The 230686-nt window shown below is 42.6% G+C and carries 168 protein-coding genes, 4 tRNA genes and 7 pseudogenes (2 of these 179 running past the window's edge); 84 read left to right on the plus strand and 95 right to left on the minus strand.

Translation table 11 applies throughout. The features are described from left to right. From AB9N12_RS04350 to AB9N12_RS04370, 5 genes and pseudogenes are all read right to left on the minus strand, one after another. A pseudogene (locus AB9N12_RS04350) lies at nucleotides 1-2435 on the minus strand (translocation/assembly module TamB domain-containing protein) (it extends 2076 nt beyond the left edge of the window). 634 nt (nucleotides 2436-3069) lie between these two features. Beyond that, on the minus strand, nucleotides 3070-5394 hold the full coding sequence (locus tag AB9N12_RS04355; protein ID WP_369890008.1) for a hybrid sensor histidine kinase/response regulator: 2325 nt from the start codon (nucleotides 5392-5394) through the stop codon (nucleotides 3070-3072). 12 nt (nucleotides 5395-5406) lie between these two features. Beyond that, nucleotides 5407-6765: an MATE family efflux transporter gene (locus tag AB9N12_RS04360; protein WP_369892801.1), complete on the minus strand. Its 1359-nt coding sequence runs from the start codon at nucleotides 6763-6765 to the stop codon at nucleotides 5407-5409. Nucleotides 6766-6794: 29 nt separating this feature from the next. Then, complete coding sequence (locus AB9N12_RS04365) at nucleotides 6795-8027, minus strand: M16 family metallopeptidase (protein ID WP_369890009.1); 1233 nt, start codon at nucleotides 8025-8027, stop codon at nucleotides 6795-6797. A gap of 5 nt (nucleotides 8028-8032) precedes the next feature. Further along, nucleotides 8033-8872, minus strand: a complete 840-nt coding sequence (locus tag AB9N12_RS04370) for a peptidylprolyl isomerase (RefSeq protein WP_369890011.1) — start codon at nucleotides 8870-8872, stop codon at nucleotides 8033-8035. An 87-nt stretch (nucleotides 8873-8959) separates the two neighbouring features. On the opposite strand from AB9N12_RS04370, the gene AB9N12_RS04375 reads away from it, so the two are divergent. Further along, entirely contained in the window at nucleotides 8960-10333 is a 1374-nt protein-coding gene (locus tag AB9N12_RS04375) for a sigma-54-dependent transcriptional regulator (protein ID WP_369890014.1), read from the plus strand. Between the two features lie 41 nt (nucleotides 10334-10374). On the opposite strand, the gene AB9N12_RS04380 is transcribed toward AB9N12_RS04375, so the two are convergent. Beyond that, nucleotides 10375-14466 carry a two-component regulator propeller domain-containing protein gene (locus tag AB9N12_RS04380; RefSeq protein ID WP_369892802.1) on the minus strand — a complete coding sequence of 1364 codons (4092 nt, stop codon included), beginning with the start codon at nucleotides 14464-14466 and terminating at the stop codon, nucleotides 10375-10377. 185 nt (nucleotides 14467-14651) lie between these two features. Here AB9N12_RS04380 and AB9N12_RS04385 point away from each other — a divergent pair, with 185 nt between their 5' ends. The 6 genes from AB9N12_RS04385 (at nucleotide 14652) to AB9N12_RS04410 (ending at nucleotide 23737) form a co-directional block, all read left to right on the plus strand. Beyond that, complete coding sequence (locus AB9N12_RS04385) at nucleotides 14652-17822, plus strand: SusC/RagA family TonB-linked outer membrane protein (protein ID WP_369890015.1); 3171 nt, start codon at nucleotides 14652-14654, stop codon at nucleotides 17820-17822. A gap of 15 nt (nucleotides 17823-17837) precedes the next feature. Continuing rightward, entirely contained in the window at nucleotides 17838-19886 is a 2049-nt protein-coding gene (locus tag AB9N12_RS04390) for a RagB/SusD family nutrient uptake outer membrane protein (RefSeq protein ID WP_369890018.1), read from the plus strand. Between the two features lie 150 nt (nucleotides 19887-20036). Next, nucleotides 20037-20258, plus strand: a complete 222-nt coding sequence (locus tag AB9N12_RS04395; RefSeq protein ID WP_369890020.1) for a hypothetical protein — start codon at nucleotides 20037-20039, stop codon at nucleotides 20256-20258. Between the two features lie 8 nt (nucleotides 20259-20266). Then, entirely contained in the window at nucleotides 20267-21649 is a 1383-nt protein-coding gene (locus AB9N12_RS04400) for an alpha-L-fucosidase (protein ID WP_369890022.1), read from the plus strand. Nucleotides 21650-21709: 60 nt separating this feature from the next. After that, on the plus strand, nucleotides 21710-23266 hold the full coding sequence (locus tag AB9N12_RS04405; RefSeq protein ID WP_369890024.1) for a sulfatase: 1557 nt from the start codon (nucleotides 21710-21712) through the stop codon (nucleotides 23264-23266). 270 nt (nucleotides 23267-23536) lie between these two features. Continuing rightward, nucleotides 23537-23737 carry a hypothetical protein gene (locus tag AB9N12_RS04410; RefSeq protein ID WP_369892803.1) on the plus strand — a complete coding sequence of 67 codons (201 nt, stop codon included), beginning with the start codon at nucleotides 23537-23539 and terminating at the stop codon, nucleotides 23735-23737. A 78-nt stretch (nucleotides 23738-23815) separates the two neighbouring features. Here the strand turns inward: AB9N12_RS04410 and AB9N12_RS04415 are convergent, their stop codons facing one another. The 3 genes from AB9N12_RS04415 to AB9N12_RS04425 are packed head-to-tail and all read right to left on the minus strand — an operon-like array spanning nucleotide 23816 to nucleotide 25869. Continuing rightward, nucleotides 23816-24502 (minus strand): RluA family pseudouridine synthase, encoded by a 687-nt coding sequence (locus AB9N12_RS04415; protein ID WP_369890026.1) that lies wholly within the window; start codon nucleotides 24500-24502, stop codon nucleotides 23816-23818. A 13-nt stretch (nucleotides 24503-24515) separates the two neighbouring features. Next, nucleotides 24516-25262 carry a 3-oxoacyl-[acyl-carrier-protein] reductase gene (fabG, locus tag AB9N12_RS04420; RefSeq protein ID WP_369890028.1) on the minus strand — a complete coding sequence of 249 codons (747 nt, stop codon included), beginning with the start codon at nucleotides 25260-25262 and terminating at the stop codon, nucleotides 24516-24518. Between the two features lie 16 nt (nucleotides 25263-25278). Further along, the gene (locus tag AB9N12_RS04425) at nucleotides 25279-25869 is read right to left on the minus strand and encodes a TetR/AcrR family transcriptional regulator (RefSeq protein ID WP_369890030.1); all 591 of its coding nucleotides are present in this window, start codon (nucleotides 25867-25869) and stop codon (nucleotides 25279-25281) included. A 236-nt stretch (nucleotides 25870-26105) separates the two neighbouring features. On the opposite strand from AB9N12_RS04425, the gene AB9N12_RS04430 reads away from it, so the two are divergent. After that, a tRNA-Met gene (locus AB9N12_RS04430) sits at nucleotides 26106-26178 on the plus strand. Nucleotides 26179-26656: 478 nt separating this feature from the next. Here AB9N12_RS04430 and AB9N12_RS04435 read toward each other — a convergent pair. The 10 genes and pseudogenes from AB9N12_RS04435 to rhaB all read right to left on the minus strand — a co-directional run bounded on the left by AB9N12_RS04435 (nucleotide 26657) and on the right by rhaB (nucleotide 38553). Then, on the minus strand, nucleotides 26657-28015 hold the full coding sequence (locus tag AB9N12_RS04435) for a transposase (protein ID WP_369890032.1): 1359 nt from the start codon (nucleotides 28013-28015) through the stop codon (nucleotides 26657-26659). Between the two features lie 820 nt (nucleotides 28016-28835). Next, complete coding sequence (locus AB9N12_RS04440; protein WP_369889013.1) at nucleotides 28836-29678, minus strand: IS3 family transposase; 843 nt, start codon at nucleotides 29676-29678, stop codon at nucleotides 28836-28838. Between the two features lie 35 nt (nucleotides 29679-29713). Then, nucleotides 29714-30091 (minus strand): hypothetical protein, encoded by a 378-nt coding sequence (locus tag AB9N12_RS04445; RefSeq protein WP_369889012.1) that lies wholly within the window; start codon nucleotides 30089-30091, stop codon nucleotides 29714-29716. A 60-nt stretch (nucleotides 30092-30151) separates the two neighbouring features. Beyond that, nucleotides 30152-31534, minus strand: a pseudogene (locus AB9N12_RS04450) (two-component regulator propeller domain-containing protein); the annotation flags it as partial. Nucleotides 31535-31642: 108 nt separating this feature from the next. Next, the gene (locus tag AB9N12_RS04455) at nucleotides 31643-32542 is read right to left on the minus strand and encodes an AraC family transcriptional regulator (RefSeq protein WP_369890034.1); all 900 of its coding nucleotides are present in this window, start codon (nucleotides 32540-32542) and stop codon (nucleotides 31643-31645) included. A gap of 145 nt (nucleotides 32543-32687) precedes the next feature. Then, nucleotides 32688-33842 (minus strand): lactaldehyde reductase, encoded by a 1155-nt coding sequence (gene fucO / locus AB9N12_RS04460; RefSeq protein WP_369890036.1) that lies wholly within the window; start codon nucleotides 33840-33842, stop codon nucleotides 32688-32690. Between the two features lie 17 nt (nucleotides 33843-33859). Further along, nucleotides 33860-34669, minus strand: coding sequence for a rhamnulose-1-phosphate aldolase (gene rhaD / locus AB9N12_RS04465; RefSeq protein ID WP_369890039.1), 810 nt, complete (start codon nucleotides 34667-34669; stop codon nucleotides 33860-33862). 95 nt (nucleotides 34670-34764) lie between these two features. After that, entirely contained in the window at nucleotides 34765-35784 is a 1020-nt protein-coding gene (gene rhaT / locus AB9N12_RS04470) for an L-rhamnose/proton symporter RhaT (RefSeq protein ID WP_369890041.1), read from the minus strand. A 3-nt stretch (nucleotides 35785-35787) separates the two neighbouring features. Continuing rightward, entirely contained in the window at nucleotides 35788-37044 is a 1257-nt protein-coding gene (locus AB9N12_RS04475) for an L-rhamnose isomerase (RefSeq protein WP_369890043.1), read from the minus strand. A 48-nt stretch (nucleotides 37045-37092) separates the two neighbouring features. After that, nucleotides 37093-38553 (minus strand): rhamnulokinase, encoded by a 1461-nt coding sequence (gene rhaB / locus AB9N12_RS04480; protein WP_369890045.1) that lies wholly within the window; start codon nucleotides 38551-38553, stop codon nucleotides 37093-37095. Between the two features lie 283 nt (nucleotides 38554-38836). On the opposite strand from rhaB, the gene AB9N12_RS04485 reads away from it, so the two are divergent. Next, nucleotides 38837-40747 carry a hypothetical protein gene (locus AB9N12_RS04485; RefSeq protein ID WP_369890047.1) on the plus strand — a complete coding sequence of 637 codons (1911 nt, stop codon included), beginning with the start codon at nucleotides 38837-38839 and terminating at the stop codon, nucleotides 40745-40747. A 9-nt stretch (nucleotides 40748-40756) separates the two neighbouring features. On the opposite strand, the pseudogene AB9N12_RS04490 reads toward AB9N12_RS04485, so the two are convergent. Both AB9N12_RS04490 and AB9N12_RS04495 read right to left on the minus strand, forming a co-directional pair. Beyond that, nucleotides 40757-40936: pseudogene (locus AB9N12_RS04490) on the minus strand (hypothetical protein); the annotation flags it as partial. Between the two features lie 215 nt (nucleotides 40937-41151). Continuing rightward, on the minus strand, nucleotides 41152-41400 hold the full coding sequence (locus AB9N12_RS04495) for a hypothetical protein (RefSeq protein WP_369890049.1): 249 nt from the start codon (nucleotides 41398-41400) through the stop codon (nucleotides 41152-41154). 190 nt (nucleotides 41401-41590) lie between these two features. Here AB9N12_RS04495 and AB9N12_RS04500 point away from each other — a divergent pair, with 190 nt between their 5' ends. The 7 genes from AB9N12_RS04500 (at nucleotide 41591) to AB9N12_RS04530 (ending at nucleotide 51660) form a co-directional block, all read left to right on the plus strand. Then, on the plus strand, nucleotides 41591-41959 hold the full coding sequence (locus AB9N12_RS04500) for a DUF3244 domain-containing protein (protein ID WP_369890052.1): 369 nt from the start codon (nucleotides 41591-41593) through the stop codon (nucleotides 41957-41959). Further along, the gene (locus AB9N12_RS04505) at nucleotides 41956-43329 is read left to right on the plus strand and encodes a radical SAM protein (protein WP_369890054.1); all 1374 of its coding nucleotides are present in this window, start codon (nucleotides 41956-41958) and stop codon (nucleotides 43327-43329) included. The genes AB9N12_RS04500 and AB9N12_RS04505 overlap by 4 nt, the downstream gene beginning before the upstream one ends. A gap of 13 nt (nucleotides 43330-43342) precedes the next feature. Next, nucleotides 43343-43570, plus strand: a complete 228-nt coding sequence (locus tag AB9N12_RS04510; RefSeq protein ID WP_369890055.1) for a hypothetical protein — start codon at nucleotides 43343-43345, stop codon at nucleotides 43568-43570. A gap of 179 nt (nucleotides 43571-43749) precedes the next feature. Then, nucleotides 43750-46047 carry a TonB-dependent receptor gene (locus AB9N12_RS04515; protein WP_369890057.1) on the plus strand — a complete coding sequence of 766 codons (2298 nt, stop codon included), beginning with the start codon at nucleotides 43750-43752 and terminating at the stop codon, nucleotides 46045-46047. A gap of 25 nt (nucleotides 46048-46072) precedes the next feature. Further along, nucleotides 46073-47260 carry a hypothetical protein gene (locus tag AB9N12_RS04520; RefSeq protein WP_369890059.1) on the plus strand — a complete coding sequence of 396 codons (1188 nt, stop codon included), beginning with the start codon at nucleotides 46073-46075 and terminating at the stop codon, nucleotides 47258-47260. Then, on the plus strand, nucleotides 47257-49410 hold the full coding sequence (locus AB9N12_RS04525; protein ID WP_369890060.1) for an O-antigen ligase family protein: 2154 nt from the start codon (nucleotides 47257-47259) through the stop codon (nucleotides 49408-49410). The genes AB9N12_RS04520 and AB9N12_RS04525 overlap by 4 nt, the downstream gene beginning before the upstream one ends. Before the next feature lie 573 nt (nucleotides 49411-49983). Next, entirely contained in the window at nucleotides 49984-51660 is a 1677-nt protein-coding gene (locus AB9N12_RS04530; protein WP_369890062.1) for a carboxypeptidase-like regulatory domain-containing protein, read from the plus strand. Between the two features lie 70 nt (nucleotides 51661-51730). On the opposite strand, the gene AB9N12_RS04535 is transcribed toward AB9N12_RS04530, so the two are convergent. After that, nucleotides 51731-52882: an IS4 family transposase gene (locus AB9N12_RS04535; protein WP_369888970.1), complete on the minus strand. Its 1152-nt coding sequence runs from the start codon at nucleotides 52880-52882 to the stop codon at nucleotides 51731-51733. A 107-nt stretch (nucleotides 52883-52989) separates the two neighbouring features. Between AB9N12_RS04535 and AB9N12_RS04540 the strand changes: the two genes are divergently transcribed. Together AB9N12_RS04540 and AB9N12_RS04545 are read left to right on the plus strand one after the other, a co-directional pair. Beyond that, nucleotides 52990-53631 (plus strand): hypothetical protein, encoded by a 642-nt coding sequence (locus AB9N12_RS04540; RefSeq protein ID WP_369890063.1) that lies wholly within the window; start codon nucleotides 52990-52992, stop codon nucleotides 53629-53631. A gap of 329 nt (nucleotides 53632-53960) precedes the next feature. After that, on the plus strand, nucleotides 53961-55844 hold the full coding sequence (locus AB9N12_RS04545; protein ID WP_369890066.1) for a hypothetical protein: 1884 nt from the start codon (nucleotides 53961-53963) through the stop codon (nucleotides 55842-55844). Between the two features lie 175 nt (nucleotides 55845-56019). Here AB9N12_RS04545 and AB9N12_RS04550 read toward each other — a convergent pair whose 3' ends face one another. Continuing rightward, a complete protein-coding gene (locus AB9N12_RS04550; RefSeq protein ID WP_369890068.1) occupies nucleotides 56020-57261 on the minus strand; it encodes an ATP-binding protein in 1242 nt (413 codons plus the stop codon). Nucleotides 57262-57978: 717 nt separating this feature from the next. Here AB9N12_RS04550 and AB9N12_RS04555 point away from each other — a divergent pair. From AB9N12_RS04555 to AB9N12_RS04600, 10 genes are all read left to right on the plus strand, one after another. After that, entirely contained in the window at nucleotides 57979-58152 is a 174-nt protein-coding gene (locus tag AB9N12_RS04555) for a hypothetical protein (protein ID WP_369890070.1), read from the plus strand. Between the two features lie 344 nt (nucleotides 58153-58496). Then, nucleotides 58497-58970, plus strand: coding sequence for an arginine repressor (locus tag AB9N12_RS04560; protein WP_369890072.1), 474 nt, complete (start codon nucleotides 58497-58499; stop codon nucleotides 58968-58970). A gap of 27 nt (nucleotides 58971-58997) precedes the next feature. Further along, nucleotides 58998-59576 carry a GNAT family N-acetyltransferase gene (locus tag AB9N12_RS04565; protein WP_369890075.1) on the plus strand — a complete coding sequence of 193 codons (579 nt, stop codon included), beginning with the start codon at nucleotides 58998-59000 and terminating at the stop codon, nucleotides 59574-59576. A gap of 15 nt (nucleotides 59577-59591) precedes the next feature. After that, entirely contained in the window at nucleotides 59592-60800 is a 1209-nt protein-coding gene (locus AB9N12_RS04570; protein WP_369890077.1) for an argininosuccinate synthase, read from the plus strand. Next, nucleotides 60797-61765 (plus strand): N-acetyl-gamma-glutamyl-phosphate reductase, encoded by a 969-nt coding sequence (argC, locus tag AB9N12_RS04575; RefSeq protein ID WP_369890079.1) that lies wholly within the window; start codon nucleotides 60797-60799, stop codon nucleotides 61763-61765. Before AB9N12_RS04570 ends, argC begins: the two co-directional genes overlap by 4 nt. A 12-nt stretch (nucleotides 61766-61777) precedes the next feature. Next, nucleotides 61778-62899, plus strand: a complete 1122-nt coding sequence (locus AB9N12_RS04580; RefSeq protein WP_369890081.1) for an aspartate aminotransferase family protein — start codon at nucleotides 61778-61780, stop codon at nucleotides 62897-62899. 136 nt (nucleotides 62900-63035) lie between these two features. Next, the gene (gene proC / locus AB9N12_RS04585; protein WP_369890083.1) at nucleotides 63036-63809 is read left to right on the plus strand and encodes a pyrroline-5-carboxylate reductase; all 774 of its coding nucleotides are present in this window, start codon (nucleotides 63036-63038) and stop codon (nucleotides 63807-63809) included. A gap of 39 nt (nucleotides 63810-63848) precedes the next feature. After that, complete coding sequence (locus tag AB9N12_RS04590) at nucleotides 63849-64403, plus strand: helix-turn-helix domain-containing protein (protein WP_369890085.1); 555 nt, start codon at nucleotides 63849-63851, stop codon at nucleotides 64401-64403. A gap of 7 nt (nucleotides 64404-64410) precedes the next feature. After that, nucleotides 64411-66066, plus strand: coding sequence for an AMP-binding protein (locus tag AB9N12_RS04595; RefSeq protein WP_369890087.1), 1656 nt, complete (start codon nucleotides 64411-64413; stop codon nucleotides 66064-66066). Between the two features lie 414 nt (nucleotides 66067-66480). Then, nucleotides 66481-68652, plus strand: coding sequence for a polysaccharide lyase 8 family protein (locus tag AB9N12_RS04600; protein WP_369892804.1), 2172 nt, complete (start codon nucleotides 66481-66483; stop codon nucleotides 68650-68652). 428 nt (nucleotides 68653-69080) lie between these two features. Here the strand turns inward: AB9N12_RS04600 and AB9N12_RS04605 are convergent, their stop codons facing one another. The 6 genes and pseudogenes from AB9N12_RS04605 to AB9N12_RS04630 all read right to left on the minus strand — a co-directional run bounded on the left by AB9N12_RS04605 (nucleotide 69081) and on the right by AB9N12_RS04630 (nucleotide 78187). Then, nucleotides 69081-70211: a DUF1735 and LamG domain-containing protein gene (locus tag AB9N12_RS04605; RefSeq protein ID WP_369890089.1), complete on the minus strand. Its 1131-nt coding sequence runs from the start codon at nucleotides 70209-70211 to the stop codon at nucleotides 69081-69083. A gap of 32 nt (nucleotides 70212-70243) precedes the next feature. Further along, a pseudogene (locus tag AB9N12_RS04610) lies at nucleotides 70244-71360 on the minus strand (glycoside hydrolase family 18). A gap of 61 nt (nucleotides 71361-71421) precedes the next feature. Beyond that, nucleotides 71422-73077, minus strand: coding sequence for a SusD/RagB family nutrient-binding outer membrane lipoprotein (locus AB9N12_RS04615; RefSeq protein ID WP_369890090.1), 1656 nt, complete (start codon nucleotides 73075-73077; stop codon nucleotides 71422-71424). A gap of 15 nt (nucleotides 73078-73092) precedes the next feature. Further along, nucleotides 73093-76428, minus strand: coding sequence for a TonB-dependent receptor (locus AB9N12_RS04620; protein WP_369890092.1), 3336 nt, complete (start codon nucleotides 76426-76428; stop codon nucleotides 73093-73095). A 161-nt stretch (nucleotides 76429-76589) separates the two neighbouring features. Then, entirely contained in the window at nucleotides 76590-77576 is a 987-nt protein-coding gene (locus AB9N12_RS04625) for a FecR family protein (RefSeq protein ID WP_369890094.1), read from the minus strand. Between the two features lie 56 nt (nucleotides 77577-77632). Further along, nucleotides 77633-78187 (minus strand): RNA polymerase sigma-70 factor, encoded by a 555-nt coding sequence (locus AB9N12_RS04630; protein ID WP_369890095.1) that lies wholly within the window; start codon nucleotides 78185-78187, stop codon nucleotides 77633-77635. Between the two features lie 120 nt (nucleotides 78188-78307). Between AB9N12_RS04630 and AB9N12_RS04635 the strand changes: the two genes are divergently transcribed. After that, entirely contained in the window at nucleotides 78308-78778 is a 471-nt protein-coding gene (locus tag AB9N12_RS04635; RefSeq protein WP_369890097.1) for a hypothetical protein, read from the plus strand. A gap of 462 nt (nucleotides 78779-79240) precedes the next feature. Here the strand turns inward: AB9N12_RS04635 and AB9N12_RS04640 are convergent. From AB9N12_RS04640 to prmC, 7 genes are all read right to left on the minus strand, one after another. Further along, nucleotides 79241-79324 (minus strand) — tRNA-Leu (locus tag AB9N12_RS04640). Between the two features lie 16 nt (nucleotides 79325-79340). Continuing rightward, nucleotides 79341-79413 (minus strand) — tRNA-Gly (locus AB9N12_RS04645). 93 nt (nucleotides 79414-79506) lie between these two features. After that, nucleotides 79507-80847, minus strand: a complete 1341-nt coding sequence (gene argH / locus AB9N12_RS04650) for an argininosuccinate lyase (protein ID WP_369890098.1) — start codon at nucleotides 80845-80847, stop codon at nucleotides 79507-79509. A gap of 36 nt (nucleotides 80848-80883) precedes the next feature. Then, nucleotides 80884-81294 (minus strand): SRPBCC family protein, encoded by a 411-nt coding sequence (locus AB9N12_RS04655; RefSeq protein ID WP_369890099.1) that lies wholly within the window; start codon nucleotides 81292-81294, stop codon nucleotides 80884-80886. A 95-nt stretch (nucleotides 81295-81389) separates the two neighbouring features. Beyond that, nucleotides 81390-82028, minus strand: a complete 639-nt coding sequence (pyrE, locus tag AB9N12_RS04660) for an orotate phosphoribosyltransferase (RefSeq protein ID WP_369890100.1) — start codon at nucleotides 82026-82028, stop codon at nucleotides 81390-81392. A gap of 82 nt (nucleotides 82029-82110) precedes the next feature. Next, the gene (locus AB9N12_RS04665; RefSeq protein WP_369890101.1) at nucleotides 82111-82584 is read right to left on the minus strand and encodes a regulatory protein RecX; all 474 of its coding nucleotides are present in this window, start codon (nucleotides 82582-82584) and stop codon (nucleotides 82111-82113) included. Continuing rightward, a complete protein-coding gene (prmC, locus tag AB9N12_RS04670; protein ID WP_369890102.1) occupies nucleotides 82581-83417 on the minus strand; it encodes a peptide chain release factor N(5)-glutamine methyltransferase in 837 nt (278 codons plus the stop codon). The genes AB9N12_RS04665 and prmC overlap by 4 nt, the downstream gene beginning before the upstream one ends. Before the next feature lie 36 nt (nucleotides 83418-83453). On the opposite strand from prmC, the gene ribD reads away from it, so the two are divergent. The 8 genes from ribD (at nucleotide 83454) to AB9N12_RS04710 (ending at nucleotide 91973) form a co-directional block, all read left to right on the plus strand. Then, nucleotides 83454-84509, plus strand: a complete 1056-nt coding sequence (gene ribD, locus AB9N12_RS04675; protein WP_369890103.1) for a bifunctional diaminohydroxyphosphoribosylaminopyrimidine deaminase/5-amino-6-(5-phosphoribosylamino)uracil reductase RibD — start codon at nucleotides 83454-83456, stop codon at nucleotides 84507-84509. 141 nt (nucleotides 84510-84650) lie between these two features. Beyond that, nucleotides 84651-86162, plus strand: a complete 1512-nt coding sequence (locus AB9N12_RS04680) for a DUF6242 domain-containing protein (RefSeq protein WP_369890104.1) — start codon at nucleotides 84651-84653, stop codon at nucleotides 86160-86162. 25 nt (nucleotides 86163-86187) lie between these two features. Then, nucleotides 86188-86922: an isoprenyl transferase gene (locus AB9N12_RS04685; RefSeq protein WP_369890105.1), complete on the plus strand. Its 735-nt coding sequence runs from the start codon at nucleotides 86188-86190 to the stop codon at nucleotides 86920-86922. A gap of 30 nt (nucleotides 86923-86952) precedes the next feature. Then, nucleotides 86953-89607 carry an outer membrane protein assembly factor gene (locus tag AB9N12_RS04690; protein ID WP_369890106.1) on the plus strand — a complete coding sequence of 885 codons (2655 nt, stop codon included), beginning with the start codon at nucleotides 86953-86955 and terminating at the stop codon, nucleotides 89605-89607. 23 nt (nucleotides 89608-89630) lie between these two features. Further along, the gene (locus tag AB9N12_RS04695; RefSeq protein WP_369890107.1) at nucleotides 89631-90146 is read left to right on the plus strand and encodes an OmpH family outer membrane protein; all 516 of its coding nucleotides are present in this window, start codon (nucleotides 89631-89633) and stop codon (nucleotides 90144-90146) included. A gap of 56 nt (nucleotides 90147-90202) precedes the next feature. Further along, a complete protein-coding gene (locus tag AB9N12_RS04700) occupies nucleotides 90203-90718 on the plus strand; it encodes an OmpH family outer membrane protein (protein ID WP_369890109.1) in 516 nt (171 codons plus the stop codon). A 103-nt stretch (nucleotides 90719-90821) separates the two neighbouring features. Continuing rightward, nucleotides 90822-91664 carry a glutamate racemase gene (gene murI / locus AB9N12_RS04705; RefSeq protein ID WP_369890111.1) on the plus strand — a complete coding sequence of 281 codons (843 nt, stop codon included), beginning with the start codon at nucleotides 90822-90824 and terminating at the stop codon, nucleotides 91662-91664. Nucleotides 91665-91739: 75 nt separating this feature from the next. Further along, on the plus strand, nucleotides 91740-91973 hold the full coding sequence (locus AB9N12_RS04710; RefSeq protein ID WP_369890113.1) for a DUF2007-related protein: 234 nt from the start codon (nucleotides 91740-91742) through the stop codon (nucleotides 91971-91973). On the opposite strand, the pseudogene AB9N12_RS04715 reads toward AB9N12_RS04710, so the two are convergent. Continuing rightward, a pseudogene (locus tag AB9N12_RS04715) lies at nucleotides 91942-92228 on the minus strand (pyridoxal phosphate-dependent aminotransferase); the annotation flags it as partial. The gene AB9N12_RS04710 and the pseudogene AB9N12_RS04715 sit on opposite strands and share 32 nt — an antisense overlap. 271 nt (nucleotides 92229-92499) lie before the next feature. On the opposite strand from AB9N12_RS04715, the gene proB reads away from it, so the two are divergent. The 3 genes from proB (at nucleotide 92500) to AB9N12_RS04730 (ending at nucleotide 96142) form a co-directional block, all read left to right on the plus strand. After that, complete coding sequence (gene proB / locus AB9N12_RS04720) at nucleotides 92500-93582, plus strand: glutamate 5-kinase (RefSeq protein ID WP_369890115.1); 1083 nt, start codon at nucleotides 92500-92502, stop codon at nucleotides 93580-93582. 304 nt (nucleotides 93583-93886) lie between these two features. Further along, on the plus strand, nucleotides 93887-95143 hold the full coding sequence (locus AB9N12_RS04725) for a glutamate-5-semialdehyde dehydrogenase (RefSeq protein ID WP_369890117.1): 1257 nt from the start codon (nucleotides 93887-93889) through the stop codon (nucleotides 95141-95143). Nucleotides 95144-95191: 48 nt separating this feature from the next. Continuing rightward, nucleotides 95192-96142 carry an acetylornithine carbamoyltransferase gene (locus AB9N12_RS04730; protein ID WP_369890119.1) on the plus strand — a complete coding sequence of 317 codons (951 nt, stop codon included), beginning with the start codon at nucleotides 95192-95194 and terminating at the stop codon, nucleotides 96140-96142. A 104-nt stretch (nucleotides 96143-96246) separates the two neighbouring features. Here AB9N12_RS04730 and AB9N12_RS04735 read toward each other — a convergent pair whose 3' ends face one another. From AB9N12_RS04735 to rpmH, 7 genes are all read right to left on the minus strand, one after another. After that, on the minus strand, nucleotides 96247-96639 hold the full coding sequence (locus AB9N12_RS04735; protein WP_369890121.1) for a rhodanese-like domain-containing protein: 393 nt from the start codon (nucleotides 96637-96639) through the stop codon (nucleotides 96247-96249). A gap of 16 nt (nucleotides 96640-96655) precedes the next feature. Further along, on the minus strand, nucleotides 96656-97357 hold the full coding sequence (locus tag AB9N12_RS04740) for a NigD-like protein (RefSeq protein ID WP_369890123.1): 702 nt from the start codon (nucleotides 97355-97357) through the stop codon (nucleotides 96656-96658). Continuing rightward, complete coding sequence (locus AB9N12_RS04745) at nucleotides 97354-98502, minus strand: acyltransferase (protein ID WP_369892805.1); 1149 nt, start codon at nucleotides 98500-98502, stop codon at nucleotides 97354-97356. The genes AB9N12_RS04740 and AB9N12_RS04745 overlap by 4 nt, the downstream gene beginning before the upstream one ends. Nucleotides 98503-98509: 7 nt before the next feature. Next, the gene (locus AB9N12_RS04750) at nucleotides 98510-99484 is read right to left on the minus strand and encodes a D-alanine--D-alanine ligase (RefSeq protein ID WP_369890125.1); all 975 of its coding nucleotides are present in this window, start codon (nucleotides 99482-99484) and stop codon (nucleotides 98510-98512) included. After that, complete coding sequence (locus AB9N12_RS04755) at nucleotides 99481-100554, minus strand: RluA family pseudouridine synthase (RefSeq protein WP_369890127.1); 1074 nt, start codon at nucleotides 100552-100554, stop codon at nucleotides 99481-99483. The genes AB9N12_RS04750 and AB9N12_RS04755 overlap by 4 nt, the downstream gene beginning before the upstream one ends. 26 nt (nucleotides 100555-100580) lie before the next feature. Continuing rightward, complete coding sequence (locus AB9N12_RS04760) at nucleotides 100581-101228, minus strand: PASTA domain-containing protein (protein ID WP_369890129.1); 648 nt, start codon at nucleotides 101226-101228, stop codon at nucleotides 100581-100583. Between the two features lie 352 nt (nucleotides 101229-101580). After that, on the minus strand, nucleotides 101581-101742 hold the full coding sequence (rpmH, locus tag AB9N12_RS04765; RefSeq protein ID WP_005678985.1) for a 50S ribosomal protein L34: 162 nt from the start codon (nucleotides 101740-101742) through the stop codon (nucleotides 101581-101583). Between the two features lie 192 nt (nucleotides 101743-101934). Between rpmH and efp the strand changes: the two genes are divergently transcribed. Then, the gene (gene efp / locus AB9N12_RS04770) at nucleotides 101935-102501 is read left to right on the plus strand and encodes an elongation factor P (protein ID WP_369890131.1); all 567 of its coding nucleotides are present in this window, start codon (nucleotides 101935-101937) and stop codon (nucleotides 102499-102501) included. A gap of 67 nt (nucleotides 102502-102568) precedes the next feature. On the opposite strand, the gene AB9N12_RS04775 is transcribed toward efp, so the two are convergent. Further along, nucleotides 102569-103969, minus strand: coding sequence for an alkaline phosphatase (locus AB9N12_RS04775; RefSeq protein WP_369890132.1), 1401 nt, complete (start codon nucleotides 103967-103969; stop codon nucleotides 102569-102571). Nucleotides 103970-104103: 134 nt separating this feature from the next. Next, nucleotides 104104-105696 (minus strand): DUF6377 domain-containing protein, encoded by a 1593-nt coding sequence (locus tag AB9N12_RS04780; RefSeq protein WP_369890134.1) that lies wholly within the window; start codon nucleotides 105694-105696, stop codon nucleotides 104104-104106. A gap of 78 nt (nucleotides 105697-105774) precedes the next feature. On the opposite strand from AB9N12_RS04780, the pseudogene AB9N12_RS04785 reads away from it, so the two are divergent. From AB9N12_RS04785 to AB9N12_RS04815, 7 genes and pseudogenes are all read left to right on the plus strand, one after another. Next, nucleotides 105775-106124 (plus strand): annotated as a pseudogene (locus AB9N12_RS04785) (cyclomaltodextrinase C-terminal domain-containing protein); the annotation flags it as partial. A gap of 198 nt (nucleotides 106125-106322) precedes the next feature. Further along, nucleotides 106323-108533, plus strand: a complete 2211-nt coding sequence (locus AB9N12_RS04790; RefSeq protein ID WP_369890136.1) for a glycoside hydrolase family 97 protein — start codon at nucleotides 106323-106325, stop codon at nucleotides 108531-108533. Nucleotides 108534-108621: 88 nt separating this feature from the next. After that, complete coding sequence (locus AB9N12_RS04795) at nucleotides 108622-111645, plus strand: SusC/RagA family TonB-linked outer membrane protein (RefSeq protein ID WP_369890138.1); 3024 nt, start codon at nucleotides 108622-108624, stop codon at nucleotides 111643-111645. Nucleotides 111646-111664: 19 nt separating this feature from the next. Further along, a complete protein-coding gene (locus AB9N12_RS04800) occupies nucleotides 111665-113263 on the plus strand; it encodes a RagB/SusD family nutrient uptake outer membrane protein (RefSeq protein ID WP_369890140.1) in 1599 nt (532 codons plus the stop codon). 38 nt (nucleotides 113264-113301) lie between these two features. After that, the gene (locus AB9N12_RS04805; RefSeq protein ID WP_369890141.1) at nucleotides 113302-114450 is read left to right on the plus strand and encodes a SusE domain-containing protein; all 1149 of its coding nucleotides are present in this window, start codon (nucleotides 113302-113304) and stop codon (nucleotides 114448-114450) included. A gap of 23 nt (nucleotides 114451-114473) precedes the next feature. Further along, nucleotides 114474-115838 carry a DUF5115 domain-containing protein gene (locus AB9N12_RS04810; RefSeq protein ID WP_369890143.1) on the plus strand — a complete coding sequence of 455 codons (1365 nt, stop codon included), beginning with the start codon at nucleotides 114474-114476 and terminating at the stop codon, nucleotides 115836-115838. A 73-nt stretch (nucleotides 115839-115911) separates the two neighbouring features. Further along, nucleotides 115912-118290 (plus strand): alpha-amylase family glycosyl hydrolase, encoded by a 2379-nt coding sequence (locus AB9N12_RS04815; protein ID WP_369890145.1) that lies wholly within the window; start codon nucleotides 115912-115914, stop codon nucleotides 118288-118290. Between the two features lie 381 nt (nucleotides 118291-118671). On the opposite strand, the gene AB9N12_RS04820 is transcribed toward AB9N12_RS04815, so the two are convergent. Beyond that, nucleotides 118672-119823, minus strand: a complete 1152-nt coding sequence (locus AB9N12_RS04820) for an IS4 family transposase (RefSeq protein ID WP_369888970.1) — start codon at nucleotides 119821-119823, stop codon at nucleotides 118672-118674. 96 nt (nucleotides 119824-119919) lie between these two features. Between AB9N12_RS04820 and AB9N12_RS04825 the strand changes: the two genes are divergently transcribed. Further along, nucleotides 119920-120048 carry a DUF6078 family protein gene (locus AB9N12_RS04825; protein ID WP_369892806.1) on the plus strand — a complete coding sequence of 43 codons (129 nt, stop codon included), beginning with the start codon at nucleotides 119920-119922 and terminating at the stop codon, nucleotides 120046-120048. Between the two features lie 633 nt (nucleotides 120049-120681). Here the strand turns inward: AB9N12_RS04825 and AB9N12_RS04830 are convergent. Both AB9N12_RS04830 and AB9N12_RS04835 read right to left on the minus strand, forming a co-directional pair. Next, entirely contained in the window at nucleotides 120682-121542 is an 861-nt protein-coding gene (locus AB9N12_RS04830) for an IS3 family transposase (RefSeq protein ID WP_369890147.1), read from the minus strand. A 35-nt stretch (nucleotides 121543-121577) separates the two neighbouring features. Further along, a complete protein-coding gene (locus AB9N12_RS04835; RefSeq protein ID WP_369889012.1) occupies nucleotides 121578-121955 on the minus strand; it encodes a hypothetical protein in 378 nt (125 codons plus the stop codon). A 428-nt stretch (nucleotides 121956-122383) separates the two neighbouring features. Between AB9N12_RS04835 and metG the strand changes: the two genes are divergently transcribed. From metG to AB9N12_RS04880, 9 genes are read left to right on the plus strand one after another with little or no spacing between them, the layout of a single operon-like run. Then, entirely contained in the window at nucleotides 122384-124423 is a 2040-nt protein-coding gene (metG, locus tag AB9N12_RS04840) for a methionine--tRNA ligase (protein ID WP_369890149.1), read from the plus strand. A gap of 4 nt (nucleotides 124424-124427) precedes the next feature. Next, complete coding sequence (locus AB9N12_RS04845) at nucleotides 124428-125870, plus strand: lipopolysaccharide biosynthesis protein (RefSeq protein WP_369890150.1); 1443 nt, start codon at nucleotides 124428-124430, stop codon at nucleotides 125868-125870. Between the two features lie 9 nt (nucleotides 125871-125879). Then, nucleotides 125880-126857, plus strand: a complete 978-nt coding sequence (locus tag AB9N12_RS04850) for a glycosyltransferase family 8 protein (RefSeq protein ID WP_369890152.1) — start codon at nucleotides 125880-125882, stop codon at nucleotides 126855-126857. Beyond that, a complete protein-coding gene (locus AB9N12_RS04855) occupies nucleotides 126850-127518 on the plus strand; it encodes a DapH/DapD/GlmU-related protein (protein WP_369890154.1) in 669 nt (222 codons plus the stop codon). Before AB9N12_RS04850 ends, AB9N12_RS04855 begins: the two co-directional genes overlap by 8 nt. Continuing rightward, nucleotides 127505-128608: a glycoside hydrolase family 99-like domain-containing protein gene (locus tag AB9N12_RS04860; protein WP_369890156.1), complete on the plus strand. Its 1104-nt coding sequence runs from the start codon at nucleotides 127505-127507 to the stop codon at nucleotides 128606-128608. The genes AB9N12_RS04855 and AB9N12_RS04860 overlap by 14 nt, the downstream gene beginning before the upstream one ends. 6 nt (nucleotides 128609-128614) lie before the next feature. Continuing rightward, entirely contained in the window at nucleotides 128615-129532 is a 918-nt protein-coding gene (locus AB9N12_RS04865; protein WP_369890158.1) for a glycosyltransferase family 2 protein, read from the plus strand. Continuing rightward, the gene (locus AB9N12_RS04870; RefSeq protein WP_369890160.1) at nucleotides 129529-130602 is read left to right on the plus strand and encodes a glycosyltransferase family 4 protein; all 1074 of its coding nucleotides are present in this window, start codon (nucleotides 129529-129531) and stop codon (nucleotides 130600-130602) included. Before AB9N12_RS04865 ends, AB9N12_RS04870 begins: the two co-directional genes overlap by 4 nt. Nucleotides 130603-130650: 48 nt before the next feature. Continuing rightward, nucleotides 130651-131916, plus strand: coding sequence for a glycosyltransferase family 4 protein (locus AB9N12_RS04875; RefSeq protein WP_369890162.1), 1266 nt, complete (start codon nucleotides 130651-130653; stop codon nucleotides 131914-131916). Continuing rightward, complete coding sequence (locus tag AB9N12_RS04880; protein WP_369890164.1) at nucleotides 131909-132658, plus strand: glycosyltransferase family 2 protein; 750 nt, start codon at nucleotides 131909-131911, stop codon at nucleotides 132656-132658. The genes AB9N12_RS04875 and AB9N12_RS04880 overlap by 8 nt, the downstream gene beginning before the upstream one ends. A 94-nt stretch (nucleotides 132659-132752) precedes the next feature. On the opposite strand, the gene AB9N12_RS04885 is transcribed toward AB9N12_RS04880, so the two are convergent. Beyond that, complete coding sequence (locus tag AB9N12_RS04885; RefSeq protein ID WP_369892807.1) at nucleotides 132753-133451, minus strand: NAD-dependent deacylase; 699 nt, start codon at nucleotides 133449-133451, stop codon at nucleotides 132753-132755. Nucleotides 133452-133929: 478 nt separating this feature from the next. Between AB9N12_RS04885 and AB9N12_RS04890 the strand changes: the two genes are divergently transcribed. The 6 genes from AB9N12_RS04890 to AB9N12_RS04915 all read left to right on the plus strand — a co-directional run bounded on the left by AB9N12_RS04890 (nucleotide 133930) and on the right by AB9N12_RS04915 (nucleotide 138010). Continuing rightward, nucleotides 133930-134514 carry an FKBP-type peptidyl-prolyl cis-trans isomerase gene (locus tag AB9N12_RS04890; protein WP_369890166.1) on the plus strand — a complete coding sequence of 195 codons (585 nt, stop codon included), beginning with the start codon at nucleotides 133930-133932 and terminating at the stop codon, nucleotides 134512-134514. A 20-nt stretch (nucleotides 134515-134534) separates the two neighbouring features. Next, nucleotides 134535-135413 (plus strand): FKBP-type peptidyl-prolyl cis-trans isomerase, encoded by an 879-nt coding sequence (locus AB9N12_RS04895; protein ID WP_369890168.1) that lies wholly within the window; start codon nucleotides 134535-134537, stop codon nucleotides 135411-135413. 232 nt (nucleotides 135414-135645) lie between these two features. Further along, complete coding sequence (locus AB9N12_RS04900; protein WP_369890170.1) at nucleotides 135646-136110, plus strand: Lrp/AsnC family transcriptional regulator; 465 nt, start codon at nucleotides 135646-135648, stop codon at nucleotides 136108-136110. A 5-nt stretch (nucleotides 136111-136115) separates the two neighbouring features. Beyond that, entirely contained in the window at nucleotides 136116-136427 is a 312-nt protein-coding gene (locus AB9N12_RS04905) for a DUF4491 family protein (protein WP_369890172.1), read from the plus strand. A gap of 87 nt (nucleotides 136428-136514) precedes the next feature. Further along, nucleotides 136515-136588, plus strand: a tRNA-Ile gene (locus AB9N12_RS04910). A 153-nt stretch (nucleotides 136589-136741) separates the two neighbouring features. Continuing rightward, a complete protein-coding gene (locus AB9N12_RS04915; RefSeq protein WP_369890174.1) occupies nucleotides 136742-138010 on the plus strand; it encodes a phage integrase SAM-like domain-containing protein in 1269 nt (422 codons plus the stop codon). A gap of 232 nt (nucleotides 138011-138242) precedes the next feature. On the opposite strand, the gene AB9N12_RS04920 is transcribed toward AB9N12_RS04915, so the two are convergent. The 6 genes from AB9N12_RS04920 to AB9N12_RS04945 form a co-directional block, all read right to left on the minus strand. Then, on the minus strand, nucleotides 138243-141509 hold the full coding sequence (locus AB9N12_RS04920; RefSeq protein ID WP_369890176.1) for a fimbrial protein: 3267 nt from the start codon (nucleotides 141507-141509) through the stop codon (nucleotides 138243-138245). Nucleotides 141510-141559: 50 nt separating this feature from the next. After that, complete coding sequence (locus AB9N12_RS04925; protein WP_369890179.1) at nucleotides 141560-143005, minus strand: DUF5042 domain-containing protein; 1446 nt, start codon at nucleotides 143003-143005, stop codon at nucleotides 141560-141562. Between the two features lie 8 nt (nucleotides 143006-143013). Next, a complete protein-coding gene (locus AB9N12_RS04930; RefSeq protein ID WP_369890181.1) occupies nucleotides 143014-143931 on the minus strand; it encodes a FimB/Mfa2 family fimbrial subunit in 918 nt (305 codons plus the stop codon). A 196-nt stretch (nucleotides 143932-144127) separates the two neighbouring features. Continuing rightward, nucleotides 144128-145555 (minus strand): hypothetical protein, encoded by a 1428-nt coding sequence (locus AB9N12_RS04935; RefSeq protein ID WP_369890183.1) that lies wholly within the window; start codon nucleotides 145553-145555, stop codon nucleotides 144128-144130. Between the two features lie 84 nt (nucleotides 145556-145639). Further along, the gene (locus AB9N12_RS04940; protein WP_369890185.1) at nucleotides 145640-147103 is read right to left on the minus strand and encodes a DUF3868 domain-containing protein; all 1464 of its coding nucleotides are present in this window, start codon (nucleotides 147101-147103) and stop codon (nucleotides 145640-145642) included. 48 nt (nucleotides 147104-147151) lie between these two features. Continuing rightward, complete coding sequence (locus AB9N12_RS04945) at nucleotides 147152-147748, minus strand: DUF3575 domain-containing protein (protein ID WP_369892808.1); 597 nt, start codon at nucleotides 147746-147748, stop codon at nucleotides 147152-147154. A 373-nt stretch (nucleotides 147749-148121) separates the two neighbouring features. Here AB9N12_RS04945 and AB9N12_RS04950 point away from each other — a divergent pair, with 373 nt between their 5' ends. Continuing rightward, entirely contained in the window at nucleotides 148122-148967 is an 846-nt protein-coding gene (locus AB9N12_RS04950) for a helix-turn-helix domain-containing protein (RefSeq protein WP_369890187.1), read from the plus strand. 358 nt (nucleotides 148968-149325) lie between these two features. Here AB9N12_RS04950 and AB9N12_RS04955 read toward each other — a convergent pair whose 3' ends face one another. The 10 genes from AB9N12_RS04955 to AB9N12_RS05000 form a co-directional block, all read right to left on the minus strand. Then, complete coding sequence (locus AB9N12_RS04955; protein WP_369890189.1) at nucleotides 149326-150543, minus strand: tyrosine-type recombinase/integrase; 1218 nt, start codon at nucleotides 150541-150543, stop codon at nucleotides 149326-149328. 391 nt (nucleotides 150544-150934) lie between these two features. Next, a complete protein-coding gene (locus tag AB9N12_RS04960) occupies nucleotides 150935-151675 on the minus strand; it encodes a YitT family protein (protein ID WP_369890191.1) in 741 nt (246 codons plus the stop codon). A 13-nt stretch (nucleotides 151676-151688) separates the two neighbouring features. Continuing rightward, the gene (locus AB9N12_RS04965; protein WP_369890193.1) at nucleotides 151689-151958 is read right to left on the minus strand and encodes a hypothetical protein; all 270 of its coding nucleotides are present in this window, start codon (nucleotides 151956-151958) and stop codon (nucleotides 151689-151691) included. A 392-nt stretch (nucleotides 151959-152350) separates the two neighbouring features. Next, nucleotides 152351-152524, minus strand: coding sequence for a hypothetical protein (locus tag AB9N12_RS04970; RefSeq protein WP_369890195.1), 174 nt, complete (start codon nucleotides 152522-152524; stop codon nucleotides 152351-152353). Between the two features lie 120 nt (nucleotides 152525-152644). Further along, nucleotides 152645-153661, minus strand: coding sequence for a hypothetical protein (locus AB9N12_RS04975; RefSeq protein WP_369890197.1), 1017 nt, complete (start codon nucleotides 153659-153661; stop codon nucleotides 152645-152647). A 40-nt stretch (nucleotides 153662-153701) separates the two neighbouring features. Beyond that, nucleotides 153702-156038: a TonB-dependent receptor gene (locus tag AB9N12_RS04980; protein ID WP_369890199.1), complete on the minus strand. Its 2337-nt coding sequence runs from the start codon at nucleotides 156036-156038 to the stop codon at nucleotides 153702-153704. Nucleotides 156039-156136: 98 nt separating this feature from the next. Continuing rightward, the gene (locus tag AB9N12_RS04985; protein WP_369890201.1) at nucleotides 156137-156469 is read right to left on the minus strand and encodes a hypothetical protein; all 333 of its coding nucleotides are present in this window, start codon (nucleotides 156467-156469) and stop codon (nucleotides 156137-156139) included. A 252-nt stretch (nucleotides 156470-156721) separates the two neighbouring features. Next, the gene (locus tag AB9N12_RS04990; RefSeq protein ID WP_369890203.1) at nucleotides 156722-158326 is read right to left on the minus strand and encodes a RagB/SusD family nutrient uptake outer membrane protein; all 1605 of its coding nucleotides are present in this window, start codon (nucleotides 158324-158326) and stop codon (nucleotides 156722-156724) included. Nucleotides 158327-158344: 18 nt separating this feature from the next. Then, nucleotides 158345-161341 (minus strand): SusC/RagA family TonB-linked outer membrane protein, encoded by a 2997-nt coding sequence (locus AB9N12_RS04995; protein ID WP_369890205.1) that lies wholly within the window; start codon nucleotides 161339-161341, stop codon nucleotides 158345-158347. 404 nt (nucleotides 161342-161745) lie between these two features. Then, complete coding sequence (locus AB9N12_RS05000) at nucleotides 161746-163290, minus strand: thiol-activated cytolysin family protein (protein WP_369890207.1); 1545 nt, start codon at nucleotides 163288-163290, stop codon at nucleotides 161746-161748. Between the two features lie 1252 nt (nucleotides 163291-164542). On the opposite strand from AB9N12_RS05000, the gene AB9N12_RS05005 reads away from it, so the two are divergent. The 3 genes from AB9N12_RS05005 to AB9N12_RS05015 all read left to right on the plus strand — a co-directional run bounded on the left by AB9N12_RS05005 (nucleotide 164543) and on the right by AB9N12_RS05015 (nucleotide 167715). Then, nucleotides 164543-165694, plus strand: a complete 1152-nt coding sequence (locus AB9N12_RS05005) for an IS4 family transposase (protein WP_369888970.1) — start codon at nucleotides 164543-164545, stop codon at nucleotides 165692-165694. A 131-nt stretch (nucleotides 165695-165825) separates the two neighbouring features. Then, a complete protein-coding gene (locus tag AB9N12_RS05010) occupies nucleotides 165826-167085 on the plus strand; it encodes a UvrD-helicase domain-containing protein (RefSeq protein ID WP_369890209.1) in 1260 nt (419 codons plus the stop codon). A 30-nt stretch (nucleotides 167086-167115) separates the two neighbouring features. Continuing rightward, nucleotides 167116-167715, plus strand: coding sequence for a hypothetical protein (locus AB9N12_RS05015; protein ID WP_369890211.1), 600 nt, complete (start codon nucleotides 167116-167118; stop codon nucleotides 167713-167715). 521 nt (nucleotides 167716-168236) lie between these two features. On the opposite strand, the gene AB9N12_RS05020 is transcribed toward AB9N12_RS05015, so the two are convergent. From AB9N12_RS05020 to AB9N12_RS05035, 4 genes are all read right to left on the minus strand, one after another. After that, nucleotides 168237-169001 (minus strand): UDP-2,3-diacylglucosamine diphosphatase, encoded by a 765-nt coding sequence (locus AB9N12_RS05020; protein WP_369890213.1) that lies wholly within the window; start codon nucleotides 168999-169001, stop codon nucleotides 168237-168239. Between the two features lie 83 nt (nucleotides 169002-169084). After that, nucleotides 169085-169396 carry a metal-sulfur cluster assembly factor gene (locus tag AB9N12_RS05025; protein ID WP_369890215.1) on the minus strand — a complete coding sequence of 104 codons (312 nt, stop codon included), beginning with the start codon at nucleotides 169394-169396 and terminating at the stop codon, nucleotides 169085-169087. Between the two features lie 167 nt (nucleotides 169397-169563). After that, nucleotides 169564-170259 (minus strand): DNA repair protein RadC, encoded by a 696-nt coding sequence (radC, locus tag AB9N12_RS05030; protein WP_369890216.1) that lies wholly within the window; start codon nucleotides 170257-170259, stop codon nucleotides 169564-169566. 109 nt (nucleotides 170260-170368) lie between these two features. Further along, nucleotides 170369-171358 (minus strand): glycosyltransferase family 2 protein, encoded by a 990-nt coding sequence (locus AB9N12_RS05035; protein WP_369890218.1) that lies wholly within the window; start codon nucleotides 171356-171358, stop codon nucleotides 170369-170371. 346 nt (nucleotides 171359-171704) lie between these two features. Here AB9N12_RS05035 and AB9N12_RS05040 point away from each other — a divergent pair, with 346 nt between their 5' ends. The 4 genes from AB9N12_RS05040 (at nucleotide 171705) to AB9N12_RS05055 (ending at nucleotide 175500) form a co-directional block, all read left to right on the plus strand. Continuing rightward, a complete protein-coding gene (locus tag AB9N12_RS05040) occupies nucleotides 171705-172766 on the plus strand; it encodes an alpha/beta hydrolase (protein ID WP_369890220.1) in 1062 nt (353 codons plus the stop codon). Nucleotides 172767-172873: 107 nt separating this feature from the next. Next, nucleotides 172874-173440, plus strand: coding sequence for a cyclophilin-like fold protein (locus tag AB9N12_RS05045; RefSeq protein WP_369890222.1), 567 nt, complete (start codon nucleotides 172874-172876; stop codon nucleotides 173438-173440). 20 nt (nucleotides 173441-173460) lie between these two features. Beyond that, on the plus strand, nucleotides 173461-174327 hold the full coding sequence (locus tag AB9N12_RS05050; RefSeq protein WP_369890224.1) for a DUF3737 family protein: 867 nt from the start codon (nucleotides 173461-173463) through the stop codon (nucleotides 174325-174327). A 9-nt stretch (nucleotides 174328-174336) separates the two neighbouring features. Then, entirely contained in the window at nucleotides 174337-175500 is a 1164-nt protein-coding gene (locus AB9N12_RS05055) for a MalY/PatB family protein (protein ID WP_369890226.1), read from the plus strand. A gap of 170 nt (nucleotides 175501-175670) precedes the next feature. On the opposite strand, the gene AB9N12_RS05060 is transcribed toward AB9N12_RS05055, so the two are convergent. Further along, nucleotides 175671-176870: an acetate kinase gene (locus AB9N12_RS05060; protein ID WP_369890229.1), complete on the minus strand. Its 1200-nt coding sequence runs from the start codon at nucleotides 176868-176870 to the stop codon at nucleotides 175671-175673. Nucleotides 176871-176909: 39 nt separating this feature from the next. Continuing rightward, nucleotides 176910-177929: a phosphate acetyltransferase gene (gene pta, locus AB9N12_RS05065; RefSeq protein WP_369890231.1), complete on the minus strand. Its 1020-nt coding sequence runs from the start codon at nucleotides 177927-177929 to the stop codon at nucleotides 176910-176912. 195 nt (nucleotides 177930-178124) lie between these two features. On the opposite strand from pta, the gene AB9N12_RS05070 reads away from it, so the two are divergent. The 4 genes from AB9N12_RS05070 to AB9N12_RS05085 are packed head-to-tail and all read left to right on the plus strand — an operon-like array spanning nucleotide 178125 to nucleotide 181176. Beyond that, complete coding sequence (locus AB9N12_RS05070) at nucleotides 178125-178496, plus strand: CidA/LrgA family protein (RefSeq protein WP_369890233.1); 372 nt, start codon at nucleotides 178125-178127, stop codon at nucleotides 178494-178496. Next, on the plus strand, nucleotides 178477-179172 hold the full coding sequence (locus tag AB9N12_RS05075) for an LrgB family protein (protein ID WP_369890235.1): 696 nt from the start codon (nucleotides 178477-178479) through the stop codon (nucleotides 179170-179172). The genes AB9N12_RS05070 and AB9N12_RS05075 overlap by 20 nt, the downstream gene beginning before the upstream one ends. A gap of 56 nt (nucleotides 179173-179228) precedes the next feature. Then, nucleotides 179229-180146: a DUF2156 domain-containing protein gene (locus AB9N12_RS05080; RefSeq protein ID WP_369890236.1), complete on the plus strand. Its 918-nt coding sequence runs from the start codon at nucleotides 179229-179231 to the stop codon at nucleotides 180144-180146. A 13-nt stretch (nucleotides 180147-180159) separates the two neighbouring features. After that, nucleotides 180160-181176 carry a GNAT family N-acetyltransferase gene (locus AB9N12_RS05085; protein ID WP_369890238.1) on the plus strand — a complete coding sequence of 339 codons (1017 nt, stop codon included), beginning with the start codon at nucleotides 180160-180162 and terminating at the stop codon, nucleotides 181174-181176. A 10-nt stretch (nucleotides 181177-181186) separates the two neighbouring features. Here AB9N12_RS05085 and AB9N12_RS05090 read toward each other — a convergent pair whose 3' ends face one another. The 19 genes and pseudogenes from AB9N12_RS05090 to folP all read right to left on the minus strand — a co-directional run bounded on the left by AB9N12_RS05090 (nucleotide 181187) and on the right by folP (nucleotide 214086). Continuing rightward, the gene (locus tag AB9N12_RS05090) at nucleotides 181187-182275 is read right to left on the minus strand and encodes a glycoside hydrolase family 88 protein (protein ID WP_369892809.1); all 1089 of its coding nucleotides are present in this window, start codon (nucleotides 182273-182275) and stop codon (nucleotides 181187-181189) included. Further along, a pseudogene (locus AB9N12_RS05095) lies at nucleotides 182267-183553 on the minus strand (BNR repeat-containing protein); the annotation flags it as partial. The gene AB9N12_RS05090 and the pseudogene AB9N12_RS05095, both read right to left, overlap by 9 nt. Nucleotides 183554-183565: 12 nt before the next feature. Continuing rightward, a complete protein-coding gene (locus AB9N12_RS05100; protein ID WP_369890240.1) occupies nucleotides 183566-184822 on the minus strand; it encodes a DUF2264 domain-containing protein in 1257 nt (418 codons plus the stop codon). A 46-nt stretch (nucleotides 184823-184868) separates the two neighbouring features. Continuing rightward, entirely contained in the window at nucleotides 184869-186776 is a 1908-nt protein-coding gene (locus tag AB9N12_RS05105; RefSeq protein WP_369890242.1) for a family 43 glycosylhydrolase, read from the minus strand. A gap of 17 nt (nucleotides 186777-186793) precedes the next feature. Beyond that, nucleotides 186794-188317 carry a BT_3987 domain-containing protein gene (locus tag AB9N12_RS05110; protein ID WP_369890244.1) on the minus strand — a complete coding sequence of 508 codons (1524 nt, stop codon included), beginning with the start codon at nucleotides 188315-188317 and terminating at the stop codon, nucleotides 186794-186796. A gap of 15 nt (nucleotides 188318-188332) precedes the next feature. Beyond that, the gene (locus AB9N12_RS05115; RefSeq protein WP_369890246.1) at nucleotides 188333-189229 is read right to left on the minus strand and encodes a discoidin domain-containing protein; all 897 of its coding nucleotides are present in this window, start codon (nucleotides 189227-189229) and stop codon (nucleotides 188333-188335) included. Nucleotides 189230-189256: 27 nt separating this feature from the next. Continuing rightward, entirely contained in the window at nucleotides 189257-190894 is a 1638-nt protein-coding gene (locus tag AB9N12_RS05120) for a RagB/SusD family nutrient uptake outer membrane protein (RefSeq protein WP_369890248.1), read from the minus strand. Between the two features lie 27 nt (nucleotides 190895-190921). Beyond that, nucleotides 190922-193933 (minus strand): SusC/RagA family TonB-linked outer membrane protein, encoded by a 3012-nt coding sequence (locus tag AB9N12_RS05125; protein WP_369890250.1) that lies wholly within the window; start codon nucleotides 193931-193933, stop codon nucleotides 190922-190924. Nucleotides 193934-193965: 32 nt separating this feature from the next. After that, nucleotides 193966-195906: a RagB/SusD family nutrient uptake outer membrane protein gene (locus AB9N12_RS05130; RefSeq protein WP_369890252.1), complete on the minus strand. Its 1941-nt coding sequence runs from the start codon at nucleotides 195904-195906 to the stop codon at nucleotides 193966-193968. 6 nt (nucleotides 195907-195912) lie between these two features. Further along, entirely contained in the window at nucleotides 195913-199044 is a 3132-nt protein-coding gene (locus tag AB9N12_RS05135) for a SusC/RagA family TonB-linked outer membrane protein (protein ID WP_369890254.1), read from the minus strand. A 192-nt stretch (nucleotides 199045-199236) separates the two neighbouring features. Next, nucleotides 199237-203388, minus strand: a complete 4152-nt coding sequence (locus AB9N12_RS05140) for a two-component regulator propeller domain-containing protein (RefSeq protein ID WP_369890256.1) — start codon at nucleotides 203386-203388, stop codon at nucleotides 199237-199239. Between the two features lie 244 nt (nucleotides 203389-203632). Then, a complete protein-coding gene (locus tag AB9N12_RS05145; RefSeq protein ID WP_369892810.1) occupies nucleotides 203633-205579 on the minus strand; it encodes a glycoside hydrolase family 97 protein in 1947 nt (648 codons plus the stop codon). A 35-nt stretch (nucleotides 205580-205614) separates the two neighbouring features. Then, nucleotides 205615-208080 carry an alpha-L-arabinofuranosidase C-terminal domain-containing protein gene (locus AB9N12_RS05150; RefSeq protein ID WP_369890258.1) on the minus strand — a complete coding sequence of 822 codons (2466 nt, stop codon included), beginning with the start codon at nucleotides 208078-208080 and terminating at the stop codon, nucleotides 205615-205617. Between the two features lie 36 nt (nucleotides 208081-208116). Beyond that, nucleotides 208117-209088, minus strand: a complete 972-nt coding sequence (locus AB9N12_RS05155) for a glycoside hydrolase family 43 protein (RefSeq protein ID WP_369890260.1) — start codon at nucleotides 209086-209088, stop codon at nucleotides 208117-208119. 29 nt (nucleotides 209089-209117) lie between these two features. Continuing rightward, complete coding sequence (locus AB9N12_RS05160; protein ID WP_369890262.1) at nucleotides 209118-211463, minus strand: beta-galactosidase; 2346 nt, start codon at nucleotides 211461-211463, stop codon at nucleotides 209118-209120. Nucleotides 211464-211612: 149 nt separating this feature from the next. Further along, complete coding sequence (locus AB9N12_RS05165; RefSeq protein WP_369890264.1) at nucleotides 211613-212095, minus strand: hypothetical protein; 483 nt, start codon at nucleotides 212093-212095, stop codon at nucleotides 211613-211615. A 53-nt stretch (nucleotides 212096-212148) separates the two neighbouring features. After that, complete coding sequence (locus AB9N12_RS05170) at nucleotides 212149-212403, minus strand: hypothetical protein (protein ID WP_369890266.1); 255 nt, start codon at nucleotides 212401-212403, stop codon at nucleotides 212149-212151. A 40-nt stretch (nucleotides 212404-212443) separates the two neighbouring features. Then, on the minus strand, nucleotides 212444-213208 hold the full coding sequence (gene cdaA / locus AB9N12_RS05175) for a diadenylate cyclase CdaA (RefSeq protein ID WP_369890268.1): 765 nt from the start codon (nucleotides 213206-213208) through the stop codon (nucleotides 212444-212446). An 11-nt stretch (nucleotides 213209-213219) separates the two neighbouring features. Then, nucleotides 213220-214086, minus strand: a complete 867-nt coding sequence (gene folP / locus AB9N12_RS05180; protein WP_369890270.1) for a dihydropteroate synthase — start codon at nucleotides 214084-214086, stop codon at nucleotides 213220-213222. A 149-nt stretch (nucleotides 214087-214235) separates the two neighbouring features. Between folP and murF the strand changes: the two genes are divergently transcribed. Beyond that, entirely contained in the window at nucleotides 214236-215534 is a 1299-nt protein-coding gene (gene murF, locus AB9N12_RS05185) for a UDP-N-acetylmuramoyl-tripeptide--D-alanyl-D-alanine ligase (RefSeq protein ID WP_369890272.1), read from the plus strand. Between the two features lie 89 nt (nucleotides 215535-215623). Here murF and AB9N12_RS05190 read toward each other — a convergent pair whose 3' ends face one another. After that, the gene (locus AB9N12_RS05190; protein WP_369890274.1) at nucleotides 215624-216034 is read right to left on the minus strand and encodes a hypothetical protein; all 411 of its coding nucleotides are present in this window, start codon (nucleotides 216032-216034) and stop codon (nucleotides 215624-215626) included. A gap of 102 nt (nucleotides 216035-216136) precedes the next feature. Between AB9N12_RS05190 and AB9N12_RS05195 the strand changes: the two genes are divergently transcribed. Next, nucleotides 216137-217507, plus strand: a complete 1371-nt coding sequence (locus AB9N12_RS05195) for a sodium-dependent transporter (protein ID WP_369890276.1) — start codon at nucleotides 216137-216139, stop codon at nucleotides 217505-217507. Beyond that, nucleotides 217507-218418 (plus strand): ComEA family DNA-binding protein, encoded by a 912-nt coding sequence (locus tag AB9N12_RS05200; RefSeq protein WP_369890278.1) that lies wholly within the window; start codon nucleotides 217507-217509, stop codon nucleotides 218416-218418. Before AB9N12_RS05195 ends, AB9N12_RS05200 begins: the two co-directional genes overlap by 1 nt. 180 nt (nucleotides 218419-218598) lie before the next feature. Here AB9N12_RS05200 and AB9N12_RS05205 read toward each other — a convergent pair whose 3' ends face one another. The 3 genes from AB9N12_RS05205 to AB9N12_RS05215 are packed head-to-tail and all read right to left on the minus strand — an operon-like array spanning nucleotide 218599 to nucleotide 222114. Next, nucleotides 218599-219255: an ABC transporter ATP-binding protein gene (locus tag AB9N12_RS05205; RefSeq protein WP_369892811.1), complete on the minus strand. Its 657-nt coding sequence runs from the start codon at nucleotides 219253-219255 to the stop codon at nucleotides 218599-218601. A 7-nt stretch (nucleotides 219256-219262) separates the two neighbouring features. Then, the gene (locus AB9N12_RS05210; RefSeq protein WP_369890280.1) at nucleotides 219263-219997 is read right to left on the minus strand and encodes a ThiF family adenylyltransferase; all 735 of its coding nucleotides are present in this window, start codon (nucleotides 219995-219997) and stop codon (nucleotides 219263-219265) included. Further along, nucleotides 219979-222114, minus strand: coding sequence for a cation:proton antiporter (locus tag AB9N12_RS05215; RefSeq protein ID WP_369890282.1), 2136 nt, complete (start codon nucleotides 222112-222114; stop codon nucleotides 219979-219981). The genes AB9N12_RS05210 and AB9N12_RS05215 overlap by 19 nt, the downstream gene beginning before the upstream one ends. Nucleotides 222115-222628: 514 nt before the next feature. On the opposite strand from AB9N12_RS05215, the gene AB9N12_RS05220 reads away from it, so the two are divergent. From AB9N12_RS05220 to AB9N12_RS05240, 5 genes are all read left to right on the plus strand, one after another. Further along, the gene (locus AB9N12_RS05220; protein ID WP_369890284.1) at nucleotides 222629-223636 is read left to right on the plus strand and encodes an aspartate-semialdehyde dehydrogenase; all 1008 of its coding nucleotides are present in this window, start codon (nucleotides 222629-222631) and stop codon (nucleotides 223634-223636) included. 243 nt (nucleotides 223637-223879) lie between these two features. Further along, nucleotides 223880-226717 carry a TonB-dependent receptor domain-containing protein gene (locus tag AB9N12_RS05225; RefSeq protein WP_369890286.1) on the plus strand — a complete coding sequence of 946 codons (2838 nt, stop codon included), beginning with the start codon at nucleotides 223880-223882 and terminating at the stop codon, nucleotides 226715-226717. Between the two features lie 4 nt (nucleotides 226718-226721). Beyond that, on the plus strand, nucleotides 226722-227954 hold the full coding sequence (locus tag AB9N12_RS05230; protein WP_369890288.1) for a DUF4876 domain-containing protein: 1233 nt from the start codon (nucleotides 226722-226724) through the stop codon (nucleotides 227952-227954). Further along, nucleotides 227947-229458, plus strand: coding sequence for a DUF6850 family outer membrane beta-barrel protein (locus AB9N12_RS05235; RefSeq protein WP_369890290.1), 1512 nt, complete (start codon nucleotides 227947-227949; stop codon nucleotides 229456-229458). Before AB9N12_RS05230 ends, AB9N12_RS05235 begins: the two co-directional genes overlap by 8 nt. A gap of 38 nt (nucleotides 229459-229496) precedes the next feature. Then, a protein-coding gene (locus tag AB9N12_RS05240) for a fimbrillin family protein (RefSeq protein WP_369890292.1) crosses the window boundary here: on the plus strand, nucleotides 229497-230686 show its 5' portion. The gene runs 421 nt beyond the window's last position; only the first 1190 of its 1611 coding nucleotides appear in the window; the start codon lies at nucleotides 229497-229499; the stop codon falls past the right edge of the window.

Here is a 230686-nt window from a genome sequence, read left to right on the forward strand (position 1 = left end):
AAAGCTATTCCGTTCCCTTTACCATGTCCTTCGAAGAGTGGACGGGCGTTGACACCCCATAATACCCCTGTTTCTCCTTTGCCGTTTTTGTAGTCTACCAGTAATTCAGCGTCACGATCGCGGATTTCCCCTGTCAGAGTGGTGGAGAATGAAAATTGCGGATGCTTCGGTCCGTTGATAACTCCGGCACGCAACTTCATAAATGTGGTATCCTGTTTGACAGTGAAGAAAACGGTATCGAGTTGCAATGTATCCATTTTCAACGCATGGATGGCAGCCTTACCGTTGATTCCCCCATCCGGATCCGTACCGAGTTTCACGGAAGCATCCTGATAGAATATGTTTCTGGCAGCCAGGAAATAGGCTAACGGATTCTCTTTTCTTGCGGAGAAAGAGAGAATGGCTGTCGGCAATGCTTCGCGCAACTCTGTGTGGTTCAAAGCTTTCTCATCTATCTGTTTCATCAACACATCTACCAAATGAGTCGATTGGCGAATCAAAGGATTAACACCGGAGCGTGTACTCAAATCAAGTTTCATATCTCCGGAGGCCAAATGTACCGAAACAAAATCCCGACGGGCTTCAGCAGCTAAATTGAAAGCCATCGGACGTTTCATTGGTTGCGGCATAAGTCCCCATTCATGCAGATCCAGTCGATCAATATCAACCATTATCTTACCGTCGGGGTAACTGTGTGCCAGATTATATTCAGCATCAGTTGTCATCTTCAATAAGGCATTATCACTTGTCAGATGTGCAGTGGCCAGTGCGCCTTTCAGTTCTCCTCTCAAATCAAGGTTGGAAAGATGATAGTTTGCATAATGAAGTTGATCCAATGAAAGATTCAATTTAGCTAAAGAACGGTAGGACATGATATCCAGTCCACGCCCATTAGCTGCCGCCGAAAGAGAAAGTTCATAGATAGAATCTTTCGGAAGAAAATGCTGGAGTTGCAGATTGTCTATTTTCAAATCAGCCCTATAAACCTCAGTAGATGTATTTAATGCAGCATTTACATCCATAACGCCTTCTCTTTCTTTCAGATGAAGGTTCGCTTTATATTCGGGACCTTTGATATCGACTCTCGCCGCCAGATTCATACTGTCGGGAATTACGACAGTGCCATTGGGAGCGTCTCCTGACAGGGCAGTCAGGAAGTTCAGATTTTGAGTAGTCATTTTCAGACCGATAGTTCCGGTACGCGTCAGACTGTCGGTCAAGTTTTCAATAACCCCGCCTCCTTCCAATGCAAAAGCCCCCGGCAAGTCTACCGTCAGACGGGAAATCTGCATCTGTTTCAAGTTACCGTCCGTACCGGCACGGATAACAAGTGGACGAAACGGATAGGCTTTCTTAAAACGCTCAGGCAGTCCCCCTGCCAATAACAGCACATCTTCTTTGCCGATATAGGCATTGAGGTTGGCAGACAAATGCCCTGCAGTCGGGATATTGATCAGTTCCCAATAGGTATGGGCTGATAAATCTATTTCAGAATGAGGGGTCTTTAGTTTTAAACCGGGAATGCTAATGATTGAATCGTTGGAGTACGCTCTACCTGTCAATGAAGTAACACTTAGTCCGGAACGTTCATTCATGGTAAACTCACGAATGACCGCCTTCATATCCCTACCTTTATACAACAAGGAATCCAAAGCGATACGAACATCGCGAACCGCAATATGAGAAGCATCCAAGCCTTCCGTCGGCTGCGCGGTTCCTGTATCGTAACTAGCGGAAGTTCCAGACAACAGAAACTTTTTCAAACCATAAGACTGATCTTTCAAATCAGCTTGAGCCTCATCAATAGCAGCCTCTCCGATATGAACTGCCATTTGCAGGGTATCGGCAGGAAGCTGCATCATGAATGATACATTCTTTAGTTTCAATTGATGAAGGTCCACTTTCCAGTTGACCGGAGCGGAAGCTGTAGTATCTTTAGGAGTAGTCGTGGTATCATTCATCAGCAACTGTACATGAGTATCAGATAGTTCAGCCCGGTTGATTACCGCTATTTCATTAGATAAATCAACGCCATGGCTTCGCAAGAAGAAACGTCCTAAAACGCCCTTAACCTGCATACCTTCCACCCAATTGGCTGAGTTAACAACGATCCGGCTTAAAGTTACCTCATCCACTTCCACCTTTCCTTTGATCAACGGCCATGCCTGTATACGGACATTCAGGCTTTCCAAAGACAAAAGAGTGTCCGGCTGTTGAATAACCTCCACGCCGCGTACCAACAAATTAAGTGGGAAACGAAGATCGATCCGCTCCACCTGAATCTGCATACCGGTTGCTTTAGAGGCGTATGCAGTAACCTCCCGGCGCAAAAGATTCTGAACGGGGGGGACATAAAGCAATACCATTAGTATTACAAAGAGTATGACAGGAGTAAACAGTATCCAGCTTACCCGGCGTATCCATTTTCGTTTCATGTAAAATGTGTCAGTGTAAATAAGGTGACACAAAGTAAACAATTTATTTTGAAAAAAGGTTTGACTACGGAAATAAAATGTTCCTCAGTGCACGGATCTTTCATTAAAAATGCGACTCCAGAGATCTTTCCTTCTTTTTCGCTTCAGTGCCTTCAGCCATCCCCAAACCGCTTATTCATCGGCCTTCCGGCTGAAGGCAAACCCTAAAAGTAAAAAATATTGCTTTCAGCCGTTTGCAAATCCGCAAGCATCCATGATTTACAGAAAGCCTTTACTATCAGGTTAGCAAGCCTTTGTTGGGTATCTTTGCAAGATGAATTTACATAGGCTAATTAAGATTAGCCGATAAGCTAACTGTTGTTATCTTACAGGCTAATCAAGGTTAGCGTATCTATTTATTCAGATTAGCCGGTATATTTTAAAGGAAGAATGACACAAAGGAACTGTTGGAACCACAGAAATCTCCGTAAAACAACAGCTATAAAAAACGGCTGAAAGCATGAACCTCTCTTTTCAGGGTCTGCCTTCAGCCGCTTTTCCTTTCCAGCAAGCGGTTACAGAGAATCGCTGAAGGCTGAAAGCACTTTTTTATTTTTTCTGTTTAAATCTTCACAAAAGAACAGCTGTTATTACCTCATGAACCAAACAGAAAGTCATCCGATTCAACCCAGTTTGCGGCTTCTTTCAAAACCTTCTGAATCTCTTCAAATGTACAAAGAACTTCTCCACCCACTTCCTCAGAGAAAACTTGCCCACGCTGCATCTCCAGCCAGTTTAATAAAGACACAACCTTTGATGCACCAATCAGAGTAAAAAGCGGCAGTAATTTGTGAGCCATAGCAGTTATTCCATTCATATCTTTGTCTAACAATGCTTGCCGCATCTGCCCGACATTCTTACCTGTCTCTTCTATAAAAGTCTGAACAATGGAGCATGCCGCTTCCGCATCGTCATCAGAATAAGCAGTCAGTGCAGAGAAGTTGATTCCGACAGTTCCCATATCCTCTGCGGCATGCGCCTCATCTGCCGAAAGTTGCCCTTCATTAATCGTCACAAGCAATTCCTTTACTGTAAACGGTTTATGCAGACAACCGGCAAAGCCATGTTCATGTAAAGCAGCTTTATCCATCTCACTGCGGGCGGTCACAGCAATGACAGGGATTGTTTTTGCTTGCGGTATATTAGAAGCCCGCAATAGCTTTACCAAATCAAAGCCGTTAATGGCAGGCATTTGTATATCTGTCAACAATACATCGAAGACGGAGGTGCGAAGTTGTTCAATCAGTTGCTCCAACTGTTCGCAACATACCGCATCCATACCATGTTGCTTTAACATAGCAGCGGTCAGATTCAGCTGAATCTGATCATCATCAATCAACAGAACACGGATTACTTTCATTGATGAAATCGCAGCCGGTTGCTCTGTCATATCCGTATTTTCATGTTCGTCAGGTTCACTCTCTGCAATAGATTCACCAACGGGATACAGAGGCAGAATGACCGTAAAACAGCTCCCCTCACCCAATGTACTCTGTACGTCGATTGTTCCCTCAAGCAAGGCAACCAATTTCTTCACGATAGAGAGTCCGAGTCCGAATCCTTCTTCCCCCTGCGCACCGGAAAGACGTGTAAACTCTTGGAAGATCCGTTCACGATCTTCCGGCGCCATTCCTTTTCCGGTATCGGCTATGGCAATGGTTAACTTGGAAGAATCATAACCGGCCGTCAGACTAATTCCTCCCTGTTGAGTAAATTTCACGGCATTGGACAAAAGGTTATTCACTATTTGACGGAGTCGCAAAGGATCGCTGATATATCTTCCGTTCAGCTCCGGAGCGACATGACATTGCAAGACCAATCCTTTGGCGGCAGTCAAAGGTTCGAAACTTACATAAATTTCATCAAATAGCTGGGAGGGGTTAAAGGTGACCCGATTCACTTCCGCTTTATTGAGATCAAGCCGGTGGAAGTCGAGCAAGTCACTGACCAATTTCAATAGATGTTCCGAAGAGCTTTTCATATTGTCGAGATAGAAACGCTGCCGCTGATCTTCTGTCAGCCGGAACAGGAGTTCGGTATATCCCATAATTGAGCCCAACGGAGCTTTGAAATCATGGGTAATGGTAAGCATTAATTTCTCACGGGCGACAAGCAAATCCTCCGCCCGTTTATTTGCTACCTCCAATTGCTGGCGGTAACGATTGCTGCGGGAGATATCCCGCATAATCAATATCAGGAAAAAAGCCGATAACAGTACGGCACCCACTGCGATACCGCCGATGATACGCGCCGACCGCATCCTCACCTCCTGCTGAAGTTCGGCATCCTGACGGGCACGCAAGATCATTTCTTCCTCATATTGTTTAATCAGACTATCCATCCGTGCCGTCAGCTGCGTATTCATCCGCTGGTATTTGGTACTGGTACGCCGGATGGTCCTCCTTCGCTGCAATCGTTTTTCTTCGGTAGCCATGCGGATTTTCTGCTGGAGAGAGTCTTTAGAAGCTGCCGGTTGAAGAATGGTATCGGTGGCGACTTCCAACGATGTGTTAACTAATACGGCACTGTCTTGTTTGGAAGGGGCAAACACCTCGGCGAGTCGTTTAAAGAATCCCTTTTTCTTAGGCGCAGTGATTAAAGAGTCACGCTTGGTAATGACCCGATGTTGTACTCGCTGCCGGATAATAACAGAATCTTGTTCGGAAATGATTTCTTCAATCTCCGAAGCAGAGAGGAGACTGTCGTTTGCTTCACTTAGCACCCGCAACATCTGAATCGTATTTTGATCTTTCTCATGGAGAAGGGTCAACAGACTGTCTGTTCTTAAATTCTGTTGATTGTCAGCAGCCGACAATGCCTCCATCTCACGATGTACAAATACCAGCGAGAAAAGGAGAATCGCCAGTAATAGAGTGTAACCGACGGTTATTTTCAACTTTGTAAAACGGAAGGAAGCCATTGGGAGTAGGTGTTAAGTGGCAAGAGGAGGCTCGGGGAGTCTCGTCATGTAATGAAAACGCCACCAAAGCATCAGTCCCGCACTTGTCAGTCCAAAAGGGAACGCCATCCAGACTCCTACGATCCCCCATTCCATCACAAATCCACAGAAATAACCTACGGGAAGTGAAATAATGAAATAAGCGATAAAAGCAATGAACATCACCAGCTTTACATCCGAAGTTCCACGCAAAGCGTTGGCGAAAGTAATCTGCAACCCGTCACCAAACTGATAGAGAAAGAAAGGAAAGAGTAGAGATGTCACCATAGTAGCAACCTCCTGACTATCGGTAAACCAGCTTCCCAAGTAATCACGGCAAAGGAAGACGATCAAAGAAAGTACAACACCCAATATCATCATCAAATGAAAACCGGCATAAGCGGAACGGCGTACGTTGACGATGTCGTTCTGCCCCTTGAAATTGCTGACACGGACTGCTACGGCAGCCCCCATACCGAAATACATCATGAATGTAAACTGCGAAATAGCCAACATGACTTGATGAGAAGCCAAAGCAATAGTACCCAGCCACCCAATCATTATCGCACTCAAACTAAAAGAGGCTGTCTCCATCCCCATCTGGAAAGCAACCGGCCATCCGAGCTTATTCAAACGGCTAAATATGTTCCGGGACCATCCCAAACGGAAGAATCCGATCTTATAGCGGATAAAGCGCGGACTATGCATAAAGATGGCAATAAATATAATCACCATCACGATGCGCGAGAACAGGGTGCTGATACCTGCTCCCAACAAACCTAATTCGGGCAATCCAAGTTTTCCATAAATCAGGATATAGTTTCCTATGATATTCAGGACGTTACCACCCAGCATTATCCACATCGCAGTTTTTGTATCTGTGATTCCGTCGGTAAACTGTTTGAATCCATTGAAAAGCATGACAAACAGCAATGAGGCAAGTAGAACAAGGTAATAAGGTTTAATCAGGGGAATCAGTTCTTCCGGTTGGCCGAGATGCTCTATGTTCAGGTAAAAAACAGTCATACATACAGTCAGCAGCAAAGCAACCATCAGATTTGCCAGCAAACTGTTGCGCAACGCCTGGCCGGCAGGAGCATACTGACGGGTTCCATACAGACCGCCCACAATGGGAGTCAATCCATACGAAAACCCCGTACTGAAAATAATGACCAGATTGAACACATTGTTTACGAAAGAAGCGGCTCCCAGTTCAACCGTACTATGATGTCCAATCATCAACGTATCTGCAAATCCGAGTATGATCACCCCTATTTGCCCGATTACAATAGGTAATCCAAGATAAATCAGTGCTTTGTAATGATCCTTGTATTTATCAAATCGTCTCTTCATCATCGTAATCCGTGCTCCATTTGAAATCCTCATTTACTTTTATAGTAAAGTATAACTCCATTCTCCTTCCGGAAAGCAGATTGCGCCACCCTTTGCAATTGCTCCGCTGTGACAGAGCGATAACAATCCACCTCTTTTTCCATGTCTTCCGCCCGTCCGAGCAGTTCGTGCCAGGCCAGGTTGGTTGCTACATTCAAATAATTAATGTTGCCGAATATCTGGGTAGACTCAAATTTATTCTTCACTTTCTCCAATTCCTGTCCGTCAACCGGTTCTTGTTGCAGCCGATCCAGTTCTTCCCTCACCGCTGCCTCAGCCTGCTCAAGGGTAACACCCGCCGAAGGCTTTCCGCAAATATGGAACAATCCCGCATCTACACTGCCGGAAATATAAGCGTCTATGCTAGAGAACAACTGCTTCTGTTGCACCAAACGCTGATTCAAACGGCTGGAACGGCCGTTACTCAATATATCCGACAGGATATCGAATGCATAATAGTCCGGATGGTGATGACCGGGCATATGATAAGCCATAAACAGGGAGTCGAGAGGAACATTTCTCTCCACTGTCAGCCGGCGTTCTTCCGTCTGCTCCGGTTCTTGAAGGAGATTCCGCAAAGGAACTTCCCGCCGAGGAATAGAAGCGAACCATTTCTCCGTCAAAGCGACTGTTTCCTCAAAAGAGATATTACCGGTCACAGCCAATATAGCATTATTGGGAGCATAAAAACGGAAAAAGAATCTCTTCACTTCATCCAATGTAGCATTGGCAATATGCGACAATTTTTTCCCGATAGTAGGCCACTGATAAGGATGCACCCGATAAGCCAAAGGACGTAAAAGATGCCCTACATCTCCATAAGGCTGGTTCAGACAACGTTGCTTGAATTCTTCCATTACCACCCCCCGCTGCACTTCCAGACTCCGGTCACTGAAATCAAGGCTCAACATCCGGTCGGACTCCAACCAAAAGCCGGTTTCTACATTCTGACGAGGTACAGTGAGGTAGTAATTGGTTATATCATTGTTCGTCCAGGCATTATTTTCTCCACCCGCCAATTGAAGCGGTATATCATAATCGGGAATATTCACCGACCCTCCGAACATCAGGTGTTCGAACAGATGGGCAAAACCGGTATGCTCGGGATCTTCGTCGCGAGCTCCTACATTATATAATATATTAAGGGCAACCATCTGCGTACTTTCGTCCTGCGAATGTACCAGACGTAACCCATTATCAAGAATATGCCTGTTTATTTTCATCTGATTCAGTCAAGTATGGTCACCTTGGTAATTTTTACATCCTCTTCGGGACGATCGCTACGGTCTGTCTTCACCCGTTGGATTTTGTCTACAACATCCATACCTTCCACCACTTCGCCGAATACGGTATATTCACCGTCCAAATGCGGAGTGCCTCCTACTGTTGTATAGGCTTCAATCTGTTCCGGAGTGAAATGGAATTCCGGTTGTTTGGCAGCCATCTCCTGTGCCTGTGCAAACAGTTTTTCCTGCAAATCATAAAGACCGTTTTCGTCATTTTCTTTCCGCATCTTATAGATTTCTTTCATGTGTTTCTGCGCCAGCGTGTTGAAAATAACATTCACCTTATTTTCATTCATCTGGTTTTCCATCCCCAGCAAGGTAGAATCATTGAACACCTTACCCGTTACGATATAAAACTGGCAACCGGAAGATTCTTTCTTCGGATTCACACTGTCTCCCTGACGGGCAGCCGACAAGGCGCCTTTTTTATGGAAATATGTAGGATATACAAATTCTGCGGGAATAGTATAACCCACATCTCCGGTACCCAACATTTTTCCTTTCGGCGCATTCTTTGAGTCCGGGTCACCCGCCTGAATCATAAAATCTTTGATAACACGATGAAACAACGTACCTTCATAAACCCCGTCTTTCACCAGTTTAATGAAATTATCGCGATGCTTCGATGTCTCATTATAGAGCTTTACCTTGATTTCTCCTAAAGTGGTTTCAATCTTTACCAATGTTTCTTTATCCATGTCTCCTCCTTTTTTTGTTCCGGTTTTGCAGGCGGTTAGTCCGCAAAACGATATGATTAATATGATCAATAAAATCTTTTTCATAACGCTTTTATTTAAATTAAGTCTGCAAATATACCATTTTCACCTAAATCCTCTTACCTTTGTAGCTTAAAAGAATCAAAACCTGACATGATGAGCTCTATATTGATCGTTGAAGATGATATCACTTTTGGAATGATGCTAAAAACCTGGCTAGGCAAAAAAGGCTTTGAAGTATCATCAGTGAGTAATATTGCCCGTGCCCGGAAACATATCGAAAGCCAAAGCGTCGACCTTATTTTATCAGACTTGAGACTCCCCGACCACGAGGGCATCGATCTACTGAAATGGATGAACGAACAAAACATTGATATTCCTTTAATTATCATGACCGGTTATGCAGATATACAATCGGCTGTGCAAGCTATGAAACTGGGAGCACGTGATTATATCGCCAAACCTGTGAATCCGGAAGAATTGCTGAAAAAAATTGCAGAATCCTTACAGACCGGAAAGGTTTCGGTGACTCATAATACCACCCGATCTTCCTCTAAAAGAAGCACTTCCGTTTCATCTAAAGATTCAACAGAAAATCATCATACCTATCTGGAAGGTGAAAGTGATGCAGCCAGACAACTTTACAACTATGTAGCTCTGGTAGCTCCTACCAACATGTCCGTACTTATCAACGGTTCCAGCGGAACAGGAAAAGAATATGTGGCACACCGCATCCACCAACTCAGTAAACGAAATGACAAGCCGTTTATTGCCGTAGATTGTGGCTCTATCCCCAAAGAACTGGCGGCTTCCGAGTTTTTCGGTCATATAAAAGGTTCGTTCACAGGAGCCTTGACAGATAAGACGGGAGCTTTCATTGCTGCCAACGGCGGTACTATTTTTTTGGATGAAATCGGGAATCTCAGTTACGAGGTACAGATACAACTGCTCCGTGCCTTGCAAGAGAGAAAGATACGTCCGGTGGGCTCCATGCAGGAAATATCAGTAGACATCCGTCTGATATCCGCTACCAATGAAAATCTGGAACAAGCCATCGAAAAAGGAACTTTCCGTGAGGATCTTTATCACCGTATCAATGAATTTACGTTAAAGATGCCTGACCTGAAAGAGAGAGAAGAGGACATTCTGCTCTTTGCAAATTTCTTCCTTGATCAGGCAAACAAGGAACTGGACAAGCATCTGATAGGCTTTGATGCAAAAGCATCACAGGCTTTACTGAACTATCATTGGCCGGGTAACTTACGTCAAATGAAAAATATCGTGAAAAGGGCGACCTTACTGGCACAAGGAAGCTTCATCACTCTTCTTGAACTTGGGAGCGAACTTCTGGAGACTCCGGTATCCGGTAGCACAAGCATGGCATTACGCAATGAAGATACCGAAAAGGAACATATTCTGAAAGCATTGCGCCAAACCGGAAATAATAAGAGCAAAGCTGCACAGTTACTGAATATTGACCGGAAGACATTATATAATAAACTGAAATTATATAATATCGATTTGTAGCAAGTTATTTCTTGTATTTTCTCAAGTAGTTTATAAAAGATCTATATTTCTCCCATATATTTAGAAGGAGATACCCCAAAATGTTCCGTAAAATGTTTGCGGAGAGTGCGGGTATCCGAATAGCCGACCATTTCCGTTATCTCCTGAATCGAGTACCGGTTTTCCAGAATCAACGAAGCGGCCTTACTGATGCGAATACTCCGAATCATGTCTATCACAGACAAGTCACTACGCTGTTTTACTTTACGGTATAGTGTAGGCTGGCTCATATTCAGTTGTTCAGCCAACATCTTGACATTGAAATTCTCATTAGGAATATTCGCTTCTATAACATGGACTAATTGTAACAGAAAGGCGTCTTCCGGTTCCCTTTCTTCCGATTTCTGTTTCAGCATCAAAGCTTTGGTATAAATCCTCTTCAACTGTTCACGCTGCAAAATCAGGTTATCGACCTTCGCTTTCAGGACTTCAGGGTTGAAAGGCTTCATCATATAATCATCTGCCCCGCTACGCGAACCTTGCAGGATGTCCGCATCTTCTGCTTTAGCCGTCAGCATCAAAATAGGAATGTGTGCTGTCTCTTGTTGTGAACGAATTTCCTCACAACAAGTAAAACCGTCTTTTACGGGCATCATCACATCGGAAATAATTAAATCAGGAAGCTTTTCTTTCGCCATGCGCACACCTTCTTCACCATTGCCGGCTTCATATACCATATACTTGGAAACAAACAAACTCCGAATATATTCGCGGACATCTTCATTATCTTCAATGATTAATAGGCCTTTTGGGGCAACCGTCTCTTGCATGCCAATTCCCGGTTTCAAAGAAGAGGATTCCTGCTCATTGTTTTGCGTCGTATGCTCCTGTTGGCAATCAACTATTTCATAAGCATCTTTTGCAAAATGTTCTTTCCCGTCAGGAATGTATAAGACGAATGTACTTCCTTCACCCGGCATACTCTCTAATGTCACCAAACCATGATGCAAGTCAATGGTATTCTTCACAATATGCAACCCGACCCCTATCTTTGTCGACATCTCCGGCACATTTTCTCCTGTAATGAACGATTCGAAAACATGTTTCTGTAAATCCACCGGAATCCCTGTCCCCGTATCAGAAACAACTATCTGGCAATAGCCCTGTCCATCTTTCAACATACGGGAAACAGAAAGCGAGACACTGCCTCCCGAAGAAGTGTACTTAAAAGCATTCGAAAGAAGATTCTGTATCGCCGAAGCTATTTTAGGCCTATCTATCCAATACATGAGTTTTCTTTCAGGCAAATTAACTTCAAAACGCAGGCCTCTGATTTCTGCCATTTGCCGGAAGGGTTCCGACACGCTCTTTATCACTTGCACCAAATCACTCTCTGATAATTGGAGTTTTACCATCCCTGCCTCTATTTTCTGCACATACAGCAAATGATCTACCAAAGTATGTAACGAAGTGGCATTCTCGTACATGATCTGCAACTTCTTATAGAAAGGCTCCAACACAGTACCTTGTTTTATCAATTCCTGCAATGGAGCAAGGATCAAAGTTAACGGAGTACGCAGTTCATGGGCAACTCCCGTAAAAAAGTTCTCACGTTCCAGACGTATCTGGTGTTCTTTCTCACGTTCCATCCTGACGGTCAGTAATTCATGCTTCATCTGCATTTCATGTTCCAGACGCTTTTGACGCATTTTTATCAACCGTATGCAATACATTATTCCAACCGACACCAGCAAGAATATGAAAATACGAAAAATTAAAGTGTTGCTCCAATGAGGAAGAATGACTATTTTCAAAGAAGTCACAGGACCGGCCTGTCCGTCCGGATAAATACTCCTTACTTCAAAGACATAATCTCCGGCTGCCAAATTGGTATATACAGCCTTTTCTCCATCATCAGATATTAACCAACTCTCCTGATAAGGTAAAAGCCGATAGTTATATTTCTGCTGTTCGTTTGAATAAGACAAATTATTAAATATTAAAGCAATGTCCCGATTAGCATGATTCAATATCACCTGTTCTGTATAAGAAATCATCTTGTCAAGCACAATCTGATTGTTTATCTCTTTTCCTATTTCAACGGAGCGATTATCAACTTCCAAACCTGTTATCAAAACCCGCTCATTATTCGGCCAAGCATCTATTTCATCCGGCTCAAAATAAGTCAGGCTTTGGTTATTGCCGAAAAACAAAGTACCACAACTGAACAGTGCAGAACGATTACTCCCTGCTATATAATAGTTGTAAAAAAGATGTTGATGGCGGCTATAACGTGATATTCCCGAATTACTACCCAACCAGATATGCCCCTTAGCATCTTCCACGACACATCCGATAAAGTTACTACACAATCCGTCGGCAGTTGTATAAAACTCACTGATTGCATCTTGAGAAGGTGAAAGAATGGCAAAACCATCAGTATAGCCAACATATAAGTTCCCATCTGAAGACGCCAATAATGAACGTACCGAATGATAATCAAGCTTAAGACTTTGCTCATAGCCTTTACGGGCTGCCATATTACCGGAAGCTGATTCTACAACCCTGCATACTCCCTGTTCACTTGTCCCCAGCCACATTGTTCCATCTTCCGTTTGGGCAAGAGCACGCACCCAGATAGTCCCTTTTTCATTCAACCAACGATCTACCGGCAATTTCACACAAATCCCTGTCTGCTGTTCATATAAAAGGAGTCCGTGCTCCGTACCTATCCAAAGCCTTCCTTTCTGATCCATATACAAAGCCCATACGGGAGACTTGTTGACAGTCCCGTCTATCACCAAAGACCGGTTTATAAACTTGCCGAGTCTGGTATTATAAACAGTCAGCATACCATTCTTATTTCCAAACCAAAGGTTTCCAACGGAATCTTTCAACGCACATAATATGGTTTCTTCGGAGTTCTCCTTTTTAACATCCACTGCTGAAAAACGAAGCTTTCCATTTTGAATATACGGCGTATCACTCCGCATTATCCCTTTATGAAAGGTGGCCAACCATATATGCCGCTCATCATCCATAATCACACTACATATTTCATTATGCCTGTCCTGATAATAGCGGTTATAAAACTGAGACCTCAAGTCCGAATACATCACTCCACCGCCATTGGTGCCAATCCACAAAACACCATTCGGATCATAAAAGGCAGAAATCATCCTAGTTTCAAGATTCCGATGAATTTGCGTATAAGCATAGTTATATATTTCTGAAGTCAATTCCTCTTTTTTTTCTCCATCCGGCATCAGTAAAGTATAACCGCTCCATGTAGCTGCCAAATAACGGTTATTTCCGATATATATAGTTTCATAAACATCTGTATGGGAAAGGAGATTTTCCTTCCCCGTTCCACCATAAGAAATACGGTCAATATGTCCCGTGTATGTATGATAACGAATAATTCCTCTTGCCAACGTCGAAACCCACACAATCCCTTGCCTGCTCAAAACAGAAGTGATTTGCAATGCCTTTCCATTATCCAGTGAGACTTTTTTATATATTTCCGAAGTATCCGTACAGAATAAAAACAAATCCCCTTTATTGGTTGTCAACCAAATTCTATCCTTTTTTTCTCCATCATAACAAATAGCACTAAAGAAAGCATTTTGTTCAGGCAACAAATCGTACTCTTTTTGCAACCCGATACGGACAGTGACCGTATTCCTTTCCGGTTCTACCTGCTCCTCCCATCGGCATAACAACAATCTATTTCCGATCACTCCCCAAAAAGAAGATTCGTCAACAGGTAATACATGATTGAAAACAAATTTTTCCATTCCGGAAGCAAAAGATACAGGGATAAAAGCTTCCCGCTTCCGGTTGTAAGCATGAAAAGTTCCATTGGAAACGACCCCCAGATAATCATGAGACAAACGCACGATAACAGCATTCGGAAGATAGCTTTCCTGCGGCTTGAAATTTCTGACAGTTCTGCCATCATAACGGCTTATCCCGTCATTCGTTCCGAACCACATAAATCCATCATCATCTTTATGTATGGAAGTTATTGTATTATCGGCCAAGCCATCCTGCATCGTCAGCAAACGAATGTCTTTATCAAAAAAAGCATGCACAAGATTGATCGGGCAGCTACTTACAATCAAAATAAAAAGAATTAGATTTAAGTACTTCATCATTTTTTGTTTTGATGCAAATAAACCAACTTATAACCGAATACACAAAAAAAAGTTATAAAGAAATGATGTTTGAATTAAACATGTATACTAAATGAAAAGAATATGCATATTCTGGAAATCCTTATTCGCGTACTTTTGCACTATAGTATAACAACCTCATGTTTAACTTTAATCAAAATGCAATGAGAAGACTTAAATCATTACTCTCCATGTTGTTGCTCAGCATTAATATCATGTATGCGCAGCAAATCAACATTAAAGGTACGGTCACTGACAAAAAGCTCAATGAGCCCATAATTGGTGCCAGTGTGATAGTAAAAGGAAGTACCAATGGAACAATTACCGATTTCGATGGTAAGTTTACTCTTTCCAATGTTCAGGTAGGAAATATGCTGGTCATATCCTATATAGGTTACCAGACTAAAGAGATTAAAATCACTTCTGAAAAACAATATTCTGTTTCCCTGGATGAAGATACCCAGACATTAGACGAAGTGGTTGTAGTAGGATTCGGTACCCAGAGAAAAGCCAACCTGACCGATGCCGTAGCAACCGTAGACACTAAAATGCTGAATTCACGTCCGGTAACCAACTTAGGACAATCGCTGCAAGGTACAGTTCCCGGTCTAAATCTGTCTGTCGGAAACCGAGGTGGTGAATTAGGACAAACATTGGATATCAACATTCGTGGTACTGGTACCATATCACAAGGTTCCAATGCAGCAACTTTAGTGTTAATCGACGGAATTGAGGGGAATATGAACAATCTGAACCCTGACGATGTAGAGTCTATTTCTGTTTTGAAAGATGCCGCATCAAGTTCCATTTATGGTTCCCGTGCCGCCTTTGGTGTAATCCTGATCACAACCAAAAAAGGAAAAGCTGGAAAAATAAACGTCACTTACTCTGGAAATGCCCGTTACTATGGTCCCAACCACCTGCCCGACTTAATGAATTCATGGCAGTTTGCCAATTATTTCAATGAAGGTAATGCGAACTCAGGCTCCCCCAATCCCATTTTTGACGCAGATACCATGGATCGCATCCAAAAATATATGAACGGAGAAATCAACACCAGCACTGTTGCCAATTCTAACGGCAACTGGCAATTCCATGAAAAAGCCAATGACAATGTAAACTGGTACAAAAAACAATATAAATGGTCATGGTCGCATGAGCACAATCTGAATATAAGTGGCGGTACTGATAAAAGCCAATATTATGTTTCTGCCAATTATTTAAATCAAGACGGGAATTTACGTTTTGGTGAAGATACATATGACCGCATTTCTACAAACGCCAAATTCAATGCACAACCGTACAAATGGTTGGATATTGAGGTTAACACCAAATATGTACATACCGACCTCGACAACCCATTCTATACCGACTTGGACGGCTTGCTTTATCATGACATTGTACGTATGTGGCCTACCATGCCATTTGAAGACCCGAACGGACACTATATGCGTAACGGCAAATTAGCGCAATTGACGAATGGCAGCCGTTCGAAAACCAGTAATGATAATGTATATCTGCAAGGCCAAATGGTATTTCACCCGATGAAAGGTTGGAATATTTATGCAAATGCAGGTTTACGCCTTATCAGCCAATTAAAGAGACAAAATCTGAACAAAGTATATGAATATAATGTAGAGAATGAACCGCTGTTACTTTCTTATGGTTCAAATTACACTGCGGGACAAACCGGTGCCATGCAGCATTGGACAAAAGCCAATCATCTGACTACCAGTTTATATACTGATTATTCATTCTCTATCGACCAGCACATGTTTAAATTCATGGCCGGTGTCAATACAGAAAAATACAACAATCGCTATCTATCAGTCAAACGTATGGACCTGATATCGGAAAATGTTCCGGAAATCGGTTCAGCTACCGGAGAGGATGTTATCAATGAAGCAAGTGCATATTCGTGGGCGACGGCAGGTTTCTTCGGTCGTATCAACTACGATTACTCTAACAAATATTTTTTTGCGGCAAACTTACGCTATGACGGTTCTTCACGTTTCCTGCGCAAAGATCGCTGGGGAGTGTTCGGCTCTTTCTCTTTAGGCTGGAATATAGCTGCCGAGGAGTTCTTTTCTGTAAACAAAGACATCATTAACCAATTAAAACCACGTTTCTCCTGGGGTACATTAGGAAATCAAAATACAAAATCATATTATCCGATGTACTTATTACAGACCGTCAAAGTGAACGGTGGAAGTTGGTTAATGGGAGATTCCAAACCGTCTGTTGCAAATGTTCCGGGAACAATCAGCAGTTCTCTGACTTGGGAGACCGTTAAATCACTGAATGTAGGTTTCGACTTGGGTATGCTCCGCAACCGTCTTACAGTCAACTTCGATTACTTTGTCCGTAAAACACTTGACATGGTAGGTCCCGCATCTGAAATAGCAGGCATCTATGGAACAGGTATGCCACAAACCAACAATACCAATCTCCGCACAAAAGGTTGGGAACTGGCAGTAGCATGGCGCGACCAAATAGGGCAAGTCAACTATAACGTAGGATTCAACATTGCCGACTCACGTTCTTTCGTAGACAAATATCCCAATGCGGACAAATCGATCAAGACCTATTATGAAGGACAGGAACTGGGAGAAATCTGGGGATATGTAACTCATGGCATTGCCAAAAGCCAAGCAGAAATGGATGAATGGACAGCCAAGAACAATCCTTCCTGGGGTTCAGGCTGGGGTGAAGGTGACATCATGTACACCGACTTGAATAATGATAACGTAATTAATGAAGGAGCCAATACCGTAGATGACCCGGGCGACCGTAAAATTATCGGTAACTACACTCCTCGTTTCCGTTTCGGAGTCAATCTGGGACTAGAATGGAAAGGATTGGATTTCAGTATGTTCTGGCAGGGAGTGGCCAAACGGGACTTGGCCTTGACAGGAGCTATGTTTTGGGGACTTTCCGGTGGTGAATGGCAATCAACAGGTTTCAAAGAACATTTGGATTATTACCGTCCGGAAAATACAAACTCTGTATTCGGTCCCAATACAGACGCCTATTTCCCCAGAATTTACATGGGCAAAGATATGAACCAAAAAGTACAGACCCGCTACTTGCAAAATGGTGCCTATGCACGTCTTAAAAATATTCAAATAGGATATACATTGCCTAAGCAGATTATCAACAAACTATGTATGCAGAATCTCCGTGTATTTGTCAGCGCCGAAAATGTATTGACCATCAGCAGTTTGCCAGGAGGATTTGATCCGGAAACAACTTATTCTGTCTATGGAGATGAATTTTCCGGTAAGACATATCCGCTCCAAAGCACAATTTCATTTGGTATTAATGCAACATTCTAAACAATCAGAACATATATGAAAAAGATATTATTATATACATTCATGGTCGCATCAGGCATATTTGCCTCATGTAACGATTATCTGGACTGTGAACCAATTACAAATGTTAGTACAACAGTCTATCTTTATTCCGAATCAGACCTAGCCGCTTATGCAGCTAAATTCTATAATGACAGCGAAAATGAAAATAATGACGAATATGGAAACATTCTCCCGTCACATGGTTCAGGCAGTTATAACATGGGACTCTTTGATGATGACAACGGGACTGACAACCAAACAGCCGACACGCCCAACAAATTACTTGTAAAGGGACAGTCCTATGTTGGTGACGAGAATCTTTGGTATAAATACTTCCGAAAGATTCGTGCAACCAATTATTTCCTACAGAGTGTGCCCCAACGTTTTGAGAATGGAGAAATCACGGGTAATGATGCCAATATCAAACATTATATCGGTGAGGTCTACTTTTTCCGTGCCTATATTTATTTTATGGCATTGCAAAATCTAGGAGATTTCCCTATTATAAAAGAAGTGATAGCCGATGATTATGATGTTGTACGTGAAGCATCCAAACGCCGGCCACGTAACGAGGTAGCCCGTTTCATTCTTTCTGACCTGGACAATGCCTACAACTACATGTTGCCCACCGCTCCTGTAACCAACCGCCTGAATCGGGATTGTGCAGCCTTGGTAAAAAGCCGCGTAGCCTTATTTGAAGGCACCTGGGAAAAATACCATAAAGGTACTGAGTTTGTTCCCGGTGGTCCCGGCTGGCCCGGTGCAACGATGGATTATCTGAAAGACTTCCACATCAACATTGATTCCGAAATCAGATACTTTCTGGAGCAGGCTGTCGAAGCCGCCGACATCGTGGCCAAAGCTCATCCTATATTAAACAACAATTATGCGGCAATGTTCAACTCCGTAGATTTGAGTGGAATGAATGAAGTTTTGTTATGGCGCAAATATAGTTTGAGTTCTGAAGCAACTTCCTATCATTTTGTAGTAAGTTATCTACAGCGTAACGGTGGCGGTAATGTTGCTTTCACACGTTCAATGGTAGACTCCTACCTGATGAAAAACGGTTTGCCGATTTATGCCGACAATTCCGACTATCAAGGTGACGGTTCTTACGAAGAGCTATTCGCCAACAGAGATCCCCGCATGGATCAAACCATCCTTAAAACCGGGGATCTCTTATCTGACAGTCCCAACTTGGTAGAGTACATAAAAAATGACGGTAAAGGTTATTTCTATCGGGCTCCAATTTTCGAAGGACAGATTGAAAACAGCAATGCTACCGGTTACTCTCTCCGCAAAGGCTTAAATACTTCCGGAAGCATGCAGGCAACTAAAGAGTCTTACACCGGATGTCCCATATTCCGTGCGGCGGAAGCTTATCTGAATTATCTGGAGGCATACTATGAATTACATGGAAATTTGCAGGGCAACTGTGACACTTATTGGAAAGCTCTCCGTACCCGTGCCGGTGTAGATACAGACTATCAGAAGACAATTGACAATACCATCATGGAAAAAGAAAAAAATGACTGGGGAAGTTATTCCACCGGAACTCAAGTGAATGCAACATTATACAATATCCGTCGTGAACGTCGAATAGAATTGGCTGCCGAAGGACATCGCATGAATGACTTAAAACGTTGGAGAGCTCTTGACCAAGTACAGAATGTACACATTCAGGGATGTAATTTCTGGGAAAGCATTTACCAGCTGTACACAAATCCGCAACCCGAAGACGCGGCTTCCACACTTGCAAAAATGACATTGACAGAATACGGAACTACGGAAGAGACCGCCAACGTTTCATCACGTAATGACCAATACGCAGAAGGAAAATATTTATTACCTTACCGTAAAAATAAAGCAAATATAGGATTTGACGGGCTTAACTGGAATACCGCCAAATACTTGTACCCAATAAGCAACCGGGAATTCCGCTTAACGACCGCAGTAGCCGGTTCTGGCGACTTTGACAGTTCCAGTATCTATCAAAATCCTGGATGGAGCAAGAATGACGGTACATTGCCTGTAGGCGATTAGAAGACAGGTCAGTTTTCTGCTAATGGCAAAGAGTACCGACCTTTGCAGCAGTATCAGGGAGGAAAAAGTTGTCTTTCACCAAAATAACTTTACCTCCCTACTACCATACATGAAATAATATATGTATCTTTACCCATTATAAACGTCGCCATGCAAAAGATAATTTACCCTTTGGAATCTATCAGCGGAGCTATATTTTCGTCGCTGTCTGTTATTGCCCAGCCAACTCCTAATCTTCTTTTCATCATGGCTGATCAATATCAGGGTATAGGAAAGATGCTCCCCAAGCAAAGCGGGCAATTCTACAAACAATTAAAAACATGGTTAAACCAGACTCATGATCCAATTGCCAATTATCTGACCACACAATAAATGTCTATATGAAGAAGCTATACTCTTTTTTTCTTTTAATCATTTGTTCAATCTATATTCTTGCACAAGAACAGATTATCCCTGTTCCCAAGCCTCATCAGCTAAAATGGCATGAAGCCGAACTGGGAGCTGTATTCCACTACGACCTTCATGTATTTGACAACATCCGCTATGGACAAGGTAATAACCGTATCAGCCCCATAGAAGATTATAACATTTTCAACCCTACCAAGCTGAATACCGACCAATGGGTGGAAGCAGCCAAAGCGGCGGGATGTAAGTTCGCCGTACTGACAGCCACTCACGAAACAGGCTTCGGACTTTGGCAAAGCGACATCAATCCTTACTGCCTGAAAGCAGTAAAATGGCGTGATGGGAAAGGAGACATTGTACATGACTTCGTCACCTCCTGTCGCAAGTACGGGTTACAACCAGGGATTTATATAGGAATCCGCTGGAATTCATTATTAGGTATCCACAATTTTAAGGCAGAAGGCGAAGACGAATTTGCCCGTAATCGCCAGATATGGTATAAAAAGTATTGTGAAAAGATGGTTGCAGAACTTTGCACCCGCTATGGAGACCTATATATGATATGGTTTGACGGAGGAGCTGATGATCCACGCGGTGACGGTCCGGATGTAGAACCCATCGTCAACAAATACCAACCTGAATGTCTCTTCTATCACAACGTTGATCGTGCGGATTTCCGTTGGGGCGGTTCCGAAACAGGCACAGTAGCATACCCCTGCTGGTCTACTTTTCCTTATCCGTATAGCCACAGTAATGCTACCGAACCGGCATGCGACCACAACTTGCTACTCAAACACGGTGATAAAGACGGTAAATACTGGGTGCCTGCTATGGCTGATTCTCCACTGCGTGGAGCTAACGGGCGTCATGAATGGTTTTGGGAACCGGACGACGATGATAACATTTATCCCCTGACGACACTTATGACCATGTACAAAAAATCTGTCGGACGAAATGCCACACTGATTCTTGGCCTGACTCCCGATCCTACCGGACTAATTCCGCAGGGAGACGTTGAACGTCTCAAAGAGTTTGGGAATGAAATCAACCGACATTTCTCCTCCCCGATAGCGTACACTTCAGGACAAAAGAAAAGTTTACTTTTGGAGATGAAGCAAAAGCAACCGATTAACTATTGCATCATTCAAGAAAATATAAAGAAAGGAGAACGTATCCGGCGGTATAAGATAGAAGCCAGAGTAGATGGCAAGTGGAAAACCGTCTGCCAAGGTGAGTCAGTAGGGCACAAACGCATTGAGGAATTCACTCCGATAGAAACAAATACATTGAAACTGACCATAACCGAATCCATTGCACCACCGGATATTATCAATTTCAGTGCATATTCTGTTGAATAAACAAATTTCAAGAGTTAAACAGTCAAGAATACATAAAGATAGCATTAAAAAATGACCTCCATGAATAAAAAAACATTATTACCCCTTGCACTTATACCACTCGCAGCAACCAAGCTGCAGGCACAAAGCAATATGCAAATAGAACGTGTGGACAAACGTCCGAATATCATTCTCTTTATGGTAGACGATATGGGATGGCAGGATACTTCACTCCCATTTTGGACACAGAAGACACACTATAACGAATTGTATGAGACCCCCAATATGGAGCGGTTAGCAAAACAGGGAATGATGTTTACTCAAGCGTATGCCAGCAGTATCAGTTCTCCTACCCGGTGCAGCCTCATCACTGGAACAAACGCCGCACGCCACCGAGTAACTAACTGGACGCTACAAAAGAATAGGATGACAGACCGTAAAGACAGCCTTCTGGCAGTCCCCGACTGGAATTACAATGGAGTAAGTCAAGTGTCCGGCACTAATCATACTTTCGTAGGAACCTCCTTCGTACAACTGTTGAAAAACAGCGGTTATCATACCATACATTGTGGGAAAGCCCATTTCGGAGCGATAGATACTCCAGGGGAAGACCCGCATCATTGGGGATTCGAGGTGAATATTGCCGGACATGCGGCCGGTGGACTTGCCAGTTATCTGGGAGAAGAGAACTACGGACACACCAAAGAGGGGAAAGCAGTATCACAAATGTCTGTCCCCGGATTAGAGAAATATTGGGGAACGGAAACATTTGTAACTGAAGCCTTGACGTTGGAAGCCATTAAAGCACTGGATAAGGCAAAGAAATACAACCAGCCTTTCTACCTGTATATGGCTCAATACGCCATCCATATCCCGCTGAACAAAGATAAACGTTTCTACGACAAGTATAAGAAGAAAGGGATGACCGACCACGAAGCCGCTTATGCAACTCTCATTGAAGGCATGGACAAGAGCCTTGGTGACTTAATGAACTGGCTGGAAAAGAATGGGGAGGCTGATAATACGATTATCATTTTTATGAGTGATAACGGAGGACTTGCATCCGAATCCGGATGGCGTGACGGCAAGCTGCATACACAGAATTATCCGTTGAACAGTGGTAAAGGTTCTACTTACGAAGGTGGCATCCGCGAACCGATGATTGTCAGCTGGCCAGGTGTAGTGGCTCCGGAGAGCAAATGCGACAATTACCTGCTGATAGAGGACTTCTACCCCACCATCCTCGAAATGGCAGGAATCAAAAAATACAAAACAGTCCAGCCAATAGATGGAATCAGCTTCGTACCTCTGTTGAAACAGACAGGCAATCCCTCCAAAGGCCGAAGCCTTTTCTGGAATATGCCTAACAACTGGGGCAACAACGGCCCCGGAATTAACTTTAATTGCGCTGTCCGCAACGGTGACTGGAAATTGATTTATTACTATGGAACAGGCAAGAAAGAGTTGTTCAATATCCCCGATGATATAAGTGAAAGCAACGACCTCAGTGCACAGCATCCGGACATCGTGAAAAGACTTTCCAAAGAGTTAGGAGAGTATCTAAGAAAAGTAGATGCACAACGACCTACTTTCAAAGCTACCGGCACTCCTTGTCCCTGGCCGGACGAAATAAAATAGATTGCCTAAACAAAAGGAGTGTGGCGGGGAGTGTGGAATAGTTCCACACTCCCCGCTGCCATTTCCACACATTCCACACACGGTTCTACACAGTTCTACGCCTTCCAACAGCACATAGACCTTTATTTATCAACCATTTAGTATATAATGTTTTTTTTGGCACGCGCTTTGACCTTTAATTAAACGTTAGCGAAAAAGTAATAACCAATTCCTTAACACAAAAGTAGAGAATTGAAAACATATGTCTAATAATCTTTAAAGCAAACGATGATGAAAAAATTAGTATTAGTAGTAGCAATGTTTATGTTTGTTTGTGGTGGTTCATTCCTTGTAAAGGCTCAGAGTTCTGCAGAAGCTGTGACAGCCCCGACAGAAGTCAATGCGGCAGTTGTCAATGATACAGTAGTCAATGACACAGTTGTCAAAGATACTGCATCCAAAGACAAACCCGCTGTGCCTGTCAAGGAATGACCTTGCCAACAACAAGTAAAACATAGTCTGCTGAACAATAGTAAGCACACTACAAAAAAAAGCCATCCCTACTTTCGTCTATTCCGGGGATGGCTTTTTTCTAGTGAAGCCTTTCCATACATTCCCTTGGGGAAGGGGCGCTTCCAGTTCCATCAGCTCTTTGGAAACAGGATGTATGAATCGCACTCTCCGAGCGTGCAGACAAATGCTCCCATCCGGATTGGAGCGTGAAGAACCATATTTCAAATCTCCCTTGATAGGACATCCCATTTTTGCCAACTGACAACGAATCTGATGATGGCGTCCGGTTTTCAAATCGATTTCGAGCAAATAGTAATTCTCCGAACGACCGATCAACCGATAATGCAAGATCGCTTTCTTGCTGTCCGGCACTTCTTTATCATATGCATAACTTTTATTTTGCTTTTCATTACGCACAAGAAAATGTACCAGTTCGCCTTCCGGTTCTTCCGGTTTATTTTTCACAACCGCCCAATAAGTCTTTTTCACCTCACTGGTGCGAAACATTTCGTTGAGTCGTGTAAGCGCTTTACTCGTTTTAGCAAAAATAACAAGACCGCTTACGGGGCGGTCCAGCCGGTGTGTCACACCGAGGAAAACATTTCCGGGTTTCTGATACTTCTCTTTCAGATACTGTTTCACACTCTCTGAAAGCGGTGTATCGCCCGTCTTGTCTGCCTGGACAATCTCGGAAGCGGTCTTATTGACTACAATGATATGGTTGTCTTCGTATACAACAGTCATTCATTCTGTTCGATTACATATTCATACCACCATCTACCTGAATCACCTGACCCGATACATAAGATGACATATCAGAAGCAAGGAAAGTAGCGATGTTTGCCACATCTTCAGGAGTACCGCCACGACGCAAAGGTATTTTCTTTGTCCATTCAGCCTTTACTTCATCAGAAAGAGCAGCTGTCATGTCTGTCAGGATGAATCCCGGAGCGATAGCGTTGGCACGGATGCCGCGAGAGCCCAACTCCTGTGCGATAGATTTAGCCAATGCAATCATACCTGCTTTGGAAGCAGCATAGTTAGCCTGTCCTGCATTTCCGTGAACACCTACCACAGATGCCATATTGATAATGCTCCCGGCTTTTTGACGCATCATGACAGGTGTACAAGCATGAATGAAATTAAACGCCGACTTCAGGTTCACGTTGATCACCATATCCCATTGCTGTTCGCTCATGCGCATCATCAAACCGTCACGAGTAATGCCGGCATTGTTTACCAATATATCGATCCGTCCGAAGTCCTTGTGGATTTCTTCTACGACCTTTGCAGTATCTTCAAAGTTAGCAGCGTTAGATGCATAGCCTTTGGCTTTCACGCCCATTGCTTCAAGCTCTTTAGTTGTATTTTCTGCATTTTCGTCAATGACAAGGTCGGTAAATGCGATGTTTGCACCTTCGGCAGCAAACTTAAGAGCGATAGCCTTACCAATACCGCGAGCAGCACCGGTTACGATGGCTGTTTTTCCGTCTAATAATCCCATACTAAAAGTTATTTAATTAAATTTCTGTTCTATGTAGTGCGCCAAACACGATGTTGGACACATATTTATTTCTTGTATCTTCATCCAGATGCGCGCCTATATGTCCACGAATATAAGGAACTTCAATTCCTTTCACACAATAATGAATCAAGTCGGCAGTCATCTCCACATCGTCAATATGAAAAACTCCTTTTGCCTGTCCTTCCAAAAGAACGGCTTTAAAGAGCTGGACTTCCTTTGCATCAAACTTCTTGCGGACTTTCTCTACCCGCCATATATCACGGAAGAAATAAGCACGCAGTGTTCCGTTTCGATAAACGACCTCTTTTACCGCATCCAACCGGGTATATATCATCTCCAGCAATTTTTCGTCCGGTGAGATGTTTTTCTCGGCTACCCGCTTCATCATATCCGACAGAATATCCAATTCCGATTCCACAACAGCCAAATAAATTTCATCCTTACTTTTAAAATAGGTATAGAGCGTTCGTCTCCCTTTTTTAGAAGCAAGAGCGATATCATTCATAGTCGTGTTTTCTACTCCCATCTTCGCAAAAAGCTGACGGGCTACATCTACTAATTTGGCTTTTGTCTTGGATACGGCCATAGGTTACAAATTGCACATTGCTGAATATTTTGAGCAAAAGTAATTCTTTTCTTTAGACCATACAAGAAAACAGAGAGAATATTAACATTTGTATATTAATAGGTACTAAGAAAAGTGTCATCATTATTTCGTTCATTCTCAACCTAATAAGGGAAAAATAATGATTTATTCGAAAAATATTCGGCAATATATTTGTTTGTTTCAAAAAAAGCCGTACCTTTGCACTCGTTAAACATCGCGGAGTGGAGCAGTTGGTAGCTCGTTGGGCTCATAACCCAAAGGTCATTCGTTCGAGTCGGATCTCCGCAACTAAAGAAAAGAAGAATCGCAGAAGTGCGGTTCTTCTTTTTTGTGACGACTCTTCTTTACAGACCTTATCCAAGGAGGCAGTAGAAAATTAGTGGGGATACCCATAAAGTCTGGCAATACAACAAATGAAGAAATTCTTGTCGATTACGTCTCTTAGGTTGGATCGGAAAAGTTTACCCCGAGCGTTGAACGGTTCAGTCATGGCGTTTGAAGCCCCTGCTGTTATAAAAGTTCAGGATGTCCTCATCGTATTCACGCGGTTCTTCTCTGATGCCCTTGTTTTTTACCAGACTAAAGGGGAATATTCAGTAAATGTTCCCCCCAAATACCATGGCATATGAAGATGATAGAGTATAATCACTTCATATGCCATTATTATTGTCATTTTTCTGTATATTCTCATATACTCTTATCTGACAATACATGAAGTTCCGGAAGAAGTCTTCTGACCTCTTCTGATTCTTTCAGTAAACTCATATCATGCAGCTTTCCCCGTTCTGTTCCTGATCTTGTCAATCATCAGTATGGCATTTGCTGTATGTATTCCGAAGAAAATCCACAGGATTTCCGTCTTCTTGTTCCTTGCCTTTATCCTTGCGAGCGAGTAATGTTGCTTTTGAGTGCCGAAGCTTCCTTCAAGCCGTGTGGCCCTTTCTTTTGAGAGTTCGCTTCTAAGCACCTTCCTCAAAGGCTCATCTTTGCCCGCCCTTCCCTTGCGCACAAAGGATGTGGATATCCCATATTTAGTACAGAACTTTCTGTTGGCATTATTGGCATATATGGAATCGGCAGCCACACATCTTACCCTTACATTCATCAGCTTCTGCTGCATACGGATACAGTCCTTCAAGCGTATCCCCTCATTGAAAGCCTTGAACGAGAGGTGTTCGATGAACGATATGCCGTCTATCTGTATATTATTGACCTTTGCACCGAACTCGACGGACTTGGTTTCCTTGCCTCTGACGATGGGACGTACATAATGACGGTCGATGCTGATGATGCGGTCACTGACTTTTCGCCCTTCAAACATTTCCTTTTCCTGTACAAGCACCTTTCTGATGATGGAAAGACGCTTATGGTAATCCTGTGTATATCGGAGTAAAGCACCGTACTCGCTATGGAGCCCATCCCTTTGACTGAGGAGCTTTTCAAGAAGCTTGATCATACGGCGCTTAAGCATTCTTGTCCTTGAAGCTCTCCTCTTTCTTTTCTTGCAGTAGGACAGATAGGATTCCGCCACATTCCTGTATTTGTTGCGCGGACGCCTTATGCCCAGATCCCTGCAATGCCGGCATATATGCCTGTAGAGCCATTCGATGCTTTCCCAAAGGAGTTTCATGTCCGTAGGAAAACGCATGTGGCTCTCATAGCATGTGGCATCGGTCATGCAGACGTGAAGGTTATCAAGATAAGGTTTCCAGTGTGAAGCCAGGAGCTCCTGGAAGGAATCAATGTCAAGGCGGGATGCTATCTCATTACGGATGGCACTGACTATCTTGAAGTTGGTTATGGGAAGGGACGGGGGGATCATGATTCCACAGAACATCTGGTAGTGTATGTTCCCGTTCAGATGTTCCACCAGTTTCCTGTCGGAGAATCCGGTGTATGCCTTCAGGACCATAAGGGCGATCTTTGCGGAAGGACTGAATATGTTCCTGCGGCCCAAACGTTGTTCAGACAGGCCTGCGGCTTTTGCCATACGATCAAATGGAAAGACCGAATGAAGCCTGCCAAGCTCACTCTCATGAAAACTCTTGCGGTATTTTTCCAGAATATCAAATTCTGTAAAGCCCAAAGTTGGGTGGATTTCTGAAATTTTTTGTATCTTAGCCATATCTTAGTTGGGGAATTTCCCCCGTTTGGGCCGTCAAACCTTGTTTTCGGGGGAATACCTAAAGATACTAAAAAGCCAACTAATTCGCAATAATTTGTGTATGAATTAGTTGGCTCATTTTATAATATTTAATGAATGTCCCTAAAGGATCGCTTTAGCCGGTCTAAAGCGATGCTTTTCATTCCCTAAAGCTATGCTTTAGAGAGTGAATCAGAGATACATTCATTCCGAAAGTTTGATGCATCAACGAGTGTTATTACCGATCCTCTCCCTATTGATTTCGTCAATTCCTCTTTCAACCTATCACCATCATCCTGAAACTCTTTATTCATCATATTTACAGAGCGGTGACAGGTTGTTGTTAACCTATCACCTCATCTGTCACCTATCACCGACTATTTTCTGAAAGCCTGATTTGTTTCAAGATGTTTCAATTGCTTGAAACACTTTGTTTCAAGCCGCTGAACACTTTGTTTCAAGCCGCAAAACACTTTGTTTCAAGGCGCTGAACACTTTGTTCCAAGGCGCTGAACACTTTGTTTATGACTTATACTAGAAATGGTTGTCACTTTTAGAGGCTAGTTACTAAATAAGTTGTCACATTCTGTTATTCATAACTAAAACAGTTGTTAGTTTCTTCCCTTTGCTCCTAAGATAGTTGTCATACGTAAAAACAATGGACAAATCTGAGTGTGCTCGGGCTCTCGGTAAAAGTCAATAGGGTTCGACACCCTATTGGCTTTTGTGAGACAATGGCTTAAACCGTCATGTCCCGGGTTCTCGGTATCGCAAATATAGTATTTATTTATCATATGGAACCTTATTTTTTCCACAATGATTTTCCCGGCACCTCTCCATGATATACGTCCATGGGTTTTTTCATACCTATGCTCATATGCGGTCGTCCATTATTATAGAAGTCAATCATTCGCGTAATCTGCTCCCGTGCCATCTCTTTATCCCTGAACAGCGACATGCCGTATATCCATTCCGTTTTCAGGATGCCATTCATCCTTTCTGCTACCGCATTGTCCGTCGGGTTGTAATCTTCAGTCATGCTCACACGTATATGATGAGTGACCAGTGTGTCGATATAGGCATCGCAGGCATACTGTACCCCCCGGTCGGAATGGTGGATTGTGCCGCAAAGATTGCCACCTCCGGCCTCATTGATGGCCTGTTCCAGTGCCTGTAGCGTATATTCGGCATGCAAACTGGGAGAGAGCACCCATCCTAAAACGGCATGTGAGTACATGTCCGTTACAAGATGGAGGTAGCATACGCCACCTTCAATCCAGATGTAAGTGATGTCACATACCCAGATATGGTTCGGGTATTGTGCCGTTACCCCCTTGATCAGATTCGGATACTTCTTGTAAAGATGGTGGGAGTCCGTCGTATGCCTGGGTTTCTTCGGGGGCAGCATAAGGCGTTCCGAACGCAGCAGATGAAGGAAGGCATCCCGCCCTCCGGTTATCTCGCTTCCATAAAGGGAGCGGAGCTCATGGTATAATTTCAAACCACCGATGCCCGGAGCCTTTGAGCGGTAGAAGAAGACGGCATCCAAGATGGCTGTTCTGATCTGATGACGCGACAAAAGATTTTTTTTCTTTTTGTAATAGGCCTGGGAAGACATGCCAAACAGTCCGCAAAGGGTTTTCACACTGATGTGAGGAAACTCTTCACGAAGGCCGGTGACTATTTGGCACCATCTTTTTTTAAGATGGAAATCCCTTCTTCTCTTTCTGTGAGTTCAATCAGTCTTTCAAAGGCATGGGAACGAAGTTTTTCAAGTTCCAAAGCCTTTCTCAGACGCAAATTTTCCGCTTCAAGAAGTTCTTCTTTAGATTTTGATTTTGGATTCTTTTTCATTTGAAGATCTGACAGAAGTTCGGGGGACAAAGATAAGGAATCCGAATCAATTGCATAACACTTTTGCCAACGCAGAATATAAGTATGGTTGGGTAAACCCCATTTCTTGGCAGTAGCAAACATTGACAAACCGCTACTGAAGTAATCACGGAGAACTTCCAATTTGAAAGTCTCAGAATAAATCTTACGAGATAATTTAGACATAATTTTTCTTTTTTTATGTCTCTAAAAAGGTGTCAACCTAAATCCGTATAAGACATTATGACTTACAATAGCCGATGTTGTACCTACATACAATTTACGAGGAGTATCTGCTAAGGCAAACAAGGCCTCTCCTACACTTTCCTCTCCAAGCGGTTCGAGGTTATAGATATCATTCCGATAGTTATCAAGATGAAAACAATTAACCTTATTGGTAAAGTCGGCAGCAATCCACAAACAATTATTAGCCTCATCGTAAACAACATCTTTCAGAAAGTCCGTACTAAAATGATATCCCGTATGCGCATTAAAATGCTTGAACTTTCCCTGTTCCGGTTGATATGAATCTAATCCTCCTCCTTCCGTACAGATCCATATATTTCCGGTATTATCTTCAGCCATAGCACCAACCACCGGAAAAGACAATCCGGTGTCCGAAGCATGGTAATGCACAAAATGCTGATATTCCGGAGAGAAGAAATTTACGCCTCCCCAATAAGTCCCTACCCAAACTATCCCTTGTTTGTCTGTATAAAGAGATGTCACCGAGCGATTGGACATAGCCCCCACTCGGTTAGGATCAGCCTGATAATGAAATATTTTCCCGGTAGCCACTTCAATCTTACTCAATCCACTTCTGTAGCCTACCCATATATTTCCTTCCAGGTCCTGGCATAACGCTCTCGCCATATCATTCCGAACCGTATAAACACTCTTATCATTATATTCATAGTGATGAATAATCGTACCTTGCGACGAAAAACAGAAAACGCCCTGATCCTGCGAACCGATCCAAATCTTCTGGTCGTTACTTTTTATCAGTTTCATCACCTTAATTCCGGGCAGATGAAGTGACATTGATCCGCAAGTATCTATACGCATCACTCCACCCTCTTTCAAAGCAATCCAGAGACTTCCTTCGGCACCTTCCACCATCGTCGGCCCGCTGTCCGGCAGACGTAAATTGGCATACATCGGTTTCAAGAAACGGGTATTTTTATCATATAAAAACAGTTTTCCCCCCTCTGCAATCCACACTCCCGCCTTTCCTTTGGAAAGAGTGGAGGGAGAAGCCACCGGAAGCATATAATATTTCTCTGTTTCAAGATCGAACTGGAAAAGTCCGGTAGAGGTCAAAAGAAAGAGGCTTCCCTGACCGTCTTCCACCATTTGAGTCACATACAGATTACCATAACTGATAGAGTCGTTATGAAAATGATTGAAGACTTTGATATGATTGCCATCAAAACAATTCAGACCATCCAAAGTAGCAATCCATATACGCGATTTCTCATCCTGGCAAATATCGCTCACCGTTATTTGCGACAATCCATCCTCCACACCCAATGTTCTGAACTTGTATTCCTGTGATTGAAGAGGGAGTATAACCCCCCAAAGAGATAACAGAATAAAAAAATGGATAGTAGATAGTTTTTGTCCGCACATATCAAGAATGATGGTTTATAACGCATTAATCTTACCACAAAAGTAACTGTTTTTAAGATATTCCCAAAATCAGAGCCAAATAACTAATAGATATGGCCTTCAGCCTATTCATTCATCCCGCCCGAACGAACGATACTCCAATGGAGTGAGTCCGGTACGTTTCTTGAAGAAAGAGAAGAAATATTCGGTAGACTGGAAACCAAGAAAAAAAGAAATCTCTTTTACAGACTGGGAAGTTCCTACCAGCATTTGTTTAGCCTTACGAAGTTTCAATTCCTGGAAATATTTAGCAGGAGCATAACCTGTATACTCCTTAAAAACACGTCGGAACCATGAATAACTAATATTGAGTCGCATAGCTAATTCCTCCGGATCCACATTGCCGGAAACATTTTCATCCATAATGATTTTTGCCTGTTCAATCTTCTGATCCACATCACTCATCTCAAAAAACTTATTCTTGGAGACGGAAAGAATCATCCCTATTATGTGAAGCACAATTCCGGAAAGATATTGTTGCGCAGAGATCTTATCCGCTTCGGCTACGGCAAGAGCACGAGAGAATAATGAGACTAACTCTTCATTAAGCCCAATTTCCAGTATTTGCTGTTGCTGCGACAAAAAAGCATTATTAACAATAGAGTCTATCATAGGTCCCTCGAAACCAATGTAATATTCAGTCCAGCCAGTCTGCCGCAATGGGCGATAAGTATGCCATTGTCCGGGAAACAATACCATCAGCCGACCTTTACAAACTTGCTTCTCGGAGGTGGATTCGGATGAAAACAATCCACGTCCCTTGGTGATATAAACCAATTGATACTCACGAAGCACCCTTCCTTTTTCCGCATTAAAGAAGTAACCGGACGGATGCTCTTTCAACGGATAAGGTGAATCAGGGGGAATGGATTGATAGCCGACAGTATTTACCCACAGCCCGAACTTGCGGTCCATGTCATTTACAATCAGATATTTAAATTCTAATCCCAGACTATTATCCTCGATCATATCAATGTGTTTTCATGCAATTGAACCAGACAAAAATAGGAATTATTTTCAGAAAACACACGCAAGGATATAAAAAAAACATCCGGAGAGCACCTTCAAGTATCTCCGGATGCTTATATAAAAACAAACTTTATTATGACGAGATTTAGAATGCTTTATGATACAAGGCTTCAATATCCGCTACCGAAGTAGGACGAGGATTGCCACCTGTACAAACATCATTGAAAGCAGCTACTGCCAATGCAGGAATATCTTCTTCCTTCACATTGATTTCATGCAATTTCTGTGGGATATTAATGCTGATAGAAAGTGCTTTCACAGCTTCGATAGCAGCTTTAACCCCCTCTGCTTCATTCATTCCAGTAGTATCCACTCCCATTGCTTTCGCAATATGGATATATTTCGGAGCTGCCGGAGATTCAGCATTGTATTCCATCACATATGGCAACAGTAAAGCATTGGCCACCCCATGAGGAGTATCATAGAATGCCCCCAACGGATGAGCCATTGAGTGAACGATTCCCAAACCGACATTCGAGAATCCCATACCGGCTATATATTGTGCCTGCGACATTGCCTCGCGGGCTGCTACATCTTTACCATTGTCTACGGCTACTTTCAGATTTTGTGCAATCATCTCAATAGCCTTCAGTTCGAACATATCGCTCATAGCCCAAGCACCCGGAGTAATATAACTTTCGATAGCGTGCGTCAAAGCATCCATACCCGTAGCGGCAGTCAGACCTTTCGGCATAGAATACATCAGTTCGGGGTCTACGATAGCCACGGCTGGAATATCATTCGGATCTACGCAAACCATCTTTTTACGTGCATCTTCATCGATAATCACATAATTGATGGTTACTTCGGCAGCCGTTCCGGCAGTAGTAGGCAATGCGAAAGTTGGTACTGCCTTATGTTTCGTATCAGCCACACCTTCCAGAGATTTCACGTCTGCAAAATCCGGGTTATTCACAACGATACCGATTCCTTTGGCGGTATCGATAGAAGACCCGCCCCCCAAAGCTACGATAAAATCAGCTCCGGAAGCTTTATAAGCTGCCACACCGTTTTGTACATTTGCAATCGTTGGATTAGCTTTTACATCACTATAAAGTTCGTAAGGAATCCGGTTCTCATCAAATACTTTTATTATTTCGGCAGCCACGCCAAACTTGATCAGATCTTTATCCGTTACAAAAAAGGCTTTCTTAAAGCCACGTCTAGCTGCTTCCACAGCTATCACACTCCGGCATCCGGCGCCGAAGTAGGAAGTTTCATTTAAAATAATGCGATTCATGGTAATACTATTTGTTTTTATTTAGGCAAATTGAAAGCAACTGTCATTTCTTTCATCTGTTCCTGACTCATACCATCCGGTTCGAAGCCCATATTTTTAGCTGCGATATAAATCAAAGCCGATTTATTAAGTACATCGATCTGATCAAATGCCTGCATTGCATCGCAATCTACTGCAAATACTCCATGTTTCTCCCACATCACAACATCATAATCCTGTAATTCTTTGATGGTAGCTTCCGCCAACTCTACAGAACTGGGCAATTTATAAGGGATGATACCCAAACCACGCGGGCAAAATGCCTTTGTTTCGGGAATCATGCTCCATAACAGATTAGTAGCCACATCTTTTTCCAGGAACTTCGGACAGTGTGTCATGGCAATCAGTTCGATCGGGTGTGTATGTACACACGCTTTATAAGGAGAGTTTTTGCTCAACAGGTCATTATGCACGCTCAGGTGAGAAGGCAATTCCGATGTCGGAGCCACCGCCTCATCCGCAATAATCACATAGCTGGCACAGTCATCCAAGATACGGATTACCGAACCATTCTCCATCGGCCAACGAGCTAAATCACGCATACGTTTATTAGTTCCCTTGCAATAGAAATAGCACCCTTTCAGATAAGGAAGAGTCACACCGATAGATTTTACTTCGCTGATCGGCTTCATCTGACGGATTTCATCGTCTACAAACTCTGTGATATTAACAGTGATATTTCCCCCGTTACGTTCAGCCCATCCTTTCTGCCACAAGTATCCGGCAACTTCAGCTACCTTATTTACTTCTTTGGCAAGTGCCGGGCGATTCTCTAAGATTGATTTCATTTTATATCTATATGTTTTAATTAATTACGGATTACACGATTTTTGTCGCAAGTTATAAAAAAACCGCGTAATCCGTGTAATCCGTTCTCAATTTTTTAAAACAAATTTGGGAACACTAAAGAAAAGATAAGCACGATCAGACCAGCTATCAGCACAGTTATGGTCTTGTTTGACACACCTTTCCATTCTTTCAGAATTATTCCCCAAACATTACTAAAGGTTACATTCAATGCCATCAGAATACACCAAGAGAAAGCCAGTAGCACCGGGCTTTCCGTAAGGAAACTCTTACCCATTTCCAATCCGAAGAACTGCATATACCATAGTACACCGGCCAACGCACAGAAAACCAGGTTATTGCCCCACACTTTTCCTTTAGCATAATCACCCATCGTTTTATTAGCCACATTCTGTTGCAGACAGTATGCAGCATTTGTCAGGAAACCGCCAAGCGTAACCAGGAAGATAACCGGAAGACCCGCATAAAGCCCTTCCACCCCACCAGCCAAAGCGGCTTCTTTGATAGGTGTTCCTGCATCCAGTCCCAAAGCAAAGCAGGCACTCATAAGACCTGCCAAGAGTGCGACCAACAGCCCTTTTGTCAATGCAAAATCTTTTACGGCAGCACGTTTTTCTTCTTCGCTCATGTTTTGCGCACGCAAGCTACCGGCATAACCGATAATAGCAATACCCGCCAACGTAATACAAACCCCCAACAACAGAATCAATCCGTTACCTTCGAACAGCTTTGTACCCGCAAAAAGAGCCGGAAGAAGGGTTCCGAAACCGGCACAAGTACCCAATGAGATACTCTGTCCCAACGCAACACCCAGATAACGCATGGAAAGTCCGAACGTCAAACCTCCTACTCCCCACAATATACCATAAAGGATGCTCATTCCAGCACCTCCCATTCCCCACAAGTCGAACAAACAGCTCTCTTGGGGTACACCCAGTAGTGAACCCAGAAACGGGAACACTAACCAAGCAAATACACCTTGTATTAACCAGAAGCTTTCCCAGCTCCATTCCTTTACCTTTTTTATAGGTACATAAGAACTGGACTGGCAAAAGCTACCGATGGCTATAATCAATAAACCGATTAAAATATCCATAACTTATCGCTTAGAAGTTACTTCAGCTTCGTACTTTTCAATTTCTGCGATGAAATCTTCACCAACAGGAACATTGTTCTTCAAGCAGAACATATCCCAAACAGCATTCCAAGGCAGCGCTTTTGCTTCTTCGAGCAGAGCCAGACGTTGGAATCCCTGTCCGTTTGCTTCGTACTCACGCAACTTGGCAATTGGTTCAAGCAGCGCACGAGTCATACATTTCTGTGCAGCACGACTACCGATTACATAAGCACCAATGCGATTGATAGATGCATCAAAATAGTCAAGACCATAATGTACACGGTCCAAAGCACCGCAACGAACGATTTCGCTGAACAGTTCCATGGTCGGATCATCCATGATAGTAACGTGATCTGAATCCCAACGAACCGGACGGCTTACGTGTAACATCAATTCAGGAACATAAAGCAACAGTGAAGATACTTTATCTGCTACGCTTTCTGTCGGGTGGAAGTGACCGGTATCCAACGTGATCATCTTATTGCGAGAAGCACTGTAACCGATATAGAAATCGTTAGAACCTACCGTATAGCTTTCCAGACCGATACCGAACACCTTAGATTCGATGCAATCCTTCATATTCTTATATTCGGTAGCGAAAATCTGATCCAAAGAATCTTTCAACAACTCACGATATTTCATGCGGTTCACTGTGATATCTTTGCTTCCGTCGTGTACCCAAAGGTTCATGATACACGGATCGCCCTGTGCCTTACCCATTGCTTCCGCAATTGCACGACAACGTTTGGTGTGCTCAATCCAGAACTGGCGGATCCCTTCGTCGGGATTAGAAAGTGACAAATCGCCTGATTTCGGATGAGAGAAAGAAGTAGAGTTGAAGTCGAGCTTCATATTATGTTCCTTTCCCCATTCAATCCAGCTCTTGAAATGTTCCGGTTCTACCTGGTCACGGTCTACCACCTTGCCCTGGAAGTCTCCGTAAATCTCATGCAGGTTCAGACGGTGAGTACCCGGAATATAAGAAGCGGCCTTCAAGATATCGGCACGCAGTTCGTCGATGTTGCGGGCTTTGCCCGGATAGTTACCCGTAGCCTGGATACCACCCGTCAATGAACCTGCCTGTACTTCGAACCCTGCTACATCATCAGCCTGCCAACAGTGGAGTGACAGATGAAAATCCTGCATAGTTTTCAATACTTGTTCGGTGTCCACACCTACTGCTGCATAACGTTCCACAGCAATCTCATACGCTTTCTGAATCAGTTCTTCTTTTTTCATGATATTCTATTTAGTTTTAAAAATGATTATTCCTGTCAGTTGTTTAATTTATTTCCGGACACAATTCTTAAAATGAATATAAGCCGTATCCCAAGCTTCCGTGTCTTGTGGCCGATAGGTCTTCAACGGAATAGAGCGGCTAATTAACCGGCGCATACCGGCAACATCCGTTGCTTCGCCTGCCGCCATGGCCTGAATCATCACATTGCCGATAGCTGTCGCTTCAGACGGACCGGCTACCACTGGGATTCCTATCGCATTGGCAGTAAACTGGTTCAGCAAATCATTCCGGCTGCCACCGCCAATCACGTGCAAGGTCTCAATCGGGTGAGGAGAAAGTAAACGCAAATTCTCCAACACCTGACGATAACGCAAAGCCAGACTTTCGAAGATGCAACGCACCACCTGTCCGCGTTTCTCGGGAACGGGCTGTCCGGTAGTCCGACAATATTCAATAATAGCCTTTTCCATATCCGCAGGATTCGCGAAGCAGTCATCGTCCGGATTAATCAAGCTACGGAAAGGTTCGCAAGCATCTGCCTCGCTGATAAGTTCGGGATAACTTGTATCCCCCCAATTCAAGCGACAGCGTTCCAGCAACCACATTCCGCAGATATTCTTCAACAGTCGGATGGTTCCTTCCACACCACCCTCATTGGTAAAGTTTAACGCTTCCGTTTCGGCATTAATCACCGGAGCATCCGTTTCAACCCCCATCAATGACCAGGTTCCGCTACTCAAATAAGCGAAGTTGCGATCCAATGCCGGAACGGCAGCAACAGCAGAACCGGTATCATGTCCGGCCACCGCAATCACAGGGATAGCGCCCAACCCGGTAATTTTCTGTACCTCTTCCGTCAATACCCCCACCTTTTCACCCGGGAATACAAAACGACCGAAGTTCTTTTCGCTCAACCCTACCACCTTCAGCAACTCCGGTTCCAAACGACGTGTTTCCGCATTTACCAATTGGGCTGTTGAAGCGATTGTATATTCCGTCACCATTTCCCCGGTCAGCATATAACTCAATGCATCCGGCATAAACAGAATTTTATCGGCTACCGCCAGTGCGCTATCGTGATTACGACGCAAAGTATCCAACTGGAAAAGTGAATTAAAATTCATTATTTGAATCCCTGTCTTACCATATACTTCGCTACGGGAAATACGGGAGAAGAGGGTTTCCGGTGCTCCTACCGTATGAGGGTCGCGATATGAATAGGGCTGACGAAGCAGGTTTCCATCCTTTCCGATACATACAAAATCCACTCCCCAGGTATCAATACCGATAGAAGCTATGGATTCGCCACGGTGAGCCACCAACTTCAAACCGTCAATAATGTGACGATATAATGCATAAATATCCCAATAGAAATGCCCGCCCACTTCAATCAAGTGGTTAGGAAAACGGTTAATCTCTTCGAGGTTCAATCCGCCTTCAAAAAAAGTTCCCAAGATTGTACGTCCGCTCGTAGCGCCCAGATCGACTGCAAAAAAGTTTTGTTTCATGGTATTCTGTCTATATATTTAAGGTATCCATTTACCTACATGCAAAGATAGACGATTCCTTCCTCCCTTTGCTTATGTATTTTGATTGAAAGGATATACATTTTGACACAATTTTCATTTTCCGCATTTCATGATTCATTGTTGCATCAGAAAGGACCTCATTCCTTTCTGTGCAAAACAAACAACAAAATCAATCCTGACAAGCTTCTTAAATAAATATAATTTAGCAACGACCATATAAGTATTATGATATCCATAAATGTAATATATATAAAGACTAATTATGAAAAATGTCAAGCACCAATCCAAAGGACATAACAGATTGATATATTACCTCTGTTTATTTAATCTGATATTTATAACCTTTGCCTGCCAACAAATAAAAAATGGAGATTTACTTTTATCTACTGCAGATTCACTGATGTCCACCCACCCCGACAGCGCATTGCATCTACTGGAAAACATCTGCCTTTCAGAGATAAAAACACCTGCCCATAGAGCTAAATATGCCTTGTTGCTAACCCAAGCACAGGACAAGAACTACATCGCACCAACCACAGATTCATTAATACGTATAGCCACTGAATATTATGATTCGATAGATAATGACATAGAAATGCAGGCAAAAGCCCATTATTATCTCGGAAGAGTGTATCAGGAATTAGGAAATAATCCTGCCACCATACGTGAATTTCTCAAAGCAATGCCATTAGTGAAACAATCCAAAGACCACAAACTATTGTGCATGCTATATGGAAACCTTGGGTATGTATACTTCCAGCAAGATTTACTGGACAAAGCGGATTCTCTTTATATATGCGAGGAAGAACTTCTCAAACAAAAGACAGACTCCGCCCATTTAGCAACGTTACTTGTACAACGAGCAGATATTTGTATCATAAAAGGAAAGACATTTCATGGCAAAGCCGAAGAGTTGTTAAACCGGGCACTATCTATTGCTAAAAGACTGAACAATCCACATATAAAAATAGAGACCTTAGGTTCCCTAAGAATTCTTTATAACGAAATGGAAAAACCAGAAAAGGCAATTTCATGTATCAGACGTGAGCTTATATTACAAAAAGACACCGCTCAATCATATGGTACATATCTAAGTTTGAGCGATGCTTATCTCAGAAGCAATCAAAACGATTCGGCTGTTTACTATGCTCATAAAAGCCTATCATCTCCGAATTTTTATACTAAAGCCGGTGCTTGCATTATATTGGAAGATGTGGCACGAAAAAAAGGAGACTTTGCCGAAGCATTACGTTTCAGAGATGACTATGAAGCATACATGGATAGCACAAAACATATTGAACGTACAAAGGAAATTTTAGCAGTTGAAAAAGAAATCCTCCTTCAACAGAATGAGCAGAAACATAGAAGCAATCTATCATTATACTTGTATTACATCTATATCGGGGGTGGTTTCATACTAATACTCATTGTCTTTTTTTCATACAAACGAATCAAATATCGTCAGAAAACACAAACACTAAAGTTGGAACAAGAATCTCTATTACAGACCATCTCCACACAATCCATCCAAATGAAAAAAGATATGGAGAATAAAGATGCCGAGATAGCAGAGTTGAAACAAAAATGTGATAAATATAATGGAGATAAACTAAAATTAAATCAACTGAATAGCTGCCTCAATGAATTATTAAAAGAAAAAGACAAGATCTGTATAGGTATGGAGGATGCTATCGCAGAGAAAGAGAAAGCGATAGAACAACTTATGCAACAAATACAAGTATCAGATGAAATAAAGCACAATATCCATTTAGCAGAGCAACTGACTAACATAAAAAAAGAAAAAAGTTACTTGTTCGACAGTTTATTAACAAGTCGGTCTGCCGCCTACAAGACTTTAATAACCATAAAACAACATAATTATAGAAATCCGGATGCAAACGAAAAAGTACCGAATGAAATATGGGAAACATTGCTTTCGGAAATAGACCAATTAACACATGGATTTATCAAGCGATTGACAGGAAAGCACGAACGGCTATTGAAAGAAGATGTCTATTTCTGCTGTCTAGTTAAAATTGGCATGAAATATGCAGATATTGCGAATGTGTTCGGCTGCACTTCTAATGCTACATATAAAAGAAGAGATGCTATCATGAAAAGGATGAATGTAGAGACACCTATAAAATTTGAGATTCTGATTGAAGAGTTCTAATTGTAACATTTAACGTGAAATAACTTCAAAACAAATTAGGTTGCCTGTCCTTGACGAACTCTCTATGTCAATGGCTGGCTTCTTCTCGAAGCAGCAATACACCGCGATAGCAGAAAGTGCATTTGCGATAAAGCTGTTGAAAGACCGATGCCTAGAGTGCTCTATTCGTACGATATTCTTCAATTCATCATTCCCTTGTCATTGATTATCAGGTGCAGTTTGAATCCGAAGAACCGATTGTAATGGATGAGATCCTGTTGAGGCAGTTCGATAGAAGATGATTCCCGCGTGCATTTTTAATTGGGACAATTGCCTGTCAGGATGCTGTCCGTTAGGCAATTTTATTTCGTATAACTATAGTGTACTTTGCGTATGACTATAGTTATACGCAAGGGAGACTATAGTTATCCTTGCGGAACACTATAGTCATACGAAGTCAGAATAGGCAAAGCGATGAATCCGATTAGGCAATCAAAGGAAACCGGATTGAATAAATCCGGAGAACTGATTTGCTTATGCGTATATGGTAATGTGTAATGCAAACCGCCATTGATATGGTATATATCTAAGTATGGGCGATGCTTATCGTAGAAGCAATCAAAACGATTCGGCTGTACTTCCAATGCTACATATAAAAGAAGAGATGCTATCATGAAAAGGATGAATATAGAGACATCTATAAAATTTGAGATTCTGATTGAAGATTCCCAATTGTAATTCATTGATTTTCAACACAAATCAATTTGTTAATTAAGTTTTAACAAAATACTACACAAACTAAATCAATACTAACCCATAAGTTTACAGCATCAAAAATAAAAACCGAATTTAAATTGAGAACACATGAAAAAGGACCTGTTTACTCTTTTACTATGTAGTATGCTATTCGCACAATTACCGGGTTTTGCCAATAGCGATTCAACACGCAAAACTGTTATAATACGTGGTTCGGAACAACATTCTGCACAACGTAGTCCATTCCCGGCACAAGTATTTCTCATGGATCATTTATTAACGGCCGAGTCACTAGACTTCGAATCCGATTTTAAAATAACCATAACGAATATGTCGACAGGCGAAGTTGTGCATGAGCAAACTTATAATGCTAGTACTAAGCATACAACTATTGATTTAGGCACAGAAGAAACCGGAGAATACCAAATTGAACTGTCGTCAACAAACTGGCAACTCTACGGAAATTTTGACTTATGAAAATACTACGTAATTCTTCATACATTATAGATGTAAAATTGGAGGACACCGATAAGTACATGCTACTTCATGGCTATACAGGAGCAATCGATGTTGTAAGCAAACACATTATGTCCTTTCTGAAAAACACCAATAACGGCTTTACTGAGGAGGAATGTCCTTTATCGAGAGATACAATCTCGGCACTGAAAAAACGAGGTTATATCACCACCAAAAGCCAAGAAGAGGAATATGCATACGTAGAAAGGCTGGCTGAAGCATTGCACCGTAAAGAGAAAATTCTAAATACAGTTTTCATTTTCGTCATAACCTATAACTGTAATTTCAGATGCCCATATTGTTTTGAAGCAGGACTGCATAATGATTCTATCAGGAATGTTTTCACCAAAGAAATGGCAGACAAAGCCTATCAAGCAATTTTAAAAATAGAACCACGCGAACAGTTACGGGCAAAGAATATTACTCTATATGGTGGAGAACCTTTATTGAAAGAAAATAAAGAGGTGATAGAATATATTGTTCTCAAAGGGAAAGAATTAGGTTTTCAATTCAATGCCGTAACAAATGGATATGATTTAGACGCATATAAAGAATTATTGTCTCCTGATTTAATCAGCCATGTACAAATAACTATTGATGGGATGAAAGAACTTCATAACACAAAAAGAGTACACTACAAAGACTATAATACATTTGACAAAATTATATCTAATATTGGAATAGCTTTAAAACAAGGCACGGGAGTGACTATTAGAGTTAATACAGACAGAAACAATTTTGATGATTTACAACAATTAAAAGCATTATTCGACAAATTAGGTTATTCACAATACGAAAACTTCAAGTTAAATTCAGCATTATTACGCGGATATGACAGTGAGGGGCAACACACAAAGAATATCCCTTCCAATATGTTTTCTCAACGAGAATTTATGGAAAAGCATAAAAAACTTAAATTTAATTATGGCTGTCAAGACTATGGTGTATCTTATAAAATTTATTCATCCATAGTCAATAACAAACCACTCGAATTTCGTTCTATATTCTGCAAATCCCAATCAAATGAATATGTTTTAGACCCGTTCGGCAAAATATTTCCTTGTTGGGAGGTTGTTGGAAAAGCAGAGTCTCAATTAGGGGATTACTTGAATGATAAAATACAATGGAATAAAAAGATATTCAATCAATGGAGAGGTTATAACATCAATAGTTCTCTTATGTGTAAACATTGTAAATATGCATTATTATGTGGCGGAGGATGTCCGGCTCATTCTTTCAGTAATCCGACAGAATGTAGCCAATTTCCAACAGTTATTAATTATGCTGTCAACAGGGCTTTTCGAAAAGTAAACAACATAAGTATTAATTAAATTTATTTCAACAATGGAAAACAAAAAAACATCTAAAGGAATAGATTCTGAAGAATTTACTCCTATGAATACAGAACTTTCAGAGTTCTTTGTAGAAGAATTGGAACAGAGACTGGAAACCGACCCGCTAATTGCAGGTGGATTGCTGGATTTGTTCTCCATGACAGAAGAGCAAATCGGAACAAACCCACTTGGCTCTGACTATTGTGGAGTTTACTCCGTATGCGACAGTTATTGGTAATCAACAGCTCATGCTTTTTTATGTGGATAAGTGCTTGATTAAGCACTTATCCATACAAAATATCTTTGCCGAACTTAATAATATACCAACTGGAAGTATGAGCATATCTGCCATATTGAAGGTCTATTGATTTAAAGACAATAATATTAACCAAGAGTTTTACTAATTACCAAAAAACAATGAAGGCATTAATTTTCGTTAGCTTCATATTATTCTCACTTTCAAACATCCAAGCGAAAGATTTTACTTTGCAAGGACGAGTTATTGACACCGATAAGAACATTATAGTTGGGGCTACGATTCAATGTCTTCAACATGACTCAATTTTTATCAATGGAGGCACAAGCGATGAAAAAGGAAATTTTAGCATCTCACTCCCTCATCAAGGAGACTACAAACTAAGGATTAGTTATATAGGATACGAGACAAACACCTCATTTTTGGAAAACATACAAAATAATATGAATGTAGGAGATATTATACTGACAAGCACTTCTATTAATCTTAATGAAGTAGCAATTACTGCACGTCAAGTAGTTCGTACAACAGATAAGTTAACCATATTTCCCACCAAACAACAATTACGCCATTCTGTAGGAGGTTATGAGGCTCTGGCACATTTACTAATCCCCACATTAGATGTTGACCCATTAAAAAAAAATATCTCCATGAAAGAAGGCACTGTTGTAACATGCATAAATGGCAGACAAGCAACTAATACAGAAATAAACAACATAAACTCTGGAAGTATCCTACGTATAGACTTCTATGACCATGGACATCCAGAACATCCTGACGCATATGCAGTAATAGACTATATCCTTAAACAACAAGATACAGGAGGTACGATTGCCGCCAACGGTGAACAACACCTAAACAAGCCTACCGGCAACTATGACATAAACGGGCAGTTCTTAAAAAAAAATTCAGAAGTGACTTTTTATATAAGTGATGCATATAACAACTTCAATGCAAAAGAAGGAAACTATTCAAAAACTTTATTCATCTATCCCGAGGCTGTTCTTGAAAGAAAAAGCATAGCTCTTCCATCCAAACAATGGAGCAACACTTTAAGTTCCTACCTAAATTATAGCCACAAAACTTCTAAAAATATTTTTTACGCCGCTTTGCGCTACAACACAGGGAAGACATGTGATACAAACAACAGTATTCAAGAGTACAATAATCTGAACAGTTCACTTAATGTACGTGATTTTTCCAAAACAAGCAATATAAATCCCGGCATTGAACTATCCTACAACGGTAAGTTTCATCGAAAACAAACATTCAAAATCACTCTTTCATCCGACTATAACCACAATGAATATGCACGCGAATATTCGGAACTGGCGTCTTCTACATCTTCCATTACATCCAAAACAAAAGAAGACTATTTTTTCCTGAAAATTCTTGCTATTTATACAAAAACATTCAAAAACAACGGGACTCTTAGCAGTGTATTTATTCATTATCAAAACAATTCTCACACCAATCAACGTGCTAATGAAATGACAAATACAGAAGACTATCTTCACTACAACGGAACCGCTTTATATATAGCCTACCAACAAAACATCCAAAAGATGTCTTTCCGCTTCAAATGGGGGAACAGTCTGGAAATACACAAAAGCAAAAACAACTCCAAGATACAAAAACTATTATTATATCCAGAGATTAACCTTAACTATCAGAGCACGTCCAACCAAAACTGGCAATTTACCGCACGTTATCTTACTGAAACTCCACAAATGGCATGGTTGACGAATACCGAACAGCAAATCGATCCTTTACAAACTCGCCAAGGAAATCCAAACTTAAAAAACCGCAGTATATTGGAAACCTTTATCTCTTATTCGATTGATACAAAATGGATGACTTTAATACCACGAATGGAATACAGTCCTTTGTTTAATGATTTCTACGAATCTGTCAACAGAAACAATGACACTTTTATTCATTCATACCAAACAGGTGGTACATTGCAATACATCTGCCCTGACTTAACATTAAACATTAAGTTAGTACCGCAAATACTCACATTAAACATAAATACAGGATGGGAAAAAATATGGTATAAGACGTGGGAAAAGAACAAAATTACTAACTGGAAATACAATGCAAAGTTCTTATTCATTTATAAAAACTTCATGGCATCAGCAAACATCAACGCTCCGAGAAAGGATATTATATTGGGAATGGTCCAAAAGATTCCATTTAGCTACCGTATTAATTTGGGATATACTCATCGTAACCTAAATATACAATTAAACACCAGAAATCCATTCTCACGTTTTACCAAACAAACAGACTTATATAGTCCGAATTATAGCAACCATACCGACTCATACATTCCCAAAGCTGAAGACCACGTGTTTTACATAAAAGCTAATTATCGTTTTAACTTTGGGAGGAAGCATAACTTTTCTCAACCCAATATAGAAAACACAACCAAATCTGCCATATTGAAAGCATATTGACTATAAAAAAGAAAGGAGATTATTTATGAATTTCGAAATCATCAAAAAAATATCAGTATGTGAATTTTCAACATCCTCTGCCAATCAGTCTTACCTAGTGCATTATAAAAATAGGTTCTTTGAAGTAAGCCGGGTGATGGCTTTGCTGATTGAAGTTATAAAAAGAAGCAATACACAAGAAGAAGCTGTACACTCATTTATTCAATCAACTGATGGGAAATATACAGAAAAGTCTGTTATAGAAATAATAAATAAGTTTATAAATAAGCTGGAAGGGACGCCAAGTAACAAAAAAACTTTTTTGCTCAATAAAGAATTAATCCCATCACATGTCATAAGCAAATGCACACCATTTTTCAGTGTCTTATTTGAAAAGAAGATTATGGTTTCCGTTTTATGTATTTTATTGGGAATGGAAGGTTATTTTATGGCTACTTCTTTATCAGTTTTAAATATGCCTGCCATCGACCTGTACACAATATGCGGATTATTCTTGTTTTTCATTCTGTCTTCTTTATTCCATGAATTAGGACACGCCTCTGCCTGCCAATTTTACAACATACAACATGGTGGAATCGGCTTTGGATTATATTTGAATTTTCCGGTCTTTTATACAGATGTTTCCAATACGTGGACTCTATCCCGCCCCAAAAGATGTATCATAAATGTTGCAGGAGTTTACTTTCAGATACTACTACTTATACCATTGTTGACAATCTATTTCTACACGCAAAACAACATTCTAAAATATATCATTATCATGACAAATATTAATTTCATAATCACACTTAACCCATTCTTCAAGTTTGATGGTTACTGGTTGATGACAGACTTGCTAGGAGTTGCCAACTTGCGAAAAAAGTGCGGAGAATATATCATTTATTTATTGAAAAAACTGAAAAGAAAAGATACCAATCCAAAGCCTTACCTTTTCTCTCTTAGAAAACGGGAAAAAACGGTGATGATCATCTATACCTGTCTGGTTAATCTCTTTTTCGGCTACTACTTCTTATACGTGTTACCGACCTTTCTTATCAAATTTTGCAAGTCATTTCCCGAAGCATTCGGAAGTTTTATCACAGAGTTGGCAAATCATCAGGTTCCGGACTTTTATAACTTGCAAAAGATGGCAACTCAAATCTTCTTTCTTATGTTGACTATCTATCTGCTATATCGTTCGTTTTCACCATTGTTCAGAAAGAGAAGAAAATGAGTACCTCTTTAAAATTATTTGATTGGCTGGAAGTTATTGTATTGACTTTTTTGTTTTTACTCCAATTCTTTTATGCAGGTGATACCTATTTTATCTGCGGACTTGTCATGGCTATCATTTTAAGTCTAAAACTAAAGAAAGAATATATTACTCTCACTCCTATAGATTATTGTATCCTGCTGATAGGGCTGTATGATTTGTATTCCATTTTTACCTCCGTCAATCCTTTAAAGAGTTTCTCTTATTTAAAAACATCCTTGTATTGTATTTGTTACTACTGGATACTCCGTTTCTCGCTTACAGATGATTCGAAAACCAAAGTTCTGCTCTCTTCTTATTGTTGGATGTTCGGACTTCTCTCTATACTTGCAGTTACTTACTTCAGATTATTCACCCAATCAATACACTCGATAGGATTCTCCGACTTATATCCTTTCAGGCATTTCTACCAACCTTTAGGCATTAGTAGCAATGAATGGGCGAATCTTCAAATCCTGGCAGGAGGAATAGTCATATTATGTATACACTATTACCGAAAATCACACAAAAAGCTTTTTATTATAAGTGCCATCAGCCTATTGATTCTCTTCCAAATGGTAATTTCTTTTTCCAGAGGAATATATCTGGCTTTACTCCCATACCTGTTTTGTCTCATCTTTGTCGCTTGGAAGTCAATGGGTAAACGCTATTTCTTTTTCCTGTTATCCGGCATTTTTGTCATATTACTTTCACTCTTCATCACCTACCATCAGGAGATAATTACCACGCTACGGATGAATCACACTGTTTCTCAACAAAGAAGCTTATACAGCAGGGTCAATGAATTGGATGCGACCAAACAATTTGTCAAGGATCATCCTTGGGGTAGTGGAAACGGCAACTACACTCTATCAATGGATAGTTACCTATACGAAAATGATGAAGCAGGAATTACTTCGTATGCTTCCAACCTAATCATCCAGATTTTAGTAGAAAAAGGTTGGACCGGCTTCCTGCTCTATTCACTATTATTTATAGTAATATTAATAACAATCTGTAGAAGAAAAGATATTACAACGTGGGGAATTGGGCTTATATTGCTAACATACCTTTTTAAAGAACAAACATTCTCTGTTTTTTTCATGTCTGTACCTGCGTGCTTATTCGTATACACATTATTAGCAATATTATTGTCCCCAAAGATCATCAAAGAAAAGCATGCCTCACCCAGAAACCGTTATACATATTGGCTGCCAGTAGGAATCTGGCTACTCTTATTTATAGGCATACAATGGGATGTACGAAATAAAAGGCATAATTCTTCATTTCTCACTGCCGTAGAAAATGGCAACACACAGCAAGCTATTCAGGAAATAGAACAAACAGAAAGAATTCCTGCATATTTGCTTAACCGTTCATTATTCTACCTGAACAGTTTTGAAAAAACAAAAGATAGTATCCTTTTGGTGAGAGCGGAGAACGCAATCAGAAGTTCCATTTCTCAAAATCCATCCGATATTCATTTGACTTACTTCCTTTCAATTATTTTAGAAAAACGGCAAAACGAAAAAGAATCTATTGCGATAAAGAAAGATTTGGCTAAACGTTACCCAGAAAACACTTTATTCCAATGGGGTATGTTCAAGCAAACATATCGAACCGGGAATAAAACAACTGCATGTAATCATCTGGTAAAAGCAATCATATTATCGCCTGCGATACTGGATTCTGAATTCTGGATAAAATTCAAAGAGAACGATTCTCTCTTTTGCAAAGAGATAGCAACACACTTATATAACCACATAGCAAGTTATCAGGAAGAAAATCCTATTAGATTAGCTAAATCAGGAAAAATAGCATTAAGCCTAAATAATATTCCACTGGCCAAGAAGAAGCTCGAAAAGGCTTTAGCACAATTACCCAATCTATCAATGGCATGGTACAATTTAAGTAAAGCGGAATTAAGTTTGGGAAATAAGGGAAAAGCCTGTATTTATGAAAAACGGGCTTGCGTATTAAGCATGGGAGTATTATCCACAGAGAGCATGCATAAAAAATTCACTGATATACAATCGAAACCTCGTCTTATCAATAAAATATTACTAGGAAATTATAACATTAAATTCACCCAATGGTATTCCGACAAATTATATCCATTCCAAATAGAATAAAAAAAGAAAAAAGTTACTCGTTCAATAGTTTATTAACAAGTCAGTCTGCTGCCTACAAGACCTTAATAACCATAAAACAACACAATTATGAAAATCCGGATGCAAACGAAAAAGTTCCGAATGAATATGGGAAACATTGCTTTCGGAAATAGACAAATTAACACATGGATTTATCAAGCGATTGACAGAAAAGCACGGACGGGTATTGAAAGAAGATATATATATTTTTTCTGATTAAAATTAGCATCAAATGTGCAGATATTGCGAATGCATTCGGCTGCACTTCCAATGCCACATATAAAAGAAGAGATGCTATCATGAAGAGGATGAATGTAGAGACACCTATAAAATTTGAGATTCTAATTGAGGGAACCTAGTTTTAATATATTGATTGTCAGAATGAATCAATTTGTTAATTAAGATTTAACAAAGCGCTACACAAACTAAATCAATAATAAGTTCTATGTTTACAACACCAATAATAAAGCCAAATTTAAATTTAGAACACATGAAAATGGTATTCTCTATTTTAACAATTAATCTGATTCCCTATAATACAACAGACCGAGATTTATGAAATACACTTTTATTTTTTTTGTTTGCTTTTTAATAGAATTTTTATTTCCACGAATTTTGTGTGCTCAATGCAGTGTCACTGGCAAGGTAACTGACTTGGAAGGTCGTTCATTATCATATATTTCCGTACAATTACTCCGCACCGATTCAAGCTTTGTGACTGGTACGACCACTGACACATTGGGTTGTTATCAATTTACAAAGATCTCACCCGCCCCCTATTTGATTGTTTTCACTTCAATGGGATATAAAAAGAAAATCATGAATGTCACCGCATCAAATGAAAAAAAAGAACTTCCACCAATAGTTATGGAAACAGATATCATTGAGCTGAATGAATTGGTGGTAAAAGGGGCATCTGTTATTCGTCAAAAGGATAGATTGCTCATTATGCCTGACAAACAACAGGTAAAACAAGCAGGAACCGGCTATGATTTACTGTATAACTTGATGATTCCCGGAATGGAAGTCGACAGAATTAAAGGAAAAATAAAAACATTTGGTGGAGAAGCCACTTTATATATTGACGGAAGGAAAGCAGATTATCGGGAAGTGCAGGGTTTGAGGCCAAAAGATATCGAAAAAATAGAGTATTTCGATACACCGACAGGCAAGTATTCCGGTGATGTGGCTTCGATTAACTATGTGACCCGCCAATATAAATCGGGGGGCTATGTGGCAATAGACGGGCGACAAGCGATTGGATACTTCAATGGAGACTATAATATCGTGGGTAAACTGTCGCAAGGTAATATGAATTATACGCTTTTTGCAGGATATAATATGAATAGGTATAACGGTGACCTCAATGAGAATCATGAATATTTTGTCTTTCCGGAATATAATATAGATAGAAAAACAAAAACGTTAAGCAATAAAGTAAAAAACAGCAATCAATACGTACAGCTAAACATAGCAAATCAAAACAAAAAACGTAATTTATCAGCAAAAATATCATTTGTACGCAATGATGCACCAAACAACTTTAGTCGGGAATTACTTGAGTATAATAGGAGTGGGCATGCAATGAAGCAGGTATCAAACCGGACAACCGAACAATCCGGGAATAAGCCCGCAATAGAACTATATGGCTATTTCAATTTGAAAAACAATCAATTTATCGAGGTTTCATTGAGCGGAAACTATGCTGACAACTCTTATTCATACCATTATCAAGAGGATAAATACGCTACTCTCACTCACACAAAAGAAGCTCTCTATGGATTTTTTGCAAACATTAAATATGGAATACGGTGGAAAGAGCGCAATAGTTTATCTTTTCAGGTCACACACTACCATAGCATCAGTTCTTCTATATATGATAATGAAGATAACCCACTGTGGCAACATTTATGGACAGGAGAAACACCGTTTTATATGGAATACCATCGTGAAATCGGAAAGAATATAACATTCAATGTAGCTCCCGGATTTTCATCGCTACAATACCGATTGCATGGAGAAAAGCTCATCAATCAATTTAAACCGCGCCTAAGCACAAACTTTACTTATCGCATATCCGGTCAGCATCAACTTGTTCTTAATGCAGAGTTAGGTGGTTCAACTCCTGTAATTGCCGCATTCAACAATGTGGAGCAAAAAGTGGATGCGTTAATCGTTAAAAAAGGGAACTCTCAATTGGATAATAATATTTTTGGAGCAATATTGTCCTAAATAAATTTTGAGCATGAGCTAACTGACTATACTGTTAAGTATAGCCTCGAGAGTTCAAAATCAATCCCCCCTAATCGTTTTCGATGGTTTCGGGAGGTGGTGTAAATGGTTGATCAAGCCATTTTTGGAGGTCGATTTTGGTAAATGTGTTCAGCCGGAGCGTGACCACAAGGTTAGCCAATGCCCATTTGTATCTTGCGATGTGCTTTAGCCATGTCAGAATCAGCATTGTAGTCATAGCAGTCCATATTTGGGTCTCTACGGCATTGCGGGATGTGCCGATAAAGCTCTTGATGCGTAGCAGTTGCTTGAGGTTGCGAAAGAAGATTTCTATGTTCCACCGAGCCTTGTACAGAGCCGCTATGCTTGATGCTGCCAATGTGAAGTTGTTTGTGAGTAACTCAATTTCAAAACCGTGTTCATCGTTCCATACTGCGATGCGACGTAAACGTTTGGGATATTTGGATTTGGCCGCCGAGAGTTCGAACTCGATTATTTCGTCAATAAGTACATTCTGAGCGTGTTTTTCAGGCAAAGGCAACTCCTCTATGGCTTTGTACCGGATATTGTCTTTATGACGCACTACAAAGAACACGTTGCTGCTGTCCCAATTATTCAGCAATGAGTAGTCACAGTAGCCTCGGTCGGCTACTACAATACTATACGGATGTAACTCAATATCAAAAGCAGCTTTGTTGTCGGTGGTTTTGCCATCGGTGATATTCACGAACTCCGGCAAAAGACTGTCATAGTCCAATAGCGTGTGCATCTTGACCGCCCCCTTGGTGGTAGTGTAATGTGCCCAGTCATATATTGACAGAGTCAATGACACCAATGTGGAGTCGAGCAGTTTTATCGGCATCTTGAAACGGAACTTTCTTCGTTGCCATAGGGCTTGCTGTCCGAAATACTGAAACAACGAGTAGAATATGCCGCGAAAAACCGAACTGTCTCGGTTGGCGTTCTGATATGCTACCGTTGACTTGGATGGTGCACGGTTGATTCCCAAATGATTGAGGTTGCCGGTGGCTGATTTCAGCCCGTTTGAGATATCTCTGACTGAATCACATCCTGAGAATTGGCTGAAAATCATGCTAACAAACTGACTCCATGTATTGTAGCCCTTACAATGCTTGTCTGACCCCGAAGATTTTATGATTTTCCTGATATTTTCTTTCGGGAGATGTGATATTACCTGTGCGAAAAGTGTTATATTTGCCATAGGAAGTAGATGAGTTGGTAGCTTGCTACTAAGGTAGTCATTTTACCTTAGTTCTACTTCCTTTTTATTTGTTCCCCCAATTTATTTAGGACAATATTGTTTTTGGAGTGATCGACTTCAGCTATAGCGGACAATTTAAAGATTTCAGTCTATACGCAAGATTTAATTATGTAAAAGTTGGACATGTTATCGCAACTGACTATTATACCAAACATGACAAACTGATAAAAACCTTTCGCAGTGATGTAAGTGCAAATGACCATCAAGGCATGCTTTCCGCCACATGGAAAATATCGAAACATTTTCGTCTAAAAATGGATGGATATTGGTCTGTTACTTCCACCTTAAAAGGTATTTCAGACAAATCAAGCAGCCTTTCCGGATTGATGCAAATGGATTATTATTTAAATAATTTCTCATGTAGCCTTTATGGAAAAACAAGTTCTAAAAGTTTTAGTGATGACATGATACATAGGTATGAACCGGCTAAGTACGGATTAACGGCACATTGGAGCTACAGCAACTGGTTAGTGGAAGTGGGAGCAGAAAGTCCTTTTACCAAACACCGCCGATGGAAACAATCATTGGCACAAGATGCTTACGGCTACACAAATACCATGACAGGACGCATCTATCAGCAAACTGGTTTTATAAAAGTTATTTACACACATGATTTTGGAAAGAAAACTTCACGAGACAACAATAATGTGAACAGAAGTATTAACAGTGGAATACTAAAAGCCTATTAAAAGATGAACAAATATAACGACATTAACATTTATCCTTTCTCTTCTTCCACAGAAAAGGAACATTATTTACTTTCCTGCAAGGGGAGATATTTTGAAGCTAACCAGCCTTTAGTGGAATTATTAACCGACCTGCAGCAAAATGATAACCAAGAAAATGCCATACAAACCTATGTTAATAAAAAAAAGGGAAAAAGACACATTTGCAGCCGATACCCCTAAAGAGCCGGAAATGACAGACCGATTATTGCTATATATAGCTTACCTGACAAAATTTCAGGAATGGTACGGAGCAGAATTCAGACACTAAAAATAATATAATCAGAGCAAATATGAATAAAATTGTTACTCTATTACTTGTTATTTTTGCTATTACAGGATGCACCAGCGATAAAATGAATAAACTGGAAGAAGCTTTGGAAAAAGCAAAAAATAACCGTTCTGAGCTTCTCAAAGTTCTTGAACATTACAAAAATGACTCCTTAAAACTAAAAGCTGCGATATTTCTGATTGAAAATATGCCCGGTTACACAGCTTATCATTATAAATATATAGACAGTATCCAAGCATTAAAAAAAGAATGGATAATCAATGGATTCGTCAAAGATGAGGATCTAAAAAAAATGGAACGGGAATGGCTGAAGCCGGAAATACGAAGAGACATTGAATGTATCACCGCCGACTTCCTGATAAACAATATTGATGATGCTTTTCAGGCATGGCGTGAACGTCCGTGGGGGAAATATATACCTTTCGATGTTTTCTGTGAATATATTCTACCTTACAAAGCAAATAATGAACCTTTGGAAGAATGGAGGAAGATGTATAAACAACGATATTCCTTTTTATTGGATTCAATATACACGGGAACGGACGTGATAGAAGCAACAAAAACAATATGCGAATATCTCAAAAAAGAGGATTTTCACCATACACACATATTTAATACCACAAGTGCCGGTCCCGGATTTGCGTTAAATTACCGGATAGGGAAATGTATAGATGAACTTGAACTCACGATGTATGTAATGAGAGCTTTAGGAATACCGGTCAATATCGACTACTACCCTTTTTCTCCCGAATCACTCAATAATCACGCATGGTGTGTGGTGCGAGATACTACCCAAGAGAACGCTTCATTCTACTATTCAGAATATTCTCCCAGACGTGGAATCAGAGAAGGGGAATTTCGTAAAATGTGCAAAATATTTAGAAGAACTTATGCTAAACAACCGGACGGCAGGTTTCAGAAAGATGTAAGTAATGAATATTTCAAAGACACTTTAACAATACATGTTTCTGACACTGGAACGAAATCGAATTTATATCTAGGAGTATTCAATCGAGATACATTTTACCCGTTAGCCAAGTCTATCGTTAAGGGAAATAATGTGTCGTTTGGATACGTCGAAGCCAATTGTATCTATATTATTTTATCAAAGGAAGGAAAAGAGTTCATTCCTTTCACCAACCCATTTATCTTTGATGGGAAACAGATCAACTATTTTCCAACAGATAATAAGAATAACCAATTAGAAAATAGTAAAGTTTATCGCAAATTCCCATTTTTCGCGTGGAATAAAGACAGGATGTACAGAATCATAAATTCGAAATTTGAAGGAAGCAATACGATAGATTTCAGTCATCCATACATGCTATACCATATATGTGATACACCCAAAGTCTGCTATAACGAATTCATTTTACCCAATAAGCAAAAGTTCCGCTATGTTCGATACAAAGTCAGAGAGAATGCTTTTCTCGAATTGGCGGAACTGCACTTCTATCACGACGAACAAGAAATGAAACCTGCAAATATTATAGCATGCGAACCCTATTACGCTAATGCCGATGAGTTCAAACTAGCGAATTGCTTCGATTATGACCCGCTCACCTATTTTCTGTCTAAGGAAGAAGGACAGGAACTTATTTTTGACTTTGGTTCAGAAGTCTTGATTAATAAAATTTTATGTATTCCACGTAACGACGACAATTTTATCCGCCCGGGAGATACCTATGAACTCTTTTATTGGGGAGAAGATAAAAAGTGGAGTTCGTTAGGCAAACAGAAAGCAAAAGGTGTTTATTTAGAATATAAAAAGATTCCCCGAAATGCACTGCTTTTCCTTCATGATGAAACGCGGGGAAAAGAGGAGGAAGTATTTTTCATAAAGAATGGAAAACAATTTTTTGTTGATAGTTTGCCTATAGACTAACTCCAACATCACATAAATCAGTATCTATCTTACTTATACTGTGTCTGTTTTATGGGAGAATAAGTTATATTTGACAGTTTAATAAGCTATTTGGAACGGCATTTTTTATAGTGCACACGTGTGCGCTATAAACGAGTCTTCGTGATTTCCAATAAAGCAATGTTCTGATGACCGTTCACAGGAAAGCGAAAGAGCTTTTTATGTTTTCCTTATCTTCCGCCAACAAGAAATCACGCAATGAAATCTGTTTGATTCCCCGGTAATTACCTCCGCTTTGTATCTCGTCCATAGTAACCACATATTTAGGATAGTTGTCGGGGATTTCCAACAGATTACCGAATTCCCGCTGAATAGTTGTATCATCGGAAAGCATATATGTTACTTGAATATAAATCCGATGATCGCTTTTTGAAGCAATAAAATCTATTTCTTTATTTCCGTACTTTCCGACATATACCTCATAACCGAATCTTAGCAAATCAATGCAGACTACATTCTCCATCAATTTATTGATATCTTTTCGAAAATCAAAACGACGTATGGCATTGTGCAATCCCAAATCTTCAAAATAGTACTTCTCGCCAATCTCAAATATTTTCATCCCTTGAATTTCCGCCCGCTGTATTTTATAGATAAAAAAGCTGTTGCACAATGCTCTCAGATAGTTCAATATAGTTTGTGTAGGCATGTTTACCTGTTGTGATTTCAAGTACTTGCTGATATTCTGGGCTGAGAAAAGAGAACCGGTATTATCTATCAAATAAGCTACCAGATTCTCCAGAAAAGATACATTCCGAATAGCTTCCCTTGCAACTACATCTTTCAACAAGATCGTGGAGTAGACATTTCTCAGGTACTCGAATATTACATTTATTTCCATTGCCAGATTATAGATATAAGGCATTCCACCAAAGGTGAGGTAAAGTTTCAAACTTTCTGAAGAGTCTTGTCTCCGATTGAATGTTAGGAACTCTTCATAACTGAGCGAGTGAACTGGAAACTCTATATATCTCCCCGCCAAATGAGTAGCCAGTTCACCGGAAAGCATCTTTGCATTGCTTCCCGTACAATAGATGTCACATCTATTTTCATTCAGTAAACTGCGTAGGCATAATTGGAAATCTTCTATCTCCTGTATCTCATCTACAAAAAGATAGTTACAACTATGCCCTTCCGTCATTTTCAGCACATACTGATAGAGTTCCATGTAGTTCTTTATATCCACAAAAGCAAGTTGTTCCTTATCCACAAAAATTATATTAGCTTCCGGTTTTTCTTTTTTTATCATATCTGATATTTGCAAAAGAATGTAGCTTTTACCTATTCTACGTTGCCCGGTTATCACCTTTATCAGTTCTTTATCAATAAAAGGTTCTATTCTCTTGGTATATAAAGGACGAGGGATATAAGTTTTCATATTCAATTATGTTTTAATCCAGCTACAAATATAGCAAAAGATTCAATCATAATTGAATCTTTTGCTATATTTGTTATAAAGGTCAAGTATATCTTAAGCATTTCTATTCTAACTTTCATAACATCTCAGCGGAAAAACATCCTGTTTGTCGTATTGGTTACTTTCAGTTTGTCGATACATTACCTCAATCCATAAAAAAGACAAAAATGCAGGACATTATTTTTCGGAGTTTGTCTATAGCACGAGAATAGAGAGTCTCTATTGCAGACATATTTCCAGACAATGCCAAATTGCTTAACTCAACATCGGAGAGTTCATTTAAGTTGTGTTCGGTCATACCTGAAAAAATATAAAACTACGGATTATTATAAAGGTAATCTGAAGAAAACATGAAAGCACCTGCTGTCCATCCCATGAACGGCGGCATTTCTGTACATACAGGATGTAGTGCAAACAAGTGTTCACCATATTGGAACAAAGTGTTCACCATATTGGAACAAAGTGTTCACCGTATTGAAACAGAGTGTTACACCGTATTGAAACAGAGTGTTCACCTAAGCAAAACAAAGTGTTCCACCATATTGAAACAAATTGTTGTCTGACTCTCTAAGCTAAAACAGATGTGTTGCAGATACTTGACCTGCAACCTATCTGCAACAGGTATCTGCAACGCTATAAACCATTATATCCCAATTAGATACAACGAAATTGTTGCAGATGGCAGATAATTACCATAAATATATTCCTGTTGTTCAGGCGACAGATCTCTCTTTTTACGATAAACAGAACCTCAACGCCATGCAAGGGATCGTTCACGCTCTGTTCGCTATCTGGAAAGGATGCCGAAAAAGAGGTCTGACAAAAGAAAAAAGAATTTCGATAGAAAGATAATTGAATGACAGACAAACATCAACCAATTACTCTGCTTGCATTGGACCGGGTAAGGGACAGTATGGCTATATTTTTATCTTAAATGAAGAGCCGTGATGCCTATAAAATTATTACAATGTAAATTCAATACAATATAAGTAATGGAATGAGCAGGAGACTTGAGTAACTCAAGTACATGATTCGGTCTGCTTCAGTACCAAGTCGAACAAATTCATAAGACAACTATGGGCTTCAGAAGTTATATGCATCAGAGTTTTCCCACTTTTATGCAAAAAAAATTGGATTTATGCATCTTTTCTCCAAAATAATGCATACTTTTGCAGCAACATTAGAATAATTATGCAATGAAGAAGAAAGCAAATCGGTTAGACGCTATCAAAATAATTATCTCAAGCAAGGAGATCGGATCGCAAGAAGAACTGTTGCAAGAGCTGAACCGCGAAGGCTTCGAACTGACGCAGGCCACCCTCTCCCGCGATTTGAAACAATTGAAAGTAGCCAAGGCTGCCAGTATGAACGGAAAGTACGTATATGTACTGCCGAATAACATTATGTATAAACGTTCTACCGACCAAAGTGCCGGTGAAATGTTACGCAACAACGGATTTATCTCTTTGCAGTTTTCCGGTAACATCGCTGTTATCCGCACCCGCCCCGGTTATGCCAGTAGCATGGCGTATGACATCGACAACAATGAATTCAGTGAAATTCTGGGAACCATTGCCGGTGATGATACCATCATGTTGGTGTTGCGTGAAGGAGTTGCCATCAGTCAAATACGTCAACTGTTGTCACTCATCATTCCCAATATTGAATAATTATACCTATTATTATATCATAAAGAAATGGACACTCAACAAATAGATGTTATGGTAGCCGACGCCTCACATGAGGTTTACGTTGACACTATTTTGGAAACTATCAGAAATGCTGCCGCCGTACGAGGAACAGGAATTGCGGAACGCACACACGAATACGTAGCGACAAAGATGAAAGAAGGTAAAGCAATCATTGCTCTTTGTGGCAACACTTTTGCCGGATTTACCTATATCGAATCATGGGGAAACAAGCAATATGTAGCTACTTCCGGTCTGATCGTTCATCCCGATTTCCGTGGATTAGGGCTGGCAAAACGTATCAAACAAGCATCTTTCCAACTGGCACGTCTCCGATGGCCGAAAGCAAAACTATTCAGTCTGACCTCCGGAGCAGCTGTCATGAAAATGAACACCGAACTGGGCTACGTACCTGTCACCTTCAATGAACTGACAGACGACGAAGCTTTCTGGAAAGGATGCGAAGGATGCACCAACCATGATATTCTGGTAGCGAAGAACCGTAAGTTCTGTATCTGTACAGCCATGCTGTACGATCCGACAGAACCGCGAAACATAAAAAAAGAACAAGAAAGAAATAACATTTAAAAACTATACAGCACTATGGAAGAAAAGAAGAAAAAAGTAGTGGTGGCATTCAGCGGCGGACTGGACACATCGTTCACCGTCATGTACCTCGCCAAAGAAAAAGGTTACGAAGTATATGCAGCTTGTGCCAATACAGGCGGTTTCAGTGAAGAACAACTGAAAACAAATGAAGAAAACGCCTACAAACTGGGAGCAGTGAAATACGTAACACTCGACGTTACCCGGGAATACTACGAAAAAAGTCTGAAATACATGGTTTTCGGAAATGTGCTGCGCAACGGTACTTATCCTATTTCAGTCAGTTCCGAACGTATCTTCCAGGCATTGGCTATCGCACGCTATGCCAACGAGATTGGTGCAGATGCCATCGCACACGGTTCTACCGGAGCCGGTAACGACCAGATCCGTTTCGATATGACTTTCCTCGTACTGGCTCCCAATGTGGAAATCATCACATTGACCCGCGACATGGCATTGAGCCGCCAGGAAGAAATCGATTATCTGAACAAGCATGGTTTCAGTGCGGACTTCGCTAAACTGAAATATTCTTATAATGTAGGTTTGTGGGGTACCTCTATCTGTGGTGGCGAAATCCTCGACTCCGCACAAGGACTCCCGGAAACAGCCTATCTCAAACACGTTGAAAAAGAAGGTAGCGAGCAGCTCCGCCTGACTTTCGAAAAAGGGGAACTGAAAGCTGTCAACGACGAGAAGTTTGACGACCCGATCAAAGCTATCCAGAAAGTGGAAGAGATTGGTGCAGCATACGGTATTGGTCGCGATATGCACGTGGGTGATACAATTATCGGCATCAAAGGTCGTGTTGGTTTCGAAGCCGCCGCCCCGATGCTGATTATCGGTGCCCATCGCTTCCTTGAGAAATATACATTGAGCAAATGGCAACAATACTGGAAAGACCAGGTAGCCAACTGGTACGGTATGTTCCTCCACGAAAGTCAATACCTGGAACCGGTCATGCGTGACATCGAAGCCATGTTGCAGGAAAGCCAGCGTAACGTAAACGGCACGGCTATCCTCGAACTTCGTCCGCTTTCTTTCTCTACCGTAGGCGTGGAATCGAAAGACGACCTCGTGAAAACCAAATTCGGAGAATACGGTGAAATGCAGAAAGGCTGGACAGCCGAAGATGCAAAAGGCTTTATCAAAGTAACTTCTACTCCGCTACGTGTTTACTATAATAACCACAAAGACGAAAAGATATGATTAAAGCAGGTATCATTGGTGGCGCAGGATATACGGCAGGCGAATTAATCCGCCTACTACTCAATCATCCGGAAGCTGAAATCGTATTTATCAACAGCAGCAGTAATGCCGGAAACAAAATTACCGATGTACACGAAGGCTTGTATGGGGAAACAGACTTGAGATTCACCGACCAGTTACCTCTGGACGAAATCGACGTTCTCTTCTTCTGCACTGCCCACGGCGATACAAAGAAATTCATGGAAAGCCATAACATACCGGAAGACCTGAAGATTATCGATCTCTCCATGGACTACCGCATCAAGAGTGACGACCATGACTTCATCTACGGGCTGCCGGAACTGAATCGCCGTGCTACTTGTACGGCCAAACATGTAGCCAACCCCGGTTGTTTTGCAACCTGTATCCAACTGGGTCTGCTACCGTTGGCCAAAAACCTGATGTTGACAGATGACATTTCTGTAAATGCCATTACAGGAAGTACGGGAGCTGGAGTAAAACCGAGTGCAACCGGTCATTTCAGTTGGAGAAACAACAATATAAGTGTATACAAAGCATTCGAACACCAGCACGTTCCGGAAATCAAGCAATCGCTGAAACAGCTGCAAAACAGCTTCAATGCGGATATCGACTTTATTCCGTACCGTGGAGATTTCCCTCGCGGCATCTTTGCAACACTGGTAGTCAAGACCAAAGTAGCACTGGACGAAATCATCCGTATGTATGAGGAATATTATGCAAAAGACTCCTTCGTACACATTGTAGACAAGAATATTGACTTGAAACAAGTCGTTAATACCAATAAATGTCTGATACATCTGGAAAAACATGGTGATAAGCTATTGATTATCTCTTGTATCGACAATTTGCTGAAAGGTGCCAGCGGACAAGCTGTTCATAACATGAACTTAATGTTCAATCTGGAAGAAACCGTAGGACTACGTTTGAAGCCTTCAGCATTTTAAAGACAAAGAATCATGAAATTATTCGACGTATATCCTTTATATAACATCAACATTATCAAGGGAAAAGGCTGCAAAGTCTGGGACGAGAACGGGACTGAATACTTAGACCTTTACGGGGGGCATGCCGTTATCTCCATCGGACACGCACACCCTCACTATGTAGAGATGATCAGAAATCAGGTAGCCAATCTTGGTTTTTACTCAAACTCGGTAATCAACAAGCTGCAACAACAGGTAGCCGAACGGTTGGGAAAGATTTCCGGCTATGACGATTACAGCCTGTTTCTGATTAACAGCGGTGCCGAAGCGAACGAGAATGCGCTGAAACTGGCTTCTTTCTACAACGGACGTACCAAAGTGGTTTCTTTCACCAAAGCTTTCCACGGACGTACTTCACTGGCAGTGGAAGCAACCGACAACCCGTCCATCATCGCTCCTATCAATAACAACGGGCACGTTGTCTATCTTCCTTTGAATGACACCGAAGCGATGAAACAGGAATTGTCTAAAGGAGATACATGCGCTGTTATCATTGAAGGAATACAAGGTGTAGGTGGTATCAAGATACCGACCACCGAATTTATGCAGGAACTCCGCAAAGCTTGCAGCGAAAAAGGAACGATCCTGATTCTCGATGAAATTCAGAGCGGATACGGACGTAGCGGTAAATTCTTCGCCCATCAATATAATGACATCAAGCCGGATATCATCACGGTAGCCAAAGGTATCGGTAACGGTTTCCCGATGGCAGGTGTCCTAACCAGCCCGATGTTTAAACCGGTATATGGCCAATTGGGAACTACCTTCGGTGGAAACCATTTGGCATGCTCGGCAGCTCTTGCTGTGATGGACGTCATTGAGCAAGAAAATCTGATAGAAAATGCGAAAGTGGTAGGCAATTATTTACAGGAAGAACTGAAGAGATTCCCGCAAATCAAAGAGGTGCGCGGACGCGGACTGATGATCGGACTCGAGTTTGAAGAACCGATCAAAGAGCTGCGTCGCCGTCTTATCTACGATGAGCACGTATTCACCGGAGCAAGTGGTACGAATGTACTTCGCCTGTTACCTCCTCTCTGTCTTACGATGGAAGAAGCAGAAGAGTTCCTTGCCCGGTTTAAGAAAGTACTCTAACCGTTCATTTGATTAATAAACAGCCAACGATAAAAGCAGCCATTATTAGAAATTTATTTCTTATTCCGGCTGCTTTTTGTTTTTTCGTAATTAACAGTTATCTTTGCCTTTAACGACTCATTAAAAACAAGCGTATATGAAAATAGCCATTATCGGTGCAGGAAACATGGGCGGTTCAATAGCCCGTGGCCTGGCAAAAGGAAGTCTGATAGACGATTCGGACCTCATAGTATCCAATCCGAGTACCGGAAAACTAGAGAAACTAAAAAATGAATTTCCGGATATCTCTATCACCAACAGCAATGTGGAAGCTGCCACAGGAGCAGATATTGTCATCCTTGCCGTCAAACCGTGGTTGATGGAACCGGTAATGTGCGAATTGAAACTGAAAAGCAAACAGATACTCATCTCCGTAGCTGCCGGCATCAGTTTTGAAGAACTGGCTCATTATGTCGTAGCACCGGAAATGGCCATGTTCCGCCTAATTCCTAACACCGCTATCAGCGAACAGGAAAGCATGACGCTTGTTGCTGCCCGCAATACGAACGATGAACAAGACAAATTCATCCTACGGTTGTTCAGCGAAATGGGAACAGTGATGCTGATTCCCGAAGACAAAATAGCAGCAGCCACCGCATTGGCATCCTGCGGCATCGCCTATGTATTGAAATATGTTCAGGCAGCCATGCAAGCAGGCATCGAAATGGGACTCCACCCCAAAGATGCCATGCAAATGATAGCACAATCTTTAAAAGGAGCAGCCGCACTGATTCAGAACAATGACACCCATCCCGGCATAGAAATCGATAAGGTGACCACTCCGGGCGGAATCACTGTCAAAGGAATCAATGAATTGGAACACAATGGCTTCACTTCCGCTATCATCAAAGCCATGAAAGCCTCCCGATAACACCATAGAATTATTAATCAAAAAATACGAACCACTTATATGAATGAACAGATTAAACAGATCGCAGAACGCCTCCGCGGATTACGTGATGTACTGGAGCTGACCGCAGAGGATATCGCCCGCGACAGCGACATCTCTGCTGAAGAATACCGACTTGCAGAAACCGGAGATTACGACATCTCTGTCAGCATGTTACAGAAAATAGCCCGTACATATAATATAGCTCTCGACACTCTGATGTTTGGCGAAGAACCCAAAATGAACAGCTATTTCGTGACTCGTGCAGGCAAAGGAGTCAGCATCGAACGTACCAAAGCTTATAAATACCAATCACTAGCTTCAGGATTCATGAACCGTACTGCTGACCCGTTCATCGTCACTGTTGAACCCAAAACAAACGACGAACCGATCCACTACAACAAACATAACGGACAGGAATTCAATCTGGTAATTGAGGGTCGTATGCTTATCAACATCGAAGGCAAAGAAATCATCCTCAACCAAGGCGACAGTATCTATTTTAACTCTAAACTTCCACATGGCATGAAAGCGCTCGATGGCAAAACGGTACGTTTTCTGGCAGTAATTATGTAATAACATCATGGTAGAAAGATTTTTATCACAGACCTCTTTCTGTTCACAAGAGGATTTTATCAAAAACTTGAAAATAAACGTCCCGAAGAACTTCAATTTCGGTTACGACGTAGTAGATGCTTGGGCTGCCGAGCAGCCCGACAAGAACGCTTTGCTTTGGACAAATGATAAAGGCGAAAGTCGCCAGTTCTCATTCGCTGACATGAAGCGTTATACGGACATGACCGCTTCTTACTTTCAGAGCCTGGGTATCGGTCGCGGTGACATGGTGATGCTGATTCTGAAACGCCGTTATGAGTTCTGGTATAGTATCATCGCTCTCCACAAACTGGGAGCAACCGTCATTCCGGCTACCCACTTGCTGACTAAAAAAGATATTATCTATCGCTGCAACGCCGCCGATATCAAGATGATCATAGCAGCCGGAGAGGAAATCATCCTGCAACATATCAAAGATGCTCTCCCCGAGTGTCCGACTGTAGAAAAGTTAATCAGTGTCGGACCGGAAATTTCGGAAGGCTTCGAAGACTTCCATCGGGGCATCGAGCATGCTGCTCCATTCGTACGCCCGCGCCATGCGAACACGAATGATGACATTTCTCTCATGTATTTTACCTCCGGTACTACCGGTGAACCTAAGATGGTGGCGCATGACTTTACCTATCCGTTGGGTCATATCGTTACCGGTAGTTTCTGGCACAATCTGAACGAGAACAGTCTGCACCTCACCATTGCCGATACCGGTTGGGGTAAAGCGGTATGGGGGAAACTTTACGGACAATGGATTGCCGGCGCAAACATCTTCGTTTACGACCATGAGAAATTTACACCGAGAGACATTCTGGAAAAGATACAGAACTATCATGTCACTTCCCTTTGTGCGCCTCCTACCATCTTCCGTTTCCTGATTCACGAAGACCTGACAAAATTCGACCTGTCTTCACTCAAATACTGTACCATCGCCGGAGAGGCATTGAACCCTGCCGTATTTGATACTTTCAAAAAGCTGACGGGTATCAAACTGATGGAAGGTTTCGGACAAACGGAAACAACCCTTACCGTTGCCACTATGCCCTGGATGGAACCGAAACCGGGAAGCATGGGACTTCCGAATCCTCAATATGAGGTAGATTTGATTGATCATGAAGGTCGTTCCGTCGAAGCGGGTGAACAAGGGCAAATCGTAATCCGCACCAATAAAGGAAAACCTATCGGACTTTTCAAAGAATACTACAGGGATGCGGAACGCACTCACGAAGCTTGGCACGATGGCATTTACTATACCGGCGATGTTGCCTGGAAAGACGAGGACGGCTATCTCTGGTTCGTAGGTCGTGCAGACGACGTAATCAAGAGTTCCGGCTACCGCATCGGCCCGTTCGAAGTAGAAAGTGCCTTGATGACACATCCCGCAGTGGTAGAATGCGCCATCACCGGAGTACCCGACGAGATTCGCGGTCAGGTAGTAAAAGCTACAATAGTCTTGTCTAAGGACTATAAAGCACGTGCCGGAGAAGAACTGATTAAGGAATTGCAGAACCATGTGAAGAAAGTGACTGCTCCTTATAAATACCCCCGCGTAATCGAGTTCGTGGAAGAACTTCCGAAGACCATCAGTGGCAAGATACGCCGGGTGGAAATTCGTGAGAACGATGAAAAGTAAATCTTTTACTTATCGACCATATTAAACGGAGGTACCTCCTTATTTTATAATGTGTCCTGATAGATGGCCAACACAGAGGATTGAGAAAACCCGTCTTCCTCCCCAGCGTCTTAAAGCGCTGGGCGGAAAGATGGAAAAAAACAAAAGAACAATAGTATGTAACGGATATTATTTCGTATCATTTTATATCGTAGTTTTTTTAAGGTTATAAAGAGAAATTAGATTCATCCGGAATACAAAGACAATACAAGAAATAATAAAAGAAGGGATGTTTTTGTCCGATTATAGGGATAAAATAATGTATTGGACAAAATATGCAGTTAAATCCCTAAAGAAAAGACAATAGTGACATAACCAACTATGGCAATTCCATACCTTTGCACTCATTGGACACATAACTTTAATATTGCCGACATGAAACTTATTTATCGTACCATTATGCTTTTCTTGTTGATGCAAGTATTTGTACTTTACACAGCAAATGCAGACCAAAGCAAGATCGGTAGGACCACTCCCGAAAATGATGAGTTTGAAACTTTAATGGAGAAAATCAGGGCAGACTTCGCCCGGAATCCGGATATAGCAAAGTACCTTAATAAATATGACGCAGCTACCGGTTACTTTACCGACATCGATTACAGTCGTCGCGACCGCACCAACTGGGAGCCTCTCATCCACATCGAAAGACTGTACGACTTTGCTTTCGCCTACACGAACCCCCAAAACGCTTATTATCAGAATAAGGATCTTTACCAGAAGATAGTGAAAGGTCTTGAATACTGGTACGAACGCAATCCGAATTGCAACAATTGGTGGTACAACCAAATTGCCGAACCGCAAAAACTAAGTATATTGCTCATACAGATGCGCATCGGCAAACAGCAGATACCAACCTCACTGGAGACTAAAACCTTGCAACGCATACGTAAAGAAGGAGGGCACCCCGCCAAATGGACCGGTGCCAACCGCACCGATATCGCCCTGCACTGGATTTATCGGGCATGTCTGGAGAAGAACGAAGCCGACCTGAAAACAGCTCTCGAAAATGCCTATAGCCCGATAGAATACACTGTCAGAGAAGGTTTCCAGCATGACAACAGTTACTTCCAGCACGGCGTGCAACTTTATATCGGCGGATATGGAGATGAAATTCTGAAAGGGACTACACAGGTGGCTATGTACACTCAAGGTACAAAATATGCTTTGAGCACTGAAAAGATAGGGATATTGAGCAAATTCATGCGCTACACTTACTATCAGACCATACGCAGCCGGCACATGCTTTTCGATGTGCTCGGCAGGGGAATAAGCCGAAAGAACATTACTGACAAAAGCGCCACTGCCCTCTTTGCCCGCCGAATGGCTATCCTCGACCCCGAACATGCCGATGCATACAACGCCATTATCGCACGGCTGGAAGGCAAACAATCTGCCTGCTACAAGTTGCAACCGCTTCACACTCATTATTTCCGTGCAGACTATACCTTGCACGTACGTCCTGCCTATACTTTTGATGTGCGCACGGTATCCACCCGCACCATGCGGTGCGAATACGGCAATGGGGAAAACCTGAAAACTTATTTCATGTCGGACGGATGTACCAATATATCTGTACAAGGCAATGAGTATATCAATATCTTCCCCGTCTGGAACTGGTGCAGGATTCCCGGAACCACTGCCCCGCAACTGGATACGATACCCATGGCAGCAAGTGATTGGCAGACCCGAGGAACTTCCACTTTTGCCGGAGGCGTATCGGACAGTATCTATGGAGTATCCACATATGCCTACATGGATCACTATGCCGGAATAAACACCGGAGCCAAGAAAGCATGGTTCTTCTTCGACGATGAAGTGGTATGTTTAGGAGCAGGAATCAATTCTGCCTCTCATGCTCCTGTCTTTACGACGATCAATCAATGTCTGCTTAATGATAAGGATATATTGGTAGCACAGAAGAAGAGACCAATATCCGTAGAGAAAGGAGAATTTTTCTACGACTCTCTCGCTTGGGCGCTGCACAATGGCATCGGATATATTTTTCCACAAGGCGGTCGTGTGTTTCTCAGCAATCAGCAACAGTCCGGCTCATGGTATGACATCAATCAGACGGAATCCAAAGAGATGCAACATCGGGAAGTTTTCACGATTGGGTTCGATCATGGGATTACACCCGGCAATGCTACTTATGCATACATCATTGCACCGGGCATAACTTCTGCACGGCAACTGAACACATATCAGAAAAAGAATCCGATTGAAATCTTAGTCAACACGGACTCGATGCAGATTGTCAGAAACAAAAAACTGAATATCTGGCAAATGGTATTTTATCGCAAAGGGACCTTTCGCCATAAAGAGATCACGGTGAAAGTGGATAAGGCATGCGCATTAATGCTCAAAGACATCTGTCGGGACAATGCGGAATTGTACATTGCAGACCCCTCACAAAGTCAGTCACGCATCAAAGTAGAGGTCTGTATCCCCCAAGTCTCCAAAGACATCCGGAATATCGCATGTGATTTTGAAAATACAGGTATCTATGCCGGTACATCGAAGAAATATCTCCTTTATGATAATCGGTAGAATCACGTTTAGAGGCTGAACTTTCTTTTCATAGGAAGCAAACTTCTTTTTAATTAATCTTAATCTACAAACACAAGTTCCGTTTTTGTAATCAGTCAAACATAACTTTAGTTGCAACCTAAAAGAAGTTTGTATCTAATGAATAGCAACTTTACTACCAATAGCCCGGAGAGAAGATACCATATAATATAGGATGAACACTGTACCAACGGCACGGCAGATTTGCCCAATAGCATGCGTTAGGGGTTTAAAAAAGGGTGTATCAAAATTCTCTTTCTGAGGAAATTACCCCTGCTATAGCTATCTGTGGCAGAGGTAAATCTTTATATTTAGGCATTATGACACACCCTCTCCTTCTCTCTCTTCTCTAAAAAACTAATCCTAGTTTATTCCAGTTCAACTGTTACTTCACAAAGTGATATCAGCTGTTAATTGATGGTTATCGGAGTACTCAATGTTTCAATCATTATACCATTAGTTGTACCGCTTAGACGACCGGTAGCATCTTTAATGACTCCACTTTCTTGAATTTCCGATCCATCCAGTTTATAATAGAGTGCCAGCCCTTCCGATGCCGGATCAACGCCCATCATATTCTGCTTAAGCTGATTTTCAGTACGGGCGACACTCCAAACACGAACTTCACTCATCTTACCGTTCAACGGACGTTCTCCCCATGGAAAACGCGGAATCTTACCGATATTGAAACCGACATCCGAATTTGGGTCAAAACCGGGAAGCCCCCAATCCGATCCTGCCCATTTCGATCCATTGACATAAATACCGGTTTTTCCCGAAGGCTGATCGTAAGTCAAAGCGACATGATACCAGCGACCCGGCTTCAACGCTTCCGTAGTATGATAGTTCTGTGTTCCTGCAGCTTCCAGAACATCTCTAGGAACACCGGGAGCATCACCAATACGGAAAATCATCACACCTTCAGTTCCCATAATCGTATTGTTACTAGCAAAGTTATTGACATAAATCAGCGCTTCGTAAGTGAACGATGAGAAGTAAGTACCGACCGGGTATTTGATTGAAATGTACGTATTACTGAATTTTCCAACCTTGGTTATTTTTATTGGTTTAAAGAGAAAGAAATACGCAATACTTGTCCCGGAAAGCGTCGGAACAGAAGCCGACTGCACCCGAACCGGCAAAACATACGATTTTCCCTTTTTCAATGTCTTCAGGCCGGATAGTTCCATTGTTACGTTATCCGCATACAACTTTCCACTTGGGATTGTTGAAGTAATACTACTCATTTTTACGTTTGATGCATCAAACATCTCGTAAGCAGTTCCATACTTCGCATTGTATTCGTCCACTACGCTTGGATCAGCTATGGTATACGATACATCAACCTGTGAAGAGGTCATGGTAGAAAGTCTCGAGGTCAAGTCAAAAGTCTGCACATCGTCATCCTCCACAGAGAGATTATATTCCTTATTTTCGAAATAAACCTTAGGTTCCAGCAGCTTACTCTCACTATCGTTACAAGCACAGAGCAACAGTGCTATACCTCCTACTATCAAATAATTGAATATATGTCTATTCATATTCTTTTTGTTTTACTAATTTACAAATTGGATTATCCTTGCGGCTTATTTTTCCGCCTCATTTTGTTTAGCTTTCCATTCATTGAAAACCTGCTGGTTAATCTGAATAGCCCGACGCATAAACTTATAATCAGGGGTGTTGTCATAGTCTTTTTCGAATCGATAAGCCCCCACTCCGCCTTTATATCCTTTCGATGGCATAGTGGCAGCCTGGCCCAACAATCCGCCACCGGTAGGAGCATAGGCTTCGAAATTTTCTGTGCAAATTATTTTCTTAGGATCAACCCCATAACCTTCAAGACCCGGTCTGGAAGAACCATAGCTCTGTATAATCCAATAATCGACATACTCATCCAATTCTCTGGTTAGACCGCCAATCCTACCATCAATACAAATCATCTTATGTCCTTTACCTTCCGGATCACTCTTCGGACCGATGTAATTATTCATCTCCTTGACCAAATAAATCAAGTGCTCATTAGTACTCAATGTTCCATCCATATCAAATACACCGCTTCCGATTTCCCAGTCAACATCGTAACCGTCCCACTCGTTTGCGTATAGAGAGTCACAGAGAGCTTTGGCAAACTTTGCCAGACATGCTTTATGGTTATCACTATTGAATTGACCTTCAAATCCCCAGAATTTCCAGCGAGCTTGCTTTTTAGCCTCTTCTAATTGCTGTTCAGTCCAACCTTCTGCCTCTGCCTGCTTTTCCACATCAGCATATACAGATCCCGGAGTTGCCCCTTTACCTATATACGACAGTAGACTCACTTGCAACAACTTCGTACCTTTCACTTTTTGCACAAACTCTTTGTCTGCTTTCTGTTCGGGAGTAATCTCGTAGCGTCCGGGAGCACCACTCCACATAGAAACAATGTCCATACTATCCGGCATGGAGGTCAGATATCCTCTTCGATAAGCTCCGGCAGGAGACCAGTTGGAATACCACCCGAAGGCTACGGGACGTCCGTAATTCCAAGCGGTTGCCTTATAGGCACGCAAGTTAGCATAATATTCACTGTCACCCAGTGTGTTATAGCCTCCGATATGCTCCACTTCCATATTCTCCACATCAGTACAGGAAGTTGTTATCATCAATCCTGCCAGAGAAAGGAAATATACTAGTTTTCTTAATGCTTTCATATTTATTGATGTATCAAGATTTTGTTTTAGTTTAAAGTTTCTAACATGAAAAAACGTACGATCATTCGTTCTTCTTAGCCCACCACAAGTCGGTTGCAGCATTATCTACTCCACCTAGTTTTCGCACCGCATCCAGATAAATCTCATGAGACTGCCCCGTTCCATTAAAGCTGTTCGGATAAGTCATACGACGCATACCTCTAGCTGCAGTGATCTGAGTCGAATTATGATTCCCTCCTGATATAATAGGATTCAATTTAGGATAACCGGTACGTCTGAATTCCGTCCAAGCTTCCTGACCGTTAGGATAAAGAGCAATGTACTTCTGAATGATAATTTTCTCCAGTTTCTGTTCCAGTGTTCCTTCAAACTTTGCAGTAGCTCGGCTGGGAGCCGGATAGTCGAAACCAAACTTGCTACTGGTGACTTTATTCGCAGCAGGCTTATTACCGGAAGCCATATAGGCATCTACGGAACCTGTCACACCATTTTCCTGAAATGAAGTTTCTATACCTTGTTTGTAAAGCGTTTCGGGATCACCTTTCCCGTATTCCGTACCCCAAAACAAGGCAGCTTCAGCACGCAAGAAGTACACTTCGGAGGCACGCATCCAATACAGTGGAGTATTTCCCTGAATTTTCGGTTTGGAATAAAAGTAATAGCTATCCGTCGGGTCTGTATCCTTCGAACGGGTATGAGTATGACCCAAAGGGACACCTTGATACTTATTATTGTCAAAAGCTGTTACCGCAACCGTACATTGACTATTAGCAGGCTCACAATATGCACTCAGACGAGGATCTTTATACCCTATCAAGTAAGCAAGTATGGATGTACCTACACGTGCATCATTATAATTATCAGCTATCCAGTACAGCGGATTACGAAGAGCGATTACCGGACCCGGACCGGCACCGGCTGCATCACCAGCCTCGGTCATCAAACCGATAGCATGTTCCACAGCTTGTTTGGTATACAGTTTTGCCAGTTCCGGTTTCACGCTACGGAGACGTATTGCCAGACGAAGCATCAGCGAATTGGCATATTTCACCCATTTGGTTACATCACCGTTGAACACCAAGTCATAATCTGACATCACCTTTACATTGTTTACCGCTTTTGGAGTCAAGACCTCTACTGCTTCTGTCAAATCCTTAAGCATTTCTGTATAAACCGTCTCTTCTGAGTCGAAAGGGACATCTATAGTCCCCTTTCCTGCAGCCGTATAGGGTATCGGTCCAAAGCTTTCCAGCACTTTATGCCATCCTGAAATCTTCAGAATCTGTGCCAAAGCAGCTATTTCAGGAGTATCATTCTCTTTGGCCGAAGCTGTCAGTTTCTTCCAAGGGTCAAGCAAATTAGTATAGGAGTTAGAAAAAGTTGTTGAAACCCAGCTATTGACTATCACGTAATTCAGGTGACAATTCCCTCCTTCAAACGTATTGTTTATTCCAATATAGCCGCTCCATACATCAGCAGACAGATTGTATGCAGTTTGATATGCATTAACCGGACCTGTATCATCAGCCTGTGTTCCAGTAGGAAACACAGATTTCTGCATAGCCGTGATATATCCTCCCACGACGATGCCATCCATTACACCTTCTCCGTCAGTCATCTCGAAAGGATTGGTGTTAATCTCTTCATAATTACACGATGCCAGTGCCAAAACGGCAAAAGCAACAACAAAAAATATATATTGTTTTATTCTTCTCATAATGTAATGAATCTATTAAAGTTTAAATTTCAATCCGAAACCGAAGCTACGCACGTTTGGTTGCATAAAGTAGTCGTTTCCTTGTCCATACGTTGCCGTAGAAGGAGTCAGTTCCGGATCGAACGGAGCTTTGCAGTACAACATCCATGGATTGTTGGCAATGAAAGAAACCGATACATCTTTCACTACATTCCCAAACCATTTGTTAGGCATTGTATAACTGAATGTAAGTTCCTGTAGACGTATGTTGGTTGCGCTGTATACATAGTAACCTGAAGTCTGATAGTTACCTGTACCAATCATTTGGTAATATGTCTTAGCATCTACCCGTCCTTGTCCCGGGAACAATGCACCTTCCGAATCTCGTGCATCGGCTGTGCGCTGAGACACTCCGTAACGGTCGAGGATTGCTTCTGTTGAAGATGTGACCACACCTCCAAAACGTCCATTAATCAGGAAGCCGAGTCCAAACCCCTTATAAGAAATAGCATTATTCCATCCCATGTTGAAGTCGGGAGCAGTCTTGCCCAAAAACACCGGCTCACCGTCCTCCATTTCATATTTTCCGTCACTACTTACCAACACATAGCCCTGGCTATCTTTCTTGAAAAAGCGGGTTGCATAGATGTCGTGAATGCTTCCACCTTCTTTCAGAATAGTACGCCCTTTGTCTTTCAGTACTTCCGGAATATTAATGGAGACAGGAACTCCCATCACCTCTGTATGATAGTCTTTCACCATTTCCTTGATTTCATTGATGTTCTTCGAGAAAGTCAACGTAGAAGAAATCGAGAGTCCATTCTTGAAACGGTCGCTGTAACCGAATGATGCTTCCCACCCTCGATTCTCAACATTACCAGCCTGCAGATAAATGGAGTTATAACCGGTAGATTCAGGCAGATTCCCTAGGAAAGTCTGGTTGTAAGTGTTCGACTTATAATAAGTTACCTCTGCATTGAACTTGCCAAACAAACGTAGACTCAGTCCCCATTCATACGACTTGGTGCGCTCTGCTTTGAAATTGGTGAACGGATAAATGTAGGTAGGTTTAAAGTTACCACCCACAATCGGAGTAGTGACTGTTCCAGGGGTCAAGCCCGAACGTGACACCGGAGCACCCACTTCGGTATATGAACCGCGCACCTTCATAAAAGAAAGGAATTCTGGAAGTTTCACCATTTCAGAAATAATGGCAGATAATCCGACAGAAGGATAGAAAAATGATTCTTCACTTGTATTGACGAGCCGTGAGTTCCAGTCGTTTCTCCCGGTCAAGGTGAGGTAGAGCATACTTCTCCATCCTAGTTCCACGTTGCCGAAGATAGCATGATTACGCACACGACTATCACCTCCCTTTTCTAAAATGCGGCCATTCGACGGATCGATGTTTGACGTTGCAAATTTATTGGGGACTCCCAACAATGTTCCTTTATAGCCTCTTTGTAGCGCCCAATAGTTAGAGTAATTCCATCCGAAGTTGGCAGAGATGCTGAAGTCCTGAATATGCTTATTGATATTCAACATAGCGTCAACATATTCCTGGTGGTCATTGTAGTTAATATACTCATAATGTCCTTTCTTACCTTCAGCAAAAACCTGATCAGAAGAGGCAAAAATTTTACGTTCAAACAATACATAAGTATCGTCCATGCGGTAACGAGCTGCGATATTCAACCAGTCTGTAATTTTATAGGTCAAACCTACATTGAACATATAACGGCTTTTCTCATTGGTTGATACATTACGATAAGCCGTCCAGTATGGATTTTGTGAAGCATAAGTTGCATCCGAAACCGGCCAATACTGTACTGGCAGCTTACGACTGTCATCAAAACGTTCAAAAGTCTTAATATCTTCAAAGTCCTCACCTCTCGGAAAGAGATAGGCAGCCACAATCGGATTCCAGTAAAGTCCCTGTGAGACCATATTCGTATCGTCCTGCTTGACGTACGATGCACCCAAGTCAAGTTGCAGTTTGTCATCGAAGAAAGTCGCAGTGTTCCGGATGGTAAAATTCAGACGATTATAACTGTTATTCGGAACAATACCTTTGGAGTTTGTAGAAGAGAACGAAGCAAAAGTCTGATTTTTCTGCGTACCTGTGGTCAAGGTCACCGAGTTGATGAAGTTGGTACCGGTATGGAAGAAGTCTTTTTGGGGATCATAACCAGATGGAGTAGGTAGTTTTTCACCCCAGCTTTCATACGTATCTTTTTTATTTCCATAAGTATTCTGAAAATCAGGAGTCATATAAGCTCTGCTAAATTCAGCAGAAGAAGAAAACTGCACGGAAAGTTTTCCTTCCTTACCTTTCTTGGTTGTAATCAGGATAACACCGTTGGCCGCACTACTACCATAAAGTGCAGCAGCCGAAGGACCACTCAACACAGAGATGCTTTCAATATCTTCCGGATTAAAGTCGGCGATACCTTCCGTACCAGCCTTTCCCTCACCCATAATACCACTGTCCGTATTTCCCATATCCGTATTAAACAGAGGAATACCATCCACCACATACAGTGCATTGTTGTTACCCTCGATAGATTTGGCACCACGCATTACCACACGTGTAGCTCCCCCCACACCTGTTGCACTTCGGTTAATGCTCACACCGGCAACCTTACCATTCAATGAATTCACAAAGTTCGCATCTTTCACAGTAGTCAAATCATCACCCTTAATCTGTTGTACATTATAAGACAATGCTTTTTCTGCCCGCTTGATACCCAATGCCGTTACAACCACTTCCTCCAAGACCTCTGTATCTTGTTTCATTACAATCTGATAGAAATCTTTTTTTGAAACAGGGATGACTTGGGTGGCATATCCGATATAGGACACCTTAAACTGAGAATGATCAGGGGCCTTCATTGAGAAATTTCCATCCAAATCGGTTATTGTACCTGTAGCACTGCCATCCACAGTTATATTTACTCCAATCAATGGTTCCCCCTTTTCATCAGTTACTTTTCCTCTGATATCTTTTACTGTCTGTGCAACAACAATTGGCTTCTTTTCTGTAATTATAATGTAATTACCCTGAATTTGATAAACGAAACCTGTTCCTTTCAAGATTATATCAAGGGCTGCCAGTACTGATGTATTTTGCAAATTAAGACCAACAATCTGCTTCGCTTTCAATTCGGAATCACTATAGTTTATCGACATTTTAGACTGTTTTTCCACAGCTTTTAATGCATCAATAACAGTGATATTTTCTTGCCGGATAGTAATTTTACTATCGTTTTGAGCAAAAGCTTGGGTCTGTATAAGTAGTAATAGACTTAAAAAATTGAGAAAGACCAGCTTATAAGCTATTTTTTCTGCTATTTTTTTATAAATTTGTAGCATCTTTTTGATATTAGTTAATTGGTTATTATTCTGGGATCATTTAGAATAGCGTCCATACACGCTAATATTGAAAAGAATTGATTTCACATCCGGAGGGAACGGGCATTCCTTCCGGATATTTTTTGGCATAACATTTATTTTAATAGGTTCTACAACAGGTTTTATTTCTTATTCGTTACATAACATTTATTTCCTTTAATTACATAATTTATATCTCCTACCACCTGTGATATAATCTCCATCACCTCTTCCAATGTTGCTTGATTTCGGAAACGGAAACTATATGTGTTCTTCTTCATACTATGAAGGCTATATACAAAAGCGTAAGGGAACTTACGCTCGAGATTAGTGAAAATATCCTCCAAATGCATATTACTAAAAACAAGCTCCCCACGTTGCCATGCTGTCACATCACTCATCTCCGGTAATCGTAAATCATGTTCTTTCGTTCGTTTATTATATATCAATTGCTCGTCGGGCTTCAATATAACATTTGACATCAAGTTATTGAATTCCACTTTCACGCAACCTTCCAATAAGGTAGCTATTAATTCATTACTTTCAGGATAAGCATTTACATTAAACTCTGTTCCCAGAGCTGTAACTTGACAATCATTAGCTTTTACGATGAAAGGATGTTTCTTATCCGGCTTTACTTTGAAATTTGCCTCACCAATCAAATATACGCTTCTGGTTTCTCCCGTAAATTGTTCCGGATACAGTAGTGTACTTTTTGAATTCAGCATGACATGTGTACCATCCGGTAATGTGAGTTCATGAATTTCTGCTGTCGGTATGTAACATTCAACCAAGTCTTTTTCCGGCCGGCCCTTTTCCAACATCAGATAAATAGAAACGGATGAGACGGCTAATAAGAAAATTGCTGCAGCTCTCCATATAAGCAACTGGTAATTTCTACGCGAAGTAACAGACTGCATTCCCAAATTCCGCCGCATTCGTTGTATGGATTGTTGCATACCATCAGGTACTCTCTGTCCTTCTGCCTGTTTCCAAAGCTCACGAAGAGCCTCATTCTTTTCATCAACATGCTCCTCAGCAACCAACCACTGTTGCACTCTCTTCTGTGTATCGGCTGAATAATTATTATGACCGAACAATTCTATGAGTTGTTGAATATAATTTCTCATGAATCTTTTTCTTTCTTTTTGGGCTTTATATACTAAATACAACTACTACGCACACACTACTTAAAAATATTGGAGAAAAAAATAAAAAAGAGAAGCACCTTCTTTAATTCGATCAATGCCAAATAAACCTGATGCTCTATAGTGCGAATAGAAACACCGAGTTTATCTGCTATTTCTTGATGACTTAATCCCTGGAAACGACTAAGTTCGAATATCAGCCGACGACGTTTCGGCATTTTTTCCAAGGTCAACTGAATAATCAACAGCATCTCCTTATAATATACATTATTCAAAATCTCTTCTTTCTCTGTCAATTCATAAAGAAAAGTCTTTTCTATAACCTCCGCCTGATATTCTTGTTCTACCTGTTGATGTTTAAAGATGTTCAGAACTATATTTCTAGTCATTATAAAGATATAATCGTCTAGTTCTTTATCATTATTCAGCCATAACTCCGGCTGCAACCAAAGCTTACAAAAAACATCTTGAGCCACATCTTCCGCATCACGTTCAGATTTAAGCAGCATTTGAGCAAAGTTCTTTACTTTCGGAAAATTCACAGTAAAAAACCGCTGAAACTTTAATTCAATCTGCTTGTCAGTATTTTCCATCTCTGTAGTATTTTTCAATGTTCACGGCTAAATCCAATAGTACATATGTCAGATTAAAGAAATCATATCAAAAACAAAGGATATGCCTGTTGGTTGAATTAAAAGAATGAAATATTTATAATGAAGAAGTTGTACCTATTTCTGATATTTAGCAAATTATTGGTGTTCAAAGCATTGATTACTATCATCACAGTTATGCACGACTTCATCGTAAAGTTCGGTAAAATGCTCGACATATTCAAAGAATTTGCCGAAAATCGTGTTGACAAGAACGGCAATCACCCACATTGCGGTGTAGTCCCCAAGTTTTCCGATTGGGAAGTCACAGCCCTTTCGACCATAGCCGAAGCATTTGGATTTGACAGTGAAAATTACCTGTTCAAACGTCTTCATGCCGAGAAAGGAGATGTGCTTCCCAACCTGATTACCCGCCGCCAATACAACCAGCGTAAACTGACCGCGAGGTCGGGTAAGGAAATTCCCCAAGGTGTTGCAACTGCAGAGCAGTTTGATACACCAACGAGTGTTATTACCGCTTCTCTCCTTGTTGATTTCGTCAATTCCTCTTTCAACCTATCACCATCGTCCTGAGACTCTTTATTCATCGTATTTACGGAGTGGTGATAGGTTGTTGCTAACCTATCACCGTATCTGTCACCTATCACCTGGTTCTCCGTAATGCAATACTTAGTTTCCCGTAAGGAAACGCTAGTTCCACCGTAAGGAAACACTAGTTTCCACGTAAGGAAACACTAGTTTCCACGTAAGGAAACACCAGTTTCCACGTAGGGAAACAAGATGTATTCCTTATTAAAAAATGATTGTTTACCGGACGCTTTTTCAAAAAACAGGTGGTGATAGGTGACAGATGAGGTGATAGGTTAGCAACAACCTATCACCGCCCTGTAAATACGATGAATAAAGAGTTTCAGGAAGACGGTGATAGGATGAAAGAGGATTTTCGTTTTTATGTATGAGAGAGAGCGTAGAAAACAGAAGAGATCTATAAAATAAAAAGCCCCATAAACCTTTAGTTTACAGAGCTCTACCAAGTACTCGAAGCGGGACTTGAACCCGCACAGCCGCAATGGCCAAAGGATTTTAAGTCCTTCGTGTCTACCATTCCACCATTCGAGCATCCTTTCAAAGAAAGAGCGGAAAACGAGACTCGAACTCGCGACCCTAACCTTGGCAAGGTTATGCTCTACCAACTGAGCTATTTCCGCGTTTTTTCAACGGGTGCAAAGATAAGCAGTTTACTTGTTTCTGCCAAATCTTTTCGAAGGAAAGTTTAAAAAACGATCCTTCGAAAGTATATTCTATCTCCCAAGCAGCGCTTTCTCCGCTCTCTCCATTCCACAAAAATTGAATCCATCGATCACTTGCTGCATCAATGCAGAGATTTCCACATTGCAAAGGTTGCCAATACTGCCTTCATGAGTATGGTGTACTTCTTTTGTATGAGAGAATTTTCCCGCTTCAATATCCAGACCAACCTTCTTGTATGCATCACGGAAAGGCATACCTTCACGTGCCAGACGATTCACCTCTTCCACGCTAAAAATAAGGAGGTATTTGTCGTCATCAAGGATATGTTCATTGACCTTTATCTCATTCATAATGTAAGTTGTCATCTGCAAACAATCTTTCAATTCCTGAAAAGCAGGCAGGAAAACTTCTTTTATAATTTGTAAATCACGGAAATAACCGGAAGGCAGATTATTTGCAATCATCATAATTTGTTGAGGAAGCGATTGCAATTTATTGCATTTAGCACGTGTCAGTTCAAAAACATCCGGATTCTTCTTATGAGGCATAATACTGGACCCCGTGGTACAGTCATCCGGCAATTTCACGAAACCAAAATTCTGACTATTAAACATGCAGGCATCAAAAGCTAACTTGGAAATGGTTCCGGCAATCGTAGCCAATGCAAAAGCGACATTACGTTCCATTTTCCCGCGCCCCATTTGAGCATACACAACATTATAATTCATCGAATCGAAGCCAAGTAAGTCGGTCGTCATTGTCCGGTTCAAAGGAAAGGACGAGCCATATCCTGCTGCAGAACCCAATGGATTACGATTACACATTTTAAATGCAGCCTGCAAAAACAGCATATCGTCCACCAGACTCTCGGCATAAGCAGCGAACCACAAACCAAAAGAAGAAGGCATCGCGATCTGTAAGTGAGTATACCCCGGCATCAAAACGTCTTTATATCGTTCGCTCTGATGAATCAGTACATGGAAAAGTTGTTCTACTGCTTCGGCCACTTCTTTTATTTGCGTACGGGTAAAAAGTTTCAAATCCAATAAGACCTGATCGTTTCTGGAACGGCCACTGTGTATTTTCTTTCCCATATCACCCAAACGACGGGTCAACATCAGTTCTACCTGTGAATGTACATCTTCCACCCCGTCTTCTATCACAAATTCACCTCTTTCTGCCGAAGCATAAATACTCTTCAACTCTGCCAGCAACAGTTCCAGTTCTTCTTTCGTCAACAAACCGATACTTTCCAGCATCGTAATGTGAGCCATAGAGCCGAGCACATCATGCTTGGCCAAATAAAGATCCATCTCGCGATCACGACCTACTGTGAAACGTTCAATATCCTTATTCACCTGTACGGACTTCTCCCAAAGTTTCTGTGCCATAAAAATAAATTTAAGTATTAGGCATTAATACTTGTTTTAATAATCAATAACTGCCAACATATCAACCATCTTCTCCAAGCCCTCCTGGAGAGGTTTCTGAACCATTGCTCTCATGAACGGATTAAGCTCCATGCCGATAGTAACCTTCACCTTACACTCTTCTTCTGCAGTTCCAACCAATTGAATCCACATATTAAAGGGGAGTGGAGAGTTTGTTGTCGCCAACTTTATACATTTACAAGGATCACGCTCTACAATTTGCAAGGTCAGTTGCCCGACAGGAGAGACACTAAAACTCAACGTATCCGAATCAATACTCAAATCCTGCACCTTATCTTTCGGCAAACGATCTTTGACGGCTTCCAGATTACTCAGATCCGAAAGCTTATGATATACACGCTCCTGGCTGTAAGGTATTATCTTGACACTACTCTCAAAGTTACTCATAATTTTCTATTAATATAAAACAAAAAAAGAACAATCCGACCCAATATTGTCCGAACAGTTCTTTTTACTAACTATGTTTGAGCAAAAAATGAATTTTATTTTCCAGCATCCCAATGAGCAGGGTCTTTACGCCATTCATTCAATGTCTGTATGTCTTCTTTCTCAATATAACCTGTACGAAGAGCAACATCAAGCACTGCTTCATAATTGGTCAACGTCACCAAAGTCACCTTCGCATTTTTGAATGCCTCTTCGGCTATCGGGAATCCGTATGTATAAGCTGCCACCATACCAATCACTTCGCAACCATCACGACGAATGGCTTCAACAGCCTTCAAGCTACTACCACCGGTAGAAATCAAATCTTCTATGACTACGACTTTCATGCCCGGACGAAGTTCACCTTCAATCAGGTTTTCCAATCCATGGTCTTTGGGGGTAGAACGAACATACACAAACGGCAGGTTCAATGCATCAGCTACTAAAGCTCCCTGCGGAATAGCACCTGTAGCCACACCCGCAATCGCATCCACCTGTCCGAATCGTTCCAATATCAGACGTGTAATTTCAATCTTCACAAAATTACGAAGAGAAGGATAGGACAGAGTTTTACGGTTGTCACAGTAAAAGGGGGATTTCCATCCAGAAGCCCATGTAAAAGGGTTAGCGGGTTGAAGTTTAATAGCCTTAATCTTCAACAGTTTCTCCGCAAATAGTCTCTCTAAGTTTTTCATAACTAACTATTGATTATTTGCCGCAAAAGTACAGAAATTGAATGAGAATAAAAAGAAGAATCCGTTTATTTTTTCAGTCAATTTACTCCTCTTCATCGGGAACGTCGATACAACGCTTGATATCTTTCAGTTCGAAGCCACGACTCATAGCGAATCGCATCAGCTTTCCATTCAATTCATAATCGTCTGCCGCATGGATACTTTTTCGTTTAGAAGCCAGCAGGTCACGCAGAATAGAAAGGTATTCTTCTTCATCGATTTCATTCAGATAACGCCATGCCACATCAGATGGAATCTTCTTCATATAAAGCCCTTGGGCTATTTTCATTTTTCCCCATTTGGCAAAGCGAAACTTATCATTCACAAAAGCTCTGCAGAAACGTTCATCATCGATAAACTTCTCAGATTCCAGTTGGTCAAGAATACGCGCAATGGTATCATAGGCAATTCCCCAACGTTGTAACTTCTCATTTATTTCTGCCCGGCAATGCTCGGCAGTAGAGCAGTAAGAGGCTACTCGATTTAAAGCCTCTTCATCAGTCAATTGTGCACTCATCGGTTAGCTGTAACTATTCTATCTTTTCCAAATATGTCTTTTATAACACGAACATCACGGTATTGGTTCATTTCAAGCATGTGTGCTGTCTCCCGGCCATAAGCCTGGTTGATCTCAAAATAAAGTTTTCCTCCCGGCAATAGCAATTCACGTCCCAGACAGCCTATACGTTTATAAAACCGCAAAGGGTCCTCGTCAGGAACAAACAAGGCCAAACCCGGTTCCCAATCAAGGACATTAGCGTCCATTTCATTTTTCTCCGTTTCAGTCACATAAGGCGGATTACTGACGATCACATCAAAAGACGACACCTTTTCCCAATCATCGGACAGTACATCTCTTTGTAGGAATTTCACTCCGGCTTCCAATTCTTCATTGTTTTTACGGGCAATAACCAACGCTTCTTCCGAAATATCCCAAGCCTCTACGTCTACATCCGGAAGTTTTTTATCCAAAGAGATCGCAATGCATCCGCTCCCCGTACCTATATCTAACAGACGACGGGCATTTGGGTTCTCCTTAACGATTAGCTCTACTAGCTCTGCGGTCTCCGGTCGAGGGATTAACACACCGGAAGCAACCTTAAAATTCCTTCCACAAAACTCTGCAAAACCGCGAATGTACTGTATAGGTTCATTTTTCTGTAAACGGAATATAATGTTTTCTAATTCACGCTGTTTGCATTCGGATAAAATTATATCTTTGCCCATGTAAATATCGAGCACATCTAAGCCTAACATGTCGCAACAAATCAACATTGAAAGAGCTTTTATCTCTTCCTGTGAATAGATATCCTGTAAAGACTGGCGAATGTAAGCGGTGATACGATTCATATTTACACAATTTCGGAGTGCAAAAGTAAGAATAATATGGAGAAGAGCACCAAAATGGAAGAAGAAAAATACATGAGGCGTTGCATTAAGCTTGCAAAAAACGGGTTATGCAATGTGTCTCCCAACCCGATGGTAGGGGCTGTTATCGTATATAACGGAGGTATTATCGGTGAAGGTTATCACATTCGTTGCGGAGAGGCACACGCGGAAGTTAATGCAATCCGTTCTGTCAAAGATGAGTCTTTATTGAAACATTCTACGATTTATGTGAGTCTGGAACCTTGTTCCCACTATGGGAAAACACCTCCTTGTGCAGATCTGATTATAGAGAAACAGATACCACGCATTGTTATCGGATGCCAGGACCCCTTTTCTGAAGTAGCCGGGCGTGGGATTCAGAAACTACGGGATGCCGGACGGGAGGTTACAGTCGGCATATTAGAGGAAGAATGCAAATCGCTGATTCGTCGTTTTATTACGTTCAATACGCTTCACCGTCCTTTCATTACATTGAAATGGGCAGAATCAGCCGATCGTTTTATTGATATTGAACGTACAGGCGGAAAGCCTATAGTCCTCTCCTCTCCTCTTAGTTCCATGCTAGTGCATAAAAAAAGAGCAGAGGCCGATGCGATTATGGTAGGCAGGCGAACGGCTTTACTGGATAATCCGTCGTTGACAGTACGCAATTGGTACGGGCGCAATCCGAAACGTATTGTACTAGATCGCGCCTTATCCCTTCCAAATGATTTACAAATTTTCAATGGAAACGTACCGACATTTGTCTTTACTGAAAAGCATCAGCCGGAAAGAAATAACATCACATATATCACTATCGACTTCAGTCATAATCCCTTAAAACAGATCATGGAAGCATTGTATCAACGGAAAATACAATCTTTACTGGTAGAAGGAGGAAGTCAATTACTGCAATCGTTTATTAATAATGAACTATGGGATGAAGCGTATATCGAGAAATGCCCCAGCAGACTACATTCCGGTGTTAAATCGCCTCAAATGAACGATAAATTTAGTTATTCGATAGAAGAACACTTCGAAAGACAATTTTGGCACTATGTTCATCGGATATAGCCAAGATTGTTCTATTCAAGGGTTTTACGTCGATAAAAACAGTATTATTATCTATAATTTTATATAAAACTTACCCGTAATGTTCATTATCGGAAAAAATGTTTCTATTTTTGCAACTTGTAAATAAACACAATCTTTCAAATGAAAATAAAGTTTTTATCATTCATTGCGAGTCTTTTCATGGTGTCATTTGTTATAACGTCATGTCTTGATGACGATAATAACATCGAATATAGCCCGGATGCAACTATACATGCGTTTGAACTTGACACAATCGGGGGATATGGGGTAAAGTATAAATTCACTATTGACCAATTATCACGTGAAATCTATAACGAAGACTCTCTTCCAGTTCATGCCGATACCATTATTGACAAGATTTTAATCAAAACATTAACTACGTCATCAGGCGTTGTAACAATGAAAGACAAAAGCGGTAAGGATTCCATCGTAAACATCAATGATTCTATAGACCTTCGGAAACCGCTTACTATCAAAGTATGGTCAACAGAAGCATTAGCAGGTATATCCCCTAACCAAACCAGGGAATATACCATTAAAGTACGAGTACACAAGTATGATCCGGATTCATTGAAATGGAAGTACATGAATGAAATAGATAATCAAATTACAGGGGAACAAAAATCCATTATTTGGGGAAGTGAAGTTCTCACATACTCTGTAATTGGCGGAACGTTATATGCATACAAAAACTCCTTAACAAGCTTTGGACATTGGGAGCCTAAAGAAGTAGAAGGTTTACCGGAAGGTAAGCTTCCGACTTCTATCATTGCCTTCCAATTCGACGGAAGCAATGAAATGTTATATGCTACTTCCAATGGTGATGGTAAAGTATATGAATCTGCAAATGGAGAAAAATGGAATGAATCAACAATATTTGGTGAGAGTGTGGAATTATTACTAGCCACATTGCCCCATAACGATGTCAATAGAATTTGTTACATAAAGAAAGGAGATGATAACCATCGTTATTTCTATTATCAAACAAATGATAAACAACAAGAGACTCTCGAAGTTTACGAAGGAGGAAAAGTACCAGATAAATTCCCTACTAAAAACATATCCTACACGATATACGAATCTGCGACAAATACTAAATCTGTCCTTTTAGTGGGAGATACAGAAACGATGAGTGTAGCCGATAACAGCGAATTAGAAACGACCATTGTATGGGCGTATGACGGAAGTAAATGGATTGAACTCTCAACAACCTCCTCCGTTGCATACTGTCCTAAATATACTCAACCATCTATCATATATTATAATGGCTTAGTATATATATTTGGGCAAGGCTTCAGTTCTATTTATGTGTCCAATCAAGGACTATTTTGGAAAAAGGCGAATGCTAAGTTTTCCTTCCCTTATAGAGATTGGAGTAAAGGAGGAACTGCGGATCCCAACGTAGCTCCTGAGTTCAGAGGCAAAAAGAATTACTCAATGGTACTGGACCCTGATACTCAAAATTTATGGATCATATTCAGTAAAGGAAGCGCTAGTTTCAAAGAAAAGGTAGAAAAAAAAGAAAGCACAAAATCTACCACAACTGAAACGCGCACATATAGCCATGATTCAGAAGTTTGGCGTGGTCGTCTTAATCAACTATGGTTTGACTTGGCAAAAACCGGCAAATAAAGTATATACGTTTTAAAACAGAAAGATGTCCTATATAGAACAAATAGATAAAACTCGGATACCACAACACGTGGCCATCATTATGGATGGAAACGGACGGTGGGCAAAACAACGAGGGAAAGAACGTACTTATGGTCACCGTGCTGGTGCAGAAACAGTACAGCATATTACCGAAGATGCCGCCCGGTTGGGGATTAAGTACCTGACGCTATACACCTTCTCAACCGAGAACTGGAATCGGCCGCAAGACGAAATTGCGGCTCTGATGAATCTATTACTAGATTCTATTGAAGAAGAGACACTGATGAAGAATAATATCAGCTTCAAAGTAATCGGTGATTTCAAAAAATTACCGGACGAAGTTCAGAAAAGTTTGACATCATGTATAGAACATACAGCTGGGAATACTGGGATGTGCCTGGTATTGGCTCTCAGTTACTCTTCCCGTTGGGAGATAACGGAAGCTGTCAGGCAAATAGCGACACAGGTTGAAAAGGGAGAGCTTTCTTCCGAACAAATAACGGATGAGTGCATCGCATCTCATCTGGATACTAAATTTATGCCCGACCCGGATTTACTGATCCGCACGGGAGGAGAAATCCGACTAAGCAATTACCTCCTATGGCAATGCGCTTATTCGGAGCTCTATTTTTGTAACACCTTTTGGCCAGACTTCAATAAAGAAGAATTCTACAAAGCCATTTGGGAATATCAACAAAGGGAACGCCGATTCGGCAAGACCAGTGAACAGATCAGCTAATATAACTTGAAACATCAAATTATAACATAAATGCATTATCGTATTTCCTTTATATTCATAACGTTTGTCTGCCTGTGCTGCTTCGCGACAACAGGCATTGCGCAAAATGTCAACACAGATGAAGACTCGAAGCCTGCCATCTTATACTCCGGAACACCAAAAAATTATGAGATAGCAGATATTAAAGTCGAAGGCGTAAAGAATTATGAAGATTATGTATTGATTGGAATATCCGGACTATCGGTAGGACAAACAATCACTGTGCCGGGTGACGAAATTACGGGAGCAATCAAACGTTATTGGCGTCATGGTTTGTTCTCAAATGTACAAATCACAGCCGAGAAAATAGAAGGCGACAAAATCTGGTTAAAAATCAGTCTGACACAACGCCCGCGTATCGCCGATGTGCGCTATCATGGTGTGAAGAAGTCGGAACGTACCGATCTTGAAAGTAAGCTGGGAATGGTAAAAGGTATGCAGATTACTCCGAATACCGTAGACCGTGCCAAGACATTAATCAAACGTTATTTCGACGATAAGGGATTCAAAAATGCGGAAGTAATCATCTCGCAAAAAGACGATCCATCCAGCGAAAATCAGGTGATCGTTGATATTGATATTGACAAGAAAGAAAAAATTAAAGTACATGAAATCCAAATCGTTGGTAATCATGCAATCAAGGCTTCCAAGCTAAAGAAAGTAATGAAGAAGACCAATGAAAAAGGCAAACTTCGCAACTTGTTCCGTACCAAAAAATTCGTTCCGGAAAACTTCGAGGCAGATAAGCAATTGATCATCGACAAGTATAATGAATTGGGATACCGTGATGCAATAATTGTAAAAGACAGTGTTTCACAGTACGATGAAAAAACAGTAAACGTTTATTTGAATATAGACGAGGGACAAAAATATTACCTGCGTAACGTTACATGGGTAGGTAATACCCTCTATCCGTCAGAACAGTTGAACTTCTTGCTCCGCATGAAGAAAGGTGACGTATACAACCAAAAATTATTGAACGAACGCGTTTCTACAGATGATGACGCTATCGGTAACTTATATTACAACAACGGTTACCTATTCTATAACCTCGATCCGGTAGAAGTAAATATCGTTGGCGACTCTATCGACCTCGAAATGAGAATTTATGAAGGTCGTCAGGCTACTATCAATAAAATCAAGATCAGTGGTAATGACCGTTTGTATGAGAATGTTGTTCGACGTGAACTTCGTATTCGTCCGGGACAATTGTTCAGCAAAGAAGACTTGATGCGTTCTTTGCGTGAAATCCAACAGATGGGACACTTTGACCCGGAAAAACTGCAACCGGATATTCAACCGGATCCGATGAACGGAACTGTTGACATAGGTTTGCCTTTGACTTCCAAAGCCAATGACCAAGTAGAATTCTCTGCCGGATGGGGACAGACGGGTATTATCGGTAAGTTGAGCTTGAAGTTTACCAACTTCTCTGTAGCCAATTTGTTGCACCCGGGCGAAAACTACCGTGGTATCCTTCCGCAAGGTGACGGGCAGACATTGACTATCAGCGGACAGACGAATGCTAAATACTACCAATCATATAGTATTTCATTCTTTGACCCATGGTTTGGCGGTAAACGTCCGAATTCATTCTCTGTATCGGCATTCTTCTCTGTACAGACAGACATCAGTAGCCGATACTACAACTCCAGCTACTTCAACAACTACTACAACAGTATGTATAGTGGTTACGGTGGTTATGGTATGTACAACTATGGTAACTATAACAACTACGAAAACTATTATGACCCGGATAAATCTATCAAGATGTGGGGACTTTCCGTAGGTTGGGGTAAACGTCTGAAATGGCCGGATGACTATTTCACCCTCTCCGCAGAATTAGCTTACCAACGCTATAACTTGAGCGACTGGCAGTACTTCCCGGTAACCAACGGTAAATGTAATGACCTTAGTATCTCATTGACTTTGGCTCGTAACTCTATTGACAACCCGATCTTCCCTCGCTCAGGTTCAGATTTCTCATTGTCAGTTCAGTTCACACCGCCGTACTCATTGATGGACGGCAAAGACTATAAGGGATATTATAGTAACCCTGAAACAGGTACCATTACCCAAGACAACATGAATAAGCTCCATAAATGGATAGAATACCACAAATGGAAATTCAAAGGCAAAACGTATACTCCGTTAATGGACCCGGTTGCTCATCCGAAATGTCTGGTATTAATGACACGTACTGAATTCGGTCTGTTGGGTCACTATAACCAATACAAGAAATCTCCGTTCGGAACATTCGACGTAGGGGGGGACGGTATGACCGGTTATTCAACTTATGCAACTGAAAGTATCGCTTTACGTGGTTACGAAAACAGTTCATTAACCCCATACGGTTCTGAAGGTTATGCCTATGCACGCCTCGGCATTGAATTAAGATATCCGCTGATGCTGGAAACAAGTACTAACATTTATGTGCTAGGTTTCCTTGAGGCCGGTAATGCATGGCATGATATCAAGAAATTCAATCCGTTCGAATTGAAGCGTTCTGCCGGTGTCGGTGTGCGTATCTTCCTTCCGATGATTGGTATGATGGGGATTGACTGGGGTTACGGTTTCGACAAAGTATTTGGTTCTAAACAATATGGAGGAAGCCAGTTCCACTTTATCTTAGGACAAGAATTCTAATGTATCATCCAAAACTAAACGTTATGAGAAAGTCTGTTCTATTAATCATGATGCTATTGGCTGTCAGCATGGCAGCAAACGCACAGAAATTTGCACTGATCGATACGGAATATATTATGAAGAATATTCCGGCAGCTCAAAGTGCTAATGAGCAAATGCAAAAAGCTACGAAAAAATACCAGAGTGAAGTAGAAGCTCTGGCTAAAGAAGCACAAAAGATGTTTCAGGACTATCAAGCAAAATCGTCCACTCTTTCTGCCACGCAAAAAACAAAGACAGAAGATGCAATCGTAGCGAAAGAAAAAAGAGCAGCCGAACTGAAGCGCAACTACTTTGGTCCGGAAGGCGAATTAGCCAAGATGAGAGAAAAGTTGATTACTCCGATTCAGGATGACATTTATGAAGCGGTAAAAGCTATATCACAGCAACATGGATATGATATGGTACTTGACAGAGCCTCTGCTACAGGTATAATATTTGCAAATCCACGCATAGATATTAGTGATGAAATCCTAAGAAAATTAGGATATTCAAATTAATTTCATACATTTGCAACTGAAAATAACTAAAAATCATTCAAATAAATTATAGAACTATGCTAAAAAAAATTGCACTTGTAATGTTGCTTGCACTCCCAATGGGGGTATTTGCACAGAACCTGAAATTCGGCCACATTAATGCACAGGAAATCATCACTGTGATGCCGGAATTCACCAAAGCTCAAAAGGATATTCAGACTTTAGAAAAACAACTTACTGCCGAACTACAGAGAACGCAGGAAGAATTCAACAAGAAATATCAGGAATTCCAACAAGCTATCGCTAAGGATTCTCTTCCCCCTAATATCGCTGAAAGAAGACAGAAAGAGTTGCAGGATATGATGCAGAGACAGGAGCAATTCCAACAAGATGCTCAACAGCAAATGGCGAAAGCACAAAATGATGCAATGGCTCCTATCTACCAGAAACTGGACAATGCCATCAAAGCTGTAGGTGCTGCTGAAGGCGTGATTTATATTTTCGATTTGGCAAGAACTTCGATTCCTTATGTGAACGAATCACAGAGCATCAACTTGACTAATAAGGTAAAAGCAAATCTGGGCATCAAATAAAATCTGATCAATAAATACCAGAAGAGAAAGAGAAAGAAGGAACATCTTCTTTCTCTTTCTCTTTTTTTGGCGTACATTTGCGTATATATAAATCAAGTTTGTCATGAAGCAACATCTATCCCATACGCCCGGCCCCATCGGAGTATTCGACTCCGGCTACGGAGGCCTGACCATCTTAGACAAGATTAGAGAAGTATTACCGGAATATGATTATATCTATTTGGGAGATAATGCACGTGCCCCCTATGGAACACGTTCTTTCGAAGTCGTATACGAATTTACCCGACAAGCCGTCAACAAACTGTTTGATATGGGATGTCATCTGGTTATATTAGCTTGCAATACCGCTTCTGCCAAAGCTTTGCGTAGCATCCAGATGAATGATTTACCCCAAATTGATCCTGCCCGCCGTGTGCTCGGAATCATCCGCCCCACTGTAGAATGTGTCGGAGAGATTAGTAAGAATCAGCATATCGGAGTACTGGCAACAGCAGGCACCATTAAATCCGAATCGTATCCATTAGAAATACATAAACTGTTTCCTGAAATTCAAGTCAGCGGAACAGCATGTCCGATGTGGGTATCCTTGGTTGAGAATAACGAATCAAAAGACGAAGGAGCAGACTATTTCATCCGAAAGTACATCAACCAATTACTGTCAAAAGATCCTCAAATAGATACTATCATCCTCGGATGCACCCATTTCCCCATACTTCTACCCAAAATCCGGCAATATATTCCAGATCATATCAGTGTAATTGCACAAGGTGAGTATGTGGCAGAAAGCCTGAAAGACTATCTGAAAAGACATCCCGAAATGGATGCCAAATGTACCAAGAATGGCAACTGCCAGTTTTACACAACCGAAGCGGAAGAAAAGTTTTCAGAATCGGCCTCTACTTTCCTGAGACAGCAGATTAGCGTAAAACATATCACGCTTGAATAATTTTTAAGTAAATAAATAACCATTTCTCTCTTTTTTTGCTATATTTGTAAATAACAACCCCTAATAAGTAAGCTCATGAAAGAAGAAGATTATAGCAAGACAATAGAAGTATTCTCCGGATCCCCTTGGGAAGCCGAGATCATTAAAGGGTTATTAGAAAGCAACAATATCCGATGTGTAATCAAAGATGGAATAATGGGGACATTGGCACCTTATATCGCTCCTTCCGTATCCGTCCTTGTGATAGAGGAAGAATACGAAGCAGCCATCAAGCTTATCAAAAGCCGGGATGAGAAAGGTCACGATTGATATGACCCGACCCTTCTTTGATATTCTCCAATGAGTTTGCATAGGAGAAGCGTATATATCCTTCCTCCCGTACCACAGTCCACCCCGGGAGTAATGTCGACATGTGCATGTTCGAGTACATCGAGCGCAAAGTGATAAGAGTCGGTGGTAAATTTGCGTGCGTTGGCAAAAATGTAAAATGTTCCTTGAGGTTCCTTTAATATCAAACCCCATTTTCCAAAGACAGATAATCATGTACCGGTGACGCTCATAAACAGCCTTTGCTACTTCCCTCACACCAAACTGCACATCAAAATCGGGTTCACCAACCTCCAAATAAGCAATATCAACACCTTGTTTCTATAGTTCGTTTGCTCTCTCCAATACATTCATTATGATGAAGGAAGTTATCTGTTCCACTCATAGATTTGTATGTTTCATTGTTTATCTTTTTTCTATCCAGCTGCAAAGATGATTCTTTTTAGCCTGTCTTTGGTAGCATATCGGCAAAAAGATTTATATTTGTGCTTTCAAATCGTTAGTAAGGATGAAACAGGAATTTACACGAATCGCAGTAAAAGTAGGAAGCAATGTATTGACACGCCGTGATGGAACGCTGGACGTTACCCGTATGTCGGCACTTGTCGACCAGATAGCGGAATTACATAAGTCCGGGGTGGAAATTATTCTGATTTCTTCGGGAGCTGTTGCTTCGGGACGCAGTGAAATGCATCCGCTGAAAAAACTCGATAGTGTAGATCAACGCCAGTTATTTTCTGCTGTAGGTCAAGCCAAACTACTCAACCGTTACTACGAACTTTTCCGAGAACACAATATCCCTGTCGGTCAGGTACTGACAACGAAAGAAAGTTTTGGCACTCGTCGCCATTATCTGAATCAGAAGAATTGCATGACGATAATGCTTGAAAACAATGTCATTCCTATTGTCAACGAAAACGATACGATTTCCGTCAGCGAGCTGATGTTCACCGATAATGATGAATTGTCCGGACTCATCGCTTCCATGATGGATACACAAGCACTCATTATCCTAAGTAATATCGACGGAATTTACAATGGTTCTCCCTCCGATCCAAATTCTTCTGTTATCCGGGAGATCGGTCACGGAAAAGACTTATCCAACTATATTCAGACAACTAAATCCAGTTTTGGGCGGGGGGGAATGTTGACGAAAACCAATATTGCCCGCAAAGTTGCTGATGAAGGTATTACAGTGATTATTGCCAACGGAAAACGGAATAATATCCTGGTAGATCTGTTACAGTATCCTGAAAAGACTCTTTGTACACGTTTTATACCGTCAGACGAACCCGTGTCCAGTATCAAAAAATGGATTGCCCATAGCGAAGGTTTTGCCAAAGGGAAAATTCACATCAATGAATGCGCTACAGAAGTTCTAAACTCTGAAAAAGCTGCCAGCATCCTTCCGATCGGAATCACTCATATTGAAGGTGAATTTGAGAAAGATGACATTGTGCGTATCATTGATTTTCAAGGAAACCAGGTCGGTGTTGGGAAAGCGAACTGCAACTCCAAACAGGCACAAGAAGTGATTGGCAAGCATGGAAAGAAACCAGTAGTACACTATGACTATCTATACATTGAATAATCATCAATAGGGATATTGCTTCTTAAAATTGCTTCATTTCAGTTTTATTTTAACAATTAAATATACCAACTTTGCATTTAGACTTTACATAAACCTTTATGCAACCTTTTGAGAGATCTGTCTTGTTTGCAAGGTTCGTTGACCGAGTTAATAATTAATTATATACAGGGTTGACAGTTTCTGTCTTAAAAGAAAGTACTATAAATAACTATCCAACATTTATTTTGTTTTTCAACAGATTTTATTCACATCATTCACTATATTTGCATAGTTTATCTTTCCATTTAATGCAAAAAAGGAGCAAATGACTACAGATTTAAACGAAACCTTTGCTGCCGTACAGGCAGCAAGTCGGGAATTAGCCTTGCTGAGCGATGACACCATCAATCAGATTTTAAGCGCAGTGGCTGACGCAGCAGTTGCAGAAACGTCTTCCATTCTCGCCGAGAATGAAAAGGATCTCGCACGAATGGACAAAAATAATCCGAAGTACGACCGATTGAAGTTAACGGAAAAACGTTTGAAAGACATTGCAGCGGATACACGTAATGTAGCTACACTCCCCTCTCCTTTAGGTAAAGTACTGAAAGAAACTGTTCGTCCCAATGGAATAAAGCTGACTAAGGTCAGCGTTCCTTTTGGAGTGATAGGGATTATCTATGAAGCACGCCCTAATGTCAGCTTCGATGTATTCTCTCTTTGTCTGAAGAGTGGAAACGCTTGCCTTTTGAAAGGTGGAAGTGACGCAGACTGTTCTAACCGCGCTATTATCAGAGTGATTCATGAAGTACTGAAAAGATTCAATATCAATCCACATATTGTAGAACTGCTTCCGACCGACAGAGAGGCTACGGCAGCACTACTAAATGCAGTAGACTATGTCGATCTGATTATCCCCAGAGGGAGTAGCAGGCTCATTAACTTTGTACGTGAGAATGCGAAGATTCCTATTATTGAAACAGGAGCTGGTATTTGCCATACTTACTTTGACGAGTTTGGAGATGCAAGTAAGGGGGCGGATATTATCCACAATGCCAAGACACGTAGGGTAAGTGTATGCAATGCATTAGATTGTACCATCGTACATGAGAAAAGATTGACAGAGCTTCCTGTACTTTGCCAAAAGTTGAAAGACAGCAATGTAATTATTTATGCTGACCCACAGGCTTATCAAGCATTAGAAGGACATTATCCTGCCGAACTCTTGCAGCATGCAAAGGCAGAAAGTTTCGGGACGGAATTCTTGGATTATAAAATGGCTGTCAAAACCGTAAAAAGCTTTGAAGACGCCTTGGGGCACATCCAGGAAAACAGTTCGAAGCATAGTGAATGTATCATCACGGAAAACAAGGAGCGTGCTGCACTGTTTACAAAGATGGTTGATGCAGCTTGTGTATATGCAAATGTATCCACAGCTTTCACCGACGGTGCACAATTCGGCTTAGGAGCCGAAATAGGCATCAGCACGCAAAAACTGCATGCACGAGGGCCGATGGGATTGGAAGAAATCACTTCTTATAAATGGGTCATCGAAGGAGATGGGCAGACTAGAAGAAGTTAAGAGTTGAGAATTTAGAATAGGATATTGAAAATTCAAAAGATAAAAGATATGAAAAAATTTACTTGTGTACAAGACATTGGCGATTTAAAATCAGCCATCGAAGAATCGTTCATAATTAAGAAAGACCGTTTCAAATATGTAGAATTGGGAAGAAACAAGACATTGATGATGATCTTCTTCAACTCTAGCTTGCGTACCCGCCTCAGCACACAGAAAGCCGCGCTCAATCTGGGGATGAATGTAATGGTATTGGATATCAACCAAGGTGCTTGGAAACTGGAAACTGAACGGGGCGTTATCATGGATGGTGACAAACCGGAACATTTATTAGAAGCCATCCCTGTGATGGGATGCTACTGCGATATAATTGGAGTACGTTCTTTTGCCCGTTTTGAGAATCGTGATTTCGATTATCAAGAGACCATTCTGAATCAATTTATCCAATATTCCGGACGTCCGGTATTCTCTATGGAAGCTGCCACTCGCCATCCGTTACAGAGTTTTGCCGACTTGATCACTATCGAAGAATATAAGAAAACAGCACGTCCTAAAGTAGTTATGACATGGGCTCCACATCCACGTCCATTGCCTCAGGCTGTTCCTAATTCCTTTGCCGAATGGATGAATGCAACGGATTACGAATTTGTCATCACTCATCCCGAAGGTTATGAGCTTGATCCACAATTCGTAGGTAACGCAAAAATAGAATATGACCAGATGAAAGCTTTTGAAGGAGCCGACTTCATATATGCCAAAAACTGGGCTGCTTATTCTGGCGACAACTATGGACAGATACTGAGCAAAGATCGTGATTGGACTGTCAGCGACCGTCAAATGGCCGTAACCAACCATGCTTATTTCATGCACTGCCTGCCTGTTCGCAGAAATATGATTGTAACAGATGATGTCATTGAAAGTCCTCAATCTATTGTGATTCCTGAAGCTGCCAACCGTGAAATCTCGGCAACTGTCGTCCTGAAAAGACTATTGGAAGCCTGAAACAACCCTTAAAATGAGGATGTCGTAACTTTCATCAATAAAAATCACCCTCGCTACGGGCCGTTGTAACAAGGGTTATTCGATCAAAGAGGAGTTATGACACCTCATTTTTCTATATCTTTACCTGCTTCCTTCCAGGAATTAAATCCTTTATCAAGCTCAAAGACTTTATATCCCTTTTTGCTCAAAATTGCCGCAGCCTTCTTGCTTCGTTTACCACTACGGCAATATACAGCTACCGGTTTATCTTTTCGCAACAATGAATCAACCATTAAAGCAAAAGAGTCATCCATCACATTGATGTTGATTGTCTTCGTGATATGCCCCTCCGAATATTCCGCAAGCGTACGAACATCCAAACGTTGCATATCCTCATTCTGAAGAAGAGCATCAAACTCCTCTACATTCATTGATTGAAAATCACCTTTCTGCTGACAAGAGAAAAGGGAAGAGAGAAATAAAAATATTCCCACGATTAATTGATTCAATTTAAACATATATACATTCCATTATTCAATTCTGCCCCGGAGTATAGTCAAACCCGGGATCACAGTACTTATCTGATTCGATTGCAGAGCCCTCCTTATCATACGCATAATATTTAAATTTAATCTTTATCGTCTGACCCGGATTCTCCTCATCTCTATATTGAGCCAAAGGAACAGAAATGTAAGCACGCCGATTATAATATTCTCCATCACTGTTCGCATCATGATATAACAACATATTTACAATGCCATTTGTTTTAAGTTCGGACACATCTTCCACTATACCGAAAACATGTCCCTTAGCCGTACTGACCTTGAGATTCAAAATCATATTCAGATAATCCCTCCCAAGCCAAATACTGACCACCTCTACCGGGTCTAGCTTTATACCATCCTTGTAAACCGGATCATCTTCCGGCTTAGGCACTGGCGTTATGAGCGATTGCAAAGAATATATGGTAGCAGCGTTCCCACCGGAAAGCACCTCATAATTACTCATTACACGTTTGGAAGTATTTGGAGAGATAATAGAGCCCGTACGGTCTTCCGAAACAGCCAAGACTTCTCCCTTATCAGGAATAAGCGTTTGTATGCGACCGTCTTCTCCCGCCTCAACAGTCACAAATTCCAGTTTCACCGGAGGATAATAATAGTCATCATCTCCACAGGCAGCCATCAGGAAAAGCCATATCCACAACCAAACAATATGTAACATTCTTCTTATCATCGGCAAGCTGCTAAATAATTAATTAACGGATTGGAATACATCAATAACAACTTCTCACGCAAAAAGTCTTCATCCTTATTCGGAATCTTGATCTTTGCCAATTGTTGTTCAATATAGTTCATAAACTGCAACTTCTCTTCTTCCGTGTAATTGGACACGAATTCCGTTGTGCCATTCAGCCAATCATACGCCACATAATTTCCCGGATATATCCGGTAATTACGATGGATGCGGCGATCAAGACAGGCAGAAATACGGGCAAACAAGTCCGGCTTCGACAAGGAACGGTCCAAGCCTTGCAAGTCATCATTCAGACAAGGAGCTACCTGAAAATGTACTCTGCCCTTATATCCGAAAAGTCCGGTCTGCATATTGATCAAATCGTCCTGCGTCGTCTTTTTATATCCTTCAATGTCTCTCTTCAGCTGAAACTCTTGCGCTTTCAAAAAATCACACGGATCATATTCGTATGAGATGGCAAGTGGAGCAATATTCATTTCTATCAGACGGTCTATCAGTTCACCTTCACCTCCCATTGCCAACATTTTCAGTACGCTGTCTTGCGTACGGTCATTCGAATCTTTGGCACGTCCTTCACGCTGCGCAATCCAAATGGACTGTTTCTTCTCTGAAATGGTATAATGCATATAGCGGGACATACGCGCTGAAGATTCCAACATCTGACGCATGGTCAATGCCCGCTGCACAATAAATGATTTATTGACACGCACCAGTTTCTTAATCCAAGGATAAATAAGCAAATTGTCTCCAATCGCTATTTCTACCGTATCCATACCATGGTCAATCAACAAAATAGAGAGAAAACCCGAATCGAGGATAATATCTCTATGATTCGATATATACGTATAAGCTTTGCTTTTGTCCGGTATGGCGGTATGATCCAGTGTCAGTCCGGCAGTATGATCTGCCGCTATCTTCCACAAAATGTCATAGCAAAATGCCTCCTGAAAATCAAGTTTAGTCTTACAGGCACGCATTTTCTGCGCCAGAAGTTCAAATGGAACGTTCGGTATGACACCGATAACAGCTTTCTGAAAAGCCGGATCGGCAATCAACTCCTCAAAGATTTGAGGAAGTTCCTCATCATTGTAAGGACGAATTTCATTAAACTCTGTCAGATCCATCATGTGATTAAAATTTGTTTTCGATAATATCAGTCATCACATCCTTTATATCCAGTCCGGCAGCACGCACTTGCTGAGGAATAAAACTGGTAGCAGTCATTCCCGGAGTAGTGTTCACTTCGAGAAGATTTAGTTTTTCACCGGCAGTCACAATGTAATCTACACGGATAATGCCGGAACAACCTAATATATCATAGATAGCTGAAGTCAGCATCTGTACGCGTTTGGTCAATTCATCCGAAATACGTGCAGGAGTGATTTCATCTACCTGTCCATTATATTTAGCATCATAATCAAAGAACTCATTGTGAGTCACTACTTCCGTAGGCGGAAAGATAACCGTCTTATCTTTTGTCTTATAACAGCCGCAAGTCAGTTCCGTTCCGTCCATAAACGCTTCCACAATCACCTCCTCCGCTTCCCCGAAAGCTTTCACAATGGCCGGTTGTATCTGTTCCTTTGTTTTCACTTTCGTAACCCCGAAACTCGAACCTCCCAAACTAGGCTTGATAAAACAAGGCAGCCCAATCTTTTCCACTACCTCCTCATCAGAAACCGATTGTCCCTGACGCAGCAGCAATGATTCGGCAATGCGTACGCCAAAAGCTTTCAGATACTGGTTACATGCAAATTTATCATAGGTAATAGCGGCAGCCAATACCCCACAACAAGAATACGGAATACGCATCATGTCGAAATAGCCTTGCAGGCGACCATCCTCACCCGGTGTACCATGAATGGTGATATAAGCAAAATCGAACACTACCTTCTCCGTCCCGTTCGTAAAGCTAAAATCATTTCTGTCCACCGGAACTCTGTTTCCGTCCGGCAATTGTACTTCCCAGCGGCGACCTTCCATCTCCACAATGTACAAATTATACTTTTCCTTATCAATAAAGGAATAAATACCCTGTGCACTACGCAGGGAAACTACAATTTCAGAGGTATCTCCTCCTGCTACGATAGCAATGTTGCGTTTCATTCTAATTCTCTATTACTTATATAGCCTCTCCACTTCTCGATAAGCCGGGTCATGTCATCCGGAAGTTCAGAAGTGAAATACATCTCTTCACCTGTAACGGGATGTACAAACCCCAACGTCATAGCATGCAAAGCCTGCCGGGGACAAGTGTCAAAGCAATTATTTACAAACTGTTTGTATTTACTAAAATGGGTTCCTTTCAATATCTCATGACCGCCATATCGTTCGTCATTGAACAGCACATGACCGATATGTTTCATGTGGACACGAATCTGATGAGTACGCCCTGTCTCAAGTATACACTCCACAAGGGTTACGTATCCGAGTCTTTCCAGTACGCGATAGTGTGTAACCGCATATTTCCCCACTGTCGGATCGGACATCACCGCCATCTGCATCCGATCTTTCGGATTACGGGCAATATTTCCGATAATCGTTCCCTCATCCTGTTCCACAATGCCCCACACCAAAGCACGGTATTTACGTTTGGTAGTCTTATTGAAGAATTGAATTCCCAGATTTGTTTTAGCATCCGGTGTCTTGGCAATCACCAGTAAGCCCGAAGTATCCTTATCAATGCGATGAACAAGTCCCACGTGCGGGTCATTGGCATCATACTCCGGTATATCCTTCATGTGCCAAGCCAGCGCATTGACCAATGTACCGTGATAGTTTCCGTGTCCCGGATGCACGACTAGTCCCGCCGGTTTATTCACAACTATCAGATAAGGGTCTTCATAGACAATAGTAAGGGGAATGTCTTCAGGAATAATTTCATTTTCATACCGGGGACGATCCATCATCACCGTAATGACGTCCAGCGGTTTCACTTTATAGCTACTCTTCACCGGTTTACCATTGGCCATAACGAACCCCTCTTCTGCAGCCTTCTGAATGCGGTTGCGCGAAGCATTGACAATACGTTCGAACAGATATTTGTCGACTCTGACCATCGCCTGCCCCTTGTCTACAACCACGCGAAAGTGTTCGTAAAGCTGGGATTCGTCACCGACAGGTTCTATATCATCCAAATCATTTTCCAGTACATCCGGAAGTTCTTCCTCTATCATTCGAGTCCGTTTCTGTTATTTATCCATTAAAACCAACTATCATCTTGGGTAGATGATGACTCCGACGTAACCGGCTTGGCCGTATCTACGGAAACATCGACCGAGTCCTCCGACATATCACCGGAGCCATCTCCTACCATCAATGTCAAAGAAGCTCCCATCGGAATCTTTTCTCCGGCGGACAACAGACGTTCCTGATACTTCACTCCATATACCCAATCCTTCTCGCCATTTACCAGTTGAATCTGATTCAACTTGAAACCCGCATTCAGCAATTTAGCTTGTGCCTGACGGAGAGAACTATTATCCGCCACATCAGGAATTACACGTAAGGGAACATCCAATGTATTGACAGTCAAATATATCGTACGCCCTTCCTTCACCTTCTCACCAGCTCCCGGTTTCAGTTCAAGAATAACGCCTGCCGCTTTATCCTTGACATATCTCGTATCGGAAATCACATACACCAAACCATGATTTCGGAACATCTTTGTAGCCTCTTTTACAGTCATTCCTTTCACATCAGGAACCACGACAGTCTCACCATGATGTGTATATACATCAAGCCATCTCAGCACACCGAATATCACCACTACTACCACTACAATCATGGCGATAATATTCAACCCAAAAAATTTATTTGTTTTAAAAGAAAAAAAATCTTTAATAGCCATACGCATTGCTGTTAATATGAGCCAAAGATACGACAAAATAGTTGAACTTTAAAAAAGTAGGCGACGAAAAATGTCCCTATATGCTTATAAGAACACCTACCATCGCCATAATTGTTGCAACTATAATCCCCACTTTTATAGATTTCACAACCTTATATAATTATACGGAATTCAGATCCCGGATATACTCTTCCATAACATTTGTCCGCCCATAGACTTTATCAGTCGACAAAGAAAATCAAAAAGTCAGAGATAAGAGTAAACCATACAGCCTTTGTAACATACAATTCTTCTGAAAACAAAAAGGCGGAAATCCAATTCTCCGCCTTTTTTGTTTCCTGATGACAAGTGATTACCACTTTTGTCCATTGTACTCATCAGAAACAGTCAGTTTCTTTCTGCCTTTTGCACGACGAGCGGCTAATACTCTACGACCATTAGCCGATGCCATTCTCTCACGGAAACCGTGTTTGTTCTTTCTCTTTCTGTTAGAGGGTTGAAATGTTCTTTTCATTACTATATCTTGTTTTTATGTTATTATTCCACGTAATCGGGCTGCAAAAATAGGCACTTTTTTTAAATTAACCAAGAGATAACTCATTTTTGCTCAAAAGTTTTTGTGTTTTTTACTGATTTAGATTACTTTTGCACTCAAATTTCTGTAATAACAATTAAACAACAATAATATAATAAGAAAAATAGCAGTATGATTAATGCTCAAGACATCAAAAACGGAACTTGTATCCGTATGGACGGAAAGCTCTATTTCTGTATTGAATTCCTGCATGTAAAACCAGGTAAAGGTAATACTTTCATGCGTACAAAACTGAAAGATGTAGTTAGCGGGTACGTTTTAGAACGCCGTTTCAACATCGGTGAAAAGTTGGAAGATGTACGTGTAGAACGTCGTCCTTATCAGTTTTTATATAAAGAAGGAGAAGATTATATCTTTATGAACCAGGAGACATTCGACCAACATCCTATCTCTCACGATCTGATCAATGGTGTCGACTTTTTACTCGAAGGTATGGTGGTAGATGTTGTTTCTGACGCTTCTACCGAAACTGTACTTTATGCAGATATGCCGATCAAAGTTCAAATGAAAGTAACTTACACAGAACCAGGATTGAAAGGTGATACAGCTACTAATACCCTAAAACCTGCCACTGTAGAATCCGGCGCAACTGTACGCGTTCCATTGTTTATCAACGAAGGCGAAACAATTGAAATCGATACCCGCGACGGTTCTTATGTAGGACGTGTGAAAGCATAATCCACATAAAAAAATAGCCGGTAATCTTTGGACTACCGGCTATTTTTATGTCTTTACAGATGATTTTTTATTTATATCCTGCCGCTTTGGCAATTCTCTTCGGAATTTCAGTATTATCTATCTTTTCACCGAACAGATCAGCACCGGCTCCGATAGCAAACACAGGAATAAAACCTGCAGAGTGTCCGCCACTCACCCAACCTACCATAGCTATTTCATCCATAACCTCTTTGGCACGTGCAGCCATCGGTTCACTCTTTGAGTACAAACTTTCAGCAAATACCACCTTATTTCTCACGAATGACTTCTCGAACTCATCACGCAACTTCTTTTCCTGCTCCCAAGAGATGGGGAATTGCTTCCAGAAACCCATTTCCTCACCGAGGAATGTTTTCATATCTTCCCAAGTCACTTTATTGCCTTTTGATTTTCTCAATTCACTGATGCGTTTCGAAAGTTCGTCAGCAGAATGTTTCTGATATTGCAATGCTTTCAAATTCAGTGCATACTGTCCCGTACCGAGTACAATACCGCCAGTTTCATGGTCCGCAGTGACTACAATCAGTGTTTCTTTCGGATGTTTCTTATAGAATTCGTAGGCTACTTTGATTGCATCATCCATATCTTTCACTTCATTAAACACAGTAGCGGCATCATTGGAGTGGCAAGCCCAGTCAATCTTCCCGCCTTCTACCATCAAAAAGAAACCTTTGTTCTTGCCTTTAGTCAGGAAATCGATAGCACTCTCAGTAATCTGCGCCAATGTCAAATCACCTTCTTTACGGTCAATAGCATAAGGCAAACAAGACGGATTGGCACCTTCTTCCTGAATAAGAATCATTTTGTCAGCTTTACCGGCTTTCGCCTTGTAGTCATTATATCCACGTGCCACTGTATATCCAGCTTCTTCAAAGATCGGATAAATACTCGGAGCTTTCTTCTTATCAAAAGAAGTAGTCGGCTTCAGGAAACCACCACCTGCATAAAAGTCGAAATTTGCTTTCGGCAAGTCAAGGGCGATTTCATAATACATATTACGGTCCGGCTGGTGTGCATAAAATGCAGCAGGGGTGGCATGATCTACACTGACAGAGGTAGTGATACCTACTTTCTTGCCTGCTTTCTTAGCTTTCTCGGCTACAGTCTGAATCGCATTCTTATCTTCTCCCACAGCAATAGCATGATTATACGTTTTCTGTCCCGTTGCCAGTGCAGTACCCGCAGCAGCAGAGTCGGTTACAGAATTTGTTGCAGAGAAAGTAGTTGCCATGGTAGCGACCGGGAATTGGGTAAATAACAAAGGCTCGATGCCAATGCGTCCGTTCTGAAGCTCAGCCTGATACATCTCCGTACCATTTACCTGATTCACTCCCATTCCATCACCGATGAAATAAAATACGTACTTTGCCTGTCCGTTTGCTACAACGGAAATAAGGACAAAGAACAATGAGTAAATTAACTTTTTCATTCCTTAATAATTTTATTGTTAGATTAGTTGTCTACAAAGGTAGAAAAAAAGATATGCAGTGACAATCGAACACTAATATAAATAACGGATATTACCTTCCTTTATAGGCCTTATTCACCTTAATATATTACAAATTACAGATTCATCACATTCTGCTCAAAACAGTCTTTATCACCGACAGCCTTATTGCGCATCCGGCTACGGTAATTATAAATGGTTGCTAAAGAATAGCCCAAGAAATGAGCAATCTTGTTACTGTCTACTACCCCTAAGCGGATTAGTGCAAAGATACGAAGTTCCGTGGTCAGAAGTTCGTTAGATTTCGGATATATGCGTCCCTCTTCTACCAGCAGTTCATTAAAAGAAGTAATAAAATTGGGGAAAAGCTTCAAGAAAGACCTATCGAACTCATTATAAAATTCATTTCGCTCATCACGGATGAACTGTTCGGACTTTATGGCTTTGAACAGGTCTTCGATGCGGGATGCCATAGCCAATTTGGCTAATGAACGACGATAAGTCTCCAGCTTATCCAAATAGCTGACACATCTGTCCAAATAACGAGCGATATATACTTCTTTGATTTTTCCCGTCTGTTCCAGTTCTTTATTTACTACCTGCATCTGTTTGTTCGCCACCCTTAAATCACGCCGCATGACAGACAGCTTTTTCATCCAACGATACAAATAGAAAACGGCAATAAGGAGGAAGAAAGACAGCATACTGACACTAATAAGCATTGCCTGAAAAATAGCACGCTCTTTCTCTTCCTTCAGTTTATAAGCCTTATCTATAATAGGAAAGAACTCTGTCACCTCGATAAAACGCAAACGAGCATTACAGGCTACGGCATCTTCCATCGAACAACTCAGATATTTGTAAGCACGATCTACATCACCCAATTCATACATCAAATATGCCAGCTTCTGCAACGCAGCATACTCCCTGACAGAAGATTCCAAATCGGCGATAGCCGTCAATATCAAATAATAAATTTCCTTCTCCTTATCTTTCTTCATGCCGTACGCTTCAGATATTGTGTAATAGATATAAACTTTTTGGCGTTCGTCAACCATATCTTTCAGCGCATCACCAAGCATCACCAAAGCAGAATCAGCTTTACCTGTAACTATACATTTCTCCGCTAATACAATCGTACGGTTTATTTCAGGAGACATCACACTAATGATAGAATCGCGGTATAAGTCTGTTTTTTCCAGATATTTCTTTTTTTCTTCTTTATTGGTGGTATAATCGGCAAGCCAGCCATAGCAGGCACGATAAGTCTGATAATAGGCCAGCAACGTTTGTTTGTCCAGTTTCTCCGAGTTTATTTTCTTCAATTCTTCCATAGCTTCAATATACATTCCCATCACCCCCAATGCCGTCACACGATCAATTACAATCTCATTCGCTAACTCCGGGCAGTTCAGTTGAGGGAGAATTTGCTGTCTCTTATTGATATAATGAAGCGCAGAGTCTGCCTGATAATGAAGATAAACATCAAACAAAGAACCATACAACCGATATTTATCAGCAAATGTAACCGAATGAGCCAGTTGCACTTTCAGCGCATCAATAGTCTTCTCTTTCTCAATCTGAAAAACTTCTTTCCTACTTATAATATCATCCAGCCTTCTAAGAACGACCTCATTATCAATCTGTTTGGCAGACAGGATAGTCGGACAAACGAAAAGAAAAGCTAAGATATAGGCTACATTCCTCATAGATTACTTTTTAAGATGCCACAAATATACGGAATATTGTAATGAACGTGAAAAATACGTTCAAAAGAATTTTTAATTCGAAATGATGCACATAATTACTTTAATGCGGCAAATCACACTCTGTCACAAAATGAAGCTTTCTCTTATTTGAGGAAGCTGCTCCAATGGAGAATAAGGAAATGAAGTCATAGTCAAAGGAAAACTGAAACACTTCACACCGAGCAAAGGCATCCATGTGTATGAAAGGAAACAAGGTGATAAATAAGTCGTCGTTTTCCTGAATAGAACAGAAATAAACTATCGACTTGAACACTCACCAGAAAATACTCCCCAATCCTTTCGCATACAATGTATTGGAAGATAAAAAAGTAGAATTAGAAAAGAATTTAACACTTCCGGGTCGTGAGATATACCTTTTATCCTTTTAAAAAAGTTCATCAGAACTTATATTTATCTGCATTCATAGAATAGTTATTCGTCTATAAATCAAAATAATAAAGGTTATACTAACTTGTATTTTTATTCTAATTGAAAAACTCGGTTCATACGGTCGCTACATTTGCAATATCCGAAACAAAAGGAATGAAATTATCAGTTAGCTCACAATTTAATACCATAAAAATAAAATGAAAAAGAATCTTTTATTCATCGCATTTCTCAGCATCTCGTTTATAGCGAATGCACAACAGAAACTGACTTCACCGGATGGAAATCTAGTAATGACCTTCCAGATTAACAAAGAAGGTGCTCCAACGTACGACTTAATTTATAAAGACAAAACTGTTATCAAGCCCAGCATCTTGGGACTGGAACTAAAAAAAGAAGATAATGCCCGTACAGATTTCGACTGGGTAGACCGCCGGGATCTGACCAAGCTTGATTCAAAGACGAACCTTTATAACGGATTCGAAGTGAAAGACATCAAGACTTCCACACTCGACGAAATCTGGCGACCAGTATGGGGAGAGGAAAAAGAAATCCGCAATCATTATAACGAGCTGGCAGTCACGCTGTATCAGCCCATGAACGACCGTTCTATCCTTATTCGTTTCCGGTTGTTTAATGACGGCTTAGGATTCCGCTACGAATTCCCGCAGCAGAAATCCTTGAACTACTTCATCATCAAAGAAGAACATTCCCAGTTTGCAATGTCAGGTGACCACATCGCTTACTGGATACCGGGTGATTATGACACTCAGGAATATGATTACACCATCTCCCGCCTGTCGGAAATCAGAGGTTTAATGAAAAAAGCCATTACTCCGAACTCTTCACAGACACCTTTCTCACAGACAGGCGTACAAACTGCGTTGATGATAAAAACAGATGACGGTTTATACATTAATCTTCACGAAGCCGCCCTTATCAATTACTCCTGCATGCACCTGAACCTGGACGACAAAAATATGGTATTCGAATCTTGGCTGACTCCGGACGCTAAAGGAGACAAAGGTCATCTGCAAACTCCCTGCAATACTCCGTGGCGTACCATTATCGTCAGCGATGATGCACGTGACATTCTTGCATCCCGCATCACTCTAAACCTAAACGAGCCTTGCAAAATCGCAGATGCCGCCACATGGGTGAAACCGATGAAATACATCGGCGTATGGTGGGATATGATCACCGGAAAAGGCTCATGGGCTTATACCGACGAACTGACCAGCGTAAAACTGGGTGAAACGAATTACTCTAAGACAAAACCTAATGGCAAGCACTCTGCCAGCACTGCTAATGTGAAACGCTATATTGATTTCGCCGCAGCCAACGGATTCGACGCTGTATTGGTAGAAGGCTGGAATGAAGGCTGGGAAGACTGGTTCGGCAACAGTAAAGACTATGTATTCGACTTCGTCACTCCATATCCGGATTTCGATGTAAAAGAAGTAAATCGTTATGCAGCAAGCAAAGGCGTCAAGATGATGATGCACCACGAAACTTCCGCATCTATCCGCAACTACGAACGCCATATGGACAAAGCTTACCAGTTTATGGTAGACAATGGCTACAATGCTGTAAAAAGCGGTTATGTAGGCAACATCATTCCTCGCGGTGAACACCACTACGGACAATGGATGAACAACCACTACCTGTATGCAGTAACGAAAGCAGCCGACTACAAAATCATGGTAAATGCCCATGAAGCAACCCGTCCGACAGGTATCTGCCGCACGTACCCCAACCTAATCGGCAACGAATCCGCACGCGGAACTGAATATGAGTCATTCGGTGGCAATAAGGTATATCACACCACTATACTTCCTTTCACCCGTCTGGTCGGTGGCCCTATGGATTATACTCCAGGAATCTTCGAAACTCATTGTAACAAGATGAATCCTGCAAACAATTCACTGGTACGTTCTACCATCGCCCGCCAATTAGCATTGTACGTAACTATGTACAGCCCTCTGCAAATGGCTGCCGATATCCCCGAAAACTACGAGCGTTTCATGGATGCTTTCCAATTTATCAAAGACGTGGCAATTGACTGGGACGAAACAAACTATCTGGAAGCAGAACCGGGAAAATATATCACTATCGCTCGTAAGGCAAAAGGTACAGGCGACTGGTATGTAGGTTGTACTGCCGGTGAGGACGGCCATACATCCAAACTGACATTCGATTTCCTCACACCGGGCAAACGATACATTGCCACAGTTTATGCGGACGCAAAAGATGCCGATTGGAAAGAAAATCCGCAAGCTTATACCATCAAAAAAGGTATCCTGACAAACAGAAGCAAACTGAACTTGCATGCTACCAACGGTGGTGGCTATGCCATCAGTATCAAAGAAGTAAAGGATAAATCAGAAGTAAAAGGATTGAAGAAACTTTAAGAACTAAGATTGAGAGAATATAGTTCTCAGTAGGTATTATTTAGAGAGAGAATTTTGATTTTTGATAAAATAACTTTAAATTAGAGACATGAAAAAGAGCTTAAGACTTAAAGCCCTACTCACATTATTGGTGGGACTCTTCCTTTCCATTGAAGCATTTGCCCAGCAAATAGCAGTCAAGGGGCATGTGAAAGACACAACGGGTGAACCTATCATCGGTGCGAACGTACTGGTAAAAGGTACAACCAATGGAACAATAACTGATTTCAATGGTAACTTTATGTTGAATGTACGGAAAGACGCCATTCTTTCCATTTCATTCGTCGGCTATAAATCTGCAGAGGTGAAAGCTGCTCCTTCAGTAATGGTTACATTGGAAGATGATTCTCAAGTACTGGACGCAGTAGTCGTTATCGGCTACGGCTCGGTGAAGAAGAATGATATGACCGGTTCGGTTACAGCCATCAAACCGGACAAGCTAAATAAAGGTTTGATTACCAACGCACAGGACATGATGACCGGAAAGATTGCCGGTGTGAGCGTCATCAGCAAAGGCGGAGCTCCGGGTGCAGGTGCAACAATTCGTATCCGAGGCGGTTCTTCACTGGCTGCGGAAAACGACCCGCTGATTGTAATCGATGGTCTGGCAATGGATAATAAAGGAGTGAAAGGTTTGTCCAACCCTCTATCCATGGTCAACCCTAATGATATTGAAAGCTTTACCGTATTGAAAGATGCTTCAGCTACCGCTATTTATGGTTCGCGTGCTTCCAATGGTGTTATCATCATCACAACGAAGAAAGGTCAGGCAGGTGCACGTCCCACCATCTCTTATGACGGCAATTTATCTGTCAGCAATGTAAAATCTACCGTTGATGTAATGGACGGAGACCAGTTTCGTTCTTTCATCAAAAACATTTGGGGAGAAGAAAGCGAAGCTTATAGCAAACTAGGAAACGGCAATACCGACTGGCAGAAAGAGATATTCCGCGCAGCCGTAAGTACAGACCATAACCTCACTATTTCCGGTGGATTAAAGAATATGCCTTACCGCGTTTCTTTCGGTTATACCAACCAGAATGGCATTGTGAAAACATCCAAGTTCGAACGTTATACGGCATCTGTCAGTCTGGCTCCTTCTTTCTTTAAAGACCATCTGAAAGTAAATGCCAACCTGAAAGGTATGATTGCCAAAAACCGTTATGCCGACGGTAATGCGGTAGGTTCTGCAGTCAGCTTTGACCCTACACAATCCGTCCGTTCCGATGATCCCTACCATCAATACTATTTTGACGGATATTTCCAATGGAATACGGATGCTTCTTCTTTGAATGACGACACATGGAAACGTACTTTTAACACCAATGCCCCCGGTAATCCGGTCGCCTTGATAGAAGAAAAAGACGATCGTGCCATCTCCAAATCTTTAATCGGTAATCTGGAACTGGATTATAAGTTTCATTTCTTGCCGGACTTGCACGCACACGTGAACGGTGGCATGGACCTCTCTACGGGTAAGCAATATACGGATGTCTCCCCCTATTCTTCGACCAACAACTATTATGGCAGCTATGGCTGGGAACAGAAAGACAAGTACAACCTCTCTTTGAACGCTTACCTGCAATACAACAAAGATTTTACCGACAAACATCGTTTCGATGTAATGGCAGGCTATGAATGGCAACACTTCCATGATACGTCCGACCAGGAATATTGGGGACTCTATCCACTGTCGAACAACGTGGTAGAGAACAGAGGTCAGCGTTACAACAATACCTCAAGTGGTTCGGCTACGGAAAGTTATCTGGTATCTTTCTTCGGTCGTGTCAATTACACACTGCTGGACCGTTACCTGTTTACGGCAACCGTACGCCAGGATGGTTCTTCCCGTTTCCACAAAAACAACCGTTGGGGATTGTTCCCGTCTTTTGCTTTGGGATGGAAGTTGAAAGAGGAAGCTTTCCTGAAAGACGTTGATGTACTTTCGGATTTAAAACTTCGTCTTGGCTATGGTATTACCGGTCAGCAGAATATCAATTCGGGCGACTATCCATATCTGGCTGTTTATGAGACAAACAAAGACGGGGCTTACTATCCTATCTTGGGAGAAGGAACCACTTACCGCCCGAATGCATACAACCCGGACTTGAAATGGGAAAAGACGACCACTTATAATGTAGGTCTGGACTTCGGATTCCTGAACAACCGCATCAACGGTGCTGTGGATTATTACTATCGCAAGACCACCGATTTGCTGAACAGCGTATTCGTTTCTGCCGGAACGAACTTCAAAAACAAGGTATTGTCCAACGTCGGTTCATTAGAAAATTCAGGTATCGAATTCTCTATTAATTCAAAACCGGTTGTAACTACCGACTGGACATGGGACCTTGGCTTCAATATCACTTACAATAAAAACGAAATCACCAAATTAACTACCGGAGATAGCGAAAATTATTATGTTGCTGCCGGAGACAATATCGGTGGAGGACGTGACATGAAAGCAATGGCACATACCGTAGGACATCCGGCTTCTTCCTTCTATGTTTACCAGCAAGTGTATGACGAGAACGGAAAGCCTATCGAAAACGAATTTGTAGACCGCAACGGAGACGGAACGATTAACGGTGACGACCGCTACTTCTACAAGAAGCCGACAGCCGATGTACTTATGGGACTTACTTCCCGTCTTTCATACAAGTCATGGGATTTCAGTTTCTCACTGCGCGCCAGTTTGAACAATTATGTATATAACTCTGTCGAAGCAGGTGGCTCCGACTGCAACCCGACTTCCATCTATTCATTCGGCGCACTTAACAACCGCCCGTTGATGGGAGTGGCAAACAATATCCAAAGCAAGAACGACAACACCTTGCTGTCCGATTACTTCGTTCAGAATGCCTCTTTCATGAAATGTGACAACATCACTTTGGGATACTCGTTCAAAAAGCTGTTCGGCGCTTCGATTGGCGGACGCGTATATGCAGCCGTACAGAACGTATTCACTATCACCAAATACAAAGGACTTGACCCTGAAGTAGAAAAGGGATTGGATAACAATATTTATCCACGTCCTCTGACTACGTTAATCGGTTTGAGCCTTAATTTCTAAACCTACTAAAATACCAATTATGAAATTCAGATATATAAAATCAATCCTATCGGCTGCCTCACTATTACTGGCAGTCAGCGTGACTTCATGTATCGGTGACCTGGATGCGACTCCTATCGACCCGAATATAGTGATGACATTCGACCAAGCAAGCGTTTTTAACAAGATATATGGCACCCTCGGACTGACTGGTCAGAAAGGTCCCGACGGAAGCGGTGACTTGGACGACATCGACGAAGGTACTTCCTCTTTCTACCGTATGACTTGGTGTGCCAACCAATTGATGACAGATGAAGCGATTGTCAATTCATGGAACGATGCCGGTGTCGCTACTATTGCCGATTGCAGTTGGAGTTCTTCCAATGAAATCGTGACAGGACTCTATTACCGTCTGACATTCGATATCACTTTGTGCAACTACTTCTTAGAACAAACGGAAGGACTGACAGATGATGAAACGACACGCCAACGTGCAGAAGTACGTTTTATCCGTGCTTTGAACAACTACTACCTGATGGATATGTTCGGCAATCCGCCGTATTGCGACAAAGTATCAACAGAGAAGCCTCAGCAAATACAACGTGCGGATCTCTTCGCGAAGATTGAAGAAGAGTTGAAAGAAATCGGTGACGACGCCACTGCCACACTGGCACAGCCGCTTCAAACGACTTACGGCCGTGTAGACCGTGTTGCCGCCTGGTTATTGCTGGCACGTATGTATCTCAACGCAGAAGTCTATACCGGCACGCCTCAATGGGGAAAAGCCAAAGAATATGCCCAAAAAGTGATTGATTCCGGATATAAACTGGCTCCTGTCTACAAACACCTGTTCATGGCAGATAATGACGGCAGCAATGTCAACAAGGCAAGACAGGAAGTGATACTTCCGATTTTGCAGGATGGTGTGAGAACCAAGAGTTGGGGTGGTTCGCTGTTCTTGATTGCAGGTACGCACAAAAGTGACACAGGCATGAATCCCTGGGGAAGCAAGCAAGGATGGGGCGGCCCGCATTGTCGCCAGACAATGGTAGCCAAATTCTTCCCGAACGTAAATGATGCCCCTTCCGTATTGGAAAACCAGATGGTAGTGGCAGCAAAAGATGATCGTGCCTTGATGTGCGGAGTGCAGAGAAGTACGTCGACAGGCGACAATATGAGCTTTACAGACGGATTCGCATGTGCCAAATTCTCGAACATCCGTGCAGACAACGGACTGACAAGCGATACGGACAATCCCGATATGGATATACCTCTTCTTCGTATGGCAGAAGCTTATCTGATTGTAGCAGAAGCCAGCATCCGTGCCAACAATGGTGTTTCTACTCAGGAGACCATAGACGCTATGCATGAAATCCGTAAGCGTGCGAACGCCGCCGAATCTGCTTCATACACATTGACGGACATCCGTGACGAATGGGCGCGTGAGTTCTGGTTTGAAGGTCGCCGCCGCATTGACTTGATTCGTTTCGGCGATTTCGGCGGACGCACCGACTATAACTGGGATTGGAAAGGTGGAGAAAAACAAGGTACTGAAATAAAAAAGTTCCGCAACATTTATCCTATTCCTGCCAATGATATCAATGCGAATACGAATCTGAAGCAAAACCCGGAATATTAAACCAGACCGAAGTTATACTTTTATAAAAACAGAGTAATATGAAAAAAATAAATATACTGACGTCCATACTAGTAGCGACAGCCCTGCTGACCGCCTGCGAGGATGACAGGGACTCAAATCCTACCATACAGGAACCTACTACTTTTGTATTGAACACTCCTGCCAATGCAACGTCCAACGTCTATGACCTGAATCAATCCAAGAATATCGAACTGACTTGTACGCAACCGGACTATGGCTATCCTGCCGTAGTGACTTACACCGTGCAAGCGGATTTAACAGACAAATGGACTGATGAAACGGAAACGGCAGATGCTTCTTATCTGACACTACCTTCCATATCTACATCAGCCAAAGTGGATGCCAACACACAGGAATTGAATAAGGTAATCGTAAAACTTGCCGGCTGGACATCGGAGAATGATTATGACGGTGAACCGATGAGTGTATTTGTACGTTTGTACGCACATATCGGAGATAAAGGATATCCTATATATTCCAATTCGATAGAATTGAAATGTATACCTTATTATATGGATATATCTGATGCCGTTCCTGCCACTTATTATTTACTGGGCGATTTCATCGGTGAAGTTCCCTGGGGAAATCCGACAATGACAGCAGGTACCGCTTATTTCCCGATGTCACTGGTAAAAGGATATGCGTATGATGCCAATACAGGTAAAGGAGAATTTACCTACACAGGATATATCCCGGCAGATAAAGGATTTAAGATAGTAGCTGTTCCCGGTGCATGGGACAACCAATGGGGAAATGCGGACAGCGAAGGATTCACCAATTTGGTAAATGACAAGAATTCTCAAAATATTAAAGTGAATGCGGCCGGCTGGTACACGCTTCATCTCAATACGATTGAGAATAAACTGACAATGAAAGCTACTACTTTTGAAACTCAACCGACAGAGTATGATGCCGTCACATTGACTTATGGTTCGGAATCTGTAGACATGACCAAAGTAACCATGGAGCATTCACATATATGGTATGCCGACATAACAATCGCATCAAGCTGCAAAGCCAAATTCACTTCCGGTGACAAAACTTGGGGTGGAGAGGTATTCCCATTCGGCTCATTTGTGGATGCCGCAACAATCAGTTGCAAACCGGGTGATTATACCGTACTGTTCAACGAACTGGACGAGTGCTATTACTTCAAAGCAAAATAGATTAATCTTAAATGCAGATAGATATGAAAAAATTATCAATATATATAACCGTGTTACTGGCTGCTTCACTGACAGCTTGTAACGAAGATTTTAATGAAGGGATAGCTTCCCCACAGTCTTACGGACAGGAAGAAGCTGCCGGAAAGATTACTTTTACGGCTACAGGTATAGACCCTATTAATCTTGGAAATGTCGAGGAAGAATCCGTAGCAGTTGCCGTATTTACGGCTCCTGCCGTTGAAGAAGAAGCCACCATATCCTATAAAATGAAGTTGGATAATAAAGTGACCTTAGCCGTAGACGATAAAGGACACGTAGCAACGGAAGATTTGCAAAATGCAGTGGCACAGATATACGGTATCCGTCCGGTAGAACGTACCATGAATGCTGTATTAACGGCATACGTGGTTATCGGGAAGACAGTATATGCGGCACGGGCTGGAAGTTATGAACTGAAAGTTACTCCGGAAGCACCGGTTATTGAAAGCGCTTATTATATTAATGGCTCTCTGACTTGGGAACAGAATGTAGCATTTGTTAATACAAGTGGTGATCCTTATACCAATTCAGTCTTTACAACAACAGTTCCTGCTCTGGTTACAGATAACACCGGTGCAAAAGATGCCTATTTCCTGATTAAATCCAACTCAGGCAAATCACTTGGCGCGGTTGATGCTGACAACGATGCTCCAGAAGGTAATCTCATTTTATCAGAAACAGCAAATCCTATCAAAATATCCGGTGGCGATTATAAATCAGTTAGAATCTCCATCAACATGATGGAAGGCACTTATAAGATTGAGAAAACAATGGATGCACCTCATTTATGGATACCTGGAAATCATCAGGAATGGAAGCCTTCACAAGCACCGACTTTATATAAGCCGGAAGGAAACAATGCTTATTGGGGAATGTCGGAATTGAACGGTGGCTTTAAGTTTACCGCACAGCCTTATTGGCCGGATAGTTCAAATGGCGGACTTGATTATGGATATGACTATTTTACCTCGAAAGAAGGTATGACAAATGATGGTGGAAACTTATCATTGCCCCAAGGTATCTACTACATGGTAGTCAATTTGGATGATAAATATCTCTCTGCAACTGAAATAACATCTATGGATATAATAGGCACAGCCATAGGCGGATGGGAAAACGGCCAAAAACTGACTTATGATGCAACAGAAAAATGCTGGACTGTAAATACGGAAATGACAGCAGGGGAATTTAAGCTTCGTGTCAACTCCACTTGGGATTCCGGTATTAGTTTCGGGGGAGCATTAGATGCACCCACTCCTTTCTCAAGCGATAATATTGTGATGGACGCAGCGGGTAACTACACTATAAAATTCTATCTGAGCAGTAGATTAGTCCTCATTAAAGAATAATAAAATAACAAATGGAGAGAACTATTGAACGTAAAAGCAGCAACAGTTCTCTCCATCTTCAAATTGAACAAGTATGAAAAAAGATATAAGACCTATATTCTGGATGCTGCTCTGCCTACTCACGATAGCAGCATGTTCCGACGAAAACCACGAGATGTTAATCACCGGTCCGAAAATTCCCGAGCTGGATCACGAACCGTCTATCGAAGAATTGGTAGAAGGAATAAATAATTATCCTACTAAGTTTAAGGGAGACAAGCAAGGAAAGATCTGGTATAGAGCAACAGCTGGTGACGACTTATACGGATATAAAGGCGATGTATATGTTCACATCGGTATCAATGACTGGATGCATGTTCCTACGGAATGGGGCATAAATGAAGATAAGTATAAGGCAGAGAAAGTGGCGGATAATATTTGGTGCTTTACGCTTGCCCCAACAGTACGCGAATGGTTTGGCGCGGAAAATGCAGCAAACATTCAAAATGTCTGCATCCTCTTCCGCAATGGTGAAGCGTTGACTGACGAAAAGAAAACCAGCGACTTTTTTATCACAGTAACAGGAGACAAGACTTTCACACCGACTCCGGTAGAGATAGCTGCCTGCCCGGTAGAAGAAGCGGGTATCCATCCATCGGCTGACGGAACATCTGTGACTTTCGCGCTATACGATTTGGATACAGACAACAATTATAAGGATTATGCTTGTCTGATTGGCGACTTCAATGATTGGGAGCTGAGCACAGAATACCAAATGAAGCGTGATAACGACAAACACTTCTGGTGGTATACGGTTACGAATATCACCCCTGCTAAAGAGTATGGTTTCCAATATTACATAGGCAGCGAAAAAGATGGAAACGTCCGTATTGGTGACCCCTATTGTGAAAAAGTGTTGGATGGTTCGAACGATAAACATCTTGTACAACAGGGAGTTTATCCGGCTAGCGCCATACAATATCCGAATGGAAAGACGACAGGTATTGTTTCTGTATTCCAAACGAAACCGACATCGTACAACTGGCAAGTATCCGATTTCAAGATTGATTATCCTGACAATATGGTAATCTATGAGTTACTATTCCGTGACTTCACACAAGTGGGTCCCGAACTCGCTACGGGTACAATCAAAGAAGCAATGAAACATTTAGCCTACATCAAGAGCCTGGGCGTGAATGCTATTGAACTGATGCCTATACAAGAATTCGACGGGAATAATAGCTGGGGATACAATCCATGTTATTATTTTGCAATGGACAAAGCATATGGAACGAAAGAAGAATATAAGCATTTCATTGATGAATGCCACAAGCAAGGCATCGCAGTATTGTTGGATGTAGTTTACAACCATGCTACCGGTAGTCATCCATTTGCAAAACTTTATTGGAATTCGAAAGAAAGCAAGACAGCCAAGAATAATCCGTGGTTTAACGTTGATGCTCCTCATCCATTCAGTGTATTCCATGACTTCAATCACGAGTCACCGCTCGTACGTGAATTTGTAAAACGTAACTTGAAGTTTTTGCTGGAAGAGTATAAATTTGATGGTTTCCGTTTCGACTTAACCAAAGGATTTACCCAAAATAAAAGCAGTGAATCAACGGCAAGCAATAGAGATGACTCCCGTATTGCTATCTTGAAGGATTATTATGAAACAGTAAACACGACCAATCCTAATGCAGTGATGATTCTCGAACACTTCTGCAATTTGGATGAAGAGTCTGAATTGGCTGAAGCAGGAATGAAACTATGGCATAATATGAATGAAAGCTATTGTCAGTCAGGAATGGGAGAATCGAGCAGATCAGACTTCTCATATATGCGAAATAACGGAATGCCTGCCGGGAGATGGATTAATTTCATGGAAAGTCATGATGAAGAAAGGGTCGCATACAAACAAGCAGCTTATGGCAATCTTCAGAATACAAGTCTTGCCATTCGCATGAAACAACTGGAAACAAATGCAGCCTTCTTCCTGACTGTTCCGGGGCCGAAAATGATTTGGCAGTTTGGCGAACTCGGTTATGATTATTCCATAATGTATAAGCACGATGGTACAATGGGAACTGAAAAGAATACAGATGCCAAGCCTGTGAAATGGAATTATCTTGACAACCAATATCGAAAAGAATTATATGACACTTATAGTACTTTGCTGAAATTACGCAATGAGAATCCGGACTTATTCAGCGACAGTGCTTTCAAGGATTGGAAAGTTAGTGTTTCCGACTGGGATAAAGGTCGTTATTTAAGATTGGAATCAAGTACAAAGAAATTGGTTGTAGTAGGTAATTTCATGAATGAGCAAATTAATATAAATGTATACTTTGGCAACCCGGGAGATTGGTATGAATTGAACGGAGCGACATTGAAGGTTACCAACTCTGAACAGTCCGTCACCATACCTGCAAATAGCTTCAAGCTATACACCAATTTTCAAATAAACAATTAACAGACAATTTCAAGGCGCGAAACACTTTGTTCCAAGGCAAATTCAAAAAACAGGTGTGTGATAGGTGATCCATGCGGGGGTGATAGGTTGAAAGAGGATTTTCATTTTTATCTATGAGAGAGCTTTTTCTTTTCCTTCCTGTTTCAGCATATTAATCTTTTGTACGGCTCTTTCATTTAAGATAAAAATATAGCCATACTGCCCCTTATTTGGTCTAATGCGAGCCGGGTAATTGGTTGATGTTTGTCTGTCAGTCAATTATCTTTATCGGACGCGGGACGTATTACCGCTTTTACCCAATATTGTCCTAAATAAATTTTGAGCATGAGCTAACTGACTATACTGTTAAGTATAGCCTCGAGAGTTCAAAATCAATCCCCCCTAATCGTTTTCGATGGTTTCGGGAGGTGGTGTAAATGGTTGATCAAGCCATTTTTGGAGGTCGATTTTGGTAAATGTGTTCAGCCGGAGCGTGACCACAAGGTTAGCCAATGCCCATTTGTATCTTGCGATGTGCTTTAGCCATGTCAGAATCAGCATTGTAGTCATAGCAGTCCATATTTGGGTCTCTACGGCATTGCGGGATGTGCCGATAAAGCTCTTGATGCGTAGCAGTTGCTTGAGGTTGCGAAAGAAGATTTCTATGTTCCACCGAGCCTTGTACAGAGCCGCTATGCTTGATGCTGCCAATGTGAAGTTGTTTGTGAGTAACTCAATTTCAAAACCGTGTTCATCGTTCCATACTGCGATGCGACGTAAACGTTTGGGATATTTGGATTTGGCCGCCGAGAGTTCGAACTCGATTATTTCGTCAATAAGTACATTCTGAGCGTGTTTTTCAGGCAAAGGCAACTCCTCTATGGCTTTGTACCGGATATTGTCTTTATGACGCACTACAAAGAACACGTTGCTGCTGTCCCAATTATTCAGCAATGAGTAGTCACAGTAGCCTCGGTCGGCTACTACAATACTATACGGATGTAACTCAATATCAAAAGCAGCTTTGTTGTCGGTGGTTTTGCCATCGGTGATATTCACGAACTCCGGCAAAAGACTGTCATAGTCCAATAGCGTGTGCATCTTGACCGCCCCCTTGGTGGTAGTGTAATGTGCCCAGTCATATATTGACAGAGTCAATGACACCAATGTGGAGTCGAGCAGTTTTATCGGCATCTTGAAACGGAACTTTCTTCGTTGCCATAGGGCTTGCTGTCCGAAATACTGAAACAACGAGTAGAATATGCCGCGAAAAACCGAACTGTCTCGGTTGGCGTTCTGATATGCTACCGTTGACTTGGATGGTGCACGGTTGATTCCCAAATGATTGAGGTTGCCGGTGGCTGATTTCAGCCCGTTTGAGATATCTCTGACTGAATCACATCCTGAGAATTGGCTGAAAATCATGCTAACAAACTGACTCCATGTATTGTAGCCCTTGCAATGCTTGTCTGACCCCGAAGATTTTATGATTTTCCTGATATTTTCTTTCGGGAGATGTGATATTACCTGTGCGAAAAGTGTTATATTTGCCATAGGAAGTAGATGAGTTGGTAGCTTGCTACTAAGGTAGTCATTTTACCTTAGTTCTACTTCCTTTTTATTTGTTCCCCCCAATTTATTTAGGACAATATTGGCTTTTACCGTAAAGAGAGATATTTGTCGCTTGAACAACAGGAATATATTCGTAGGATTTTTCGTCAGAAAGGAATAGCGGAGGAACCTCCATTCGATTCCTACACAGAAAAATATATGTGGTAATTATCTGCCATCTGCAACAATTTCGCTGTATCTAATTGAAATATAATGGCTTATGGCGTTGCAGATACCTGTTGCAGATATGTTGCAGGCCAAGTATCTGCAACATATCTGTTTTAGCTCATGATGGTCTGACAACATGATAAACTACTCTTTCAATCTCACAAGTAAACTCGTATGCTATTTTGTATTTGTTGTTACTTCAGCGAACCACTCTGTTCAATATAGTGAACACTTTGTTTCAATATGGTGGAACACTCTGTTTCAACATGGTGAACACTTTGTTTCAATACGGTGGAACACTCTGTTTCAACACGGTGAACACTTTGTTTCAATACGGTGGAACACTCTGTTCGGTTTGAATACTTGTTTGCACTATGACTTATACTAGAAATGGTTGTCACTTTTAGAGGCTAGTTACTAAATAAGTTGTCACATTCTGTTATTCATAACTAAAACAGTTGTTAGTTTCTTCCCTTTGCTCCTAAGATAGTTGTCATACGTAAAAACAATGGACAAATCTGAGTGTGCTCGGGCTCTCGGTAAAAGTCAATAGGGTTCGACACCCTATTGGCTTTTGTGAGACAATGGCTTAAACCGTCATGTCCCGGGTTCTCGGTATCGCAAATATAGTATTTATTTATCATATGGAACCTTATTTTTCCACAATGATTTTCCCGGCACCTCTCCATGATATACGTCCATGGGTTTTTTCATACCTATGCTCATATGCGGTCGTCCATTATTATAGAAGTCAATCATTCGCGTAATCTGCTCCCGTGCCATCTCTTTATCCCTGAACAGCGACATGCCGTATATCCATTCCGTTTTCAGGATGCCATTCATCCTTTCTGCTACCGCATTGTCCGTCGGGTTGTAATCTTCAGTCATGCTCACACGTATATGATGAGTGACCAGTGTGTCGATATAGGCATCGCAGGCATACTGTACCCCCCGGTCGGAATGGTGGATTGTGCCGCAAAGATTGCCACCTCCGGCCTCATTGATGGCCTGTTCCAGTGCCTGTAGCGTATATTCGGCATGCAAACTGGGAGAGAGCACCCATCCTAAAACGGCATGTGAGTACATGTCCGTTACAAGATGGAGGTAGCATACGCCACCTTCAATCCAGATGTAAGTGATGTCACATACCCAGATATGGTTCGGGTATTGTGCCGTTACCCCCTTGATCAGATTCGGATACTTCTTGTAAAGATGGTGGGAGTCCGTCGTATGCCTGGGTTTCTTCGGGGGCAGCATAAGGCGTTCCGAACGCAGCAGATGAAGGAAGGCATCCCGCCCTCCGGTTATCTCGCTTCCATAAAGGGAGCGGAGCTCATGGTATAATTTCAAACCACCGATGCCCGGAGCCTTTGAGCGGTAGAAGAAGACGGCATCCAAGATGGCTGTTCTGATCTGATGACGCGACAAAAGATTTTTTTTCTTTTTGTAATAGGCCTGGGAAGACATGCCAAACAGTCCGCAAAGGGTTTTCACACTGATGTGAGGAAACTCTTCACGAAGGCCGGTGACTATTTGGCACCATCTTTTTTTAAGATGGAAATCCCTTCTTCTCTTTCTGTGAGTTCAATCAGTCTTTCAAAGGCATGGGAACGAAGTTTTTCAAGTTCCAAAGCCTTTCTCAGACGCAAATTTTCCGCTTCAAGAAGTTCTTCTTTAGATTTTGATTTTGGATTCTTTTTCATTTGAAGATCTGACAGAAGTTCGGGGGACAAAGATAAGGAATCCGAATCAATTGCATAACACTTTTGCCAACGCAGAATATAAGTATGGTTGGGTAAACCCCATTTCTTGGCAGTAGCAAACATTGACAAACCGCTACTGAAGTAATCACGGAGAACTTCCAATTTGAAAGTCTCAGAATAAATCTTACGAGATAATTTAGACATAATTTTTCTTTTTTTATGTCTCTAAAAAGGTGTCAACCTAAATCCGTATAAGACACTACATAAACATTGTGCGGCGTGTAGGCAAACTGTACTAATCCGGTATTTGAATAGTATGTTGCAGATAACTTTATCTGCAACAGCATAAGTCTCTTGTGTTCATCAATTTAGCATGATTTTGTTGCAGATGGCAGATGTTTTGTACCTTTCAAACATAGAGAGGAACTCTCGGTATGATGTCTTTCTGCATCGAAATGGTGTCGGCTGTGGCCCATAAAATAAGACCATTTTTGAGAGAACAAAACAGTTTTAAATGAAAGAGCCGTGCCGTGCATGCGAATGAAAATATACGTTAATCCATGTAATCTGTGGTGAAAAGTCACTATCTTTGCACATTGCAAAGCTGAAAACAACAAAAATCACACTATATAATGGAAAAGAAATTCAAAAGAACCACCGTTACATCGGCACTGCCGTATGCGAACGGACCTGTCCATATCGGTCACCTGGCTGGTGTATACGTACCAGCAGATATTTATGTACGTTATCTGCGTCTGAAAAAAGAAGATGTATTATTTATCGGAGGTTCGGACGAACACGGAGTACCTATCACGATCCGTGCCAAGAAAGAAGGAATTACTCCACAGGATGTAGTCGACCGTTATCATTCACTGATAAAAAAATCATTCGAAGAATTCGGTATCTCATTCGACGTATATAGCCGCACCACTTCACCGACGCATCACCAACTGGCTTCGGATTTCTTCAAGACATTGTACGACAAAGGCGAATTCATCGAAAAAACGTCAGAACAATATTACGACGAGGAGGCAAAAACATTCCTTGCCGACCGTTATATCACCGGAGAATGTCCCCATTGCCATGCGGAAGGTGCTTACGGCGACCAATGCGAAAAGTGCGGGACCTCACTTTCTCCTACGGAACTTATCAATCCGAAAAGCGCCATCAGCGGCAGCAAACCGGTGATGAAAGAGACCAAACACTGGTATCTTCCTCTCGACAAACACGAAGCATGGCTACGCAAATGGATTCTGGAGGATCACAAAGAGTGGCGTTCCAACGTATACGGCCAATGCAAAAGCTGGCTCGACATGGGGTTGCAGCCACGTGCCGTGAGCCGTGACCTCGACTGGGGAATCCCTGTTCCCGTAGAAAGAGCGGAAGGGAAAGTGCTTTATGTATGGTTTGACGCACCTATCGGATACATCTCCAACACCAAAGAACTGCTCCCCGACAGCTGGGAAACCTGGTGGAAAGATCCCGAAACCCGCCTAATCCATTTCATTGGAAAAGACAACATCGTGTTCCATTGCATCGTATTCCCTGCCATGTTGAAAGCAGAAGGCAGCTATATCCTGCCGGACAACGTGCCGAGTAACGAATTCCTCAACCTCGAAGGGGACAAAATCTCCACTTCCCGCAACTGGGCTGTATGGTTGCACGAATATCTAGCCGACTTTCCCGGCAAACAGGATGTACTCCGCTATGTACTGACCGCCAACGCACCGGAAACGAAAGACAACGATTTCACCTGGAAAGACTTCCAAGCACGCAATAATAACGAACTGGTTGCCATATACGGTAATTTCGTGAACCGTGCAATGGTATTGACCCAAAAATACTTCGACGGGTGCGTGCCCGCACAGGGCAGTCTGACCGACTACGACAAGGAAACACTGAAAGAATTTGCAGACGTAAAAGCAGAAGTGGAAAAACTGCTCGATGTATTCAAATTCCGCGATGCACAAAAAGAAGCCATGAACCTGGCACGTATCGGCAACAAATACCTGACCGACACTGAACCATGGAAACTGGCAAAAACAGATATGGAGCGGGTAGGTACTATCCTCAACATCTCCCTGCAACTGGTTGCCAACCTTGCCATTGCCTTCGAACCATTCTTGCCGTTCAGCTCGGAAAGACTCCGCAAAATGCTAAACATGGATACTTTCGAATGGTCTGAACTGGGACGTGACGACCTTCTCCCTGTAGGGCATCAGTTGAACAAACCGGAATTGTTGTTCGAAAAGATTGAAGACGCTACTATCGAGGCACAGGTACAAAAATTGCTCGATACAAAGAAGGCAAATGAAGAAGCCAATTACAAGGCTAATCCGATCCGTCCGAACATCGAATTCGATGACTTCACGAAACTGGATATCCGTGTAGGTACCATTCTCGAATGCCAGAAAGTTCCGAAAGCGGATAAATTGCTGCAATTCAAGATCGATGACGGATTGGAGACACGTACCATCGTATCGGGTATTGCCAAGCATTACCAACCGGAAGAACTGGTAGGAAAACAAGTTTGCTTCATCGCCAACCTTGCTCCGCGCAAACTGAAAGGCATTGTCAGTGAAGGCATGATTCTAAGTGCCGAAAACAATGACGGTAGTCTGGCAGTTATCATGCCGGGACGTGAAGTGAAACCGGGCAGTGAAGTAAAATAATAGCATGAGCGAGGATCAGTCACTAAAAGAAAAAACAGCCAAGGGATTATTTTGGGGAGGATTCAGCAACGGCATACAGCAGTTGCTGAATCTGACTTTCGGCATATTCCTCGCACGGCTATTATCCCGTGAAGACTACGGCATGATAGGTATGCTGAGCATCTTCTCACTGATAGCCGGCAGTCTCCAGGAAAGTGGTTTTACAGCCGCCCTTGCCAATAGAAAAAACGTACAGCACAAAGACTACAATGCCGTATTCTGGTTTAGTTCTACCATGGGCTTCACACTCTACGTCCTGCTCTTTTTCTGTGCCCCTTACATTGCCAAGTTCTATGACAACCCTGCCTTAACACCGCTGGCACGTTATTCATTTATCGGATTCTTCATCTCAAGTCTGGGAACTGCCCAAAGCGCATACATATTCCGCAACCTGATGGTGAAACAGCGGGCTATCTCCACCATGATCAGCCTCACCATTTCGGGAATTGTCGGAGTGACCATGGTGTATTGCGGAATGGCATATTGGGGATTTGCAACGCAAAACATCGTCTACGCTTCTTCCATCACTTGTTGTTACTGGTATTTTTCCCCATGGCGCCCGACAATACACATCAACCTGAAACCGCTGAAAGGAATGATTGCTTTCAGCAGCCGACTGTTGGTTACAAACATATTCAGCCACATCAACAACAATATCCTGTCGGTAATTCTGGGGAAGTTCTACTCGGAACGAGAAGTAGGCGACTTCAATCAGGCCAACAAATGGAACTCCATGGGGTACTCCGTAATAACCGGAATGGTCAATGGAATAGCCCAGCCCATACTTGCCAGCGTTACGGACGACCGTCAACGTCAGAAACGCATCTTCCGCAAGATGCTCCGTTTCACGTCATTCGTCACCTTCCCTGCCATGTTCGGATTATCGCTGATTACCCCGGAGCTAATCACCATAGCCGTTACCTCCAAATGGGCGGCAAGTGCGGAAATCATGAGAATCTTATGTATAGGAAGCGCCTTCACAGCCATCAGCAGTCTTTACTCGAACCTGATTATCAGCAAAGGTAAATCGGACATCTATATGTGGAGCACCATCGCACTGGGAAGCGTGCAAGTGGCCATGATGCTCTATTGCAGCAGTTACGGCATCTCTGCACTGGTCAGATACTACATCTGTATCAACATCAGTTGGCTGGTCATCTGGCAGTTCTTCGTGTGGCGAGAAATACACCTAACTGTTTTTCAGGCATTAAAGGACATCTCACCTTTTGCAATCATCGCGGGCGGAACAATGATAGCTACGCATTATTGCACCCGGGACATCTCCAACATCTATGTCCTGTTGATTGCGAAAATCGCCATTGCCGCGGCAATATATACCGCAGTCATGTGGATGAGCGGTTCGGTGACATTCAAAGAAAGCGTCCACTATTTGTTGAAAAAAAGATAGTATCGATACATGGAAACAATACCCATATTCTTCACCTTCGACCGCAACTACGTGCTCGCCGCCTGTGTCGCCCTCCACTCCCTATTGAGTAAAGCGTCACCGGAATATCAGTATAAGCTCTACATCGTACACACCGACTTGCAGTCCAGACATATCAGGCGGATCACAAAAACCGTCACTCACTTCCGCAATGCCACCGTCTTGTTCAAAGACGCCTCCCGCTACAACACCGCTTGGGACAAGCTTCGCAACAAGTCGCATTTCTCCAAAGAAATATTCTACAAGCTGACCGCTGCGGAAATGTTTCCCGAATACGACCGCATCCTGTTCTCGGATGTAGATGTCATCTTTACCGCCGACATCTCTTCCTCTTTCTTCCTCTATCCCGACGAGAAATTCTATTACGCCGGAACGCGCCCCATTCAGGAAAACACCAATCTGCCCCGCTATAAGAAAGAATTTACCCCACAGGAAGTGCAACTGATTGCCGACTATGAAATATCGGCAGGCTATATGCTCATCAATCTGAAAAAGATCAGAGAGGACAAGAAGCAAGCAGAGCTAACCGAGTCTTTCCACCGGAACCTGAACAGGCTGATTCTGCCCGAACAGGACTGCATCGCTTTATGCTGCGCGCCCTATCTCCGGTTTATGCCTTACAAATATGTCGTCTGCAACTTCCAATACCATCAAGACGACCGGACGCTGAAGTTCAATCCCAACAACCAAGCGTTGCAGGACAGGCAGGCAGCCGTCAACGCCTATCACGAAATGCTGGAGCAAGCAGTGCAGCTACACTACCCGGGAAAGAACAAACCATGGAACTCCCCTTTTGTATACAAATATAAAGAGTGGCTGTCGTGTTGCTGCCAATCCGGACAATTGGGCTACTATTTGCGCATGCAGCCTGCATACCTGATACAACGACTGAAAAGGTACAGTCTGTCACGGTTTATCAAAAAACTAAAGAATAAATATCATGGCTAATATTCTATACCGCATTCCAGTAATACGCACTATCTTGCGGGAATGGGAGTTCTCCCGTTTCCGGAAACTGTGGCGGAAACAAAACCGCCATAACCATACGATCCCCATGAATATATTTCCTGCGGAACGCGTACAGATCGGGAAAGAGACCTACGGCGAACTGCACATCATAAGCCATCTGCCCGAAATAGAATCACTGCGGATCGGTGCTTACGTATCCATCGCACCGAATGTTCACTTTATCTTGAGTGGCAATCATCAGACTGAAACTCTTTTCTGCTATCCGATTCGCTCGCTGCTGACGGGTAAGCATTGCCGGGAAGACAGTATGAGCAAGGGAGCGATTATTGTGGAAGACGAAGCCTGGATAGGCTATGGCGCGCTGATTCTTTCGGGAGTGATCATAGGAAAGGGAAGCGTCGTTGCCGCCGGAGCGGTGGTCACGCATGATGTTCCTCCTTATGCCATCGTAGGCGGGAATCCCGCCAAAATCATCCGCTACCGTCTACCTGAAGAAGTGGTGAACATCGTGAAAGACAGGCATCTGAAAGATATTCCCCTAGAGACATTGAAACAAAACTTGGGCTTGCTGTATACTCCGGTACGCACGTCCACTGAAGCCCGCAACCTAATAGAATCGATAAAAAATGAAAAAGAGTAAAGGACAAGTACGCGTCATCGCATTTTACCTTCCACAATATCACCCCACTGCCGAGAATGATCAATGGTGGGGCAAGGGATTCACCGAATGGACGAATGTAGGCAAAGCCAAACCATTGTTTCACGGGCACTACCAACCCCGTGTCCCTGCCGACTTGGGGTATTATGACCTGCGAGTACCCGAAACACGTATCGAACAAGCTGAGATGGCAGAGAAATACGGAGTGGAGGGCTTCTGCTACTGGCATTATTGGTTTGGCAACGGACACCGACTCCTGCAACGCCCCTTCCAAGAAGTGCTGGCATCGGGCAAACCCGATTTCCCGTTCTGCCTTTCTTGGGCTAATCACAGCTGGGAGGATAAACAATTCAGCAAGGAAGGTTCTCACCGGATACTCATGGAACAGCTATATCCGGGCGAAGCGGACGAAACCGCCCACTTCAACGCATTGCTTCCCGCCTTTAAAGACCACCGCTACATCCGTGTGAACGACAAACCTCTGTTCATGGTGTACAATCCTTTCGAATTGCCGGACGCCAGACGCTTCATCCTGCTATGGCAGAAGCTGGCCAACGAAAACGGCCTGCAAGGTATCCATTTCATCGGACAGACCAACGATGCCAAGGAGGTACAGACCTTAAAGGATATGGGCTTCGATGCCGTAAACATTGTCAGGCTGTTCGACTTCTTCAAGCTCGACTACTCACTGCCGGAGAAAATCCACATGAAAATCATGCGTGTCATTTTCAAAAGAGGACGCATCGTCGACTATGCACGGGCTGCCAAATACTTTTCCGGCGTTGAAGATCGGAATGAGGACTGCTACCCGACCATCATCCCAAACTGGGATCACTCTCCACGTTCCGGCAGGAAAGGGCATATCCTCATCCATTCCACACCGGAGAAATTCAAGAAGCACGTGCTTCAAACCTTCGCCAACGTGATGGACAAACCCGAAGACAAACGTATTGTATTCCTTAAATCATGGAACGAATGGGCGGAAGGCAACTACATGGAACCGGATTTGAAATTCGGTCTGTCCTATCTCAAGGCACTGAAAGAAGCAATGAATGAAATCAGACAAAAATAAACGGATATGACAACTTTCGCACCCATTCTCTTATTTGTATACAACCGGCCGGAACATGTCCGCCAATGCATCCTATCTTTACAAAAGAACAAGTTGGCAGCCGAAAGCCAACTCTTTATCTACTCCGATGCAGCCAAAACTCCCGAAAGTCAGGACGGCGTAAAACAGACCCGCCGGTTCATCCGAAGCATTGACAGCGGATTTGCTTCCGTCAACATCATCGAACGGGAGCAGAACTGGGGACTGGCACGAAGCATTATTGATGGAGTGACCACGCAAGTAAACCGCTTCGGAAAAGTCATCGTGATGGAAGACGACCTCATCGCCGCCCCTTACTTTTTGCAATTCATGAATGACGCGCTTGAGACCTATAAAGATGAACCTCGTATCGGGCATATCCAAGGTTGCGATTTCACGCAGGACACCTCTTTGCCCGACAGCTTCCTCATCAAATGGACAGGCAGCTGGGGCTGGGCGACATGGGACAGGGCTTGGAAACTATTCAATCCGGACGGAAAAGAACTACTCCGCCAACTGGAAGAACGCAACCTCACATACCGGTTCGACTTTAACGGCACTTACGGTTACACACGGATGCTGCGCCGACAAATAGCGGGTAAAAACAATTCATGGGCTATCCGTTGGAATGCCAGCCTGTTTTTAGCGGATGTACTCTCACTGAACGCCGGTCATTCACTCATCCGAAACAACGGGTTCGATGGAAGCGGAACCAACTGCGGCGGAGGCGGTCTATACGAATCGGACCTGTGGATGAAGCCACTTCCGGTAAAAAAGTTGTCTCCAATAGAAGAAAACGAGAAAGCCAGAGACGCTTTCGTGCGTTACTACCATCGCACGAATTGTTTGATGGCAAAAGCCATCCGAAGAATAAGACGTACACTGAAAGGAGATTTCGGAGCATGAAAATCTATTATTACCACACACGCCCCATACAGGAAGCACTGAACGAATGGGAGAACCATCTGCATCCCGGACATATCCTATACGGACTCACCCACTTCGGCAAGTATGGCATCACGCCAATAATTCATCGCTATCGCCGTTTCTCCTCCCGACTACGCTTCTCGCTCTACAATTTCTTTGAGATTATGCGTTGCAAAGAGCCATACGATCTGCTATACGGCACCTCTTTCTACGGACTGGAACTTATCATATTTTTCCATGCGTTGGGATTCTATCGCAAACCTATCGCCATCTGGCATCATCAGGCAGTTGTCCGCAATTCCGGTAAACTGAAGAACCTGATTTCACGCTTCTATTACAAGGGCATCGACCAAATGTTCTTTTTCAGTCAAGCACTGATAGATGACTCTCTGAAATCGGGTAAAGTCACCGCCAATCAACTGCACCTGATACATTGGGGAGCCGATCTCGCTTTCTACGACTATCTGAAGCAGCACCTCCCCGACACCGGCAAAAAAGAAGAGAAAGAAAAATTCTTTATCTCCACCGGGAAAGAAAACCGTGACTTCAACACTCTGCTGAAAGCATTCTCCGAAACGGGACTTCCCATCGACATTTTCACCACACCGGATAGAGAATACGAGCATCTGCTGAAACAATACACATCGTATGCCAACATACGGACACATCTCACCAGCGGCATCATCCCGCACAAGCTGGCTGTGGAAGTATGCCGTTCGAAAGTAGTGGTTATCTGCTGTCTCAATTATCCCTACACCGTCGGACTGACCACTTTAGTGGAAGCTTTCGCATTAGGGCTTCCGGTCATCTGTAGCCGTAACCCGAAATTCGAGATGGATATTGAGAAGGAGGGTGCCGGCATCTATGTAGACTATAACGATATCGAAGATTGGAAGCAAGCCATTAACTACCTCTACACCCACCCGGAAGAGGCGGAACAAATGGGAGCCAACGGACGAAAACTGGCTGAACAGAAATTTAATCTGGAGCATTACAGCCGTGAATTATCAGAAATACTAATAGCCACAGTAAAAACTTACCGCAAATAACTCCGGATTTATAACGAAAAGCGTAACTTTGCGGAAAGCTTTATAATTATGAGAGTCCTGATCATAAATACATCTGAACGAATAGGAGGAGCAGCCATCGCAGCAAGCCGATTGTTGGAATCACTGAAGAACAACGGCATCAAAGCCAAAATGCTGGTACGCGACAAACAGACCGACCAAATCAGTGTGGTCCGCCTAAAGAGTAACTGGCTGCAAGTGTGGAAATTTATGTGGGAACGGATTGTGATCTGGAGTGCCAATCGTTTCCGGCGTTATCATTTGTTCGATGTAGACATAGCCAACACAGGTACAGACATCACCTCACTCCCGGAATTCCGTCAGGCCGACGTGATCCACCTCCACTGGATCAACCAAGGAATGCTATCGCTGAAAGATATACGGAAAATACTCACTTCCGGCAAACCCGTAGTCTGGACCATGCACGATATGTGGCCATGCACCGGCATCTGCCATTACACACGGGGATGTAACAATTATCAGCAGGAATGTCATGACTGTCCGTACATCTACAAAAGCGGGGGACGAAAGGATTTATCCTATCGCACATTCCGCAAAAAACAGAAGTTATACAGCTACGCTCCCATCTATTTCGTCACATGCAGCCATTGGCTGAAGGAACAAGCCCGGACAAGCGCATTGTTTGAAGGGAAAAGCGTCACCAATATACCGAACGCCATCAACACCAACTTGTTCAAACCTATGAACAAGAAGGAAGCGCGTGCCAAATTCATGTTGCCGGAAGGTAAGAAACTGATTTTGTTCGGCTCGTTAAAAATCACCGACAAGCGCAAAGGGGTCGACTATCTCATTGAGGCATGCAAACTGTTGGCAGAAAAACATCCGGAATGGAAAGACTCACTGGGCGTAGTCGTATTCGGCAACCAGTCACAGCAATTACAGGAACAACTTCCTTTCCATGTCTACCCGCTCCCTTACATCAAAAATGAGCATGAGGTGGTAAATATCTACAATGCCGTAGACCTCTTCGCCATCCCGTCTCTGGAAGAGAATCTTCCCAATATGATTATGGAAGCAATGGCCTGCGGAGTGCCTTGTGTCGGTTTTAATGTGGGAGGTATCCCCGAAATGATCGACCACCTGCACAACGGCTACGTGGCACAATACAAATCTTCGGAAGATTTTGCCAACGGCATACATTGGATATTGACGGAACCGGGATACGATGAACTCTCCGCACAGGCCTGCCGCAAAGTGCTAGGTAATTATTCGGAGAGTATCGTTGCAAAAAAATACACAGATGTCTACAATAAAATAACGGGGAAATATGCATAGTGTCCATCCCACTCCTAAGTTCTCTATCATTACGGTAACGTACAATGCTGAAAAGGTATTGGAAGACACCATTCAAAGTGTTATCGCACAAACCTATCATCATATAGAATACATTATCGTGGACGGAGCTTCCAAGGATGGGACCCTCTCTATTATCAACCGGTACCGCTCACGCATACATACCGTCGTCAGTGAACCGGACAAAGGACTGTATGACGCCATGAACAAAGGAGTCGCCCTTGCCAGCGGTGATTATCTCTGCTTCCTGAATGCAGGCGACTGTTTTCATGAAGACGACACTCTACAACAAATGGTGCACACCATTAACGGCACCGAACTGCCCGATGTACTTTACGGAGAAACCGCTATCGTAGACAAGGAGAGGCATTTCCTGCGGATGCGCAGATTGTCCGCCCCCGAAACGCTCACCTGGAAAAGTTTTAGACAGGGAATGTTAGTCTGCCACCAGGCATTCTTCCCCCGCCACACACTTGTAGAATCATATAATCTGCAATATCGTTTTTCTGCAGATTTCGACTGGTGCATCCGCATCATGAAGAAAGCACGTACTTTGCACAATACCCACCTGACAATCATCGACTATCTGGAGGAAGGAATGACTACCCGGAATCAGAAAGCATCCCTCAAAGAAAGATTTCGGATCATGACAAAGCACTACGGGCTGATTAGCACCATGGCGCATCATGCATGGTTTGTGATCCGTGCTATTATCCACCGGTAACCGAAGGGATATAAAGCATCGCCTGGTCTAATATCACTCCTTCGTCCTTTTAATTGATACGACCCCGAAAAAAATAACACAAATGGAAGAGATCTCAAACTCCCAACAACTGTTTCAATTCAGCCACTCCTTCAGAAGCCCCCTTCTGAATTACATGTATCGAACGGGAAGTATGCGTATCTACCGGTTTCGGATCAATCAGATACACCTCTGCTCCTCTCGGTACATAATGAAGCAACCCCGCTGCAGGGTATACATTAAGCGACGTACCGATAATAACGAAAATATCCGCTTTCTCGACATATCGGATAGCTGTTTCAATTTCCGGAACGGCTTCTCCAAACCATACGATAAAAGGTCGTAACTGGGTTCCGTCGCCGGCTTTATCTCCTATTTTCACTTCATACTCTTCCGGTCTCAACTCTTTTATATAATGAGGATTATATGGATCTCTACTGGAACACACCTTCGTCAGTTCGCCATGCAGATGAATGATGTGGCTACTCCCGGCACGTTCGTGCAAGTTATCTACATTCTGTGTCACCACCGTCACATGGAAGCTTTTCTCCAGTTCCGCCAACAATTCATGTCCACGGTTCGGCTTTACTTCCGACAACTGTTTCCGACGTTCATTATAGAAATTAATCACCAAAGCCGGGTCACGCTGATAACCTTCAGGAGTAGCTACCTGCTCTACCGGATATTTATCCCACAAACCGCCTGCATCGCGAAATGTACTAATCCCGCTCTCGGCGCTCATTCCCGCACCCGTCAAAACTACCAGATTCTTCATTACTATTCCTCCTTCTTTTTTAATAGTCACACAAATGTAATCAGAATCATCGAATAAAAGAACACTTTCTTACTCTTAACTTAATATAATCCGGTTTATGCGGAACTTTAAGATGAAGGATATAGGCAGTTAACATCAAACATACTAATATTTATTCGTTTGACTATAGTTAAACTTTCGCCTGACTGTAGTCAATCTTTCGTTTGACTATAGTTAAACGAAAAACAAACTACAGTCAGACGATTAATTATCTACATAAACCAACCTAAACCATAAGAATAAGCCGATTAAATCCTACGAATAAAAGGACTAATTCTTTAAAGAAAAGCGATTAACTTTCACAGATATAAGAATTTTTAAATCGCAAATGCTAAATCATTCAAATAAAACACGTACTTTTGCGATTCATAAATTGGCAATTGATTAAAAGTTAAAACCATGATGGTGATACATTTCAATCACCAACAAAAAACATTATATGGATAAACTCAGTTACGCTATTGGCCTCGGAATTGGTCAAAACTTATCAAGTATGGGAATCGGAAACCTTGCGGTAGATGATTTCGCACAAGCAATCAAAGACGTATTGGAAGGCAATCAGACGGCTATCAGCCATCATGAAGCCCGCGAAATAGTAAACAAGTATTTCGAAGAAGTGGAAGCTAAAATGGGTGCCGTTGCTATTGAGCAAGGACAGGCTTTCCTCGAAAAAAATACAAAAAGACCGGGGGTAGTTGTTCTTCCCAGCGGACTACAATATGAAATTATCAAAGAAGGTACAGGCAAAAAGCCGAAAGCCACCGATCAGGTAAGATGCCACTATGAAGGAACATTGATCGACGGTACACTGTTCGACAGTTCTATCCAACGCGGAGAACCGGCTGTATTTGGTGTCAACCAAGTAATCCCGGGATGGGTGGAAGCATTGCAGCTGATGCCGGAAGGTTCTAAATGGAAACTGTATATTCCATCAGAACTCGCCTATGGGGCAAAAGGTGCCGGGGAAATGATTCCTCCTCACAGCACACTTATTTTTGAAGTAGAATTACTCGAAGTATTATAAATAAAAAATTTCAAAGCAAAATGAAAAAAGTTAGTATTTTTATGGCAATCGCTGCTGCAGCAAGCCTTGCTTCTTGTACAGCTCAAGCTCCTAAAGCAAATCTGAAATCAGACATCGACTCACTGTCGTATTCTATCGGTATGGCTCAGACTCAAGGTCTGAAAGGTTATCTGACAGGTCGTTTAGACGTTGATACTGCTTATATGGCAGACTTCATTAAAGGTTTAAATGAAGGTGCAAGCAAGACTAGCAAAAAGGACATTGCTTACATGGCAGGTCTACAAATCGGTCAGCAAATCAGCAACCAGATGATGAAAGGTATCAACCAGGAATTATTTGGCACTGACTCTACTAAAACTATCAGCAAAGAAAACTTCATGGCAGGTTTCATCGCTGGTACTTTGGAAAAAGGTGGCATAATGACTATGGAAGCTGCTCAAGAATACACTCGCACAGCTATGGAAACTATCAAGGCAAAAGCTTTAGCAGAAAAATATGCCGACTATAAAGCTGAAAACGAAAAATTCCTTGCTGAAAACAAGACTAAAGAAGGCGTAAAAACAACTCCGAGTGGCCTGCAATACAAAGTAATCACTGAAGGTAAAGGTGAAATTCCTGCTGACACTTGCAAAGTGAAAGTAAACTATAAAGGTACTTTGATTGATGGAACAGAATTCGACAGCTCTTACAAACGTAACGAACCGTCTACTTTCCGTGCTAACCAAGTAATCAAAGGTTGGACAGAAGCACTGACTATGATGCCTGTAGGTTCTAAATGGGAGCTCTACATTCCTCAAGAACTTGCTTACGGTGCAAGGGAATCCGGCGGTCAGATAAAACCGTTCTCAACGTTGATTTTCGAAGTTGAGCTGTTGGGCATTGAAAAAGATAAGAAATAAGAAAGGTCTTTCTAAATAAAAAAGGAAAGAGGCTGTCTAACAAGTCTCAGTAATTAGAGTTCACCCCTGCCAAAGCATATTCTGGCAGGGGTGAAATTGTTAAAACAGGACTTGTCAGGCAGCTTCTTTTTTGGCTTTTTCCTATTTTTTTTCTTGGGAAAGAAGAATAATTAAAATAAATCTCTATATTTGCTTACTATTTGATAACAACAGGAAATTACAATTGATTATTATGGAAAAAATAGACAACCTCGACAGGCAGATCTTAGAGATTATCTCCCAGAATGCCCGCATCCCTTTTAAAGACGTAGCAGCCGAATGTGGAGTGTCACGCGCAGCTATTCATCAGCGTGTACAAAGACTGATTGACCTAGGTGTTATTATAGGCTCTGGTTACCATGTGAACCCAAAATCATTGGGATACAGAACTTGTACATACGTGGGTATCAAGCTGGAAAAAGGCTCCATGTACAAATCTGTCGTAGCGGAATTACAAAAGATTCCTGAAATAGTGGAATGTCATTTCACCACAGGTCCATACACAATGCTGACAAAACTTTATGCATGCGACAACGAACATCTGATGGATTTGTTGAATAACAAAATGCAAGAAATACCAGGTGTAGTAGCTACTGAAACATTGATTTCTCTGGAACAGAGTATCAAGAAAGAAATCCCCATCCGCGTTGAAAAATAATTGTAATGGAGTTTCTAAATGAATATCGCCTCGCAGGGTTATTCATCGGAATATGCACCTTTTTGATTATCGGCCTTTTTCACCCCATCGTGGTAAAGGCCGAATACTATTGGGGTACAAAATGCTGGTGGATATTCCTAGTACTCGGCATAGCCGGTGTGGTCGCCTCATTAAGCATCGAGAATGTGATTTTATCTTCTTTGCTTGGCGTGTTTGCGTTTTCTTCCTTTTGGACAATAAAAGAAGTTTTCGAACAAGAAGGACGAGTACGAAAAGGATGGTTTCCCAAGAACCCGAAGCGCAAATATAAGTTCTAAAAATAAATTGTAGTTTTTATACAAAAGGATTTGCATAATTCGACAGAAAATACTACTTTTGTCACCACATTCAACAAAGGATACATCGGACTTGTAGCTCAGTTGGTTAGAGCAACAGACTCATAATCTGGAGGTCCCTGGTTCAAGCCCAGGCTGGTCCACAAAAAGAGAAAGCGTTAATTGCACGAAATCAAGCAGTTAACGCTTTTCTTTTTGTCTTTCGCTATGAGTAAAGGTTGGCTTAAACTAACAGGATTACATATCTTTTGCAGCATTTGTTGACTAATTGTTGACTAATTTAAATGATATGCAAAATGCTGACTATCAGAGCTGAAATCAAGAAGCAAGAACAAAAATTAGATGGAACGTACAATGTCAAGTTACGCTTTACCCTTGACAGAAAAGTAAAATGCTTGTCAACAAGCTTGTTTGCCACAAGTAAAGACCTGACCAAAGAGCTTAAAATCAAGCGAAGTTCACCTATCAAACAAGAGGTAGATTCTCTTATTCGCAGTTATCAAGAGAAATGTGCCAAACTACAAGTCGAATTAAACCACTACACCATCGATGAAGTAATGGACTACTTGGATGGAGAACATCAAAAGCAGCAACCCATTGACTTTATAAAGTTCAGTCGTGAATGGATAGTCTCAACCACTATCAAAGGTGCGCCCAATTATACGACTGCCATTAATGCTTTAGTGCGCTTCATAGGCAAAGAAGAATTAGACGTGAATTTGATTACTACTGATTTTTTAGAGTACTTCAAAGCATTTCTGAATAAGGAGCGTGAAATACGAACAAAGAAATTAATTCAGCAAGGTAAACGTGTGCCCTCTAATCGGTCTTTATCCCTTTATTTAGTGAGCATAAAGAAACTATTCAAAGAAGCTAAAAAAAGATATAACAAAAAAGAGAAGAATCTGATTCTAATTCCGAACTCACCTTTTGACGATTTTACGATACCCAAGCAAGAAGCTACAAGAAAGAGAGCTATTCCGGCAGATGTTATCAAAAAAGTATGGAAGCTACCCTATAAAGAAATGAAGAAAGGCTATAAATCCACTTGTCGATATAATTTAGCAAAGGACTGTTTCATTCTATCATTCTGTTTAATGGGTATCAATTCAGCCGATTTATATAATGCCACAGAAATGGCAAACAATACCATTATTTATAATCGTACCAAGACAAAAGACCGCAGATTGGATAACGCTCAAATGAAAGTGGATATACCTAAAATCGTATTACCACTTATAGAGAAATATAGAGATAAAAGTGGTAAACGTTTATTTAACTTTTATCAATATTATGCGGATGAAAAAAGTTTCAATAAGGCTATCAATTACGGTTTAAAAGAAATTGGCGCAATATTAGGAGTGAATGATTTAGAATACTACGCAGCACGCCACTCCTGGGCTACCATTGCACTTAATAAAGTTGGCATTGATAAATATATAATCCATGCAGCCCTTAACCATATAGATGATTCTATGAAAGTGACAGATATTTATATTGAACGAGATTTTGTGAATGAAAATAAGGCAAATGCCAAAGTTGTGAAGTATGTGTTTGGCAAATGAATACTGTTTCTGTAATTAAGAATCTCCTATAACCCTAAATATCCTGTCTGTAATTGCCACAGGCAGGATTATTGACTATCTTTCGTTTGACTCAATAGCAGATCTTCCGTTCTGACTTTTTACGGTGGCAAAATTTTCCTTTATACTGAAAAGACCGGAGAAAAGCTGTGATACAGCTCCCCCGGTCACATCCTTAAAATTAAGGAATTTCTTCCCCAATCCTCGGACCAGACTATTCAAGATCTCTTACACAACGCACGTATCCTTTTTTGTCATTGACAAGTCTATCCCTGTCACCTCCCCAACTGGTGTCGACAGTGGTAACAAACCTGAGATAACCGTCAAAATACATCTGATAGCCGGCACTAAATGCTCTTGCTCCGTTCATATCTCGATGGGAAAATCCCGTCCGAGAATGGATGACCTGAGTGTCCTTCATATCCAAGGAATAAGACTTGGTCCCTTGGAAGAAATCATAAACCCTTTTCTTCTCCCTGTCATCCCAGTCGAACAGGCTTCCGGCCATTATCATCAGTTCAGCTTCATTGGGCAGGCGCCATGTACCCAGGTCACTTTTGTCTGGATTTTGGTAATAATAGGCACATGGAGAGTTGCCTTTCTCGACATCGTTCATCAGCGTGTTCCAGGTTTCGAAATAATACTCACTTCTATTGCTCGGCTTATCCAAATTCTTCGGTTTGTCTATCGTGTTAGCTATATATTTTGCAACCTCAAACCCTTTCTGGTAGATCGTATTGTTTTGGGAGGTCTCGTTGTGCGATGGAAGTTCATAAATGATCCTTGAAGCTCTGGTGGTACTGGTAGACAGGTTGTCAGCCTTGAAAATCAGATACTCATTCTCTGTCCAGTTGTTGAATAGAGCCTTTCTAAGTTCATCTTCCATCTCATCAATATGGTAACTATGGTCTTCCGAAGTCTCCAGTATCCCAAGATCCCTGATCAGTCTCACATCCGAATAGGGGGTTCTTTCTCCCGGACTCGCTGTTTTCTGGTAGTCGAATTCATATATAGGGGTCATACTGTGGGACTCCTCAATGAATATGATAGGATTACAGCTGTTCAGTGTCAGGTTGGTACTTCCCATGAAAGCCCTTGAGGTGAATAATGCTGTAGCATTATCCGACGGAGCATGCCCGACAAGCCTATTCTTCAATGGTAAGGAACGTTCCGCCACATACAGCATATTGACTTCACTGATGGAAGGGATATACCACTGCATTTCACCGGCCTGCATCCGACCATCGCGGTTGTTGTCTCGATTTCTTAGGAACGGGGTGAAAGCGGCATATGTCGCATGATAGTTTGGAAGAGCAAGGTTATGATGATCCTTGCTGAGTGTCAGTTTTGCGTTGTCCACTTTTGTCATAACTTTCCAAAGCTGGTCTTTTTTTCCTCTGTTCATCGGATCAATCATGATTTCTTCCTTGAATCCTCCCGCAAGTCCCGAACGTGCCATCACTTTCCAAGTATTTGTCCAACCGTTTGCGTAGTATTTGTTATAGAAAGCATCTGCCTCACCCGGTGCTTTTACGGACCAGTCCAAGTCCTCGGTCTCGTTCACATTCTCCACTCCCCACACGCGCATGCCGTCAGGACAATTGACAAACACCGTCTTTATGGACATTTGACGGATTGAGACAATGGCTCGGTGATACCGTGATCGTCCATCGGGAGAGATTTCATGTGACGTGTTCACCAGCAGGTCAAAGGTCCTGTCCTCGGCGTTGGCAAAGGTCTTCCACAGATCCTTGTCCTGGGGGGCGTTCTCCTGCATGGGGTTTCGCTCATAGAAATACTCGTTGGCGTAAACTGTCACCTTACAAAGTCCCGTAGTGGCGTTGAACACATAGTCAGGTTCAGTCATCAACCTGTAGAGGAACTCCTCCAGTGAGAGCAGGTACGCTCCCGTATCGGAATAATACTTCATCGTCTCGTCCCCGTTGTCAGCGAGCGTACTCGGATGGATATAGAATGCAAGCCAGCCCGTATCAGCCTTTTTATCACCGGAGGGAACGTATCCGTTATCCTTCAGCTGCTCCAGATCCGCTTTCGTGTAAGAGATAATTTTGTCACAGAACGGCGTACGTACGGCAAAGGAGATCATGGCATCGCCTTTCAGGTTTCCGTCCGCATTGAAGATGTCCAGCTCGTCTTTATTGAAACGCATCAGCCCCTGCTCGTAATGGCAGTCAAAGCTGAACGATCGGTGGGCGTCGTATACCAGTCCCTCCACTCCGGGGGCGGGCTCCTCCTCTTTCGCCTTGTCCGATTTAGCTTCTATAACCAGATCATTCATGCCTTTGATGGTCACATTATAGGTATAATGTACGTTACGTTCTATATCATAATCATTAGCCGGATCGTTTTCTGCCGTATATCCCAGATAAATACGGTAGGTTACCTTTCCGAAACGCTCGGTAGAAGTATCTCCGGTTACTAGATTTTGGCGCAATTTACCTGTAAATTCAATATAGGGAGCCAGATCCGGAGCATATTCCGTCTCACCGTTTTGCAAATTGGGTTTGTCAGTTGCACCTACAATGGGGGACTTCAGTTGCTTCTGTCTCAGGTCATACCCCTTCCTTGTCGCATTATAACCGGGAGAAGCTGGGGAAATAGCCTTCTTCGCGACCTTTCGACTTTCGGGCATATAGAATGAAGTGGTGACATTGTCGGCATCACCTTCGAACTGGAAATATTCCGAAATCCAATATGATTTTTTGTTCACCCCGTCGGCATCCCATGGAGCAGTCTGATCGGTTCCTTTTGCATGTTCTGTAATGAAGGTTGATCCCGGTACATTACCAAGACGATATGTTCCAGGCTCAAATGTGAGTCCGGCAACTGTTTGCAGGTTCAACGTAATTTTGGCTTCCGAGCGTTTCAAGGAGACTTCGATCTGTTTTGTAGCGGTAGAAACCGTTACCGTTTGGGTTCGTGACATTAGCAGGTTACCATTCGGACGGAACAGGGTATGAGTAGTCATGGCCGCCCTTACTTTCTCTAGGTCTGAATATTTTGAAATCCTGTTCAATACTTCAGGCTCCACATGAAACAGTCCGTCACCGTCCGATTTATAGTTCGCCAAAAGAAACAGTGTCTTTTTTCCCGTGGTAAGACTGATATTTTTTAACAATCCCATGCTGGTGGGCGCATCTGCATCCGCTTCACCTGTGGATGCTGTAAGATCAGTTGCGGCCTGATAAAGGTCCCTCCTTGAATATTCATGTGAGAATTCCATGTTACCAGAAGAGTTGAAAACCCACAGGTAAAGGTCGTAAATTTTTCTCTCTTCACTTTCCTGTAAAACAGAACGTGTCTTGGCTGTATTGGCTGCCGTGCCCACATTTATATCCACTCTGGTGGGGATTCCCTCCGTGACACCACTTTCTTGAAAAATATCTTCATCCATACAGGATGCAAAGAGGGGCAGTAACATCAGAATAAAATAAGTTATTCTCAGCTTGTATCGTTTCATAAATAATAAAAATTATCGTGATAAATTATCGTGATAAATTCTCGTGTACATCATTGGAATGGAGGAAGATCCACCTTTTTACTATTCCATGACTCAACCCGGTAAATAATCTCTTTTTCTGAAAATTCCGGTATCACAATGGATACCCTATAATTCCGGTTTGGGTAAATAGGACCGGAATATACCCCAGGAGAACTCTCCTCACCAACGTCAAACGCCCAAGTTCTACTTCCTACTTCATGTATAGGATCGAGGCCATAGTTACTACTACACCACCCTACTTCCAATAAGATTTTCGGATGTTCTTGTTTTTTCTGCCATAAATTAGTATCAGGCAGATAGGGGGCCACGTATTGGGGAAAACACATGGGAAGAAATGTATGATAATTACCCAACGCTTCATAATCGAATTCTCCTCCAGCAGTAAGAGGTATTGACTGTATAATGTAGGCGGATTGACCTGCAAGATGTCCATACGAAAACACACCGGTGTGTTCCATATTTTTTCCATTAGGAGTAGAAAGTGATAATTGCGCTTCATCCACATCATTCTCCCTAAAAGAGGGAGACATCATTACCGGAAAATTTAAAAAAGCTATCTTTTTAGGATAAAGAATAAACTTAGTAGATTGATCTGCCTTGGCAATATGAATCTGAATACGAGAAAAATCCCGGAATAAGGGGATTGTTATATCCTGCACTGTACTTCCTGAAGACGGCAGAACCGTGACCGTAGTCTTGCCTGAGAGCATTCCAATATGTATATTGTTTCCATATGGCGCCGTTCCACTATTAAAATCTGTCAACCATTTTATGATTTTTTCATCGGAAGGTGAAGGATGTTCCCCGTCATATGGATTGTTTTTCGGAAGTATTGGCATCGATTTTTCATCCCATAGTGTACCATTTTTCAAATTGATAATGGCAGGCAATGCAGCGCCTTGAATATCCTCCATAGAAATATCTCCTTCCTCTTTTTCTGAGAAATCCCATGGAATATTATTCTGAAGAACACCTTCTGGAGTGTAGTAAGGTACATTTTTAGAAGAGCCTCCATCGGTCCAACCCGTTCGATTTGGAGCATAAAGAGCATAAAATTCACTCTCACCTTTTGGAATTCGTATCTTTGTCTGATATTCCCCTTTTTCGTTCCCGGTCTGGAAAGTTACTAATTTACTATATACATATCGATTTTGCTCTTTGTTAAAAACCATCAGGGCTATTCTCGGAAGAACCGGTGGATTAAATAACTTACCAGTTATATACCAAGTTTCAGGATCATCCCCCCAATATCCAGTTAACTCATCGTCCAAAGGATCTATAGCCCTTGTTGTAAGATTTAGTCTGACAGTCACAGCATCCTCATCGGAAAACTGTTCTGAAATAGTATCTTCGTTCTGGCAGGATACCGACATAAAGCAAAGGATCAGTGACATCATTATTGTAGAGTAACTCACAGCCTTCATCATACGAATATATTTAATATTTTTCAACATAATATTAATCAATCAGTTATAGGAACCACATCGACAGCTTCCCATGGTTTTACACTTATATTCAATGAAAAGGGATTTTGGCGGAAAAACAGTGGAAGTATCGCTTCTTGCCGTCCCGTTATCCGTATCTGCTCGGAATATTGCGCGATATATTGTGCCACATCTACAGTGCAAAGAACCTTTCCACCCTGCATAAGGCGGATCGTTAGCGGGTCCTTGTCATCAAAGCGCAGGGTATTGAAGTCAAGAACGAAGCGATCATTCTTCTCACCTGCGACAAACGGAAGGTCAAAAGAAGTTTCACCAGCCTGCTGCCCGGAAAAATAGAAACGTGCGGAAAGTGATTCCATTGTCAGGCGAAAACCCTCCTCCTTGTTCTGTTCAAACCAGGTCTGCGAATTGTTATCATCGTCAGAAAGGACTACCGCATGGATTTTCACATGCTGGGAATAAAGGCGAATTACGTCACGGGAGTTGTTCATAACTTTAGATGTGATGGTTGTTTCACCCAGGTATAACCTGTCAAATGTTCCGGATGCCCGTCCGTCCTTTTCCATAAGTTCGGGCCGGGAAACCAACGAACCTTTGTAGCTGCTCTCTTTACTGATAATCGTTTCTGTCAAAGCGTTGCCTACGGCCACCACTTTATAATCCCCTTCCGGAAGCGTGACCTCCAATGATGCAAGTAACCGTTCCCTCTTCAGGTGATGCTTTTCGACAAGAACTTCGCCTTTGGCATCAAAAATAAAGACATCAATACCATCCACATATTCCTGTAGATGTTCCTGATTGTCATCAGCCAGATAGGAAAAGACAATCGTGTTGCCAAGACAGCCGCTCAAATCGTCATATACCCGATCACAGGCGGTCAGGAGGTATAAAGTGAGTAGCAGTCCCAGCCAAGTGGGTATGTATCTTATGTTCATACTTTATACTAATTATTATAAATCAATACAGATAATTTCCCTTGAAGAGATAACATGTACTTCTCTCGGAAATAATAAAAAAGGGAGGGGATAACCTCCCCTCCCCGAGAGTGTGGGGCGGATTCCGATTCCGACCTGCTAAGGCCAATACAGGAGGACTGCCCCGGTAAGTGGATATTCTCTCTCTATATATATATCAATCAAGAATGGGGAAGACGTTTACAGCAGTCCAATCCTGCACCTCCACACGGACGATCACGTTCACATTCTCGTCTTCCAAGTCTTCCTGACCTTTCGGGTCGGGAGTCACTCCTTCAGGAATGGTCGGATCTGTATCCACAAGGATACCCTGTCCGTTGTTCAATGTGCTAAGATTCAAATTGATCAGATAACCTCCCTTACTGGCCGGAATATCAGTGGTACCGTCTGTAGCACCTTCTGTTTTCGCATATCCGGATATAACAATAAAACGTCTGTCTGCGGATACGCCCTTATCACCTGTCTTGAAAACGAAAGCAAGTTTGGGAGCATTGTTCGTTTTTCCGTAACCGGTGATTCCATTTGCGAAGAAGTTGAATGCAGCTGCTTTTTTACCAGCTCCGAAATCAAATGCAGTTGTTGTAAAGTAGGAAGATACGTCAGACAGGTCTGTTTTGCCATCTGGTTTGAATGTCCCATTCGTGAAATCATATCTGTCACCTGCATACGTCTTTGCCCAAAACCAGTTAGCCTCTTCTTCCACTGTAAGTGCCGGGACAGAAAGCGTTCTGCTGAAACGGTTCATCAGAATACCCTGGTTGGCAGCAGTGACGTCAACAACCTGTAACCATTTACTTAAGGCAGCTTTCTTCGTAAGGTCGGATTTGCCGTCCCATACTTCCTTATTGAAGCCGTTGGCATCAGCCTTGAAAGCCGTCCATGCATCAGCACTGGTTTTTCCTTTGTTCTCAGCTTTACCCAGCCAAGTCTTGCACCACTGTTCCGCCTCGGCTTTTTTCCCGTCTTTCCAAGTAATTTTGATAAACTTGGTTCCTGTCACTTGGAAGCGGTTCATGCTGGAAGTTAAAGTGAGCTCCGCCTTCTTTACAACACGCTTATCCTGCTGTGGAGTAACGCCATAAGGCTCAGCACCGACAGTGGTCAGCTTTTCGGTACCGGCATAGACCACTTCATTGATTTTTGCCTTCAGCAGCTGTTTGCTAACACTAGACACAGGCTTGTTCTCCACCAACGCTCCTTGAGGGTTTGCAATAACAAGAGCTTTTGTTGCACCTTTGTCTACGTTGAGGAATTTATAACCTCCTGTCACTTCACCAACTCCTACAGCGGTAGTTGAAGTTAGCTTGGTAAAATCATCAGAACCCTTTGTAAATTCCTTTGCCAAGACAACATTATCTCCATTTAACAAGTACACATGCAATTTCTCAACTGTAGCCGGATCACCGTTATTGACGGTGTTCTGTAAGTCTCCTATAACGGCACGTGTTCCCGGCCCCGGCAATGCCACTGACATCACCACATCAACAGGCTGGTTACCACTCTCCGTTACGATTGGATTCTCTTCATTGTTACATGCAGCAAACAACGCCAGCGAAGTCACTGCCAAATACTTCATTACTTTCATGATTTGAATGTTTTTAATTTAAAAATACTAATACTATATATCTGAGTTATGTCTGTATCCCTTGATTGTTTTTTCGTCCTTCGGCTATTTGGGAAGTCTTTGCCTGGAGGCTCCGCCCTCACTAGCTTTCTTCAGCAATTCTTCCGCCTTCCTCCAGTCACCTTTTATGTTATGGGCGATGGCCATGGGGAAAAGTGCACGGCTATCATTCTTTACCGATTCCAGCACTCGCAACGCACTGTCCGCGTCTTTCCTGTATTTCAACAGGGCGTTGGCGTAGTTCAGGGTTGCCACGGCATCACCCGGGAACTGTCCGTAGGCTCTCTTGTACACATGAAGAGGAGTCTTTCCTTGGGAAGCGTACAATTCGGCCAGCTGGTACATCTCGTGCTGGCTGAGACATTCTGGCTTCCTCTCAAAAATTTCAGGGAGTTCCTCTATCGTGTAAGGTCTCACGTCAAAGCTGAGACTGAAGGTGGTGCGCCGTAGAGATGGGTAGAACTCTTTCAAGAGGACGTGATAGCTCCTGCCTTCATCCAGAGCACGTATGGCCGCCTCGCGTTCCGTGTCACGTTGGTTATGCTCGATGACAGAAAGGATTTCTCCTTTGTTGGCGAGAGTGGAGCTGCCGACCGCTGCCTTAAGGCCCTCCCAGTCCTCCCCGATACCTTCTGCACGATAAATCGGTGCTTTCTTCAGGACTGGGTACTGGCTGGAAATATAATCTGAAAGAGTTTGAGTTCGTTGTTGTGCGAGGGACTTGTTGTAGTCGAAATCTCCTTCAGGAGAGGCGTAGCCTTTTATATGTATGTCTTTGAGTTCCGCCCCTTTGATTGTCAAACTTTCAGATACAAATCTCCCGAGACTGGCAAGCTCTTGACTGTTATTTGCAAAAGTCTTGCAAAGATCATACTGTGCCACGGGAAAAACCACCTTACAGTCAAAAGAGTCTTTATAACACTTGACCAATACCCTTTCCGGTTCGATAAAATCGTAGGTATAATCTTTCTCTCCGAAGAGTGGAATGTTAGCTTGAAACGCAACACCTTTATTCTCGTTCACACCACACTCGGCACAACCGTATAACTTTTCATCCACAACAAGATAGCCGTCGGCCATCCATCTTTCAAAAGGAAAGCTACTTTTGAACGTCAGAGGTCTTTCTTTCAGCTCCTTGACGGAATACACCTCTCTGTAAAGCTGGTCACTCTTCAGATTATGCAGGGTCTTGCGACGTTTAATGATTTTATATCTCCTTTGACCGGAAATACATATAGGCTTCAACTCCGCACTTTGGGTACCATCCGCTGAAACAAAGCGAGGAGAGATGCACATCATTTGCTGGCTTTTCAACTTTTCGACAAGCGCTATCGAGAATTCTATATCCAGTTTATTCCCGTCCATACGTCTCTCCACGCGGCTTCCGGAATAATCCCAATACAGCCCTCCATCTGACGATAAAGTTTCCTGAGCAAAGGTCAGCAGAGGGAACATTCCCAAGCAACCAATAATAAAAAAATGCTTCTTGTAATATTGTAATGGTTTCATAATATACTTTTTAGTGTAAAAGAATAAAAACTCGGGTATGTGAATCAACTATTTCAACATATAAATAATGGAAATTGCCGCTCTGGTGGGACCGATATAGTCGGCATCCCCCTTCCCCTGCTTTTTCCCACAGGCCGTGCACTTATACTTATCATAACGGGTATGCACGTAACCTATTCCCAAAGAGGCCTCTATATTGAAACGGTTGGAAAGCACCCACTGGTAACCGGCACTCAATCCGCCTCCCCAGAAATAGCCCTCGTAACGGTGGTCCTTCATTTTTCCATCCCCTTTCTGAAGGACGAAGGGTATGTCAATGCCACCGATGTTCATCTGTCCGCCGTGTACATGCAATCCGAAGAACCAACCGTTGAAAACGTCACATGTCCAGTAACGGAGCTCTGGCTGTACCAGCCAGTGGCTGAACTTTTTCGTCTTGTACCGAGAAGAAGTCGCATCCTGCGTGTGGAAAAAGAAATTCATACCCACTTGAGTGTCAAGGGTCCATTTACGTCCCATGGAGAATTCCAAAGATAGATTGGGGGTTTTCAAGGCATCGTAAGCCAAGTTGTTCTTCAAGGCAACTTTTTGGGAGAAGGCACCTGCTGAACAAAGCAAAAACACCCAAAGAAAAAACTGTTTCATCATACTGTTATTCATTGTTCCATTATTTTATTCTTGTTTAAAGAATGCAGAACTATTCTTATGTAATGATTATTAATAGAGTTTAATTTCCTGGAAAAACTCCAAAATCTTTCTTACACGAAAATCTTTTTTGCACGTTAGACCATTTCTTATTGAATATTTCATGACTCGTTCGCATAATATCATTGAATTAAAATGCTTGTTATTTTTCCACTCTCTCCCATAGAGAGTGGAAAAACAGTCAAAACAAGTTGTCTAAGTGCATACATGTGTGATGAAGAATATTAGAATATGAATAAAGCCAATAATAGATTATATAACTATCTGATATATAGAATAAAGATCTTATCTATCAGCAACAAAAACAGAAACAATGGAACTATTTTATTTGAGCGAACATACGTCATGCTATCATTATTCGAAATGTATGCAGGAAGGATTCCGGCACTATAAATTTGATAAGGGATTGAATCATGAAGAACAACTGGTAAAGGACTGTATCCTGTTTGTTTTGAAAGGAAGTCTACAGCTCTCCTGTAATGGTTTTCAGCCTACGATATCAGAGGGTAAGATGGTATTTCTATGCCGTGATAGCCTGTTCAGCATGTGTGCGTTGGAAAACTGCGAAGTAATGACCGCCATGTTTGAGGGCGGGGTATGGTCTTGCCAAAAGGCCTCTTTCTCGGAACTATATCATTTAAAAGGTGTCATTGAATACCGTATGGAGCCTCTTGATATAAGAGAGCGTTTATCTAAATTTCTTGAACTTTTGGCCGGTTACTTGAAAGACGGGGCAAATTGCATCCATTTTCATGAGATAAAGCTTAAAGAACTTTTTTGGAATATCCGTTTTTACTATTCCAAGCCGGAACTGGCAAATTTCTTCTACACGATAATCGGGCAATCGCAGGATTTCAAAAATAAAGTTTTGGATAATTATAAAGGATGCAGAACGGTGAAAGAGTTGGCATCAGCCTGTGGACTTTCCATTTCCACATTTAAAAGGCAGTTCAATACAGAGTTTGGGGAAACACCGGCTGAATGGATGCAGAAACAATTATTGGGGGAGATTAAGTATAAACTTTCAGTCACAGACTTACCGTTGGGGATCATTGCCAATGAATTGGATTTTTCGTCCTTGGCGAATTTCTCCAGATTTTGTAAAAGATGTCTGGGATATTCTCCCAAGGAGCTGAGGGAACAGATAAAAAGTAAGTAGAAAACAATGCAAAGAGGATGCAAGAGACAAATTGATAAACAATAGGACTAAATGGGAAATAGTAGAAAGTATAAGATGTGCTAACTTTGCAGCGTAATTAAATATTAAAGGATTGATTGTCTTTTTTGTATATGTAGCACTCTATTTGGAGCGTTTTCCACTCTCTATGGGAGAGAGTGAAACAGAAACAAGTATATACATTTTATGATGATATACCATAAAATAAAGAAAAATGCCACTTTTAAAAATCCTCTTTTTCTTTTATATAACATACACACCGGACTAAAGTTCGCAGAAATGTCGAGAAATGGTAAAATCCCGATAGTTAGAATTTTTTGTATAATAATAAATCGCCAATTCACTGTCTGGCTTGGGACTGAATGAAATTTGCCACTTGATTATTGACCGCATCCAATGCGGAATGATCCAGCTCCTTCAGATAGATTCTGGTCGTTTTTTCCGATGTATGGCCCAGACATTCACCGATAATATGGATCGAAGCTCCGCTTTCCTTGGCTATCGTGGCCCATGAATGGCGCGCTGCGTGGAGTCTCAGCGGGGTCTCCAGACCGATAGACCGGGAAATCTTTCTCAAAGAGTAACGAATCTTATGATAGGCGTTTCTGTAACCGGTGTACGGTTCCTCTTTTTCCGTGAACAACGGGAACATGTACTCCCCCGGTACATTCTTGTACCTTTCCAAGATACGATTGATCTCCCTGTTTATGCCCACCCGCATCAATTGATCGGTCTTGTGGCGTTTGTAACAGATTTCAGCAGGAAAGACATTCTTTTTTTTCAGCAATGCGATATCGACGAACGACATTCCACGCGTGTAAAAACTGAACATGAAAATGTCTCGGGCAAGGGACAGCGGACTGTTCTTTTCCAGTTCCATGCCGGAGAGTGTTCTAATCACACCCGTATCAAGAGAACGTTTGAGTGTTTTTTCCGTCTTGATGCTTATCTCGCGAAATGGACAGGGGAGTTCCAGGCCCATCTCCCGACATCCCTTCCTGAAAAGGGCCTTGATATTATGTAGATAAAAGCCGATGGTATTATCGCATATTCCCGAAGCGAGAAGTTTCCCGTGATAATCGGCTATGATCCGGGAAGATAGCTTGATGAAGGGGAAATCCTTTTTTCCCAGGTATCTCTGCATCGAACGCAGGCTGGAGGCGTATGCCCGGGCTGTTCCCTCGTGACCGCTTTGACGAAGCTCCAGAATTTTCCGTGAAAAGTAGGAATAAAAACCGGTTTCACGGGTTAACACGCTGTAAGTCCTGAACACGTCCTCTATTTCATATTCCCGAGATTCCTTTTCCATTATTGAAATGCTCTTCAACAGTATCCTTGAGATACTTTCGCACCTGTGGTTGATCCGTCGGACTGTTTCCGGAGTGTTCTCCCCTCCAATGATCACTCTTCCCCTTACGGGATCAAACAAGTTGTCCGGGATGCTGACTCCTGTATAAACTACCTTTTTCCTTCGCTTGTGAAGAACTTGCACGACTAACGGAAATTTGCCGGACCGGTTGCTTCTTCCTTTTACTAATACTGTTTTAACTGTTGCCATAAGTTTTTTATTCGTTAGACATTTGACACTTCCCTGTTTTTTGAGAGAGGAAGCATAAACTTATATGCATCAAATGAGAAAAGGGAGGAAAAAGTTCAGTAACCGGGTCGGAAAATTGTGCGAAAGAAGGAAGGAGGGTTACAGACCGGTCGGCAAGGAGACGATATGTCTTGCAAAAGTGGGATTTGTACCTCTTCCGGATAGAGAAGCAATCAATAAGTTATTTTTACGATTACTTAACGCCTTGCAGGTGCATTTGAAAGTGGAGAAAAGTACGAATGTGTACTTTTCTTAAGGGCATTCAAACTTACCAAACGGTATGTAGAGACTATTTTTAGACGGGTGATGGCGATATTCAAACTCTCGGAACAATAAGAAAATAACTCAATGCTCACTCTTCCCCCTTCCGATTGTAAATATACCGTGCCAGACCGTAGATATACCTGCGGAAGCCCGGGCGGTATGCCAGCAGCTGCTTGAACCATCCGAGATGCCGGCTCACGACACGCACCACCGTCCCCACAAAGAACATGGCGAACAATGTGCCGATGCCTATGATGTGCCACTGCCAGACACCGAAGAAAACGTAGCACGACAGCACGCCCAACGCCACCAGCGTAATATCGACTGCAATCTTTACTTTCGGGAAGTCGATGCCCGTTACCCGGCTGATAGCTACGGGAAAGCCTTCGCCGGGCATGGTCACGCTGCCGCAACACACTTCGAGCGCGATGCCTATCCCTAAGATGACGCAACCTGCCACCTGTGCCGCCGCCTGCTGCCAGAACCCGACGGGCACAAGCCACGAGGTGAGCTGCATGTTCACGTCGATAAGCGTTCCGAAAAAGAAACCTATCAGCAACTGGAACAGCTGCACCCATTCGAACTGCCGCCGCAACACCAGTATCTGTCCCAATACCAGCACGCCATTCATGATGTAGGTGTATTGCCCGATGGTCAGTGCAGGCACCATCGCCTGCTTGCCTGCCGTTTCGAATACGTAGGGCAACACGCTGATGACACTCGACCCCAGCATGGAACGCACGCATACCGCCACGCCGACGGTCATGATGAACAATGAAAAAAGCAGCAACAAATGCTGCCAGCAAAATGAGAGGATTCGTTCTTTCATACCTTTTCTAAAACTAATACGCTAAATTCGGAGTGCAAAGATACGGATTTCTTTCAAAAAGGGGAAAAGCAGATTCTTTGTCCTTCAAGTATAAAACTCTGCGGATTTTATCTATATTTATAGGTAAAGCCTGCTTTATCGTTCTTTTAAATGCCGTTGAGTCAAGAAACGTCTGCTTTATCGTTCTTTTAAACGCCATTGCTGCAAGAAACGTCTGCTTTATCATTCTTTTAACTGCTGTTGCTGCAAGAAACGCCTGCTTTATCGTTCTTTTAAACGCCATTGCTGCAAGAAACGTCTGCTTTATCGTCTTTTAAACGCCATTGCATCAAGAAACGTCTGCTTTATCGTTCTTTTAAATGCCATTGGTGCAAGAAACGTCTACTTTATCGTCTTTTAAACGCCATTGGTGCAAGAAACGTCTACTTTATCGTCTTTTAAACGCCATTGCTGCAAGAAACGCCTGCTTTATCTTCTTTTAAACGCTATTGCATCAAGAAACGTCTGCTTTATCGTTCTTTTAAACGCCATTGCTGCAAGAAACGCCTGCTTTATCGTCTTTTAAACGCCATTGCTGCAAGAAACGTCTGCTTTATCTTCTTTTAAACGCCATTGCTGCAAGAAACGCCTGCTTTATCATTCTTTTAAATGCCATTGCTGCAAGAAACGCCTGCTTTATCTTCTTTTAAACACCATTGCTGCAAGAAACACCTGCTTTATCATTCTTTTAAACGCCATTGCTGCAAGAAACATCTGCTTTATCATTCTTTTAAACGCTGTTGGTGCAAGAAACGCTTGCTTTATCATTCTTTTAAACGCTATTGCTGCAAGAAACATCTGCTTTATCATTCTTTTAAACACCATTGCTGCAAGAAACGCCTGCTTAAAGCTGCTAAAGCAAAACAGGGCTGTGCATTTCCGACACAGCCCCATAGATTGATAAAGGGAATCCCTTTATTCTTAAGATAATCAAAGCCAGATGGAGCCGGTTTCCACAGCTCCCGCCTGATAAGTATAGGAGTTGAACTCTTCAAGCGCCTCCTTCCATGTAAGATGGAAAGTTTGCATGATGGAGTGTAGCGTGCGGTTGCTGTTTTCATCCAGGCTGTCCTCCCCGATCAGGTTCACATCAGCATCCGGGTCCACATCGACGAGCTCCTCGCGGCTCCAGAACACCACCACCGGGATACTCAGGTTAATATCCCATGTCCCACGCTGTAGCAATATTCCGGAGGGCTTGTAGAACGGGTCGAAGTCGTTTGTCTGCGGGTTCTTTTTGGAGTTGTAGCCGTGATATAGGCGAAGTTTCAAGTCAAACTCCTTGCGGTCCTTCAGGAACCGGATAACCCCCTTTAACCCTACCGGGTTGCTGCCTCCCGTTATTTCCGCCTCCTTGCCATGTTTGGTCTTGTCCCAGGGGGTGGTGTCCACATAGAGATAATCCACCAGTTTTTGGGGATCGTTGTCGTCGGCTTCCGGTTTCCCGTCAAAGGTCGGTCGCACATTTTCCGGGGTGAAGAAATGCTGGTGGATATGCTCCTGCCCGTTCTCTACGAACTGTCCGTTCATCAGCTCTCCTTGGGTGTTGTAGTAATAGATAAACATCAGGTAGACAGGAGCGGGGGTGAAGTTGTCCCCATGGGTATAATTACCGTTTTTCTGCACGTAGAACTTACGCTGGCTTCCTTCGGCAAGAGCCCATCCGCTACCGGTTTTCAGTTCGTAAGTAATCTCTTGGATACGTCTCATGTATTTGGCGGGGGATTCCGGATTCTGGTGCGGACCGCCCACCTTCTGTATCTCGTTCCAGTCTGCGTGCAGGTGACATTCCACGAGGCGGACGGTCACTTTGGCCGGGTCCTCGTGCAACTTGTTCTTCGTTTCGTTCTCAGGGGTTACGGGCTCCTTGCTGCAAGAGTTCAGCGACAGGCCCAGTGACACTCCTACCAGAAGTGTCCACACGGTTTTACACATCATTGTTTTCATTTTTCTTTTCATTTACTTGTTTGATGATCGTTGTTATACATTAAAAAGTCCAGTTTATTCCGCAACGCACGTCACGCCCCATGTCATGTGCATAGTAACGCGAACGGTTGGTGTATTCCTTGTACTCTCGGTTCAGGAGGTTGTCGGCCGACAGCATGAACCGGATGGGGTGTCCCCGTTTCACGGGAAGTTCAAGACCGGCGTCGAACCCCAGGAGATGGTACGCCGGGGGAGTGTAGGGGATAAGATCCGTGTCCGGGTCGAACCGTCTCTGTTTCGCCACGAAGCGGTGCCTGATGTTCAGACGTAGCTTCGAACGCGATTTTGTCTGGTAGCTCCACGCAAGTTCGTGGCTGAAACGGAAGGAGGGGATATAGGGAAGGTAGTTCCCCTTCGTCCGTTCGTTGGCCCGTATGAGGGAGGTGATGGCACGGTAGTCCCATGAGCCGTTCGGAGTGAAACGCAGGTCAAGGTCTATGCCGCGAAAGAAAGCCGGGGTCTGCCTGTACCGGAAGACCGGATATGCTCCCGAAATCACGGTGACGGTCTCCTTCTCCGGACCGTCATAGATGTAGCGGTCCACCCATTGCAGATAACCGTCCAGGTGGACGCTGAACACTCCGTTGCCGTAACGGAGGGAAGATATCCATTTGTAGCTTCTTTCCGAGTGCATCGTAGAATCCCCTCTGACAAACATCCCCGACCCGAGCTCGTTTCCGTTACTGTACAGCTCGTACACGTGCGGTGCCCGCCAGGCCAGCCCGAAGTTGGAGGTGAGCCTCCAGCACCGGGAAAGTTGATAGTGCCCCCCCAGACTGTAGGAGACGTTGTTGAACGTTCTGGTCCCGCCGTAGGGACTTCCCGTCCAGTCATACCCACTGGCACGGGTTTCCTGCATATCCAGCCGGAGCCCCGCTTCAACCCCTCCCTTGGCCTGATGATACTTCCCGATTCCGTAGATCCCTGCCTGTGTCTCCGTGTAGTTCGGGATGACAGGTACGAATCCGGTACCCGCGCGACTGTGGTTCTCGATGAACATGACCTGGCCTCCCGCCTCGATCTGCCAGGAGTGGTAATCCCGTTTCCAGCGCAGGAGATGCTGGAAGGAATTCAAGTGCAGGGAAACCGCCGGAACATTGGAGTCCAGCCGCCGGACACGGTTCTCCTGCCGGTCGTCCTTCTGCCACGTACTTTGCCAGTGAATGTTTCCTCCGTTCTTCATTCCGAACCGTATCCTGCCGACAGCGCTCTGATGGGTGACCGTCTGGCTGGGAGGCCGGATATCTCGGGAGAAGGGATCCGTGTGCAGGGGACGACCCAGCCGGATACGTTCTGCCAGCAGCTCCTCGCTACCCATCTGAGCGCTGAGCATCACTCCTGTCCGGGTGTGGAAGCGACTGTAGAGACCTTCCACTCTCAAGCGCCCGTGGTCGTAACCCAGAGAGGCGGAGGTGTGATATTCCCTGGTCCCGGTGTTGTTCAGAAGATAGTGCGCGGTGGAACGGTCTCCGGAATTCGACCAGGTGCCCTGCACGCGCCAAGCAAGATTGCCGGAGAAAGCACCTTCAAGTTGTCCGGTCGCCACGTAACGCCGCCCGTTGCTTCCGTAAAGCGTGGAGATGCTCCCTTGCAGCGCCCGTTGTCTGAAAGGAAGGGGGGATTGCTCCATGACGATGATGCCTCCCAGGGCATCCGAGCCGTATCTTACCGCATCGGAGCCTTTGATTACCGAAACGGAGGTGCTGCCGTTCATGTCCAACTCGGGGGCATGGTCGGCACCCCATTGCTGCCCCGTCTGACGGGCACCGTTATGGATGATCAGTATCCGGTTCCCGTACATTCCCTGGATGACGGGTTTGGATACGGTGGTTCCCGTGCTGATGGAACTCACCCCGCTGACGCGCTCGAGCAGGGTGGTCAGCGAGGTGCCCAGCGCGTTGCTGATCTCAGGGGATGAAAGGCGCCTGCTCACGGCGTTGGGTGACGCCTCGCTGCGTTCACCGGTAACGACCACTTCCCCGAGTTTTTGTATATCCGGTGAGAGGCGTACGGTATATGTGCTGCTTTCTTTGAATGCTTCGTCCCAAAGCACACGCCGGGAGCTGTAACCCAGGCACTGCACGAGGACCGTATCCATGAAACACGTGCCATGACCGAGAACAATCGTTCCACGAGGGGAACTGACAAGTAATCGTTCCCCGGTCAGGATATAGGCTCCCTCAATGGGAAGCCCGCTTTCCCGGTCAATGACCAGCAAGGTATCGCGTGTACCTATCGGTGGGCGAGTCTCCTGTACCTGTGCTTCCAGGGGGGAAGAGACGATACAGAGGCAGGCAACCGGTAGGCACGCATACTGTAAATATGCATGAAATGTCATACTCTAAAAATTATAAACGGATGATAACGGGTTAAGATAGGGGCATAAAAAGCCCTGGCATGCCATCACTGCGATGGTATGCGAACCCTTCAAGGGATTTATGACAGATGCATGGGAGGTGCACGGAGGAAATGCGGGAAAAGAGTGACGATGACATCTTTTTCCCCGGGGATAAGATAGTCGACAGCGTTTCCGGTCGGAACATAATCGTATTCCAAAGCCTCCGCCTCGATAAACGGGGAGAGGGTAAAGAGACAGATGGGACAATCTCCCGAAGAATCATGATGGGAGTGTCCCTGTTCGTCATAGGGTACATACGAATGTTCCTCGTGAACATGAAAGGCTTTCACGAGGAAAAAGGGCATCAATGTTAGCAACAACATGCATGCTATGACACCCCGCTGTCTTTGTCTTTTTTTCGTATGATCCATTAATCGGCAAAATTAGCACTTTAATTTATGACTCGCAATACCTACAAATGGTGATTTGTAAGGCGAATATCCTGAGGTCGTCTAACAGGTCTCAGTAATTAGAAGTCACCCCTGAAAAGCATATTCTGGCAGGGCTGAAATCGTTAAAATAGGACTTGTTAGACAGCCTCAGGACAAAACTGAAAATCAAAAGTAAACCGTCCGTCAGCCGAATATTCGGCAACGGCGGTTCACTCCGGTCTGAACAAACCCTTATCTCGTCAGATTCGGATTTCTCTGGGAGTCCATATCAGGATATGGAAGATACATCAGATTGTCATTCCATACTTTGTTCGTATATTCTACTGATTCCCTTACCTTAATCCCTTCGGCGACTTCAACATCCATATTCTTGGCTCTTTCCTCAAAGGTGTCTTTCAGCCTGTTCATTCGGAACTGATCTGCACGTCGTGTTACAAGGGCTACCCAATAGCCTGCCACTTCCCACCCATGTTCTTTATAAGCCGCTTCGGCAAGATCATCTGCTGAAAGTCCGTTCAGCGGTTCCAATCCGGCACGTTGGCGGACATCATTCAGACACTTGAATGCCAGCTCATCGGTTTGCCCGGTCCTGGCCTTAGCCTCCGCATACCACAACAAAACTTCCGAATAACGTATGATTCTATGCCGATGATCATTGCACAAGTTCTGGCTGGCCGGTAGTTTATAATCATATGGAGCATTGACATTCACTTTGGAAACAGGGTCCCAGTTGACAGAGAATATACTGAACATCGGGTGGCGTTCCGGAACGACAGGTGTACCGTCCTCTTTTAACTTCCACCAGTCAACCAAGGTTCCGTTTTTCAGGCGAATCTTGGGATCATAAGTCGCATCCTTTCTCGGACCGTCAGGAAACTCTTTCCAGAAACGAATTTCCCCCCAAGCGTCTCCCCAGCCACCTAACGATTCAAATTGGTTACAAGAAGTAAGCTCAGAATCCTGAGCCCAATCCACGAATGGTGAATAGTTTATGCCGAGCACCGTTTCATTATTATAGTTATTACTCATCGCATACACATTTTTATACTCTTCATCGAGTTCGTATTCGTATTCACCCTTGTTTACACCCTCAATGACCTCCTTCGCCTTTTCGGCCGCCTTTGCATAATATTCCGTTTTATTCATCGGCCAACCGGCCATAGCCATATACACTGCCGCCAAAGTAGATTTTACCGCCTGACGGGTTACGTATACATTCACTCCGTTCAGAAAGCGGGGGCTACCGCTGTATCTCGTAGGTAATACGGCCTCAGCTTCGGTCAGGTCCTGTACAATATAACCGTATACTTCCTCTACCGGGGTTAGGGGTTTGGTATAATCATCGTTGACATTGTCCAGATTCATCGGCAGCGGTCCCCAAAGTCGCACCAGAGTAAAATAAGCGTATGCTCTCCAGAATTTAGCCTGCCCGAGGGCGATATTTATCTCATCCTGAGTGGTCGGTGTTTTAGACGCTCCCAGTATGATCAAATTGGCTGCCTTTACAATGGCATAATGCATGTTCCACGCATCTTTCACTCCCTTGTTATTGTTAACAGCGGCAAACTTGTCCATTTCTGCTGCAGGCTGCTTGTTACTGCCAGGATTGGTCGTAATATCATCTCCCTGCCATTGGGGTAATTGCATATTTGTATATATCTGGGAAGCATTAACCTTCTGATAAAGTGCATATACACTCATGTTTAGCTCATCCTGAGTGGAGAAGAAGGTTTCCGGGGTGAGTTTGCCTCTGGGATCTTCTGTTAAAAAATCATTGCATGATATCAGTGAGAATGACAGAGCAACCACAGTACTTGCTATTGTTTTTATTTTCATAAGTTTTTCTTTTTAGATTTAAAAATTCATTCGGAGACCGAATGTGAATGTTCTCGGGGAGGGATAGGCACCCATGTCAATACCCGCGTCCACGTCTACGCTGCTGTTCGAGAAGGTACTGCCGGTTGGATCCATTCCCTTATACCCGCTTATTGTAAAAAGGTTCTGACAGCCGAAAGTAAGCCGTAAATCAGCGAATCCCGTTGTCTTTTTGGGGAAAGTGTATGAAAGACTGATATTCTCCAGACGAAGGAAATTTGCGTTCTCCAACCATTTGGTTGAAACCGGCTGTAGATTATTCCCACCTTTAGTCAGACTCGGATATATTGCCGAAGAACCTATCTTGTCAAATCCATTCAGATAAGCATCTGCTAGAGTTACGAAACGGGAATTCCCTTCGGCCGAAGCCATCGTGTACCTTACAAGATTCAAACGTTTGGCTCCAAAAGAACCGCTGAAGAACAGGTTCAGATCCCAGTTTTTATAAGACAGGGAGTTATTCCATCCCAAGGTGAAATCAGGATTAGCCTTTCCGATAACTTTCCGGTCGCCACCGTCTATTATACTATTGTTGTCTACGTCCTTGTAGGTATCATGTCCTTTTTCATCCAGACCGGTCCATTCATAGCCCCAAAAAGTACCAATAGCCTCACCCGGCTTGATAATGGTGGCATAATCAACCATACCGGCAGCCGGACTGGAGCCGTTGATGAAGTCATTCTCACCACCGGAAAGGCGTTCCACACGGTTCTTCAAATAAGTACCGTTCAAGGTGGAGGTCCATTGGAATCGGTCATTCTGAATTATCCGGGCGGTCACACTCAAATCGACACCACGATTACTGATCTCACCGTCATTCACCCAAAAAGAGTTACCGCCGACATATCCGGGAATACTTCTTTTAAGCAGCGCGTCAGTAGTGAGCTTGTAGAAATAGTCCACGCTGAAATTCAGTCTCCTGTCGAATAGGGAGAACTCCAGACCTAGGTCGAATTGTTTGGTCTTCTCCCACGTGAGATCAGGAGTCGCTATGTCATTTGCCCAATAACCGGTAAAATTACTGTTAGTCCCAAAATTGTATGCAGTAGCACTCATAAGGCCCATGGTTGCGTAGGGACTGATGGCCTGACTACCCACAATACCATAACTGGCGCGAAGTTTAATGTCCTGAATCGTGGAAATATCCTTCATGAAATCCTCATTGCTCAACGTCCAGGCTGCGGCAATGGAGGGGAAATATCCCCATTTTTTCTTGGCGAAGCGAGAAGAACCATCGGCACGGAAAGTGCCGGTAAGCATATAACGCTCCTTGTAATTGTACATGATACGGGCAACTCCCGACATCAGCGCCCATTGGCTGTAACTGTTGCTTCCATCACGGGAGGAGGCCATGCCTATATTCCACCAGCCCACACCTTCGGTCAGTAGATTGTTCCCCGTTATACCGATTGTTCTGGTTTCAGAAGAAGCCACCTCATATACAGCTGTGGCTGTCAGATGGTGGTCATTCCAAGAATCTGTATATGTCAGATTGTTGGAGCTTTGCAGCATCAGGCGGTAAGTGTCATTATTACCCATGCCACTCTTGGTTCCTACTCTTTTGGAACTGAAACTATAACTTTTCCCGTCATAATAGTCCACCCCATTGGTTGTGGTGAATGTCAGGCCTTTTATTATATTGAAGCGTAAATCCACACGCCCATTGAAAACGTTGGTCATTGTCTCTCCCGACTGCAATTTTAGGATGCCGACCGGGTTGGAGGCTATGGAATTATAAATATCAGTATTATAATTCCCATTCTCGGATCTCATCGTCATTGTCGGTGAATAGTTTAAAGCGATCCATATTGGATTATCCTTATTCGATGCGAAGGAACTGCCATGACGGATACCGTGAGAGGCATTGATGTCCGCCGTGATATGCAGCCAGTCGGCAAGCTGTGAGGAGAGATTCATCTTTGCTGAGTAACGCTCGTTCTTCGATTCAATGACCACCCCCTCCTGACTCATATAGTTGGCAGAAATATAATATTGCGTCTTCTCACTACCATTCGATACGGCCAATTTGTAATTCTGGGTAACCCCCGTGCGGAAGATCTCATCCTGCCAGTCGATACCGGCTGAGCCATTCTGGTAAGAACGCAATTCATCATCTGAAAAATCAATGCCCTTGACCTCCTTCAATGCCAGGGCGTAATCGTATGCCTCAAGGATATCGTATCTTTTGTATACATTGGAAATCCCCACTGATGCATCAAACATGATTTCACGCACACCGGCCTTGCCACTCTTAGTCGTGATCAGAACAACTCCATTCGATCCTCTGGAACCATATATGGCAGTAGAAGAAGCATCCTTGAGAACCTGCATCGAACGGATGTCCTCAGGATTGATACCATCCAAACCACTTTCCCGGACAATGCCATCTACCACATACAAAGGGTCGTTACTTTTGCTGATAGAGTTGGCACCGCGTACGCGGATTTTCACACTTCCTCCCGGAACACCGCTATTCTCAACATGGACGCCACTGACACGTCCCTGAAGGGCATCGGTAACCCGAGTTATCGGCTGGTCCTTGAAATTTTTGTTGTCTAGTACAGCCACCGATCCCGCCATATCTGCCTTTTTTACAGTACCATAACCAATTACAACCACTTCATCAAGTATTTCGGCATCTTCCTTTAATACTACATTCAAAGGACCTCCTGTCCAAGGAATTTCACGAGTCTGGTAGCCGACATAAGAGACAATAATGATATCGCCCTTTTTTACATTCTTCAGGGAAAAATCGCCGTCAAGTCCTGTGATACTGCCGTTCGTCGTCCCTTTGACGAGCACCGATGCACCGATAATGCTTTCACCATTGGCATCTTTGACAACTCCTTGACAAATATCACTCTGTTGTATTATTTCCTCCTTTAGAGAAGGATAATCATGGAACGCATGAGCCTGTATTCCACATAAAAGCGAAAGTGATAGAATTACCCTCGCTGTTTTTTGACGTGTATTCATAAATTATTTAGTTTGAATTAAAAAATTCGATAAAAAAGAATGTAAGTCGATAATAGTAAACGAGTTGTATATGGTAAATACAATATGCTTATTGAATGAGATTTACAGTCTATTACATTTTTTTTTGCAAAGTAAAAACATGATAAAAGATAATCTGTTATCATTTAGATTCTATTATTTGTCAATGTAGTCCAAATATTTGGGCTGCACAATGATATGATTGTACATGTCCGATACGCTCTCAGAACTCCTGTTTGATAATCGGAAAGGCAGACACCCATCTGGTGAAATATCATAAAAAAAGGGCGAGCATACCGAATTTTACTTGGTACCCTCGCCCATCTATTGAATAGTTACAAGAATTTAGAGAGCTGTCCACGCTATGCAGGTGGTACGAATCTGTTTTATTTGGTCAGCTTTAAGTTCTCTAACCCCAAATCAATGACAAAGTTTCCGGAACGATCACGCAGTTTCAACGGGTCTTTATCTTTGTCGAATATTTTGGCAACACCGGGTGTAGCCTTGTATTTTCTTGCCAGCATTTCAAACATCGGAAGTTCAAATATACATTTGCGACCGCTTACTCCGGAGTCGTCGAAAACAATAAAAATCTGTTCTTGACTTTTGTAGCTGGGGATGGTATACTTGGCTTCTCCATAATAGAAGAAGAATTCGTTTTTGTTTTCCTCATTAAGCCCCACCTGAATATATCCTCTACCTGTATCAACTTTCTTTCCGGACAGCGTCTTCAGGTTATCCGGAATCACCAGATCGAAACTCATCTGTGTAAACTCACCGGCATAAGGATCGTGCTTTGTGTATTTGGAGTAAATCACCGTCTTGAATGTTCTGTTCGTACCCAGTTCTTTGAGCTTGTAAGCAATCGGGGCACCCGGATTGGCTGCATCAAACTTCGCTCCCTCTTCCACAAACTTCTTCACATGCTCTAAGTCGATGGAAGCGATGGCGCCTAACTGCGAATTACCGCCAAGCACCCGGCCTCTGATGGTAGACTCCTTCAACAGATCGCTGTAAGCAGCCTCGGCATTCAGGCCCACTTTTCCGCTCAACACGGAAGCTTGCAGTTTTGCTTCGGCCTCTTTCTTCGTCATATTGGTTTCGATACCCAGCAACAGGATACGACCGTATTTTACAGAAGATACATACAGCGGCTTCTCATTGCCGAACTCTTTTTTATAATCAAACTCTTTCGCGAAGAAGCTGGCTGCATTTTGGGGTTCATCCACACTCAATTCATAAAACACCTGTTGTACCTTTACCAAAAAACGGTTTTTCTCTCTGTCGAAACTGAAACCGGCACTGGATTCTACCGTGTTGAATGCTCCTTTATAGTTGCCTCCCATGGCCAATTTCAGGTGGGCCTTGTCATGCACCTCCTCGATGGAGTAAGTCAGATTCGCTGCCGGGGGGTTGAACTCACGACCAAGCAGTTCATTGATACCTTTACGCACATTAGAGAGTGAAGGACTGGAAACAGTAACTGTCGGGTCTCCCTTTCCTTGCAGGTCTGTTGAGATCACAATCGGCTGTCGATCGGCAATAATGGATGTATAATCACCGTCGATTACACTTTGGGCCTGAAGCAATGCACCGGGATAGAACACACTTCGGTCGTCGGAAAACAAGAGTTGCTCTTCAAACTCTTTAGCCTGCTCATAAAACTCTTTGAGGGATGCTGTCGCTCTGGTCTCCGGTATGTTATGCGCAAAAGGCGTAGAAACCGCTCTGCTATTGGCTGCTCTCCGCTCGCTAAAAGGAGCCATTTGCTGCACAGAGGGCAATTGGCTGACATACATATTGATTTCTGTAGAGAAACTTCTGGCCTCACTTTTCCCCTCTTCCTCTACCGTCTCTTCTTTGCTGCAAGCATACACAGCAAGAGAAAATAATAACAGAAAACAACCTTTACTTAAAAAAACTTTCTTCATTTCATTTATTAATTTGATTATATAAAACGGCGGCAAACATAGTGGAATGAGTCTGATCTCACAAATCTGACAGCTCATTATTTTGTATAATATGTTTGTTTTTGGGTATATTTACATTTGTACGAACTAGCGAAAGAATGATTAAAATGTTTGTTTACAATAGATTCAAATCAGTTTAGCTAAGTAACTAATCAAAATCAAGCAGCATAATGGCTAATGTAATATTCAGTTGGTTTCTTATAGCCGCTAACGCCCTGTCCGTGGCATAAAAAGCGATTCCATAGGGCATACTCCTGTGGTTTGAGCCATTTCCTTTCATAATAGCCATGCGGAGTTTCTACAATGTTCAGATGAGGAGAATAGGGGAGGACGTAAAACAGAAAGAGTCCTCGTTTTCCCCAATAGGACGCATTCGCTTTATTTTCTCATTACGGTCTATATTTGCATTGTCAAGCACGATATATTCTATTGAGTTTAAACGAGAATCTGTCGAGAAAATCAACAACTTTCTCTGTATCGGCAGATTCGCTAGTGCAAAACCCGTGAAAATGGTTATTCCATTCCAACTCATGTAGAGAACAAGCTGTAAAAGATATGTAATCCTTATTGGTTTGAGCCTATCCAACTCATAGTAGAGAATAAAAAGAAACTTGTAAACTGCTTGATTTCGTGCAATTAACGCTTTATCTTTTTGTGGACCAGCCTGAACTTGAACCAGAAACCTCCAGATTATGAGAACGGCAAAGTGATATTCTACGATAGTCTATTATTACAATTCTTGCTGATTATCAATTATTTACGATAATAGTCGTTTCTAATGAAACTCACTAAATACCCCTAACTGAAACTGTTTGTTTACGCATTGTTTACGCAGAATCAAGGGGAATGAAGACTGTTATTAAGCCCATTTAACAAATGCAAAGTACCTACTCCTGTTTTGCATAAACCATCTGTCGCAAATAATTTAAGTTGTTGCGACAAAAATCAAGTTCTCTAACTTTAGAACCTCTTACTTACAAATCAGAAATGAAGTTGTCTGTTGGTGATATGGTCAATTATTTATTATAAAAAGCTCTTTTTTGACGTATTCTATCGCGGTTCTCATAATTTATTTGTATTTTTACATCGAAAGGATGTCTTTTATGGAAAAAATCAATATTGTCCTAAATAAATTGGGGGAACAAATAAAAAGGAAGTAGAACTAAGGTAAAATGACTACCTTAGTAGCAAGCTACCAACTCATCTACTTCCTATGGCAAATATAACACTTTTCGCACAGGTAATATCACATCTCCCGAAAGAAAATATCAGGAAAATCATAAAATCTTCGGGGTCAGACAAGCATTGTAAGGGCTACAATACATGGAGTCAGTTTGTTAGCATGATTTTCAGCCAATTCTCAGGATGTGATTCAGTCAGAGATATCTCAAACGGGCTGAAATCAGCCACCGGCAACCTCAATCATTTGGGAATCAACCGTGCACCATCCAAGTCAACGGTAGCATATCAGAACGCCAACCGAGACAGTTCGGTTTTTCGCGGCATATTCTACTCGTTGTTTCAGTATTTCGGACAGCAAGCCCTATGGCAACGAAGAAAGTTCCGTTTCAAGATGCCGATAAAACTGCTCGACTCCACATTGGTGTCATTGACTCTGTCAATATATGACTGGGCACATTACACTACCACCAAGGGGGCGGTCAAGATGCACACGCTATTGGACTATGACAGTCTTTTGCCGGAGTTCGTGAATATCACCGATGGCAAAACCACCGACAACAAAGCTGCTTTTGATATTGAGTTACATCCGTATAGTATTGTAGTAGCCGACCGAGGCTACTGTGACTACTCATTGCTGAATAATTGGGACAGCAGCAACGTGTTCTTTGTAGTGCGTCATAAAGACAATATCCGGTACAAAGCCATAGAGGAGTTGCCTTTGCCTGAAAAACACGCTCAGAATGTACTTATTGACGAAATAATCGAGTTCGAACTCTCGGCGGCCAAATCCAAATATCCCAAACGTTTACGTCGCATCGCAGTATGGAACGATGAACACGGTTTTGAAATTGAGTTACTCACAAACAACTTCACATTGGCAGCATCAAGCATAGCGGCTCTGTACAAGGCTCGGTGGAACATAGAAATCTTCTTTCGCAACCTCAAGCAACTGCTACGCATCAAGAGCTTTATCGGCACATCCCGCAATGCCGTAGAGACCCAAATATGGACTGCTATGACTACAATGCTGATTCTGACATGGCTAAAGCACATCGCAAGATACAAATGGGCATTGGCTAACCTTGTGGTCACGCTCCGGCTGAACACATTTACCAAAATCGACCTCCAAAAATGGCTTGATCAACCATTTACACCACCTCCCGAAACCATCGAAAACGATTAGGGGGGATTGATTTTGAACTCTCGAGGCTATACTTAACAGTATAGTCAGTTAGCTCATGCTCAAAATTTATTTAGGACAATATTGATGTCATCCATGTTTTTTCTAATATCTTAGATGTAACTGCTATCGATTTGGGAGTAGTCGCAAGGATGGTGGCATCTGCACACGGAAAACACTTCGTTCTATGTATTGGTCCACAAAATGGTGCTGCGTATAGAATTGAGAAGTTTTGTTCTGTTTTTGGAGAACAGAATTATTTCAGTCAGATAAATAGTGTACGTTATGCACGCACAAGGAGAACAGCACATCCCTATACATGCATGACAAGATGCTTTGAATACAATGGTGCAACAATTGACCTTAACAGATTAGCTTTGGTCGGTGAGAGCCATGAGGCAATATATAATGAATATGATTTACGATTACAGATACAGAATCATGTGCTATCATCTCAAAAAGCAAGAGTCGCATGGAGACTCGAAAATATTTTGTCTGTGGATGACATAATGTATATTGATGCAGTAGTAAATGAAGTGGCTGTAGACTTTATTATCGTTAGACCTAATAAGGGGATTCTTCTACTGAACGTGTTCGAGGAGAACCTTAATGAGTGTACATTATCAGAAGATAAAAAGGAAATAAATGTACATGGGCAACTATATCAATCTCCTATTGACTTTATAAACCTATGTCAATTGAGTATCAAGGATGGTATAGAAGAACTTTTGATGAGTACTATTGAAGATAATCGGAATTTTGGTCTTATCAAAAAGGCGATTGTGTTCCCAGAAAACTCTATTGACGAGATAAAAAATTTCTTTGAATATGAGAATAACTTCTTTAATTTCACCTTTATCTTCGGTAGGGAGATTATTGAAAATGGAGATATATCACAAAATTTGTATACTACCATAGGTTTCCTATACAACAACAATGCTTTTGACGATGTTGTAAGAAGGAAATTGGCTAGGATGATATCTCCATCCTGGCATTCTTATCAGGAAGGACGTATTGATATGCAACCTGTTGGCGCACAGAGGCGGCTATCGGAAAGCAGTATAACACAACAGAAAATAAGTGGCGTCGCTGGTTCTGGAAAAACTCAAGTACTTGCTTTTAGAGCAGTAAATGCCATGAAACGCACTGGAAGTGATGTCTTAGTATTGACCTATAACATTACATTAGCAAATTACCTGAAGTTTAGGCTTTCCGAGATTCGGGAGGATTTCTCTTGGGAAAAAATAGACGTATATCCTTATCATCAATTCTTTAGAATACGTGCTGCAGAATGTCAGTTACATGTTGAATTTGGCTCATATCAAAACGAAGCCTTCTTTGATAATTCCAAAAGTCATAAGAAATATTCTGCGATCTTCATTGACGAGGTTTAAGACTATACTACGGAATGGCTTCGCATCGTTATGCAAAATTTTCTCTTAGAGCCTAATGGTGAACTGGTAGTATTTGGAGATCCAAAACAAAATGTATATCAACGACCTTTAGATACAAATGGTGACATCCGGTTAGGTGTTATTGGAGGACAATGGAATCGGCAATTAACAACCAGCCGAAGATTTACTAATCCGCGCCTTGCTAATCTTGCCACAGCATTTCAAACACAATTTATGGCAAATTTACCTGTTGATAATATAGCTGCGGGAAATGCCATGTCAAATACATTCAATTTTCAAATTTTAACTTATATTGAACTGAGAAAAAATAATTCCTTTGAATCCATAATAACTAATATAATCAATATCATTTCCAATGACAATAACGAAGCAAGAGATTTTGTTGTACTTGCTTCGTCAACAAAATTGCTTCGCAATATTGACATCCTTTATCGACAAAGAACAAACGAACAAACAGAAATAACATTTATTTCAAACGAAACTCTTGAACGGTTAAAGCAAATACATCAGGTTCTGATGAAAAGGCTGCCAATTGGAAATTTAATAGGGATTTTGAAGCTCTTGAACGAACAAGAAAGTAATTGTTTACGACAGACAAACGTTGTTTGAAAATATCTACCATACAAAGTTTCAAGGGCTGGGAATCTCCTTCCGTTATAGTTATTCTAGAGAATGACCTTGTTTTACACAATACGACATTTCGTCCAATGTCACCACAAACGATATATACGGCGATAACACGTGCAAGGGAAAACATGTATATAATTAATATTGATAATGATACCTATCACAACTTCTTCTATAATCAAACATTATGAATAGTTTCACAACAATAGAAAAATACGCCATCATAAAAGTTCTTTCATACATTATGAAAGCAGATCGTATCATTTATCCTAAAGAGGAGAAATACAATAACTAAATATATAGTGATTTTTCCATAACAATCAGTGATATAGAAGATATTTTAAATATTGATGACATACAAACTAACCATATAAACCAGGCAGCATGAAAGTTCTCACGTACCCCTAAAAATAATAATATGATAGAAGAGTACCTTAACAACTTGATGCAAGGGGTTGAGCATAGGATGAGGCCTGAGTCCTTCCGGAGCGATTCCTTTTGTCTCAAACTTGCGTCTCGCCTTCTACATATTCTTCAAGAAAAAGATTCTCGCCGTCAAATACGGCATAGGAGAAATAGTGAATCCAGTCCCCCAAAATCAGCACGCGCGAAGTGGTGCTTAGCATCAGATCCAGTTCGATGTGACGATGCCCGTAAATAAAGAAGTTGATATTCGGATGACTCCTCAAATACTCTTTAGTGTACAGAACCAAGTGCTCTTGGTTCTCACCCATATAGTCGGGTTCCCTTCCGTCAACCCGTTTCTGCCGGCTACGCTTCGCCCATGACAAACCGAGCTCCACGCTCCAACGGGGATGAATCGCGGAAAATAATGCCTGCAATGTTTTGCTGTGAAACATGGCACGGAGCAGTTTGAACTTCTTGTCCGGATCGCCCAGTCCGTCGCCATGAGCCAGATAAAATTCTTTCCCATAGATTTCGGTAGTCAACGGTTCACGATGCAGGATAACCCCACACTCCTTCGTGAGGTAATCTCCGCACCAGATATCATGATTGCCGATAAAGTAATGAACCTCTACTCCCATATCCGTGAGTTCGGAAAGCTTTCCTAAGAAACGGGTATAGCCTTTGGGAACCACCAACCGGAATTCATACCAGAAATCGAACATATCTCCCAACAGGTACACGGCAGAAGCCTTGTGCTTTATGCTGTCGAGAAAGTTCACCAGGCGTCTTTCTTGAGTACGCCCGTGTTCAATGGCACGGGAACCAAGATGCGCGTCGGAAAGGAAATAAACGTTCTTCATAAGTGTTCTAATTATTTGGTTATAAGCGATAAGTCATGAGCAGGCAAGCCTGAGCTGTCGGTATGACTCCTGTCCGCTCATCACTAAAGGAAGCCCAATTCGAGTTTCGCCTCTTCACTCATCATATCCTTGTCCCATTCCGGTTCGAAGACCAAGTTGACAACAGCCGAAGTCACCCCTTCCACCGATTCCACCTTCTGACGGATATCCTCCATGATAAAATCAGCTGCCGGACAGTTAGGAGCAGTCAGCGTCATATCCAGTACCACTTCCCCATCCTCTGCGACATCGATCTTATAAATCAGTCCAAGATCGTACACATTCACCGGAATCTCCGGGTCATACACCGTTTTCAGCATGCCTACAATCTTTTCTTCTATTTCAATCTTTTCCATACATCCTTTCATTTTTATGTATCGCAAAGATAGAGATAAAAAATGAAACATAAAAAACTAGAAACAGAATGTATGTCGCCTGCCTGAATAACACACCGTCTGTTCCTTGTCTCCGGTTGATTAAGATCACATTTCGGGACGACAAATGACTGTAGAAAGCCAATCATTCAAAGTAATCCTTCATCTGCAAAACTAAAAAATCCCTCTTCACAAACGACTACGTGATCGATCAGGCGGATGTTCATCGTACCGGCTGCTTTGCGAATGTGTTCCGTCAAGGTTTTATCTGGCTGACTGGGACGGGTATTCCCCGAAGGATGATTATGGACCACAGCTATTTGTGTGGCTCTTTGCAACAGTGCTTCTCGAAGAATCATACGTACATCGGTGTATGTTCCGTCTATCCCGCCGGTACTGATACGCACCTTATCAATCAGTTTCATAGCCTGGTTCAACAAAAGAACCCAGAATTCTTCTTGTTCCAGATCGCACATCAAAGGTTGAAAGATTTCATAGATATCTTTTGAACAACTGATTCGAGGCCTTTCTCTTATACCCTGCAGCTTTCGTCGTTTTCCGAGTTCCAATGCAGCCATTACCGTGACACTCTTCGCCGGCCCCATGCCTTTAAAACGGGAATAGTCGCAAACGTCCCATTTTGCCAAGGAATTAAGATTATTATCACAAGACAGAAGCAGGCGTCGCATCAGTTCGACAGCACTCTCTTCGGTATTTCCGGAGCCGATTAATATAGCGAGTAGTTCGGCATCACTCAATGCGGCTGCTCCCTTCTCCATCATTTTCTCCCTCGGGCGGTCCTCCAGTGCCCATTGGTTGATGGACAGTTTGTTTTTACTTTCCATTTACTTTAGTTTGAGGACATAAAGATAGTTCTTTAAAAGAGAGTCTATGCTATAAAAGAAGTATTTAACAACCTATATCTTCTTTTTCTGTGCTCCAACAAGAGATTGATTACTTATAAAAATTCTTCTGAAAAGCTTCGAACTCATCCTTCCCTCTGACGCAACGCTGCCACCATGCACGCCAGAATCCTGTTCCGTAGCCGATAAGCTGTATAAATGCGGCGGCAATGGAATAAATTCCAATGGTCAGGCTCTTATTCCGAATGGCAGAATCGATGCACACCAGCACTGCATAAAGAAGAATCGGCGTAAGGCTGAAAAGAGAAAACGAAGTGCCCAACAGCAGAAGCGTCACCCCCAATGTAAAAACGGCAGGCAATCCATGCACCAGTTTTAAAGAATCCGGATACTTCTTATAAAGGTTGATACGAGCAATGCCGGAGTTATGAACCTGCTTGAAGAACTTCTTCAAATCGGTCCGCCGTTTATGATACACCCAGGCATCCGGAAAAAGACGACAAGCATAACCCTTCTTAAAGATACGGATGCTGAAATCAATATCTTCGCCGAAACGCATCTTGGAGAATCCTCCCAAAGCCTCGTACACTCCCCTGCGCACTCCCATATTGAAACTGCGGGGATAGAATGTATCCATTTTCTTTTTCCCCCCGCGGATACCGCCTGTGGTGAAGAAGGAGGTCATGGAATAATTAATTGCTTTTTGAATGTCGGTAAAGGAAGCATGGGCACGGTCGGGACCCCCAAAGGCATCAGCCAAAGAGGTGAGAAGTTCTTTCTCTACAGCATCGAAATACCCTTCGGGCAGAATCACATCAGAATCCAATATAATAAGGTAATCCCCTTCACTGCGTTCGGCTCCGTAATTTCGGGTTTGCCCCGGACCGGAGTTGGGTTTGGAGAAATACTTGATATTCAACCGACCTGCATACCGGTCTACGACCTCCTTACAGGGGAAGGAGGAACCATCTTCTACCACGACAACTTCAAAATCTTTAAAGTGTTGCACCGTAAGACTGTGCAATAATTCGTCCACTTCATCAGGACGATTGTAAACGGGGATGATGACCGAGTAACGCATGAATATCCTATTTTATACTGCGCAAAAATACAACAAGAATGTGAAAGCAGAAACTGATTATAAAAAATAATAAGGAACTCTCTTATTATATAGACAATATGCTAATTCAACGAACGCCTGTATTCATCAGGCGAAATGCCCGTAATTTTCTTAATTTCTCCGGATCTTACAATAACCCCAATTACTGATCATATAACCTCGGCCACAGATTTATACCATTCTTTCCGGAAATTATGTAATCGGGGTTATAATATCTGTAATTCATCTACCAAGTCTCTCTGTAATCTCCTGTAACTTTGCGATGTGAAAAGAAAAAAAAGTAGTTATCCATAAAAGCATATCAGTTATGAAACGATTCATCTTTTTGACCGCTGCGATCCTCACCCTCTCCGGACTGACGGAAAGCCCGGCACAAACCCTTCAATGCAACCTGAATATGGAAGAGCTGAAACTTACGAAAGAGTGGGACAAAACGTTCCCGAAAAGCGACAAGGTAAATCATAGCAAAATAACCTTTGTCAATCGGTACGGCATCACGCTCGCTGCCGATTTATATGTACCCCAAACGACCGCCGAGAGTAAACTGCCGGCTATCGCCGTCAGCGGTCCGTTCGGTGCAGTGAAAGAACAGGCATCGGGATTGTATGCCCAGACGCTTGCCGAGCGAGGTTTCCTGACCATTGCTTTTGATCCCTCGTTTACCGGTGAGAGTGGCGGACAACCTCGCGGTGTGGCCTCACCGGATATCAATACTGAAGATTTCTCGGCAGCAGTGGATTACCTTGCGGCACGTCCGGATGTGGATGCCGGGCGCATCGGCATCATCGGTATTTGCGGTTGGGGAGGTTTTGCCATCAATGCGGCAGCCAACGACACCCGCATCAAGGCAACAGTAGCTTCCACCATGTACGACATGAGTCGTGTCACGGCAAACGGTTATTCCGATGCCGCAGATAACGCGGATGCACGCTATAAAATGCGTCAGGAACTCAATGCACAGCGCACGGAGGATTATCGTACCGGCACTTATCCCCGCACTGTCATGAACCCGAAACCAGCCGATGACGCACCGCAGTTCATGAAGGATTACTACGATTATTACAAGACTGAACGAGGCTATCATCCGCGTTCGATCAACTCCGGTCTGGGCTGGAACAAGACCTCGGCGCTCGCGTTTGTCAATGCTCCCATACTTGCCTATGCCGATGAGATCCGTAATGCCGTGCTGCTCATTCATGGAGAAAAAGCCCACTCCCGTTATTTCAGTGAGGATGTCTTCAAGAGGTTGAAAGGTGACAACAAGGAACTGGTGATTATTCCCAAGGCCGTGCATACGGATTTGTACGACCGGACAGACATGATTCCGTTTGACAAACTGGAGGATTTTTTCAACGAATACTTAAAATAACGTGAGGTCGATATGATACGACCGACATACGCACAACGGATAGAAAACAAGTGTAGAAAACAGGACTAGTAAAAGATGGGAAACAGAATCTTAAAATAGAACAAGATATGAACAAATGTATGATAGTTCTGGGCTTGCTGCTTATGACAATCGCATCCGTACAGACTGCATGCGGTACTGACGATGACCCCATAACGGAGAAGCCTGCTACGCCCGTCCCGAATCCCGAAGGGACGGGAGAGAACGACAATTCAGAGAGCGGAAATGACAATAAGGAGAATAATGACAACGAAAACAATGAAGGAGAAAATAAAATGAATAGAAACATTATAATCCATGTGGGCAACCGTGGCTTCGCAGCCACACTTGAGGATAATGCCACGGCACGTGCTTTTTCCGCTTTGCTGCCTATGACGATAACGATGAACGAAATGAACAGCAACGAAAAATACCATTATCTGTCGGAGAGTCTGCCCACAGACAGTTACCGCCCGGGAACAATCCGGAACGGGGATCTGATGCTATATGGTTCCAGTTGTGTCGTCCTCTTCTATGAAACCTTCGCGTCGCCTTACAGCTATACCCGTATAGGACAGCTCAATGATCCGTCAGGACTGGCTTCGGCCCTTGGAAGAGGCAACGTGCCTGTAACTTTTGAAATCAATAATGACTGACAACTAAAACAATACTTCAAATGAAACTGATTAAAGATAGTGAATTCGGGGGCGAACGTCCCTTGTTCAATTCCCAAGACCTCCGCCTGGAGAATGTGATTATCCGTGCTGGAGAATCGGCCATCAAAGAGTGCAAGAATATCGAAGCTGTAGATTGTCGCTTCGAAGGCAACTATCCTTTTTGGCACGTACATGGCTTTAAGATTGAACGTTGCTTTTTCGATGTCGGGGGGCGTTCTGCCTTGTGGTACTCCGACCACCTGAAGATGACCGACACAATTATCGACGCACCCAAAATGTTCCGTGAGATGAGTGAAATCGACATCGAGAACGTAACAATGAACAATGCTGATGAAGTGTTTTGGCGCTGTAACAATATTCGCATCAAGAATCTCAAATTGCACGACGGTACCTACCCTTTCATGTACAGCAACGACATTTATGTAGACGGATTGGAGAGCGACAGCAAGTATGTGTTCCAGTACGTAAGAAATGCAGAGATTCATAACGCCAGAATTACGACAAAGGATGCGTTTTGGGAAGTAGAGAACGTAACGATTTACGATTCCGAACTCAACGGCGAGTATCTTGGCTGGCACTCGAAAAATCTACGTCTGGTGAACTGCCACATTACGGGCGAACAGCCACTCTGTTATGCGCACAATCTCGTGCTGGAAAACTGTACATTCTCCCCCGACTGCGACCGGGCATTCGAGTACAGCACAGTGCAGGCCGATATTCGCGGAGCCATCACGAACATCAAGAATCCGATGTCGGGACGCATCGTAGCCGATGAGTTCGGTTCCATAACCATAGACGAGAACATCAAGGCGCCCGCTGATTGTGAAATCCGTCTCAGGGATGAGTATACCTGTTTCACCGACTAAAACGAAGAGATGAAATACGATTTCAACAAACAGATTTCACGCCGGGGAACCGATTCCTATAAATGGGACAGTGCCCCAAACGAAAATGTATTGCCGATGTGGGTGGCTGATATGGATTTCCATACGGCCCCCGCAATTGTGGATGCTTTGCACCAACGAGTGGAACACGGCATTTTCGGCTATACCCATGTACCCGACAGCTATTACAATACTGTTACAGATTGGTTTGCACGCCGTCACGATTGGTTGATCAACCGTCAATGGATAATTTATACATCAGGTGTAGTACCCGCCATCTCAGCGATTATCAAAGCTTTGACACAACCGAAAGATAAGATACTGGTGCAGACACCCGTCTATAACTGTTTCTTTTCATCTATCCGTAACAACGGCTGCAAGGCTGTCTGCTCACCGTTGTTGTATGCCAACGGCACCTATACGATGGATTTTGATGACCTGGAACGTAAGGCTGCTGATCCGAAAGTGAAGGTAATGCTGCTGTGCAATCCCCATAATCCTGTCGGAAGGGTCTGGAAACAAGAAGAATTGGTACGCATCGGTGAGATTTGTATCCGTCATGGCGTTACAGTCGTTTCGGACGAGATTCACTGCGAGCTGGTGTTTCCGGGACACCGTTACACGCCGTTTGCCTCCATTTCGGAAGATTTCCTACGACATTCCGTCACCTGCATATCCCCCAGCAAAGCGTTCAATATCGCCGGACTGCAGATTGCGAACATAATCTGCGCCGATGCTGACCATCGGGCGAAAATCGACCGAGCCATCAACGATAACGAGGTATGCGATGTCAATCCATTCGGCATAATCGCTACACAAGCGGCTTACAACGAAGGAGAAGAATGGCTAAACCAACTTATCGAATATCTGCAAGCAAATTATCTCCACATGCAGAAATTCTGCCGTGAGCATCTGCCGGAATTTCCCGTTACGGTATTGGAGGGAACCTATCTCGTTTGGATGGACTGCCGCAAACTCAACATGCACTCGGAGGAACTCGAACAGCGATTGGTTACCGAAGCCGGGTTGTGGCTCAATGCCGGAACAATGTACGGAGCAGAGGGAGAAGGGTTCATGCGCTGGAACATCGCATGCCCGCGTGCTACGCTGACAGAGGGATTGAAACGCTTTGTGGATTTCGTGAGCTTGGTATAAGGAAGGTAGGGAGTAGAAACGGATACAAAGCAAAGAAGAGTGAGGCTGTTTAACAAGTCCTATCTTAACGATTTCACCCCTGCCAAAATATACTTTGGCAGGGGTGACTTCTAATTACTGAGACCTGTTAGACAGCCTCACTCTCCTCAATTAAACTTCTATCAGTTCGATTATTTCTTCAGAATATCCATTGTATCCGAAGCGATCAACAGTTCTTCGTCTGTCGGAATCACTACCACTTTCACTTTAGAAGCCGGAGTAGAAATGATTGCTTCTTCACCGTGAATCTTGGCATTTACTTCATTATCAAGTTCGATACCCATGAATTCCATGTCCTTACAAACTTCACGACGACATTCCATCTGATTTTCACCGACACCACCTGTAAACAGGATAATATCCACACCGCCCAATGCAGCAGCATAAGCACCGATGTATTTCTTGATACGATAGTAATACATCTTCTCAGCCAGAATTGCTTTCTCATTACCGGCAGCACAAGCAGCCAACAGCTCACGCATATCGCTTGATACACCGGAGATACCCAGTACACCACTCTTCTTATTCAACAAATTTGAAACTCCAGTGGTATTCAAACCTTCTTTTTCCATGATGAATGTTACCGCGCCGGCATCAATATCACCGCTACGTGTACCCATCATCAAGCCCTCCAACGGAGTCAAGCCCATAGTCGTATCTATACACTTACCATCTTTGATAGCTGCAATAGAGCCACCGTTACCGATATGACAAGTGATAATTTTCTTTCCTATCGGACTTATCCCCAAGAATTCACATACACGCTTTGAGACATAACGATGAGAAGTTCCGTGGAAGCCATAGCGACGCACACCGTATTTCTCGTACAATTCATAAGGAATAGCATACATATATGCGTAATCCGGCATGGTCTGATGGAAAGCCGTATCAAAGACACCTACCTGCGGAATATGAGGAAGAATGGCAGAAACGGCATTCACACCTTTCAGATTGGCAGGATTATGGAGCGGAGCCAAATCATTACATGCAGCGAAAGCTTCCAGCACTTCCTTAGTCAGCAATACAGATTTGCTGAAACGTTCACCGCCGTGTACCATACGGTGACCTACCGCATTGATTTCATCCAAAGACTTGATAGCACCATATTCAGGACTAATCAATGTATTTAAAATAAATTCCACGCCCACTGTATGTTCGGGAATATCTTTCTCCAATATTTTCTTTTCGCCATTTGGCAAAGTAAGTTTCAAGAATGATCCTTTCAGACCGATTTTTTCGATACCACCTTGTGCAATCACCTCCTTGGTGGTCATATCGAACAATTTATATTTAATAGATGAACTTCCGCAGTTCAATACCAGAATCTTCATGTCGCTGTCGATTTATACTTAATATTTTATATCTAATACTTATTTATTCGCTTTTGCTGCAATGGCCTGATTAGCTGTGATAGCAATCATACGATATACATCTTCGATAGAACAACCACGAGACAAGTCGTTTACCGGACAGGCAATACCTTGCAGAATCGGACCGATAGCGTCGGCGTGACCCAGACGTTGAACTAGTTTATAAGAGATATTACCAACCTCCAGACTCGGAACAATCAGAACGTTCGCCTGTCCAGCAACAAGAGATCCCGGAGCCTTGCTTGCACCTACTTCAGGAACAAGGGCAGCATCTGCTTGCAATTCACCGTCCAAATCAAGAGTCGGAGCCATTTCTTTGGCAATCTTAGTTGCTTCCACCACTTTATCTACCACTTCGTGTTTTGCAGAGCCCTTGGTAGAGAAGCTCAACATGGCGACCTTCGGATTTTCAATACCGGTAACAGCTTTCGCAGTTTGAGCGGTACAAACAGCAATCTGTGCCAGCTGGTTAGCATCCGGAACCGGAGTTACAGCAACATCACCCATAACCACAATGCCATTCTTTCCGTATTCAGGAGCATGAGTCAAAAGCAACATAGCACCAGACACGCAAGTGATTCCCGGTGCAGTCTTGATAATCTGCAAAGCAGGACGCAGTACGTTACCGGTCGTGTTGCGCGCACCGGCCAACTGACCGTCAGCATCACCGCTCTTAATCATTAAACAACCATAGAACAAAGGATCGCTCGTCAATTTACGGGCTTCTTCAATAGTCATCCCCTTCTTTTTACGAAGCTCACACAACAACTGTGCGTATTCTTCGTGTTTCGGAGAAGTTTCAGGATCAATGATAGTAGCTTTACTGATGTTTCCCAATCCCCATTTTGTAGCAAGTTCATTAATTTCAGCCGGTTTACCCAGTAAAATCAGATCGGCTACTTCGTCTGTCAAAATCATATTGGCAGCTTTCAATGTGCGTTCTTCAGTTCCTTCCGGAAGAACAATACGTTGGCGATTTGCTTTCGCACGCGCCACGATTTGGTTGATTAAATTGAGCATAGATATATTGAATATTATTATAAAACCTCATTACAAGTTGTAATTTACGGTGCAAAAGTACTCAATTTTGCAACATCCACATTACAATTCCGTCTATTTTTCTCTTTCAAGTCTAAAATATTATAATATTTAACACTGTACTCCTATTTTTCATACCTTTGCAGCGTTTTCAAACAAAATCAATAGGTTATTAGTATGATACGTCAGTGCGCCATTTTATTTGGCTGTTTGGCTTTGGGTGAATTAATTGTTTATCTCACGGGGATCAAGCTCCCCTCCAGCATCATTGGTATGCTGCTGCTCACCCTCTTTCTAAAATTAGGTTGGATTAAATTACACTGGGTACAGGGGTTGTCCGACTTTCTGGTTGCTAACTTGGGATTCTTTTTCATTCCGCCCGGTGTGGCTCTTATGCTGTACTTTGATGTTATTGCGGCTGAATTTTGGCCGATAGTGATAGCTACCATTGTCAGTACCGCGCTTGTTCTTGTCGTTACAGGATGGGTACATCAGATTGTTCGCAAAATCAACTTAACAAATAAAAAAAATGAACTTCTTAGAAAATAATTTCTTCCTGTTGGCCATTACCTTCGGGATTTTCTTCTTTGCCAAACTGCTCCAGAAAAAAACAGGGCTGGTATTATTAAATCCTATATTGCTGACCATCGCACTATTAATCATCTTCCTTAAAATGAACCACATCTCTTATGAGACCTATAATAAAGGAGGACATCTGATCGAATTCTGGTTACGCCCGGCCGTTGTGGCTTTAGGCGTACCTTTATATCTACAACTGGAAATGATAAAAAAACAGTTGTTGCCTATTCTACTGTCTCAACTGGCAGGCTGCATCGTCGGAGTTATTTCAGTAGTGTTGATTGCAAAGTTCATGGGAGCTTCACAAGAGGTAATCCTGTCGCTGGCTCCAAAATCGGTTACGACTCCGATTGCGATGGAAGTAACCAAAGCCATCGGCGGTATTCCGTCACTGACAGCAGCGGTTGTTGTAGTAGTAGGTTTATTAGGGGCTATTTGCGGATTTAAAACCATGAAAATTATGCACGTGGGCAGTCCGATTGCCCAAGGGCTTTCCATGGGAACAGCCGCGCATGCTGTGGGTACCTCTACCGCTATGGATATCAGTAGCAAATATGGAGCATACGCCAGTCTGGGACTGACATTGAATGGAATATTCACTGCACTGCTAACGCCTACCATCCTTCGATCATTAGGTGTTTTATAAAAACAAAATCTCTTGATCTTCCGTTATATAAAGAGTGAAACGCAAAAAGCAATCTTATGATTCCATTTAAAGAAATCACATTAGCAGATAAAGACATAATCACCTCATTCACGATGAAAAGTGATCGCCGCAACTGCGATCTTTCGTTCTCCAATCTCTGTAGTTGGAGATTCTTATACGACACACAATTTGCTGTAGTAGATAATTTTCTGCTATTCAAGTTCTGGGCAGGAGATCAACTTGCCTATATGATGCCTGTAGGCACGGGAGATTTGAAAGCAGTATTGTGGGAACTGATAGAAGATGCCCGCAAAGAGAGCCAATATTTCTGTATGCTGGGCGTATGTAGTAATATGCGCACCGAACTTGAAGCCATCCTTCCAGAGCAATTCACTTTCACAGAAGACCGCGACTATGCCGATTATATCTATTTGAAAAGTGATCTTTCGACATTGAAGGGTAAGAAATTCCAAGCGAAAAGAAATCATATCAACCGGTTCCGCAACACTTATCCGGATTATGAGTATACACAGATTACCCCAGACCGCATTCAGGAATGTTTGGATCTGGAAGCAGAATGGTGTAAAGTGAATAATTGTGACCAACAGGAAGGAACAGGCAATGAACGCCGTGCTCTTATCTATGCCCTTCACAACTTCGAAGCGCTCGGACTGACGGGAGGTATCCTTCACGTAAACGGTAAAATCGTTGCATTCACTTTCGGTATGCCTATCAACCATGAAACGTTCGGCGTGCATGTAGAAAAAGCGGATACCAGCATTGAGGGTGCGTATGCTATGATCAATTATGAATTTGCCAACCGGATTCCCGAACAATATATCTATATCAATCGGGAAGAAGATTTAGGTATTGAAGGTTTGCGCAAAGCCAAACTGTCTTACCAGCCGGTGATAATTCTGGAAAAACATATGGCTTGCCTTAAAAAGCATCCCATGAATATGATTAAATGGTGATTCCTAAGTAAATATGAGGATAAAGGAGCAAGTAAAAGCATTGTGGAGAATCTGTTTTGACGATAGTGAGGAATTCATTGAAATGTATTTCAAACTGCGCTATAAAACAGAGGTGAATGTCACCATCCAAAGTGGTGATGAGGTAATCTCCGCACTTCAGATGCTTCCTTATCCGATGACTTTCTGTAGAGAAAGTGTACAGACCTCATATATTTCAGGAGCTTGCACGCATCCCGATTTCCGAAACAAAGGGGCTATGCGCGAGCTTTTATCACAGTCTTTCGCCCGGATGTTACGGAATGGGGTACACTTCAGCGCATTGATACCGGCGGAACCCTGGTTGTTTGATTACTATGCCCGTATGGGATATGCTTCGGTATTCAAGTATTCAACCAAAGAGCTCGTTTTGCCCGAGTTTATTCCTTCTAAAGAGATAGTGGTCAGTGTCGTTCCAGAGTTTCAGAAGGAGGTCTATTCCTATTTGAATAGGAAGCTTTCCGAACGGGCTTGCTGTATTCAGCACACACCGGAAGACTTTCAGGTTATTATGACCGATCTTGCCATTAGCGGAGGTTATTTATTTGTAGCCAGCCAGGTAAACGAAATCAAGGGAATAACCATTATATATAAAAGAGACAAACAGATCATTATCAATGAACTTTGCGCAGATGATAAGGATGTAGAATATGGTTTATTGTATGCCATCAGGCAACAGACCGGATGCAAGCGCATGATTCAACTACTGCCTCCAGAAGATGAACAGCCTCAACATCCGCTAGGTATGGCACGTATCATCAATGTCAAAGAGGTGCTGCAAATCTATGCCGCAGCTTTTCCCGAAGATGAAATGCAGCTGGAATTATCAGATAAACAACTGTCCGTAAATAACGGCTTTTATTACCTGTGTAAAGGAAAGTGCATGTACAGTGCCGAGAGGCTGCCTGGTGCTCATATACAGATGAACATTAGTGAATTAACCAATAGAATACTTCAGCCGTTAAATCCATATATGAGCTTGATGCTGAATTAGAATTATGAAATTATTTATTCAAATAACGAACCCGTTCGCAGGCTGCCAATAGAAATGCACCTACTCCAAAATTCGAAGTTGAGTTTGCGTCTACTACCTGACCGGGTATCGCTTTCTCACCAATCGGTTGCACATATCCGATTTTACCATCAGGCTGCAAAGCAACTGTCGAGAGATATTTCCATGCTTTTTCAACCACCGGCTGATATTCTGTAGCATCCAGGAAACCGTTATTGATTCCCCATTGCAAACCATAAGTAAAGAAAGCCGTTCCACTGGTTTCCGGTCCCGGTGCATGTTGCGGATCAAGCATACTGCGCGTCCAGTAGCCTTCCGGCTGTTGACAAGCAGCAACCGACTTAGCCAAGGTACGGAAACGACCTATATATTCCGGACGATACTTATCTGTTTCAGGAAGTTCTTTCAAGACTTTTGCCAATCCGGCCAATACCCAGCCATCTCCACGTGCCCAGAAATCCTTTTTGCCGTTCATGCTCTTATGTTTAGGATACACGTATTTCCCATCCCGGTAATAAAGTCCGGCCTCTTCATCATACATAATACTATCAGCATAGGAGAGGTATTCATGTAGTTTCTCCAAATAGAGCGGATTCTTAGTAATGTTATACATCTTAGTCATGACTGGCATGACCATATACAAGCCATCCGCCCACCACCAATAATCATGATTGGGGGTACTCATCTGATATTCCATCACTTCGCGGGCACGGGCTATTTTTTGCGTATCCGGTTCCAGATTATAGAGATCGGCATACATCTGGAAACAAATCTGATAGTCACCGAAAAGCACATAATCATCACTTTCACCGTAACTGTACTTCCAGTTTTCCTTATGATCTGATTTTGCACCTTTCCATTCATTATGTTCCGCCCAAGCTTTCGAGTATTCCAGATATTCCGGCTGTTTAGTCAGAAAATAAGCTTCCATATTTCCGGTGTGATAGGCTGCATTATCCCAAAAAGAACGTCCGTGTTCCGGATGATTCGTCTGCCAATAATTATTCACTTTATGAATGATGTTTATCACTTCTTCAGAGGAAGCATCCTTCTTATCCGTGCAACTTACACAGGTATCCATATTCGTTTCCAATACATATATCATTTGAGGCTCAATTTCCGCTGTTCGTTCACCGTCTCCCTGACGGGTGTGTTGTACAAAGAGATGCAGTTTCCGTTGCTTTTTCCAAAGTTCCGTATCATGAGAAGGTTCCCAGGCATCTACGGAAAAATCTGTCAGATCCCTTATCGTCCACTTACTCGTACCCACATTAGTCGCATGTGCCATCGACACACGGCTTCCTCGTTCTTCGTCACGGAAAATATAAAAGACTTCCCCACCTTCTACCACAATACGCGGACGAGCAATAGGGATCATTTTCGTACCTCCACCCTTCAAGGTAAAAGGTGTCTGACGATCGGTTATTTGCCGTTGATGCCACACCTTCCCGTCATTCCAGACGATGCGGTATTGAGGAACATCACTATCGGGTTCCCGCCAATAAGTAGCGATATACGGATTTCCTCCAGCATCAGCACTCATACTCGTCTGATTAATCAACTCACAGTTTTGAGACAAACGGCAGGCATACTCCGCATTGGACAATTTGATCGGGAGTTTATATTGTTCTCCACTCGTCTTATACCAAGTTACCCCATTATCAAAAGAACGGGCATAACAAATATCATGGTTTGTTTCCACACGCCAGGTCTCGCGCCATACCCATGAAAGATGAATCGTCCCTTTCTCATCAACATATAATTGCCAATAGGCATTCCGTTTATTTTCCCCATCAATCAGTATATCCTGCACACGAGTCCATTTATGTTCTTTCATCGAATAACGATTCATGACCAAATTTCCACGACCCGAAGAACCGGAACGATAAACAAACAATAAATCTCCTCCGGATAAAGGATAAAACTCCGGATAGGTGACATTTCCTTCGTCAACTCCGGTCATGGGCATTTTATTCCCCAGTTCCAAAGAACCGGGAGCAATGCTCCGGCAGTAATTCAATGGATGTCCGTGATGGTCAAAAGATACGTGTATATATCCTTCCCCGTCTACCATCATGCTAATTATATTATGAGCATCCTTCACATTTCCCTGATATTGGGTGCGATGTAGAGTCCATTGTTCCGAATCCAGTTTCCGCTTTCCAAGTACCAGATAGCCGTCAGCATCATAATAGCTGATATACTGTTCATCTCTATGAGTAATCAAGGAATTATTGCGGAACACGGCAGTGTTGACAGAAGTACAACTATATCCTTTTCCCACCTCAACCAAATGTTGGGAATAACAGAACACAGAAAACAACATAATTCCGCAAAATAATAGCAATATCCGTTTCATATTTCCTCTTTATTAATGAAAAGCATGATCCTTCGGAAAATCATTCCCCTCCCACGCTTTTTTACTTGTCCAGTCTTCAGCTGGAGATGTCCAAAATGGATGGTCTGCCGGGAGTCCGAGCGGAAGGAAAGCTAGCGATGCCATATATAAGCTACCATTATTTGTATACCAATCAGATATATTCGGTTGTTTGCCATTAAACCCCAACGTCAAAAATCCCTTTTCATTAAAATTACGATCATCACCAAACATTCGTTTAATAACCGCTGTCATGGCCGCACGCACTTGTCCGTTTGGCAATTCCTTGGGTAACCATCCTCTCCATGCCAGCAATGCCAAAGGTTGCAAAGTTCCTGTACGATAGGTAATAGAACGACCGAAAACAGGGAGTGTTCCTTCAGGAGAAATGAACCGTTCCAAAATCATCCCGAAACGTTGCATCCGTTTTACTGCACGATTATAATCACAGTCCGGCATATTCCATATTTTATTCTTTCCACCGTTAGTCATTATTTCCAATGGTTCTATATACATGGGGTGCAGTACAAAACTATTGTAATAATCGAAAGCAAAGTCTTTCCCATCCGAATACCAGCCATCACCGACATACCACTCTTCTACCTTACGCAAAGCCGAAGCGATGCGGTAAGTATCACTCGGTGCACCCACTTTACGCAAAAACGCCTCTACAGTAGCTGAGAACAACAACCAATTCGTATAAGGAGGATCTACTCGACGGAGCTGGGTAAACTCGGCAATATAACGTTTCTTTGTCACACTATCCAACGGCAACCACAAGGAGTCATAACCTCTTAGAAAACTTTCCGCAATATATGCGGCATCGACCAAGGTTTGCCCTTCTTTCTTCCATAATAAATAATCGGGACTTTCCGGATCGACAGCCTGCGCATAACTCTTAAGCGCCCATTCACGCAGTTGCTTACGTTGCGCACTTTCCATAGTGTCATCATCCGGCAATGAAATCCAAGGAGCCAATCCTGCCATCAAACGCCCGAAACATTCCATATAAGTGACTTTTTTGTTTCTTCCGTCCCACGTTGGACTCAACTCAACCAACATATTTTGCTGCAATTTTCCCTCACTCATATTACTGAGCACCGGAACAGCCATACGATACAACACCTCCACCCATAATTCACGGTCAGTCGGTTCTTTTACTTGTTTCCTTTTTTTCGCCGATACATCCTGCGATGGAATCAGCAAGATTGCGACCAACAATAGTAATACACAATGCCTATTCAAATTCATGATATTATTATAAATTTTTCATTTACAATCCGTAATACATACAACACTAATAAGGTTTCCACCTATATACCCACTCGATAAAAGGTATTCCTTTTTCATTAAATCGGATTGGCAGCCAAATATAGCGAGAATCCGCCAAACTTTTCGGACACCAACTATCTGCCATAAAAATAAATTGTTCCTTTTCCGGTAAAGATAAGATAAAAGTACCCTGTCCACCAAAAGTTTGATCCGCATTTTCACCCACACATGGATTCATCGCCAACTGTCTCCATTCCCCCATTATTGCAGTAGCAGTAAGCAAACGGGCTTTATTAGGTTTCCACCCCGTACATCCGGAAGTTATCATCCAATAAACTCCATCTTTTTTAAATATAACCGGCGCCTCATTATGTCCTCCGGGAAAAATGCGAATATATGCACCCGTATGGCTGAGATAATCATCTGTTAATTCCGCAATCTGTAATGTCAAATTATCTTCCGAAGAATAAATATGATAAGCTTTCCCATCATCATCCACAAACAAAGTCATATCACGAGACATTTGCCCTCCTTCCAAATCTCTTTTCACAAACATTCCCTTTTCAACCGCATCATACCATTTCGGAGTCCACCACTCTTTATATTCAGAAGGATTCCATTTGATTCGCTTTTGTTTTTTCGTCATATTCAATGGATAAATACCCGAATTCACACGATCAGAACGTATAAAACAATAGGGGCCGGCAGGAGAATCACTGACAGCAACAGCAGCACGGGACGATTCATATCCTCTCCCCTTCAATTCTAAATGAAACCACATTACGAACTTTCCAGTCTTTTTGTTATAAATCACTTTCGGTCGTTCCATGATACACCCTTTTTCAATATCGCTCCCTTCTGTTGAGGATACAGGTAATACTACCCCTTCATAGTTCCAGTTCAATAAATCGATGGACGAATAACAATTTATTCCTTTTTCGGTCACAAATCCCGATTCCGGGCGATGCTCGCCGAACCAATAATATTTTCCTCCATGATACAGAACACCCCCACCATGGGCATTAATCACGTTTCCTTCTGTGTCTCTCCATACCCTTCCAGAAACTACTTCTTTTTCCCTCTGATAAACCCGCACATAATCGATTTCATATTTCATCGGTAAGGCAGCCTCATCAATCGGTCCTCCATTGATACCACCAACGGCCAGATTCAATAAAAGATATTGTGGCTTTGTAAAAGGATTCGTCCTCTTGCCGATAGTTCCGTTTAAAGTGTTCTTTATAGAAATCTCATTCAACAACTCGTCATCCAAATAAAGCTTGATGGCTTCTTCATCCCAATCCATCCGCCAGATATGAAACTTAAAAGCCCACTCAGGATCTCTCTCCGTAAAATGAATATAGGGTGTGGCTTTACTATCCCATCGGGCACTCCATCGTTTGTCTGTACCCCATGCAGCATTGGCCAAAATATGGGGAAGACCTTTGATGTGATAATATTCCATGATGTCTATCTCACCGCACGAAGGCCATTCCATACCATTACCTAACGTCCAAATAGCCGGCCATGCACCTTTCGCCACAGGAATACGGGCACGTACTTCAAAACGTCCATAAAGAAACTCCTTCTTTCCGGCAGTCGTCACTGATGAAGAGGTATATTCTACAAATTCCCTTTTCTGGCGCCAATCGCTACTACCAGACATAAAAAGAGGATTCTTACGGTCTCGTTCTTTCCGAGCTTCGATAACAAGAAAACCTCCTTTACAAATGGCATTATCCGGCTGATACCATTGTTCTTCTTCATTACGGACATACCCTTGTTCATAGTTCCATACGGAAGGGGATAATCGCCCCTCCGTATCAAACTCATCACTCCATACCAATCGCCAACCGTCACTTTGCGCGGCAATGGGCAACGACAAGATCGTTAGTAACAGCAATATGACTGAATCATTCTTCCAATATGCCATTGCTTCAATCTTATTGTTTATTCAAACTGGTAAACACGAACATAATCCACATGATATTCAAGCGGGAATTTGGATAAATCAGGTTCACCTCCATTAGATCCCAAAGCCAGATTCAACCAGATACACTGTCCGAATCCTTCCTTATCATTACCACTATCAAGATAGGGATTACGCCATGATCCTCTCCACCAATCATCTAATCCCCCACCACCATTGACAGTCGTCTTCTTCAAATCCGTAATCTCATTCATCAGTTCATCATCCAAATAAAGCTTCAAGGTATTCTCTTCTTCATCCAAGCACCAATCCATGCGCCAAATATGATATTTCTTTCCCCAATTCTTATCTTTCTCTATAAATTCAGCAATCGGTCTGTTATAAGACTGCCATTTACCGCTCCAACGTTTATCCGATCCCCAACAAACATTGGCGTGCACACTCTGTTTTCCATTCACTACATAATATTCGAGCAAATCAACCTCACCGCCCAATGGCCATTCCCAACACCAGCTGTCAGAACTTCCACCGGTCGTCCAAATAGCTGGCCACGCTCCCATTGCCGTAGGAATCTTAGCTCTGACAAGCATTCTTCCCTTCCGGAATCTATATTCTTTTGTAATCAGGCAACTTGATGTATAATAGGCATATTCACGATTCTTTTTCCAATCGCCGCTTCCCGCTTCATAGTTCTTATTCTTCACCCGTTCTTCTTTTCCTGTAATTATCAATACCCCATCTTTACAAATAGCATTTTCTTTCTGATACCATTGCAATTCCTGATTACGTTGGAAGCCCTCCTCCCAACGCCATACATTCCAATCTGGCTCTCCATCCTCGTTAAACTCATCATGAAATTTCAAAACGAGTCCATTTTCCATCTTTTCCGGTGCATCGTTGGGATCGGGCACATATTCCGGTCCATTTTCATCCTCTTTCGGTTCTACATAAGTCACATTAAAATGCAACATTAGCGTACTTGTTTTAGGATTGATTCCATAAGACGATAAAGATTCAATCGTTAACGGAAGTACGTACAACAAATCCCGCCTGGCATCCTGACAAGCGGCAATCAGCTCATTGGAATAGACAGTCACCGATACAGCATCCGACTTTGTTTTACCAGTCTGCAACATTAATGTCTGAGAGGAAAAATGATAATATGACTCCGGAAGTAACTCCGCACCGTCATATTTTGCATAAATACCCCCTTCATTCACCTTGGCTACTAGTTTGTTTAATGTATCCTTGTTCACCTCCAAATTAACCTGAGCATCCTGCGCTGCCGTACGATCCTGATAGAGAGACAGATTCAGCTTATAAGTAAAGTTTTTGACAGGCATTTCATCCTCACTTTGCCGTAAAGCCGTAAACACATTACACTCCGCCCCATCCCACAACTCACGGGCTTGAGTCAGGTTCAACAAGTTAAGATCTAATCGACCTTCATAACTAAAATCCTTATCATCATCGCAACCGTAAATTCCACCGATGACAGCGGTCACCATACAGGCGACTATCCATATTTTATTCGTTTTCATCATACGTTTCATGTTAAGTTAATCCAAAGGTACTGTTTCCGGATCATACGTCTCAATATCCACATCTAAAAAAGCAATCTCCCCTATATGAAAATATTTTTTATTCTGTGAGCTTGTCAACACATTGAAACGAAAGAATTTAAATTTCTTTCCCGGCATGACAAAATCAGACGCATATTTTGTCTGACGTTTTGCTGGCAATCCATTCAAAGTGGCAACCGTTTCCCAGTGTTCACCATCCGTACTAATTTGCAATTCTGCGGAAGTAGGAAACCCGTCTGAATTGCCAGTATCCCGCGTATAATATTCAAATGCAAAGTTTTCATGTTCTTCCTTCAAGTCGATCTGAATATAATGCGGCAGATCAACCAGCGGATTATGCCAATTGGTGTGGAAGAAAGAAGGATCCGCCGTTTTTCCATCTATCAAACGATCAAAATATCCCTCGTTCGCATCCGGATAATTACAAGACAATTGGTCTACCGTCAACGTAACCTGTGTACGAGATTTCTCCGTATATGATGCAGGCATCCTTCCCGACTTTGCTTTCAATTCCTGAATCGTTCCGCCCTCATGAACCGCATTAAAAGTCTGCAAATAAAAAGTATAGTCTCCGAAACGGGCACGCGTATTCTCTATCAACATTTCCGTTGTTCCTTTAGAAGCAATCTTACAAATATTCTTCTTTTGCAAAGGATCATAATAGCGAATCTGCATATAAGCATAATCACCTTCCGGTGCTTTCCAATTCAGTTTAATCTGTCCCGGCAAAGCCTCTGACCGGACAGTCGAAAGCTCAACAGCGGCAGGAGCTCCCCCTCCTGCAACCGTTTCAAATTCTTCAAAGTTCTTGTCACAGCCAACCATTCCCAGCAAAGCAAAGGCTGTAATCATATAGCTAACATTCAACTTCATAATCTTTATCTTTTTCATTAATTAAACTTACCATCCCGGATTCTGGGTCAGATTCGAATTCTTACGCATTTCCGAAGCCGGAATCGGGAAGAGATACATTTTATCATCCCAAACCAATGTTTTATTTTTCTTTTCATAACGAAAACTTCCATCCGCATTTTGGGTAATCTCCATACGCACGATATTAGTGAAACCACCTTCTTTCCAACGGCGGACATCCCAAAAACGATGCTGTTCAAAAGCCAGTTCTACCATTCTTTCTTTTTTATAACGTTCCCAGAAATCAGCATTAGAAATATTATCCGGGAAATCCGGCATTTGTACATCCGAACGCTGCCGTACCTTATTGACCGCAGCGCAAGCCGACATTCTAAATTCATTATCCGTACCGCCAGCTGTTCCCAAATAGCGGTAAACCGCTTCTGCATAGTTCAGATAAAATTCTCCCAAACGGAATATAACCCAGTTATGCCGTTTGCCTCCACTACCACTCTCCGCACTGATATCAGTAGAGGCATCCAAATACTTTTTCAAATAATAACCGGTAGGTGTGGCATACGGAAGAGGTAGCCCGTTCTTACCGCCAATAAACGTTTCCAACGGGTCAGGATTCGTATTCGGCCATTTATCACCATTACAAGCGATAGTCATACCGAAACGCGGATCTTTATCTCCATTATCCTTAGATTCATAAGCATCCACCAATGTCTGCGTCGGACAGTTTCCAGAACTGGCATTTTCCATTCCCACCGGAAAGTTTATATATTCAGGACCATTTGTATCTCCAATACGACGGACAAAAATCATTTCAGAAGCTTGATGATTATTAGTGCCCCAAATATCCGTATATTTTCCGAGCCGAATGCCATTAGCCATACAATAATCGATGACAGCTTTATTGGCTGCAGCAGCTTCGTGCCATAATTCTTTGTTTTCTCCGCCACTAAACAACTTGCTTGCTCTATACAATGCGGCACGGGCTTTCAAAGCCAAAGCTGTTCCTCGCGTCACACGACCGGCTTCCGGATTGGAACCGCCCGCAGCATCATTGTCCAAAGCAGAATAAGAAACAGGCAATTCCGGTGCTACTACATCGCATTCGCTAATGATAAAATCAAATATTTCCGATGCCGGAGTACGTGAAAGAGAGTTAGCTTCATCCTCTGTCAACACATTCACCGTGAAAGGCACATCACCATACGCACGAACCAGTAAGAAATAGTAATACGCCCGTAGCAAACGAACTTCGTATTGATAACGGTTAAACCTGTTCATTTGAGCTTCATAATCTTGTGCATAGCGTAAATCATAAAAATCAAGGTCTTTACTTTCTTTCAGATAATAATTGGCTGCACGAATACCGGAATAATACCCCCATAAAGATTTAGGATTCAATGCACTCCAAGCACCGTTCGTATAGTCAAGAACAGATGAATAAGTGACAGCCATTTCCGCTTCATCACAAGCGGAAGCATATGAAGTAAGGCTCGGCAAATCAGAGTCCAAATAACTGTAGACATTATTCACAAATCCTGCCGTACGGGAGAAGTCCGAGAAAACATAATTTTTGTCATATGATGTGTACTCATGATAATCCATCTTATCGTTGCAAGCCGACATCACCGCTATACAAGCTATTCCTAAGTATATATTTTTCAATTTCATAGTTTCATTCTTTTTATAACGTAAACGTTAAAATCCAACCGACAAACCTACATGAACAGAACGCGTAGCAGGATAAGAGCCACTCATCGCTTCCGGATCCAGTTGCTCAATGCTATCGAAACAAAGTAAATCAACTCCTCTTACATATACTTTTGCATTCTTCATCCAAAATTTACTCAACCAAGATGCAGGAAGTTTGTAGTACACTTCACAATTACGCAACTTCAAAAAAGAACGGTCGGCCAGCCACAAAGAACTCGTTTGTTGGTTGTTTTCGATAGTTTCCGTTGTCAGTCTCGGGAAACGGGCACTCGGTGATTCCGGTGTCCAGTGATTCTGATAAACATAATTAGAAATCGTTGAATTACCTACCAGTGGGTGATAGTAGGTTCCAGACAAAATTGCCGTATAATTCCCTACTCCCTGGAATTGTGCGCTAAAGCCTAACCCTCTCCATTCCAGACCGAAATTAAACGAATAATACGTTTCCGGACATGTGCTGTTATACCCCATCGCTACTCTATCATCCGAATTAATTACGTTATCACCGTTCATATCCTTGTATTTGATATCTCCGGCCTTGACTGGTCCGAATTGCTGCGGCAAACTATTGTTTATATCTGCCTGATCTACAAAATACCCACTAGCCTGCAATCCGAAAATTTGTCCAACCGGATGTCCCGTAGAGCGCGTATAATCATAAGCAGCAGGTTCTTCCAGCATCTCTATGATTTTGCTCCGGTTGTAAGTGAACGTTCCTCCTAAATTTAATTTCACGTCACCAATTTTTTTATTATAATTGGCACCGATTTCCATCCCCTTGCTATCTACAATACCCGCATTTACATAAGGACTCGTTGCACCGAGCACTGCCGAATTCTGTCCGGCTGAACTGACCCAAATATCCGAACGTCTTTCATAAAAACCATCCACAGTCAAAATCAACCCCTTAAACAAAGTAGCATCCACACCTACGTTGTATTTATAAGCCTTCTCTGTTGTTCCGTTAACAGAAGCCAGACGACCTTCCTGCCAACCACTGTCACCACCGAAATTATTATTGATAGGATAGCCGCTTCCTCCTCCTACCGTCTCATTCCAATAACCATTAGTCGGTATATTATCCGTATTCAACATACCGAATGAAGCTCGTAATTTCAGGAAATCGACTACACTCTGATTCTGCATGAACTTTTCATTAGAAAGGACCCATGCCAACCCAACTGTAGGAGACACATTCCAACGATGATCCGGTGCCAGTAAATTAGAAGCGGAAGCCATCAATGTGAAATCTGCGAAATAACGATTTTTAAAACCATAATGGGTATACCATCCGGCATTCTGATGATAGAACGTGTTGTTAATGCCTTTAGCATTATCATATTTATACGCATAAAGCAGCATGGAATACAAGCTGTGCGCACCAAACTGACGTTGCCAATCTACATTCAACTGAAAGTTAAAGGCGCGGTATTGCCAGTCTAGTTTGCTATCACCGGACATTTCCGTATCTTTTCCTCCCGTTGTTTCCTCTCCTGCCACCGGCAGTCCGTTGTTCCAAGAAGCGACAGATGCCATACCATATTTATATCCCTTTGTATGATTCTCCCAATAAGAAGCGAGATTATCATATCCCATACGGACAGAAACTCCTAATCCCTTGGTCAGAGAAGACAAATCCTGCCGCAAAGACATATCAGCGTATAATCCCCGGGTATGTCCTTTGGAGTATGCACGTCCTTCGGTCAATGCTACCGGGTTCCAATTCTCACCCCAAGTGGTATTTCCACCCCACAAACCACTTTCTGTACGGATAGGAAAAGCTGCAGAAGGCAATGAATACAACTTGCTTATCAGATTGTCACTTCCCATTCCCGGACGACTGAATTCATTCAATATCCCTACAATATTAGCCTGCATCTTTGTTCTCGGAGACAAATCAATATCCAAATTGGTCCGGAAGTTAGCTTTAGAATACTTTTCCTGAGTGGAATAATCGTCATTAGCATCAAAGTTCTTGATAAATCCACGGTTATTCTGCAAATTCATCATCGTATAATAACGCATCTTGGTAGATCCACCACGGAAACTCAATGTAGCAATATCCGAAGCTCCCCGATCACGAAAAACTTCTTTCCACCAATCCACATTCGGATAAAGATAAGGAGAAGTGCCATTCTTGAATACATTCAGCTCATCCTGTGAATAACGAACCTGCTTGCCATCATTCATCAAAGCCTCATTCAGAGCAGAAGCATAGGTATAAGCATCTGCCATTTCAGGCTTACGTATCATATAATTGAAAGCATGATCATAAGAGAAGTTAATCTCACGCGTGTTGTATTTACCTCGTTTGGTAACGATATTAACGACACCGTTCACTCCCTTATAACCGTAGAGAGCCACAGCTGCCGCATCACGAAGAACACTGACAGATTCCACCTCTTCCGGTGTGATATATTTCAACACTTGCCAGTTATTATCGCGTTCCAGCCCATCGACCACCAATAAAATGCCATTATTATTCAAGGTTTTCAAACCGCGGATATACATTGACGGCATCTGTTCCCATACGACACCGGAACTTTGCATGGTAGTCAGTCCTAATACATTTCCATATAAGGAGTTCCCAATCGAAAAAGCCGAGCTTTTTTCAATATCCTCCGCATATACGGTAGAGACGGCACCGGTAGACTCTACATGGGTTTGCTGTAAGCCAAATCCATAATTCACTTTTTCTGAAGAGTAATCCACAACAATGGTCAAATTCAAATTGTTTTCCACGTTCACCTTTTTTATCGCATCATTGCCGGTTTGTACGATCAAGCGATTTCCTTTCACTGCAATGATATCAAAAAGCCCATTTTTATCTGTTGTAGCCTTCACTAAGGGATTCCCTTCAATCGAAACCAAAGCTCCCGCTATCGGTCTTCCTTTCTTGTCAAGTACCCTCCCGGTCACACTTTCCTCACTTTGTGCCCATCCGCTCAGGGTGACACAAGCGAATATCGCTAAAGCTAATATCTTATATTTCTTCATTTTATTCTATGATTAATCGTAGTTATTCCACATTAATTCCATCCAGGATTTTGAGTCAATCCGTATTTTTTGTTCACTTCTGATGGTGGGAATGCAGATAAATACCATTTCGGGCTGAAATTACTCCACCACGCACGAGCAGGATTCACCAACGGGAATGCCTCATAAGTGAATTTCGTCGGTTTAGGATAAATACTGCTGTTTCCCGTACTTCCGGACCAAGGCGTATTTCCTCCCCCGTCATTTCTATAAATCTTCAATCCATGCAGCTGTTTTCTGAAAAGATCTTCCCTCTTATATCGTATCATGTCAAACAGACGAACATCTTCCAGTCCCAATTCACAAGCGCGTTCCCGAAGAATTTCTTCCAATAAAGCATCGGCATCAGTCGTCAGATTCTTATCCGGATTACAAGCAACCAAGTCACCTAAACCGACACGGGCACGTACTTTATTAACCTGCTCGATAGCTCCTGTCAAGTCATTTTTAGATTTAAGCAACGCCTCTGCATAAATCAGATACATTTCCGCCAAACGCAAATATGGCCATTGCAGATACTTATCTTTCAACGAATTGATGCCTTCTTTGTAAAATTTGTAACATCCGAAGCCAGTTGCATATTTGCCTGTTTCTTTTTCCGTATCATTGATATTATCACGCCCCCCAATCCATAACTCGGCAGCATGATCGCCAAACTGCGTTCCATTCACTAGCATTGTTTCATACAAGCGCGGGTCACGAATCGGTTGGTTATAATCATTATCCGTATAGAAAGGATTGGTATCCGCATCTAACTGAAAAGGCTTTCCATCCTTCATCGGGAACATTTCCATAAATTCCAGTGTAGGAGTTAACCCACCTGTATCAACCGTTCCGTTACCACTCTTAACAAAAAGATACTGCCAGTCATCCCATGAATTAAATTTGCCAAAACGAGAGATGTGTGTAGAAATCAACAGCTCCTTATTATTCTCGCGGGTAAAATAAGCCTTATTATACGCATTTCTATAACCTTTAGGCGTAGCCTCTGTTGCCTGTGTCAATTCATAATATCCTTTTGTCTTAAGTTCCGTAAAGAAATCAACACAAGCCTGCCAGCACTGCTCCCACAATTCAGGTTTGTAAGCGCCATACCACACCTGATGGTTTGTTACGGCATCTTGCGGTGCTTCCGTACAATAAGGAACGCTGCTATTAAACAACGGGCTGGCTGCAAACAAAAGAATCTTACACTTCAATCCCATAGCCGATGCTCTGGTAAAACGTCCTTGCCAGTTCGTATCATCTGCATCCAGACTCCACGGAAGCTGAGGGGTGTCAGCAGCCTCATCCAAAAGTCTGACCATATATTCCACTGTTTCTGCCACCGTAGCACGAGGCAATTCATAGGAAGGCTGTATATCATAAGTTTCCTTAATTAAAGGAAGTCCTCCGAAATGGCGAAACAAATCAAAATAACGAGATGCTACAATCACTTTAGCTTCCGCCGTCAATCGTTTTTTCTCCTCATCCTCCATATCCGGCACTTTATCGACGTTCTCTATAAACAACCATGCAGCACGAATTGCCTCCCAGCAATTTTCTTTGGTATATCCGAAACGTGTATCATCGCTACTATCTTCGTCACCGGCTTTATAAGAGCCGGAATAATACTTACGGTTCACTCCGTTCCAGTCCGTATGACTATGCCAGCAATCGGACATCATTTCAAAAATTCCGGTATTCATTTTCCCGTCCACCGTATTCCAATATACAGGAAGTGCGTAATACAGTTTGGCATAAGTATCCCACAAGAAAGCACGGGCATACGTAGCTTTTCCGAAAATTGTATCTTGCGTTACCGCTACTCCCGGAGCTTTCTCCAGGAAGCTATCTCCAAATTTTACCTGATCAACACAAGAAGAAGCAAACAAAGCTACTCCTGCAAATGCCGCTACAAACCATTTATTAAGATGTTTCATCATATTATTCATAAAGCATTAGAATCCAAATTTCAATCCAATATTAAACACACGTGTCAAAGGATAATTGGGGCGGGAACTCTGACGTGATTCCGGATCTCCATATTTGAATCCGGTAAAAGTGAGCAAATTATATCCGTTTACGTACAACCGGCAGTTATCCATCTTCAGCTTCTTCATGAAAGGGAAATTAAAATTGTAACCGATCTCCACACTTTTCAAACGTAAATAACTGGCATTAATCAAATACAGATCGGATGTTAGCAAATAGTTATTACTAGCATGCAGACTGGATGCACGCGGGAACTTAGCCGTGAATGTATCCGCGGATGAACGCCACGTCGTTTCATACTGATAAAGCAACAATCCTTTTTCACTCGTATCCCCCAATGGATGTCTGAACTCATCCAACATACGGTCCACATTCCACGCACCCGTCCATTGCATGGAAAAATCAAAATTCTTCCAACTAAACCCGGCATTCAATCCAGCAGTGTATTCCGGCATATCCGTATATCCTATATCGCGCGTCGCATCATTGGAGTTTATTTCACCATCGGAATTCAGGTCTACATAAACACAATCCCCCGGTACCAATGTAATGCCATGATTGGCAATCGGACGTCCAAACTCTTCTTGATAACGTATATCCGCTGTTTCATCATAGAAGCCCCAGAACTTATACATTGAACGGGAACCGATTCTACGTCCGGTCTCATACATCCAAGGTTCGTTATGATCCACCTCATTCTTGTAAACAATTTTATTCCTTGAGAAAGAAACATTAAAGTTTGCCCAATATCTAAAATCATTCTTCAACGTCTCATTCCACTTCAACTGCACTTCAAATCCCCGGTTCAATGTTTCTCCAACGTTCACAGAAGGAAGCGACATTCCTAAAATGCTAGGTAAATAATCAGGTTTAGACAAGATATCGCTACGGTCTTCCCTGAAATAGTCTAAAGAGACCGTCAAACGTTCAGATAAGAAAGTAGCATCCAATCCATAATTCTGTTTCACAGCTGTTTCCCACTTGGCATCCGGATTAGAACGGCTGACCTCACTGGCACCGGGCATTTTATTTCCTACGTTCTGTCCGAAATAATATCCACCACTACCATATTGATAAGAGTCAGGCAAGTATAAGAATCGTTGTGACACGTCATTACCCACCATTCCTACAGAAGCACGCAGCTTCAAATAATTCACTACATTTTTAATCGGCTGAAAGAACGATTCCTCGCTTACAACCCAGCCCAACGAACCTGCCGGAAAGAAACCATACCGATTTCCCGGACGAAAGTTTTCCGAGCCATTGTAACCCGCATTAAATTCCGCCATATAGCGAGTTTTCCAGTCATAAGTCACACGTCCCACCAAACCTACATATCCGGTAGGGATATCAGAGTACTCTGATGGATAATACTTCTTCGACTGATTATAGAGCAACAATGCCGTCACATTGTGATCACCAAACTTACGAGCATAATTCAATGCCAATTCCATATACCAATTGCGCGCTTTGGAAAAGCCGTTGTCAGGTTCCTCATAACTCAATTGAGAATCGGTTCCATACTTACGAAGAGAAATAGAACCATCGGCATTTGCAACAGGGGTATAATAAGCCTTAGATGAACTTGCTTTTTTTGTATTGGCATATTCCGAATTATAAGCTCCTTTCAGTTTTACGGATAATCCTTTGGTAATGAAATCCAGCTTTTGATTCAACGCAAGGTCCACATTCAGCACATTGGTGGTCCTTGTCTGAAAGCCCTTTCCATAATAAGAATTCAATCCGTCTGCCCCCGTAAAAGGGAGAATTTCCGAATTGGACACAATCCGCTCACCGTTTACAATACCTGCACCTGCAAAAGGAACTGCCCAATAAAGCTCACGGAACAATTGATTCTGGTCTTGACCAGATTCCGGAGTGCGTTTGGTATCTATACGACCGCCAATATTAACCGAAAGCAAGGTTGTTTTCGTTACATCAAAGTCCAGATTGGCACGATAATTATACCGCTTATAATCAAAATTAAAATCATCTGTCGCATTAAACTGTTTGAACATACCTCCCTGTGTAAACAAACCAGCTGAAACAAAATACTTCATATTGCTGGTTCCACCGGATATATTCACATTATGTTGAGACTGAAAAGCAGCTTTATTCATACAATAATCAATCCAATTGATATCTGGATACAGCAACGGATTAGAATGATTTCGGAACGTTTCCAATTGTTCATCGCTGAAAGTAGCCACTCCGCCATCATTCACTTTCATCATATTATAATAGGAAGCGTACTGATAAGAATTAGCAAACTCCAGCTCTTTCGTCCGCACATTAACACCCGCTGACGTGGAGAAAGAAACTTTCGCCTTTCCTTCCACGCCACGTTTGGTTGTAATCAGAATAACACCATTGGCACCACGCACACCGAATACAGCCGTAGCCGAAGCATCTTTCAACACAGTCACGCTTTCAATTTCATTCGGGTCAATTTGTGAGAAGTCACGCTCTACTCCATCTACCTGAATCAACGGCTTCGCATTGTTCCATGTAGCAACACCACGTACATAAATATCCGCCGCATCCGCTCCCGGCTCACCAGAATACTGTACGGAAGAAATACCAGTGATCTGTCCGGATAGCACATTGGATAAAGACCCTGCTGGGGTTTTCAGCAAATCATCCCCTTTCATCGAGGAGATAGCTCCCGTGATAGACACCTTTTTCTGTACCCCATAAGCCACTACCTGAACCTCTCCTAAGGTCTGTGCGTCTTCTTCTAAAACTATATTCAAACTAATACCTTGTTTAACGATTACCGTTTTTTCTTTATAACCAATAAAACTGACTTTCACTTTCGCACCTGAACTTGCAGAAAGAGAAAAATGCCCGTCTATATCAGTAATGGTTCCCATCGTAGTTCCTACGACCGTCACATTAGCACCAATCACAGGCTCCCCATTGGTATCGACCACCGTACCCGTTACTTTTAAATTTTGTTGAGTCACCTCGGGCATAGGAATCTCATCTCCATACCCTTTCAGAGGAATCAAAAGAAACAAAAACAACGAGAATGCTATTGGAAACAACCGGCATTTCTTTCTCGCTTGTCTTTCATGGAATTGCTTTTGTCTTTCCATCTAGTATAAATATTAAGATTAAACATTAAGTGAACTATCGATCCTTCTGCGATCTCAGCAGAAAAATCAATGCAAATGTAAAAAGCCCCCTGTCTACAAGGCTCCAATAATACTTATCTTAGGATGAATTTTAATTACTCCACCAAATTGAATGATAATTCGACCTATATAAAAAGCAACTATTTCCCTCTTTTATTTGGCAGTATCTGTCAAAAAGCGTTCAATATACTCAGAAGGCAACATCCCGAACTCCTTCTTAAAACAAGAACTGAAATATTTCGGATCGTTAAACCCGACCGCATAAGCCAATTCGGAAATACGGATATTACTACCTTTTTCCTCCATGATCCGACAAGCGGATTTCAAACGGACATTGCGAATAAAAGCAGAAGTGTTCAATCCGGTCAAAGATTTGAGCTTCTTATACAAGGTAGACTTACTTGTTTTCATTTCATCGGCAAACTGCGGCTGATCGAATTCGGCATCTTCCAGATGTCCATTCACACAATCAATAGCTCGTTGCAGGAAATCCTCATCCAAACTTGTATAATTTAAATCTTTCAATTCAAAAACCAACTGATGTTTGAAATCACGCCCCACTCCTTCCTTATGTTTCAACAAATTACGGATACGTGCATAAAATACAGACAAACTAAATGGTTTACTGATAAAAGCATCCGCTCCCACTTCATAAGCCTCCGCCCGATCTTCTTCCTTATTCTTAGCAGTCAACAATATCACAGGAATATGACTAATCTCCAGATTACTCTTCACATATTTACAAAATTCTATTCCGTCCATTTCAGGCATCATCACATCAGACACAATCAAATCTATATCCTCATTTTCCAGTACTATAATTCCTTCCTTCCCGTTTTCTGCAGTAAATACATTATATTCACGCTTCAACAGTCTCATCATAAGTTGCAGTAACTCTTCATTATCTTCTATCACCAGCACCGAATGTTTCTTTTTCTCTATTGCCGGCTCCTCAATTGTCTGCTCATCTTCCTCATCAACGAAAATTGACATCTTCCGTACCGATACAATAGTTTCTTCATCAATCTGATCCTCCCTGAAATAAGAACGATCAATAGGAATACAAACGATAAACTCCGCTCCTTGTCCGGTTTCACTCTGTACCGAAATTGTTCCTTCGTGCAATTCAACCAGATCTTTTGTCAACGACAGTCCGATTCCTGTTCCAATTGTGTTGAACTTACGATAATCTCCTTCATAAAAACGCTGGAAAAGAGTTTTTTGTTTCTCCTCCGATATGCCTTTTCCGTTATCTTTCACTTTCAGTAATACATGGTCCCTGTCTTCCGCATACGACAAAGTAACCTGTATGAAACCACCTTCTTCCGTATATTTAGCCGCATTAGACAACAAATTATACAGAATCTTATCCAACTTATCCGTATCAAAATAGCCCATGATTGAATCCGGATTGCATAATACCGAAAAATGTATCTTCGATTTCTTTATCAAAGGCTGAAAACCTTCCGCTTCCTTCCTCACAAATGCAGCTATATCTCCAAAAGAAACCCGAAGTTTTAAATTCCCAGTTTCCGCTTTACGAAATTCCAAAATCTGTTGCAACAAGCGTATCAACCGATGGACATTAGTGTACATCACTGTATACAGTTCAGTATACCGAGGAACCTGCGCTTTCAGTTCGTCCACCGTAGCAGAAATTATAGTAAGCGGTGTTAACAATTCATGAGTTATATTGGTAAAGAATTGCAATTTGGCATGATTCAATTCTTCCGCTTTCATTTTTTCCATTTCGCGCACCCGAAGTTCATTTTGCAACAAAATGCGATTCCGCGTAATCCGGAACAGCCAGAAAACCATTCCGGCTACAAACAATACATATAAGACATACGCCCACCAAGTAGCCCAAAATGGAGGAAGCACCACCACAGTCAGTTCGCGGACATAGCCGCTCCAAATTCCATTTTCATTGGTTGCCTTCAAACGGAATGTATAAGTACCGCTTTTCAAATTATTATAATATGCGAAACGTCGGTCAGCATTTGTATACACCCAATCTTCATCAAATCCGTCTAATCGATAGGCATATCGATTCTGTTCTGGATTTTTATACGTAAGTGTAGCAAACTCGATACTAAAATTATTATATGGATAAGGTAATTCTATTTTCTGTGTAAAAGACGGAGTAAACTGTGATATCCTCCGCTGTATGTCCAATGGCAACAAAGTTATGGAACGGTTAAATATCTTAATATCAGTAATAGCAACCGACACCTCTCTCGGCTTTTCTTCCATATCTTCCGGTCTGAAGCTGTTATATCCTCTATAACCTCCAAAAAATAATTCCCCATCACGACTGCAGGCAGAACGGGAAATAAAGAAATTTCCTTGTAATCCATCCACTTCAGTATATACACGAACCACCGCATCCTGTCCCATCGATTGTACACCGAGCTTCACTAATCCTGCATTGGTCCCTAACCACAAGTTGCCACTCTTATCTTCTTCAATACTGCCCACCATATCACCGGGAATATTATATTCCTTGTTTTTTGCATCAAAGCAATCATTCTTACAGTCATAAAGATAAAGACCTCCTCCATCTGTTCCAACCCACAGACGTTCGCTCTTGTCTTTATAAAGACATAATGCATTGTTTGTCACTAATAACCCGTTGTAAAAACTATAATTGACATATTTTAAAGTGGAGGGCTGATGAATATCTCCCAAAATATGAATCAATCCGTAGTTTGAGGTAGCTATCCACACACTGTTTTCACCATCAGCGATGATATCACGCACATAAACCCAATCCAGCTGTTTCTTGTCTGCAAACGTCATGGGACCGAACAAAAAACTCTTCCCGTTAGCCAACAATACTCCCAGACTGCCACGGGTTCCTACCCAACAGTTACCATGCTTGTCTTCATAAAGTGCAGAAACACAAGAATTGCCCAAAAATGTGCAATTGTCTACCTTCAGATTTTTAACTTTCTGACCCTTTCGATAAATAAAAATTCCCCCATCATAAGTACCAAACCAAATCTCTCCTCCATTCCGTCGTTGCATCACAGAATACACAGTAGGGATAGTCATTCCTGCGAATTCCGGTATTTGTGAATGAGACTTCAGTTTATCGGTCTCCGCTTCAAGGCAAGCCAATCCATACGTACCTATTCCCATCCAAATATTGCGTTCGGAATCAGTAAACAATGCACGTACAGAAGTAACAGGTATGTCATTATCCGCGAAATCCAAGCAATGAGAAGCAAACATGGGTTGACTGGTATCAGCTGCCAGCACACCCCCACCTATAGAACCAAGCCACATCATTCCTGTCTTATCGCGCAGAACAGTATTGATTTCATCGCAAAAAATGTAATGGGAAGAACCGCTGGATTTGTAATTAATGAAGCGACCGGAAGCATCTTTATCCATAATACTCAATCCACTACGTGTTCCGATCCACAATGTTCCGGTATTCAGATCTTCACTTATATCATATACAATATCATCAGACAAACTTGTATCATCTCCTGCCTTATGCCGATAATTCACGTAAGATACCATCTTTAGATTTTTCGGGTTATCAAGTCTAAAAAGCCCGCAACTCCAACTACCTACCCAAATATTTTTATTCGTATCTTCGTAAATAACATGTGCGGAATTACGTTCATTAATGGCAGGGTAAGCATAAAATTTTCCAGTAGAGGGAACGTATCTATACAAACCTGAGGACCAAGTACCTATCCACAAATCTCCCTCTGAATCTTCCAACAACGATTTAATAGCGGTATTATCCAACACCCCTCCGGTCAGTTCCCGATTATAAACCACAAACGAATCTTCTTTAGCATCATATTTACACAATCCGGAATCCGTACCCAACCAAACAGAGTGGTCACGCATCACCAACAAACAAGATATTACATTGTTGGGAATAGTAGGGGATAGTATTTTCTTTATTGCACCGGTTTTCTTATTCAATATGTTCAAGCCTTCCTGCGTACCTATCCACAAATTATGCTCATAATCATCTGCCAAACAAAGGATATTGTTATTAGTCAACAATCCAGGAGTATAGAGATTTGACTTATACAAGACCGTTTCATAACCGTCATATTGATAAAAGCCATAACGGCTTGCCAGCCAAATAAATCCATCTTTATCCTGATATATTTTTTGTATTTCGTCCGATTGCAAGTTATTTAAGGCTGGGAATTGCCTGAATTTCAGATTAGTAACAAGATAATCTTCTGATGCAAAAAGTGAAGCAGAAAATTGTATAGAAAATACGAGTAAAATTAAATTTTTAATTATAAGCTCTACGTATCGTTTATTCTTCATAAAATATCATAATTTTAAGGGTTACAAAAATAAGCACTTTTGCTCACTTAATGAGAGAATTATGATTTTTTATCTGTTTTCAAGCCATCACCTATCAGAAGACTCGAAATACAGGGAATGGAACACATCTTTTTCAATTTTACCAATACAGACTTCACCTTTCATAATCCCCTGCTTATCAGCATTAGAAGATGAAGGATAGCTGCAACAGATTGCTCTCAGGCGATAACCGCAACAAAGCAGACTACTTGTTTACTAATACAGCACCTCCCTGCGGAAGAATTTCCAGCTGCATTTTTCCCTTTTCTTTTATTTTCAAAGGTGCAAGCTGTGGTTCTCCTTTCTTATCATCCTTATACAAGGAGATTGTCTTTCCGGCAAACATATCCAAATCAAGTTTCAATTTCAGCGGTTCTTTCCCGGCATTTATGGCCACCACATACCAGGTGTCACCGTGACGACGTGCCAAGACCACATATTTCCCCGGATATCCGTCAATGAAACGCGTCTCATCCCACGTGGTAGGAACCGTTTTCATATAGTCCATACAAACAGGAGAAACATCTTTCAGATTGTTGGGAGCAAGTGCAAAATTCTGAACCGGATTCTGGAATAATACTGCAGTAGCTAATTGAAATATATCAGTCGTACGGCGGGTAGTCCCTCCGTCATTGTTGCGATTCAGTCGTTTGTTCAGAAAACAACCGCCGAATTCCATGCAGCCCACCGTATTGCGAATAAACGGATGCAGACAGGCATTGAACGCCTCTTCATCACAGAAGTGCTGGCCGAAAACCATATTTTCGGAGGCCAGCACAGCCTCGCTGCCTACATAGTTCGGGTACATACGTTCCCATCCGCGAGGGATGGTACAACCGTGAAAGATGACCATCAGACCATGATCATCGGCATCACTCAAAATTTCTTCATACAGGCGCATCGTTTCTTGCTTATCGCCACCAAAGAAATCGACTTTGATTCCTTTCACTCCAAGGCTCTGCAACCATTTCATTTCACGTTTGCGGATAATGGCATTGTCCATGTGATTCACCGGTCCCTGCTCAATATCATTCCAATAGCCGGAAGAGCTATACCATAAGAAAAGTTCCACTCCTTTACTTCGTGCATATTCTATCAAAGATTTCATGCGGTCACGACCGATATTCGTATTCCACCAGTTATCGATCAAGGCATACTCATACCCCATTGCAGCTGCAAAATCAATATAGCGCACCTGATCGTCATAGTTGATACTACCATCCTGCCAGAGAATCCAGCTCCATGTGCCACGTCCGAAACGATAGTCATGCTTCGTTTCATAAAGAGGACGTACGACATCCCAGATAACGGTTGTCTCCACAATCGGTTTCAAGGTTTCGCCCACAGTTATAGTACGCCAGGGAGTAGCACCGGGAAGGGCAAACGCCGGAGCAGAAGTTCCGTTACCGTTATTTTCTTCTGCCATCGGGAAAGCAACCGTATACAGATTGCCTTCGCTTACATCACTCAGACGAGAACCGCAATAACGGCTGTCCACACCCGTTTCGCTGACTAACACCCAACCCTCATCACCGATACGGAACAGACAAGGGAACGTATAGCCATTCCCGTACTGGGAACGGTCACTCATAGGAGCGTCTACCTTATACTCTTCCTCATAACTGGGCTTTGTACGTTTCCAACCTATCATGGCATCGCTTTGCGGACATAAGAAAGTGGTTGTTTGTTGCGGAAAGCGAAAGCCGGTTTCTTCGATAGTTACCGTAACACTTCCTTTTCCATCCTGACGCGGAAGAATATATCGGAAAGCGACATCATTGTTACTTACACGAAAAACAACGTCCATCTTCTGCCCTTCCGGATTCTCAAAATTACAAATCAGTTCATTTGCCTGATAGTGTACTTTGGAGGTTTTAATACGGTCTTGATGATAGACAGTATCAATAGGAATAACAGCGTGTCCTGCCAGTTTCATCCCTTTTGCGAAGTCACCGATATTCGTGTTCATACCCAAAGGAGATTTCTCCAACATTGTCTTTCCATTGTAGGTAATCGAATAACTCGGTTTTTCGGCTGGAGAAGCTGATACAACCAATTGCAGTTTTTCATCCGGCCCTTTCACTGCTACCTCCTGTGCCATCAGAGAAGTCAGACAGCAACCAGCCAGCAGGGTACTTATTATCTTCTTCATATTATCTATGTCGTTATTATCTTCACCTTTTTCTTTCATTTCTCATTTGCCTTCTTTATGCGGATCACCGTAAAAGAATAGGCAGGTAATTGGTAGTCAAACTTTTCTGCTACTTCCATCGTGTCTTCAACAGGTAGCGGAGTATCTGCCGGTTTACCAGTCAGTACAGTTCTTTTTGCAAAAGACTGTATAGCACCGATTCCTGAAAGATTGACATTCGTATTCACCTCTACAGGAAGTAAATTGACCAGCTTCACAATCACATCGCCACTTGCAGAGTCACGGACAATAGAAGAAGCTATGCGTTTCCGCACTTGATCATCTCTATTATCAAGAGTGATCTGCGACGGCAAATATTCGTTACCGGCATTCTGCCCGTAGAGTTTCTGAACATAATATCCGGTGGTAGGTTTTACTTCCCGGTTATTGAAGTAAATCAAATCCGGATTCCACTGGGTATGTCCTTCTTTAGCGAAAAGAGGGGCATAGGAAGCCATGTGCACAACATCGCCATTACGTTCCAAGGCAGCAAGATAAAGAGCTTCTGTCAATGCTGTTTCGATATTCGCCTTTCGCCCCGGTATGTGAGTTGCATATTCCCCCAGATATACTTTTGTCTTTTTCGAACGATCGTATTTGTCGTAGAAATCCTGGTTATTCAAGAACCATCCCGGGGTTTGGTAATAATGTTCGTCGACCATCGGAACACCCAGTTTGTCCGCCAACTTCCACCCTTCCACGTAGTCTGTACCCTCATTGAACGGTCCCACTGTTCCGACAACAATCATTTCTGGATATTTTTCTTTGATGGCATTGAAGATCATCGTGAAACGTTCTTCGAAAATATCAGTGATAAGATCTTCATTTCCGATACCTATGTATTTCAGGTTGAATGGTTTCGGATGACCCGCTTCGGCACGTACCTTTCCCCACTTAGTTTTCTTAGCGTCACCGTTTGCCCATTCTATCAGATCAAGAATATCCTGAATATAAGCTCCCATTTCGCTCATCGGGATACCACCTTGCTGTCCTCCTCTCAAGTCACCATGACAGGCAGAGTTCTGACAAGGAACACCGGCCGCCAGCACTGGAAGCGGTTCCGCACCAATATCTTCGCAAAACTGGAAATATTCAAAATAACCCAGTCCCATACTTTGATGATACCCCCAAAGGTTACGCTGTGCTTTTCTTGCTTCCAACGGGCCTATTGTATTTTTCCATTGATAAATGTTCTTCAAGCCATCACCGTGAGCCACACAGCCACCAGGAAAACGGATAAAACGGGGATGAATGTCAGCCAACACTTGAGCCAAATCTTTGCGAACCCCATTCTTACGTCCTTTAAATGTATTTTGTGGGAATAGAGAAATCATATCCAGATTCAATTCACCAACAGATTGAGGAATGATTTCGAGATGAGTGTCTGCAGTAGCTTTAGCAATTATCACTGCTTTATATGTTTTCCATTGGCGGGAAGATACTGTTAGAGAAGTTTCTCCACACACATTTCCTTTTCCATCTACCAAACGAACCTGCAATTTATTCGATTTACCTTGCGAAACCCGGGCGAAGATGGAAAAATCATATTTCTCTCCGGTGTTCAGCGCGATGCCATCAAAACCTGTATTTTCTAATGCAGCTCCCGGTTGTTCTACATTCAACACGGCATAATGTGGGTTATTGAAATGAATAGGATCGCTAGTATCAATAGTGAAAGTGGTTTTCTCTCCTTTCAGTGTCCAGGAATGAGTACAGTTCCAGTTCTTATCTCCTTCCCTGTCCGAAGGGTCGTACTCGAAGGCACGGTTTTGGATAAGCTCCGCATAGAGCCCTCCGTCTGCCGAATAATTGATGTCTTCAAAAAAAGCGCCCAGCAGTACATCACTAATAGCTTTTGAGCCTTCCGGTTGTACAGTGACCGTTGCGTTTACAGGTTTCAAACCGGCAAAACGTTCTCCATCCTGTACCGGACGCTCCCCGTGTAATGAGTTCCGATATTGATTCCAGCCATAATTTTTATCCAATCCATCCACTAAGGCCCAAGCTACCCGGTTGATATTCCCTTTCTGCTCTTCTCCGGTAACAATAGCTTTCACTCTTACTCCGTCAAAATCCTGTGTAGTACGGGGATATTTCTGACTGGTCCAATGGATTAAATCCTTGGAAGTAGCCTGGCCGTATCCATCACGGTCATTCAGTTTCCAGGTGCAAATCCATTCGCCATCAGGCGATTGTTTCAAATAAGGATCGAGCATTTTCTTCTGTGATCCCCAACGGCTATAATCGCACCGGAGATATCCGTAGTTCCTGCCAATTTCAAACCAGTTTTCTTTATCCGTACTCCAGGCAAAACGGAGTCCGCTGCGTCCGTCATCTCCGGAAGTTGCAAAAGAAAACAGATAAACCGAATCAGGTATACTCGTCATTTCTTTGATTGCAGCTAAAGTAATTTGTTGAAACGAGAAAAACAAGACAATTAAAAAGAGGGATAATTTTCTCATGATATATATAGCATTAAGATTATCAATCGCAAAGTTTTATAAACTTTCCGGTTTACCATATGCCTTGAAAAGACGTCGCAATTCTTTTTGAGTAATCGGAATAACAGTACCGTGACGTGGATGGAAATCCATGCTGACAGCATGATCAATCACTTTAAAGTGTTCCAGGTCGGTACTTTCCGTAAACTGGTATTTGCCTTTCATATACACATCGTACATCAAGATATATTTATCCGAACCAATCAATGGGAAAATGCCCGCACCTTCTACCGCATCCTCCGTCTGCTGCTTATAATCATCCGATTCTGCCCACTGCCCAGAGGTCAGAGAGGAAGTAGTCGCTTTTTTTATTCCATTTCCATTCCCTTCCGTTTTGTAGAACAAATGATAGAGTCCGTCTTTATAAACAATGTCGCCGTCAATACATGATTTTCCGTTTTTCGGAAGAAACAGTGGATTCGGCACTCCTTCTATATCCGTAAAATCTTTGTTGGCATAGGCATAATAAATGATATCCGGACCATTGCCATACTGCATAGACCAGTAAACCATATACCTTCCAACTTCCTTATCATAAATAGTTTGTGGCGCCCACACACGTTTAAGGTCTTCCTGATCTGGGTATTTCTTCTGGATATTCACGACATTGGAAGTCCAGTGTACAAGGTCTTTTGATTTCAAAAGTACCATGGCACGGTTAGAACTCCATCCATTTCCGGATACCATATCTGTAACCACCATATAAAATGTTTTCCCATCTTCACAACGCAGAATATGGGGATCACGCACTCCTCCTGTCGAACTAATCACACGGGCATCAAGTACCGGCTGATTTCCATTCAAGGCTTTATAATTATATCCATCAAGACTAACAGCCATCCGGACTGCCTCTTCACTCATACGATTGCCGGTGAAGTAGACAAACAGGTAAGCAGATTGCTGGCAATACCCAGTCAGCACTCCTACAAATAGGAATGCCATAAGGATGATATATCTCTTTTTATTCATTTTATATTCAATATTTAGTGTATGATTATTTATTGAAACACAGATTTGAAATCCGCCGGTTTCACATATACGCGATACTCCTTAATCATGCCCGGATAATTCTTTTCGGCACGGGGCAGATAGCGGAAACCGGTCACGTTTTCCACTTTGCTCAAGTCAATCACCAATTGATGAGGATAAGGAACGTTGTCCACTGTCATCCAGAAAGTGGATTCCTGCAAGTCGAATATCTTGTCGGCAGTACGGTTGCCACTACGTGTTTCTTCACTATCGGCATAACGAATCTTCCAATGTTCGCGGGATACCGGCTTACCATCAGCTCCCAAGACATCAAGCTCTGCTATCGCTGCGATGTTATCATTTGCTTGCGGAGCAAGTGCTTCCAGACAGAAATAACGTCCTTTCACCGGAGTGGCAAATCGTATCTCCTGCCAGCCGTTGCCTGGAGTGAAAGCCCCTTCGTGAGCCACTTTCTCACCCGCCAGTTTCAGCCTTTCTCCATCCTTGCGGTGTGTTTCGGGAGCTTTTTCACGAAGCACATCGAGAATTGGTTTCTTCAAACCTTTGATGGAAGCTTGGGTAGGACCTTTCAAATCCAGAACAAGAATTTCATTCTCTCCTTCTTTCAACCAGCAACCCGGCATAAAGAGAGTCTGCTGCGGACCGATCTCCCAAAAACGCCCCATTGCATGACCGTTCACCCAAACCATGCCTTTCCCCCATGTGCTCATATCCAGAAAAGTATCTCCTACTTTATCCAATGTGAAGGTACTCTTGTAATAGGCAGGCATAGTCGGTAATATCTTTTCATCGCTGTATTTCTTATTTTTTATAAAGGAATAATCTACCGGGAAGTTATATACGGTCCAGTTTTTCAATTCCTTAGCCCGGTTACCCGCAATAAGTTCCACCTTTTCGGTTATTCCTTTGCGATCGTGGATGGATTTGTCAAAGTTAACACGACCCATTGCTTCCACAAGAATATCCAGTTGTGTACCTTTTTTCAGTGCAGGTAAGGTCGTTGTAAACTCTCCTTTACGACGGTCCAAACGTGCCAGGAGTTTACCGTCGGCATATATCTGCGCCCAATCGTGCACTTCCGTAATTTTCAAAGTGGTACCAGCAAGAGTAGTTTCAGTCAATGTGGTGCGATACAGAATCGTTCCCCATCCCTGATTGAATTGTTCCATCGGTTGAATATCCACCGTTTGTTTTGCCTCCGGCAGATTCGAGAAAAGCGGAGCCACTTGATGGAAGCGAAACTCGGGGATTTCAATAACAGGCAAAGCTGCGGGCACTTCAGGCAATGTCTCACCTGCCGGAAGATAGTTCTTCAACAAGTCACGAAGCAAGAAAAACTTGTCGGTGGTCCATCCGGATTCGCTAATCGGAGCATCATAATCGTATGAGCTGCACATAGCAGAGTAAGCCGGGTTATTCGCACCTCCCCAATGTCCGAAAGTCGTTCCTCCGTGAGTCATATAGAGACTGAAAGAGATGTCCCGGTCGAGCATATCCTTGATGCCCTGTACCATATCTTTTGCAGGACGTGTCTCATGCTTGCGTCCCCAGTGGTCGAACCATCCGCTCCAGAACTCGCTACACATCAATGGAGTCTCAGGACGAAGCTCCTTGAGCTTTTTAAATTGCTGTTCGATATTGGCACCCGTTCCGAAATTCACGGTCCAAATCAGGTCATCGAGCGCGTTATTGGTGAAGTTACTGCTCCAGTCACATTGAAACAGAGGTACATCGGTAAAACCGGATTCACGAACCAGGTCGCGCACGGCAGCAACATAAGGTTTGTCGATTCCATAAGAACCGTACTCATTCTCAACCTGCACCATGATGATGTTTCCCCCTTTATTCACTTGCAGCGGAGCCAGTTGCTTGCCTACTTCTTTCATAAAGATGCCTACTCGTTCCATATAATAAGGATCGAGCGTACGCAAGGCTATATCTTTTTTCTTCAACAACCACCAGGGAAGTCCTCCCATCTCCCACTCCGCACATACATACGGACCGGGACGAACAATGACATACATACCGTGTTTCTGTGCCGCACGGCAGAAAGCAGCAATATCATTCTGACCGGAAAAATCGAACGTACCTTCTTCCTGTTCATGGATATTCCAGAAAATATAAATACAAATAGTATTCATGCCTAATGCCTTGCACATCTCAATGCGATGCTCCCAATAAGCTTGCGGGATGCGGGTGTAGTGCAACTCGGCAGCCTTTACCACAAACGGTTTTCCATCCAGCAAGAATGTATTCTTGCCTACCTCAAACTTCCGTGCAGTAGTTTGCGCCTGTGCAGTACTAAAGAAAACAACTGTAAAAAGTACCAGTAAAGCAATCAATCTGTTTTTCATGGTTTATTCAAAAATAGAATTTTAATAGTATACGGCAAAGGTAGGCGATTCACCTAAAAGGAGGGCATAATTATCATTCAAAAAGGGTTGGAAATAAAGCAAAATAGCACCGATTGACGCTATTTTGCTTTATTTCATTTACTCCACAGCTATTGTTTGGCTAACCAAAGGCTAAAGAACTTATCATAAACTTCATAATAATCCCGTTCTTTAGTTATAAAATCTTTATCTAAAAGTCCATTCACAGCAGACTTCACGGAACTCGGCGAAGCCAATCCATACCGTTTGCAAAATGCCCCCGAATTAATTGCTCTTGCTTTCCCCTCTTTATTAATAGCGATAAAAACTTCTTTCTGTTTTTCCGGTAATTGGTATAACAGCTCAGCATAGGTATCCGCTGTAAAATTAATAATATAATCAATAGCCGCCTCGACCATTTCCATTCCACAAATTCCGTTATCAGGAGTTTTCAGGAAAAGCATATTCATCACTTTCTGTAAATAAAAAGTTCCGTCAGCAAAACGATCATACAATATATCAACCACTTCCGGACACAGTATTTTATGATTTTCCCGGAAATGTCTGACAGCAAACTCCCTGTATTTATCTTTCGGAATAGGTGGAAGATTCATGATTGTTACACTTTGGCAAAACGGTCGGGAAGAAGAGGTGAAAATGCTTCCCATCAAATGCCGTTGCGATCCTGCAAATACAAAACGCGTATTGCTACAATACTAATGGCCGGATTAGTAATATCGCCCAAGCTGATAGACCAAGAGGGTGTTCCTGAAATATCATAAGATATCCCGGCTTGCAAAAAAGATATAGCATTAATGAAGAGTTCCCAAACCTTTCTTCCATGCGGCTTTAATTCCTCCAAAATAGCCTTACCCAATTTATTGACCAAATCGCGCAAGGAACGTGTAGCATAAATATCCACAATAAAAGTATAAAAATGTCCATTGTTGTTTTTCCGGAAATCAGTTTTCTTTTGTCAACAAACTTTCCAGTTCTTCCGCATTCAGACGGAGGTAGAATTGTCCGCGATAGGCTACGGAGATACCTCCTGTTTCTTCTGAAACAATAATGGCATGCGCATCCGATTGCTGTGAAATCCCCATCGCTGCGCGATGTCGCAAGCCAAGCTCCTTCGGTATGTTCAAATCATGGGACACAGGAAGAATGCATCCCGCCGCCTTGATACGTTTTTTGCTGATCACCATCGCCCCATCGTGCAACGGACTATTCTTAAAAAAGATATTCTCGATTAAACGCTGATTGATTGCCGCATCAATCAATTCGCCCGTACGAACAATTTCATCCAAGGGAGTGTTATGCTCAATGACAATCAATGCTCCGACTTTTTGTTTCCCCATACTCAAACAGGCCATTACCACAGGCATGATATCATCATGCTTCAACGACTCGTTTTTCGATCCGCTAAAGAGACGGGCCAATGCACTGACATGCCGATGAGATCCTAAAGTCAAAAGGAAACGGCGGATCTCATCTTGAAAAAGCACAATCAATGCTATCACACCCACATTCATCAATGTGTCGAAAATAGAACCCAACAGTTTCATTTCCAGCACTTGTGTCACCACTAGCCAGATCAGAATGAAAACCAGAATACCCGTGAATACCTTAATAGAACCGGAAGCTTTCATCAGTTTATAGGTATAGTACAAAACAAAAGCCACCAGCAGAATATCGATAAAATCTTTTATGCCAAACTCAAAAAACATGCCCCCTCCTCTTATTTGTCATATCCGCTCTCTATTTTCAATTTCTCCGTGATCCGAACAGCTTCCACCGCCTCACGCACATCATGTACCCGCAGAATGTGCGCTCCTTTCATCAAGGCAACAGTATCCAATACGGTTGTCCCATTTAATGAATCTTGTGGGGTTCCTCCCAATAATTTATAAATCATTGATTTCCGCGAAACTCCCACTAAAACGGGAAGTTCGAAGATATGAAACTCTTCCAGATGCGCCATCAGCTCATAATTATGCTCCAATGTCTTTCCGAACCCGAATCCTGGATCGAGAATGATATCTTTCACTCCCAAGTCGCGAAGTTGCTGTACCTTACGAGCGAAATACAGAAAAACATCTTTAATCAGGTTATCATAAGACGGTTCTTTCTGCATATTCTGGGGAGTTCCCTGCATATGCATCATAATATAAGGTACTCCCAAGTTGGCGACTGTCTGAAACATCCGGTGATCCATTTCACCGGCAGCTATGTCATTAATAATAGCGACTCCATATTCTTTCACACATTCTTCCGCCACATCCGCCCGAAAAGTATCGACGGAAATAATAGCTTCGGGATGATTGCGATTCAGAATTTCCAAACCGGTGCGCAGTCTTCGCATCTCTTCTTCAGCAGAGATATTTTCAGCATTCGGGCGTGAAGAATAAGCTCCTATATCAATAATCGAAGCACCTTCATCAAGTATCTGCCGCGCCCGGGCAGCAATATCTTCTTCAGTCTGCATCCGACTGCCGGAATAAAAAGAATCAGGAGTAACATTCAAAATTCCCATCACCTGCGGAGTAGCAAGATCGAGCAACCGCCCTTTTACATTTATATAAATAGGAGATATAGATTTCATCATGGACAACATTCCTTTTAGATCGCCTACAAATGTAGACAAAAAAAGCAAGTATTCGTACTAAAAAGAAGAAATAAACGTATATTTGCAAATTATAGGAGAATCCGAAAGAATAACCTATCTTTGCAACGTTTTAAATAAAAGATCAGGTTATGAAACTTGCTGCTCTTTACCAGATTTTTCTGGATTGCCAATCAGTTACTACTGATAGCCGGAACTGCCCGGACGGTTCTTTGTTTATCGCCTTGAAAGGTGAGTCGTTCAACGGTAATGCATTTGCTAAGATAGCACTGGACTCCGGATGCGCATTTGCCATTATCGATGAGGCCGAATATGCCATAGAAGGCGATCAGCGATATATACTTGTAGACAACTGTCTGCAAACAATGCAGCAGCTTGCCAACTATCATCGCCGCCAACTCGGGACACGGGTAATCGGCATTACCGGAACCAACGGAAAGACGACCACCAAAGAATTAATATCCAGCGTTCTCTGCCAAGCTCATAACGTGCTTTATACCTTAGGCAATCTCAACAATCACATCGGTGTGCCGACCACCCTGCTACGACTGAAGCCGGAACATGACCTTGCTGTCATAGAGATGGGCGCCAATCATCCGGGAGAAATCAAGTTTCTTTGCGAAATAGCCGAACCGGATTATGGCATTATCACCAACGTAGGCAAGGCTCACTTGGAAGGATTCGGTTCTTTCGAAGGAGTGATCAAGACCAAAGGAGAATTGTATGATTTCCTTCGTAAGAGTACCGAGGCAACGACCTTCATCCATTATGACAACACCTATTTAATGAATATTGCACAAGGATTGAATTTGATTCCTTATGGAACAGAAGATGATCTCTATGTCAACGGTCGGATTATCGGTAATTCACCTTATCTCGCTTTCGAGTGGAAAGCCGGAAAGGACGGTGAACGCCATCAGGTTCACACACAGTTAATCGGAGAATATAATTTCCCGAATGCCTTGGCTGCCATCACCCTCGGACGTTTCTTCGGAGTGGAAGCAAAGAAGATCGACGAAGCTTTGGAAGGGTATACACCACAAAACAATCGTTCCCAACTTAAAAAGACCCAAGATAACACATTGATTATCGACGCATATAATGCAAACCCGACCAGTATGATGGCTGCCTTGCAAAACTTCCGGAACATGACAGCCCCTCACAAGATGCTCATAGTAGGAGATATGCGCGAACTAGGTGCTGAAAGCTCGGCCGAACATCAGAAAGTAGTTGATTACATCAAAGAAAGTGGTTTTGAGAAAGTATGGCTCGTAGGAGAACAGTTTGCCGCAAGCGAACATTCTTTTAAAACTTACGCCAATGTGCAGGAAGTTATAAAGGAGCTGCAAGCTGACACACCCCAAGGATATACCATTCTTATCAAAGGCTCTAACGCGATCAGCCTTAGCTCGACGGTAGAGTATTTGTAAACGGAAAGAACAACAAGAGACTGTCTAACAAGTCCTATTTTAACGATTTCACCCCTGCCAGAATATGTTTTGGCAGGGGTGACTTCTAATTACTGAGACCTATTAGACAGCCTCTTATTCATCATCCTAGGACGTACGACATAATAGGCTACTAAACTAGCCAGAAAGGCTCCTGTACTGTTAGCAGCAAAATCCAACCAGTCTCCACCCCGGTAAGTAGTACAATACTCCTGCAGTAATTCTACACAACCGCTAAAAAGTACAGGACAGAGGAATGCACCTACCCACGCATGCCACATCGGAGCATTGTCTCTGCGATGCGCACGCAGAAATTCCAGCCACAACATGCCCGACATGCCCAAATACATACAGACATGAACCAGTTTGTCGAGATTGGGAATTTCATTTAAATCCGTCTTAGGCGGTTTAAAGAACGACAGATAAACCACTGTCAGAATAATAAAAAGCGAGATCGGATATTTCTTAATATAAGACAGCACATCTAAATAATATTACAATTATCGTGCAAATATAAGTATCATTTTCTATATTTGCATTTTATACCTGCATTTTATAACGATTTGTAAGATAAAACAATATTTATGGCAAAAAATGATAGAGCAAACTTTGGCAGTAAATTAGGGGTCATACTCGCTTCGGCCGGCTCTGCGGTCGGACTGGGTAATATATGGAGATTTCCCTATGAAACGGGAAATCATGGAGGTGCGGCATTTATATTGATCTATTTAGGCTGCATCTTTCTTCTGGGACTGCCTATTATGATTGCCGAGTTTCTGATAGGACGCCGTTCGAGAGCCAACACAGCAAGAGCATATCAGAAATTAGCCCCTGGAACACATTGGCGTTGGGTAGGACGCATGGGAGTACTGGCCGGCTTCCTGATACTTAGTTATTATACCGTAGTAGCAGGCTGGACACTTGAATATATTCTTGAAGCTGCGACCAACGGCTTTGCCGGGAAAAACTCCGAAGAGTTCATCTCTTCTTTCCAGCAATTCTCCAGTAGTCCGTGGAGACCGGTTGTATGGTTGGTAGCCTTCCTGCTAATCACTCATTTCATCATCGTGAAAGGAGTGGAAAAAGGAATCGAAAAGTCCTCCAAAATCATGATGCCTGCCTTGTTTATCATTATCCTCATACTGGTAGTTTGCTCGGTTGCTTTGCCGGGAGCCGGTGCAGGCATTGAATTCCTGTTCAGGCCAGACTTTAGCAAAGTGAACGGAAATGTGTTTTTGAGTGCCATGGGACAGGCTTTTTTCTCTTTAAGCTTGGGAATGGGATGTCTTTGTACATACGCCTCCTATTTCAGTAAAGAAACCAACCTAACTAAAACCGCTTTCAGCGTAGGAATCATTGATACTTTTGTAGCGATACTAGCCGGTTTTATCATCTTCCCGGCCGCTTTTTCCGTAGGCATACAACCAGATTCAGGTCCGAGCCTAATCTTTATCACACTGCCTAATGTATTCCAACAGGCATTCAGCGGAGTCCCCATACTGGCATATATATTCTCTGTCATGTTCTACGCGTTGTTGGCGATGGCAGCTTTAACTTCCACCATTTCCCTGCACGAAGTAGTAACCGCTTATTTACATGAGGAGTTCAAGCTTTCCCGTGGGAAATCAGCCAGGTTAGTCACCGGAGGTTGTATTTTCCTAGGAATATTCTGCTCATTATCATTGGGAGTCATGAACGGATTTACGATTTTCGGACTGAATATGTTCGACCTCTTCGACTTCTTAACAGCTAAAATCATGTTACCACTTGGCGGATTGTGTATTTCGCTCTTCACCGGATGGTATCTGGACAAAAAGATCGTATGGTCGGAGGTTACCAATAACGGTTCATTAAAGATACCGGCATACAAACTCATAATCTTTATATTAAAATACATCGCCCCCATCGCCATCTCACTGATATTTATCAATGAACTGGGATTAATCAATCTATAATGTGGAAAGACTTCCTTTACTATACCAAAACTGAACGACAGGGCATTATCGTTCTTGTTGTTCTCATTTTAGGAGTATATGCCGCTCCTAAACTCTTCTCCTTTTTCTCTCGCGTTGAAGATACCGGTTGCGCAGAGAATGAGAAGTTCGATAAAGAATATAACGACTTTATTTCTTCCCTCCGAGAAACCCAACCTCGCCCAAAGTCCGATCATTCATTTCAATCATCCCCTCAAAGGGAGATCAAACTTGCGATGTTCGATCCGAATACTGCGGACTCCGCCACTTTCCTGTCACTCGGACTACCGTCCTGGATGGCTAGGAACATTCTGCGTTATCGCAATAAACAAGGCAAATTCCGCCATCCGGAGGATTTCCGAAAGATCTATGGGCTAACGGAAGAACAATACCGGACCCTTTATCCCTATATTCAAATTAGAAAAGATTTCAATTCAAAGGATACGGTACGATTGTTAACCATACCAAGCATACAACGGGACACACTCATGAAATATTCCCCCGGAACAATCATCAGCCTCAACTCCGCAGATACCACCGAACTGAAAAAGATTCCGGGAATCGGAAGCAGCATTGCCCGGATGATTGTGAATTACCGCGAACGGCTGGGAGGCTTTTCCCGGATAGAGCAGTTGCAGGAGATTCATCTAAAGGTAGACAAACTCCGTCCGTGGTTTTCCATTGACACCCATCAAACACGCCGCATCAATTTAAACAAAGCCGGCATGGAACGAATGATGCATCATCCATACATAAACTACTACCAGGCAAAGGCTATCATAGAATATCGGAAAAAGAAAGGACCCTTAAAAAGTCTGAAGCAATTATCTCTTTACGAGGAGTTCACTCCTACTGATCTCGAACGGATCGAGCCCTACATTTGTTATAATTAATAAAAAAAGATGCATTCCTATCACCACAGACAAGAATGCATCACACACAAACAAAACAAACACTCTACTATCATCTTCACAGACTTCCGTAGAGAAGGGACTATAAATGTATGGCTAAAAGACAGAACACTTACAAGGCTCCGCCTTTTCATATATATTTTTATACATTAAACTCTCCAATTAATCTTTTTTAATCATACCATCCACTATATGAACCGTCCGGTCCGTAATTTCGGCAAGCCCTTCGTCATGCGTCACGATGACAAAAGTCTGCCCCAGCCGATCCCTCAAATCAAAAAACAGTTGATGTAAATCTTCTTTATTATGTGTATCCAAACTGCCGGATGGTTCGTCAGCCAGAATAACAGCCGGTTCATTGATCAAAGCCCGTGCTACCGCCACCCGTTGTTTCTCACCTCCCGACAATTCGTTCGGTTTATGAGAAGCCCGGTCAACCAGTCCCATAAAATCCAGAATCTTCACAGCACGTTCGTGTACCTCCTTCGAAGATACCCCGGCGATTAGGGCGGGAATCATCACATTTTCCAATGCCGTGAACTCCGGCAATAGTTGGTGAAACTGGAAAACAAACCCAATATTCTTATTGCGAAAAGCGGATAGTTCTTTCTCTTTCATCCGGCTCACCACGGTTCCGTCAATCGCTACCATACCTGCGTCCGGTTCATCCAAAGTACCCATTATCTGCAATAACGTAGTTTTACCCGCACCACTCGGGCCTACAATACTAACAATCTCTCCTTTGTTGATTTCCAGGTCAATGCCTTTCAACACCTGTAATGAGCCGAAACTCTTCGTAATCCCCTCTAGCTTTATCATCATAGCCTTATAATCGTTTAATGACATATTCAGCCAGATAGCACCCAAACACGGCCGGCATGTAACTGACTGTCCCACATGTCGATTTCTTATTCTGTTCATCCTCCGTCAGCAATACAGCTTTCGGATCGGCTTGTTCCGTACTGAACACCACCGGAAGTTTCCGTTTCATTCCCATCTTCTGCAAACGCTTCCGCACAGCCTTACTCAAACCGCAATGATACGTCTCCCAAAGATCGGCAAAACGAACCTGGGTGATGTCGCTCTTCGCCCCTGCTCCCATACTGGAGACAATCTTTATGTGACGCCTCATCGCTTCATAAATCAGAAAGCATTTCGGACTGATCGTATCAATGGCATCCACAATAAAATCATAAGTACCGGCATCCAGCAGTTCCGGTATATTTTCATCTTTCAGGTAAACAGACAGGACAGTCAGCTCAATCGCCGGATTTATATCTCTATAACGGGCTGCCAACACCTCCGCTTTCGTTCTCCCCAGCGTGGAATGCATGGCCGGCAACTGACGGTTCAGATTGGTAAGCTGCACTGTATCGGCATCTACAATCGTCATCCGTCCGACCCCTGCACGGCAAATCAGCTCGGCGGCATAAGCACCTACTCCACCCAGTCCCACGACCAATACGTGTGCATTCCGAATGCGCTCTATCTTTTCCTCCCCTAATAGGAGTTTCGTTCTCTGTTGCCAATCATTTCTGTCCATTAGTTTTTCTTTAACCATTTATAAAACCATTTACCAACCTTCTCATAATGTTGCGACTCATTATACCCGCGAGGATCGGAGAATGACACAATTTCCTGCGGTTCGCCAAACTGGTCGGGATACAAAATAATCAAACTATTATTAGAGAAATATTTTCCTAATTGTGTCGGCAGACGCTCAAAAGAGGGATCATAAGAGATAGATCCGCGACGGGCAGAGATAACGACCAATAAATGGTCATAATTCACCTGCCCTGTCAACAGCAAGAGATCCTCCCACTCCTCCAATATGGAGAATTCCGTCGGGGTACCTGCATGTCGCTTTTTCACAAGTTGCTGAACACGCATCAACGTACGCTCATTGGCAAAGAAATGCACCCGACAGCCCAAGATACTTCCCATACGGCAGAAGTGTTCCACCCATTTAGAGAACCCCGATTCATATTCAGCCTTCGGCGGAACGGCAATATTGATTCGACGCAAGGTATTGACAGGCATCAGGAATTTGGCAATCATCACTTCACGATGCGTACCTTTCAGCAGACTTTCAGCCAGATGTCCGAAGAAAGAGTCGACAATATTTGCCTTCCGGTGCAGACCGATCACAATATCCGTAGCTTCATACTCTTTGATGGTATGGATAATCCCCGAAGCGATATTCAAATCATAACGACTCACCATCGTCACAGGCACATCAGCGGCAGCGGCAATCATGGCAGCCTTCTCCAGATTACGTTTACCCTGCTGTTCTTTCTTCTCCGAGCTATTATTATCATTGATAACGTTCAACGCCACCAATGCGTTTTTCTGCTTGGCATCCTTTATCACTAAAGCCAGATTAACCAGATCTTCAATCGTCTCCGGATTAGCGACTGGAATCAAGATTTGTTCCTTATTTATCTGTTTAGCTTCTTCTTCCTCTTGCACATTGTCATCCAAAGCAAAACGACGGGCCGAACGTTCGGTCACCAAAGAACTGATGATACAAGTGAACAGTATCATCACTACCGTACCGTTCAAGACATCGTCATTCAACAACCGCTCTCCATTCTCCATGATGATCTCGTGCCCTATCAATACCGCTGCCAATGTAGCCGCCGCCTGCGCATTACTCAGACCGAATATCATGCTCCGTTCGTTCGACTGCATCCGATAGACCTTTTGTGTGATCCAGGCAGCCAGCCATTTACTAAAGGTTGCCACCACTGTCATCACAACGGCTACCTTCAATGCTTCGCCTCCGGTAAACAGGCTTCTCACATCAATAATCATTCCGACACCAATCAGGAAATAGGGAATAAACAACGCATTTCCCACAAATTCCAACCGGTTCATTAAAGGAGATACATGGGGTATCAGGCGATTCAATACCAAACCGGCCAGAAAAGCTCCCAAGATTCCTTCCATTCCTACAAATTCCATCAATCCTCCTCCGAGGAAAACCATCGCCAGCACAAACACAAACTGCATCACGCTGTCATCATACTTCCGGAAGAACCAACGCCCGATACGGGGGAAAAAGAATACAATCAGGAATCCGAGGAAGGCCACTTTGACTACAAGAAATACCCAGAACCAGCCATCGGCAGTTCCCTTAAACATGCCTCCTATGACGGCAAGAATAATCAAAGCCAGAGTGACGGTGACAGCAGTACCACCAATGGTGATATTGACACTGCGTAAACGCGACAGTCCATAACGACTAATAATAGGATAGGCAATTAAGGTGTGGGAAGCATACATACTTGCCAACAATACTGCCGTGAGAAAACCGTACCCCAGCACACTCATACTGCTCCATATCCCCAACGCCATAGGAATCAGAAAGGTAAGCCAGCCGAACACGAAACTTTTCGTCCGGTTCTTCTTGAAATCCTCCATATCCATCTCGAGACCGGCAAGGAACATGATATAATAGAGTCCTACTTTGCCGAACAGTTCGAAACTACTGTCACGGTCGAGCACATGAAAGCCGTGCTCGCCAATCAGTACACCTGCCAGAATCATACCTATAATATGAGGTATATGGAGACGCCCCAGAATCATCGGAGCAAAAAGAATGATTATCAGTACCAAAAAGAATACCCAGGTCGGATCAGAAATAGGCAACGTTAAATGAAGATCAAACAGGTTCATAGACGGTGGTTTTAGGATTTCTCTGCAAAGGAACAAAAAAGTTCGCAGAATCACAATGAATGTTCTGACGTATTATCATTAGTCAATTACTCACCTTACTACTTCTTTTCCCCCGCTTACCTATCAGGATATATTTCGTTAGGCACTTTTATTTCGGATGACTATAGTCTTCCTTACGGATAACTATAGTTTCCCTTGCGAATAACTATAGTCAAACGCAAGGGAGACTATAGTCAAACGAAGTAATAATAGGCAATAAAGATAATCTAATCGGGCAACCCAACCAATCCGATTCGCGTCGCGACGGAGAAGGAGTCACTTTGCGTACAGTTATCCTGTCCCGATAACATCACCTGATGATACGTAAGGTTCAAGTAATCCGTCGAAAAGCTGAAATATTTCTCTCAAAAACAATGTTTATATACTAATTTGTTATAATTTTGCAGTCAAATCTTTCCGATTCGACAGGATGAAGGAGAGAAATTCAATATTCACAATTTAACAGAAGATAAAGATGAAAGTAGCTATTGTTGGCGTAAGCGGAGCCGTAGGACAAGAGTTCCTGCGCGTGCTCGATGAGAGAAATTTCCCGTTGGATGAGTTAGTTTTGTTCGGTTCTAAACGTAGTGCCGGAACAACCTATACTTTCCGCGGTAAACAGATCGAGGTGAAACTCTTACAACACAACGATGACTTTAAAGGGGTAGACATTGCTTTCACTTCTGCCGGTGCAGGAACATCCAAGGAGTTCGAAAAAACAATCACCAAGTATGGTGCTGTGATGATCGACAACTCCAGCGCTTTCCGTATGGATACCGATGTGCCTTTAGTGGTACCTGAAGTAAATGCAGAAGATGCATTGGAACGTCCGCGCGGTGTTATTGCCAATCCGAATTGTACGACTATCCAGATGGTCGTTGCACTGAAAGCCATCGAACAGCTTTCTCATATAAAAACCGTACACGTATCTACCTATCAGGCAGCAAGTGGTGCGGGTGCCGCTGCCATGGACGAATTGTACGAACAATATCGTCAGGTATTGGCTAATGAGCCTGTGACTGTGGAGAAGTTTGCCTATCAGTTGGCTTTCAACCTGATTCCGCAGATCGACGTGTTTACAGAAAACGGCTATACGAAAGAAGAGATGAAGATGTATAATGAAACGCGTAAGATCATGCATTCTGACGTAAAGGTTAGTGCAACTTGTGTACGTGTTCCCGCACTACGCGCTCACTCTGAAAGTATTTGGATAGAAACGGAACGTCCGATTTCCGTAGAAGAGGCTCGTGAAGCATTCGCTAACGGCGAAGGGCTGGTTTTACAGGACAATCCTGCCGAAAAAGAATACCCGATGCCGTTGTTCCTGGCAGGTAAAGACCCGGTATACGTAGGCCGTATCCGCAAAGATCTGACAAACGAAAACGGACTGACTTTCTGGATTGTAGGTGACCAGATCAAGAAGGGGGCTGCCCTGAACGCTGTTCAGATTGCCGAATATCTGATTAAAGTAAAAAATATCTAATATAGCGCGACTGGAAATAAGATCCGGACAACTATAGATAAGCCCGATAAATCAACCGGCTTGCACTGTGATGGCGATCACAATGCAAGCCGGTTTTTATTCTCCCAAGTGCAATCAAATAAAAATACCTATTTGCAAGTAGGGTAGGCTAATCAGTTGTAGGTATCTTCATTTAACCGAAATACCTATTTATGGCGATTGACGAAAATTCGGTTTTTACCGAATTTTGCACAAAAGTTATCTATGAAATATTGTATTTTTAATATAGCATTTTGGGGGCTACTGTTTTTCAATGTAGTTGAGGTCGCTGCTAATTCAAACATCTATACAATCTCGGGACGTGTGACCGAAGCCGAGACAAACTCCCCCTTACCCGGTGCTTCCATTCTCATTAAAGGTACCTATTTATGGGCCGTATCCAATCAGAAAGGAGAATTTACGATACATGGAGTACAGGAGGGAAAATATAATCTGGAGGTTTCTTTTCTTGGATATGTGCCGGCGACAATTCCCGTAAATGTACACAGCAATATCAATCACCTTCCTATCCTACTCAAAGAAAACACACTTGCACTGGATGATGTAGTCGTTACTGCACAAGCTCCCAAGAATGAATTGAATACCACACTCACTATCGGAAATAATGCGTTGGAACACCTACAGGTGTCGAACGTGAGCGATATCTCCGCTCTCCTTCCGGGAGGAAAGACCCGAGTGCCGGATCTCACCGCCAACCATATCTTCTCCTTACGTGACGGAGGGTCAACAGCCGGTAATGCCGCATTCGGAACAGCTGTGGAAGTGGATGGGGTCCGTATTGGAAACAATGGTTCGTTTGGCAAGATGAGCGGAGTGGATACCCGGCATATTACTGTCGCGAATATTGAATCGGTAGAGGTCATCACCGGAGTGCCTTCGGCAGAATATGGAGACTTGAATAGTGGAATGGTCAAGATTCACACCCGAAAAGGAAAAACACCCTGGAACATATTGCTATCTGTCAATCCTCGCACCGAACAGGTTTCATTTGCCAAAGGATTGGATTTAGGAAACGACAAAGGAGTCATCAACATAAACGGTGAGTGGACCAAAGCTACTCAGAAGTTGGTATCTCCCTATTCTTCTTATACGAGGAGGGGATTCTCTGCCGGATATAGCAACACATTCCGCAACGTATTGAGATTCGACATCGGTGTTACAGGCAATATCGGAGGAATGAATACCAAAGATGATCCCGATGCCTATTCGGGAGAATACAAGAAAGTGAGAGATAACGTATTCCGGGCAAACACGTCACTCGCCTGGCGGATCAATCAATCGTGGATAACCAACCTCAAGTTCGACGCATCGATATATTACAATGATAACAACTCCCACGCGCATACGTTCTACTCGTATGCATCGGAGCAACCGGCTGTTCATGCCATGCAGGAAGGATATTTTATGGCAAACAAACTGCCATATACCTACTTTGCCGACCCAATCATCGACTCCAAAGAGCTGGATTATGCCGCGTCATTAAAGTACGAATGGAACAGGCGGTTGAAGGCTGTAAACAGCAACCTGAAAGCGGGTGTTCAGTGGAAAGCAACAGGAAATGTGGGTCAAGGAGAATTTTACCAAGATCCTTCATTGGCTCCGAACGGCTACCGCCCCCGCCCTTACACGACTTATCCATATATGCATAATGTTTCAGTTTATGCAGAAGAGAGTCTGTCATTTCCCGTGGGAAATACCATGCTTAGACTGATGGCAGGGGTGCGTTGGGAACATTTGTTTATCAAGGGAACGAACTATAAAAATCTGAATACTCTATCTCCACGTTTCAATGCCAGATGGCAGTTGAACGAATCTATCGCTATCCGTGGCGGTTGGGGAATTACCGAAAAACTGCCCTCTTTCCATACCTTGTACCCCCAACAGGAATATCGGGACATACAGACCTTCGGCTTTTCCTATAATAAGATGGAATCATCTTATATATATTATAGTCAGCCCTACACGTTATTGCACAATGAGAACCTCCGGTGGCAACGGAATCAGAACGCAGAAATCGGTCTGGACGTCAACATCGCCCGTACCAACATTTCATTAGTCGGCTATTTCAACCGTACCAAGCTGCCGTATAAATACACAAATACCTATACTCCGTTCTCCTACGATGTTCTCCAATTGCCGGAGGGATTCACGATGCCTGCTAATCCGCAAATCCATGTGGACAACCAGACAGGAATGGTTTACATACGCGACAATGCATCCAGTTACTGGACTCCTATGGATGTCAAAGTGACCGACCGGACTTTTGTAAAGTCAACGTCTCCCGACAATGGGAGGGACGTGATTCGTCGCGGAGCGGAAATGATCGTTGATTTCCCGGAAATCACGCCGATTCGCACCCAGTTCCGGATAGATGCGGCTTATACTTATACGAAAAATATCGACCACTCTTTATCGTATTATTATCAGAATGGATGGTCGCACACCAGTCTCGCCAATCGTTCTTACCAATATGTAGGTATCTACGCCAATGGAGACAACTTATCGAGTACAGCCAACGGCAAGCGCACCCACTCGCTGGATGCCAATGTCACAGCCATCACCCGCATTCCCAAAGCCAGACTGATTATCTCGTGTCGGCTGGAAGGTTCGCTAGTGAAGCGTTCGCAGAATATCTCCGAATACCAAGGAAAAGAATATGCGTTCAATGTGAGTGAAAACGGTAATGTCCCAACCGGAGGAAGTATCTATGACGGCAATTCCTATACTGCTATCTGGCCCGTGGCATACCTCGATCTGAATAATGAGATGCATCCTTTCACGCCAGCGGAAGCCGCGAATCCGGAATTTTCCTACCTGATACGCAAATCGGGCAATGCCTATACATTCGCTGCAGACGGATATGATCCTTATTTTTCTGCCAATATCAATATCACCAAAGAGATTGGAGACTATGTATCCCTTTCTCTCAATGCGATTAATTTCACCAACTCACGGCCTTATGTAAAATCTCATGCAACGGGTGTAAGCGCTCTTTTCACCCCGGATTTCTATTATGGACTTACTTGCCGCATCAAATTCTAACTATATGAAGCAATCCATCTACATATTACTACTCACAGTGACCGGCATCTTTACAGGATGCACGGATATCGATAAAGAGAATCCGTATGACAACCAATTGCACAGCCTGCAGGTTATCGCCGTATATCCGGACGGATACACGGAGCATCTCCGGGAAGGAGTGACGGTAAAGATTGAAGATGTCGACCGTGGAAATTCTTACAAGGCTAAAACCGACAAGAATGGGGTGGCGCAATTTTCTCTGACCCAAGGTATATACCGTGTGCAAATCAGTGACAAAGACGGACAGGATATTTTCAACGGGTTAGCTGATCATGTAAAGCTGACCGGTAGTGATATTTCTCTTCATCTTCCGCTGATTCATTCCAGAGCCGGAACGATCGTGATTAAAGAGATTTACTGCGGGGGATGTAGCAGGTTACCGCTGGAAGGGAATTATCAGTCCGACAAGTACATGATCCTGCATAATAACGGCTCGGAAGTGCAATATCTGGATAGCTTGTGTTTCGGAGCGCTCGATCCTTACAATTCACAAGCCACCAATGTATGGGTGACACAGGACGAAGCAACCGGAGCAACCATCTTCCCCACCTTCGCTCCTATCGCACAATGCATCTGGCAGTTTGGCGGTACCGGCAAAACTTTTCCGCTTCAACCGGGAGAGGATGCGGTGATTGCCATCAACGGAGCAGTTGACCATGCGGCACAATATCCGCAATCTGTGAATCTGAACAAACCCGGATATTTTGTATGTTACAACAATGTTTATTTCCCGAACACACAATATCATCCGGCTCCCGGCGATCGGATTACACCGGATCATTACCTGAACGTAGTGTTGAAAACAGGACAGGCGAACGCTTATACATTCTCCATCTTTTCTCCGGCCACGATTATTTTTAAAGCCAAGGATACTACGATACAGGACTTCGTTCTTAAAGAAGGCAGCGTCATACAGAAGCCGGGAAGCACCACCGAACGGGTGATAACGGTACCGTTTGACTGGGTGATTGATGGGACGGAGGTGTATTATGGCGGTTCCTCCAGCAATAAAAAGCGCATTTCCCCATCCATCGATGCGGGATATGTCACTCAAAGTGCCACGTACAACGGACGCAGTTTATGCCGTCATGTGGATGAAAAGGCGACACAGGAAGAGGGTTATGAAGTACTGGTAGATACGAACAATTCTTCTACCGATTTTTATGAACGGGAAAAACAATCTTTGCATGAGTGAGATGAAGAAAATATATATAACAGGTCTTTGGATTCTATGTCTGACATCCGGAGTTTCGGCGCAGACTTATGACATCATCGAACGCCGTAACTCTTGGAATGCCGGGGCAAATGTCACCGGCATCATGACGGACAGTCTCTCTGCTTCTTATGCCGAACTGTACGGAAAGAATAACCACGGTGATTTCCGCAACTATTACGAAGCAAAAGAAGCATGGAGTGCCGGAGCGGTAGCAAAGTCCATCACTCATCTGAAAGGCTATTCGCTGACAGGTTCATTCTCCTTCGACCATACTTCCGGCAGGGATATGAGCGGTTCGATGTTCACCCACCCGGGATTTTATCCCGTCAATCTCCTGGAGTTCACGCCCGGACGTAAAAACTTACAAACCTATACTTTCATGGGTGGTATTGCAACCGATATTGCACCCAACTGGCGATTGGGAGGAAAGATTGACTTTGCCGCATCCAACTATTCCAAACGAAAAGACTTGAGGCATACCAATTACCGGCTGGATTTGAAAATAGTTCCCAGCGTCATGTATCATTCAGGAGATATGGCAATCGGGGTTTCCTATATCCTCGGTAAAAACAGCGAATCTGTGAAAGCAGAAGTCATCGGCACAGCCGAGAAATCTTACAATGCTTTTCTGGATAAAGGGCTTATGTATGGAACCTACGAGGCATGGGACGGTAGCGGAATCCATCTCAGCGAATCGGGTATCAACGGTTTCCCCATCAAAGAATGGTTGAACGGGGGAGCCTTGCAGCTTCAATGGAAAGGTTTTTACGGAGATATTGAATACACATACTCTTCAGGTTCTGCCGGTGAAAGAGATGCCATCTGGTTTAAATTCCCCACTCACCGGATTACTTCCCAGTTGAGTTACCATTTCAAACAGGAGAAGAAAGAGCATTTTTTACGGCTGAACCTGCAATGGTCACATCTGGTCAACAACGAGAATGTGATAACTAAAGAAACGATGAACGGGATAACGACTACTTATATACACGGGGCCAACCGCATTTTTGAGCAGGACGTTTTCTCCGTCCATCCTGAATATGAATTCATAAGTCCCCGCACGGAACTTCGCTTGGGAACGAATATATCAACATCCAGGCGACTGGCCACACAGATGTATCCTTATGTGGTTTCGGAAAAGATGCTTTGCAGCCAAACTTATATCTCCAATGTACTTCATTGGGGCAAACTCGACCTGAAAGCGGCTGCATCCTTTACCATAGGAAACTTTACCGAGAAAAACAGGACTACGGCAACAGGTATGGAGCCGGGGGATCCGCCTTATCGGCTGACTGATTATTACCATCTGAGAAATGAATATGCAACCGCCCCGCAGGCGACATTTCATCTCGGATTGCGCTATTATTTCAACGATGAAATTTATGCGGAAATACAGGGTAGTTATACACACGGTTTCAATCTTCAATACATAGATGGTTCGAACCGTTGGAACGAGACTATCAAATTAGGATATATTTTTTGAAAACAATGAATATATATATAAACTAAATTTATTAAGCAATGAAAAAGAGTTTGACATTTATCTTCGCAGCAGCACTTTTGGTATCTTGCCAACAAGAGGAGAATGAAGCCACGACTCCTGCAAACAGTCGCATCACCATCTCTCCTGTGATTACACGTGCTACGGAAGTTAACTTTGAAACCGGAGATAAAATCGGTGTTACAATTACCCAAAACGGTGACTTCGTATATGCGGAAAACAAACCGATGACATACAATGACGGAGTATTTGCCAGTGATTTACTTTGGTACCCGGAAGGAAACGACAAATCGCAAATAGTAGCCTATTATCCTTATAGAGAAGGTAATACTCCGGCTTCATTTTCTGTAAAGACCGATCAGACCAGCGGATATGGAGCATCGGATTTCATGGCAGCAAAGAAATCGGATGTGCTTCCGACTGCAAACGCTATAAGCATGAATTTTAAGCACTTGCTTACCAAACTGGTGATTCATGTAACGAAGGATGTAGAAGCAAACATCTCGTCCATCGTATTGAAAGGCTCTATCCCGACCGCGACTCTTGATTTGTCAGCTCTCACAGTGACTGCTGATGCAAACGCCTCTGCTACAAGTATTGTTGCACAGGCCGTTAAAGCGAATGAGACATACCGCGCTATTATCGTTCCCCAAACAGTGGCCTTGACACTTGAAGTAGCAACATCTGACGGTAAGACCTTGTCGCAAAAGCTCACTTCTACCACTTTGGCACAAGGAGGACAATACAGTGTCAACATTCGCGTGTTACCTGACGATATAAAAGTCATACTTAGTGGTGACATTGAAAACTGGACAGATGAGGGCGAAATCGGGGCTGATAATGAAATTCCTTTCGAAGAACATCTCGATCAGAACTATTTCCTGTATGACAATGTGAAATATAAGACGGTAACTCTCTCAAACGGTACGACATGGATGGCAGAAGCGCTTATCTATTTACCGAAAGGATATACTCCTTCAAGTGATCCAACGGTAGATTCACATATCTGGTATCCTTATGAGATCGTGGATGGGGTAGCAAAAGCCTTAACTTCCGAAGCTGCAATTAAAGAATCAGGGTATCTCTATGACTTAGAAGCAGCACTAGGTCAGAAAATTACAGAAGAGAACTTTGCTTCTTTTGAAGGGAAACAAGGTATCTGTCCAAAGGGTTGGCATATACCAACACGTACCGATTATTTCAATCTTGT

Source organism: Bacteroides sp. AN502(2024) (assembly GCF_041227145.1).
In the GTDB taxonomy this organism is placed as follows: domain Bacteria; phylum Bacteroidota; class Bacteroidia; order Bacteroidales; family Bacteroidaceae; genus Bacteroides.

Coding starts and splice junctions, on each gene's coding strand:
- AB9N12_RS04355 (WP_369890008.1), bottom strand. CDS start 5,394: ATGGCTTCCTTCCGTTTTACAAAGTTGAAAATAACCGTCGGTTACACT.
- AB9N12_RS04360 (WP_369892801.1), bottom strand. CDS start 6,765: ATGAAGAGACGATTTGATAAATACAAGGATCATTACAAAGCACTGATT.
- AB9N12_RS04365 (WP_369890009.1), bottom strand. CDS start 8,027: ATGAAAATAAACAGGCATATTCTTGATAATGGGTTACGTCTGGTACAT.
- AB9N12_RS04370 (WP_369890011.1), bottom strand. CDS start 8,872: ATGAAAAAGATTTTATTGATCATATTAATCATATCGTTTTGCGGACTA.
- AB9N12_RS04375 (WP_369890014.1), top strand. CDS start 8,960: ATGATGAGCTCTATATTGATCGTTGAAGATGATATCACTTTTGGAATG.
- AB9N12_RS04380 (WP_369892802.1), bottom strand. CDS start 14,466: ATGAAGTACTTAAATCTAATTCTTTTTATTTTGATTGTAAGTAGCTGC.
- AB9N12_RS04385 (WP_369890015.1), top strand. CDS start 14,652: ATGAGAAGACTTAAATCATTACTCTCCATGTTGTTGCTCAGCATTAAT.
- AB9N12_RS04390 (WP_369890018.1), top strand. CDS start 17,838: ATGAAAAAGATATTATTATATACATTCATGGTCGCATCAGGCATATTT.
- AB9N12_RS04395 (WP_369890020.1), top strand. CDS start 20,037: ATGCAAAAGATAATTTACCCTTTGGAATCTATCAGCGGAGCTATATTT.
- AB9N12_RS04400 (WP_369890022.1), top strand. CDS start 20,267: ATGAAGAAGCTATACTCTTTTTTTCTTTTAATCATTTGTTCAATCTAT.
- AB9N12_RS04405 (WP_369890024.1), top strand. CDS start 21,710: ATGAATAAAAAAACATTATTACCCCTTGCACTTATACCACTCGCAGCA.
- AB9N12_RS04410 (WP_369892803.1), top strand. CDS start 23,537: ATGAAAAAATTAGTATTAGTAGTAGCAATGTTTATGTTTGTTTGTGGT.
- AB9N12_RS04415 (WP_369890026.1), bottom strand. CDS start 24,502: ATGACTGTTGTATACGAAGACAACCATATCATTGTAGTCAATAAGACC.
- fabG (WP_369890028.1), bottom strand. CDS start 25,262: ATGGGATTATTAGACGGAAAAACAGCCATCGTAACCGGTGCTGCTCGC.
- AB9N12_RS04425 (WP_369890030.1), bottom strand. CDS start 25,869: ATGGCCGTATCCAAGACAAAAGCCAAATTAGTAGATGTAGCCCGTCAG.
- AB9N12_RS04435 (WP_369890032.1), bottom strand. CDS start 28,015: ATGGCTAAGATACAAAAAATTTCAGAAATCCACCCAACTTTGGGCTTT.
- AB9N12_RS04445 (WP_369889012.1), bottom strand. CDS start 30,091: ATGTCTAAATTATCTCGTAAGATTTATTCTGAGACTTTCAAATTGGAA.
- AB9N12_RS04455 (WP_369890034.1), bottom strand. CDS start 32,542: ATGATCGAGGATAATAGTCTGGGATTAGAATTTAAATATCTGATTGTA.
- fucO (WP_369890036.1), bottom strand. CDS start 33,842: ATGAATCGCATTATTTTAAATGAAACTTCCTACTTCGGCGCCGGATGC.
- rhaD (WP_369890039.1), bottom strand. CDS start 34,669: ATGAAATCAATCTTAGAGAATCGCCCGGCACTTGCCAAAGAAGTAAAT.
- rhaT (WP_369890041.1), bottom strand. CDS start 35,784: ATGGATATTTTAATCGGTTTATTGATTATAGCCATCGGTAGCTTTTGC.
- AB9N12_RS04475 (WP_369890043.1), bottom strand. CDS start 37,044: ATGAAAAAAGAAGAACTGATTCAGAAAGCGTATGAGATTGCTGTGGAA.
- rhaB (WP_369890045.1), bottom strand. CDS start 38,553: ATGAAACAAAACTTTTTTGCAGTCGATCTGGGCGCTACGAGCGGACGT.
- AB9N12_RS04485 (WP_369890047.1), top strand. CDS start 38,837: ATGAAAAATGTCAAGCACCAATCCAAAGGACATAACAGATTGATATAT.
- AB9N12_RS04495 (WP_369890049.1), bottom strand. CDS start 41,400: ATGATAGCATCTCTTCTTTTATATGTAGCATTGGAAGTACAGCCGAAT.
- AB9N12_RS04500 (WP_369890052.1), top strand. CDS start 41,591: ATGAAAAAGGACCTGTTTACTCTTTTACTATGTAGTATGCTATTCGCA.
- AB9N12_RS04505 (WP_369890054.1), top strand. CDS start 41,956: ATGAAAATACTACGTAATTCTTCATACATTATAGATGTAAAATTGGAG.
- AB9N12_RS04510 (WP_369890055.1), top strand. CDS start 43,343: ATGGAAAACAAAAAAACATCTAAAGGAATAGATTCTGAAGAATTTACT.
- AB9N12_RS04515 (WP_369890057.1), top strand. CDS start 43,750: ATGAAGGCATTAATTTTCGTTAGCTTCATATTATTCTCACTTTCAAAC.
- AB9N12_RS04520 (WP_369890059.1), top strand. CDS start 46,073: ATGAATTTCGAAATCATCAAAAAAATATCAGTATGTGAATTTTCAACA.
- AB9N12_RS04525 (WP_369890060.1), top strand. CDS start 47,257: ATGAGTACCTCTTTAAAATTATTTGATTGGCTGGAAGTTATTGTATTG.
- AB9N12_RS04530 (WP_369890062.1), top strand. CDS start 49,984: ATGAAATACACTTTTATTTTTTTTGTTTGCTTTTTAATAGAATTTTTA.
- AB9N12_RS04535 (WP_369888970.1), bottom strand. CDS start 52,882: ATGGCAAATATAACACTTTTCGCACAGGTAATATCACATCTCCCGAAA.
- AB9N12_RS04545 (WP_369890066.1), top strand. CDS start 53,961: ATGAATAAAATTGTTACTCTATTACTTGTTATTTTTGCTATTACAGGA.
- AB9N12_RS04550 (WP_369890068.1), bottom strand. CDS start 57,261: ATGAAAACTTATATCCCTCGTCCTTTATATACCAAGAGAATAGAACCT.
- AB9N12_RS04555 (WP_369890070.1), top strand. CDS start 57,979: ATGGCAGATAATTACCATAAATATATTCCTGTTGTTCAGGCGACAGAT.
- AB9N12_RS04560 (WP_369890072.1), top strand. CDS start 58,497: ATGAAGAAGAAAGCAAATCGGTTAGACGCTATCAAAATAATTATCTCA.
- AB9N12_RS04565 (WP_369890075.1), top strand. CDS start 58,998: ATGGACACTCAACAAATAGATGTTATGGTAGCCGACGCCTCACATGAG.
- AB9N12_RS04570 (WP_369890077.1), top strand. CDS start 59,592: ATGGAAGAAAAGAAGAAAAAAGTAGTGGTGGCATTCAGCGGCGGACTG.
- argC (WP_369890079.1), top strand. CDS start 60,797: ATGATTAAAGCAGGTATCATTGGTGGCGCAGGATATACGGCAGGCGAA.
- AB9N12_RS04580 (WP_369890081.1), top strand. CDS start 61,778: ATGAAATTATTCGACGTATATCCTTTATATAACATCAACATTATCAAG.
- proC (WP_369890083.1), top strand. CDS start 63,036: ATGAAAATAGCCATTATCGGTGCAGGAAACATGGGCGGTTCAATAGCC.
- AB9N12_RS04590 (WP_369890085.1), top strand. CDS start 63,849: ATGAATGAACAGATTAAACAGATCGCAGAACGCCTCCGCGGATTACGT.
- AB9N12_RS04595 (WP_369890087.1), top strand. CDS start 64,411: ATGGTAGAAAGATTTTTATCACAGACCTCTTTCTGTTCACAAGAGGAT.
- AB9N12_RS04600 (WP_369892804.1), top strand. CDS start 66,481: ATGAAACTTATTTATCGTACCATTATGCTTTTCTTGTTGATGCAAGTA.
- AB9N12_RS04605 (WP_369890089.1), bottom strand. CDS start 70,211: ATGAATAGACATATATTCAATTATTTGATAGTAGGAGGTATAGCACTG.
- AB9N12_RS04615 (WP_369890090.1), bottom strand. CDS start 73,077: ATGAGAAGAATAAAACAATATATATTTTTTGTTGTTGCTTTTGCCGTT.
- AB9N12_RS04620 (WP_369890092.1), bottom strand. CDS start 76,428: ATGCTACAAATTTATAAAAAAATAGCAGAAAAAATAGCTTATAAGCTG.
- AB9N12_RS04625 (WP_369890094.1), bottom strand. CDS start 77,576: ATGAGAAATTATATTCAACAACTCATAGAATTGTTCGGTCATAATAAT.
- AB9N12_RS04630 (WP_369890095.1), bottom strand. CDS start 78,187: ATGGAAAATACTGACAAGCAGATTGAATTAAAGTTTCAGCGGTTTTTT.
- AB9N12_RS04635 (WP_369890097.1), top strand. CDS start 78,308: ATGAAGAAGTTGTACCTATTTCTGATATTTAGCAAATTATTGGTGTTC.
- argH (WP_369890098.1), bottom strand. CDS start 80,847: ATGGCACAGAAACTTTGGGAGAAGTCCGTACAGGTGAATAAGGATATT.
- AB9N12_RS04655 (WP_369890099.1), bottom strand. CDS start 81,294: ATGAGTAACTTTGAGAGTAGTGTCAAGATAATACCTTACAGCCAGGAG.
- pyrE (WP_369890100.1), bottom strand. CDS start 82,028: ATGAAAAACTTAGAGAGACTATTTGCGGAGAAACTGTTGAAGATTAAG.
- AB9N12_RS04665 (WP_369890101.1), bottom strand. CDS start 82,584: ATGAGTGCACAATTGACTGATGAAGAGGCTTTAAATCGAGTAGCCTCT.
- prmC (WP_369890102.1), bottom strand. CDS start 83,417: ATGAATCGTATCACCGCTTACATTCGCCAGTCTTTACAGGATATCTAT.
- ribD (WP_369890103.1), top strand. CDS start 83,454: ATGGAGAAGAGCACCAAAATGGAAGAAGAAAAATACATGAGGCGTTGC.
- AB9N12_RS04680 (WP_369890104.1), top strand. CDS start 84,651: ATGAAAATAAAGTTTTTATCATTCATTGCGAGTCTTTTCATGGTGTCA.
- AB9N12_RS04685 (WP_369890105.1), top strand. CDS start 86,188: ATGTCCTATATAGAACAAATAGATAAAACTCGGATACCACAACACGTG.
- AB9N12_RS04690 (WP_369890106.1), top strand. CDS start 86,953: ATGCATTATCGTATTTCCTTTATATTCATAACGTTTGTCTGCCTGTGC.
- AB9N12_RS04695 (WP_369890107.1), top strand. CDS start 89,631: ATGAGAAAGTCTGTTCTATTAATCATGATGCTATTGGCTGTCAGCATG.
- AB9N12_RS04700 (WP_369890109.1), top strand. CDS start 90,203: ATGCTAAAAAAAATTGCACTTGTAATGTTGCTTGCACTCCCAATGGGG.
- murI (WP_369890111.1), top strand. CDS start 90,822: ATGAAGCAACATCTATCCCATACGCCCGGCCCCATCGGAGTATTCGAC.
- AB9N12_RS04710 (WP_369890113.1), top strand. CDS start 91,740: ATGAAAGAAGAAGATTATAGCAAGACAATAGAAGTATTCTCCGGATCC.
- proB (WP_369890115.1), top strand. CDS start 92,500: ATGAAACAGGAATTTACACGAATCGCAGTAAAAGTAGGAAGCAATGTA.
- AB9N12_RS04725 (WP_369890117.1), top strand. CDS start 93,887: ATGACTACAGATTTAAACGAAACCTTTGCTGCCGTACAGGCAGCAAGT.
- AB9N12_RS04730 (WP_369890119.1), top strand. CDS start 95,192: ATGAAAAAATTTACTTGTGTACAAGACATTGGCGATTTAAAATCAGCC.
- AB9N12_RS04735 (WP_369890121.1), bottom strand. CDS start 96,639: ATGTTTAAATTGAATCAATTAATCGTGGGAATATTTTTATTTCTCTCT.
- AB9N12_RS04740 (WP_369890123.1), bottom strand. CDS start 97,357: ATGATAAGAAGAATGTTACATATTGTTTGGTTGTGGATATGGCTTTTC.
- AB9N12_RS04745 (WP_369892805.1), bottom strand. CDS start 98,502: ATGGATCTGACAGAGTTTAATGAAATTCGTCCTTACAATGATGAGGAA.
- AB9N12_RS04750 (WP_369890125.1), bottom strand. CDS start 99,484: ATGAAACGCAACATTGCTATCGTAGCAGGAGGAGATACCTCTGAAATT.
- AB9N12_RS04755 (WP_369890127.1), bottom strand. CDS start 100,554: ATGATAGAGGAAGAACTTCCGGATGTACTGGAAAATGATTTGGATGAT.
- AB9N12_RS04760 (WP_369890129.1), bottom strand. CDS start 101,228: ATGGCTATTAAAGATTTTTTTTCTTTTAAAACAAATAAATTTTTTGGG.
- rpmH (WP_005678985.1), bottom strand. CDS start 101,742: ATGAAAAGAACATTTCAACCCTCTAACAGAAAGAGAAAGAACAAACAC.
- efp (WP_369890131.1), top strand. CDS start 101,935: ATGATTAATGCTCAAGACATCAAAAACGGAACTTGTATCCGTATGGAC.
- AB9N12_RS04775 (WP_369890132.1), bottom strand. CDS start 103,969: ATGAAAAAGTTAATTTACTCATTGTTCTTTGTCCTTATTTCCGTTGTA.
- AB9N12_RS04780 (WP_369890134.1), bottom strand. CDS start 105,696: ATGAGGAATGTAGCCTATATCTTAGCTTTTCTTTTCGTTTGTCCGACT.
- AB9N12_RS04790 (WP_369890136.1), top strand. CDS start 106,323: ATGAAAAAGAATCTTTTATTCATCGCATTTCTCAGCATCTCGTTTATA.
- AB9N12_RS04795 (WP_369890138.1), top strand. CDS start 108,622: ATGAAAAAGAGCTTAAGACTTAAAGCCCTACTCACATTATTGGTGGGA.
- AB9N12_RS04800 (WP_369890140.1), top strand. CDS start 111,665: ATGAAATTCAGATATATAAAATCAATCCTATCGGCTGCCTCACTATTA.
- AB9N12_RS04805 (WP_369890141.1), top strand. CDS start 113,302: ATGAAAAAAATAAATATACTGACGTCCATACTAGTAGCGACAGCCCTG.
- AB9N12_RS04810 (WP_369890143.1), top strand. CDS start 114,474: ATGAAAAAATTATCAATATATATAACCGTGTTACTGGCTGCTTCACTG.
- AB9N12_RS04815 (WP_369890145.1), top strand. CDS start 115,912: ATGAAAAAAGATATAAGACCTATATTCTGGATGCTGCTCTGCCTACTC.
- AB9N12_RS04820 (WP_369888970.1), bottom strand. CDS start 119,823: ATGGCAAATATAACACTTTTCGCACAGGTAATATCACATCTCCCGAAA.
- AB9N12_RS04835 (WP_369889012.1), bottom strand. CDS start 121,955: ATGTCTAAATTATCTCGTAAGATTTATTCTGAGACTTTCAAATTGGAA.
- metG (WP_369890149.1), top strand. CDS start 122,384: ATGGAAAAGAAATTCAAAAGAACCACCGTTACATCGGCACTGCCGTAT.
- AB9N12_RS04845 (WP_369890150.1), top strand. CDS start 124,428: ATGAGCGAGGATCAGTCACTAAAAGAAAAAACAGCCAAGGGATTATTT.
- AB9N12_RS04850 (WP_369890152.1), top strand. CDS start 125,880: ATGGAAACAATACCCATATTCTTCACCTTCGACCGCAACTACGTGCTC.
- AB9N12_RS04855 (WP_369890154.1), top strand. CDS start 126,850: ATGGCTAATATTCTATACCGCATTCCAGTAATACGCACTATCTTGCGG.
- AB9N12_RS04860 (WP_369890156.1), top strand. CDS start 127,505: ATGAAAAAGAGTAAAGGACAAGTACGCGTCATCGCATTTTACCTTCCA.
- AB9N12_RS04865 (WP_369890158.1), top strand. CDS start 128,615: ATGACAACTTTCGCACCCATTCTCTTATTTGTATACAACCGGCCGGAA.
- AB9N12_RS04870 (WP_369890160.1), top strand. CDS start 129,529: ATGAAAATCTATTATTACCACACACGCCCCATACAGGAAGCACTGAAC.
- AB9N12_RS04875 (WP_369890162.1), top strand. CDS start 130,651: ATGAGAGTCCTGATCATAAATACATCTGAACGAATAGGAGGAGCAGCC.
- AB9N12_RS04880 (WP_369890164.1), top strand. CDS start 131,909: ATGCATAGTGTCCATCCCACTCCTAAGTTCTCTATCATTACGGTAACG.
- AB9N12_RS04885 (WP_369892807.1), bottom strand. CDS start 133,451: ATGAAGAATCTGGTAGTTTTGACGGGTGCGGGAATGAGCGCCGAGAGC.
- AB9N12_RS04890 (WP_369890166.1), top strand. CDS start 133,930: ATGGATAAACTCAGTTACGCTATTGGCCTCGGAATTGGTCAAAACTTA.
- AB9N12_RS04895 (WP_369890168.1), top strand. CDS start 134,535: ATGAAAAAAGTTAGTATTTTTATGGCAATCGCTGCTGCAGCAAGCCTT.
- AB9N12_RS04900 (WP_369890170.1), top strand. CDS start 135,646: ATGGAAAAAATAGACAACCTCGACAGGCAGATCTTAGAGATTATCTCC.
- AB9N12_RS04905 (WP_369890172.1), top strand. CDS start 136,116: ATGGAGTTTCTAAATGAATATCGCCTCGCAGGGTTATTCATCGGAATA.
- AB9N12_RS04915 (WP_369890174.1), top strand. CDS start 136,742: ATGCTGACTATCAGAGCTGAAATCAAGAAGCAAGAACAAAAATTAGAT.
- AB9N12_RS04920 (WP_369890176.1), bottom strand. CDS start 141,509: ATGAAACGATACAAGCTGAGAATAACTTATTTTATTCTGATGTTACTG.
- AB9N12_RS04925 (WP_369890179.1), bottom strand. CDS start 143,005: ATGTTGAAAAATATTAAATATATTCGTATGATGAAGGCTGTGAGTTAC.
- AB9N12_RS04930 (WP_369890181.1), bottom strand. CDS start 143,931: ATGAACATAAGATACATACCCACTTGGCTGGGACTGCTACTCACTTTA.
- AB9N12_RS04935 (WP_369890183.1), bottom strand. CDS start 145,555: ATGAAAGTAATGAAGTATTTGGCAGTGACTTCGCTGGCGTTGTTTGCT.
- AB9N12_RS04940 (WP_369890185.1), bottom strand. CDS start 147,103: ATGAAACCATTACAATATTACAAGAAGCATTTTTTTATTATTGGTTGC.
- AB9N12_RS04945 (WP_369892808.1), bottom strand. CDS start 147,748: ATGAAACAGTTTTTTCTTTGGGTGTTTTTGCTTTGTTCAGCAGGTGCC.
- AB9N12_RS04950 (WP_369890187.1), top strand. CDS start 148,122: ATGGAACTATTTTATTTGAGCGAACATACGTCATGCTATCATTATTCG.
- AB9N12_RS04955 (WP_369890189.1), bottom strand. CDS start 150,543: ATGGCAACAGTTAAAACAGTATTAGTAAAAGGAAGAAGCAACCGGTCC.
- AB9N12_RS04960 (WP_369890191.1), bottom strand. CDS start 151,675: ATGAAAGAACGAATCCTCTCATTTTGCTGGCAGCATTTGTTGCTGCTT.
- AB9N12_RS04965 (WP_369890193.1), bottom strand. CDS start 151,958: ATGGCGTTTAAAAGAACGATAAAGCAGGCGTTTCTTGCAGCAACAGCA.
- AB9N12_RS04970 (WP_369890195.1), bottom strand. CDS start 152,524: ATGATAAAGCAGATGTTTCTTGCAGCAATAGCGTTTAAAAGAATGATA.
- AB9N12_RS04975 (WP_369890197.1), bottom strand. CDS start 153,661: ATGAAAACAATGATGTGTAAAACCGTGTGGACACTTCTGGTAGGAGTG.
- AB9N12_RS04980 (WP_369890199.1), bottom strand. CDS start 156,038: ATGACATTTCATGCATATTTACAGTATGCGTGCCTACCGGTTGCCTGC.
- AB9N12_RS04985 (WP_369890201.1), bottom strand. CDS start 156,469: ATGGATCATACGAAAAAAAGACAAAGACAGCGGGGTGTCATAGCATGC.
- AB9N12_RS04990 (WP_369890203.1), bottom strand. CDS start 158,326: ATGAAAATAAAAACAATAGCAAGTACTGTGGTTGCTCTGTCATTCTCA.
- AB9N12_RS04995 (WP_369890205.1), bottom strand. CDS start 161,341: ATGAATACACGTCAAAAAACAGCGAGGGTAATTCTATCACTTTCGCTT.
- AB9N12_RS05000 (WP_369890207.1), bottom strand. CDS start 163,290: ATGAAGAAAGTTTTTTTAAGTAAAGGTTGTTTTCTGTTATTATTTTCT.
- AB9N12_RS05005 (WP_369888970.1), top strand. CDS start 164,543: ATGGCAAATATAACACTTTTCGCACAGGTAATATCACATCTCCCGAAA.
- AB9N12_RS05015 (WP_369890211.1), top strand. CDS start 167,116: ATGCAAAATTTTCTCTTAGAGCCTAATGGTGAACTGGTAGTATTTGGA.
- AB9N12_RS05020 (WP_369890213.1), bottom strand. CDS start 169,001: ATGAAGAACGTTTATTTCCTTTCCGACGCGCATCTTGGTTCCCGTGCC.
- AB9N12_RS05025 (WP_369890215.1), bottom strand. CDS start 169,396: ATGGAAAAGATTGAAATAGAAGAAAAGATTGTAGGCATGCTGAAAACG.
- radC (WP_369890216.1), bottom strand. CDS start 170,259: ATGGAAAGTAAAAACAAACTGTCCATCAACCAATGGGCACTGGAGGAC.
- AB9N12_RS05035 (WP_369890218.1), bottom strand. CDS start 171,358: ATGCGTTACTCGGTCATCATCCCCGTTTACAATCGTCCTGATGAAGTG.
- AB9N12_RS05040 (WP_369890220.1), top strand. CDS start 171,705: ATGAAACGATTCATCTTTTTGACCGCTGCGATCCTCACCCTCTCCGGA.
- AB9N12_RS05045 (WP_369890222.1), top strand. CDS start 172,874: ATGAACAAATGTATGATAGTTCTGGGCTTGCTGCTTATGACAATCGCA.
- AB9N12_RS05050 (WP_369890224.1), top strand. CDS start 173,461: ATGAAACTGATTAAAGATAGTGAATTCGGGGGCGAACGTCCCTTGTTC.
- AB9N12_RS05055 (WP_369890226.1), top strand. CDS start 174,337: ATGAAATACGATTTCAACAAACAGATTTCACGCCGGGGAACCGATTCC.
- AB9N12_RS05060 (WP_369890229.1), bottom strand. CDS start 176,870: ATGAAGATTCTGGTATTGAACTGCGGAAGTTCATCTATTAAATATAAA.
- pta (WP_369890231.1), bottom strand. CDS start 177,929: ATGCTCAATTTAATCAACCAAATCGTGGCGCGTGCGAAAGCAAATCGC.
- AB9N12_RS05070 (WP_369890233.1), top strand. CDS start 178,125: ATGATACGTCAGTGCGCCATTTTATTTGGCTGTTTGGCTTTGGGTGAA.
- AB9N12_RS05075 (WP_369890235.1), top strand. CDS start 178,477: ATGAACTTCTTAGAAAATAATTTCTTCCTGTTGGCCATTACCTTCGGG.
- AB9N12_RS05080 (WP_369890236.1), top strand. CDS start 179,229: ATGATTCCATTTAAAGAAATCACATTAGCAGATAAAGACATAATCACC.
- AB9N12_RS05085 (WP_369890238.1), top strand. CDS start 180,160: ATGAGGATAAAGGAGCAAGTAAAAGCATTGTGGAGAATCTGTTTTGAC.
- AB9N12_RS05090 (WP_369892809.1), bottom strand. CDS start 182,275: ATGGATACCTGTGTAAGTTGCACGGATAAGAAGGATGCTTCCTCTGAA.
- AB9N12_RS05100 (WP_369890240.1), bottom strand. CDS start 184,822: ATGAATTTGAATAGGCATTGTGTATTACTATTGTTGGTCGCAATCTTG.
- AB9N12_RS05105 (WP_369890242.1), bottom strand. CDS start 186,776: ATGGCATATTGGAAGAATGATTCAGTCATATTGCTGTTACTAACGATC.
- AB9N12_RS05110 (WP_369890244.1), bottom strand. CDS start 188,317: ATGATGAAAACGAATAAAATATGGATAGTCGCCTGTATGGTGACCGCT.
- AB9N12_RS05115 (WP_369890246.1), bottom strand. CDS start 189,229: ATGAAGTTGAATGTTAGCTATATGATTACAGCCTTTGCTTTGCTGGGA.
- AB9N12_RS05120 (WP_369890248.1), bottom strand. CDS start 190,894: ATGAAATTGAAAAATATATACTTAGGAATAGCTTGTATAGCGGTGATG.
- AB9N12_RS05125 (WP_369890250.1), bottom strand. CDS start 193,933: ATGAAGAAATATAAGATATTAGCTTTAGCGATATTCGCTTGTGTCACC.
- AB9N12_RS05130 (WP_369890252.1), bottom strand. CDS start 195,906: ATGAATAATATGATGAAACATCTTAATAAATGGTTTGTAGCGGCATTT.
- AB9N12_RS05135 (WP_369890254.1), bottom strand. CDS start 199,044: ATGGAAAGACAAAAGCAATTCCATGAAAGACAAGCGAGAAAGAAATGC.
- AB9N12_RS05140 (WP_369890256.1), bottom strand. CDS start 203,388: ATGAAGAATAAACGATACGTAGAGCTTATAATTAAAAATTTAATTTTA.
- AB9N12_RS05145 (WP_369892810.1), bottom strand. CDS start 205,579: ATGAAGAAGATAATAAGTACCCTGCTGGCTGGTTGCTGTCTGACTTCT.
- AB9N12_RS05150 (WP_369890258.1), bottom strand. CDS start 208,080: ATGAGAAAATTATCCCTCTTTTTAATTGTCTTGTTTTTCTCGTTTCAA.
- AB9N12_RS05155 (WP_369890260.1), bottom strand. CDS start 209,088: ATGAATAAAAAGAGATATATCATCCTTATGGCATTCCTATTTGTAGGA.
- AB9N12_RS05160 (WP_369890262.1), bottom strand. CDS start 211,463: ATGAAAAACAGATTGATTGCTTTACTGGTACTTTTTACAGTTGTTTTC.
- AB9N12_RS05165 (WP_369890264.1), bottom strand. CDS start 212,095: ATGAATCTTCCACCTATTCCGAAAGATAAATACAGGGAGTTTGCTGTC.
- cdaA (WP_369890268.1), bottom strand. CDS start 213,208: ATGTTTTTTGAGTTTGGCATAAAAGATTTTATCGATATTCTGCTGGTG.
- folP (WP_369890270.1), bottom strand. CDS start 214,086: ATGATGAAATCTATATCTCCTATTTATATAAATGTAAAAGGGCGGTTG.
- murF (WP_369890272.1), top strand. CDS start 214,236: ATGAAACTTGCTGCTCTTTACCAGATTTTTCTGGATTGCCAATCAGTT.
- AB9N12_RS05195 (WP_369890276.1), top strand. CDS start 216,137: ATGGCAAAAAATGATAGAGCAAACTTTGGCAGTAAATTAGGGGTCATA.
- AB9N12_RS05200 (WP_369890278.1), top strand. CDS start 217,507: ATGTGGAAAGACTTCCTTTACTATACCAAAACTGAACGACAGGGCATT.
- AB9N12_RS05205 (WP_369892811.1), bottom strand. CDS start 219,255: ATGATAAAGCTAGAGGGGATTACGAAGAGTTTCGGCTCATTACAGGTG.
- AB9N12_RS05210 (WP_369890280.1), bottom strand. CDS start 219,997: ATGGTTAAAGAAAAACTAATGGACAGAAATGATTGGCAACAGAGAACG.
- AB9N12_RS05215 (WP_369890282.1), bottom strand. CDS start 222,114: ATGAACCTGTTTGATCTTCATTTAACGTTGCCTATTTCTGATCCGACC.
- AB9N12_RS05220 (WP_369890284.1), top strand. CDS start 222,629: ATGAAAGTAGCTATTGTTGGCGTAAGCGGAGCCGTAGGACAAGAGTTC.
- AB9N12_RS05225 (WP_369890286.1), top strand. CDS start 223,880: ATGAAATATTGTATTTTTAATATAGCATTTTGGGGGCTACTGTTTTTC.
- AB9N12_RS05230 (WP_369890288.1), top strand. CDS start 226,722: ATGAAGCAATCCATCTACATATTACTACTCACAGTGACCGGCATCTTT.
- AB9N12_RS05235 (WP_369890290.1), top strand. CDS start 227,947: ATGAGTGAGATGAAGAAAATATATATAACAGGTCTTTGGATTCTATGT.